The organism is Mesorhizobium sp. ORM8.1 (assembly GCF_053005525.2).
In genome coordinates this window covers 5416328-5639866 of sequence record NZ_CM132600.1, presented here as the reverse complement: position 1 = coordinate 5639866, position 223539 = coordinate 5416328, and the positions used below count along the sequence as shown (strand labels likewise).

Sequence of the window (223539 nt, the reverse complement as noted above, 5' to 3'; positions counted from 1 at the left end):
GGCGTTGGCCACCGCGCGCTCGCCCTGATGGTGGAACAGCCGCTGCAGGGCCGTCGGCGAGCAATAGACAGGCATTGCCAGCTTCTGGCCCATCACCGTCACCGACATGTCGATCTCGCTGACACCGCGCAGCACGTTGGGAACGAGGTCGCAGCTTTCGAAACTCTCGGTGTTGCGGCGATAGGTGACCTCATCGTCCGCCGCGCCGTCGATGTAGTTGAAGATCGGCCCGGGCAAATTTTGCTGCGCCATGCGCCGGAAATCGGAAAAGTTGTGACAGTCGCTGAGCCGCATGATCGAATTCCAGACGCTCTAACAGGCAGGCATTCTCGCCGCCCTTCATGCGTCGAATATCAATCCAATGCCCACCTGCCAACGGACTATTTACCAGGCTGCCTGGAAGGACGATCGCAGCCATGAAAAAGGGGCGCTCTGAGCGCCCCTTGGTCGGTAGTCGCCGAAGGAGGCTTACATGCCCAGATCGCCGCGCAACTCGGCCCTGGCCACGTCATACTCGGCCTTGAAGTCGTCGCGGTTGAGCAGCGCAGCGGCAATGACGCTGCCGGAAATCTTACCCATCTCGACGTCGGACGGATAGTGGATGCCGCCGACCACCCGGTTGTGGGCGTACTCGGCAGCGCGCGCCATGATCTCGGCACGCTTCTCCGGAACCATGTCGGCGAGGATAATGCCCATCATGGTGCCGACGGTGGCGTGTCCGGACGGCCAGGAACCGGAGCTCGACAGTTTGACCGCCGGCTTGACAAGGTCGCTGAGCTGGTGCGGACGAGGACGCTTCCAGACATCCTTGGCCGGGTCGACGACGGCGCCTTCCGTCTCGACCACGCGATCGAAGAAGGCGCTGAACTTCGGCAGCTTGTCCTTGGTGAAATTCGGCCCCATCACGTCTGCGAAGCGCCAGACATTCTCCTCGGCGTCGGCGACCGCGCGGGCTTCCATCTCGGGCGTGCGCGTCACTTGCAGCGTCAGCACTTCGCCGAGCTCGGCCTTGGTCTGAGCCGAATCGTTTGCCGGCGGCGGCGGCAGGATCATCGTCAGGTCGATGTCCTTGTTGGTGACGAAGGGCTTGGCGTCTTCGGCCTGGGCGGCGGAGCCGACGACCAGCAGCAGAAGACCAGCCGCCAGCGATGCATACTTCTTCATGGGCGCAATCCTTTGTTGGAATGCCGCAAGATCGCCAGATGTAGTGACGCCCATGTGACGGGTCAGCCGCTGAAATGCAAAAAGGGCGCCTCGGGGGCGCCCTTCGAAAGCTTTCGACCAATCGACGCTCAGTGAGCGACGTCGGCCCACACCCTGCGCTTGGTAAGGTAGACCAGAGCGCCGAACACCAGCAGGAAGAACAGCACACGGAAGCCGGTCTTCTTGCGCTCTTCCATATGCGGCTCGGCAGCCCACGCCAGGAAGGTAGCCACGTCGCGGGCATATTGGTCGACCGTCTGCGGCGAACCGTCGTCATAAGTCACCTGACCATCGGAGAGCGGCTTCGGCATCTTCAGCGACACGCCCGACATGAAGTACGGGTTGTAGTGTGTGCCCTCGGGGATGACCATGCCGGCAGGCGGGGTCTGGTCGTAGCCGGTCAGCAGCGAATGGATGTAGTCGGGGCCGCCCGCGTCATACTGGGTGAAGATGTCGAAGACGAACTGCGGAAAGCCGCGCTCGACGCCGCGCGCCTTGGCCAGCAGCGACATATCGGGCGGGGCGGCGCCGCCGTTGGAGGCAGCAGCGGCTTCCTCATTCGCGAACGGGGCCGGGAAATGATCGGACGGCTTGCCGGGACGATCGAACATGTCGCCGGCATCGTTGGGGCCGTCATGGATCGTGTAGCTGGCGGCTAGCGACTTGATCTGTGCTTCCGAATAGCCAAGGCCCGTTGGGCCTTCCAGCGTGCGGAACGCCACCAGGTTCATCGAATGGCAGGCCGAGCAGACTTCCTTGTAGACCTTCAGGCCGCGCTGCAGCTGACCCTTGTCATAGGTGCCGAACGGGCCGGTGAAGCTCCAGCTCATCTCCTTCGGCTCGTTGATCGGGAAATGCGTCGGCGCGGCCGCGTTGTGCCCCTCTTCGGCGGCCAGTGCCGCGGTGCCGGCAGCCACGAGGCCGACCAGCGCCAGCGAGGTGAGAATCTTCTTCATGCCAAATCCCCTCAGATTCTCTACCGCTCAGCCCTTGGCCTGTGGTGCGGCCGTGGCGCCCGCCGGATGCCCGCTGCCGCCCTTGTTCTTCTCCAGCACCGCCTCGGTGATCGAGTTCGGCAGCCTGCGCGGCGTTTCGATCAGGCCAAGCACCGGCATGATGATCAGGAAGAAGGCGAAGTAGAACAGCGTCGCCATCTGCGCCATGAACACATAGGTACCTTCCGCGGGCTGCGAGCCCAGCCATCCGAGCAGGATGGCGTCGGCGACGAACAGCCAGAAGAACAGTTTGTACCAAGGGCGGTAGACCGCCGAGCGTACCTTGGACGTGTCGAGCCACGGCACCAGGAACAGCATGACGATGGCGCCGAACATGCACAGCACGCCGCCGAGCTTGGAGTTGATCGGGCCGATATTGAAGGTGATGGCGCGCAGGATCGCGTAGAATGGCAGGAAGTACCATTCCGGCACGATATGGGCCGGCGTCTTCAGCGGGTTGGCGACGATATAATTGTCGGCATGACCGAGATAGTTCGGCAGGAAGAAGATGAAATAGGCGAAGATGAACAGGAACACGATCATGCCGAACGCGTCCTTGATGGTCGCATAGGGCGTGAAGGCGACGGTGTCGGTCTTCGACTTGACCTCGATGCCGGTCGGGTTCGACTGGCCGACGACATGCAGCGCCCAGATATGCAGCACGACGACGCCGGCGATCATGAACGGCAACAGGTAATGCAGCGCAAAGAAGCGGTTCAGCGTCGGATCGTCGACGGCGAAGCCGCCGAGCAGCAGTTGCTGGATCCAGTTGCCGACCAGCGGGATGGCGCTGAAGAAGCCGGTGATGACGGTGGCGCCCCAGAAGCTCATCTGGCCCCAGGGCAGCACGTAACCCATGAAGCCCGTCGCCATCATCAACAGGTAGATGATGCAGCCGAGGATCCACAGCAGCTCGCGCGGCGCCTTGTAGGAGCCGTAGAACAGGCCGCGGAAGATGTGGAGATAAACAGCGATGAAGAAGAACGAGGCGCCGTTGGCATGCATGTAGCGCAACAGCCAGCCAGAGTTGACGTCGCGCATGATCTTCTCGACCGAATCGAAGGCGAGATTGCTGTCTGACGTGTAGTGCATGGCCAGCACGATGCCGGTCAGGATCTGCGAGACCAGCATAATCGACAGGATGCCGCCGAACGTCCACATGTAGTTGAGGTTGCGCGGCACCGGGTAGGAGACGAAGCTGTCATAGATCAGCCGCGGCAGCGGCATGCGCGCGTCGAACCAGCGCTCGATACCGGTCTTGGGCGTATAGGTCGAGTGTCCCTCGCTCATCGAAATGTCCCCTGCCTCAACCGATAAGGATTTTGGTATCGGAAATGAATTTGAATACCGGGATCGCCATGTTCTCCGGCGCCGGGCCTCTGCGGATGCGGCCGGCAGTATCGTATTGCGAGCCATGGCACGGGCAGAACCAGCCGCCGAAATCGCCTTCCTGGCCGAGCGGGATGCAGCCCAGATGCGTGCAGACCTGAACCATCACCATCCAGGCTTCCTTGCCGGGCGTGGTGCGGTTGGCGTCGGTCGCCGGCGCATCGGATGGCAGATTGGCGTTGCGCGCGATCGGGTCCTTGAGATCGGCGAGATTGACGGCTTCGCCGTCCTTCATTTCCTTATCGGTGCGGTTGCGCACCACGACCGGCTTGCCGCGCCACTTGACGATCAGCGAGCTGCCGGGCTGCAGCGAGGCGACATCGACCTCGACCGAGGCCAGCGCCAGCGTCGAGGCGTCCGGGCGCATCTGGTCGATGAACGGCCAGGCGACTGCCCCAGCGCCGACAACGGCGGCCATGCCGGTGGCTACGTAAAGGAAATCGCGACGGTTGGGATCGTGGATGTCGGTTGCGCTCACGGGTGCCTGATCCTTTCGCCTCTTCCTTACCGGAGGCCGAGCCTTGTCCCCGCTCAATCGCACCTGCCCGACAGCGCATGGCGAACAGGCTAGCGAATTCCTCCGGCATTTGGAGTTTCGGTTTATGCGTGAAGCCCGTTTTTGTCCAGCGGGGTGAAGGCACAAGGGCAGATTGTCGCGGGGCTTTCGAGCTGTTGCAGCCGTCGCCTCCCCGGAGGGCCACTTGAGAACGCCAAACAGCGGAAAATCCGCAGGGGAATCGGGCCGGTGTTCGCCTCGACAGGCGCCGCTGGCCCGGTCTATTCTGCGGTCATGGCGCATGTCATCGATCGCGAGACCTGGACCAGGACGCCCGACCATTGGCAGGGCGAGCTGCAATGCGGCCAGTTCGGCGCCAATTCCTGCCTGATCTTCAATTATCAGCCGAAGATCGGCGCCGGCCCGCGCCTGCACAAGCATCCCTACGCGGAGATCTTCGTCATCCGCTCCGGCACCGGCCTGTTCACGGTCGGCGACCAGGAAATAACGGCAACCGCCGGCCAGATCCTCATCGTGCCGCCCGACACGCCGCACAAATTCGTCAATCTCGGCCCCGGTCCACTCGAAAGCACCGACATCCACGAGAACGGCCACTTCATCACCGAGTGGCTGGAATAGACCATGATCCCGAACCGAAGGTCAGCGTAGCAAAAAGTGGGAACCGGTTTTCGGGAAAGATCATGATCAGACAAAAGAGCGCTTAGCTGGCGCCAAGCCTGACCAGCACAGCCCTCGGGATATCGTATTCGCGGATCACCGCATCGTGCTTGCGCAATCCGCAGAGCTCGCGCTGGATGAAATAGGCGTGGACGGCCACGGCGGCCTCCTTGAGAAGCCTGGGACGCAGTTCCTCGTCGCCATTGTCGCGCAACCTGGTCAGCGTTTCCTCGGCCCGCTGGCCGGCGCGGCCGAGCGCGGCCGCCTTCTCAGCGAGGATTTCATGGCCAAGCGCGTCGAAGGCCGCTTCCGCGGCGGCGCCGGCAAGATGAGATGGCGGACGCAAGGACATTTCAGCTCCTCTTCCCGAACACCAGGCGATGAGTGACGAATTCTTCGCCTTCCACGCGCTGAAAGCCAAGCCGTTCATAGAACTCGAAGGCTTCAGGCGGCGCGCGGCTGTTCAACACGGTGAAATAGCGGCGTGCCCGATCGATGACGGTCCCGACAAGCATGCGGCCAACACCGGCGCGGCGATGAGGCGCGCTGACGAACAGGTGCCGAACCCGGCCCTGGTCCCGGGCCTCGACATACGGATCGATGTTCAGCCCGCACACGCCGGCGAGCTCCCGGCCATGCCATGCCCCGAACAGCGCCTCGCCCCGTTTCAGGAACTTGTTGCGGCCGCTTGCCCAGCCATCCGCCAGGCGCACCAGCATCCAGTAGCCTTCCAGCCGGCTCTCGTCCTTCAGCCTGTCGAAGGCCGGCGCGGTCGGCCGGAGCCGCTTGACCCCATAACCGACCTCAGGGTTGACCTGTGGCGTCCCACTCATGCGCCTACTCCGCCGGCCGCGTCTCTTCGAGCACGCTTTCCTCGTGATAGAGGAAGCCGCCCGACTGGCGTTTCCACAGCCGCGCATAGAGCCCATCGAGCGCCACCAGTTCGTCATGCGTGCCTTGTTCGACGATGCGGCCGCCATCGAGCACCACCAGCCGGTCGAGCGCGGCGATCGTCGACAGCCGGTGGGCGATGGCGATCACCGTCTTGTTTGCCATCAGCCGGGTCAGATTCTCCTGAATCGCCGCCTCGATGTCCAAATCAAGCGCCGAAGTCGCTTCGTCGAGGATCAGGATCGGCGCGTCCTTGAGGAAGACGCGGGCGATCGCCACACGCTGGCGCTGGCCGCCGGAAAGCTTGACGCCACGTTCGCCGACAAAAGCCTCGTAGCCGGCGCGTTCGCGATTGTCGCGCAGCCCCAGGATGAACTCATGCGCCTCGGCCTTCTTCGCCGCCGCGATCACTTGCGTCTCGGTCGCATCCGGCATGCCGAGCTTGATGTTGTCGCGCAGCGAGCGGTGGAAGAGAGCGGTGTCCTGGCTGACGACACCGATATTGCCGCGCAGCGAGTTCTGCGTCACATGCGCGATGTCCTGGCCATCGATCAGGATCCTGCCGCCTTCGAGATCGTAAAGGCGCAGGATCAGGTTGGCCAAGGTCGTCTTGCCGGCGCCTGATGGGCCGACCAACCCGACTTTCTCGCCCGGACGCACGACGAGGTCGATGCCGTCGAGCACGCCAAAGCCCTTGCCATAGTGGAAGGTGACATCCTTGACGTCGATGCGGCCGCCGGCAACCACCAGTTCCCTGGCGTCCGGCGCTTCGGTCAGGCCAAGCGGCTGCGAGATCAGCGCCTTGGAGTTTTCCAATACGCCGAGGTTTCTCAGGATGCCGTTGAGCTGCATCATCAGCCGCCCGAGCAGCATGTTGAGGCGAAGCACCAGCGATAGCGTGAAGGCGACGGCGCCGACCGTGATCGAGCCTTCGACCCACAGATAGATGGCGAAGGCTGCGATTGCCGTGATCATGATGCCGGATAGCGTCGTCAGCGCCATGCGCACGCCTGTCAGCCTGCGCGTGAACGGCCGCAGCGCGTCGAGATAGATGTCGAAGCCGCTCCTGATGTAGCGGTCGTCCCCATCGGCCGAAAACAGCTTCAGCGTCTGCACATTGGAATAGGAATCGACGATGCGGCCGGTGATCATCGAGCCGGCCTCGGCGGTCGCCTCGGCATGCTTGCGGATCGCCGGCAGATAGAGCTTGGCCAGCCAGCCGAAGGCGGCGATCCAGATCACCACCAGCACCGCCAGCCTGAGATCGAGGCCGGCGACCAGCGCCAGCGTCGTCACTGTATAGACGACCATGAACCAGACGACCTCGATGAAGCTTTCCATCAGGTCGCCCGTCGCCTGCCCCGCCTGCCAGACTTTTGTCGCGATGCGGCCGGCGAAATCGTTCTGGAAGAAGGCATAGGACTGGCGCGAGACATGCCGGTGCGCCTGCCAGCGCACCAGATTGTAGAAACCGGGCGTGATCGTCTGCTCGTCGACCAGCGCCGACATGCCGACGACCAGGGTGCGGATGATAAGCACCACCGCGCCCATGAACAGAAGTTCCGGTCCGGCCGCGGTCCACAGCGCCTGCCAGCTACGCTGCCCAGGCAACTGATCGAGGATATCGACCAGCCGCCCGACGAAATAGAACAGGCCGGCCTCGACCAGCGGCGCGATGCCGCCGATGATCAGCATGGCGAAGAAGGCAAGCTTCGCCTGCCCGACATAGTGCCAGAGGAAGCCGCCGACGCTTGACGGTGGCCGAAGATTCGCCGGCTCGCGGAACGGATAGACCCAGTGTTCGAACCAGCGGTAGACGGCCTGCATCATTCGGCGGCTTCACCCTTGGCACCAAAATCATTGCGTCGTTGGCGGCCTCCGCCGGCGCGTCGTCGAGCAGGAAACCGCCCGACTGGCGTTGCCAGAGCTGCGCATAGAGCCCGCCGCTGGCGACGAGTTCTTCGTGCGACCCTTCCTCGATGACGCGGCCCTTGTCCATGACGACCAGCCTGTCCATCGCCGCGATGGTCGACAGCCGGTGGGCGATGGCAATGACGGTCTTGCCCTGCATGAGCTTGTAGAGATTCTCCTGGATGGCCGCCTCGGCCTCGGAATCCAGCGCCGAGGTCGCCTCGTCAAGGATAAGGATCGGCGCGTCCTTCAACATAACGCGAGCAATGGCGATGCGTTGCCGCTGGCCGCCGGACAGTTTGACGCCGCGGTCGCCGACATGGGCATCGAACCCCTTGCGGCCCTTATGGTCGGAAAGCCCGCCTATGAAGTCCAGCGCCTCCGCCCGCCGCGCCGCCTCGACAAGCATCTCGTCCGAAGCGTCGGGCCGGCCATAGAGGATGTTGTCGCGCACCGAACGATGCAGCAGCGAGGTGTCCTGCGTCACCATGCCGATCTGCGCGCGCAGTGAATCCTGCTTCACACCGGCAATCTCCTGGCCGTCGATCAGGATCCGGCCGCTTTCCAAATCGTAGAAGCGCAGGAGCAGATTGACCAGCGTCGACTTGCCGGCGCCAGAGCGACCGACGATGCCGACCTTCTCGCCCGGCTTCACCACCAGCGACAGGTTTTCGATCACGCCTTTCTGCTTGCCGTAGTGGAAGCGGATATCCTCGAAGCGGATCTCGCCCTTGGGAACAGCGATTTCCTTCGCATCCGGCCTGTCCTCGACAAGGCGCGGCAGCGAGATCGAGGCAATGCCGTCCTGCACCGTGCCGATGTTCTCGAACAGACCCGACATTTCCCACATGATCCATTGCGACATGCCCCACATCCTGAGCACCAGGCTGATGACCACGGCGACGGCGCCGATCGTCACCACCTGGCCGAGCCACAGCCACAGCGACAGTGCGGTCACCGAGAACAGCAGCAGCGCATTGAGGATGTAAAGCAGGCCGTAGAGCACCGTCACCAGCCGCATCGACCGATAGACGGTGTCAAGGAAGCCGGCCATGCCTTCCCTTGCGAAAGTGGCTTCGCGGCGCGCATGGGAGAACAGCTTGACCGTCTGTATGTTGGTGTAGCTGTCGACGACACGACCGGTCATGGTCGAGCGCGCATTGGCCTGCTCCTCGCCGACCTTGCCGAGCCGGGGAATGAAGTAACGCAGCAGCGCGATATAGCCGACCAGCCAGACCACGAGCGGTGCCGCCAGCCGCAAGTCGGCCGAGCCGACAATCAAAAGCATGCCGAGGAAGTAGACAATGACGTAGTTGAGAACTTCGATCAGCTTGATGACGCAGTCGCGTACGGCGAGCGCTGTCTGCATCAGCTTGGTGGCGATGCGGCCGGCGAACTCGTCCTGATAGAAGGCCATCGACTGCTTCAAAAGATAGCGATGCACCTGCCAGCGGATGCGCATGGGATAATTGCCCATCAGCGTCTGCTGGTTGAGGAAAGAATGCAACCATACTGTGCTCGGCAGCGCGAAGAGTACGATGAAGGCCATACCGGCAAGCTTCCAGCTCTCCGTCTGCAGGAAGGTCTCGCGGTTCTGCCCCGACAGCCAGTCGACGATGCGGCCCATGAAGCCGAACATCCAAACTTCGGCAATGGCGATCGATGTCATCAGGACCGCGTCCGGAATGATGTAGGGCAAGGCGCCGCGTGTGTAGTGCAAGCAGAAGGCGACCAGCGTCTTCGGCGGCTCGACCGGCTCCTCGGCGGGAAACGGATCGAGCTTGTTTTCAAACCAGCGGAACATTCCGGCACTCGACTTGTCTATGCGCTCACGCGGCGCGGGATTGATGGGCAAGGCTTTTCGGCCGCGCGGCAGCGCGGGCCGACGATACGGAATCATCTGTATCGTCGGCCCTGCTTCGCCCAATATAGGGTGTCGCGGGCGTTTCGCCGACTGGCTTTGCCGGGGATGCTGACGGTCCAGTCCTTCCTGACGAAAAGCTGTCGTCAGCGCGGCCTTTGCGGCCCGGCCGCATCATTCTGACGATGCGGCGCACCAGCGAAGGCCGGCTGTGGTCGGGCACGGCGCGCGAGAAATCGACATCCGGCAGCATGCCGCGATGCGGCCTGCGCCGCGTCTCGGCATGCACCGCCGACGAGTAGGTCTCGCCGATCAGCAGCGCCCACGTCGCCATCTTGCGCTCGTGCAGGCTTCTCGAGCCGGGTATTTTATAGGGATCGAACATCGGTCCGTCCTCCGTGTGAAAATAGAGATAAAAAGGCGAAGCAACATCGTGCGCCGGCATGCGGCCGGAGGCGCGGATTGCATCGGTCAGGACGCGAGGGGACACCTCGGTCAGGACACGCTCAGTTGGGGCAGTCGGCCCCTTTAACGGTTTGAAAAACATCGCAGGATTCCTTCGAAAGCCGAAAACTTGGTTCGGCGGGAATCGGTGCGATCAAATCTAAGAAGTCAGGTAAATCGTCGTACCGATACCGCCGGCAGGCAGGTAAGCCCACGAGAGGGGCGCTGGATGTGCATGGTCATCATGAAATACCCCTCCATCGGTTCGGGTTGACAATGGTCGGCATATACCTGACTTCGCAGAAAATGGCCACCCGCAGGTCCAGGAATTTCCAAAACCACGACCCCGCTGTGGCCGATCTGCCACTTATTAGAAGGACGCGGAAATGAACGACCGTCTCCGCATCGCGCTCTACCAGCCGGATATCGCCGGCAACACCGGCACAATCCTGCGCTTCGCCGCCTGCCTCGACATCGCCGTCGACATCATCGAGCCGGCCGGCTTTCCGCTCTCCGACCGGGCGCTGAAGCGGGCCGGCATGGACTATCTCGAAATGGCGGCGCTGACCCGTCATGCCGACTGGCACGCCTTCGAGGACTGGCGCCGGACGAATACGCACCGCTTGGTGCTGCTCAGCACCAAGGCCGCGACCGCCTACACGGACTTTGCCTTCAGCGCCGGCGACATTCTTCTGTTCGGCCGCGAATCCGCCGGCGTGACCGAGGAAGTTCATCAGGCGGCGGATGCGCGGCTGACCATTCCGATGCGGCCGGGCGCCCGCAGCATCAATGTCGCGCTCTCCGTCGCCATGGTCGCGGGCGAAGCGTTCCGCCAGCTCGGATAGGACGTTCCGGGCCGCCTCGCTGTCCCGGATTGCCTCCGCTTCCGCCGTCATTTTCACCCAGGCGCACATCGCCTTCTCCTTCATTTGCCATATCGTCGTCCTTTCGCTACAAGCTCAACTTAACTTGAGGTCAAGCGAGAAATCTTCAAATGGCTCCGGTAAGGGAATTGACGGTCGGTCAGGTCGCGGTGCGCAGCGGCGTGGCAGTGTCGGCGCTGCATTTCTACGAGGCGCGCGGGCTGATCCGCAGCCACCGCACGTCAGGCAACCAGCGCCGCTACAGCCGCGACGTGCTGCGCCGCGTCGCCATCATCCGCGTCGCCCAGGAGGTCGGCATCTCGCTGGCCGAGATCGCCACCGCATTCCAGTCCCTGCCCGAAGAGCGGACGCCGACGCGCGACGACTGGAATATGCTGTCGACGGCCTGGCGCGACGACCTCGACCAGAAAATCGCCCAGATGAAGAAATTGCGCGATGGCCTGACCGACTGCATCGGCTGCGGCTGCATGTCGATCGACAAATGCCCGCTGAGGAACAAGGAAGACCGGCTGGCGCGGAGGGTACAGGCGCGAGGCGGCTGGTGGTAGGCTGACGGTCTCGCTCCAAGGTGCGTTGAGATTCAGGTCAGGCCGAGTCGAAAATGGTGGCTTCCGAGAACCGGGGCGGAGCGTACTTGAGTACGTGAGCACCGGAAGCGCAGGAAGCCGCCATTTGCAGGCCGGCCTCACCTGAATATCAACGCACCTTAATCCGCCGCCGGCAGCCGCCGCATGGTGAATTCGATCACGTCGCCCGGGCGCTCGAACCAGCTTTCTATCTCGGTCCAGTAGGCCTGCTTGGGAAAGCGCTCGAACCATTCCCTGGCTTTGAGGCGCGCATCCGGGCGCGGCAGCACGAAGGTCTCGCGCAAAAAACCGTCACGCGGCTGTTTCTCACGCTCGGCCCGCGAGCGTTCCAGCCTCTTCTTCAAGCCATCCAGCGGCGGTCTTGCCGGGGTGCCCACGAAGGAACTCCTTTGCACCTGGATCAGACAGGACTTGACCCTTGCCCCCAAGAGATTAGGGATCGCGCGCGGAAAAAACGAGTCATTTGTCGGGCAAGTGAGTCCGCCGTCTGGAGATAGCTTTTGGAACGACCTGACCTTCCCGTGGGGCTGCCGGCCGACATCGAACAGAAGAAGATGAAGGCGCGCCTCTGGTTCGAGGCGCTGCGCGAGCGCATCTGCGTCACCTTCGAGCAGATCGAACAGGATCTCACCGGACCGCAGGCCGAATGGTCGCCCGGCCGTTTCGAGAAGACGCCCTGGGAGCGTGACCAGGGCAAGGGCGGCGGCGGCATCATGTCGATGATGCGTGGCCGGGTCTTCGAGAAGGTCGGCGTGCACACCTCGACGGTCCATGGCGAGTTCTCGCCCGAATTCAGGAAGCAGATCCCCGGCGCCGAGGAAGACCCGCGCTTCTGGGCGAGCGGCATTTCGCTGATCGCGCATCCCTGGAACCCCAACGTTCCCGCCGTGCATATGAACACCCGCATGGTCGTCACCACGCGCCATTGGTTCGGCGGCGGCGCCGACCTGACACCGGTGCTCGACCGGCGCCGCACCCAGGACGACCCGGACACGCAGGCCTTCCACCGCGCCATGCAATTCGCCTGCGAGAAGAATGCCGCAGTCGCCGACTATCCGAAGTTCAAGGCCTGGTGCGACGAGTATTTCTTCTTGCCGCATCGCAATGAGGCGCGCGGCATCGGCGGCATCTTCTTCGACTGGCTGCATTCGGAGGAGGACAAGGGCGGCTGGAACGCCGATCTCAATTTCGTCCAGGACGTCGGGCGCTCATTCCTCGTCGTCTACTCCCACCTGGTACGGGGCAATTTCAACGAGAACTGGACAGGTAGCGACCGCGACGAACAGCTCATCCGCCGCGGCCGTTACGTCGAATTCAACTTGCTTCACGATCGCGGCACCATCTTCGGGCTAAAGACCGGGGGCAATGTCGCCTCGATCCTTTCCAGCCTGCCGCCAGAGGTAAAGTGGCCGTAACAATCCGGTGAGTTAGATCAGGGCCGCATTAAGGTCTCATTCGCCGAATCTTGACCGGCAATGTGGCAGGCAAAATTTCTTTTTCGTCTAATATCCTTTTGAAACAATTGGATTATTTAAGGTCGCCGGGGTCGGGAAGCGCCGGCGGCTCATCTCCCATGGACCGCGACCCGACGCGACTTGACGGCCCTGATCGAGAGGGGTGCCATTCAGGAGCGAGACTTCATCTCGCTCGCAAAGGGCGCCCGCAAATTCCAGGAGAGCATGTCATGCGCAAGCTTATTGTGACGGCAGCCGCCGCTGCCTTTCTCGCCTCCGGTGGCGCCGCCTTCGCCGCGGTCAAGCACACCACCGGTACGGTCAAGAGCTTTGACGGAACGGCCATGAGCCTTGTTCTGGACGACGGGTCGACCTTCACCCTGTCCAAGGCCTTCAAGGATCCCGGCATCCAGACCGGCGAGAAGGTTCGCGTGTCTTGGGACATGAGCGGCAAAAACAAGGTTGCCGAAGCGGTCAAGATCATGAAGTGACGACCTTGCTCTGAAGGGTCCGGTTTCTCAGGCGGCAGGAAAGGCGGGGCACGTTGCTCCGCCTTTCCTTCGAAATAAGACAGGCGACGTCGATGCAACCGAACCGTCTGACGCGTGTTATGGTAATTCGGCAGAGCGATTGCGAGAAAGCGCCCCCCGCTTTTCTTCCCACACTGCCAAGACAAAACATCATCAGGGGTGGCCGACCAAGAGCCGAACCGTCCTGCGCTAGGAAAGGAAAAAACATGAAGGAATTCCAATGCGGATCGCTGGTCCCGGGCTGCGACTGGCACACGCGCGCCGATGAGGAAGCCGAGGTCATGCGCCGCGCCGTCGAGCATCTGCGCGAGACGCATGGCGAGACCATCATCCGCGAAACGATGATCGAAGCGATCCGCTCGCGCATCCAGAAGGTCCGCGACGCGGCCTAAGCAGGCCAAAATCGCGGATTTCGAACGGACAGGCCAACGACGGGATAGCTGGCGATGCTTCGCCACATCCCGCCATTCTGCGTCGTCGGCAAGTTCTGCGCCGTCGGCAAGGCGATATATTTCAAGCAAATTCCTATATTCGTAATCGCTTAGATAACCTCTCGGTAACGGTGCGCGTGCGACTCTGCGGCGTATGATCCGGCCAGAGGCGGGCTGCCCGAGGAGCCCTTCGCCAGTAAGGCGCTGTCCGGAATGGTGGGGCGAGGTGCTTCGCGCATGCGCGAGCGAGTCGACATCCGAGGCGGTCTCTGCGCGGCGGCACTCCTGTTGTGCGCGCTCCTCTGCGCGTCCACGGCAACCGCCCAGGAATGGGCCACTTCCCTCGTTGACATCCATCAGGGCTCTCCGCTCAGCGACCGCGCAAGGAGCCTCGGCAACGGCGGTTATGAGTTGCAGAGCGGAAGCTGGGTATCTTTCAGTCAATGGTACCATGCGAGCTGGGTCGACATGCATGTCGATCTTCTCACCCAGATCACGCCCGATACCGGCATTCTCTGGGGATTTGGCACCGGGGAGCAAGCCGAGAAATACCGTATCGAGCCCAGCCTAAAGCTTGGTTTTCTCACTCAGATCCATCCGAATCCGAACAGCACCCTGTCTCTTTCGGTCACCTCCGTCATCGGCGGCAATCTCACGGAAAAACCCTGCGAGGCCGACTATGGCGATCTGGGTACCTACAGCGTCAACTGCCGGCTCGCGGCGGGCGAGACGGCGCCTGAGGAAACGTTGAAATATCTGGTTAGCGCCAAGCCGGAGACCATGCATCTCTGGCTGAATTACCGTCTCACTTTCTGATCGGAGGCCCACGAAATGAAAATCATCTCGTCCCGAAACTCACGATCGTCCGTCTTGGTTCCTGCTTGATTGGAGAATTAAAATGTCGGTCAATTCCTTGAAGTTCGGCCTTGCTGCTGCCTTGACCATCCTTTCGGCGCCGATTGCATCGGCGCAGGAGGCGCTGAGCCCGGACGAGACGGCCGCGCTCTGCCATGGCGGCGACGCATCCATCTGCGTGAGCGCAACGATGCCGACCGTCACGACGCAAGCGGTGCAGGGACTGCAAAGCTGGATGAGCCCCGATGTCGGCGCCGCATGGACGGCCGGATACAAGGGCAAGGGCGTCACCATCACCATGGTGGACGACTTCAGCAGTACGTCGCGTTTCTCCGGTAATTTCGGCATCGGCGTGCAGACGCAGCGACACGGCGAATGGACGCGCGAGGAGGCAAGCATGATCGCTCCCGCCGCGACCATCCGCTCCAAGGATTTCTCGACCGGTTCGGCTGTCCCGCTGGCCAGCGGCCGCAACGTGCTTAACCTTAGTTACGGCATGTACGCAAATGCGGGCTACAGCGTGAACCAGATCGGCTGGGCCCCAGAAGAGGCATCGATCATTTCCTATGCGACCAGAGGGTCGGCCGTGGTCTCGAAGGCCGCCGGCAACGATGCGATCGCCGTTGGCGGTGTCACAAGCGGCCAGCAGGACTATCTCGACCTAGCCCTGATCGGCAAGTCGACGGCGATCTTCGTCGGCGCGCTGTCGACGAACGGCACCACCACCAACAAGGCGCAGCTTGCCTGGTATTCCGACTACGCCGGTTCCAATACGCAGGTGCAGAGCCACTTCCTCGTGGTCGGCGTCGACGGTGACAAGACCGGTCTTTACGGGACCTCGTTCGCCGCGCCGATCATCTCGGGCTACGCCGCGATCATCGGCAGCAAGTTCACGTCGGCGACGCCGGTCCAGATCACCAACGATCTGCTCAACACCGCCCGCACCGACACGCTGGCCAACTACAACCCGTCCACCTACGGCAAGGGCGAAGCAAGTCTTTCGCGCGCCCTGGCTCCCGTGGCGATACATTGACAGGTGGCGATCTGACCCGACTAAACCTTCAGGGCTTGCGCGGCGCGTTCCATCAGCGCGCCGCGCTTCAGCGTGAAGCCTGACTCGACCCATTCCTTTTCAAGGTTCTTCAACGTGGCGCCAAGCTTCGGCCCCGGCGACGCGCCGAGTTCGGTCAAGTCGGCGCCCTTGATCGGAAAGGCGGGCTTTTCCCATTTTAGCGTAAAATTGAGCAGGCGTGAGAAGCCGCCGGCCTGGATCATCGCGTCATTGTCTTCAACCGCGCGCGCCCGCGCGGCAGCAAGAGCGAGCCGCAGCCGATCGAGGAACCCGTTCCGGTCGCCGAAGTAGAGTTTTTTCGCGAGCTCAGTCTCGGTTGACTTCGATTCCGGCTGAACGGTCAGCGCCCAGTTTCGCAGGCGATCCGCCTCTTCGTTGGAAGACCTCAACCGCTCGGCAAGCGCCTTCATGCGCACGGCATCCGGCGGCACGACCGCTTCCAGCCTGAGCATCGGATCGACGACCCAGCCAAGGTCCTTCTCCGTCCTGACCAGCCCGTGAATGGCGTCGATGCCCCATTTCTCGCTCTCCGGCAGGACGGCCGTCAGCACACCGGCCTGGCGCATCCACAGAAGGGCGCGCGAAGGATCCGACGCCGAGAGCAGCTTCTTCAGTTCGGACCAGACGCGTTCGGCCGAAAGCTGGGCAAGTCCATCCTTCAGCCTGGCGCAGGCCTTCAGGCCTTCAGCATCGGGCCGGCCCTCGCCATACCAGGCAAAGAAGCGGAAAAAGCGCAGGATGCGCAGATAATCCTCGCGGATACGCGCTTCGGCATCGCCGATGAAGCGCAGCCTGCGCGCTTCAATATCGGCGACGCCGCCGACGAGGTCGACAACCGTGCCATCCGCTTCCGCATAAAGCGCATTGATGGTGAAGTCGCGGCGCTCGGCATCGAGCTTCCAGTCGCGCCCGAAGATCACCTTGGCCCGTCGGCCGTCGGTCTCGATATCGGCCCGCAGTGTCGTGACTTCATAGGGTTTGCCGCCGGCGACAACGGTAATGGTGCCATGCTCGATACCGGTTGGCACCGTCTTGAAGCCGGCCGCCTCGGCACGGCGGACAGTTTCCTCCGGCACGGTCGTCGCGGCGATATCGATGTCCGCCACCGGCTGACCGAGCAGCGCGTTGCGGACCGCGCCGCCGGCCACACGAGCCTCTTCGCCGCCCTTCCTCAGCGCCGCCAGAAGCCGCTGCAGGTGCTTGTCGTCCAGCCAGTCGGCCTTCCCCGATAAAGTGATGTCGGCGCTCAAGCGTAGAGTCTCTCATAAAGGGTGCGCACAATGCCGGCGGTGACGCCCCAGATGCGTTGATCGCCATAGGGCATATCGTAGAAGACCCATTCGAGATCGTTCCACATGCGGCTATCACGCTTATGATTGGCCGGATCCATCAGGAAACCGAGCGGCGCCTCGAAGGCGGCGTCGACCTCATCGGCATTGAGCGTCAGCGAAAAACCCGGACGCACCACCGAAAGCACCGGCACGATGCGGTAGCCGCTGCCGGAGACATAATCCGGCATGCGGCCGATAATCTCGATGAAATCGCGCGTGAGCCCGATCTCCTCGAACGTCTCGCGCAAAGCCGTGGCTTCCGGGCCGGGATCGGTCGGGTCGATCGTTCCGCCCGGGAAAGCCACCTGCCCGGAATGGCTGCGCAGCTTCTCGGCGCGCTTGGTGAGCAGCACCGTCGCGCCTTCGGCACGGTCGACCACGGGGATCAGCACCGCGGCGTCGCGCAGCGGCTTGATGTGTTTGAGCCTCGGATGTCCAGGATTGAAACGATGGTCGCCGAAATCGTCGTCCGGGACGATTTCAGGTTGCGCCGCGACGCGGGCGCGAAATTCGGCAACAGAGAACGGCGCCGGCGTCACCTGGTCCATCACGCGCTCAGCCGCTTGAGCTTCTCGGCCGGCATGATCGGATAGACCTCGCCGCCGGAACGCACGGCAAACATCGCCTTGCCGTCGACGTCGATCTCTTCGCCATATTCGACGAGCTCATGCATCACCGGCCGCGCCACCAGCGCCTCCAGCCGTCCGCGCACCAGCACATAGGGCTTCAGCCCGCCGGTTTCCTCCTCATCGACGAAGCGCAACGGATGGCCGGGGCCGGCCGTGACCACGTCGCCGACATTGCTGCGGAAGGTGATGACCTGCTCGTCGCCAATTCCTGAAACATTCATCTCGACCGCGATGAACGGCGCGTCGGCAACACGGATGCCGACCCGCTCGACAGGCGTCACCAGATAAGTCTTACCGTCCGCATCCTTGCGCAGGACGCTCGAAAAAAGCTGCACCAGCGGCATGCGGCCGATCGGCGTTCCTAGATAGAACCAGGTGCCGTCGGCCTTGATCTCCATGTCGAGATCGCCGCAGAAGTCCGGATTCCAGCGCTCGACCGGAGCCGGCCCCTTGCCGGCGCGTGCGCCGCGCGAAATCAGCGCCTCCAGCCCCCGGGCTTCCGTGGCGCTGGTCAGGCTTTGTTCACGATGTTCGCTGCGTTCGGCCATGGTCACGAAATAGTCACTGTTGTCCCGATTGTCAGCCTTGTCCGCCTAAGTCTGTGATTTAAGTTCGATTAGAGGCGCCAGGTGAGGCCGAATCGCGGCATTCTGCGATAGTGAGAATGCAGGCCGATATTTCCAACCACAAGGATCGAGCGGCATGAGCGTGATGATCAAGGAGAGCCCGATCAGCGAAAAGGCGATGATCGACGAGGCCGAGAAGGCGCTGGCCGACATCTCCAGGATCCGCGACGCGGTCGGCCGGGTGATCTTCGGCCAGGAAGCCGTGGTCGAGCGCACGCTGGTCGCGCTGCTGGCTGGCGGCCACGCGCTGCTGGTCGGCGTGCCCGGCCTCGCCAAGACCAAGCTGGTCGAAACGCTTGGCATCGTGCTCGGCCTCGATTCGCGCCGTGTCCAGTTCACGCCCGATCTGATGCCGTCGGACATTCTGGGCTCCGAAGTAATGGAGCAGGACGAATTCGGCAAACGCTCCTTCCGTTTCATTTCCGGGCCGATCTTCACGCAATTGCTGATGGCCGACGAGATCAACCGCGCCTCGCCGCGCACGCAGTCGGCGCTGCTGCAGGCGATGCAGGAGTATCACGTCACCATCGCCGGGGTCCGCCACGACCTGCCCTCGCCCTTCCATGTGCTGGCGACGCAGAACCCGCTGGAACAGGAAGGCACCTATCCGCTGCCCGAAGCGCAGCTCGACCGCTTCCTGATGCAGGTCGACATCCTCTATCCCGAGATCGAGGCCGAGCGCCGCATCCTGCTCGAAACCACCGGTGTCGACGAGGCCAAGGCCGACAATGTGCTGCAGCCGGCAAGGCTGCGGGAGATCCAGACGCTGATCCGCCGCATGCCGGTGCCGGAAAGCGTCGTCGAGGCGATCCTCAAGCTGGTGCGCTCGGCGCGTCCCGGCCAGGGCAATGCCGAGACCGACAGGCATGTCGCCTGGGGCCCGGGCCCACGCGCCAGCCAGGCGCTGACCCTGTGCGCCCGCGCACGCGCCCTATATGATGGAAGGTTGGCGCCTTCGGTCGACGACATCCGTGCATTGGCCGAGCCGGTGCTGCAGCATCGCATGGCGCTGACGTTCGCCGCCCGCGCCGAGGGCACTTCGGTGCGCGACGTGGTGGCGAAACTGGCAAAAGGCATCTGATGGGTCGAATTGGCGAGGTCCAGGCACCGGTTGCGACGCGCGACGCGCTCGCCCGTGGCCGGTTGCGGGCCTCCTTGGTGCCGGACCTGCTGGTCGAGGCACGCCGCATCGTCAACACGGTGATCGCTGGCTGGCATGGCCGCCGCAAGCGCGGCATCGGCGAGAATTTCTGGCAGTTCCGGCCCTATGTCGAAGGCGATTCCTCGCGCATCGACTGGCGCCGTTCGGCCCGCGACGACCACACCTATGTGCGCGACCGCGAGTGGGAGGCAGCCCACACCGTCTGGCTCTGGGCCGATCCCTCGCCTTCCATGCTCTACAAATCCGCCGGCGCCGGCGTTTCCAAGGAATCGCGCGCGCTGGTCCTGACCCTTGCCATGGCCGAGCTTCTGTCGCGCAGCGGCGAGCGCATCGCCTGGCCCGGCCTGACCGACCCGTTCACTGCCCGCAATGGCGCCGAGCGCATAGCCGCGCAGCTCAGCCATGCAGCCGCCCTGCCGGCCAAGCCCGACCTGTCGGCCGTCCGCCGCTTCTGCGACATCGTGCTTGTCAGCGATTTCCTCGATCCGGTCGAGGAGACCATGGCCTGGCTCGACGTGCTGGCGCGCCATGGCGTGCGCGCGCATCTGATCGAGGTTGCCGACCCGGCTGAGGAGACGTTCCCTTACGCCGGCCGCACAGAGTTCACCGATCCGGAGACGGGCGAGAAACTGACAGCCGGCCGCGCCGAGATGCTGGCCGAGGACTACCGCCTGCTCTACCGGGCTCGCCGCGAGGAACTGGCTGCCTGGTGCAAGCGCCTCGGCTGGAGTTTCACCGTCAACCACACCGACCGCCTCGCTTCCGAAGCGCTGGTGCGCGTGCACCTGGCGATGACGGCTGATGGCGCCAATGCGGGGTTGACCACTAGTGGTTATACGGGGTTGACCACTAGTGGTCACACCGGGTTGACCAGTGGTCATACCGAGCTGACCGCCGGAAAGGCGGTCGCATGAGCTGGCTGCCGCTTTCCTTCGGCGCCCCCATGATCCTGTGGGGTCTCCTGGCCCTGCCGGTGATCTGGTGGCTGCTCAGGCTGACGCCGCCGAAGCCGCAGGCGGAAGTCTTTCCGCCGCTGAAAATCCTTGCCCGGGTGCTGCGGCGCGAGGAAACGCCGCAACAAAGCCCCTGGTGGCTGACGCTGCTTCGGCTGCTGATGGCGGCGCTCGTCATCATCGCGCTGGCCGAGCCGGTCTTCAATCCGCGCGAAAAACTGCCGGCGGAAGGCTCGGCTCTGGCGCTGGTCATCGACAACAGCTGGGCAAGTGCCGCCGACTGGGGCAAGCGTGTCGCCACCGCCGAGCGGCTGATCGCCGATGCCGGTTCGAACGGCGTGCCGGTCGTCATTGCCTTCACCGCCGAAAAATCCAATGCCGAGATCGGCCCGTTCGATGCGGCGGCGGCGCTCGACCGGCTGCGCGCCGCCAAGCCGCGCCCGATCCCGACCGACCGGCCTGCCGTCTATGCCCGCGTCGCGGCCACGTTGGAGCGCCTGTCCGGCGCCAGCGTTGCCGTGCTGGCCGATGGACTGGCAGCCAATGGCGATGACGCGGCTTTCAAGACGCTGCTGGAGAAGAACGCCTCGCGGCTGGTCTGGGTCGCTTCCGACCGGCTTGCGGTGACCGGCCTGACCGGCGCCGACAACCAGGTCGACGGCTTCGCGCTGACCGCCATCCGCGCGCCGGGTGATCCGGCACCGGCGCAGGTCACCGCGGGCGCCTTCGACGACAAGGGCCGGCGCATCGCCGACGCGACCTTGACCTTCGCGCCGGGCGAAGCCACCGCCACCGGAACGATGGCGGTGCCGTTCGAACTGCGCAACGACTTTGCCTCGATCGCGCTCGACGGCGAACACCAGGCCGGCGCCGTGCGCGTGCTGGACGAAAGCTCCAAGCGCCGCCGGGTCGGGTTGCTGTCGCAGGCCGAGGCCGACCAGGCGCAGCCGCTTCTGTCGCCGCTCTATTACATCCGCCGCGCCTTGCAGCCTTTTGCCGATCTCGTCGAACCGTCGAGCGCCGACCTGGCCGACGCCATTCCGCAGCTTCTCAACCAGAAGCCGGCCATGATCATCATGGCCGATGTCGGCACCATCCCGGAGCAGGTCCGGCCGCGGCTGGTCGACTGGGTCAACAATGGCGGCACCTTGGTGCGCTTTGCCGGGCCGCGCCTTGCCGCCGCTGGCAATGACGACGACCTCCTGCCCGTACGGCTGCGCAGCGGCGAGCGCGCGCTGGGCGGCGCGCTGTCCTGGACGACACCGCAGGCCGTCACCGAATTCCCGAAGAACGGCCCCTTTGCCGACCTCTCCCCACCTTCCGAGGTGACAGTGAGCCGGCAGGTGCTGGCCGAGCCGACGCCCGACATCGTCGAGCGCACCTGGGCCACGCTCGCCGACGGCACGCCATTGGTCACCGGCATGAAAAAGGACAAGGGCACCCTGGTGCTCTTCCATGTCACGCCCGAGGCGACCTGGTCGAGCCTGCCGATTTCCGGCAGCTTCGTCGAAATGCTGAGGCGCGTCGTGCAGCTGTCGCGCAACCAGGGCGCGGCTGTCGCCAACGCCGAAGCCAAGGCAGCGTCGCTGGCACCTTACCGCATGATCGACGCCGACGGCTTGCTGGCGCCGCCCTCGCCCGACGCGCGCCCACTGGTGCCAGGCGCCGGCCCGCTGCCGGTGACGCTGGAAAACCCGCCTGGCCTTTATGGCTCGGAGACCGGCGTTTTCGCGCACAACCTGCTCAATGCCGCAAGCACGTTCACGCCACTCACCCGTCCGCAGATCTCGCTGCCGGTGACAACCATTCCCTATGCCTTCGACGAATCGGAAAACCTCAAAGGTCCGCTGGTGGCCGTGGCGCTGCTCTTGATGGTGCTCGACACGCTGGCCGTCTTCTGGATGGGCGGGCTTTTGTCACGCCGGCCGCGCCGCGCCGCCGCGGCGACTGCCGCTGCCGCCGTCGTGATCGTGCTGGGCGGGCTGTTCGGCCACGCCGACCTTGCCCGCGCCGACGATTCCAAGCCCGGCGACGCGCAGGCGATCGAGGACATCTCGAAGACCCGCATGGCCTACGTGATCACCGGCGTGCCGGGCGATGATTCGATCAGCCGCGCCGGCCTCGAGGGCCTGACCCGTTTCCTGATCGAGAAGACGGCGCTGGAGCCGGGCCCGCCGGCCGGCGTCGACATCGCCAAGGACGAGCTGTCTTTCTTCCCGCTGATCTACTGGCCGATCGACGCAACTGCGCCGATGCCGAGCCAGGCCGCGATCGCCCGCATCGATGCCTACATGCAGCAGGGCGGCACGGTCCTGTTCGACACGCGTGACCAGTTCTCCAACGGCATCGGCGCCGATGCGGCCAGCCCCGCGACCGAACGGCTGCGCGACATCCTGGCCAACCTCAACGTGCCGCCGCTGGAGCCGGTGCCGTCGGATCACGTGCTGACGAAGTCCTTCTTCATCCTTCCGGAGTTCCCCGGACGCTTCAACGGCAGCCCGCTCTGGGTCGAGGCTTCGCTCGACGCCAGCAACACCGAGAACCGCCCGGTGCGCGTCGGCGACGGCGTGTCGCCGATCATGATCACCGCCAATGATTTCGCCGGCGCCTGGGCCGTCGACGAGAATGGCGACGCGCTTTTGCCGACGGTCCCGCCGGACCCGATGCAGCGCGTCTATGCGCTGCGCGCCGGCGTCAACATCATGATGTACATGCTGACCGGCAATTATAAATCCGACCAGGTGCATGTGCCGGTGCTGCTCGAACGGTTGGGGCAGTAGCGCATGAATTGGTCGATCTCCTTCGAGCCGCTCGTTTCCTGGCCCCTGTTCGGCCTGCTCTTCGTGCCGTTGCTGCTGCTTGCGCTTGCCGGCCTGTGGTTCCGCCAGCGTGGCTCGGCCTTGCGTTTGATCGCACTGCTGGCGCTTGCCGCGGCGTTGCTCAATCCTGTGTTCCTCGCCGAGGAGCGCGAGGCGCTGAAGAGTGTCGTTGCTCTTATCGTCGACCGCAGTCAGAGCCAGGATATCGGCGACCGCGCCAAGCAGACCGACGCGGCGCTGGCCGGGATGCAGCAGCGGCTTGCCCGCTTCAAGCAGTTCGACGTGCGCGTCGTCGAAGCCGGCAAATCGGAAGCCGCCGACGATCGCACGGAAACCAGGCTGTTCGGCGCCTTGGAAGGCGCCTTCCGCGACGTACCGCCCTCGCGCATCGGTGGCGCGATCATGATCACCGACGGCGAGGTGCACGACACGCCGTCCGGTCCGCCCGAGTTCAACGCGCCCTTGCATGCGCTGATCACTGGCAACGAGCATGAGAAGGACCGCCGCATCCGCTTCGAGAACGCGCCGCGCTTCGGTCTTGTCGGCAAGCCGCTTGACATGACCTACCGTGTCATCTCGACCGAAGGCGACGGCGCGCCTGTCGACGTTAGGGTGTCGGTCAACGGCGAACAGGTTTCGGTCGAGCATGCGACCGTCGGCCAGCCGATGAAGCTGCAGGTCACCATTCCCAATGCCGGCCGCAACATCGTCCAGCTCGGCATCGACCGCGAGCCGGGCGAGCTGACCGATGCCAACAATCGCGCCATCGCGCTGGTCGACGGCATCCGCGAGAACCTGCGCGTGCTGCTGGTTTCCGGTGAGCCGCATGCCGGCGAGCGTACCTGGCGCAATTTGTTGAAGTCGGATGCCTCGGTCGATCTCGTCCACTTCACCATCCTGCGCCCACCGGAAAAACAGGACGGCACGCCGATCAACGAATTGTCCTTGATCGCCTTTCCGACGCGCGAGCTGTTCGTCGAGAAGATCAAGGACTTCGATCTCATCATCTTCGACCGCTATCAGCACCGCGACGTGCTGCCGATCCTCTACTACGACTACATCTCCGAATATGTCGAAAAGGGCGGCGCGCTGCTGATTGCCGCCGGCCCCGAATATGCCGGCGAGAATTCGATCGCACGCACCCCGTTGAACGCGGCACTGCCAGCGATGCCGACGGGCGAAGTGGTCGACAAGGCCTACTACCCGCGCCTGACGGAGTTAGGCCAACGCCATCCGGTGACGCGCGGGCTCGACGGCTCGGCCAGCGAGCCGCCGCATTGGAGCCGGTGGTTCCGCACCATCGGCGTCAAAAATCCGGAAGGCGAAGTGGTGATGAAGGGCGCCGATGACCGGCCGCTGCTTTTGCTCGACCGCAAGGGCGAAGGCCGCGTCGGCATGCTCTTATCCGACCAGGGCTGGCTGTGGGCGCGCGGTTTCGAGGGCGGCGGCCCGCATGTCCAGCTCTACCGGCGCATTGCGCATTGGCTGATGAAGGAACCTGAGCTGGAAGAAGAGCGGCTGACCGCCGACGGCCGCGGCATGATGCTGGAGATCCGCCGCCAGACGATGCGCGACGATCCGGGCGTGGCCCAAGTGATCACGCCGTCCGGCAAGGCGGTGACCGTAAAGTTGCAAAAATCCGAGCCCGGCATTTTCACCGGCAGCGTTCAAGTCGGCGAGATCGGCCTCTACCAGGTCGGCAATGGCGACCTGACCGCTTTGGCCCATGTCGGCCCGATCAACGCGCCGGAATTCGCCGACGTCGTCTCCACCGAGAACAAGCTGAAAGCGCCGGCCGAGGCGACCGGCGGCAGCGTGCGCCGGCTGGCGCCATCATCCATGCTCGGCAGCCTCGCCGGTGGTGTGGCGCTGCCCTCGATCGTGCCGGTGCGCTCTTCAGCCGCTGCCTCGGGCGACGATTGGATCGGCCTGCGCACCACCGACGACAGCGCGTTGAAGGCCGTGTCGCGTGTGCCTTTGTTCGGTGGTTTCCTCGGCCTCGGCCTGCTGCTCTTGGCCATCGGTTCGATGTGGTACCGCGAGGGGCGGTGAGCCTTCTTACCTCTCCCCTTGTGGGAGAGGTCGGATTGCCCCGATTTGTCCTTCACAAATCGGTTGGCAATCCGGGTGAGGGGTAACTTGGCGCCAAGCTGGAACACCCCTCATCCGTCTCGGCGCTGCGCGCCGATCCACCTTCTCCCACAAGGGGAGAAGGAAAAACGCCCCTACTCTTCCGGCTCGGTCGTGAACAGCAGCGGATAGCCCTTGGCCTTGCCGGCGTCGGTCGCCCGCGTTGCCTTGGTCTCGGCAATATCCCTTGTGAAGACCGCGACCACGCAGACACCGCGGGTGTGCGCGGTGATCATGACGCGGTTCGCCTGGTCTTCGCTGAGCTTGAACTCGCCTTTGAGCACCGTCACCACGAATTCACGCGGCGTGAAATCGTCATTGACGAGGATGACTTTGTAGAGCTTCGGCCGTTCGGTCTTCGGCTGTATCTTGGTGCGAGGTTTGATAACTGTTTCGGGCATCGGAAATCCACGGATACGGCTTTCACGTCAAAATTGCGCTGACAACTCGGCTGACGCCCAGTTTGTCACGCAAGGGGACACGCGTCCAATGGCCTGCGGGCGGTTGCCTGGCTTGGGCGGTAAGCCTTATGTGGGGCGCGTCGTCCGCCGTTCAACGGCCCTGTCGGTCCGCGGTGCGGCGCATGCCGGAGCGTCCGGAGCCGGCGCCATCATCCATGTCGGAGCCGCGCTCGACAAAGGCGAAGAATATCCAGCCGACAAAACCGATCACGGTCGCGCCGGTCAGCACGATCAGGATCCAGGATTGCGCCGGCGTGATGTAGTCGAAGCTTGAGGTGATCAACGGCGCGAAGAGCTCAGGCTCGGTCCGGCCGCTGGCGGGATCCGGCACAGGGCTGGCCGTGAAGATGATCAACGCGCGTGCCGCCGCGGTGGCGATCAGGCCGCCGAGAGTCAGCAAACGCATCAGGGACGAAAACCGCTTCTTCATGCGGATTGTCCTACCGCACCGGCATTGCAATCGGGTTAAAGCGTCACGATTGGCGCGGGCTGAAGCTGCCGGGTCGGCTCCTGCCGCCAATAAGCCGCCCCAGCCGAAAAACGGCCGGAACGGCTTTGCAAGATCAACTTGCCGAAACCTGAGATCAGGTCTTCGGAGCGTCCTTCTTGACGACCTTCTTCGCGGTCTTCTTCGCGGCCTTCTTGTGCTTCTTGGCCTTCTTCACGACTTTCTTCATCGGCTTGGCGGTAGCGTCGGCAGCCGGAGCGGTCGTGGTGGTGGTCGAAGCAGCGGGAGCGGTGGTCGTGGCGGTGGCAGCGTTGCCGAGAGCCGGCATGGCGAAAGCGAGAGCAACGGCAAGACCGGTGGCGGAGAGGATGGACTTCTTCATGGCTTCATTTCCTTTTTTGTGCAGGTCTGTGAGAGCATCACTGAACGGGATCGATCGGTGTCACTCCAAGCAGCTTCAAAGCGTTTGCGAGCATCCGGATACCCTGCGCCTGTTTCTTGGCAGCACAGAACCGGTTGCCCTTTCTTTGCAGTGCTTTCGCCGCGGTGACCTGCGTTGCCGCGGCATGGGTTTCGAGGGCTTCGTCAACTTGACGGCTCAGATTGGTGCAGCGCTCGGTCCGGGTAAGTGGAGCGACCTTTGCGGCGACCGCGGCCTTGGCGGGGGTCGCGACCTTGGCGGGGGTCGAGGTGCCGGCTGCTGCTGTGATGAGCGACATGCTGAGCAAAGCACCCATCACGCTGATCCAGAACCTCTGCATTGGTCTTGTCCGTTACTCCGGAAACTTGCGTCGCAGCCATCGCCTGACCGCCACGACACCGGTTATGCCCTTGAAATTTTTCACCAGTTTTTCCCGACTGTAGAATTTTGTTTCTGGATTGTTTCTGGGGACTCCGGCGGGGCGGCAATCGTGGCCACTGGCCAAGATGTGGCCTGAATTCTATCGTGTGGGTGATCGGCCAGGGGGATGCCCGGCTAACAGAATGGTAGGTTTCTGAGTGAAATCCGATGCGCACATACTGATCGTCGACGACGACAAGGGCATACGCGACCTGCTGCAGGAGTTTTTCCAGAAGCGCGGGCTGCATACGACAGTGGCCGGCGACGGCACCGAGATGGAGACGATCCTGCGCCGCACGCCGGTCGACCTGATCATCCTCGACGTCATGCTGCCTGGCAAAAGCGGCCTGGAGCTCTGCCGCGAGATCCGCGCCAATTACACGACGCCGATCATCATGCTGACCGCGGTCACCGAGACGACGGACCGCGTCGTCGGCCTCGAAATGGGCGCCGACGACTATGTGCCAAAGCCCTTCGATCCGCGCGAATTGCTGGCCCGTATCCGCGCCGTGCTGCGGCGCAACGGCGCCGCCGAGCCGCGCCGGCCCATTGCCAAGCAGATTTATCGCTTCGCCGGCTGGACGATGGACTGCGCCCGCCGCCGCCTGACGGCGCCCGACGACGTGCGGGTGGAGCTGACGATGGCCGAGTTCAACCTGTTGCAGACTTTCGTCAAGAGCGCGCAGCGCGTGTTGACCCGCGAGCAGCTCATCGAGCTCTCCGGCGGCGACACCGGCTACAGCTTCGACCGCAGTATCGACATCCTGGTCAGCCGCCTGCGCCGCAAAATGGAGGACGACCCGAAGACACCGCAATTGATCCTCACCGTGCGCAGCGGCGGCTATCAGTTCCTGCCGGAAACGACGTCCGAATGAGACGTTTCCTGCCGCAGACCCTGCCCGTCTGGGTTCTGCTGATCGTCATTGCCGGTCTGATGATCAGCCAGGTCGCAACGCTCTATATCGTCGCGCGCGACCGTGCCGCCGCCAACGGTATTGTCGATCTCTACCGGCTGAACGACCGCGCTTTTTCGCTTGTACAGCTGATGCATGACGCCACGCCCGAGGAGCGCAAAGCGACCGCGTCGGGACTGTTCGATTCGACTTATGCGCTGACGGTTTCGGATACACCGGCCGTCACCTCTTCGATCGCCGGCGACGATCAGCTTGCCGAGCTCGAGGATATCCTGGTCGGTCGCCTGTCGAAATTCGGCATCACCGATGCACGCGTGCGCCGCGATCCCGCGACCCAGGAAGCGGACGTCCCCGAAGGCGAGACCGCGAACAAGGATGTCGGCCAGGTCGAGCGCGACCTGTTGGTGCTGGCCGCCGATTTCGCCCAGAGCGACAAGCTGACGGCATCTCTGCGCTTTGCCGACGGACAGTGGCTGAATTTCACCGAGCCGATCACGCCGCCGGGGCCGATCCTGAGCCTCGACAGCCTGCCGCTCTATTCGCTGATCGCCGGGCTGGTTGTGGTGATGTCGATCTGGTCGCTGCGCCGGCTGACGGCGCCTTACCGGATGATGGAAACCGCCGTCACGCGCATCGGCAATGACCTGAAAAGCCCACCGATCGCCGAGACCGGCAGCCGCGAGATCCGCGCCGCGGCAAAGGCGATCAATGCCATGCAGATGCGGCTGCGTGACTATGTCGAGGATCGCGAACATCTGGCGGCGGCGCTCGCGCATGATCTGCGCACGCCGCTCACCCGCATGCGGCTGCGCCTCGAATTGTTGCGCAAATCGCAGGCGCGCGCGGCGCTTGCCCACGACCTCGCCGACATCGAGAGCATCGCAAGCTCGGTCATCGACTTCGCCAAGTTCGAGGTCACCGAGGAAAAGGCCGAACGGATCGATTTCTGGTCGCTGGTGGAATCGGTTGCCGACATGTTCGAGGACGCATCTTTCGAAGACGATACGACCCCGTCGCGCGGCCTGATCTGCGTGGCGCGGCCGGTGGCGCTGCGCCGCTGCATCACCAACCTGATCCAGAATGCCGTCACCTACGGCAAGAAGGCGCATCTCGGCGTCAGGCGGTCCGGCGATACCATCACACTGTCGATCCGCGACGAAGGTCCTGGCATTCCGCAGCCAAAGCTGGATACGGTATTCGGCTCCTTCGTCCGCCTGGAGGAATCGCGCAACCGCGCCACGGGTGGCCTCGGCCTCGGCCTGACCATTGCCCGCAACATCGCGCGCGGCGCCGGCGGCGAGATCCGCCTCTCCAATTTTTCTGGCGGCGGCCTGCTGACCGAGCTGCGCCTGCCGGTGGCAGCTTGAGTCAGGAACCGCTGCGCGCGTCTGCGGTGCCACTGGATCGGCCGCGCCATCCTTGGGATAGTGCGGCCCCTCCCGCATGAGGAACCCGCATCCATGTTTTACGCCGTCCTTGCCTATCACGTCGAAGACACTGTCCAGTCCTGGTCGCCCGACGAGGACGCGGCGCTGATGAAAGACCTGCTCGATGTCAACGACAGGATGACCCGGGAGGGCAAGCTTGGGCCGGCGGCAAGGCTTGGCGCCACCGCCGATGCCGTGACATTGCGTGGTCCGGGCGATGGCATGGTGATCGACGGTCCGTTCGCGGAGACCAAGGAGCAACTGCTGGGACTTTACGTCCTCCATTGTGCCAGCCAGGCCGAGGCGATCGCCGCGGCGCGTGACCTCAAGCGCGTCAACCCCACCGCCGTCTACGAAATAAGGCCAATCACGTTCTACCTGCCTGGGCTGACCTTTCCCGGCACGCAAGCCGACGAACGATAGTGTGGCTCAGGCCGCTGTCTCTTGTCCCAGCCGAAGCATTTCGCGGATCAGGAGATCCAAATCTTCGCGGCGGGTGCGGTGATTGGCAATCGCCACCCGGAGACAGTGCCGGCCCTGGACAGTGGTATCGGACAGGGCCGCGATGCCTTCTTCCTGCAGCCTCAGCATGATTTCGGTGTTGAATGCCTTGAGCTGTTCCTCGGAAGCGCCTTTCAGCCGATGACGGAAGCTGATGATGTTGATCGTGGTCGGCGCCATCAGTTCGAGCGCCGGCTCCGCCTCGATCAGCCCGGTTAGATAGCGGGCCTGTGCGATGTTTTGGTCGATCAGCCGGCCGAATTTCTCGACGCCATGCTCCTTCAGCGCCATCCAGATTTTGAGCGCGCGGAAGCCGCGCGATGTCTGCAGGCCGTAGTCATGCAGCCATTCGCCGGAGGCAAGGCCGCGCGGCGCCGATTCCAGATATTCGGGCGTGACGGCAAACGTGTTGCGGTGGGCGACCGCATCCCGCACCAGCGCGCAGCCCGCTTCGAATGGCGCGTGCAGCCATTTGTGCGGATCGAGCGCGATCGAATCCGCCTGCTCGATGCCGGCGACGAGCCGCTTGTTCTCGGGTGCGATGGCGATCAGCGCGCCTATGCAGCCATCGGCATGGAACCACATGTCTTGTTCGGCCGCCAATGCCGCCAGCGCCGCAAGATCGTCGATCGCGCCGGTATTGACGGTGCCGGCGGTGCCGATGATGCAGGCCGGCTTGAAACCTGCTTCACGATCCTCGGCGATCGCTGCCTTGAGCGCGTCTATATCGATACGCAAGGCGGCATCGGTCGAAATGCGCCGCAGCGCACGGTTGCCGAGGCCGAGCGCCTCCATGGCCTTGCGGTGGCAGGAATGGATCTGGTCCGAGCCATAGTAACGCAGCGGCTTCGGCATGGCGCCGACGCCGCGCTCCCTGACATCGACGCCGGCCTTGACGTTGCGCGCCACGGTCAGCCCGATGATATTGGCCATCGAGCCGCCGCTGACCAGCGTGCCGCTGGCCGAGGCCGGGAAGCCCAGCATCTCCTTCATCCAGTTGACCACCTGGCTGTCCATCAGCCCGGCGGCATGGTTGCCGCCGCCGAGGTTCGAGCCCTGGATTGCCGCCAGGAAATCGCCGAGTGCGCCGGTGAAATTGCTCGACCCCATGTACCAGGACCAGAAGCGCGGATGGATGTTGCCCATTGGATAAGGCATGACGTTGCGGGCGACCTCGTCATAGACATCCGCAGCCGGCATTGATCCATGCGGCAGGGACGCCTTGAAAGACGCGCGCACATCGGCCGGCATGTCGCGCCAGACCGGGCGATCGCGAACGTCGCGCAGATAGCCGACCGCATCATCGACGATCCGGTGCGACAATGCCTGTATGTCGGCCCAGTCCCCAGGATCGAGCGTTTCATCCATCCTCGTCGTGTCCTGAAAGCTATCCATCGGTCTCTCCCGTCAGCCGGCGGCTGACACACAAAGCGACGCCGCCCTACCGGGGCGACGTCGCGGTCCTTTCTTCAAGCGTCGAACTGGCAGCCCGGCGTCGAGCGCGACAACGCCGTCTCCTCGGCATCCATGTCTGCCTCGATGCCGTCGAAGAGCGGCGTCGACATGTAGCGTTCGCCGGTGTCGGGCAGCATGCACAGGATCACCGATCCGGCCGGCGCGGTACCTGCGACCTGGCGGGCCACCGCGAAGCTGGCGCCACCGGATATGCCGGTGAAGATGCCTTCCTGCTGCGCCAGTGCCTTGGCCCATTTGATGCCTTCCGGACCGGCGATCGGCACCACTTCGTCATAGTAGTGCTTGTCGATCGCCTCCTGCAGCACGTTGGGGATGAAGTCCGGCGTCCAGCCCTGGATCGGATGCGGCTCGAAGGCCGGGTGGCTGGCGGCCGGCGCGCCGCCCACGCCGCGCTCCTGCGGTTTGCCGCTGCCGAGGAGCTGCGCGTTCGCCGGCTCGGCAAGCACGATCTTGACCTCAGGTCGTTCACGCCGCAGCACGCGCCCGACACCCGCAACGGTGCCGCCGGTGCCGTAGCCGGTAACGAGATAGTCGAGCCTGGAACCGGCGAAATCATTGATGATTTCGCGGCCAGTCGTCGCCTCGTGGATGGCGGCATTGGCTTCCGTCTCGAACTGACGCGCCAGGAACCAGCCATTCGCCTCGGCAAGCTCGACCGCCTTCTTGTACATCCCGAAACCCTTCTGGGCGCGCGGCGTCAGCACCACTTTGGCGCCCAGCATGCGCATCAGCTTGCGGCGCTCGATGGAGAAGCTGTCGGCCATCGTCACCACCAGCGGATAGCCCTTTTGCGCGCAGACCATGGCAAGCCCGATGCCGGTGTTGCCGCTGGTCGCCTCGACCACGGTCTGGCCCGGCTTCAGCCTGCCGCTGCGCTCGCCTTCCTCGATGATGTTGAGCGCCAGCCGGTCCTTGACCGAGGCCGCCGGATTGAAGAACTCGGCCTTCACATAGATCGTCGCATGCGCCGGGCCGAGGTTGTTGATGCGGATCACCGGCGTATCGCCGACTGTATCGAGAATGCTGTCGAAACGCTTGCCGCGCCCCGTCGTGGTTCTGATTTTCAACTGATGCAACATGATTTGCTCCTTAATGTGCTCACACGCCGGTTACAGGCCGGCGGCTTCGGCGGCGTGGTCTCGACACCTTGCCGCGCTAGTTGCGTGTGACTTGCCGGCAATTCGGCAACGGCCGCATCCGGCCCCTATCTTGGCTGCCGGATGCGCCTTGTCGTGTTTGGTGATAGAAGATGGAACGATCGGTCAGCGTGGGAATGAGCGTGGAAACGGGCGTGGAATCCGTTCGATCGACTTCGGAAGGCGAGGGCCTGTCGATCAGGCTGCTCGGCCCGCTTGCAATTTCGCGCGACGGTGTGCCTGTCGCGCTGCCGGCCTCGCGCAAGCTCCGCGCGCTGCTTGCCTATCTGGCGCTGGCGCCACACGCCGTCAGCCGCAGCCGGCTTTGCGAATTGTTCTGGGATGTGCCCAACGATCCGCGCGGCGAGCTGCGCTGGTGCCTGAGCAAACTGCGGTCGGCGCTCGACGAGCCGGGCTTGTGCCGTGTCGAGACCGAGGGCGACACGGTGTTGCTTTGCCTCGACCGTGTCCATGTCGACGCGCTGGATGCCGCCTCGGCGGTGGCAGAAGGCATAGAGACGTTGGATCTCGAGCGCCTGCGAAGGCTTGCCCAGCTCTTCGCCGGCGACTTTCTCGACGGCCTGGAGCTCGACCGCAGCCCGCATTTCACCAGTTGGATGACGGCGCGGCGTCGGCGGTTTCAGTCATGCCATATCACCGCTCTCGAACATATGGCCGGCCTTCTTGCGCCCGGTACCGGCGAGGCCGCGGCTGTCATCGAAACCTGGCTGGAACGCGCGCCCTTCGACGAACGCGCGCATTGCGCGCTGTTGGAAAACTTGGCTCGGCGTGGACAGATCGGCGCCGGCGAGGAGCATCTCGCCACTGCCGAGTTGTTCTTCCAGTCCGAAGAGCGGGATTTCGCGCCGGTCCGCGAAGCATGGCATCGGATCAGGTCACGTCAATCCGCCGCGCAGCCTTGCGCTCGCGCAATTCCGGACCTCTCGCCACAGGCGCCGATTGCTCTCGACGAACCCCGCTCTGAACCGACCGGCAGAGCCTCGCTCGCCGTCATGCCGTTCACCATGGATGCCGGAGCCATTCGCGGCGGGCTCGCCGACGGCCTGACCCATGACATCATCACGCGATTGGCCAAGCTGCGCGATTTCTTCGTCATCGCCCGCGGATCGGTCTTTGCCTTGGCGGAAAAACAGATCGCGCCGGAAGATGCCGGACGCATGCTGAATGTCGATTATGTCGCGACAGGTTCGGTCCGCATCCTGCCGGGCCGGGTGATTGTCTCTGTCGAACTCGTCGAGATCCGCACGGCCCGCATCGTCTGGACCGACACTTTCGAACGCAGGCCCGACGACATCTTTGCCGTGCTCGACGATATCGGCAACAGCATCGTCTCCTCGATCGCCGCCGAGATCGCGACGGTCGAGCGCAACCACGCGCTGCTCAAGGCGCCCAACTCGCTCAACGCCTGGGAAGCCTATCATCGCGGCCTCTGGCACATGTACCGCTTCACCCGTGAGGAAAACGAGCAGGCGCAGCATTTCTTCAGCGAGGCGCTGAAGCTCGATCCGACCTTCGCCCGCGCTTATTCCGGCCTCTCCTTCACGCATTGGCAGAGCGCCTTCCAGCGCTGGGGCGACCGCGATCGCGAAACCGCGCTTGCTTTCGAAAGCGCCGGCCACAGCCTGCTGGTCGACGACCGCAATCCCGCCGCCCACTGGGCGATGGGCCGTGCCTTGTGGCTGCGCGGCGAGCAGGACGGCTCATTGCTGGAACTGGCGAGCGCTGTCGACCTCAGCCCCAATTTCGCGCTCGGCCATTACGCGCTGTCTTTCGTCCATTCGCAGTCGGGCGATCCGCAATCGGCGATCGGCTCGTCCGACCACTCGCGTCATCTCAGCCCGTTCGATCCGCTGCTGTTCGGCATGATGGGCGCGCGCGCCATGGCACACGCACGATTGGGCGAATATGCCGAAGCAGCCGAATGGGCGCTGAAGGCAGCGGCCAGGCCCAACGCCCATGTCATCATCCTGGCGATTGCCGCGCATTGCCTCGCTCTGGCTGGACGGCAGAATGAAGCGCGCAACTTCGCCGCCGCGATCCGCAAGACGTTGCCCGACTATGGCGCCGACGATTTCATCGCCACCTTCCGCTTCGACCGGGATGCCGAAGCGCTGTTCCGCAACGGCGCGAAGCGGATTGGACTGCACTGAGCCCGCCAGAGCAATTCCAGGAAAAGTGTGACGCGGTTTTCCGTCCGGAATTGCTCTATGTATCAGTGCATCAGCGGGCCGCTGGCCTTGCGCCACGCGTCGATGCCGCCCTGGATGTGGCGGGCGCTCGCAATGCCGACGTCCTGTGCCGCCTGCACTGCCATCGCCGAGCGCTCGCCAAAAGCGCAGTAGAACAGGAGCTGCTTGCTGGTGGACTTCGCCAGCTCGTGCAGCATGCCGCCGGCGACGATGTTTTCCTGCAGTCGCCCATAGGGCAGATGGATCGCTCCGGGAATGACGCCGTGGCGCTCGCGTTCGGACTGCTCGCGCAGGTCGATCAGTGTGACATCCGGCCGCCCGACCAGCGCCAGCGCCTGCTCGGCGCTCACCGCCCAGCCGCGTGAAGCGACGTCGTCCTGGTGCAGCCCGACCTTCATGTTGGCCGGCACGGCGACATCCATCATCTTGGGGTTGGACAGCTTCAGATTGTTCATGATGTCGACATACTCTTCGACCGATCTCACCTGCAGGCGCGGATTGAAGGCCTTTTCCTCGCCGATCGTCGACACGGTCTCGCCCTTGTAATCATGTGCCGGGAAAATCAGCGTCTCGTCGGGCAGCCTGAGCAGACGGCCGAAGATCGATTGATATTGCTGGCGCGGATCGCCGTTCTGGAAGTCGGTGCGGCCGGTGCCGCGGATGAGCAGCGTATCGCCGGTAAAGACGCGGTCGGGCAGGATGAAGCTGTAGGAATCGTCGGTGTGGCCGGGCGTGTAGATGACGTCGAGCGCCAGCCCCTCGATGGCGAGCTTGTCACCGTCGGCAAGCCGCATCGACACTACGTCGGCCTTGGTCTGCTCGCCCATCACGGTCACGCAATGCGTCTTGTCGCGCAGCGCGCCAAGGCCGGTGATATGATCGGCGTGAAGATGCGTGTCGACCGCCTTGACCAGCCTGAGGTCGAGCTCGTTGACCAGTTGCAGGTAGCGCTCGACCTTCTCCAGCACCGGATCGATGATCAGTGCCTCGCCGCCTTTGCGGCTGGCCAGCAAATACGAATAGGTGCCGGAAACGGAATCGAAGAGCTGACGGAATATCATTCTGCCAATAGCCCCGCTACGCTCGCCGCCTTCGCGATCTACGCGGCTCTTCGTCAGTGTAGGATTCCGGCGCCTTTTGGCCAAGCAAATACTGTCGGAGCTCTAGCTGATGACAGCGACCTTCCACGCAAGCAGCGCTACGATCGCCGCCGCGCTGAACATCGTCGCCCAACCATGCCGCCCGACGGCATGCAGAACCAGAACCGCCAACCCTGCAACAAGTGCTGCGAGCGCCCCTTCGATATAGAAGATCTCATCGCTGGTAAGTTGCGCACCGGCGACCCCGCCGATCCTGAAAAACTCCAGGATCGACCGCATCGCGATCACCAGCAGCAGGCCGAGCGCACCCTGCGCGGCCCGCGGCTGAGACAACCAATTCCAGATCCGGTTCAATGCGCCCTGCCCGTTCTGCCTGGGCGGTTGTTATCTAGCGCCGCAGCACCGCGCTCAGCACGTCCCTGATCCCGATCGCGCCGACGAAGCGAGAGCCTTCGTCGAACAATGCCACCGGCGCCGTCTGCGAGCGGTGCATGGCCAGCATCACGGTTTTCAGCGAGGTGCCGGGATTGGCCCAGAACACTTGTGCTGCCTCCTCCGGTTGACTCTCGACATCGGCGCAGGACACCCACACCGCCGGTTTGCCGTCGCGCTCTGCCGCCGCCACCAGGCCATGCTCGTCGATCTTGAAGCGCGTCGTCTTGCGACGGTCGAGCCACACCCAGCCATTGTCGCCATGCTCCAGGTCGCGGCTGTCACGCATCACGTTCCAGGCCGTCAGCACCGAGAGCGGATTCACATTGGCGATGAAGTCGCGCACATAATCGTTGGCGGGCTTGAGCACGATGTCTTCCGGCGCCCCGGTCTGGACGATGCGCCCGCCTTCCATGATGGTGATGTGGGTGCCGATCTTCAGCGCTTCCTCAAGGTCGTGGCTGACGAAGATGATGGTCTTCTTCAGCTCCGCCTGCAGTTGCAGGAGTTCATCCTGGAGCTTGGTGCGGATCAGCGGATCGAGCGCCGAGAACGGCTCGTCCATCAACAGGATCGGCGCTTCGGTGGCAAAGGCCCGCGCCAGGCCGACACGCTGCTGCATGCCGCCGGACAATTCATGCGCATATTTCTTCGACCATTGGTCGAGATTGACCAGCTTGAGCTGGCGATGCACGCGCTCCTTGCGCTCGGCATCCGGCAAGCCGGCGAGTTCGAGACCCAGGCCGACATTCTCCTCCACCGTGCGCCACGGCAGCAGCCCGAACTGCTGGAACACCATCGCCACCTGCTTCTGCCTCAACCGCCGCAGCGTCGCCGCGTCGCAGGTGACGACATCGACTGTCCGGTCGCCATCCTTGACCAGCACCTGGCCGCGCGACACGACGTTGAGCCGATTGACGGCTCGCAACAGCGTCGACTTGCCGGAGCCGGACAGGCCCATCAGCACCGAGATCTCGCCTTCGTGCACGGTGAGACTTGCCCCGGCGCAGCCCAGCACATTGCCGGTCTTTTCGAGGATCTCGGCCCGGGTGGCGCCCTTGTCGATCATCGCAAGCGAGCCGGCCTGATCGGCGCCGAAGACGATGTCCACGTTCTTGAAGTCGACGGCGACGGTCATTTCTTGCCTCCAACCCCGATGCGCGTCATCCGGTCGAGCACGATGGCAAGCACGACGATTGCCAGGCCCGCCTCAAGTCCGAGATCGATGCGGCGCGAGCCGAGCGCGCGGTTGATTTCTGTGCCAAGTCCGCCGGCGCCGATCAGGGCCGCGAACACCACCATCGACAGCGACAACATGATCGATTGCGTCAGGCCCGCCATGATGGTCGGCAGTGCCGAAGGCAGCTCGACTTTCCACAGAAGCTGGCGCTTGGTGGCGCCGAAGGCTTCGCCGGCCTCGATGATCGATTTCGGCACCGAGACGACGCCGAGATGGGTGAGCCTGACCGCGGTCGGGATGACGAAGATGATGGTGACGATGAGGCCGGGCGCGTTGCCGAGACCGAACAGCGTCAGCACCGGGATCAGGTAGACGAAGGTCGGCAGCGTCTGCATCAGGTCGAGCACCGGCAGCATGACGCGGTAGACCTTCGGCTTGTGCGCCGCCCAGATGCCGAGCGGCACGCCGATGGCCATCGCCATGGCGGCGGCGGCAACCACCAGCACCAGCGTCTGCACAGTCTGCTTCCACAGGTTCTGGTTGATGATGAAGATCAGGCCGAGGAAGACGCCGATGGCAAGCGGCCGCGAGCGCTGCAGCAGCCAGGCAATGGCGGCGATGATCAGCGCCAACAGCACCGGCGGAACCATCAGCAACAGATTGACCAGACCATCGAGGATGAAATTGAGACCATTCGAAAAGGCCCGGAAGATGGTGTCGAAATTATCGGTCAGGAAGCCGAAGAACGCCTTTCCCCAGGCGCCTATCGGGATCTTGTGATCGACCATGAATTGCGAAATCGGATCCATCTTACCCCTCTTCGTCCATGAGCCGTCCCGCTCCCGGCTCGCGTAACGTCATCTTGTCACACGATATGAAAAAGGGCAGCCTTTTCTAAGTTGGCTGCCCTATCTTTCGGTCACGCCGAAATCACAGTCGGCTCAGCTTCCGAGTGCGGTCTTGATCGCCGCGGCGGCATCGCCACCGTCGAAGGTGGTCACGCCGGCGATCCATGGCTTGACCGCATCGGGGTTCTTCTTCAGCCAGTCTTTCGCAACCGTGTTGGCATCGCCGCCCTTCAGGATCGCGTCCATCATCTGGCCTTCCATGTCCAGATTGAACTTCAGATTGGCGATGAACTTGCCTGCATTCGGGCATTCGGTGGTGTAGCCCTTGCGCACGTTGGTGTAGACGGTGGCGGCGCCGAAGCCGCTGTCGCCCATGCCGTCGAGATAGGTGATCTTCATGGCGCCCATCACCGGATGCGGCGTCCAGCCGAGGAAGGCGATCCACTCATTGTTCTTCATCGACTGCTCGGCCTGCGTCAGCATGCCGGCCTCCGAGGATTCGACCAGCTCGAAGCCTTCGAGATTGTCCTTCGGGTTCTTGATCATGTCGAGGATGATGCGGTTGCCGTCATTGCCGGCTTCGATGCCGTAGATCTTGCCGCCGAACTTGTCCTTGAACTTACCGATATCGGTCAGCGACTTGACGCCGGCGTCCGCGACATAGGTCGGCACGACGATGCCATAGCCCGCGCCGGTCAGGTTGGTGCTGATCGTTTCGACCGAACCGTCGGCGGTGTAGTCCTTGATGTCGTTGGTCATCGACGGCATCCAGTTGCCGAGGAAGACATCGAGGTCCTTGTTCTTCAGCGACGCCATCGTCACCGGCACCGACAGCTGGATCGTCTGCGGCTCATAGCCGAGCGCGGTGAGCAGGACGGAAGCGACGCCGGTCGTCGCCTGGATGTCGGTCCAGCCGACATCCGACAGACGCACGGCCTTGCAGCTTGCCGGATCACCGGCATAAGCGGCGGTCGTGGACAGAAGCGCCGCCAGGCCGAGGCCGGCGACGAAAGATTTCATACGCGACATGAACTTTCTCCCATTGAACTATCACGGCAAAGCGAAGTCACGGTTCTTGCGCCCGCCTTGTTTCGTCAGCCAAACACCATTTTGATGTTGTTTCAAGCGGCGCAACATCACGATGAACGGCGCTCAGTGGCCATTACGCGACATGACGGGTTTTTGAACGACATGGAGTTTTTGGTGGACGGAGCCTGCGCCCCCTCCCCGCGCGGCGGCAAGTCGGCTTAAAAGAGCACCATGGCCAAGCTTTACTTCCACTATGCGACGATGAATGCCGGCAAGACGACCATGCTGCTGCAGGCATCCTACAATTATCGCGAACGCGGCATGTCGACGATGCTGTTCGTCGCCGGCCATTACCGTAAAGGCGACAACGGGCTGATCTCGTCGCGCATCGGCCTCGAAGCCGAGGCCGAGATGTTTCGCGACGGCGACGATCTCTTCGCCAGGGTTGCCGAGCATCACGAACATACCGCGGTGCATTGCATCTTCGTCGACGAGGCGCAGTTCCTCGAGGAAGAACAGGTCTGGCAGCTCGCCCGCATCGCCGACCGCCTAGGCATTCCGGTCATGTGTTACGGCCTGCGCACCGATTTCCAGGGCAACCTCTTTCCCGGCTCGCGCGCGCTGCTGGCGATCGCCGACGACCTGCGCGAGGTGCGTACCATCTGCCGCTGCGGCCGCAAGGCGACCATGGTCGTGCGCCTCGGCCCGGACGGCAAGGTGGCAAAACAAGGCGACCAGGTGGCCATCGGCAAGGACGTCTACGTCTCGCTCTGCCGCAGGCATTGGGAGGAAGAAATGGGCCGCGCCGCGCCCGACGACTTCATCGGCTTCATCAACGGCTGAGGCAGGTTCCGGTGGCCGGGCCACGCCGTATCGGAAACCGCCAGCCAAGCCGCACGCCAAGTGTCGCCAGCGCGATCAGCATCATGCCCGCAGCCTGCACCGGCCCGAGCGGATGCGCGTACAAAGCCCAGTCGATGATGATGGCGACAACCGGATAGATGAAGGTGATGACACCGATCACCGGCGTCGTCAGGCGCGGAAAGGCCGAATTCATCAGCACATAAGCGATGCCGGTATGCAGGACGCCGATCCCCGCCAGCCAGCCCCACGATGCCAGCGGGATAGGATGACCGATGTCGGCGAACGGAGCGAGCATCACGACGCCGACCAGCGTCTGGCAAAGCACCGTGATCTCCGCGCGCTGCTGCCCGAGGCCCTTGGCCAGGATCGTCGCCACAGCATAAAGCAGGGCGGCGCCGAGCGTCAGCGCGATGCCAAGCGCCCACTTGGCATCGGCATGGCCATGCGTGACGACGAGGCCACTGGCGAGCACAACGCCAAGGAACGCGCCGAGCATCCACAACATCTGGTCGAGCGAGATGCGCTCCTTGAGGAAGACAACGCCGATCAGCACCACGAAGAACGGCTGCACATGATAGACGATTGTCGTCGTCGCGATCGATGTCATGGCGAAGCCGGCGAAGAAGGCCGTCCAGCTCAGCACCATACAGGCGCCGCCAAGTGCCGCAAGCGCCAGCCGGGAAGGCGACAGCGTCCGATCCGGCAGATAGCCGCGCAGCAGGCACCATGCGGCCAGGAACAGCGAACCGAACACGCACCGCCAGAAGACGACGGTGATCGGATGCTGTCCGGATTCCGTCACGAAGGCGCCGACCGTGCCGGCGATCACCATCGCCAGCGCGAGGCTCGCGGCGGGGAAACGGGCGGTCGATAGGTCCCTCATTGCGGAGCGCTCCAACGGGTGAAATCCATCTGGTCACTTGAACTGATTTCAAGCAAGCGAATAGATTTGTGATGATCTATTCGATATGCTGATAGCATCATGGCCGCGCCACTCGACCTCAACCTGCTCAAAACCTTCGTCGCCGTCGTCGAAACCGGCAGCCTGTCCAATGCCGCGCCTCGCGTCGGCCGCAGCCAGTCGGCGGTCAGCATGCAGATACAAAGGCTCGAGGACATGGTCGGCACCCGGCTTCTGGTGCGCGGGCCGAGAACGGTTTCCCCCAATGCGGTCGGCGAGGACTTCCTCATCTACGCGCGCCGGCTGTTGAAATTGTCCGACGAAGCATGGGCGAGCGTCACCCGGCCGAAGGAAACAGGCAGCGTGCGTCTCGGCGTACCGGACGACTACGCCGCCTTTCTGCTGCCGCCTGTCCTGTCGCGCTTTGCCGAGGATCACCCGTTGGTGACGGTCGAACTGGTCTGCGAACAATCGACCGCGCTGGTAAAGAGCCTGGCCGACGGCAGGCTGGACCTGGCGATCGTCACGCGCCTGTCGGACCAGCCGCTCGACGTGATCCGGCTGGAACGTTTCGTCTGGGTCGCCTCGCCCAACCACGTCGCCTGGCAGGCCGATCCCTTGCCCGTCGCGCTGTTCGAGCCTGGCTGCGCGGCGCGGATGAACGTCCTGCGGGCGCTCGGCGACGCCGACCGGTCTTATCGGTGCACCTATTCCAGCGCCTCGCTGCTTGGCCTGGTCGCGGTGGTGCAGGCCGGGCTTGCAGTCGCCGGCCTGGCGCAGCGAAGCGTGCCGGCGTCGCTGCGCGTCATTGGGGCCAATGAGGGGCTTCCAGCCCTGCCAGATCTCGAAATCGGCATCTTGCGCAACACGCTGTCGACGACGCCGGCGGTCGATCGGCTCCATGATTTCCTGCGCCGCGATCTGGCACAGCAAGCCTGACTTGCATAGGTCCGATCTGCTGGGTCATTGTCGGCATGTAAGACAGGAGCAGCGTTTGTTAAGGCGTCCGTCCTAGTTTGCGTCATCTCGTTCCAGCCAGAACTCCCCGGGGTCAGCCATGCTTCGAGCTATTTCGTCCGCTGCCATCTTCCTCCTCGCCGGCGGCCTCGCCGCGCACGCCGATGGCGATGCGGCGCTCGGCAAGAAGGTCTTCAACCGCTGCATCGCCTGCCACGAGGCCGCGACCGATCGCGACAAGGTCGGCCCGCATCTGATGGGCGTCGTCGGACGCAAGGCCGGTTCGGCGGAAAGTTTCGCTAGCCATTATTCGCAAGCCATGAAGGATGCAGGCGCTGCCGGCCTCGTCTGGGACGAAGCGAACCTCGCCGAATATCTCAAGGCGCCCAGGCAGAAGGTTCCCGGCAACAAGATGGCCTTCGCCGGCCTGACCAACGACGACGACATCGCCAACGTCATCGCCTATCTCAAGGCCGATCCGAAGCCCTGACCGGCATCTGCAAGCCAGCCGCCGCCTGACATTTCGTCCAGCTGGCGATCGGCGGATTTTGCGAAGTGCGGCGAGAGGTTCTCTCAGGATACCTTGCCAAGCTTCATGCTTCGCAAAAACAACGGCTTAAGGCACATTTGCCGAAGCCGTTCAACGACAACACGCATTACTCGCGCTATGAGCATGCTTGCCTTGCCTTTCAAGAGTCCGGCCAATCCTTTTGTTTTGGCGCCGGCTCTTGTCTTCCTTCTTTCAATCCCTTGAAGCCCCACATATATTCGCCGCCACGACACGCAAATGCATGCCGAAGCGGGAGGCCCCAATGGCGACATTGCAGAATTTCGATGCCGAAATTGCCAAGACCAAGCAGGTCGTGCAGGACATGCGCACCAAGATCGAACAGTCCGGAACCGTGCTCGACACGCTCGCCACCGCAGACAAGAAGATCGGCGAAGCCAATTTCGACATCGAGAACGCCCGCATCGAGGACGTGCTCAGGCAGCAGAAGGTCATGGAAGGCAACATCGCCGACCTGATCATCGGGCTTGAGGACGCCACCAACGTCTTCGGCGCCGAGTTCGAGAGCATGAAGAACTATTCCGGTTGGGAGAATTTCGTCGGCATCTTTTCGGCGCAGCGCAAGCAGCGCATGCGTACGGACCGCGTGCGCAACATGTCGCTGGCCGGCAATCTGCAGGAGCTTTTGGCCAAATCCGACACCATCGTCGGCATCCTCAAGGCGCAGAAAGAGATCCTCGACCAGCGCTACAAGACCTCCGAGGCCAGCCTCGGGCAGGTAATCGAGCGCCGCAAGGTGACGATGGCCAATCTCGAGGCGGTGCAGAAGCGCATCGAGGAGCTCAACCCGATGCTGCTCGACATCGAGAACAAGATCGCCGCTTCGACGACCCAGAAGGAGCGCACCGAGCTCGAGGGCGAACGTTCCAAGATGGCGACCGAATACAATGAAAAGCAGGCCAAAGAGCAGGAGCTGCTTGCCGAAAGCCAGACGCTGGAGCGCTACACCTCGATGTTCCAGACCTTCGTCGATTCGCTCAACAACCAGATCGCCGCGCAGTCGACGCTGATCAACAAGCTGACCATCGACACCGAGCAGCGCATTGTGCTGTACAAGGCGCTCGAAGACTCGCTGAAGACCGCCGCCCAGCAGGACGTCGCCCACAAGATCAACACGCTGGGCAGCCAGGTCGACACCACCGCCGAGGAGACGATGGCCGGCATCGGCGCCGCCTCGCAGAAGCACATTGGCGACCTGCTCGAAATGCATGAGAAGAACATGGTGGCCAGCGCCGACATCCAGCGCCGCAAGAAGCTTGCCGACGACGCCTTCGCGCGGCGCTTCGACGAGGTTATGAAGAAGCACAATTCCGCCAATTACGTGCAATCGTAAGCGGCGCGGTGGCCTTCATCGCAACGGCAGCCTCATGACACCTGAGAACGACGCGGCGGCACGCTATTTCTCCGCCATCACGGCGGCGCTGAGCGGCCTGGAAGTGTTCATGCGCGACGACCGCTCGCCGCTCTACCGGCATGGCATCGTCGCCAAGATCGTCGCCGAATACATTGCCCGGCTGGACAAGTCCTTTGCCTGCTGGCGCAACCGGCTCGGCTTCATGGACACGTTCCGCATCTCGCGCGCCGACAGCGGCTATCCCGTCTTCCAGAACCTGCTCGAACTGGAAAACGACCGCCAGCAGGCCGACGCCCGGCTGGCCAACATCCCGCAGGCCGGCGAATTGCGCGAGGAGATGGCCGACTTCATCCTGCGCCACAAGGAATTCCCCGAGGCGCTGCAGAGGTCGATGGCCGAAAGGCTGTATCTGGAGGACGTCAAGAGCGAGACGACCTTCGGGCCCTTCACGCTGGCGCAGACGGCAAATGTCTCGGTCAATCCGAAGACCATGCGGCCCTATTATCTCGTCCATTGGGCATGTTTCGACGGCAGCGCCAACCTGCCGCTGGTCTACATGGTGACGCTCGAGGATTCGTCCGAAAGCATGGTGCGCCAGCTGGTCGACAGCAGCACCGGCAAGCTGAACGAGCGCGTCGATATTCCGTTGCCCGTGGACGGCTTGCTCAACCCCGAGCTTGCGCACCGCTTCGACGATTTCACCGAGAAGAATTCTGCCTATACGCTGTCGCCGGCGACCATTGCGGTCAATCTCGACAAGGATTTCGAGCCGTTGCACCCCAAGCAATTGCGCCGCGTCGTGCTCGGCCCCTTCTACTCGGCCGGCATCACCGACAACAATTCGACGGTGGCCGAGGTGCTGGCCAAGGTGCGCAAGCCGGAAAACGCCTGGCTGTTGACCTGGACCATCCAGGAGGTCTTTTCCAAGAGCGAGAAGCCCGGCCGCAAAGGCTTGTTCTCCAGCGAGAAGACGACGCAGGAATTCTTCATCAACACCGATGATCTCGAAGCCGCGCGCCAGGGCGTCTCGAGCTACGAGAACCATGCGCTGATCCCGCATGAGGCCTATCAGGCGCTCTATGCTGCCGGCGAAGCGCAGAAAATCTTTTCCGGCTACAAGGTCCACATCCTGTCCAACGGGCAGGTCATCAGCGACGTCTGATTTCAACCGCGGAGCATCCTTCATGGACACCGGGCTGACCACGATTTCGGAAGCGGCAATCGAAAAACACCGCACTATCGCGCAGAGCTTCATCACCCGTATCGTCGTGCTGGAAGACCCAGCGCGCGAGTCGGGCACCGCGCTCGCCGGCACCAACCGCCGCTTCGTCTCGACGGTTTCGGTCGGCTCAGTGCGCCGCACGCGCGAGGTCGAGTTGTCGAAGACGGTCGCCGCCATTCATCCCGACGACCAGTTGATGACCATCCCGCAGCACACGCTTTTGTTCCGTGCCCGCCGCGGCCTGGCGATAGCGCTTGCGATATCCGACGTTTTCGCCGAGGGCTCCGACCTTGAAAGCCTGCAGGCAAGGAATGCCCGCGCCCCGCTCGAAGGCGACGACGCGTCAACCTTCAAGAAGCTTCTGTCAGCATCGGCTTACGTTTCGGCCTTCAGCTTCGCATCCTACCTCTTCCAGCTGATCGACAGCGGTGGCGAGGCGCCGAACGACATCCCCGAACCGGATTTCCTGTTCGACACCCCGCAGGACGCGGTGAAGTCGATCGTCGCCGGCCTCGACAAGGCGATTGCTGGCGCCAAGGACGATACCGACCTGATGACCCGGGCGCGCGCCTTTGCACGCGTCGCCATCGATGGCCTGTTGGCCCGCAAGGGTCGCTTCGACGGCATCGGGCCGTTCGAGAACGCCCATATCCGCATCGATGTCGACGATTTCATCCTCGACGGCTTCGACGTCGCGCCGGGCAAGCGTTCCAAGCCACTGGTGATGACCTTCAAGACGCCGGAAGAGGTTGTCGGCAACCACATCGCCAAATACCAGTCGGTCAAATTGGCCAGGATGCTGATGGCCTATGATTTCGAGCGCGAGTTGAACCCGTTCGTCGAGCTCGGCGGCTTCCTGTTCACCTTCATCGGTGACGGCGCGCCGGGCACCGGCAAGACGACGCTGATCCAGATGATCGCCGGCCTGGTCAATGATTATTGCCAGGTCGCCGGCTATCCCTTTGCTTATGAGAATTTCGGCGTCGACCAGATCTCGTCCTATCAAGGCAAATCGGGCCAGAACTGCCGCCAGTTCATCAACAACGTGCTCAACCCGCGTGTCATCGGCTTCGGCACCATCGACGACATCGACCAGGTGGCGGCGCGCCGTTCCGACGACCGCGCCTCGGCCGGCCAGCAGGAAATCACCGGCGTCTTGATGGACGCCTTTGCCGGTGCCGCCACCGTGGTGCGCGGCAACTGCTCCTTCGGCATGTTTTCCAACTATCCTGAAAATGTCGACGATGCGCTGCGCCAGCGCGCCGGCGCGCGCTGGCTGGTCGACGGGCCGCAGACCCGCGACGACTATATCGACATTTTCGTTCTGCTCGCCGGCAAGAACCACAAGATCCCGCTTGGCGATCACAAGCTCTATGCCGCCCAGGAAATCCAGCGCGCCGTGACCGAGGCCTATGAGGAGCATGAAAAGCCGCAGGAGGACGGTCTGATGAAGGTCTACGAACGCTACATGAAGGAAAACGGCGCGCCTAAGAACATGGCGGACATCGGCACCTATCTGCACCTGATCAAGGACGCCGAGCCGCGCTTCACCGGCCGCGCCATCAAGAACGTCACCGACGCCATCAAGATGCGCGCCATGGACATCGAGTTGCCCGACGACTGGTTCGAGAAGCCGGAAGCCTTCATGCACAAGGGCTATGACGACAAGAAAGCGATGATCGAGGAACTGCGCGGCCCATTCTCGATGGACATGGTCATGCAGGAGATCAACCGCTACGCCGACAGCGAGTTCCGCTATTCCGACAAGTCCGATGACGCGGCCGTGGAGAAGCTGTTGCGCGATGCACGATTGCGCGAACGTGCGGCGCGCGAGATGGAGGAGATGAAGAAGAAGGGGCTTTGGTGATCTTTTCCTTCTCCCCGTTTACGGGGAGAAGGTGCCCGAAGGGCGGATGAGGGGTAACGCCATGCGTGGAAGAAATGAGCCAAAGGTTGTCAGAGCCCGTGAGCTGCGGAAGGTTGAAAACGATGCCGAGGAACGGCTTTGGCATGAGCTGCGTGGACGGCGATTGAATGGCTACAAGTTTGTTCGCCAACTACCGATCGGGCCCTATTTTGCAGACTTCGCCTGCCGTGAAGTCAATCTGGTTGTGGAGGTCGATGGCAGCCAGCATGCCAGTCGATCCCGCGATCGATACAGGGATGAAACTATGAACGCTAACGGCTGGTCGGTATTGAGGGTATGGCACGCAGACGTTTTGACCGTCCCAGCGAGTGTACTGGAGACGATTATTGCAGCCTTGGACGGTCGGCTGGATCGCAAGATGATTGGTGTCGATGCCAAATTTCTGCCAGTCGCAGGATCGGAGCAAGGATGATGAGCGTCGGCGCCGCCCCTCATCCGCCCTTCGGGCACCTTCTCCCCGTGAACGGGGAGAAGGATAAGTGAAGAAAAACCCGACCTCCTTCGCGACAACGACCTGATCTACGGCCGGCTGCTGACGGTCGACGAGCCGCATCTCATCCAGCGCTACAACAAGGCGCTTGCCGCGTTCGGCCTGCAGCCGACAAAGCTTGCGAGCTTCCAGATCGACCGTACCGGCTTCTCGCCCGAAGTAGCCGAGGAATGCGGCGACTACGACTATCTCGACCCCAACGAGGTCAACCGCCGTTTCATCATCCTGACGCCGTCTCAGATCGACCTGCCGGTGGTGCACACGGCCTTTTCCAACACCTCGCAACTGATGTTCGAGTTCATGTCCAAGAACCAGCGCGCCATCGATGCGCTGACCATCAAGGACGTCATCTACGGCGAGATCGAGGATTCCGTTCCCCTGGTCAACGACATCGAGGACCTTTTGTCGATCAGCCAGGTCGAGTTCAAGGTGCTGTCTGCCGAGGATGTGCTGGGCAAGGCCGCCGAACTCGGCAAGCTGGTCGACCGGCTGAAGCAGGAGCCCAACGCCTGGCGCGACAACGCCATGCTGCAGCGCATGGTTGACCTGGCGAAAGTCTGCGGCGACATCCGCGAGAACGCGCTGGTGCCCGACCAGGTGATCTTTCGCCACAACGCCTACTGGACCAGCCATTTCGGTGGCCTCTATGTCTTCGTCGACCCCGGCATGACGACGGTCATCAGCGACCCGACCGTACCCGGCTTCCGCCGCTCGCGGCCCTGGCAGGTGGGCTATCTGTCGATCAACGATGCCGACAAGGTTTTCAAGTTCCTGGCCAGCACCGGCCGCATCGAGCTGCCGCGCGCCTCCTGGATCGAATCCTCCGGCTACCTCGAGCATCGTGCCGAGATGGTGGTGCGCTGGCTTATCCGTGACGCCGAGCCCAACCGCAACCTGACCGATGTCGATAAGGTCTGGCTGCAGACCTGGATCCACGGCCACGCCGACCTGATCGCCAAGGACGGCAATTTTCCTTTCCTCAACGCTGCCAAGCGCGAGATCGCCCAGCTTGGCCATCTCAAGATCGAGGATGTGCCGCCAAGGCAGCGCTTTCTGGTCGTGCGCGCCAAGCCCGACCATCCCGATGCCTGGCTGACCAATCAGCTGATCTCGGACTTCGTGCCGCAGGATTTCGTTTCGCGCTACGTCTTCAACAAGCCCGGTTTCTACAAGGACTATGACGGCTTCAGCGACGCCTGGCGCTCACATGTTGTGGACGTTCTGAAAACCACATATTTGAAGGACAAGGCGGCGTTCCGCGCGCGCCTTTACGGCCTGACTGACTAGAACGAAGTGAACCATCATTTCGTCCTACCTATTGTTTCGGCGCATGATGTCATCCAAAAAGTCTGCAACTTTTTGGCATCATGCTGAGGGATGCCACAGCCATGCTCGACCCGATCGTGAACTTTTTCACCCAGATCTTCCAATGGATAGGCCGTGGTATCGGCTTCGTCATTGGTATCATCCTGTGGCCGTTCCTGTGGGTCGGCCGTTGGTACGGGCAGCGCGGCTGGATCCTCAAGGCCGTGGTCGGCCTGGCCATTGTCGTGCTGATCGGCCTCTATGCCAATTTCTTCTACGCCACGCAGTGGTGGAACAATTTCGACCCGAACTATCCCGACAAATACACCTTCGAAAAGCGCAACATCTCTGCCGGCGAGCAGGTCTCGGCCGGCGCCGGCACCGACACAGCCAAGACCTGCGGCAATTCCGGCATCGCCCAGGTGGCTGCCGACCTGACGGATTTCAACGTCAATCAGAACGCCTGGATCTCGTCGATGATCCTCTACAAGCTTGGCCTGTTCAGCATCGACTGGGACGACACGCCGTGGATGGACAACAAGGCCTCCTTCCAGCGCGGCATCAACCAGGCGGTGCGGCGCACCGCCACCGAGCTCGCCGACAATCTCGGACGCGTGCGCACCACCTCGCAGATCGATAGCGATCTGCAGGACGCGCGCGGCAATCTGCAGTTCGACGAATACACCTGGTATTTCGGCATCAACCCGTTCGGCCCGAAGACGCCGACACCGAGCTATTATCGTGACGCCGTGCGCAAGCTGCGCTCGTTCAACGCGCGCCTCGCCACCTGCCAGGCGACGTTCGACGCGCGCGCCGACAATCTGAAGCAATATATCGACCGCATCGCTTCGGACATCGGCTCGACCTCGGCGATCCTCAAGGAGCGTGCCGAAAACCACAACAATGGCTGGTTCGATTTCCGCGCCGACGACCGCTACTGGTTCGCCTATGGCCAGCTCTACGCCTATTACGGCCTGATGAAGGGCGCCCAGGCCGACTTCGAGGACGTCATCAAGGAAAAGCACCTGCAGAGCCTGTGGGATACGATGGACGCGCAGTTCGTCTCGGCCCTGAAGATCCAGCCCTTCATCATCGCCAATGGCCGCGAGGACGGCTGGCTGTTGCCGACACATCTGACAACCATGGGCTTCTACATCCTGCGCGTGCGCTCCAACATGGTCGAGATCAGCAATGTGCTGACCCAATAGGCCTGGCTTCCAGCCGCCAGCGCGATGGCGGATTTGCGCCCTCGCCCCTGTCGCTTTTCGCGCATTTGGCGGCTGTTTTGAGACGGCGGAGCGGCTTCCGCTCTGGCTTCTATACGCCGCGACAACCGGGCTCGAAACAGCCGACCGCAAGCAAGCTCGGTGGCAGGAACATTCTTTCTCCGCAGGAAACATAGTTGCATGAAAGTTGACGCCACGACAGCGACAAGGGTAGAACATGCCCTAGCGCCGGCACGGCGTCCCGAACATGCACAAGTGATCAAACCCTCCACCGTCCAATCCAGAGGAACGCCGTCATGGCCGAAGTAAAGTCCGACATCGAGATCGCGCGCGCCGCCAAGAAAAAACAGATCCAGGAGATCGGCCAGAAGATCGGCATCCCGACCGAACATCTGCTGCCCTATGGCCACGACAAGGCCAAGATTTCCGCCGAGTTCATCAAGTCGGTGAAGGGCAACAAGGACGGCAAGCTGATCCTGGTCACCGCCATCAACCCGACGCCGGCCGGCGAAGGCAAGACGACGACCACGGTCGGCCTGGGCGACGGCCTCAATCGCATCGGCAAGAAGGCGATCGTCTGCATCCGCGAAGCCTCGCTCGGCCCGAATTTCGGCGTCAAGGGCGGTGCCGCCGGCGGCGGCTACGCGCAGGTCGTGCCGATGGAGGACATGAACCTCCATTTCACCGGCGACTTCCACGCTATCACCACCGCGCACAATCTGCTTTCGGCGCTGATCGACAACCATATCTACTGGGGCAATGAGCTCGGCATCGACACCCGCCGCGTCGCCTGGCGCCGCGTCATGGACATGAACGACCGGGCGCTGCGCGAAATCATCTGCTCGCTCGGCGGCGTCGCTAACGGCTATCCGCGCGAGGCCGGCTTCGACATCACCGTCGCCTCGGAAGTGATGGCGATCCTGTGCCTGTCCACCGACCTCAAGGACCTGGAAAAGCGTCTCGGCGACATCATCGTCGCCTATCGCCGCGACAAGTCGCCGGTCTATGCCCGCGACCTCAAGGCCGATGGCGCCATGGCTGTGCTTTTGAAGGACGCCATGCAGCCGAACCTGGTGCAGACGCTGGAGAACAACCCGGCCTTCGTCCACGGCGGCCCGTTCGCCAACATCGCCCATGGCTGCAACTCGGTCGTCGCCACCACCACCGCGCTGAAGCTCGCCGACTATGTCGTCACCGAAGCCGGTTTCGGCGCCGACCTTGGCGCTGAAAAGTTCTTCGACATCAAGTGCCGCAAGGCGGGCCTGAAGCCGGCGGCAGCCGTCATCGTCGCCACCGTGCGCGCCATGAAGATGAATGGCGGCGTCAAGAAGGAAGACCTCGGCAAGGAAAACGTCGAGGCGGTCAAGAAGGGCTGCGCCAACCTCGGCCGCCACATCGAGAACATCCGCCAGTTCGGCGTGCCGGCGGTGGTTGCCATCAACCACTTCTATTCCGACACCGATGCCGAGATCCAGGCGATGAAGGACTATGTCGCCTCGATGGGCGAAGAGGCGATCCTGTGCAAGCACTGGGCCAAGGGCTCGGCCGGCATCGAGGATCTCGCCAACAAGGTGGTGGCGCTGGCCGAATCCGGCGCCTCGCAGTTCGCGCCGCTCTATCCCGATGACATGCCGCTGTTCGAGAAGATCAACACCATCGTCCAGCGCATCTATCGCGGTTCGGAGGCGATCGCCGACAAGTCGGTTCGCGACCAGCTCAAGGCCTGGGAAGAAGCGGGTTATGGCAAGTTGCCGGTCTGCATGGCCAAGACCCAGTATTCCTTCTCGACCGACCCGAACCTGCGCGGCGCGCCGACCGGCCACACCGTGCCGGTGCGCGAGGTCAGGCTGTCGGCCGGCGCCGGCTTCGTCGTCGTCATTTGCGGCGAGGTCATGACCATGCCCGGCCTGCCCAAGGCGCCGTCCTCGGAAAAGATCTTCCTGAACGAAGCCGGCCAGATCGAAGGGCTTTTCTAAGCCTCGTTCGCGCTGAAATGAAAAAGGGCGCCGCCTTGCTGCGGCGCCCTTTGTTTGCGCGAATTCCTCACGCCATCGTCGAGGTTCCGAACTTCTTGATGCCGGCGACCGACATCGAGACGAACTGGTCGAGGATGGTGAAGAAGATATCCAGGCTGAAACCGAACAGGAAGGCGAAGGTGAACAGGCTGAAGCCGATGCTGGTGACCTCGCCGCCGAGCTTGGTGCCGGGCGCCATGAACCAGGCGAGGATCATGCCGGCCAGCGCGCCGAGTGCGATGCGGTGGATGAGCCTGGCCAGCGGCGGATTGGGCAGCAACGGATTGAGGATCATGCGCATGTGGAACATGATGCCGCCGAGCGCGCCATAGAGTGCGGGCAATATCCACAGCGCATAGGGGCTGAGCACCTCGCCCAAATTCTTGGCTTGTAAGGTCAGCGTATAAATCGAGCTCGGCGTAATCGTGATGACGCCATCGCATTGCAGGCTCCGTGTTGCCTCGTCGAAATCTGCGTTCACATCATCCACCGGGACCTTCGTGCCAAGAGCGCTGATGGCCTGGGCACTGCCTTGGCTTTTATTGCTATCTTGACCTTGGCTGCAGTCGAAATCCGACTGCTTCAGCTGCGCGATGTTTTCGGCGCCGGCCTGGGGCTTCGCAAGCGCCGCCTGCTGGTCGCAGAACTGATCTATGGCCATCTGCCGAGGGCTGAGGGCAGCCGAAGCCGCATCGTCCGAAACCGGCGATTCGGAAAGCTTGCAATAACCCCATTGCATTCCCCAGATCGGGAACGGCGCCTCTTGTGTCATGAACCCTTGCGCGCGTCCCAACAGCGACGAGAAACGCTGGTCGAGCGAATGCAGGCTATCGACGGAGTTGTAATAGGCATCCTTCAGCAGCGTGAGGTCGGTCGTCGAAGCCTGCCGCGCCGAGGCGGAACTCAGTTGTTTCTTTGTCGCCCAGACCTGCCGGATCGATTGCCCGAACCGGGCGCTGAAATCATTGTTGTCGATCTCCTGCAACTCGGTGCTGATCGACACGCCTCTGTTGTAGACATAGGTGAGCTTGCCGATGATGATCATCATCGTCACCGACAGAGCGATGAGGAAATACGTCGCAAGCGCGGTCCGCCGTGACATGTCGCCCGGTGACCAGCCGGATCGCAGTGCAGCCAGGGTCGAGAACGGCACCGTGGCGGAACAGTCGTTCAGCACCGTCTGAAGCTTGACCACCTCGGGCTGGCTTGCCGTCACAGCGTTGAGCTTTTCCGCGTCGCCGATGGCCGCCAACAATGTGCTGTCCTTGAACACGCCGTAGCGGCCGTAACCGGCGACAAGCTTCGCATCAGAGAGCAGATCGGAAACAAGAGGATCGTTGGAAGCCGTCATCGCGCCCCTCCGACGGCTAACCCAGATAACCCGGCACGAAGCCGTACTGCGACGGACATCCGCAAGGGTAGCCGGGTGGCCCGGGCGGCTGCGCCCAGCACCAGAAGAATTGTGTGAAGCAGATCGTTCCGGGCGTATGCGGAGGAACCTGCGCGAAGGCGGGCCACGGCAACAGCGCGGCGCCGACGGCAACCACCGTAACAATCAAGGTTCGTGCAATGCGCGCTTTCAAATCAGCCCCCAGCCAATCGCGCTCAATCGTCAATCAAAGGCAGCATGACTCTTTAGAAGTGCCGGGTTCGCTTCTGTGAAATGGGTCACGCTCTTCTTGGATTATATTTCTGTATAAAAGCAATCGGCGCCGTATCGCTACGGCGCCTTGATTTATTCCGGTTCAGGCGGCGTCTCTGGTCAACGCCCGCTGGTTCGACGCATAAATCGTGTCGCGTTCCGGCAGGGCGCCGGTCTTCAGGCAGTCAATCCATTCAGCCGTCTTCAAGACCGCGGCAAAGCGCGACTGCAGCACGATGCTCACCACGCGATGGATGTCCTCGGCCGACGCGTAGCCGGCGCTGTTGGCATAGGGCACCGCGCCGGAGGCGTCGGAAAGGAACTCCACCGCAAATCCCATATGCACGGCGTGGATGATGGTCGACAGGTCGCAATTATGCGTCATGTAGCCGACGACCGCGAGCGTATCGATGCCGTTGGCACGCAGCCACTGTTCCAGGTCGGTGCCGGTGAAGGCCGAAGGCAGCTTCTTTTCGACATAGTGGTCGCGGGCGCGCCTGGCGATCTCGGGATGCAGTTCGCCGCCATGGCTGCCCTTGGCGAAGATCGGCGAGGTCTCGGGCGCCATCTGCTTCACGACGACGATCTTGATGCCGGCAGCCGCCGCCGCGTCCATGGCACGCGCCACGTTGACGACGCTCTCGTTGAACGGCGGATGCTGAATGGCGAGATTGCCGCCGTCATAGTCGTTCTGGACGTCGACGACGATAAGCGCGCGGCGTGGCTGATTGGCGGGTTCTGACATGGTTGGCTCCTCGGCTGTGTTGATGGGCACAGGTTAGGCTACCCGTCGGTTGCCAGAAAGTGGCCCGATTGACATCATTCGAAAGAATTGGGACAATCCGCGTTTCGATTGAAAGATGTCCGCCATGAAGACCCCGATCATCGCCACCGTCGCCTTCGACGGCATCAGCCCGTTCCACCTTTCCGTGCCTTGCCTGGTGTTCGGCGCCGACCGCACGAAGCTCGGCCTGCCCCGTTTCGACTTCCGGGTCTGCGCCATGGAAGAAGGCACGATCCACACGGATGCCGGATTGAGCGTCGTCGTGCCTTACGGGCTCTCGGCGCTCGATGACGCCGACATCGTCATCATCCCAAGCTGGAAAGATCTCGACGCGCCCCTGGCCACGCCGCTCAAACAGGCGCTCGTTCGGGCCAACCGGCGTGGCGCCCTGATCGTCGGCCTGTGCCTCGGCACCTTCGCTATCGCCGCCGCCGGGCTGCTTGCCGGGCGCAAGGCCACGACACATTGGGCCTATACGGACCAGTTGCAGGCGCTTCACCCTGATGTCGAGATCGATGCCGACGTCCTCTACATCGATGACGGCGATATCATCACCTCCGCCGGCGTTGCCGCGGGGCTGGACTGCTGCCTGCACATCGTGCGCGCCCGCTACGGCGCCGAGGCGGCACTGCGGCTTGCGCGCCACGTGGTCCTGTCACCACACCGCCAGGGCGGGCAGGCGCAGTTCATCGAGCGACCGCTTGCGCCGACGCCGAACGCCGACCGGTTCACGCATGCGCTCGACCAGGTGCGGGCGACACCAGGCGAAGCGCACAGCCTCGACAGCGTTGCCGACGCGGCCGGGCTGACCCGCCGCACCTTCACCCGCCGCTTCCAGAAAACCACCGGCACCAGTTTCGGCGATTGGCTGGCCGACCAGCGCATCGCGCTGGCGCAAAGGCTGCTGGAGCAGACGGACAAGTCGATGGATATGGTTGCCTTCGAAGCCGGCTTCGGCAGCGCCACCTCGCTGCGCCAGCATTTTGCGGCAAGGCTCCGGACCTCGCCCATGCGCTACCGGCGCGAATTCTCAAGAGCAATTCCGGGAAAGGTGCAAAGCGGTTCTGCGTCCGCGATTGCATAGCGAAGGCCGCGCTCAGGGGCGCGTGACCACCCGCGCCGGATTGCCGACCACGGTCGTGTTGGCCGGCACGTCGCGCGTCACCACGCTGCCTGCGCCGACGATGGCGCCATCGCCGATGCTGATGCCGGCGAGGATAACCGCGCTGCCGCCGATCCAGGCATCGTCGCCGATCGTCACCGGCCTGGCGATCTCTAGCCCGGCCAGGCGCCCGGCGGCTTCGCGATGATGCTCGGCGCAATAGATCTGCACATTGGGACCGAGCAGCGTTGCCTTGCCGATGCGCACCGGCGCTGTGTCGAGGATGGTGCATCCGGCATTGAGAAACGCGCGCGCGCCGAGAAACAGGTTGAAGCCATAGGCGCAGTGGAACGGCGCCTCGATGCGCGCGCCCTCGCCCGCGCCGCCAAGCAGCGCCTGCAGGGCCGGGGCGATGTTGCCGCGTTGCCGGGGCGGCAGGCCGTTGTGCTCGAACACCGCATCGCGCGCGGTGACGCGCAGCGCCTCCAGCTCGTCGTCGATGCAGGTGTACCACTCACCGGCCGCCATCTTCATGCGCTCGCTTCCGGTCATGAAAGGGGACCTCCATTTGGCGTCATTGCAAGCACAATTGCAGTGAGCGGAAAAGTGCCAGCGTGCCGGCAACACCGGGCGCAAAATCGGTTCCGATTTTCCGATGTCATGTGCTAGCCAAAGGCCGCGCCTATGCTAGCCTGCTCTTTCCGGACTGTGCTGTCCCGGCGATCGAGGGGGATCAACCATGCTCTATCTTCTCGCACTTCTGATCGGCGTCATTGCCGGCTTGCGCGCCATGACGGCGCCCGCTGCGGTCGCCTGGGGCTCGTATCTCGGCTGGCTCCCGGTCGCCGGCACCTGGGCAAGCTTCATGGGCTACTGGATTGCGGTGGGCATCTTCACCATCCTGGCAATCGTCGAGTTGATCACCGACCAGTTGCCGTCGACGCCGAGCCGGAAAGTGCCGCAGCAGTTCGGCGCGCGCATCGTCGCCGGCGCTTTTGCAGGCGCGGTGATCGGCGCCACGACCGGGGCCACGATCGGCGGCCTTGTCGCCGGCGCCATCGGCGCGGTGATCGGCACGCTCAGTGGCGCCGAAGTCCGTGCCAGACTGGCCGCGGCCTTCGGCAAGGATCCGCCTGCCGCCTTCATCGAGGACGCGGTTGCGATCATCGGCGGCCTGCTGATCGTGGCGGCGGTGGCATGACGGCAAAAACCTTCGACGCCATCGTCATCGGCGCCGGCCAGGCCGGCCCGCCGCTCGTCGGCCGGCTTGAGGCCGCCGGCATGAAGGTCGCGCTGATCGAACGCAAATTCATCGGTGGCACCTGCGTCAACACCGGCTGCATGCCGACCAAGACGATGGTGGCCAGCGCCTATGCCGCGCATCTCGCCCGCCGCGCCGCCGATTACGGCGTGACATTCTCCGGTCCGGTGGGCGTCGACTATACGCGCATCAAGGCGCGCAAGGACAAGGTGACGAACGACGCCCGCGGCAATCTCGAAAAATGGATCGCCGGCATGAAGGGCTGCACGCTCTATCGCGGCCATGCCCGCTTCGAATCCGCCGACACCGTGCGCATTGGCGACGAGCTTTTGACCGCGCCGAAAATCTTCCTCAACACCGGCGGCCGCGCCTCGGTGCCCAACCTGCCCGGCGTCAACGACATTTCCTATCTCACCAATTCCTCGATGATGGACCTCGATGTATTGCCCGACCATCTCATCGTCGTCGGCGGCAGTTACATCTCACTTGAATTCGCGCAGATGTTCCGCCGCTTCGGCTCGCAGGTGACGGTCATCGAGAAGGCGGCGCGGCTGACCGGCCGCGAGGACGAGGACACATCGGCCGCCATCCTGTCGATCCTCGAGAACGAAGGCATCGCTGTCCATCTCGGCGCCGACGACATCGGCTTTGCCAAGCAGGGCAACGACATCGCCGTCACCTTCTCCGACGGCAAACCGCCGGCGGTCGGCTCGCATGTGCTGCTGGCGCTCGGTCGCGTCCCCAACACCGACGATCTCGGCCTCGACAAGGCCGGCGTCGCGGTCGACCAGCGCGGCTTCGTCGCCGTCGATGACCAGTTGCGCACCAGTGTGCCCGGCATCTGGGCGCTGGGCGACTGCAACGGCAAGGGCGCTTTCACCCACACCTCCTACAACGATTACGAGATCGTCGCCGCCAATCTGCTCGACAACGATCAGCGCAAGGTCAGCGATCGTATCGAGACCTATGGCCTCTTCATCGATCCACCGCTCGGCCGCTGCGGCATGACCGAGGCCGCGGTGAAGAAATCCGGCCGTCGCGGGCTGGTCGGCCAGCGGCCGATGACCCGCGTCGGCCGCGCCGTCGAGAAGGGCGAGACGCAAGGCTTCATGAAGATCCTGGTCGATGCCGACACCAGGGAAATCCTCGGTTGCGCGGTGCTCGGCCCAGGCGGCGATGAGGCCGTGCACTGCGTGCTCGACCTGATGTATGCCAAGGCGCCCGTCGACACGCTCGCGCGGGCAGTCCACATCCATCCGACCGTTTCGGAATTGCTGGTGACAATCGCCCAGGAGCTCAAGCCGCTGGACTGAATCAGCCCCAGAGTGCCGCCGCCCTCGTCTTTCTGCATTGCTGCGTTGCAACAATGGCGCTTGCGCACCGGACACATCCAAAGTCAGTCTCGAATTTGAACCGATTCAGTCCGGACATCCGATGCCGTTGCCGATCCTAGCGCTTGCCATTGCATCCTTCTGCATCGGCACCACCGAATTCGTCATCATGGGCCTGCTGCCGGAAGTGGCGGCGGACCTTCGCGTTTCGATCCCGTCGGCCGGCCTGCTGGTGACGGGTTATGCGCTGGGCGTCGTCTTCGGCGCGCCGATCGTCGCCATGGCCACGGCCCGCCTGCCACGCAAGCCGGTGCTGGTTGGCCTCGCCACGCTGTTCGCCATCGGCAATCTCTTCTGCGCCATTGCGCCCAACTACTGGCTTTTGATGGCCGCGCGCGTCTTCACCGCTTTCGGTCATGGCGCCTTCTTCGGCATCGGCTCGGTGGTTGCCGCCAGCCTGGTGCCGCGCAACAAGCGCGCCAGCGCCATCGCGCTGATGTTCGCCGGCCTGACGCTCTCCAACATCCTCGGCGTTCCCGCCGGCACCGCGCTCGGCGAGGCGTTCGGCTGGCGCGCGACTTTCCTCGCCGTCGTCGGCATCGGCCTGATCTCGGTCGCGGCGATCGCCTGGCTGGTGCCGTCCGACGTCGCTGAGCCCAGTGGCGGCGGCCTGGTCAGCGAATTGCGCGTGCTCGGCAAGCTGCAGGTCTGGCTGGCGATGCTGATCGCCTCGCTCGCCTCCGCCAGCCTGTTTGCGGTCTTCACCTACATCAAGCCATATCTCACCGATGTTTCCGGTCTGGCGACCTCGACCGTCACCTGGGTGCTGCTCCTGTTCGGCGCCGGCATGACCATCGGCAACATCATCGGCGGCAAGCTCGCCGACTGGAAGCTGATGCCGACCGTGATCGGCACGCTGCTGGCCATGGCTCTTTTGTTCGTCGTCTTCACCAAATTCGGCGCTATGCCGGCGGTTGCCGTCGCCATCGTCTTCCTGTGGGGCCTGTTGATCTTCATCGTCGTGCCGCCGCTGCAGATCCGCGTCGTCGAGGCGGCTGCCGAAGGGCCGAACCTGGCCGCGACGCTGAACCAGGGCGCCTTCAATGTCGGCAATGCCAGCGGCGCCTGGATCGGCGGCCTCGCCATCGCCTGGGGTGTCTCCTACGCCAATTTACCGCTGGTCGGCGCGGTGCTCGCTCTTATGGCCGTCGCGGTCGCGGTGCTGTCGCAGGCGCTCGACCGCCGCGCTGTCCTGCAGACTCAGCCGGCCGAATAAAGCAATTTCCAGGAAAAGTGTGACACGGTTTTCCGTCCGGAAATTGCGTCAAACAAAAATAGCTGCCCCACGGCGTGGTCCGGCTGGACCACTCGACAGCCTGATCGCAACGATGCATGTGTGAAGCCTCTTCACGCGGAGGTATCCCATGCAGAAGACGATCGAACGCATCGCCGGCGACAGCGAAGGCGTCACTTACGAATTCCCCGTCTTCCGCGTCGACGGCACGGACAAGGCCGCACCCTCGGCCTATCTCCAGGCAGCGCTACATGCCGGCGAATTACCGGGCGTCGTCGCCATCGATGCGCTGATGCCGATGCTGGCCAGGGCGGAGGCCGAAGGCCGCATCAAGGGGCCGATCACAATCGTGCCCTGGGCCAATCCGATCGGCCGCGCCCAGTATCATTTCGGCGAACATCAGGGCCGCTTCAACCTTGGCACCCGCACCAATTTCAACCGTTCCTTTCCGCTGCTTGCAGCGCCCGACGCCAGGCTCTTGCCGGACGCGACTTTCGGCGGCGCCGATCGCCGGCTGAAGAACCGGCTTGTGCAGCTTTCGCTTGGGCAGGACATCGTTCTCGACCTGCATTGCGACGACGAGGGCTTGGCCTATCTCTACATCCATACCAGCCTGTGGCCGTATATGGCCGACTGCGCGGCCGCCATGGGCGCCGACGCCGTGGTGCTGTGGAGCGAGGACACCAGCGGCACCTTCGAGGGCGCCTCGATCATGCCCTATCAGAACGTGCCCGCAAGCGTCGCGCGCTTCGACCGGCGCGCTGTCACCACCGTCGAATATCGCGGCATACTCGATGTCGACGGCGCTTTTGCGGCGTCCGATGGGGCAGGTCTCTATCGCCTGCTGGTGACGCGCGGCGTCGTTCAGGATCCATCTGTCCCGAAATTCGAAAAATTTTCCGGCCCTGTCGTGCCGCTGGAAAACATCGAGATGATGCCCTCGCCCCGGGCCGGCGCGGTCCTCTACGACGTCAAGCCCGGTGATCGTGTCGCCAAGGGCGACAGGTTGGCGACCATCGTGCATGCGCCGGGTGAGGTTGGCGGCCGCACGGAAGTCTTCACGCCGCAATCGGGCTTCATCCTCACCCGCCGTTCGCGCCGCATCATCCGCACCGGCGAGGATCTGTTGAAGCTCGCCGGTGATAAGAGAAGCGACGACGCCAGGTCGGGCACGCTGGAGGACTGAGCTGCCCTAACCCGATATAGCCTGCCGCGCCTTTCCTTCCAGCCATTCGGCCATCTGCCGGTAAGGCACCGGACCATGGCTGATGCGGGCAACGCCGAGTTCCGCCAGTCGCCGGCGCGGCGGAACATGCGCCAGCGCGATGATGTTGACCGGCAGCGCCGTCGCCTTGCACAGCGCCTCGATCAGCCCCTGATCGCCGAGGCCGGCCGCGAAGAAGCCGCTCGCGCCAGCCTTCTCGTAGGCCTGCGCCCGTTCGATCGCCTGGTCGAGCAACGCCTTGTCATGCGTATCGGGTTTCGCCTTGAGGAAGATGTCGGTGCGAGCGTTGAGGAAGGCTGGGATGCCGGAAGCCTTGACCGCTGCCGCCGCAGCCTCGATCCTCTTCACCTGGACGGCGATGTCGTGCAGGCCGGCGCCGCCGACGATCTGGTCCTCGAAATTGAAGCCGATGGCGCCGGCCTGCAAGGCGCGCGCTACGGTTTGCGCCACAACCTCCGGCTCGACGCCATAGCCGCCTTCGAGGTCCATGGTCACCGGCAGGTCGACCACCGCCACGATGCGCCTGATGTTGTCCAGCGCCAGTTCCAGTGGAATCTTCTCGCCATCGGCGTAGCCGAAGGCCGCCGCGACCGGCCAGCTTCCGGTGGCGATGGCCTTGGCGCCCGCTTTCTCGATGATCTTGGCCGAGCCCGGATCCCAGGCATTGTAGAGGACGACCGGGTTTCCCTTGACGTGAAGGGCATGGAAGGTCCGCGCGCGCTCGATCTGCTCGGTCATTAGGTGTTTTCCCATCGTCCTGCTATTGAACAGCCACAGTAGGCGCGACCGCCGGCCCTGGCGATGTGCCATGGGATATGGAAGCGGCGGCCACCGAATGTGCCGTTCAAAGCTGTTGCGCGTCCGGCTTTTCGCCGCTATGGATTTTCGCCATGAACATGCATTCGAACAAGACCATTTGGTGGTGGGCTCGCTGATAGCGGCCTGTTCGAACGCGCGTGCGTGAAAAAGAGGGTGGCCGCAACGGAATGTCCGGGCGGCCATTTGTTTTTTCAAGCCATTCCCGGGTCCGTTGCCCAAAATGGAGACGGCAATGACGACAACAGTTCTGGACAACGGGGCCGAGCGCTTCGTCACCGCGGGCGGCGTGACGATCACGCGCGAGCGCCATGATCGCCCCTATGAAGGCGCGATCGACGCTTACATCGATGGGCTGAATTCGCGCCGCGGCGCGGTGTTTTCCTCGAATTATGAATATCCGGGCCGCTACACACGCTGGGACACGGCCATCATCGATCCGCCGCTGGTGATTTCGGCGCGCGGCCGCGCTATGCGCATCGAGGCGCTGAACAAGCGCGGCGAGGCACTGCTGCCGGCGATCGGCAAGACGCTCGCCGGCTTGAGTGACGTGACGATCGCCGAGACCTCCAAGACGCTCATCCGTCTCGATGTCGCCAAGCCCGGCCGAGTCTTCACCGAGGAGGAGCGCAGCCGCGTTCCCTCGGTTTTCACGGTCCTGCGCGCCATCACCGCTTTGTTCAAGACGGCGGAAGACGCCAATCTCGGCCTCTACGGCGCTTTCGGCTACGACCTCGCCTTCCAGTTCGACCCGGTCGATCACAGGCTGGAGCGCAAAGCGAGCCAGCGCGACCTCGTGCTGTTCCTGCCCGACGAGATCCTCGTCGTCGACCATTATTCGACCAAGGCCTGGACCGACCGCTATGATTATTCGGGCGAAGGTTTTTCGACCGAAGGCCTGCCGCGCGATGCCCATGTCGAGCCGTTCAAGACCGCCGACCGCATCCCGCCGCGCGGCGACCACGAGCCGGGCGAATATGCCAATCTGGTGCGCCGGGCGATGGAGAGCTTCAAGCGCGGCGACCTGTTCGAGGTCGTGCCTGGACAGATGTTCTACGAGCGCTGCGAGACCCAGCCTTCCGACATTTCCCGCAAGCTGAAATCGATCAACCCTTCGCCCTATTCCTTCTTCATCAATCTCGGCGACAATGAATACCTGATCGGCGCCTCGCCGGAGATGTTCGTGCGCGTCAATGGCCGCCGCGTCGAGACCTGCCCGATCTCGGGCACCATCAAGCGCGGCGACGACGCCATTTCCGATAGCGAGCAGATCCTGAAGCTGCTCAACTCGAAGAAGGACGAGTCCGAACTCACCATGTGCTCGGACGTCGACCGCAACGACAAGTCGCGCGTTTGCGAACCGGGCTCGGTACGCGTCATCGGTCGCCGCCAGATCGAGATGTATTCGCGTCTCATCCATACCGTCGATCACATCGAGGGCCGCTTGCGCGAAGGCATGGACGCTTTCGACGCCTTTCTGTCGCACGCCTGGGCGGTCACCGTCACCGGCGCGCCGAAACTATGGGCCATGCGGTTCATCGAGCAGAACGAGAAGAGCCCGCGCGCCTGGTATGGCGGCGCGATCGGCATGGTCAATTTCAACGGCGACATGAACACCGGCCTCACCCTTCGCACCATCCGCATCAAGGACGGCATCGCCGAGGTGCGCGCCGGCGCGACGCTGCTTTTCGATAGTATTCCCGAAGAAGAAGAAGCCGAAACCGAACTGAAGGCATCCGCCATGCTCTCCGCCATCCGCGACGCCAAGACCGGCAACGCCACCGGAACCGAGCGCACCACCGCGCGCGTCGGCGATGGCGTCAACATTCTCCTGGTCGACCACGAGGACTCCTTCGTCCACACGCTGGCCAATTACTTCCGCCAGACCGGCGCCAACGTCTCGACCGTACGTTCGCCGGTGCCGGAAGAGGTCTTCGAGCGATTGAAGCCGGATCTCGTCGTGCTGTCGCCTGGCCCCGGCACGCCAAAGGATTTCGACTGCGCCGCCACGATCAAGAAGGCGCGTGCCCGCGATCTGCCGATCTTCGGCGTCTGCCTTGGTCTGCAGGCGCTGGCCGAAGCCTATGGCGGCGAGCTCAGGCAGTTGCATGTGCCGATGCACGGCAAGCCGTCGCGCATCCGCGTCTCCAAGCCCGGCATCATCTTCTCGGGCCTGCCGAAGGAAGTGACCGTCGGCCGCTACCACTCGATCTTCGCCGATCCGGTGCGCCTGCCCGATGGCTTCATTGTCACGGCCGAGACAGAGGACGGTGTCATCATGGCCTTCGAGCACCGCAAGGAGCCGATCGCCGCCGTGCAGTTCCATCCCGAATCGATCATGACGCTCGGCCACAATGCCGGCATGCGCATCATTGAGAACATCGTGGCGCACCTGCCGCGCAAGGCCAAGGAAAAAGCAGCCTGACCTCGATGGCCGAAGCCGACAACAGGGTGACGACCGCAGCCAAGGCTGCCGCGAAGCGTAAGGTCGCCAACCTTGCGTTCTGGTCGATCGTGGTTGCGTTTGTCGTGCTCGCGCTGAAGGCCGCGGCCTGGTACGTCACCGGCTCCGTCGCGCTCTATTCCGACGCGCTGGAATCGACCGTCAACGTCATTGCCTCTGTCGCCGCCTTCTGGGCGATCCAGGTCAGCTACAAGCCGGCCGATCAGGATCATCCGTTCGGCCACCACAAGGCCGAGTATTTTTCCGCGGTGCTGGAGGGCGTGCTGATCGTTCTCGCCGCGCTTCTGATCCTCAACGAGGTCTGGCGTTCCTGGCAGACGCCGGCGCCGCTCGAACAGCCCTGGGAAGGTCTTGCCGTCAACGGCGTCGCCACCGTCATCAATGCCTTCTGGGCCTGGACGCTGATCCGCGCCGGCAGGGCCGAGAAGTCGCCGGCGCTGGTCGCCGACGGCAACCACATCATGACCGATGTGGTGACTTCCATCGGCGTCTTCGGCGGCCTGGTCGGGGCAATCCTGACCGGCTGGCAGATCCTGGACCCCGCACTCGCGGTGATCGTCGCGCTCAACATCCTGTGGCAGGGCTGGCACGTCATCGGTTCGTCGATGGACGGCTTGATGGACCGCGCCGTCGATCAGCAGGAGCACATGCACATCCGCGATGTCATCTCGGCCAACTGCAAGGGCGCGCTGGAAGTGCATGATTTGAAGACCCGCATCGCCGGACGCGCCACCTTCATCGAGTTCCACCTGGTCGTCGACGCCGACATGACCGTCGGCGCCAGCCATGTCATCTGCGACCGCATCGAGGATGCGCTCAAGGCCGAAATCCCCTCGGTGCGCGTCACCATCCACGTCGAACCCGACGACGAGGCGAAGCTGCCCAAGGGCACGACGGCGGTGCCTTTCGCATAAAGCGACTTACCATGCCTCGATGGCGAGATCTTTGATCCGCTCGAATTCTCGCATATTACGGGTTATCAACGTAAGGTTCCGAGCACGCGCCTGCCCGCCAATCAGCGCGTCGTAGGGGCCAATCGGGGTTCCCAGCGCCGCAAGCGTGGCGCGAATCTCTCCGGCATGTCTCGCGTCTTCCCGGTCGAATTCCAGCACCGGAAACTGCAGAGCTTCAATACGCGCCAGGTTTTGGGATCTTCGCAGGCTCTTTTCAGCACCATAGTACAGTTCGTGCACTACGATCGCCGAGAGAGCAAAGTCCTGCGGTTCATGCTTTTTTAGCAGCACCAACAGACCTTCATCGCCCGCGATGACTGCGATGACGGCATTGGTGTCGAGCAGGTAGATCACTTGAAGAGGTCATCCAAGTCAGGTCGATCCTGCCCGTCCTGACGTTTCAGCGCCCCTTCGACGAAATCGTCATCAACAGGTCCGATCACTTGGTCGAGCCACGCCCAATCTTGCGCGAGCGGCTCCAAAATTACGGTCTGGCCATGACGACGAATTGAAACCTCGTTTGTTTCGAAACGAAATTCCTTAGGAAGCCGCACAGCTTGGGACCGACCCGACCAGAACACCTTTGCTTTGTCCATATGCTATCCTCAAGCGAGATATAGCAAAGATATATCCCTCCGCGATGACATAGACAAGACCGACCTCACGGCGCGCAAGCCGACTGCGGCATCGGGGTCAACCGATAGACCTTGTCGTCGGACCTTGTCTTGCCATTCGCCGCTTTCGAGCAGAGATCGACAACCGCTACCGCATTGTTGGGATTGGCCAGCATCATCGTGCCGTTGACGCCGCGCTTCAGGTAAATCTCCTTCTGCGAGATGTCGCAGGAAAAATCGCTCATCTTCGCGCTTGCCGAGCAGCGCCACTGATCGGCCTCGCCTTGGCACGAATAGGTCTGCGTGACCTTGGCGCCCTTCTGCCTTGTCGTGACCGAGACGGCGATGTCGGCGCCGTCGGGCCAATTCGCCTTATCGCCGTCAGCGGCGAAGGAGGCGAGTTCGACTGGTCCACGGAAGACGCGGATCGATTGCGTCATCTGGTTTGGATGCGACTTCAGATGCGCGTCATCGTAATCGCGGCCATAGCAGAAAGGCTGGTCGGCCTTGAGCCGCACGCGCAGCGGGTCGCCAAGTGCGGGATCGATCGGATCGATGCGGGCAAATTCTGCCTGGCAGGTCTCGACCGGCATAGGATCGAGCTTGAAATTGTCGTCCTCGCTGCCCAGCTGCTGTTTGTTATACTCCGCCGTGCTCATCGACTCCGACGCGTCGGGATCGAGATAGACATCCGGCGACAGGCCGGACAGCAGCAGCTTGCCCTTGTCGTCGACCTTCAGCGAAGCCAGCGTGCGATCGCAATCCATGCCGCAACGGATGCCGCTCGCCTTGTCGCTGGGATCTTCCTTGTTGCACCAGCTGCTCGCCCATTCCGGCGTCTTGGCGCCGCGCACCGTGGTGGTGAGGAAGCCGTTATAGGAGGTATCCTGGTTGGCGGTGGGCTCTTCATTCGGCCGGCTGACCGGGTCATGGCCGTAGAAGAAGAAAATGCGCGCCGCCTTCTGGTGCGGATGCGCCTTGAGATGGGCGGCGTCGTAGATGCGGCCGAAGCAGGCGTCGGCGCCGGTTGGGCTCAGTTCAGGAAGTTTGGGCGGCTGTTCAGCGCGTGCCGCACCAGCCAAGGCAATGAGGGCGCCAAGCGCGGCGCCCGCAACTGTCCTCGATGCCATGTGATCCTCCTCCCACCGACAGGACTACGATATGCTAGTCTAGGAGCACGCCCTGGGCCATGCAAAATCGCGCGAGCGCGCGAGCGAGGGAGGATGCGAATGCTGCGCCGTGACATTTTCCGTGCCGGACTTGCCGGAGCAGCCGGCCTTTTCGGCCTGAGCCGTGCCAATGCGGCCACAAGCGAGGAGAAGCTCAAAGTCGCTTATCACCTCAGCGATGCCGACAAGGTCAATTTCGTCCTCGGCAACATCAAGAACCACTATGAGGGCACCGGCGGCAATGTCGATATCGTGCTTGTCGTGCATGGCCCCGCTCTTGCAGCCTTCAAGGCCAAAGGCGCGTCCGGCGCGACGTCGAGCCGGTTCGCCGGCCTCGTCCAACAAGGGCTCGCACCGCAAGCCTGCAGCAACACCATGCACAGCATGGAGATCGCATTGACCGACCTTTTGTCCGGCTTTGCGGTTGCCGAGAAAGGCGGCGTCGTGAAACTCGCCGAGCTGCAGCACCAGGGCTATGTCTATCTTAGGCCCTAAGCCACGGCGGGCTTGAACGCCGGGCCTGCAATGGCCTACGAAAGACGACAGTGCGGAGGCCAGCTCATATGACGACACTTGTCATTCCAGACCTTGCCGGCAAGGCGGTGCTGGTCACCGGCGCCTCGACCGGCATCGGCGCGGCTCTGGCACTGGCCTACGCGAAGCAGAAATGCCGTGTCGCGCTGCATTACAATTCGAGTCGCGACGCCGCTGAAAACCTCGCCAAAGGCATCCGCGACGATGGCGGCGACGTGTTCCTGATCCAGGGCGACTTTTCAATCGCTGCCGACGTCGAGCGCGTCGTCGAGGAAAGTGCTGAGCATTTCGGCCAGCTCGATGGCCTGGTCAACAATGCCGGCGGCATGCTCGGCCGCGTCGCCTATGCCGACCAGACCGAGGCGCATTACGACGCCGTGATGGACCTCAACGCCCGCTCGGTGCTGACCGCCTCGCGCAAGGCGATCCCGTGGCTGAAGCGCCAGGGCGGCTTCATCATCAACACCTCTTCGATCGCCGCCCGCAACGGCGCCGGCGGCGGCGCCGGCCTCTACGGCTCGTCCAAGGCCTTTGTCTCCAACGTGACGCGCGGCATGGCCAAGGAACTGATCGGCTTCGGCATCCGCGTCAACGCGGTCGCGCCAGGCACTATCCTGACACCGTTCCATGAGCGCTATTCGTCCGCCGAGCAGGTCAAAGCGATGGTCGCGACCATTCCGCAAGGTCGTGCCGGAACGCCGCAAGATTGTGTCGGCGCCTATCTATTTCTGTCATCCGACGTGTTGAGCGGCTACATCATCGGTCAGGTGATCGAGGTCAATGGCGGCCAGTTGATGCAATGAGCCGCCGACTGCATACTTGGTGACGCGTGCAACGAGGAGGGAGTGCAAGGGAATGTACGGACTGATCGGCAAGATGCGGGCGGCGCGCGGCCAGCGCGATGCGGTCATGGACGTATTGCGCGAAAGCACCGGCGCGCTCCCCGGTTGCCTGAGCTACATCATCGCTACCGACCCGGTCGATGCCGACGCGATCTGGGTGACCGAGGTGTGGACCGACCAGGTCAGCCACAAGGCTTCGTTGCAATTGCCGGAAGTCCAGGCGGCGATCGCCAAGGCGCGACCCTTCATCGCCGGTTTCGAATTCCAGGTCGAAACCCATCCGGTCAGTGGTTTCGGCCTTCCCACCTCCGAGAAGGCCGGGTGAATAGATGCGGACCTCGCACGGTCGGTGAGGAGTAACTTTGATCCGGGTTGTGGACATTCACGAGGCGAAAATCCATCTATCGCGCCTGGTCGACCGAGCAGCCAAAGGTGAGCCTTTCATTATCGCAGAGGCCGGCAAGCGGCTGGTCAAGGTCATACCGATCGAGCAACTTGCTTCGGCGCAAGTGCGGCGGATCGGCTTTATGGCCGGCCAATTCTCTGTGCCCGACGATTTCGATCACATGAGCAGCGATGCGATAGGGCGATTGTTCGATGCCAAGGTATGAGGTGTCGCTCTATACTGACGCGTGCAAGCATCCTTTTCCGGCCAACCGAGGTTCGCATTTTTAGGCTTCGGGTCTAAGACCAAAAGATGAATTCCTCGCCGGAGCAACCATCCCAGGACCAGGCGCCGGCCGAGCGGATGACCCGCCTGCGCCAGCCGCGGCAATAGTTTGCTGCTGGTGTTCTCGCTGCTCTTCGCGCAGCGTCGCGAGCTGAAGTCTACACCGGCCCTGCTTCGTCACCGCCGACATGGAAGCGTAGGCGTGCCGCTCCGATATCCATGCGCGGCTGGCGATACCTGATGAGATAGCTGGCTCCGACGGCCACCGCCGCTAACCCGGCAACGGCACCCACGCAAAGCGCCCAGCGGGGCCGACGTCGTCCGCCACCCAGCCGACCATCGGCGCGCCGACGGCGGTGCCGCCCAGCGTTATGGCCAGCAGGATCGCCATCACCCGCCCGCGCATGGCGGGTTCGGTGGACAACTGCACGAGGCTGATCGTCGAGGTGGTCATCGTCTGCGCCGAGACACCGATGACGACAAGCGCGAGGCCGAACAGCCAGTAGTTTGGCATGATCGCCGCCAGCCCGAAACCGAGCCCGAAGATCGCCGCACCGGCAAGAAGAAACGCCAGGCGAGGCCGTTCGCGCCGAGCGGCCAGCAGCGCGCCGATGACCGATCCGATCGCCATGATCGACGTCAACAGACCGTATTGGCTGGCTCCGGCATGAAAGACGGAGACGGACATGGTCGATATGAAAATCGGAAAGTTGAGCCCAAACGTGCCGATCAGGAAAAGCATGAGAAGAATGGTTTTCAAGTCAGGGCGCTTCCAGACATAGGCAAAGCCGTCGACAAGACTGCCGCGGCTCCGCTGTTCCTTGTCTTTCAGGTGAAGCTCGCCAACGCGCAGCAGGCCGAGCGAGGCGAGCACGGCGGCAAATGACGCCGCATTGATCAGGAACACCCAACCCGAGCCGACCGAAGCAATCAGACTTCCGGCGACTGCCGGGCCGATCATGCGCGCCGCGTTGAATGAAGTGGAATTCAGCGCCACCGCATTCGACAGATCAGTCTCGCCGACCAGATCCGAGACGAACGTCTGGCGCGCCGGCGGATCGAACGCGGTCGTGCAGCCGAGCAGGAATGCGAACACATAGACATGCCACAATTGCACGAGCCCAGTGATGGCAAGCAGGCCGAGGCCGAGCGCAAGCAGGCCCATGGCGCCCTGCGTGGCCAAGAGCAGCTTGCGCCGGTCGAGATGATCGGCGGCAAAGCCGGTCCATGGCAACAGGAGTATCTGCGGCGCGAATTGCAGCGCCATCACCACGCCCATGGCCGTTGCATTGTTGTGGGTCAGTTGCGTCAGCACCAGCCAGTCCTGCGCGGTGCGCTGCATCCATGTCCCGATATTGGAGACGATCGCGCCGCCCGCCCAGATCCGGTAGTTGAAATTGGCCAGTGAGCGGAACGTGCCTTTTGCCGGAGCGCTCATCCGTCGACCGGGAAATTGCCGCCATTGAAGCGGCCGAACATGCGTGCGGTCATCAGTCCCATAAGCAAGGTGCCGAGCCCCAGCGCCACGACATCAGCCGTGGATCGCAGGTCGAAATCCCCGACCCGGACCACAAGGAGATAGCCGATCGCGACGTTGAGAAATCCCCACAGCACGTTCACCGTCGAGGAGGAGTGACCCTGCCCGCGCGGTGTGGCGAACGGGCTTTGAAAGGGCCGCCCCATCACGCCGCTGACGACATGCGGCACGGCATTCGTCAGGAAAGCGCCACCGAACAGGTAGGATACACAGTCGATCCACTGCATGTCAGGCATTCCTCTTCGCGATTAGATCGATGATGTCCTGTGTCGTGCCGGTTTCGCCCAGCCTGGGGAAGACATGCGCGATGCTGTTGGTGTGGGCATCGAGACCCATGTCGGTCATGGCGTCGACGGCGAGCGTGACGTTGAAGCCGAGATCGCGGGCATGGCGCGCCGTCGCCTCGACGCCCATGCTGGTGGCGACGCCGACGATCACCACCTGGGTGACGCCCTCGCCCTTCAGCCAGGCTTCGAGATCAGTGTTGACGAAGGCGTCCACCGTGCGCTTGGTCACGACGTGGTCGCTCGGCCGCTGCTTCAACTCGGGGACAAGATCGGCCCAACCGGCGGCAAATTCCCGGACGCGAGGCGCCTGCTCGGTTCGGCCCGGAGGCGCGCCGGCGACGTTGACGAGCACGACCGGCAAGCCGCGGCGGCGGAACGCGTCGGCGAGTGTGCAGGCCTGCTTCAACACCTCGGCCATCGGATGGACGGCTGGCAAGGAGACGATGCCCTTCTGCAAATCGATGACGATGAGTGCTGTCTTCGGGTCGAGCGTAGTGACTGCCATCGTGTTTTTCCTTCCGATGATTGGGACAGCGGCGCCCGACGCCGAATGATGGGTCAGGAGTCGGCGAGCCGTTTCAACAATCCGATGGCGCCTGCGAGTTGCTCCTGCTCGCCGCGGTCAAGGTTCGCCTGGATGGCGCTGAACAGCCAATCCTGCCTTGCCGCCCGACCGGCGGCGATCATCTCGCGGCAAGCAGCGGTGAGCGACAATATGGTCTGCCGGCCATCGGCCGGGTCCGGCGCACCTTCCACCAGACCGGCCACTTCGAGCGCTGACACGATCGCTCCCATGGACTGCGGACGCATGTCTTGCGCGCGTGCCAACGCAGTGACCGTCGCCGCCCCCTCCCGCTCAAGATGCAGCAGCACCGATTTTTGCGACGAGGTCAGGTCGCCGGAATCCGCCTGTTCGCGCAGACGACGGATCAACCTGCCGGCCACAACCCGAAGCTCAGCCGCCAAAGCCAGCGCGCGCTCGGCTTCAGCGTCGTTTTGCGGAGACAATCGATCCTTCATCGCTCTCATATGGCAGATATGAAGCTAAACTTCAAAGTCTAGCTTCATATCTGGACATCACAAGATTGCGAGCCTGCCCTGCAGCCCCGGCCATAGGCAGCACAAGGCAGGCAACCGCTGCGCCGTAAGGAAGCGCTATTTAGTCGCTCCCGACCGCAAGTCGCTCAGGAAGGAAATCGACAAAGGCGCGAACCTTCGGCGAGAGGTGGCGATTGGATGGCCACAGCATCCGGAACTGGCCGCGGCCATCGACATGGTCATCGAGCACGGTGCGCAGCTTTCCGTCGCGCAGTGCGTCGCGCACCAGAAAATCGGGCATGCAGCCAATGCCAAGGCCGGCAATCGTGGCGCCCTTGAGGGCCTCCATATTGTTGCAGGTCAGCTTCGAGAGTATCTGCGGTTCAGCGCTCCCAGTAACGAACGGCCAGTTAAGCAGCCTGCCGCTGTTGAGAAAGCGGAAGTGCACACCGAAATGCCGCGCGAGATCAGCCGGCACGCTCGGCGTGCCGTGACGATCGAGGTAGGAAGGAGCCGCGCACAGCAGCATCCGAAAGGGTGCAACGGGCCTCGACACCAATCGCGAATCGGGCAGCTCACCGCTTCGGATCGCCACATCAATGCCCTCGTCGATGACGTCGACGATGCGATCGTTGAAATCTATGTCGAGTTCTATCTCTGGATAGCGGGCCATGAATTCCGACAGCACCGGCAAAAGCAGATGGTAGGTGACGATCGGCGCCGTGACGCGAAGCCGCCCGCGCGGCGTCTCACGGGTGCGCGACAGCATTGCCTCGGCATCATCGATGTCGTCGAGGATGCGCCTTACACGCTCGTTGAAGAGCCGCCCCTCCTCGGTGAGGCTGACGCGCCGCGTGCTGCGCTGCAGGAGCCGCACGCCCAGTTCCTGCTCCAGCCGGGCCACGCTCTTGCCGACCGCGGAAGCGGAGATGCCGAGTGCCTGGCCAGCGGTGACAAAACTGCCGAGCTCGGCAGTGCGGGCGAACGCTAGAAGGCCGTTGAGACGATCCATGGCGCGAACCTATTCAAGCGTTTTTGTCCGGTATGAACGGAGATCTAATACTATTTTGCCGGAAGTATCGCCAACCTATCTTGCCGTTGCAACCACCACCGCGACCACCAAGCGCGCTGCCGCAGACAGGTAAAGATCATGATTTCGAATGTTGAAAACGGCCCGGCCGGCAGATGGCTCGTGCTGCTCTCTGTATGCCTCGCCGCCATGACGATGCCTTTGACCTTCACCGGTCCGACTGTCGCGCTGTCGAGGATCGCGGCCGATCTCGGCGGCAGTCCCATCGCGCTCAACTGGGTGACGAATGCCTTCATGCTGACCTTCGGCGCCAGCCTGATGGCCGCAGGTGCGCTTGCCGACAGCCAGGGACGCAAGCGGATCTTCCTGATCGGTCTGTCCATCTATGTCCTTGCCTCGTTGGGTTCGATGCTGGCGCCCGATATCGTCTGGTTCGATATGCTGAGAGCCGCGCAAGGCGTCGGCGGCGCGGCCGCCTTTGCCGGCGGCGCATCGGCGATGGCCCAGGAGTTCGACGGGCCGTTGCGGTTGCGAGCCTTCAGCTTCCTCGGCACCAGTTTCGGCATCGGCCTCGCCTTCGGTCCGATCGCCTCCGGTCTTCTCATCGACGCCTATGGCTGGCGGGCGATCTTTGTCGTGGTCGCCATCCTCGCTATCGCTTCTGCCCTGTTCGGCTTGCGCTGCATGCGCGAGACGCGCGATCCGGAAGCGACAGGCGTCGACTGGGCCGGCGCCATCACCTTCACCGCCGCGCTGGCGCTACTGACCTGCGGCGTGCTGCAGGCCCCGCAAAGCGGGTGGAGCGATCCTTTGATCATCGCGCTGCTTGCCGCTGCCGTCATCAGCTTTGCCGCCTTCGTCCTCGTCGAACGCAATGTCGCCCGGCCGATGCTGGACCTGACCCTGTTCCGTTACCTCCGCTTCGTCGGCGTGCAGTTTCTGGCGGCGGCACCCGCCTATGCTTTCGTCGTCCTGCTCGTGCTCTTGCCGATCCGGTTCATCGGCATCGAAGGCATGAGCGAGGTCAAGGCCGGGCAGTTGATGATTTGTCTTTCCGGACCGCTGCTGGTCCTGCCCTTGCTGGCCGGGCAGATGGCGCGCTGGATCGCTCCGGCCGCGATCTGCGGCATCGGCCTTTTGATCGCCGCCGCCGGTCTTGTTTGGCTGAGCCGGGTTCCGCCGGCAGACGCCGCCCTGGTGGCGCCACTGATCTTGATCGGCGTCGGTATCGCCCTGCCTTGGGGCCTGATGGACGGGCTCGCCGTCAGCGTCGTGCCGAAGGAACGCGCCGGCATGGCGGTCGGCATCTTCAACACCACCCGCGTCGCTTGCGAAGGCGTTGCGGTGGCGGTCGTCACGGCAACACTGTCAGGCATGACCGCGGCCCGGCTCGCCGCCGAAGGAGCGGCTTCCACCGCGAACGTGGCGGTCGCGCAATTGTTGGTGACCGGCAATCTCGGCAAAGCGGCGCAATCACTGCCGGCGGCCGGCACGGCCGATCTCGTCCATGCCTACGAAACCGCCTTCGACGGATTGCTGATCATCCTGGCGGCGATCACGCTCGTCTCCGCAACGGTCGTCTTTCTCAGCCTGCGCGACGGATCGACTGCGCCGCAGGAAATAGCTTCCCTGCCGGTCTGCCAGGAAGGATAACCCCCATCATCAGCTGACGTGGAAAGACGTCAGCTGATGACCAGGCTCGCGATCCGATCGCAATCGAGCGTGAAGGCCATGTCGCCTTCACCGTTGAAGCCGTTTCCCGTCACCGCGACACGGGCATGGTAGACGCCGTCGCGTTCCGCGACGTGTACGATGCGCAGATTGGATTGCACGCCGATATTGTCCGACTGGTTCCAGCGGGGGATTTCATCACGGCCGCGGAAATCGCGGCCCCAGTCGCTCAGGAACGCATCGTCGGTGAACGTGTCGAGAAAGGCTTGCTCGTCGCCGGCGTTGGTGGCCTCGACAAAGCGGCGGATCGGATCGGGCGCGGTCATCAATCGAGCCTGTGCATCAGATCATCATCCAGCCATCGGCCGAAGAAATAGACAAGCTGCTTGTGCCACCACGGCCAGTCGTGGCTGACGTCGCCGCCCCAATAGTCGACCCAGGCCGGGATCGACTTGTCGCGCAGGATCTGTTCCAGCTCGCGGGTCTCGACCAGCATGCGCTCTTCCCAGGCGCCTTGCCCGCAACAGAAGATCAGCCGAAGCGTTCGAAGTCGTGCCAGCAATTTCTGGTCGACGATGCCCGGCAGATAGTCGAGTGGCGAATTGTAGAAAATGCTGCCGTCCAGCGTCCGGCCGAAGAAGTCGCGGGTCGCGTAGACACCGGACAGCGAAATCACGCCGGATGCCAACTCCGGGAAGCGGAAGACGAAGTTCGACGAATGATAGCCGCCCATCGAGCAGCCGCTGAACAATGGCTTGAGGTTGCGGCCGCCATTGGACTTGACGGCGATCGTCTGCAGCTCCGACAGCGCTTCTTCGCGCACATAGCGGAAATAGGCCTCGTGCCGGGCGATGCGATGCGTGGCGTCGGCATGCTTGTTGAAGAAGGATTCCAGATCGATGCCGTCGAGCGTGAACAGCTGGATGCGGCCGGTGTCGATGAATTCGGCGAGTGCTGCGACCCCGCCGGAATCCTCGAACTGGTAGAAGCGCCCCTGCGAGGTCGGGAACACGACAACGGGCCGCCCGGCATGGCCATAGCGCTTGTATTCCATGTCGCGGCCGAGATTGCGGGCATGAGCCTTGTGATAGGAGACGTCCATCGCTCAGGCCTTTTCCGCGTGGATGTAATCGACCGCCTGGCGCAGCGCCTTCGGATCCTTCGAACGCATCTGGTAGGCGTAGTTGCCCATGGCGCGGCTGAAAACCTCTTCGATGGCCTGATGATGGACGATCTTGTCGCCGTGCGCGGCTAGCACGTCCGCATGGCTGTGCAAATAGTCGATGTGGCGCTTGCGGCTGGCATAGGCGGTGAAATACTTGCCCTTGTAAGGGCCGCCGGCTGTATCCTTGACCACCATGTCGGCCCAGGCTGCGTAGACATCGATGTCGAACGTGTAGTTGATCGCATCGGTCATCCAGGCGCCGGGCGGGCGCATGTTGACCTCGAGCGCGATAACGCGATCGTCCTTGGTTTCGAATAGCTCGATGTGGAAGAAGCGCTCGCGCACGTCGAACGCTTTCAGGATTTTCCGCCCCGCTTCCTCAACCGCCGGGCTGATTTCGGGAAAGCAGGTGTAGCTCATGTGGCGGTCGTTGTTGACCGCATCCATGATGCTTTGATCGTAGCGATGGCTGGCCGCCAGCACCACCTCCCCATCGCGATTGACCAGTCCGTCGAAGGTCACCACCAGCCCTTCGATGAACTGCTCCATGACGAAGGTCACGCCCTCGGGCTTGTCCTTGAAGAACTGGTCGAGCTCCCTGCTGTTGGAGATTTTGAAGGTGTTGGAGGCGCCGGAGCCGGTATCCGGCTTCACCACCACCGGATAGCCGACGCGGCGGATGAAGGTCATGGCCCCAGTGCGATCGGAGCATTTGCGCTGCGGAATGGTCTCGACGCCGCTCTTGCGAAAGAAGGCGCGCATGCGGCTCTTGCGCTTCAAATTCTTCACGAAATCGAGCTTGGTGCCATAGATATTGAAGTCGGTGCGGATATTGGCTTCGAGTTCCAGCCAGTGCTCATTGAGCGACTCGAAGCGGTCGATACGTCCCCACTTGTGGATGAAATGCCCCATCGCTCGGAACACGGCGTCGTAATCTTCCATGTCGGCGATGCGGTAATATTCGGACAGCGCCACCTTCAGCCTGGCATTCAGGCTCTCATAAGGGGCGTCGCCGATACCGAGCACGGTGGCGCCGGCCTTCTTTAGCCGGTCGCAAAAATCGGTGCCGTTGGCTGGAAAATGCGGCGAGAAGAACACGAAATTCATGAATGACCCCCTCTCCGGCTTCTGCCGTCGACGGCCAAGTCTGGCGCATTTGCCGCGCGTGGGGAAGGGCTTCCGCGCTAGGGATAATATGCGCCCGACCGCGCTCCGTAATGCGCCGCGCTTGCCTCCGCCGGGCCGCTCCTGTAAGAGAACCGCCATGACAACGCGTGTCCGCTCCATCGCTTCCGCTCGCGCCGGCTTTGCCGGCGAGACCGCGCGCGCGCTCGCTTCGACCCTGCTTCTTCTCGGCCTTATCGGCGATCGCCGGGTTCGCTGAAGGAGCGCCCGGCGGTCGAACCGCCGCGCAAGCGCATGCTCCTTGGCAGTCACATCAAGCGAACGAAAATCTGGTAAAGGCGCCACTCGCCACCAATCCGTCTGAAGGCGGATCCGAGGGCCGCCGGGAGAAACGACGATGAACGCACGAGAAGAAATCCGCGCAAGCGATGCCGAAACCGGCAAGCACGCGGCCGGCCACATGCCGGATGCAGCCCGTAAGTACCAGCCCTACCCGACCGTCGGTCTGGCCGACCGCACCTGGCCGTCGAAAGTCATCGACAAGGCGCCGATCTGGTGCTCCGTCGATCTGCGCGACGGCAACCAGGCGCTGATCGACCCGATGGGTCACGAGCGCAAGGCGCGCATGTTCGGCCTGCTGCTCGACATGGGCTTCAAGGAGATCGAGATCGGTTTCCCCTCTGCTTCGCAGACCGACTTCGACTTCGCCCGCTGGTGTATAGAGCAAGGCGGCGTGCCTCGGGATGTGTCGCTGCAGGTGCTGGTGCAATGCCGGCCGGAGTTGATCACGCGCACCTTCGAAGCGCTCAAGGGCGCGTATCGCCCGATCGTGCATTTCTACAACTCGACCAGCGAATTGCAGCGCCGCGTCGTCTTCGAAAAGGATGTCGCCGGCATCAAACGCATCGCCACCGACGCCGCCAAGATGATCACCGACATGGCGGCCAAGGCAGGCGGTGGCTTCCGTTTCGAATACTCGCCTGAGAGTTTCACTGGTACCGAACTCGAAGTCGCGCTGGAGATCTGCAACGCCGTCACCGAGATCGTGAAGCCGACGGCTGACAACAAGCTGATCCTCAACCTGCCGTCGACGGTCGAGATGTCGACGCCCAACGTCTATGCCGACCGCATCGAGTGGATGTGCCGCAACCTCGATCACCGCGAGAACGTCATCGTTTCGCTGCATCCGCACAATGACCGCGGCACCGGCATCGCCACCACCGAGCTCGGCCTGATGGCCGGCGCCGATCGTGTCGAAGGCACGCTGTTCGGCAATGGCGAGCGCACCGGCAATGTCGACATCGTCACGCTGGCGCTGAACATGTACACGCAAGGCGTCGATCCGGAACTGGATTGCTCCGACATCACCCGGATGAAGGACGTCTACGAATACTCCAACCAGCTGAAGATACCGGAGCGCCATCCTTACGTCGGCGAACTGGTCTACACGGCTTTTTCCGGCTCGCATCAGGATGCCATCAACAAGGGCATGAAGGCGCTGAAGAAGGCCAACACGCCGCTGTGGGAAGTGCCCTATCTGCCGATCGATCCCGCCGATGTCGGCCGCAGCTACGAAGCGATCATCCGCATCAATTCGCAGTCCGGCAAGGGCGGCATCGCCTATGTGCTGCAGGCCGATTACGGCCTCAACCTGCCGCGCAATCTGCAGATCGAGTTCAGCCAGGACATCCAGGCCATCACCGACGCCGAAGGCAAGGAAGTGCCGGTCAGGCGCATCCATGAGCGCTTCCTCGAAACCTATGTCGACCAGCCGGGCGCGCGGCTGAAGTTCCTCGACCACCACACCTATCCCGACACCGAGGTGAAGGGCCGGCGCGTGGTGGAGGCGGTCATCCTCGACAACGGCAAGGAAGTGACCATCACCGGTTCCGGCACCGGCCCCATCGACGGCTTCGTCGATGCGCTTTCGCGCCATGTCGGCGTCGAGATGTCGGTGCTCGATTATTCGAGCACTCCTTGCAGCGCGGCTCCAATGCCTCGGCCATATCCTATGTTGAGATGGAGTATCCGGGCGGCAAGCTGTTCGGCGCCGGCATCAACACCAACATCGTCGCCGCTTCGCTGGAAGCGGTGACTTCGGCGGCCAACCGAGATCGTCGGCCGCTAGAGCAATTCCAGGAAAAGTGTGAAACGGTCAGGCTCGGCGACTTCGCCGTAGCCTTCCGTCCGGAATTGCGTCAAGACAAAGACAGAGCAGTTCAGCGTTTCCGTGAAACGGCGAACGGCTCCGGGCCGGCTGATCCGATAAAACCATTTGCAGCATGGCGCACTCCCGTGCGCCACGCTGCAAATTTCAAATTGAAGACGCGCAAGCCTGCCATTCGTTAACCGGCGGGGAAATTTCCGGTGGCTTACGCGATCACATAACACAAGCATCCTTGTGCGCTGGCGCGGGCGTTATATGATCGCGTCCTAACCTGTGCCGAGTTCGAAAAGGATCGACACTTGAGCCTGCCCCGCCTGCCGCCCCCGCAGTGCGCGAGACATTGGAGCGACTGCTTGCCAGCGAAACGTTCGGACGCTCCGAACGTGCCCGTAGGCTTTTACGCTATCTCGTCGAACGCGAGCAGGCTGGCGAAGCCGATAGGCTGAAAGGCGTGTCCATCGCTATGGACGTCTTCGGCAAGGACGGCGACTTCGACGCCTCGACCGATGCCGTGGTCCGGGTCCAGGCCGGCCGCCTGCGCGAGCTTCTGGAGCAGTACTTCGCCCATGAGGGCATCGCCGAACCGGTGCGCATCGCCATCCCGCGCGGCGGCTATGTCCCTTCCTATGAGCCGAACGCCATCCGGCTGAGCAACGACGCTAGGTCCGCCTCCGGCAAGATCGCGCAGCGTGCGGATGCAACTGCGACCGAATATCTCGGCACGCCGGCCGAACCCGCGCCGCTGATGGCGCCGGCGACGCCCGCACCGTCGCTGACGCGGCAGCTGCGATTCTTCTGGGCAGCCATGGCTCTGGTGATCGTGATGCTCGGTGTGCTCATCATGCGCCAGGGCAGTGCCTTTCTCGGCGGCAATGACGCAGCCACGCCGTTCGAAACGGCGGGCGTTGGCAGCACTGCCGTCCAGCCGGTGTTCGATTCCCTGCCGTTGATCTACATCGCGGTGAAAGCCGATGGAGCGGAGGCGGGGCGCGTCGCCACGTCACTGCGCGCCGGCCTCGCTGGTTTCGACACCATCGATTTCATCGGGCGCGACGCGGACGCAACGCGCGACCGGTCCGAAGATCCGATCAGCTTCGTTTTCGATGTCGTTCCTGGACCCGCAGCCGGCGACATCACGGTCGAACTGCAGAGCGTTGCTACGGGTCGGGTCCTGCTGTCGCGCAATCTTGCTGCCGCCGAAACCACGCCTTCGACGATCGAAAGCAGCATAGCGAGCCTGCTGACCTCGACCGTTCCTGCTTCCGGCGCGATCTACAGCTATATCGACCAGAGCGGAGTGCAAGCGAGCCAGATCGGGTGCCTGGTGCTCGACGACCGCTACTATCTCGACATGGGCGCCAAGACGCATGAGGCTGCGTATCGCTGCCTGGAGAAGCTGGTCAGCGAAGGCACCAAATCATCGCTTGTCTATGCCGAACTGGCCTCGCTTCATCTGGAAGCCGTCACCGCCCACTACGCCTATCCACCCGATGCGACGCTCGAAAACGCCATGTCGCTTGCGCACCGCGCCATTCAGATGGGCCCGATGAGCCCGCACGCGCACCGCGTCTATGGCTATCTGAACAGCCGCCTGGGCAACACGGACGAGGCGATCCGCTGGATGCGCAAGGCCTACGAGCTCAACCCTTACGATCTCAGCATGGCCGCCGCCTATGGCTACGGGCTGATCTTCGCCGGCAAATACGATGAGGGGACACCGATCCTGGGCCACGCCGTGGAGTCTTTCAGCGGCCACCCGACCTGGTGGGACTATGGCATGTTCGTCGGCGCCTTCATGCAAGGCGATTTGAAGAAGGCAGCGATTGCCAGCGAGTCGCTGCGCACAACGGCGTCCAAGTCGCACTATCTGGCCGCGCGCCTGATCGGAGCCAGGATTTCGGGCCGCGACAAGCTGGCGAACGAACTTGCCAACGAGCTGACCGCCGAATTTCCGAAATTCGCCGCCGATCCACGCGCGACATTCGTCGACCGGAAATACCCCGCCGATCTCACTGATCGGCTGGTGCAAGCCCTGCGCGCCGCTGGCATAGGCAATCCAAGCTAGAGCAAATCGGCATCCCGACGGTGACGGCCATTTTCCGCCTATTGCCGACGCAGATGGCTGGTCCGGCAAGTACTGCAGCACTCTTTGTACGGAAACGTCCACAAGCCGCAAGTCGCGAAAATTTTACTGGCTATGGATCTGGTTCAGGAGCAATTCAGCCACAATTAGCAATAGTTCACTTGCTTCCGTCTTGCTCACCGCCCCTTTTTTCATGCCTCCATCCCCTCATGCCGCCGAGCGCGGCGCTGGCTCAAGGACGATCGTCTTTCTGCACGGTTTCGGCGGCTGCCGCGAGATGTGGCGCGATGTGATGGCGCCGCTGGCACTCGAGGCGCGCCTCTTGGCCTACGATCTGCCAGGACATGGACAGTCCCTGGAATGCGATGGCATGGGCGGCGCCAAACCGGCGGCCCGGGCCATCCTCGCGGACCTCGCCGCCCGTGGGTTGGACAGGGTTCACCTTGTCGGCCACTCCATGGGCGGCGCTATCGCGACCCTGATGGCGCTTGCCGAACCAGGCAGGATTGCCACCCTCACCCTGCTTGCGCCCGGCGGCTTCGGTCCGGAAATCAACGCGCCCCTGCTGCGCCGCTATGCTGCCGCGACCGGCAAGCAAGAGGTACGCGCCTGCCTTGTCGCCATGTCGGGCCAGCAAAGCGTGCCACCTGACCATGTGGTGGACGCGCTCTGCCAGATGCGCAACCGGCCGGGTCAACAGCAAATCCTTGTCGATATGGCGGCGGCGATGACCAAGGATGATCGGCAAGGAGCCATCCCCGTGGATCGGCTGGAGACCCTGGAAATGCCTGTGATGGTGGTCTGGGGAGCGGAGGATCCCCTCCTGCCGGTCAGCCAGGCCGAAAGCCTGCCGGCGCATTTCCATCTGCATCATGTGCTGGACGCCGGCCATATGCTGGTCGAGGAAGCGCCCGACCTGATCGCCGAGATCGTACGTCGCAACGCGCGGCGCCGTGGCAGGCGGCAACGTCCTGTGCTCGGCGCGGCGGCAAGCTGACAAGCCGTATCTGAGTGCATTTTGCCGGCGACTGTGTTAACTCGCTGTTAACCAACAGCGAGGCAGCCGCCATGAAAGACGCAGGCGACAAAATCAGCCAGATCGAGCCGTCGCGGAGGCTTGCCGACGCCGTCCGCGACGTCAAGAACGCCTTCGCAGACCGCGACGACGTGATCGTGGAGATGCGCGACGCACACCGCATGCGCCTCGATCTACTGGCCACGGAACTCGCGCCGGTCTTCGCCGACGTGCCCGCGGATATGGACAGTTTCGACTTCGCCGTTTCGTCAGGGTTGCAGCCGCGGCTGTGGATCGACGCCGTCAGCCATGTCGCCATGGGGCGCGACCGACGTACCTACCGGTTCCTCAAGGACACGCGCATCGGTCGCGTTGTGCTCGCCGAATCCAGCGAGATGAAGCCTGTCGCCGACGCGGTGACGCGCTACGTCGCCGAGCGCGTCGTCGAGCGGCAGCGGATGATGGAGGGCGGCATAGAAAGCGCCGTGCCAGGTGTGCACCGCCTCGCGGTCAAGGAAGCCGAGCCGCCTATCCGGGCGGAACCCCGGCGCAACGGCTGGACCACTTTCTTTGCGGGCCTCGGCCTGATCGCCGCCGGCGCCCTTGTGGGCTTGGTGGTGTCGCTGGCGCTGTTCTGGGATCGCATCGCGCATATGAAGATCAGCTTCTGACAAGCTCGCGGGGCGCCGCTGTATCGGCGCCAAGTTCGACCACTTGCAGATCCGACGGCGGCAGTGCCGGTCCGGTCAGGCCACGCCGCGTCAGGCGGATCCGCCAGCTGCCTTTCTCGCCATCGATCTCGAACAGATTGTACTGCGCCGCAGGATGCCTGCCGCCGGGCGCCTGGCCGGCGGCGGCAACGCCGACCACCGGCACCTTGGCGCCGCGCGGGCCGATGCTGAACAGCGACGGCAGATGCGAGTGACCATGCAGCACAAGTTCGGCGCCATGCCGGCGAATGATCTTATTGAAACGAGCAATGCCGAACAGTCTTTTGTGCTGCGGGACCGCGCCACGCACCGGCGGATGGTGGATCATGATGGTGCGGAACAGCCCCTGCTTCGCCGTGGCGTCAAGCGTTCTGGCCAGCCGCTCAGCCTGTCCCTCCATGAAGAAGCCGTTGGCCATGAAGGGCGCCGTGGCGCGCGCCGTGGTGACGCCGATCAGCGCGACGTTGCCGCGCACGCGCAGATAGGGAAAGGAATTGCGGTCGACCGGGCCGTTGGCGCCGTCACCGCTCATCCAAGGCGCCCATGCACGGCAGACCTTGTCGAAGGCGCCCGGCACATAAGCGTCGTGATTGCCTGGCACCACCGAGACGTCATGGGGCGATCCGAGTGTCTCCAGCCAGTGCTTGGCCATCTCGATCTCGCCGTCGAGCGCTAGGTTGACGAGGTCGCCGGTGACGGCGAGATGGTCCGGCGCGCTCGCCTTGATGTCGGCGACGATCGCGTCGATGACTGCGTCATGCATGTGGCGGCGACGGTTACGCTGCCAATTGACGTAGCCTAGCACGCGCTTGGACGCGAGATCGCGATAGGTTACATCGGGCAATGGTCCCAGATGAGCGTCGGAAATATGCGCAAGCCTGAACATGATCCCTTTTTAAGCGACGCGGGCGGGGCTTTCCACTCACCGTTTGCTGTTCGCCTGGGGATCGTTGCATGAACCGCCGAGCCGATCCGGAGGAAGAGGCATTCCGCCAGACCGGTTGGCCGGGACTGCGGGCGAGACTGTTCCATTTTTATTTCCTGCTGCGCAGGCCGATGACGCTCGGCGTGCGCGGGCTGGTCTACGACCGTGCCAGCAATTGCGTCTTCCTCATCCGCCACACCTATGTGCCGGGCTGGCAACTGCCAGGCGGCGGTGTCGAGGCCGGCGAGACGCTCGAGGAAGCGCTGGCGCGCGAACTCGCCGAGGAAGGCAACATCGTGCTCACCGCGCCGCCGCTGCTGAAGTCGATGCACTTCAACCGCCGCTCGAGCAACCGTGATCATGTCGGTCTCTACCTGATCGAAGGCTTCAGTCAGAGTGCGCCGAAACTGCCAGACCATGAGATAGCCGAAGCAGGATTCTTTGCGCTCGACCGTTTACCCTCGGATACGACGCCGGCGACACGGCGACGGCTAGCCGAAATTTTTGAGAGTCGGCCTGCTTCGGCATATTGGTAGGCTTGCTTTCTCCTTTGTATAAACCCTATGCTCTACTTCGGGGATTGGAGCCTGGGGACATGAGCAACAGCGATGAGACTTGCGCAAACGTCTGGCCTTATGTTGGATACTATGCTCTAACGATGGTGGCGTTGACGATTGCGCTTGGCGTACTGCTGGTCCTCATCCCAACGTTTTCACAGGCACTCGGCAAAGCCGCGGGATTCGCTATAAGTTTCGGATCGGCCAACGTTGCACTCTATAAGTTCATAAGAAGAAACGGCCGGTTGTTCAATCGCAGGGAATATTGGACGACAGTTCTGCTCTCGACCCTGGCAGCCTTTTTGATTTCGGCGCCGCTGGGTTGGTTGGCCTTCTCAGGGGAAGCGAAACAGCACGACCTGAGCAACGTTCCCCTGGCCGTGTGGGCTGGAAGCGTTCTGTTCGCCTTCCTGCTGACGTTTGGCTTGAATGCCGCTTGGTATTCGGGCCGATTTGGCAAGACTCTGCTGAAAGCGGAACTTGCCAGACGAACCCGGACCGACACCGAGGCCTTCCGTTAGAGCAATTCCAGGAAAAGTGTGATCGGTTTTCCGTCCGGAATTGCGTAGAGACAAATAGAGCAATTCCAGGAAAAGTGTGATCGGTTAAGTTCGGCGACTTCGCCGTAACCCTCCGTCCGGAATTGCGTAGAAACAAAGAGTTAGAGTGTTTCGCCGTTTCCGTGAACGGTGAAACGATCTAGATCAGGTCACGCCGCCTTCCTGAACCTGTTTCGATTGTGCGGCGCTTCGTAGTCCAACTCCGGTCCCACCGGCACGATTCCCGTCGGATTGATCGACCTGTGGCTGCCGTAATAATGCGCCTTGATGTGATGCAGGTTGACGGTGCCCGACACGCCAGGCACCTGGTAGAGGTCGCGCAGATAGTTCGACAGGTTCGGATAGTCGGCGATGCGGCGCAGATTGCATTTGAAGTGCCCGACATAGACCGGATCGAAACGCACCAGCGTTGTGAACAGCCGCCAGTCCGCCTCCGTGATGCGATCGCCAACCAGATAGCGTTGTTGCGACAGCCGTTCTTCCACCGTATCCAGCGCCGAAAACAAGTCGCCGAACGCCTCCTCGTAAGCTTGCTGCGTGGTGGCGAAACCAGTGCGATAGACGCCGTTGTTGATCATCGGAAAGACCAGCGCGTTGATCTTGTCGATTTCGGTGCGCAGCCCCGCCGGATAGAAATCGAGGCCGGCATCGCCCCATTCGTCGAAGGCGGAATTGAACATCCGGATGATCTCGGAGGACTCGTTGTTGACGATCGTCTTTTGCCGCTTGTCCCACAGCACCGGCACCGTCACCCGGCCTGAATAGGAAGGGTCGGCCTTGGTATAGATCTGGTGCAGGAAATCGAGACCGTAGAGCGTATCGCCGGTGGCGCCGTCTTCGACTTTGAAAGTCCAGCCGTTCTCGCCCAGGAAATGATGGACCACGGAGACCGAAATGACGGTCTCCAGCCTCTTCAAGGCGCGAAAGATGAGTGTCCGATGCGCCCACGGGCAAGCCAGCGAGACATAGAGATGATAGCGACCTGGCTCGGCCATGAAGCCGCGCTCGCGACCTTCGGCCGGCGCTCCGTCGCGCGTGATCCAGTCCCGCCACTGTGACTCCGTTCGTACAAACCGGCCGGCGCTGTCGGTATTGGACGCGCGATCCTGCCATTTGCCTTCGACGAGCAGTCCCATGCGAAATCTCCTGTGTCCTGGCAATATCTAGGCGCAAGACCGATTGGCGAAGCCCTCAGGCGTTGAACAGTTCGTTAACAACGAACCAGTTCGTTAAACGACGAACCGTTCGTCATTCGACGAAAAGAAACGCGAACGCAGCCGATTGCAGCGGCACAAAATTGATGCTAGCGGAGGCGCCCATGTTCGATTTTGCCTCGATCCGGTTCGACCGACGACGAAAGGGCGCCCGCGCTTAAAGCGCTGATTGGCGAACGCTGCCGCTTTGCAGCAAACCTTCCTCGCATACCGGAACGCAAAGACCATGAGCCTTGCCGACGTGAAATACCTGCCGGAAACCCCGGCGCATGATGCCGAAATCGAAGCCATCAACGACGAGGCCTTCGGTCCCGGACGTTTCGTGCTCGCCGCCTACAAGATCCGCGAGTCGGGAGGACACGATCGCTCGATGTCCTTTGTCGCCGTCAAAGACGAGGCGGTGATCGCTTCGGTGCGCATGACGCGCGTGGCGGCCGGGCCCGGGCGCGCCATGATGCTCGGCCCGCTGGCGGTGCGCCCCGATTTCAAGAATCTCGGCATTGGCAGAAAACTGGTCGCGATTGCGCTGGATGCAGCGAAAAAGGCCGGCGCGCCGGCCGTGGTCCTGGTCGGCGACGAGCCTTATTACGGGCCGCTCGGTTTCAAGCGCTTCCCGCGTGGACAGATCGCCATGCCCCGCCCCGTCGATCTCGACAGGCTGCTGCATCATGAAATCAAGCCCGGCGCCGTCGCCCGTTTCGTCGGCGAAGTCTGTCACGCCAACGCCGCGAAAGTCGCGGAACTGGCTCCGGCCCTGGCGCGTCCGGCCGCCAGCGCGCAACCGTCGATCGATCCGGGCATTGTGGTTGCGCCTCCCTTGCAGGCTTCGTAGCATAATCCGAAATTCTGGGAGGCTTGCATGAACCCGAACGGCCAGATCGCGATCGTCACCGGCGGCGGTTCGGGTCTCGGCGAGGCGACGGCGCGCGCGCTCGCCGCCAAGGGCGCCCGCGTCGCGATCCTCGACGTCGGCATCGAGCGCGCCTCGAAAGTCGCGGCCGACATCGGCGGCATTGCCGTCCAATGCGATGTCAGCAGCGGCGACAACGGCGCGGCTGCGATCGCGCAAATGGCTGAAAAGCTCGGCGAACCGCGCATCCTGGTCAATTGCGCCGGCATCGCCATCGGCGTGAAGACGATCGGCAAGGATGGGCCGCATCCACTCGACCAGTACCGCAAAGTGATCGAGATCAACCTGATCGGCACCTTCAACATGATCCGTCTCGTCGCCGATCGCACGGCGAAGCTCGATCCGTTGGCCGGCGGCGAACGCGGCGTCATCGTCAACACCGCCTCGGTCGCGGCCTATGACGGCCAGATCGGCCAGGCCGCCTACTCGGCCTCCAAGGGCGGCGTCGTCGGCATGACGCTGCCGGTGGCGCGCGACCTCGCCCGCTCCGGCATTCGCGTCTGCACCATCGCGCCCGGCATCTTCAAGACGCCGATGATGGCCGGCATGCCGCAGGAAGTGCAGGATTCGCTCGGCGCCGCCGTGCCCTTCCCGTCGCGCCTCGGCGAGCCTTCCGAATATGCGGCACTTGCCCTCCACATCGTCGAGAACCAGATGCTGAACGGCGAAACCATCCGCCTCGATGGCGCCATTCGCATGGCGCCGAAATAGAAGCATGGTCGAGACGCCGACTGGCGCTTCCACTGAAAAGACCGGCCCGTTGGCTGGCCTGAAAATGATCGAGATGGCCGGGCTCGGCCCGGTGCCGCTGGCGGCGCTGATGCTGTCGGAGATGGGCGCCGACGGGCTGCGCATCGAACGGGCCGATGCCGGCCAGCCACTGCTTGCCCTGCCTGAGGAATACGACCTCGACCGCCACGGCCGCTCGATCCTCAAGCTCGACCTGAAGCATCCGGCAGGCACCGACCTGTTGCTGCGGCTTGCCGAAAAGGCGGACCTGCTTGTCGAAGGCTTCCGCCCCGGCGTCATGGAGCGGCTTGGCCTCGGACCCGATGTCGTGCTTCAGCGCAACCCGGCACTGATCTATGGCCGCTTGACCGGCTTCGGCCAGGATGGCCCGCTCTCGGGATGGGCAGGCCACGACATCACTTATCTTGCTTATGCCGGCCTGCTGTATGCCATCGGCAGAGAAGGTTCGTCGCCTGTGCCGCCGCTCAACCTGGTCGCAGATCAAGGCGGCGGCGCCATGATGCTGATCGCCGGTGTGCTCGCCGCCCTGTTCCAACGCTCGCGCACCGGCAAGGGCCAGGTGGTCGATGCTTCCATGATCGAAGGCGCCTCGATGCTCGCGGCGCCGATCCACGCCTACATGGCGGCGGGGCTGTGGAGCGACAGGCGCGGCGACAACCTGCTCGATACCGGCGCCCCTTTCTACGACACCTACGAAACGGCGGACGGCAAGTACATTGCTGTCGGCTGCCTCGAACCGCGCTTCTTCGCCGAGTTCGCCAGGCTGCTGCCGCTCGACCAGAGCTTCATCGGCGCGCAGTATGACAGGACATCCTGGCTCGGGATGCGCAAGGCGATTGCCGAAAGGGTCGGCGAGAAAACGCGCGACGAATGGGCAGACCTCTTCGCTTCGACCGACGCCTGCGTCGCGCCCGTGCTTTCGCTGACCGAAGCCAGGGACCATCCGCACAACCGCGCCAGGCAAAGCTTTGTGACATCCGGCCGGCTCGAGCGTCCGGCGCCCGCGCCACGCTTCTCGCAAAGCCCTCAAACGCTTGCCTCGGCGCCAACCGCCGCCGATCGCCAGCCCGCAAGCATTCTGGCACGCTTCGGCATAAGCGGTGAGGAAATCGAGGCCCTTGCCATGTCGGGCATCCTCCGCCAATAACCGGAGCATCAAGATCAACTTATCTCGGGTGAACCTGTGAGCGAGACGAAGAAGGACGTCATCCGCGAGACCGACGCCGAGGCGATCAGGCTGGCGAAGACCCTGATCCGTTCAGCGCGCTTCGGGGCGCTCGCAGTGGTCGAGCCGGGAACGGGCGCACCGCTGGCGAGCAGGGTTGGCGTTGCCACCGACATCGATGGCACGCCGCTGATCCTGATCTCGATGCTGTCGGCGCATACCGGCGCGCTGCTCGCCGACCAGCGCTGCTCGCTGTTGGTGGGTGAGCCCGGCAAAGGCGACGCGCTCGCCCATCCACGCATCAGCCTGGCATGTCGGGCCAAGCGGTTGGCGCGAGGATCGCCCGAACATGCCCAGGCCGAACGGCGCTACCTCAACCGCAACCCGAAGGCGAAGCTCTATGCAGGCCTCGGCGACTTTTCGTTCTTCCGGCTCGAGCCCGAACGCGCCAGCCTGAATGGCGGCTTCGGCAAGGCCTATCTTCTCGAGCGCGATGATTTCATCACCAGCGGTCCGGTTGTCGAGGAACTGGCCGCCAGCGAACAACCCTCGCTCGACCACATGAATGCCGACCATCGCGATGCGATTGCCATTTACGCCCACCATTTCGGCCATGCCGAAGGCGACGGCTGGATCGCCACCGGTTTTGACACGGACGGCATGGATCTCGCGGCTTCGGACGCCGTCTGCCGGGTCTTCTTCCCGCAGCCTCTCGCCGCCGGGCGCGAGTTGCGCGCCACGCTGGTCGAGATGGCCAAGACAGGGCGCGCAGCGGAGCAATCCTGATAGTTGATCGCGCTGCGACGAAAGCAACGCTTGAGATTTAGGCGAAATGATCTACCTTTACCGGAGCGCTGATTCAGCAGCGCAAATCGATATCTGAATATTGTGGAACTCAGCCGCCATTGCCCCCATGGCAGCTGGATGAGCCAGGACCCATGGGGGATCTATGATCTCGAACAAACTAATCGCCAATGCCGAATCGGCAGCCGCGTTTCTGACCCTCATGGGCAATGAGAAGCGTCTGCTGATCGTGGCGCATCTGATGGATGGCGAAATGTCGGTTGGCGCCATCGCCGAGAAAGTGCAGCTCAGCCAGTCCGCTTTGTCGCAGCATCTTGCCAAGCTAAGGGCGCTCGATCTCGTCGACACAAGGCGCGACCGCCAGATGATCTACTACTCCTGCAAATCCGAGGCGGTGCGTGAACTGCTGCGCATGCTCGAAGGCATTTTCGGCGACGGCGACCTTTCGCAGATGGCCTATCGGTTGCGCCGCGCCGGGGCTTGACCCGCGAGCCTTGTCGCTCATTACCTCGCTGACGATTTCTTCGGCGAGGAACGCATGAACCTCATCTCCATAGACGATCCGCAAGACCCGCGTGTCGCCGCCTATCTCGACATCCGCGAGCGCGATCTGGTCGGTCGGCACGGCCGCTTCGTCGCCGAAGGCAAGGTGGTGCTTGATCTGCTGCTTTCCAGTGGGCGCTTCACTGCGGAATCGGCCCTCATTCTAGAAAACCGGCTGGCAGGGCTGGACGCTGTCCTGCGCAAGGCGCCGCACGATTTTCCGGTCTATGTCGCCAGCGCTGAAGTGATCGACCGCATCGCCGGTTTCCATATGCATCGCGGCATACTGGCGATCGGCGTGCGTGGCGACCCGGCGTCCGCCGAAGCTCTGGCGGAGAGCTTGCCCGAGCGCGCGTTGACGGTCGTGCTGGTCGGCATATCCAATCACGACAATATGGGAGCGATCTTCCGCAATGCCGCGGCCTTCGGCGCCGACGCCGTGCTGCTCGACAGCACCTGCTGCGATCCGCTCTACCGCAAAGCGATCCGTGTTTCGGTGGGAGCGGCGCTGAAAATTCCCTTCGCCTCCTTCGACGACACCAGCCCCTTCACTGCGACGCTTGATCGGCTTGGCTTCGACCAATTCGCCCTTTCGCCGGGCGGAACAGTCGACATCCGCGACGCGCAACGTTCAGCACGGCTGGCGCTCTATCTCGGCACTGAAGGCGAAGGCCTGCCCGAAGACCTGCTTGCCCGGCTGAACACGGTGCGGATCGGCATGGCGCAAGGTTTTGACAGTTTGAACGTGGCCGCGGCTTCGGCCATAGCGCTGCATCATTTTTCAGATCGATAGAGCGATTTGACGCAAATCCGGACTGAAAACCCGTTTCACACTTTTCCCGGAATTGCTCCAGCGGCCGGCAAAGCGACCTGAAGCCGCGCGGATCTTGTTTTGCTTCAATTGGCTTGCTCGGCCTTCTGCAGCGCCCTCACCCTGTCGGCAAGGCTGACGCCGCGCCCACCGGAGCCTTGCTGCCCGTCAGCCGCCAAGGCCTTGGCGATCGGTGAATCCGGCCCGTCGAGCTTCATCGTCAGGTTGACGACCTCGGCCGCCAGTTCATTCATTTGCTCACGCAGTCCCGCGCCGGCAGGGCGAGCATCGACCGCCTGGTCGGGCTTTGCCGTCTCGGAGGCGGCAAGGTCGGTCTTGAGGCGCTTGTTCTCGCGCGCCAGCACCGTCAGTCTGGCTTCCAGTCGCTCCCGGTCGCCTTCGAGCTTGGCGATCGCCTTGTCGAGTTCCTCGCCCTTGGCATCGGCGCCGCCAACCAGCCGCGCGACGCCATTTGCCGTCGCAGCCTCCTTCGAACGCTCCCGCGCCCGGGCAAGTTCCTTCTCGCGCCGGTCGAGCTTTTCCTCGCGATCGGCAAGCGTGGCAAGCAGCCGCTCGACCTTCTTGTCGAGATCGGCGGACTTCTTCCTTTCAACTTCAAGGCCTCGTTCGCGGCCTTGCTTTCCGACACGATGTCCTGGTTGCGCCTGTCAGCTTCCTTGCGCTGGCTGCGCAGCACCGCGATATCGTTGGCAAGCTTTTCCAGTTCCGATTCACGCGCCACCAGCTCGATCTGGCGGTTCGAGGACGAGAAGCTGGCGTCGTCATACATCTGCTCGAGTTTCTGCAACTCCAGCGCGCGCTTCTCCAGAGCGCGTTCCGTCTGCGCCAGCCGGTCGGAGAGGCGTTGCTGCTCCTCCTCGCGCTGCCTGAGCTCGGCGGTCTTGGCCTGCAAGTCGGAAAGCGCCTGGTTCTTGTCCTTCTTTTCGACCGCCAGTCCCTTCAGGGCTTCACGCCCTCGGCCGATCTCGACAAGCTGCTCGGCCGTTTTTTCCTGCAGGCTCTTGATCGTCATCTCGAGCTTGCGCGTCATCATCGCATATTCAGCCCGGACCCGGTCCTTGTCCGCCTGGATTTCGGCCGGCGTCAGCGGCAGCGAGGCCTCGAGGCGCCGGCGTGTGAGAACGACGGCCCGCCGCCAGACCGCCGGCGCGACCAGTGACACCAGGAAGACGGCGCAGAGGAAGCCGAGTGCGAAGAACAGGACCGACTGAACCAAGGCGTGCTATCCACTATACGGAGCGGCAATCGCTGCATTGTGCCAGCTTGGCATGGCGGAAATTCAACGCCGCGGCAAGAGCATGCCGCGGCGCGATCAGGATTATCCGAGCGATTGTGCGGACCGGAAATCCGGTCAGAACGGATTCCAGGTCGGCCGCTCGGTAAGTTTCAGATAGCCCAGATTGACGCCGAGCCGGGCGCCGACGCCGGTGCGGATCGGAACGAGGAGCACCCTGTTGGCCTGCAGCACGTTGAAGCCGACCCCGGCTATGACATAGGCCGAACCGGCGACGCCGCCAAAGCGGTTGTAGAGGCTGCTGATATCGTCGAGGTTATAGACCAGCATCATCACGCGCGACCCCTCGCCGCCGAAATCCCAGCCGAGCGAAGGCCCTTGCCAGAACACCTTATGGTCGCCGGCGTTCTTGGTGTAGAGTGTGCCCTCGCCATAGGTCAGGCCGCCGATCAGCGCGCCGGAACCTTCCTCGCCAAGCAGATAGCCATTCGGCAGGCCATAGGAGGCAAAGATCTTCTCGACGACCGTGGCCAGTCCGCCCGACGTCTCGCCGAAGAATTTATGACCGGAATCAACGATTTCCTGAGCAGTGTACTGCTGGGCCCGCGACGCCGAGGTCGAAAGGACGACAGCTCCCAGAAGTGCGATGGTCACGGTGAGGACACGGACGAACGTCCGGTCGTAGTATCGGGAAAACATGCTTCCAATCTCCGTCAGGGAGCACTTTCGCCGACGCCTCCGCACCTCTACAGCTCTTGGCGGCCGGTCAAGGTGGCTATCACGGGCAAACTATGCCGCAATCCTTTTTCAACCATTAAGGTCTCACAGGAAGATGGCGGTTCGAAGGCTGTCCTTGCCAGGGGAATGCCGCTTTCCTCTGTAAATACACCATTTTCGCCGCCGGCAATTTTGGATTTGTTGATGCGCGCACGGCCGCTGTGTATTCAGAAAGCCTTGGAAAAGAGCGTGATTCGTCGGGGCAGGCGCGAATCGGTCGCTCGGCCATGAAACATGTGACCTGAGCAGGGATTTTGCCGATGGCCGAACTATTCACCATTTCCGCCCCCGATCTCGCAGCGTTGCTGTGCAGCCGCGTCTGCCACGACATCATTTCGCCGGTCGGCGCGATCAACAATGGCCTTGAGCTGCTCGATGAAGGCGGCGCCGACGAAGACGCCATGAAGCTCATCCGCCAGAGCGCCCGGAATGCCTCGGCGCGGCTGCAATTTGCCCGCATAGCCTTCGGCGCAGCGGGTTCGGCCGGCATGATGATCGACACTGGTGACGCCGAGGCCGTGGCCATTGCCTTCCTGAAGAACGAGAAGCCGGAACTTGTATGGAACGGTCCACGCGCGCTGCTACCCAAGAACAAGGTCAAGCTGCTTCTCAACCTGATCCTCGTCGCCAACGCGGCCATCCCGCGCGGCGGCAAGCTGGTGGTTACGGTGGAAAATCCCGAAACCGAGCCGCGTTTCGTGCTGTCGGCCGCCGGCCCGATGCTGCGCGTGCCGCCGAAATTCCTCGAACTGCATTCCGGCCACAAGCCGGAGGAGCCGATCGACGCCCATTCGGTGCAGCCCTATTACACGCTGCTTCTGGCGCGCGAAGCCAATATGACGATCTCGATCCACGCCACCGCCGAAGAGATTGTTCTGTCCGCCGCCTGATAGCGGCCAAAAGGCAAAGTATCTTTTTGCTTGATATTGATGGCTGCCACATCGGCGCAGTTATAGCGACGGTTGTCGTCATGTTGACGGTGCGGCCGTAAAGGTGCGCGTCGCGGTTCTTTGGAAAAATTTTACCTAACCGCTTTTCGGCTTCTTTACCAGATTGGCCTAGGGTGTTGTCCGGTTGCCAAAGGTTGCCGGTTCGGCAGATGGCAAAGAGGGCCCGGATATGAAGCGTTGCTTGTTCGTCGATGATTCGAGCGTCATCAGGAAGGTCGCAAAACGCATTCTCGGCGGCTCGGAGATGATGGTCGCCGAGGCGACCAGCGGAGCTGAGGCTGCCGATATCTGCGCCACCGACATGCCGGACGTCATTGTTATCGATGGCGGTCTGGCGGATATCCAGGCGGTCGACCTCATTCGCCGCATCCGCGCCATCGAAGCCCCGGTCAAGCCGCAGATCCTGGTCTCGCTGATCGAGGTCGATGTCGCCGCGATCATGCGCGCCAAGCGCGCCGGCGCCCAAGGCTACCTGCTCAAGCCCTTCAACCGCGCGCAACTGCTCGAAAGCTTCCGCTTCCTGAAGCTCGCCGCCTGATTCGCGGCACCGATTCGGTTAAGGCGATTCGCTGAACCGCTCCAACCATCTGATTTTACGGCGTTTTCGACGGGCTCCCGCTGTAATTTGCCGTTGCACGATACAAGAAACCCGGCCTGAGCCGGGTTTTTCACAACGGACTTTGATCAGAGTTGCGTGATACGAAAAAACCCGGCCTGGGCCGGGTTTTTTCATTGGAAGATGGTTTGGATCGCTCAGGCGCTGACGCGGATGTCTTCCGGCTCGCGCAGCACGTAGCCGCGGCCCCATACGGTTTCGATGTAGTTCTGCCCGCCCGACGCCGCGTCGAGCTTCTTGCGCAGCTTGCAGATGAAGACGTCGATGATCTTCAGTTCCGGCTCGTCCATGCCGCCGTAGAGGTGGTTGAGGAACATTTCCTTGGTGAGTGTCGTGCCCTTGCGCAGCGAGAGCAGCTCCAGCATCTGGTATTCCTTGCCGGTCAGATGCACGCGCTGGCCACCGACCTCGACCGTCTTGGCGTCGAGATTGACCACCAGGTCGCCAGTGGTGATGACCGACTGGGCATGGCCCTTGGAACGGCGCACGATGGCGTGGATGCGCGCCACCAGCTCATCCTTGTGGAATGGCTTGGTCATATAGTCGTCGGCGCCAAAGCCGAGACCGCGCACCTTGTCCTCGATGCCGGCCATGCCGGAGAGGATCAGGATCGGCGTCTTGACTTTGAAGAGCCGCAGCGTGCGCAGCACTTCGTAGCCCGACATGTCGGGAAGATTGAGATCCAGAAGGATGATGTCGTAATCGTACAGCTTGCCGAGATCGACACCCTCTTCGCCGAGATCGGTCGTATAGACGTTGAAGCTTTCCGATTTCAGCATCAATTCGATGCTTTGTGCGGTTGCACTGTCGTCTTCAATCAGCAGAACACGCATTTTATTCCCCTTTTCTGCTGCCGGACCATGTCACGACCCGTCCGGGACCGGAGCAGTGATTGCCTGAACAGAAGGTGCCACCGAGTGGTTAACAAATCCTAATTTCGTGCCGTACACGGTATCAGATTTTTTAACCGCTTTCTACACCCACTTGAATCTAATAATGAATCACAGACCCAAACCGCTAATGCACCACATTAATAAGTCAGCCTAAGTGACTCCAGGGACTCGCAGGCCGCGCTTTCCGCACCAGCCGGAATTTTTACCCGGCCTTAAGTCCTCGCCCGTATGATTAACAATGCCCGTAAACGAATGGTTACCGTCGGCAAAAATCTTTAGGGTTTTGTTTCCCATAGCCCTGGGAATGCCGGTGGAAACGGGTGGCGCTTGGGTCGTGCCGGGCGGATTGGACGATATGCAGGTGTGCGTTTGCGGAGTACCGAGTCATGAAGTCACGTGAAAACCTCGTTCGACTGAAGCAGTTTCAGGTGAATGAGAAGCGGCGCCAGCTGCTGCAGCTCGACATGATGATCGCCGAGTTCGACCGCATGGCCGTCGAACTGGAGGCACAAATCGTCGCCGAAGAGAAAAAAGCCGGCATCACCGACATCAACCATTTCGCCTATCCGACCTTCGCCAAGGCGGCTCGCCTGCGCCGCGACAACCTCAGGAATTCACAAAGCGACCTCGCCCAGCAGCGAAGCACCGCCGAATCATTACTCGGCGAAGCTGAAGCGGAGCTGTCCAAGGCGGAATTGCTGGAATCGCGTGACACCAAGATCCGCGAACCGGACCTCGGCAGCCGCAGTGTCATGATCGGCTGAGCGCCCAGCCAGCGACGCCTTCAGGCGAATCGGCATAGCCGATCCACCCACTCAGGCCGGCATAGCCATCTCGTCCCGCCCGCTTGCCGTTGCGCGTGCGCGGGCATCCTTGATGTCTGGCGCATGCTCTTCCGCCCAGGACCTGATCTGACTGAGCAGCCCCGCTAGGTTCTGCCCGAGTTCCGTCAACTCATATTCCACCCTCGGCGGTATGACCGGATACACCTCGCGCCGGACAAGGCCGTCGCGTTCCAGCACACGCAACGTCTGCGTCAGCATTTTTGGCGTGATGCCTTCCAGCTTGCGGGCGAGCTCGCCATTGCGCTGCCGGCCTTTTCGCAAAGCGCAAACCAGAAGATACACCCACTTGCTGGCCAGCATCTCCAGAACGGTGTGCGAAGGGCATGTCCGTCGGTAGGCGTCGTAGCCGAAAGGCGATTTAAAATCACTATCCATGAGGTACCTATATATCGGAAAGGTACATACTGGACAAGAGATAATTACTATCCAAATGATAGCGGTACTGAACAAGCAGGAGATACGTAATGCGTGCCGTTACCCAGAATTCCGTCGGCGAACCCGACGTCCTGTTCGTAGCCGAACAGCCTGCCCCCTCACCCAAGGCAGGCGAGGTGCTTGTCCGCGTCAAGGCCGCGGGCATCAACCCGGTCGATGGCGCGGTCCGGGCCGGCTATTTTTCTTTGCTCGGCGAGCCGCCTTTCATCCTCGGCTGGGATATTTCCGGGACCGTCGAGGCGCTTGGCGCCGGCGTGACCACATTCAAGGTCGGTGACGCGGTGTTCGGCATGCCGCGTTTCCCCAAGCAGGCGGCCGCCTATGCCGAGCTCGTCACCGCGCCGGCCAATGAGATTGCCGCAAAACCCGCCGCCATCGATCACGCCCATGCCGCGGCCCTGCCACTGGCTGGACTGACCGCGTGGCAAGGTCTCGTTCGTCATGCCGGCCTGCAATCGGGGCAGCGCGTGCTGATCCATGCCGGCGCCGGCGGCGTCGGCCATCTGGCGGTGCAGATCGCCAAGGCGCGCGGCGCCTGGGTGGCCTCGACCGCCAGCTCGGACAAGTTGGAATACGTTCGTTCCCTCGGCGCCGATGAGGTCATCGACTACACGAAGAGCGGTTTCACCGACAAACTTGCCGATCTCGACCTGGTGCTGGAAACAGTCGGCGGCGACCACGCCGAGGAATCGCTGAAAGTGCTGCGCGACGGCGGCGTGCTGGTGTCGCTGCTCAACGTCAATGACTCCACAAAAGCCAGGGCCAAGCAGCGCAACATCCGCATCGAGCGCATGTCGGTGGTGCCGGACCGCGAGGGCCTTGTCGGACTGGCAAGCCTGGTCGATGCAAAAAAGCTTCTCGTCCATGTGGCGAAGACCTTTCCGCTCGAGCAGGCGGGGGCCGCGCATGCCTTTCTCGCCACCCGGCCGATCGGCAAGGTGGTGTTGACGGTCTGATCGATTAAGCTCTTTTCAACAGCGAAAGGGCGCGGATTCCGCGCCCTTCTCGTTTTGCAACCGGTTGAAACTAGCGCAATTCCAGGAAAAGTGTGAGCGGTTAAGTTCGGCGACTTCGCCGTAACCCTCCGTCCGGAATTGCGTTAAAACAAAGAGCTAGAGCGGTTCGCCGTTTCCGTGAAACGGTGAAACACTCTAGTGCCGGTATTGCTGGATCCGCGTCGTTCGCAGCCCAGCCAGGCCATATTCGTCGATCGATGCTTGCCAGGAAAGGAATTCCTCGGTGGTAAGCTTATAACGCTGGCAGGCTTCTTCCAGGCTGAGCAGGCCGCCGCGCACAGCAGCAACCACCTCCGCCTTGCGCCGGATAACCCAACGCCGCGTGTTCGTCGGCGGCAGATCGGCGATCGTAAGGGGGCTGCCGTCGGGCCCGATAACATACTTAACTCTAGGTCTAACCAGATCGGTCATCGTACTCTCTACAAAAAACTCAAAGACCCAATCCCCGCCACAGTACCGCCACAGCTTTAAAAATTGCCTAAGCGAACCCTAATCACTAGGTAAGGATCGTGAACGCCCGGTTAGGCTTTCGTTTAGAATTTGAAACAACCGCATCCCGGCCCTTATTTTGCCGGTAAAATCGCTAGTGGACGCAAGCTGGCGCATGCGTGGCCCTTGACCTATATTCCGGCCATTGGCATTGAGCGCCGCACAGTGAAAGCACCATGAACAGCCTCGATCTTCCCGGACGTCCCGAAAACACCCGCGTCGTCGTCGCCATGTCGGGCGGCGTCGATTCGTCGGTCGTTGCCGGCATCCTGAAGCGCGAAGGCTATGATGTCGTCGGTGTCACGCTGCAGCTCTACGACCATGGTGCTGCCACCCACCGCGCCGGCTCCTGCTGCGCCGGCCAGGACATCGACGATGCCCGCCGTGTCTCCGAAACGCTCGGCATCCCGCATTACGTGCTCGATTATGAGGAGCGCTTCCGCAAGGCGGTGATCGATCCCTTTGCCGAAAGCTATGTCGCCGGCGAAACGCCTATCCCATGCGTATCCTGCAACCAGACGGTGAAGTTCGCCGACCTGCTTGCCACCGCCAAGGATCTCGGCGCCGACGCCTTGGCCACCGGCCATTATATCCGCTCTGGCGCCAGCGGCGCGCATCGCGCGCTCTACCGGCCGGTCGATGCCGACCGCGACCAGAGCTATTTCCTGTTCGCCACCACGCAGGCGCAGATCGACTATCTGCGCTTCCCGCTCGGCGGCCTGTCGAAGCCGCAGGTGCGCGCTATTGCCGAGGAAATGGGCCTGACGGTCGCCGCCAAGCAGGACAGCCAGGACATCTGTTTCGTGCCGCAGGGCAAATATTCCGACATCATCGCCAAGCTGAAGCCGGCCGCCGCCAATCCGGGCGACATCGTCCATATCGACGGCCGCGTGCTCGGCCGCCATGAAGGCATCCTGCGCTACACGATCGGCCAGCGCCGCGGCATCGGCATCGCGTCGGGCGAGCCGCTCTATGTCGTCCATCTCGATGCCGACCGCGCGCGCGTCATCGTCGGCCCGCGCGAGGCGCTGGAGACGCACAAGATCTACCTGCGCAACATGAACTGGCTGGGCGATGCGCCGTTGTCGGACATCCCCACTGGTGGGATTGAGCTTTTCGCCAAGGTCCGCTCGACCCGGCCGCCGCGTCCGGCGGTGCTCAATCACCGCAACGGCGTGACGTCGGTTGAGCTGGCGGACGGCGAGTCTGGCATCGCGCCGGGACAGGCCTGCGTGCTCTATTCGGATGACGGCAACGAAGCGCGCGTCTTCGGCGGCGGCTTCATCGAACGCTCCGAGCGCGGCGCCGAGGCCGAGGCCATGCTTTCCAGGCTTGCCGCGCGGCCAGCGCAAATCCCGGCCGAGTAAGCTCGCGATTTTTCAGCAGCCTCGATTTTTCAGCCGGCCTGATTTTCGGCCGAGATGAACCGCCTTCAGGCGGGCGAACCGCTATGCGCGACCGTGCCGGCGGTCAGGATGCGCAGCACCCGGATCGCCTCTTCGCCGTCGGTGCGCGGCTCGGTGCGGGTTTCGATGCATTGCATGAAATGAGCAAGCTCGCGCGTCAGCGGCATGCCTTCGCCGACAGCCACATAGGAAGGCTCGTTGGCGGTGAAGGCCCACTGGCCGCTGTCCTGCCAGACCGCGTGGCGATAGACGGCAAGCTTGCGCTCCCAGGGCTCGACATCGTCGAACACGGCCATCGCCTTGGTGCCGACGACCGTCAGCCGCCGCTCGCGATAGGGGTTCAGCCGCGAGGCGAAGAGATGGCTGCGCAAGCCGTTGGGGAAGCGCATATGCAGATGCGCGAAGTCGCTGAGATTGTCGAGAAGCGCCGCGCCCTCGCCCCTCACCTCGATCGGCTCGGTGCCGGTGATGGCGAGGATCATCGACAGATCGTGCGGCGCCAGATCCCACAGCGCGTCGTTCTCGGTATGGAACTTGCCCAGGCCGAGGCGATGCGAGTGGATATAGCGCACCTCGCCGAGCTCGCCATTATCGATCAGCGCCTTCAGCATCTCGAACGCCGGATGGAAGCGCAGCACATGGCCGACCATGAAGACGCGGCCATTGTCCTTTGCCGCCTTCACGGCGCGTTCGGCATCAGCGACCGTCAGCGCGATCGGCTTTTCCACCAGCACGTCCTTGCCGCTTTCGACGGCGCGCACCGCCGTGTCGGCGTGGAATTGCGGCGGCAGCGCCATGACGATGGCATCGATATCGGCGCGATCGAACAGCTTGTCCGGTTCGATCGCCACGCAATCCTGCTCGCTGGCGAAACCTTCAGCGCGCGCCCGATTGACGTCGGAAACGGCAGCGAGCGCGCCAAGCGCCTTGAGGGTGCGGATATGGTTGCTGCCCCAGTATCCGCAACCGAGGACGGCGATGCGCGGCTTCATTCGCTCAAAACTCTAGAAATTCATGGGCGAGACATAGCGACGTGCTCGACCGAACTCAACCCCGCCCGCGTCCTCTCGATCATCTGGCCGGCAAAGCTTTTCTGGGATGAGATTATGCTGCATGCCGGCCGCATCCAAGCTTGACAGCTTTGCCCCGCCACCCTTATATCCGCGCGACCTCGGCGAACGCCTTGAAATGCCACCCAATCCGGACGGTTTTTCAAGCCATTTGCCACCCTGGCGGGGTAGCTCAGTTGGTTAGAGCACGGGAATCATAATCCTGGGGTCGGGGGTTCAAGTCCCTCTCCCGCTACCAAAATTGCGCTAAGCTATTGAAATATCAGAAAAATTTATGCATAGTGGTAGCGCTTCCTGTGGAAATTAGTCAATAATTTCAATGCGGCGTCCTCGAGACGGCAACGTCGCACGACAGTAAAATTCACTTTGCCAGTTTCGGCCGGGTGTGGCGCAATACGTGGCACCCGAAGACGGCGCGCAGCCATGCTTGCATCATTGGTGGCGCACCGAGCCCTGCCTTGTTTTCGAGGGGGCCACGGAGGAGGCCGTATCGATCTGCAAGAATGAGCGATGGATGGATCGCAACACAGCTGCCAGTAGGCACTCGCGCTGCACGAGCAGCAGCGTGTTCCGCGATTTCCAGAGCAGGAGCTAAAGGCGCCCGCTGTCTGGCTGCGCTGCCGGCTGTCGGTCGGTGGCGCGCTCGGCCTGCTGTCGATCACCGGCAAGGCGCTTGGCCTGACGCCGCTGATCGGCCTTTATGTTGCTGGAGCCGATCTCGACATTCGAGAACAGCGCGGTGGCTCCGCCATACAAATGTCATAGCCGCGAGGTAGCTTTCTGTTCTTCCGTGACAACCTTCGTCGATTCGGCTCAACCTTGGGGATGGTTCTGCAAGCCACGCCATTCATGCAGATCAAGCTTTTCATATTGAGCGATGTGCGGCTGCATCGCGAGGGACTGGCCCTTCAGCTTGCGGGCTGCCCGAATTTGAAAGTCGTCGGCGCGGGCCTGTTGGATGAAGCGGTGCAGTCGCTTCGATCGACTCCCGCTGATGTTGCATTGCTCGATTCGGTCCAGCTTGAAATCTCCGCGGTGGTTGACGCCTTGCGGCAATCGCTCCGGCCGCTGCGGATTGTCGCGATGGGCGTACGCGAGGTCGAAAGCGAGGTGTTGGCGTGCGCGGCCGCCGGCATTGACGGCTATGTGCGGATGGACGCCGCGGTCGACGATGTGGTCGCCGTCGTTGAAAGTGTCATGCGCAACGAACTCGTGTGCTCGCCCAAGGTCGCCGCGTCGCTGTTTCATCATTCGACTGCTTCGCAGGGCACCGACGGCGGCGCTTCGCTGACAGGCCGCGAGCTTCAGGTCGTCGAGCTGATAAGTCGCGGCCTTTCCAACAAAGAAATCTCACGTAGCTTAAGTATCGAGACCTGCACCGCCAAGAATCATGTTCAGAATATACTGCAGAAACTTGGTGTCCACCGTCGCGGCCAAGCGGTGGCCAAGGTTAGAAGCTCGCTTATGGGCCAGCGTTTCGGCTGACCTCCCGCCTCTTATTCCTCAATCGACCCGTTTCGCCGCGTTAGTGGGCGCCGATTGGGCCGTGCGTTTGCTTGGCTCAGATCAGTCCAGCGGCGTGTAGCTGCATCAGCGCCATCGCGCCCGGCGGAGCGCCGACGTATGATGGGAATCGTTCGCCGAGGCCTTCCTTGGCGCCGCCAAAGACGCCGAGATTCTGCATAGACTTGTTCCATACATCGGCGTTGGACGCGCCCATTCCCGCCACCTCCCGAAAATCCGGTAGTCCGGCGCCGACGCGGGTCGGGTCGAAGACAGGGCGCGTGGCTGAGGCGAGCACGAGTTCGAACAGCGCATTGACCCTCTGTTCGCTTCGACTTGCATAAACGCCCCGGAACAGCGGATGATGAGCTAGGACCAAGGCGGCGAAGCCGACAACATGGGCAGCCGCGATCGCGCCGCCGTCGCGAGCCGCGAGACCGCCGCCCGGGACGCTCGAAATGACCGCAACGCCCGGCGCGCAAACCCCGACTTGGGGACCCGCGCCGCTGAAGTTCGTCGCGAATATGCCGACGGACCCGATAAATTCGGGGATCGCCGTCAATGCGTGATGCGTGTCGGTTGGAAATTCGCCAAGTCTGCCAACCGCCGAAACGCACAACACCCCTGGAACCATGCCGGGAAATCGTACCGGCCCGCCTTCATCGCCCGAAGTCGCAACGCAGGCGACGCCCCGGAGCCGGGCTTCGATAATTTTCCGTGCGACGAGTTCCGAAACCTGATTGGCGCTAACTCCGAGATGGACGATATCGATCTGACGCTCGATGCATTGATCCAAAGCCTCGATCAGATCGCTGAAACGGCCGCCCGGAGATAGTTTGAAGACATGAATCTCGGCACCTGGCGCAATGCCCGACACACCCAGCGCTGAATCGCCGGTGCCAGCGATGATCCCCGCGCAATGCGTACCTTGGCCGATCTCGTCGCGAGTCCAGCCCTCGGCACCGTTGCGGCGGGTCAGGTCCACCCCCTTCGCCACATGGCGAAGCAAAGGATGACTGTTGTCGCAACCCGAATCGATCAGCCCTATCTTCACCCCGGCGCCCGTCAGCCCGGCGGCGAGCCGGCCGAGGCCCATCAGTTCCTGTGTCCAGGCGGCGGGCGGCTTTTCGCCCGCCGGTTTGTTGGCGGCGTCCGGGAACCGCTGCGAGGACAGCGGACGCAGCCTGACGACGTTCGTTTCGGCCGGATTTAGCATCGGGCGCTGGATAAAGCATTCCCAATGATCGGCTGCGGGCTGCACATAGATGGCGCCGACATCCTCAAGGTCGGCCTCCGCGTCAAGGATCGCGACGCTGGCTGTTCCCGCCTGATCGGTAATGGCGAGGGCGCCGAAGCTGCGGCCAAGAACAGTTACGCCCGCGCTGGCGAGCGGCTGGTCGCCTTCGCCGAGAACCTGGAACTGGACCTCGCGGCGCCTGCGCGGCGCGGCGGCCGTCCGGCTCGACCGCGGCGCGGCAAGAGACGCTGGGAACATCGACATCCCGGTTTCAATCCGCGCATCCTCTTCGATCACGACATGCGGCGGAGCGCTCTGCCGCAAGGTTTCGGCGCGCTGGTCGTCCATGCGCACGACGATGATTTCCTGAGCGCCGGGCTGCGCGCCAGCGCCCAGTCCCTTGAACCCCTTTGGATGCAGGCGGCGAAGGATTTCAACGTCCTCCATCTGTTTCAAGGTTTCATGGACCGAATTGGCGGGCGAAGCCGCAAAGCCTGGGAGCGTTCGGATGGCGATCAGATATTGCCGCTTGCGCCGCGTGAGGATGCCCGATGCGCCGCTCCATGTCTCACCGCTCCATGTCTCACCGCTCGATGTCTCGTTGAGGCCCGCCGGCGTCTCGCCCGCAGCTTGCGTCGTTCGTTTCGCCGGGCCCGAACCTGCCGGTCGGCCCGCGTGGTTGCCGTTCTTCTGCTGTTGCTCGGCCATGACACGTCTCTCCTTGGACCTTAAAAGGGGCGGCCTTCGGGCCGCCAGGGAAGGCGACCCCAAGGCCCTTCGATCTCAGCATGGACTAGTGTACCCATCCGTGGCGGAACTGCCCCGGCTGCTGGCTCGCCAGATATTGGGCGAGCTGCTGCATTACCTGTTGCTGCAGCGCCTGGTTGATCGGGTTCGGCGTGTCCCATCCATAGGATTGCAGGAATGGCTGGCCGATCTGACCGGCGTTGAAGGCGCCGCCCATGCCTTGGCCGAACTGCGGCTGCCCTTGGCCAAACTGGCCGAACTGCGGCTGCCCGCCAATCGACTGTTGAGCATATTGTTGCGCCGCCAGGTGCTGGACGATTTGCTGCAGCGCCTGAGCGCACTGGATCGCGTGCACGGCTTGTCTTGCGGCAATGTGCTGGGCAGCCTGGACGACCGACTGAACCGGATTGGATGCCTGCTGTTGCGGCCAGAGCGCGTTCGGTTGAGAGAGGTTCTGCGCCCACGGGTTGTGCGGCGCGAGGGCTGCATTGGGAACGCCGCCTGCGCCAAAGCCGCCATATCCTGTACCGATCCCCGCGCTGCCGACAGGGCCAAAGACGCCGGGATTGAATTGGCCGCCAACGGCCGCCGGATTGAACATCTGGGCGAGGTAGCCCTCGTAATTTCCATAATTTCCGTTGGTGTGCAGTTCTGTCATGTCAACTCTCCGTGTCTGCTGCGCCAGGGATGATGCCGAACAGCGACGGATCGCGATGCGGGGCCGCGTCGCCTCGACTGGAGCGAGGCTAGGCTAGGCGCCGGTTGAAAGTAAATGAGCCGAAAATGGCCCCGAATCGACCCTCGCGCGCAGGCTCAATGGCCTGATCCGAATGGCTTAGATCGTGCAGGCCGGCGCGAAAAAGCGCCGAAAGTGACCGTTGCTACAAAAGGCGAAGCCGAAATCATGATCTCTCATGCTTCCGTGGTGTTTCCGCGCGAAAAAGTGCTCGGCCCTGTCCAAATTATGAGCAGTTAAGATCATGATATTTATAACGAATTTGGAACACCAGAAGAGCCCGTGCGGTCGGCGATGGTACGCAGGGCGATCTCGAATGGCAGATCGAACACACGTTGCGCCGTGCGAAGCCGTACACGTGGGTCTTGCCCATGAAGGCCGATCAGGCAATCCGCAGTTTGGGTCTGTCTGCTCTCATGCTTCCCGGTTTCACAATGTATGGGTTTGGAACGGGTCGCTCGCCGGCACGGCCGCCCATGGAACGGGAGGGCGGGATTTCTCCCGCCCCCTATTTTGGTTACTTCGCGATGCAGGTGTCGGCCGTTTCCGGCGTGCAGACGTCGAGGCCCGTGTAGGTCGGATCGGTCGGAGCCGGCTTGCCATCCTTCATGTCCTTGAGCGCGAACATGGTCTTGTAACCCATTTCGAATGGACGCTGACCGACCTGGCCAAGGGAGTAGCCTTGCTTCATCTGTTCGATCTGCGTGGGCAAGGTATCGGCCACGACCAGCGCCAGTTCCTTCTTGGCGATCTTGTCCTTGTACGGCTCGACCGCGGCGCGGTTGGCGTCCGGCACAAATTGCGGGAAACCGCCGGTCGGCACGAATGCGTCAAGATTCGGCATCTTCGCCATGTAGTCCTGGAACTGCTGCACCGACAACGGGAAGTCGTCGTTGGTGTAGAGCGGGCAGCCGGGCGCTTCGGTCCAGCCGTTCTGGCCGGTCAGGGGGTCGCCCGGCGAGGCGGCCGACTTGGTCCCGGAGAGCGTGTCGCGGATGCCCTGCATGCGCTCGTTGTGGTTTGCCGCCGCAGCGCCACCGGACTGGATGCAGATGGTGCCGCCCTTCGGCTTGATCGTCTGCACGATCTTGGCGAGGTTCACGCCGATCGCATAGTTGTGCGTTCCGACATAGGCGGCGCGCAGATCCTTGTTCTCGGGCAGCACGTCCGCGTCCCAGGTCAGCACAGGAATACCAGCTTCCTTTGCGGCCTGCAGCGCCACGGCCATCGCGGCAGCGTTCGCCGGTGCGACGGCGATACCATCGACCTTCTTGGCCACCAGATCCTGCACGATCTGAACCTGCTCCTCACCGCCACCGTGCTCGCCGGGTCCGATGTACATGCACTCGAATGCGCCTTTCGACTCGGCCTCTGCCTTCTTGCAGCCATCACGCGCCTGGTCGAAATACGGGTTGTTCATGTTCTTCGGCACCAGCGCGAACACGTATTTCTGCTGGGCGTAGGCCTGTCCGACCGTCAGGGCGGACGCGGCGACCGCGGCCGCCAAAAGATATTTCTTCATCGATGTTCCTCCGTTTGTTGTGTTCACCTCAGGATTTTCCACCGGCCCAGGCCGGCAGAACTCTAGCCGCGCTTGATGATGAAGAAGGACTTCAGCGATCTGCCTGATGTCCCCATGCCAAGCAGCACGGCGAGAATGATGAAGATGCCGACGAAGGCACCCTGCCAGTTGGAATCGATGCCTGCCATCAGCAGCGCGTTGCGGACGACTTCTAGGAAAGCCGATCCGATGACGGCGCCAAACGCGGTGCCATAGCCGCCCATCAGGCTTGCGCCGCCGATGACAGTACCGGCGATGACGCGCAACTCGTAACCTGTGCCCACCGCGTTGATCGCTGAGCCGCTGTAACCGAGCAGGAGCAGAGATGCGATCGAGGCACAGAAGGACGAAAACACGTAGGCCTGGAATTTGATCTTATCGACCGGCACGCCCGTCATGCGCGCCGCGGTCTCGTTGCCGCCAATTGCGAACAGATGGCGGGCCCATGCGGTGAAGATGAACACCCAGCCAAGGGCCAGCGCCATGACCACCATCACCCAGAAGTGGGATGAGAACTGCGGTATCCAGTTGGGAACCCAGCCGTCCGGCGAGTGTATCGGCCACTTTGCCTGGCCGATGGCTTTCACGATCGGAGCGTCAGGCCCAAACTGATAGAGCATCTGGTTGCCTGACAGCACGACAGCCAGCGAACGGGCCACTGACAACATGCCGAGCGTGACCACGAAGGACGGCATGCCGATATAGGCGACGAAAAAGCCGTTGAACGACCCGCAGGCGATGCCGGCGAGAAGGCCAGCACTAAAGGCTACGTACCATGAATAATGCGCGGTCAGGAGCACGCCGGCGACGATGGCGACGAGGCCCATGACGGACCCGACCGATAGGTCGATCCCGCCCGTTATCAGGACCACGGTCATGCCGAGCCCCATGATGGCAATGGGCGCAAAATTACGGGTGATGTTGGTTGCGTTCTCGGCAGTGCCGAAACTCGGTTCCAGCATGCTCATGAACGCGACAAGGACGAAGAGTGCGACCGATACCCAGAAGGCCTGGCTGGTCTTCAGCTTTTGAAAAGCGGACTGCTCCACGATGCCGACGACGTCGGCAATCGAGGCGTGGCCTTCCTGCGCGGCTTGGACTCGATTAGGCTGCACGGATCGCTCCCGTGATTAGTCCGGTGATTTCTTCCGGAGATGTCTGATCGGTGGGTTTGTCGGCAACCTTCGTGCCGCGCCGCAGAACGACGATGCGGTCGCACACGGCAAAAACATCCGGCATGCGGTGGCTGATCAGGATGACCGCCACGCCGCGCGCTTTCATGCGCCGGATCAAATCCAGCACCTCCGCGACCTGGCGGACGGAAATCGCAGCGGTCGGTTCGTCCATAAGGACGAGCTTGGCGTTGGACAAACGGGTTCGTGCAATCGCGACAGCCTGGCGCTGACCTCCCGACATTTTTTTGACGAGATCGCGCGGCCGCGTTTCCGACTTCAGTTCACCGAACAACTCCGCGGAGCGATCGATCATCGCCTGCTTGTCGAGGATCCGGAAAGGCCAGATGCCCTTCTTGAGCTCTCGACCCAGGAACACGTTCTGGGCGGCGGTCAGATTGTCCGCCAAAGCGAGATCCTGATAAACGACCTCAATCCCCTCATCGCGGGCATCAAGAGGCTTGTGGAAGTGGCAGGCCTTGCCGCCGACCCTGATGTCGCCTTCGCTCGGGGGAAAATTTCCCGAAATCAGTTTGACCATCGTGGATTTGCCGGCGCCGTTGTCGCCCATTAGGCCGGCCACTTCACCTGGCTGGATCGAAAAGCTGACGTCCGACAGCGCCCGGATTGCCCCGAAGCTTTTGCCGACGCCCTGCACTTCAAGCAAAGACACGTGCTTCATCCTCCCTGGATCGGCGGCTCTTGGAGTCCCGCCTCGCCTCACTTGCAATGAATATTGCGTATGAAGTTCTTATGCAACAATGTTTATTGCAGAGTTTTACAATTTGCAACAATTATTTTTGAATCGGATTAAGCGCCTGTTTTCAATGTGATATTTTCATACAAATTGCTGCAGACGTGGAAACAACAGCGTTCGGCGATGTCGCAGCGACCTTGTTGCAACGTTGCTTATTATGCCGGGCTGACAGGCCCCTCTCATCACCGCTTTGAACGGTTGCTTGCCGGCTAAGATGCTCTCAATGACCCGTTCACCGAGGCGGGTTGCCCCTTAAGATTTTTGCCGTTGACCACAAGCGTGGGGTCGATCCTGCTTTCGAAGAAATCGAGCACGTTCTGCACCGCCGAGACCGCCATCCGCTCGCCGCATTCGACAGTGAGGCCGGCAATATGCGGCGACAGGATCACCTGGTCGCAAGACAGGAGCGGATTGTTGGCAGCGGGTGGTTCCTCGTCGAACACATCCAGGCCAGCGGCCGCGACCTTGCCGCACTCAAGGGCTACCAGAAGTGCCTTTTCATCGATGACACCGCCGCGCGCGGTGTTCACCAGCCAAGCTCCCGGCTTCAGGAGAGCGAACTCGCGCTCGCCGATCACAGGAGCATCACCCTTGGGAGCATGCACCGAGATCGCATCCGCCCATTGAAGGGCCAACACCAGATCGGAAACGGCTTTGGCAGGCCCCTCCGGCCATCCGATTTTTTCGAGATACGGATCGTAGGCGGCGATTTCCATGGAAAACGCAGCCGCCATCTTAGCGAGATGTCGGCCGATGCGGCCATATCCAAGAATCAGCAGACGCTTGCCGGCCAGTTCGGATGCTTCCAGCCGGTTTCGCCAATTCCAGCCGCCCTCGCGGACTGACCGGTCACCGCGCACAGAATGCTTGGCGCAGGCAAGGAGCATCATCATGGCGTGCTCGGCGACAGATATGGAATTGACGTCTCCGACGACAGCGAGCGTGATGCCGCGCTTGTTGAGGGACGGCAAATCGACAGAGTCGTAGCCGACACCGTGACGGGACACGATCCGGAGCCTGCGCGCCAGCTCAACGGTCGAGGCCGAGAGAGGCTGTGTGCGGATCACCAACCCGTCCGCCTTGTCGATCAGCGGCGCATAACTTGGCTCGGAGACTTCCTCCACGTAGTCGTAGGTGATGCCAGCGGCCTGCTCGAGCAACGAGATTCCAGCCGGATGGAGCTTCCCGGCAACCAGAACATGCGGCATCAATACCCTCCCTTGTGACCAACGCTGACGCTTGATCCACCCGTGAGTTCCCTGAACTTCTTGACGTTCGCTTCCGCCGCACCGGCCAGCATGCGTACGTCGTTGGACACGGTGGTCATGTTGTAGCCCCACCCGATCGCACGCGCCGCGTAGGCCGGAGTTCCACAGTGCAATGCCGCGGCTATGCCGGCTCTTTTGCAGGCCCCCACGATGCGCTGGATGGCTTCGATCATCTCCGGTTCCTCGCGGTCGAAGGCGGGCGGCAGGCGGCCTTGGGTCATGCCGAGGGTCAGGTCTGCCGGGCCCACATAAATCCCGTCCAGTCCAGGGGTCGAAGCGATCGCGTCGAGGTTGTCCATCGCCTCGGCGGTCTCGACCATGGCAAAGGCAAGTATTTCGCCGTTGGATTCCGAAGCATAGTTGGCACCGGCCGCGAAATTCACGCGTGTCGGGCCAAAGCTTCGGCTGCCCAGCGGGGGATAGCGCAGGTAGCTTACAAACTCGGCCGCCTGCTCGGCGGTATTCACCATCGGACAGATGACGCCATAAGCCCCCGCGTCGAGGACTTTCATGATGATGCCCGGCTCCAGCCAGGGCACCCTGACGAGCGGCACCGTGGCGGAGGCCCGCATCGCCTGCAGCATTGGGAGAAGGCCGTTGTAATCGAGCGCTCCGTGTTGGAGGTCAACGCCGATGCTGTCGTACCCTTGCGCCGCCATGATCTCGGCGGTGAAGCTGTTGCCGATTGAAAGCCAGCCGTTGATGGTCGGCTTCCCTTCAGCCCAGAGCTGCTTGAGCCTGTTCTTGATCATGAAACGCCTCTTAGAATACGATTTGAGCCAGCTTGGTATCGAGATAGTCCCGGATACCTTCGGCGCCGCCTTCCCGGCCCATGCCGGAATGGTTGGTCCCGCCGAACGGCGCTTCGGAAGCCGCGAGCGCAAAGCTGTTGATCCCGACCATGCCGGCCTTGAGTGTCGCAACAACTCTACGAGCCCGCCCCGCATCCCGGGTAAAGGCGTAGGCTGAAAGTCCCATCGTCGAGGCATTTGCGCGGGCGAGAACTTCCTCATCGGACGAGAAACGGGTGATGGCTGCCACCGGACCAAAATTCTCCTCGGCAAACACAGTCATATCGTCTGCGACATCGGTAAGAACCGTCGGCTCAAAGAAATGACCGGAGTTGAAGGCTGGCGAGCGGCGACCGCCGACGGCAATCCTGGCCCCGGCCTTTTCCGCGTCGACGACGATCTTTTCGATTTCGTCGAGCCTCCTGGAATTGATCAGCGGACCCATCTGCACCGTCGGGTCGAGACCATCTCCCAGCTTCAGGGCCTTGGCCCGCGCGACGAAACCGTCGACGAAAGCATCATGGACCCTTTCGTGGATGAAGAAGCGGTCTGGCGTTACGCAGACCTGCCCAGCGTTAGCGAATTTCGTGGGCACGGATACGTTGAGCGCGCTTTCGATGTCCGCGTCGTCGAAGACGATGAGAGGTGCGTTGCCGCCAAGCTCCATCGACACCTTCTTCACCGTATCGGCTGCGTCGCGCAGCATTTGTTGTCCGACCCGTGTAGACCCGGTCAGCGACACCTTGCGCACAAGCGCCGATGCCATCAGCGGCACGTAGGTCGTGGCCGTCGACCCGACGAGAAGGCCGACCGTGCCGAGGGGCAGTCTGCCCGCGCGCAGGCAGTCGATCATCACCATGGCGACGCCTGGCGTCTGGCTCGACGGCCGCACGATGACCGAACACCCGGCGGCAAGCGCCGGAGCGACCTTGCGGGCGACGAGAGCCGCCGGAAAGTTCCATGCCGTGAATGCCGCCACGACGCCAATCGGCTCATGCAGCACTTCGAGGCGGCCTCCCGGGACACGGCTCTCGATGATGCGGCCGTAAATGCGTCGAGCCTCTTCGGCGTACCAGCGGAACTGATCCGTCGCCAGCACCCACTCGCGTCCGGATTGCGCGATGGGCTTGCCAGTCTCCAACGTAATCATTCGGGCGGCTTCGTCCTGCCGCCTAGTCATTTCGTCGGCGATAGCGTGAAGCGCGTCGGCGCGTTCGAACGCGCTCTTTGCCCGCCACACGGCAAGGCCGCGTTCAGCCGCCGCCAACGCTGCTTGCGCATCTTCCAGCGTTGCCGCCGGCGCTTCGCCAAGCGGACGTTCGGTGACGGGACTGGCTACCGTCGCCGTGCTGCCGTCGGAGGCGGTGCACCACTCCCCATCGATGAAAAGTCCGAATTTGTCATACATTGCCGCCACCAATCTCGCTGGTGCGGACCACGCGACGTTCGCCAACCGATTTCATCGCGGCTTCCGCGAGAACCAGCGCAAGGCGTCCGTCCTCGAAAACGACTGACGGCTGGCGTCCACTTTCGATGGCGTCGACGAAGTCGTCGATTTCAGCGTTGAAGGCTTCCCTGTATCGCTCGATGAAGAAATGAAGGTAGGGCTGCGCGCGATCGGTCAGCCCATCAGCATAGAGACGGGCCTCATGCGCGCGGCGGTTCTCGGAAATCGCCATGCCGGCGGATCCGAAAGCCTCGACGCGTTGGTCGTATCCATAGACCGCCCGTCGCGAGTTGTTGATGATGCACTGCTTGCCGCTGGCGGTGCTCAAAACCACGGTCACCGTATCCCAGTCATTCGTCTCGGCCATCAGGTCGGGGTCGACCAGCCGGCTGCCGGTCGCAAAGACCTCAACAGGCTCTTCACCGAGCATGAAGCGGGCCATATCGAAATCGTGGATTGTCATGTCGCGAAATATGCCGCCGGAGACGCGTATGTAGGCAGCTGGCGCCATGCCAGGATCCCGCGACGTGATGATCACCTGGTGAAGCTCGCCGATCTCACCACCTTCGATTGCTGCTCTCACGGCAGCATGCCCAGGGTCGAAGCGGCGGACGAAGCCAATCATGATAGGCAGTTTGCTTTCACGGATATTGGCCGCGCAGCGATCGACACGCTTCAGGTCGAGGTCGATGGGCTTCTCGCACAACACCGGCTTTCCGGCCGCGACCGCCCGCTCGATGTAGTCGACATGGGTATCGGTCGCCGTTGCGATCAACACGGCGTCCACATCGTTCGTATCGAACATAGCGGCGGCCGCGTCCAACGCGGGAACACCAAGCATGCTGGCCACTTCGTCGGCCGCGGCGCGATTGACATCGTAGACCGCCGCTAGTTTCGTTCGTGGGTGCGCAGCGATGTTAACCGCATGCATGCGCCCGATGCGCCCGCAACCGAGCACGCCAATTCTGAGCATCGAATTCCTCCGCAACAATATTTTTGCAATGATCGTTGCAAAGAGGTTGATTTGTCAATGGCTATTTCGTAATAGTCTGCACAAGAGAAATTCGCCAGGGAGGAAGCGATGACGAAGACCATTCGTCTGACCATGACGCAGGCGCTTGTGCGCTATCTGAGCAATCAATTCACCGTCGTCGACGGCAGCAAGGTTCCGCTGTTTGCGGGTGTGTTCGCCATTTTCGGTCACGGCAATGTCACCTGCCTGTCCGAGGCCCTTGAGGCGGCGCAGGACGTTCTTCCCACGTGGCGCGGCCAGAATGAGCAGTCCATGGCGCTGGCTGCCATAGGCTTCGCGAAGGCGAAGCGCCGGCGCCAGATCATGATCGCCGCCACCTCTATCGGTCCTGGCGCCCTGAACATGGTGACCGCCGCGGGCGTTGCCCATTCAAATCGGCTTCCGATACTGATGCTTGCCGGCGACACCTTCGTCAGCCGCCGGCCTGATCCCGTCATGCAGCAGGTCGAGCATTTCAGCGATCCCACGATCAACGTCAATGATGCATTCAAGGCGGTAACCCGCTACTGGGACCGCATCGTCCATCCCGAACAGATCATCTCCTCGCTGCCCCAAGCGGTTGCGGTTCTGCTCGACCCGGCCGACTGCGGGCCGGCTTTCATCGCCCTTCCGCAAGACGTGCAGGAAATCGCCTGGGATTATCCCGAGTCCTTCTTTGAACCGACGGTGCGCGCGATTCCGCGGCCCCGGCCGGATCGCGCGCGCCTCGAAGAGGCGGTGCGTCTTCTCAAGACCGCCAAGCGTCCGCTGATCATTTCGGGCGGCGGCGTGCGTTACTCCGGTGCGGAGGCCACTCTCGCAAAATTCGCCGAAGCGCGCGGTATTCCGCTCGCTGAAACCATCGCCGGCAAGGGCACCGTGACGCATGACCACCCCGCCCATATCGGGCCGATCGGCATCGTCGGCTCGACATCGGCGAACGCTCTCGCGGGTGAAGCCGATGTGATCCTGGCCGTCGGCACGCGGCTGATGGATTTCACGACGGGATCGTGGAGCGCATTTAGCCCCGACGCCAAATTCGTCTCGATCAACGCCGCACGGTGGGACGCCACGAAGCACCGGGCTCTCGCCGTAGTCGGCGATGCGCTGGAAACCATCAACGAGGTCGAGGCCGCGCTTGGTGACTGGAAGGCCGACAGCCGTTGGACCGAAAAGGGCAAGGTCGAGTTTGCCAAATGGAACACCGCGCTCGACGGATTCCAGAAGCCTACGAATGACCCGGTTCCGACCTACGCGCAGGTCGTTGGCGTGGTCAACGCGAAGGCCGGCGAGCGCGATCTGCTGATCACCGCGGCGGGCGGACTTCCGGGGGAAGTCATGAAGAACTGGCGTGTGAAGGAGCCGAACACGTTCGACTGCGAGTTCGGATTTTCCTGCATGGGCTATGAGATCTCAGCCGGATGGGGTGCGGCGATGGCGGATCCGACCCGCACGCCGATCGTGATGATCGGCGACGGCACCTACATGATGATGAATTCCGACGTCTACTCGTCGGTTCTCGCCGGCCACAAGATGATCCTGATCGTCTGCGACAATGGCGGCTACGCGGTAATCAACCGGCTCCAGAACGCCAAGGGCGGCGCGTCCTTCAACAACATGATCAAGGATTGCCGGGTCAAGGAACCGTTCTCGGTCGACTTCGCCAAGCACGCCGAGGCCATGGGCGCCCTTACGCGCCGCGTCGAAAGCCTTGCGGATCTCGGCCAGGCCTTGGAGTGGGCCAAAGGGACGGATCGCACCACGGTCATCACCATCGTCTCCGATGGCTACACCTGGACACCCGGCGACGCGTGGTGGGACGTCGGCGTACCGCAGGTCAGCGAGCGCGCCGAGGTGCGCACCGCGCACAAAGCCCAGGAAGATGGCCGCAGGAAACAGCGCGTCGGCGTTTAACGCTGCTGCCCCGCACGGGGCATTGCAGCCGGCGGCGCTGGGTGGCCTCCCTGCTCGGCGTCGCCGCAGCCAATCCAATTCGGAGCAAGAAATGAAAGCGAAACTCGGCATCGCGCCCATCGCGTGGTGGAACGACGACCTTCCTGAACTTAGTGACGACGTGTCCCTGGAGGAGTGTCTGCGGCAGGCCCGCGAGGCCGGCTTCACCGGCATGGAGACCGGCCGCCGTTTCCCGATGGATGCGGCCGTGCTCGAACCCATTCTGAGGCAGCACGGCATGAGCGTCTGCGGCGGCTGGTTCTCCGGCCTGCTACTCGACGGCGATATCGAAGCGGAGAAAGACCGCATCGCCCAGCAGATGCAGCTCTTCAAGGCCGTCGACGCCCCCTGCATCGTCTACGGCGAGACCGCGGGCACCATACAGGGCGACCGTTCCGCGCCGCTTTCCACCAAGCGGCGGCTCTCGGAAGACGAGATCAGAATCTATGGTCGCAAGATGACTGCCCTCGCCGAATGGTGTTCGGACGAGGGCATGCCGATTTCCTACCACCACCACATGGCCGCGCCGATCGAGACCGAGGAAGAGCTCGACTTGCTGATGAAGCATTCCGGCGAGGGTCTGGCCCTGCTCTACGATGCCGGCCACATGGCCTTTGCCGGCGGCGACGTGCTGCGGGTGGTCGACAAGCACCACGCCCGCATTTCGCATGTCCACACCAAGGACATCCGCCAGGCAGTCGTGGACGGGCTCGACCGCACCCGGGAAAGCTTTCTCGACGCGGTGGTCAAAGGCGCCTTCACCGTACCCGGTGACGGCTCGCTCGACTTCGAGGCGATCGTCAAGCGTTTGGCGAGCCACGGCTACCAAGGCTGGTTCGTCGTTGAAGCCGAGCAGGATCCCGTCAAAAGCCCGCCGCTCGAAATGGCGAAGATCGGTCACAAGGAATTGCTGCGCGTCATGGCTGCGGCTGGCTACACAGTGGAGGACAAGGCATGAACCGGATGGATGGTAAGATCTGCGTCGTCACCGGATCGACGCAAGGGTTGGGCGCTGCTATCGCGCGCCAGCTGGCACAAGCCGGAGCCGCTGGCCTCGTCACACTTGGTCGTAACGAAACCAAGGGCCGTGCGGTGGCCGCCGACATTTCGCACGCCACGGGTGTACCCGTGCACTATGTCAACGCCGATCTTGGAAGTGTCGAGGATTGCCGCCACGTGATCGCGGAAGCGGAGCGCGTTTTCGGAAGGATCGACGTGCTGGTCAATGCCGGTGCCCGGACCGACCGGGGCACGATCCTCGACACATCTCCGGAGTTGTTCGACGCCCTGTTCGCGGTGAATGTGCGCGGACCCTATTTTCTCATGCAGGAGGCAATCCGGCACATGATCCGCAATGGCATCGAGGGTGCGATCTGCAACATCGGCTCGATCTCGCAACAGGCCGGCCAGCCCTTCATAAACGTCTACTGCGCCACCAAGGCGGCACTGGCAACGCTGACCCGCAACACGGCGTTCTCCGTCATGAAGAACCGCATCCGCGTCAACCAGCTGGATATCGGCTGGATGGCGTCTGATCATGAGCGGGAATTGCAGGCAAGCGAGAAGGGCGATCCGGACTGGGAAGCGAAAGCCGCTGCAAACCTGCCCTTCGGCCGCCTGATCGACCCCCGCGAAGCCGCACGGGCGGTAAACTTCCTCGTTTCGGACGATGCCGGGCTGATGACGGGTGCGGTGGTGGATTACGACCAGACCGTGCTTGGCGCCGCGCCTGGCCCCATGGCAGTGCCTGAGAAGGCGATGACGCTCTGAAGCCATCGGAACCGCCCAGCGGAGACAGAAAAGACAAGCGGCTGCCTTGAGGAACCGCGTCACTCTTCGAGGCGGCTACTGTTTCGATAACGGATGAACCGGCGGCCCTTGCCGCCAGAAGGAGAGCAAGATGCGGACCATAAAGGGGCCAGCTGTGTTTCTGGCTCAGTTCGCTGGCGACGAAGCGCCGTTCAACAGCATCGACGGATTGGCCGGCTGGGCGTCGGCCAAGGGCTTCAAGGGCGTGCAGATTCCGACCTGGGACAAGCGCGTCATCGATTTGAAGCAAGCGGCTGAAAGCCAGACCTATTGCGACGACTATGCCGGCAAGCTCGCCGAACACGGCTTGGTCGTCACGGAACTCGCATCCCATCTGCAAGGCCAGCTTGTGGCCCTGCATCCCGCCTACGATCATCCGGCGGATTCCTTCGCCGCACCCGAGGTGCGGGGCAATCCGACTGCACGGCAGGCGTGGGCAGTCGAGCAGCTTCATCTCGCCGCCAAGGCGTCGAGGCGTTTCGGCATCGACCGCCACGTGACCTTCTCAGGCTCGCTGCTGTGGCCGTTCCTCTATCCCTATCCGCAATGGACGGATGGGCTTATCGAGGACGGTTTCGATGAGCAGGCGCGGCGCTGGCGGCCGATCCTTGATGCCTTCGACGAGAGTGGCGTGAACCTATGCTACGAAATCCATCCTGCCGAGGACCTGCATGACGGGCTGACCTTCGAGATGTTCCTTGAGCGCGTCGGCAACCATCCGCGCTGCAACATCATGTACGACCCCAGCCATCTCGTGCTGCAGGCGATCGACTATCTCGCCTACATCGACCACTATCACGAGCGCATCAAAATGTTCCACGTCAAGGATGCCGAGTTCCGGCCGGACGGCAAGACCGGCGCCTATGGCGGATTCCAGCCCTGGATCCGTCGCGCCGGCCGCTTCCGCTCCCCGGGCGACGGACAGATCGACTTCAAGGCGATCTTCTCGAAACTCTCCGGCTACGACTTCGACGGCTGGGCGGTGCTCGAGTGGGAATGCTGCCTCAAGAATTCAGAGGACGGCGCGGCTGAGGGAGCCCGCTTCATCGCGGACCACATCATTCGCGTTTCCGAACGCGCCTTCGACGACTTCGTCAAGGCCAGTGCGGATCGCACGATCAACGACACCATCCTGGGTATCGACCGGAGGGCACGCTCGTGACTGCGGATTTTCAGCGGCCGCTTCGGCTCGGCATGGTCGGCGGCGGCGAAGGCGCCTATATCGGCAACATCCACCGCATCTCGGCCCGGTTCGATGGCGCCTTCCAGCTTGTCGCCGGCGCCTTCGACGCGGATGCTGCGCGCGGCCATCGCTTCGCCGCAACGCAAGGCATCGATCCTGCCCGGTCCTATGACGACTTCAAGGCCATGATCGCCGCGGAGAACGGCCGCGACGACCGTATCGACGTGGTGGCGATCTGCACGCCAAACCACACCCATTTTCCGATCGCCAAGGCTTTTCTCGAGGCCGGCTATGAGGTGATCTGCGAAAAGCCGCTGACCAACACACTCGAAGACGCGATCGCGCTCGAGCAGCTGGTGCGCGAGACCGGACGCTTCATGGGCGTGACCTACACTTATTCGGGCTATCCGATGGTGCATGAAGCGCGCGAGATGGTAGCGGCCGGCAAGCTCGGCGCGATCCGCGTCGTGCAGGTGGAATATCCTCTCGAATGGATGGCGACGGCCATCGAGACCTCAGGCAATGTCCAGGCCGCCTGGCGCACCGACCCGAAGCGATCGGGGCGTGGCGGCTCGATCGGCGACATCGGCACGCACGCCTATCATCTGGCTGGCTTCGTGACCGGGCTGAAGCTGGAGACGCTGACCGCCGACCTCGCTTCCTTCGTGGAGGGACGCGTGCTTGACGACAACGCCCATGTCCTCCTGCGCTACGAGGGCGGCGCGCGAGGGCTGCTTTGGTCCTCCCAGGTGGCTCTCGGTTGCTCGAACGGAATCCGGCTGCGCGTCTTCGGCGAGAAGGGTGGCCTCACCTGGTTCCAGGAGCAGCCGAACGAGCTGACGTTCTCGCCGCTGTTCGGACGTACCGAGACCATCAAGCGGGGCGCAGACGATTTGAGCGAGGCAGCGAAGGTACGAACCCGCACACCGCCCGGCCATCCGGAAGGCTATCTGGAAGCCTTCGCCAATCTCTATCGCGGTTTTGCCGAAGCCATCCACGCCCGTCGCGAGGGGCGCAAGGCAATGGCAATAGGGTTGAACGTGCCGACCGCCTATGACGGGCTGAAGGGCGTGGCATTCGTCGATGCAGTGGTCGATAGCGCTGAAGCAGAAGGGCAGCCCTGGCTGAAACCCTACGCCGTCTGACCAATGCATGTCGCCTAGACATACATCAAAACAAGACTCCAAGCGCGTCGACTGACCCATTTCAGCGCGACGGGCATGGATCGGGCCGATAGCGAACGTTCCGTCGGCTATTCGCCGGAGCAGACAAAGGCCGCCGCGTCATTGATGTCCCCGGCGCCCTTGTAACGGGCGACCTGAGGATAGGCGCACAGCGGACGGGTACGCACGACGCTGCTGTCGCTGACCCTGGATGCAAGAATGCGCTCCGGCGCCTCGCCATGCTCGACCCATCGATCGATCGTGCCGAGCTTGTCGAAAGTGTCGCATCCCGCGCCGCCTAGGCAGTGCCCCATTCCGGGGATGGTGAACAAGCGAACGGAAGCGCCAACCTTAGGACCCGCATTGCGCAGAACCGCCCGGTAATAGCCGATCAGTTCCTCCGGGTTGTGTCCGTCGTTCCAGCCGATGTAGAAGATCAGCTTGCCGCCGCGAGCCAGGAAGGGCGTCAGGTCGGCATCGACATGCATCAGCGGGCCGACCTTGGCGGTGGCGGTCGCTATGTCCTTGTCCCAATCCAGCGTCGTCCAGTCCCAGTCCGGATTCTCGAAGGCCGCATATTTGAACAGGTCCAACGCGACTGGAAACGGCTCGCCGTCCGCGGAGAAGCCGGCCTCGCTGCCTTTCGCCGGCCCGGGAAAGATGAGCTCGCCAGTGCGTGGATTGACCGGGCCGGTGTAAATCCGTTCCAGCATGCGGACTTGCGATGCGGTCAGGCAGTCCGGGCCGTCGGCGCCCTTGCACAACAGTTGCCCTGGCTTGAATGCACATTTGTCGGGCTCGTCGACAAAGCCCTGCCTGAGGCCAACTGACGAAGCGCACTGCTTCATCACAGCATCGTTCACCATGGCGAATTTGGGCTTGGGGATCTGCATGTCGGGCTCGCGGTTGCTGAGCCAGCCAGCCCAGAGCTGCTCGGCATTGAAGTTGACGATCGGATTGGGCGGCGCACCGACAACGATGCCGTCATAGTCGTCTGGATATCGCTTGGCTTCGATCAGCCCTTCGAGTCCGCCGAGCGAGCAGCCGATCCAATAGGATCGAGCGACGCTCTTGCCGTAGAAGGATTTTATGATCGCCTTGGCCGCGACCGTCATCAGGTGATCGGCGCGGTACGCGTAGTCGATCAGCTTCTCGGGATGGCCGAGCGCGAAGCGTCCACCCTGGCCTTCCGGGGTGGCGCTGTCATGCCCCGTGTCGGTGCTTGCGGTGGCGTAGCCCTCCACAAGCCCGCTCAGCGTGCCCGACACCATGAGTGACCCGGCCCAGCCGAAATTGCCGACGCCAAGGAACTTGCCGTTCCAGCCAGCCACCGGCAACCAGACCTCGACCCTTATGGCTGAATCGCTGCTGGGTTTGAGCGTGGCCGCCACGCGGCAGAACGCGGGATTGGGCGCTTCCTTGGCGTGGCCGGCCACGTTCATCCCTGGCTGGCTCATGATCTGCGAAAGCGGATCGTCGGGCATCTGGTATCGTCCCGCAGCCACCAGCTCCGCGACCGTGACCGTCGCGTCTGGCAGCGCCAGCTTGGCCAATTCGTCGCAGGACACGACGGGTGAGGCTGCCTGCGCGACAAACGGAGATACCACAACCAGCAGGCCGACACCGACGACTTGCCACATCCTTGACCATCGCATGACGGACCGAACACCCCGCTGAAGCAATACCGGATTTTCATAGCGGCCCAGGTTTGCAGGCGACTACGCCCTTCCAATTTCCACCGATCGTTTCAGCGTAATTGGGGTTGAACCCAACGCAAATCAGAAGTTCTGCTGACCCATGGCCTTTTCGATCAGTTTGTCGATCGACACAGCCAGCACGAGAAGCAGACCCGTCACGATGAGGCGAACGTAATTCTCGACGCCCATCAGGTTGAGCCCGTTCTGGACTGTTCCGATGACCAGCGCGCCCAACAGGGCCGCGTGAATGGAGCCGCGGCCACCGAACAGGCTGACGCCGCCGATGACGGTGGCGGCAATTGACTCCAGGAGCAGCGTGCCGCCCCCTACCCCACCACCGGAGAAGACGCCAACGCCTAATGCCCGCGAAGCCGCAAGCACACCGGCCAGCGCAGCAATGCCGCCGGCAATGGCGAAGGCCGCCATCTTGATGCGCGCCACCTTGACGCCGGCCCGTCGCGCGGCCTCGTCATTGTTGCCGATAGCATAAAGGTAGAGGCCAAACCGGGTTTCCTTAAGGATATACCCGCCTATCCCGAGCAGGATCGCAAAGATCAGAACCACGACCGGTATGCCCTGATGTGCGTTGAGGATCGTCACGACGATGGCGCCAAAAATCGCGGCCGCGCCGAGCGGCAGCACAAATCGGCTGAACAGGGAGGCTTCCAGACCGGCGCGCTTTCTGCGGGCAATGCCCGACAGGACCAGAGCGGCAAACGCGACGAGCCCAATCACCAGCGCGGCCCATGACGTGATCCCTGAAATCTTGGTCTCGGCGATCTTGTCGATACCGGTTCCCATCAACCCATAGCGGGCGGTCGGCGGCAAAAGGACGAGTTGCAAGCCATTGAGGGCCAGTCCGAGCCCCAGCGTGACCACGAAGGACGGTACGCCGACAAACGTGACCCAGCGCGCCGAAAAGCTGCCGATAGAAGCACCCATTGCGATTGCGACCGTCACCGCCAGCCATGGCGAAACGCCGTAGTCGACGACAAGCTTGGCCATCAGGACCGATGTCACGCCGTTGATCGCCGCGACCGACAAGTCGATTTCCTTGACCAGCAGCACGAACATCAGACCAATCGCCATGATGCCCACGACCGTGCTCTGGACGAGCAGGTTCGACAGGTTCTGCGGTGTCAGGAAGACATTGCTCTGGAGCGCGAAGAACACCCACAATGCCACGAGCCCGATTATGACGGGCAGTGCACGCATGTCGCTGTTGAGCACTTCGCCGAAGGTGCGGCGTTTGACGTCACCGGAAGCGGCGGCCGAGTTTGCCATTTTTGACGTATCCTTCTGATACTTTTCGCCCCAAGGGGCTCAGCCAGCGAGGTTGACTGCCTCGTTGCCACCGACCATCGCGTTGACCACTTGCTCGCCTGTCACCTCGCTCGATTTGAAACTCGCGACGTTCGCGCCCAGGCGCATGACCTCGATGCGGTCCGTGGCATTGACAACGAAATTGTGGATGTCGTGGCTGACCACGACGATGCCGAGCCCATCGTTGGCCAAGGTGCGGACCAGCGCCGATACCTGTTCGGCGGCGGAGTGGCTGAGCGCGGCTGTCGGCTCGTCGAATATGACGACCTTCGGCGTCCACAGGATGGAACGTGCGATGGCTATGTTCTGGCGTTGGCCGCCGGACATTGCCCCGACAGGACGCGTCAATGACAGCTGGCCAAGTCGCATGCGCGTCAGCACCTCGCGGGCACGAACTTCGCATTCGGCGCGACGGATCCGTCGGCCGAACCAAGCCGGACCTGTCAGCTCACGCCCGAGAAACAGGTTCTGCACGGCGTCCAGATTGTTGCAGAGCGCGAGATCCTGATAGACGGTCTGGATCCCAAGGGCGGTGGCGTCGGCTGGGCTGGCGATCTTCGCCGGTTGGCCTTCGATGCTGTACTCCCCTGAGTCAAAGCCGAACACACCGGCCATGATCTTGACGAGCGTGGACTTGCCGGCGCCGTTGTCGCCGACCAGCGCGACCACCTCGCCGGCGTGGACGTCCACCGAAGCCCCCTGAAGGGCATGGACCGACCCAAACGATTTACGGATGTTGCGCATCGATATAAGCGGCGTGGATTGGTTTGCCGCATGAACATCGCCGCCACCGCGGTTTGCTTCCGCTTTGACCATCAGGCTCCTCCCATCAGGTGACCGAAGGACAGCGAGCGCCGCTATCCTCCGGTCGATCTCGCTATTTGTTATTTTTCTTGCAGACTTCGGTGTCTTCGATGCCCTTGCAGATTTCTGGCCAGGTCCAGACGCCGGCGGTGACGACGTCCGAGAGATTGTCCAGGGTGATGTTCTTCACAGGCAGGAAGACAGCCGGCACATCCATGAACTTGTTGTTCACCTTGCCGTTGATCAGATCCTTTGGCACGCCCTTGCCATCCAGGATCGAAGCCACGACGTCCGCCGCATAGGTCGCTTCAACCTTGAGATCCTTGAGCACGGAGTTGTCCTGCCATCCCTGCGCGACATACCGCAACGCCTCGACGGTCGCGTCCTGGCCGCCGGTCACCAGCTTGTCGCCAGGCTTGGCGCCCTGGCTGATCAGCGCGGCAACCGAGCCGCCGGTGGTGCCATCGTTCATGCCGAGGAAGACATCGACATCGCCGCCATTGCGGGTCAGGCAGTCTTCGGCGAAGGATTGCGCCAGCGCCGGATCCCAGTTCTGCGTGTACTGCTCGCAGACGACCTTCACCTTGCCGGAATCGATCAACGGCTGAAGGAATTCGTTCTGGCCCTTTTCATATTGGCCAGTACCGTATTCGCCCTCATTGCCCTTCACGCGCGCAACCTTGACCGGTGACTTCTTCATAGCGCTGATCAGCTCGGCGGCGCGCTTGCCTTGTGCCTCGCCAACTGACAGCGAGTCGAAGACGATATGCGCTTCGGCCTTGCCGCCGACCGCGTCATGATCATAAAGGACCACCGGCACCTTCGCATCGGCTGCCGCCTTGAGACTACCAGCGGCGAGATTTGCATCCGTCGCGGCAAGCACGATCACGCTGGCGCCCTGCGTGATAGCATCTTCGACCAGCCGCTGCTGGCGGGCCGGATCCCCTTCGCCATTCTGCACGATCACCTGGGCGTTCGGCGCCTTCTCCTTCATCGCCGCGACAAAGAACGGCGCGTCCCGGCTGGTGAAGCGGATTGTCGTGGTATTCGGCAGCAGAAAGAACACTTTCTTGGCATCTTGGGCATGTGCCGTCGCCAAAGCGCCGGCCATCGCGGTCGCCGCCAGAAATGCGGTCAGAAGTCGCTTCATAGTTTCCTCCCATGGAACACTCGGTTCGCCCCTCCTTCACAACGGCACGGGACATCTCCCGGGCCGGGTTATGGATTGGCTGCAACGAAAATTGCAAGATATAAATATTCCGCAATGATCGATGTGTCAACGATGCGACAATGAAATTGTTGCGTCCTGCAGAACGCGCAATTTCTATTGCGACCTGCAGACTCGAGTGCACATGTCGTGCGCCATGGTCGCAATCGGAATGTCCAACAACGTCGGAGGTCCGGGTTGCTGTCTGGGACCGTTACTGCCCGGTGACCGTCGGTATGCGCGGACTGACAGCGTTGTTCTGCAGTCGCGCCGCGAGTGCAACCGTCAGCGCCTGGGCGAGGCACATCGGGGCAGCCAGTGAACGGGAAAACGTATATTCATGCTCCGGTACCGCAAAGAGAACATTGGCGCTCTTGGCCAGCGGAGACAGCGTGCTGTCGGAAATGGCAATGATCGGAACTTCGCTGCGCGCGGCCTCTTCCACGACATTGACGACTTCATTGGCGTAGAAGCGAAAGGACACGGCAAACAAGACATCGGTCTTGCGGATCATACGGGCCATATGCGTGGCCAGTCCGCCGCCGGGGTCAAGCAGCACGCAACGTTTGCCCAACATGGTCAGGATATAGCGGAGAAGTTCGACCACAGGCGTCGACCGCAACTGCCCGATAAGATAGATCGCGTCGGCTTTTTCGAGCAGGGTCACGGCCTTGGCCAGGTCCTCGGGCGGTATCTGCGTCAGCATGTCCTGCAGTGAAGCGATGTCGCGGACCACGAGGTCGCGCATGAACCCGACTTCACTGCGATCTGTCCGAGCTCCCAATTCGCCTTCCAGCGCCTTGATCCGGGCCTCGAAGCCGGGTGCGGCGGTCGACAGACGCTTCTGAAAAAGCGACTGGAGCTCCTTGAAGCCTTCATAACCGAGTGCCTGCGCAAAGCGCACGAAGCTCGAGGCATGCACTCCGCTGCTATCCCCGATCGCATTCACTGACCTGACAGCGACGTCGTTGGGGTTCTGCGTGAGATAGAGTGCGATCTTCTGGTAGGATTTGCTCATCTCATCGTAGCGATCGTGGATAAGCCGGATCAGCTCTTCATAGTCACGCGGCGCCTTTGCAGTCGGTTTCATGTCTCAATCTTTCGCAATATTCATTGCACAATGACGCGTCTGCGTCGATTCCGCTAGTGAAATCAGTTGCAACATTGTCTAGGCAAAATGCGACTCAGGCCGAAGAAGCACACTGCCGCCCCTGGTCGAAGGCTCCTCCGGGAGCGAGCCGACAAGTCACAGCTATACGACGCGGCGAACGCGGCCCGCCAATCCCGTGCGCGACGCTTGGCAGGCCGATTCAGCGAAGGCGGCCGTGCCGGTCGAGCATCTGCCGTCGCGCCACCGATCTCGGGATATATCACTCGGCGGGAGGCGCTTGGACCCAAGTCACCATCTCCGCCAAATCACTGCCCAAAAAGGTCAGGCCGCGCCGAGTTGAGCCGCTGCACGGTGCGCAGCACTTCGCGCAGATGCGCCGCCATGCGCGCGCCAGCCTGTTTTGCCTCGCCGGTTTCCACGGCCTCGAAGATCGCCACATGCTGGCCGAGCAGCGTTTCGAGGTGGCCGGGCTCGGGCAGGCTCAGATAGCGCACGCGGTCCATCTGCAGCTTGACCACCTGGATCACCCGCCAGCTCCTGGGCAGGCCCACTTCTTCGCACAGGCTGCGGTGAAACGCCTCGTCGAGTTCGAGGAACAGCTCACGGTCGCCCTCGGCCACCGCCTTTGCCTGCTGGGCGAGGTTCGCCTTGGCTGCGGCAATGAAATCGCTCGAGCCGTGGCCGGCCAGCTTCTGCACGACGGAGACTTCTAGCGCCTCGCGAATGAACTGCGCTTCCTCGACATCGCTCAGCCGGATCGGCGCGACGAAGCTGCCGCGTTGCGGCAGGATGTCGATCAGGCCTTCGTCGGCAAGCCGGATCAGCGCTTCGCGCACCGGCGTGCGGCTGACACCGAGCTGCTGGGCCAGATCCTGTTCGCTGAGGGCTTCCGATGGCAACATCGCCAGCGTCGTGATGGCGCGGCGCAGCCGCTCGTAAATCTGCGGGGAGATCGGCATGCGGTTGTTGACCGGCTCCAGCACCCGCGATGCTTCGCGCTGACCGGCGCTCCTCGCCTTGCCAGCATTGCCTGGAAACCTGGTCGCCCCTGAAAGCTTAATCCCCATGACGAAATCCGTTGCTGCGATGTCACTGCACGGCTCCGGTCATGACACTGCGCAGGCCGCAACTCAAGCGCCAAGCGACAATCGAGTCGCAATTGACATACTACCATGGTAGTGTGTAGAACGCCACTCGGCTAGGGAGAGGAGCCGGCATGAAGATCACGGACATCAAGGCCACCACTGTCACCGTTCCGCTGGAAGCAGCATTGCGGCACAGCAACGGCACGCATTGGGGGCGCTTCGTCCGCACCGTGGTCGAGGTCGAGACCGACGAAGGCACTGTCGGGCTCGGCGAAATGGGTGGCGGCGGCGCGGGCGCCGAACTCGCCTTCGCCGGGCTGAAGCCCTACCTCGTCGGCCACGACCCGTTCGATCTCAACCGCATGCGCTACGCCATCTGCAATCCGACGGCGTCGCTCTACAACAACCGCACGCAGCTGCACGCAGCACTCGAATTCGCCTGCCTCGACATCATCGGGAAGAAGCTCGGCGTGCCGGTCTACCAGTTGCTCGGCGGGCGCGTGCGCGACAGGGTCGGCTTCGCCTCCTATCTGTTCTTCCGCTATGCAGACCGGCGCAGCGGCAAGGGCGAGGTGCGCACCATCGAGCAATTGCTCGATCATGCCCGCGCGCTCAAGGCCGAACACGGCTTTTCCGCCCACAAGCTCAAGGCCGGCGTGTTTCATCCCGACTATGAGCTGGAGTGCTTTAGGGCGCTCGCCGCGGAATTCCCTGGCGACACGCTGCGTTACGACCCGAACGCGGCACTCTCGGTGGAAGAGGCGCTGCGTTTCGGCCGGGCCATCTCGGACCTCAGGAACGACTATTTCGAGGATCCGACCTGGGGCCTGGCCGGCATGCGCCGCCTCCGCGAGAAGTTGTCCATCCCGCTGGCCACCAACACCATCGTCATCGACTTCGAACAGCTCGCCACCAATGTGCGCGATCCGGCCGTCGACGTGATCCTGCTCGACACCACCTTCTGGGGCGGCATCCGCGCCTGCGTGCGTGCCGCGCAGATCTGCGACACGTTCGGCCTCGGCATTGCCGTGCATTCCTCGGGCGAACTCGGCATTCAGCTCGCCACCATGCTGCATCTCGGTGCTGTCCTGCCCAATCTCGTCTTCACCGCCGATGCGCACTACCATCATCTGGCCGACGACATCATCGTCGGCGGCAAGATGCGCTACGAGAACGGCGCGATCGCCGTGCCGGAGGCACCCGGCCTCGGCGTCACGCTCGATCGCGACAAGCTTGAAACATATGCCGAGCTTTACCGCTCGCTGGGCGGCTATGCCTACGACCGGGACGCGGGTCGTCCGGGCTGGTATCCACTGCTGCCCAACACCGATTTCGCCGACCATCTGAACGATGCCGTCCCCGATCTCGGGCTCGGCTGAAGTTTTCGTTCGAAATGGTCAGCGGGAGGACGCTATGACTTTCAACAGGAGGAGAATGAAATGAGCAGAACCAGAACAACTGGCAGAGCCTTCCTTACCGCGGCGCTGCTTTCGTGCACGACCCTTGCCACGACAGGCGCGCGCGCCGAGGACGGCGTCGCCAAGGGCGATACTTCGGCCAAGAAGATCGCCTTCAGCAATTCCTATGCGGGCAATTCCTTTCGCCAAGTGATGATCAAGAGTTTTGAGGAGATGGGCGCCAAGGCCGTCGCCGACAAACAGATCGCGGGCACCGCCGTCGTCAGCTCGAACAATTCGGTGACGGAGCAGGCGACGCAGATCGAGAACCTGATCCTGCAGGGCTATGACGCCATCATCGTGCTTGCCGGCTCCGACACCGCGCTCAACGGCGCCATCAAGGATGCCTGCAATGCGGGCATCACCGTCGTCGCCTTCGCCAGCGGCGTCACCGAACCTTGCGCCTATGTCGTCGACTACAATCTCGATTCCTACGCCAAGGCCGAGCTGGACTTCATCTCCAGCAAGCTCGGCGACAAGCCGGCCAACATTCTCGAAATCCGCGGCATGGCCGGCGACGGCTTCGACAAGCGCCTGCATGAGGGCGTCGAGAAGGCGATGAAGGATCATCCCAGCTACAAGGCTGTCGGCGAGGTCTATGGCCAGTGGACGGCAACGGTGGCGCAAAAGGAAGTTTCGGGGATCCTGCCGTCGCTGCCGCAGGTCGATGCGGTGCTGACCCAGGGCGGCGACGGCTATGGAGCGGCGCAGGCATTCAAGGCCGCCAACCGGGCACTGCCGATCATCATCATGGGCAACCGCCAGGACGAGCTGGCGCTGTGGAAGCAGGAGCATGACGCCAGCGGCTACCAGACCTTCTCGCTGGGTGCTACGCCCAGCGTCTCGCAGGTAGCGTTCTGGGTGGCGCAGCAGATCCTGGCCGGCAAGCAGGTGCCGAAATTCGTCGAGGTGCCGCTCTTGCAGATCAATCAACCTGACCTCGAAGCCTGGCTGAAGACGGTTCCCGAGGGTGGCGTCGTTAATGCCGAATATCCGCAGGAACTGGTGGCCAAGATCATCGACGCCAACGTAAAAAAGGAGCATCTGCCGGGCGTTCCCGCGCCGAAATGAGCAGCATGGTTGAATGATGAACGATGCCACGCCGCCCAAAGGACATGCACGAAGCGATGCCGACAGCCCCTTCATCGAGGTGCGCGATGTCCGCAAGAGCTATGATGCCGTGCATGCCCTGGGCGGCGTGGATTTTCATCTGAGACCCGGCGAGGTCGTCGGCCTGGTCGGCCACAACGGCGCTGGCAAGTCGACGCTGATGAATGTGCTTGCCGGCACGGTCGAGCGCAGCAGTGGCGACTTCCGCCTCGGCGGGCGCGAGATCGGCGCCTGGAGTGCGGCTGGCGCCCAGCAGGCCGGACTGCGCTGCATCTTTCAGGAACTGTCGCTGTGCGCCAACCTGACCTCGGCGGAAAACACCCGCATCGTGCATAAGCCTTTGCGCGGCTTGGGTTGGCGGCGTCGTGCGCGGCAAGTGATCGGCCCGGTGCTGGATGAGATTTTCCCCGGCCACGACATCGATCTGGACAGGAAGGTCGCCGACCTGCCGATCGGCGAGCGACAGATGGTCGAGATCGCGCGGGCCTTCACGCAAACCGACATCGGGCTGCGCGCCGTCATTCTCGACGAGCCGACCTCGGCGCTCGGCCATGAGGCGACCGAGCAGCTGCTCGCCCATATCCGCCGGGCGGCATCGCGCGGCATCGCCTGCATCCTCATCACCCACCGCCTGAACGAGATCCTTGCCGTCTGCGACCGCACCGTCGTCATGGTCGACGGCAAGGTCGTCGCTGACCGGCCGACCGCCGGCCTGTCGCGCACCGCGCTGGTCGAGCTGATGGGCAGCATCGAACGGCCACGCGAGCACACCGCCGGCAAGACGGCGCGGGCAGGGGCTACCGTGATCCGGCATGCCGGCCGCGATGCCGGCGACCTCGTCATCGAGGTGGGGAAGGGCGAGATCATCGGCTTCGCCGGGCTCGACGGCCATGGCCAGCGCGAGCGGCTGAGAGCCATGTTCTTTGCCGCGCGACGCCAGCGCGCGGCCCTGCCGGGCGCCTATGTCGCCGGCGACCGCGGCTCGGAGGGTGTGTTCTCGCTGTGGTCGATCGCCGACAATCTGACCATTCGCAGCCTGAATGCGCTGACGCGCGGCGGCATGATCTCCAGCGATGCCGCCCGCAAGCTCGCCGAGACCTGGTCGAGCCGGCTCAAGGTCAAGGCGCCGTCGATCGACACGCCGATCCTGGCGCTCTCCGGCGGCAACCAGCAGAAGGTGCTGTTTGCCCGCGCGCTGGCCTCCAATGCGCAGGTGATCTTTCTCGACGATCCGATGCGCGGCGTCGATGTCGGCACCAAGCAGGAGGTCTACCGGCTGATCCGAAGCGAGGCGGAGAACGGACGTTCGTTCGTCTGGTACACGACCGAGCTCGAAGAGCTGACCAATTGCGAGCGCATCTATGTCTTCCGCGAGGGCGTGCGGCCACCAGGCTGGAAGGCGACGCCATCGAGACCGGGCGGATCCTGCAAGCCTCTTTCGGAGGCGAGCATGTCTGACACCGCTGTTCGTGCTCCCATCCGCTCCTCTTCGCGCACGCGTTCGGCCTTTTTCAATGCCATGCAGGTTGGCCTGCCGGCGGTGGCGCTGCTGGTGATGCTGGCCATCATCTTCAGCATCCGACCGGCGGCGATGAGCTATTTCGGCTTCCATCTTCTGTTCAAGCTCTCGGTGCCGCTGGTCTTCGCGGCGCTGGCGCAGATGATGGTGATCATGCTGGGCGACATCGATCTGTCCAACGGCGCCTTTGTCGGGCTCGTCACATGCATCACCGCGCTCTACCTGCAGGATGTGCCGGCAGTCGCGGTGCTCTGCTACCTGGCCGCCATATCGGCCTATGCCGGCTTTGGCCTGCTCATCCATCTCAGGCAGCTGCCGTCGATCATCGTCACGCTCGGCATGTCCTTCATCTGGCTCGGCATCGCCGTGATCCTGCTGCCGGCGCCGGGCGGAACCGCGCCCGCCTGGCTCGCCACCTTCATGAGCTGGCAGCCGCCACTGATGCCGCTGTCGATCTGGCTGGCGCTGCTGGCGGCCCTGGGCGGGCATCTCGTCATCTCGCGTTCCTCCTATGGCGCGGTGCTGCGCGGCGCCGGCGGCAATCCGCGCGCCATCGAGCGCGCCGGATGGTCTGTCATCGGCATTCGCGTCGCGGTCTACGCCGCCGCAGGCCTGCTCGCCTGTCTGGCCGGGCTGACGCTGACCGGCCTCACCACCTCGGGCGACGCCAATGTCGCGCCGGCCTATACGCTGCTCGGCGTCGGCGCGGTGATCCTCGGCGGTGGCGCCTTCACCGGCGGCGTCGTGTCGCCGGTCGGCACGGTGATCGGCGCGCTGACGCTGTCGCTGGCCGGATCGCTCCTGTCCTTCCTGCAGGTGCCGCCGACCTGGCAGATCGGCGCCCAGGGCGTCATCCTGTTTCTCGTGCTGGCCGGGCGCGTGCTGCTTTCGAGCGCGCCCGATGACCCGCCGCCTGAGCTTGGCCCCGTGGACGTACGGCTTCGTGGTTGCGCTCGCCATGTGGGTGGCGACGACAGCCTATTCGGGGTTCGGAAGCGCTGGCGCCACACTGTCGGGGGCGCTCGCCTTCGGCGCCTTCAGCGTCGTCGTCGGCACCGGGCAGATGTTCGTCGTCGCCTCGGGGCCGGGCAATATCGACCTGTCGGTCCCATCCGTGCTGACGCTGGCGGCCTATGTGTCGATGACCGTCATGCAAGGGTCCGACGGCATGCTGCTTCCCGGCCTGCTTGCCGCTCTCGCGGTCGGCGCTGTCGCGGGTGCGGCAAACTTTGCGGCAATCGTCGCGCTGCGGCTGCCGCCGATCATCGCGACGCTTGCCTGGAGCTTCGTCTTCCAGTCGTTTGCCTTCAATCTCGGTGGCCAGGCGACCTTGAAGCCGCCGGCGGGCCTTTCCCGTTTCACCGCGCTGAGCGTTGGCGGGGTGCAGGTCATGCCTGTCGCGGTGATGGTGCTGACGCTTGTCGCCATGGTCGTTCTCAGGCGCACGGTCTGGGGCCGACAATTGCTGGCCACCGGTCAGAGCGAACCGGCGGCGCGGCTTGCCGGTATCGACGTCGCCCGCGTGCGGCTCCTGGCCTATGTGTTGTGTGGCACGACGGCCGCCCTGGCCGGCTTCCTGCTGGCCGGTTTCAGCGGCGGCGCCGCGCTCAACATGGGCGACGCGTATCTGATGGAATCGATCGCCGTCGTGGTGCTTGGCGGCACCAGCGTCGCCGGTGGACAGGCCAATGCAATCGGCATATGGGGGCTGCTCTGTTCTTCAACCTGATGTCGACCATGCTGAACACTTTTGGCATCCAGGCAGGCGTACGCTTCCTTCTGACCGGGACGCTGATCATCCTGATCGTCGCCCTTGTGCCGAGGCCGCGCGCCAGATGACATCAGTCGCCGACAAGCTTGCCGGACTGTTCGAGACAAAGGCCGTGTCCTTTGTCGATCTGACGCATCCGATGAAGCAAGGCATGCCGGTGTGGCCGACGCATCCGCGCTATTGTCAGGAACTCGTCGAATCCTACGACCGCGGCGATGCCGCCTGCAATCACGCGCTCGGCATGAGCGAGCACACCGGCACGCATTTCGATGCGCCCGTGCATTTCATCCGCGGCGGCGCCGCCATCTCCGACATTCCGGTCGAGCGCTTCTTTGGCCGCATGGTGACGATCGACGCGCGCAGCTGTCGGCCACGGCAGGCGGTCGAGCCGGAGCTTGTGTTCGCTTTCGAGGCCGAGCATGGCCGCATACGGCAGGGCGATGCGGTGTTCTTCCATTTCGGCTGGGACCGGTTCTGGGACGATCCTGCACAGCACGCCTCGTTTCTCGCCGACTGGCCCGGCCTGTCGCGGTCAACCTCCGAATTGCTGGTCGAGCGCGGCGTGCGCATCGTCGGTTCGGATTGCCTGTCGGTCGATTGTTTCGGCAGCGAGGATTTCCCGGCGCACAATACGCTGCTTTCAGCCGGCATCATGATCGGCGAGAACTTCGCCCGGCTCGGCGACTTGCCGCCGCTGTGCTTCCTGATCAGCTTGCCGCTGGCGATCGTCGGCGGCACCGGATCGCCGCTGCGCGCCATTGCGCTGGTCGAACCCGGATCTTAAGAGAAATCCAGCTGAACCTTGAGCGTGCGCTGCGGTTCCTGCTCGATCAGGTCGAAGGCGGCGCGCGCATCAGTCGCCGCGAAGACCTGCGTGATCATGCCTTGCGGGTCGAGCCGCTTGTCGGCCAGCCATTCGACGACGCGCGGCAGCAGCCGCCGGTTCAGGCGCGAGCCGACGATGGTCAGTTCCTTGCGCACCACTTCCTGCTGGCTGAGGTTGGACGGGGCATCTGCAAAACCGAGCAGGCCGATGCGGCCCGCCGGGCTGGCCAGGCGGCAAGCCTCATCCAGAAGTGCGGGGATGCCGGCGCCGTCGATGATCAGCGTCGGGCCCAGGCCGTCATTCTCGGTGCGCACCGCGGCCGCTACGGGCTCGCGCGCGGAGTGGATCACCCTGTCGGCGCCGAAGCGAAGCGCTCGCTGGAGGCGGGCTTCATCGATATCGGCCACGATGCAGCGGGCACCCTTGAGCTTGGCGACCTGCAGCACGGTGACGCCGACCGTGCCGGCGCCATAGATCAGCACCGTGTCCTGCGGCCCGCAGCCGGTACGATCAAGCACATTGGCGGCGATGGAAAACGGCTCGGCCAGTGCCGCAAGTCCAAACGGCATGTTGGCCGGCACCGGTATGGCATTTGCCGCCGGCACCGCCACGAAGGCGCGAAAACCGCCGTCGCGGTGAACGCCCATCACTTCGAGATTGGCGCAGACATTGGAGCGGCCGACCCGGCAGGGATAGCAGTGGCCGCACGATACCACGGGATCGACCACAACACGGTCGCCGACGGCAAGGTGGCTCACGCCCTCGCCCAGCGCCGTCACCGTGCCGGCGAACTCGTGCCCGATGATGCGCGGATAGACAGCGAACGGATTGGAGCCATGCAGGATATGAATGTCGGAGCCACAGATGCCGGCCCGGCTAACCTGGATGACGACTTCACCGACGTCGGGTTCTGGCATGGCGCCTTGCTGGATTTCGAGCGACTGTGGCGCGCGGACAAGAACTTCAAGCATGGACACTCCAACTTGTATACTAGTCGACAAGTGACTCACGTCGACCGTGCCGTCAAGAGAGCGCATGCAGTTGAGATGGAGATTGGCAGGTCTGTCTGGGTCGACGCCCCCATGGCCGCGATGGAGCCCGCGCTGCATCATCACCGAACTGCCGAAGTCCGGAGGACGATCAACGCGCGAAGATGCTTCGTGCGAGGCCGTGCCTTGCTACCGACGTGAGGGGCGACTGGTCTTCACGCTGTTGCGGCTCGCCCCATCTGATTCACTGTCGGCAATCAGCGAAAGGTAGCGCTCGAGAGCCTTCGAGAACTTGGCTTGCCAGATCTCATGCGCAGTGCGGAGATCTCCGTCCCGCAAGCTTTCGAATAGCCTGACGACATACTTCTCGGCATCGCCCTTTCGGTCAGTATAAACGACCCCCAGTTGATGGTTGAAGCGCCTGACGTCCGCGGTCAGCTCGGAAAAGTAGCGTATGGTCCGCTGCAGTCCCGTTGCATCGATTATCGCCTGCTGGAACTCCAGGTCGTTGCGAACGGTCTCGACCTGGCTATCGAGGCTAGCGAACTTGACGGCATTCTCAGCTAATTTTTCGAGACGCTTGACGTCAGCCGAGGCCAAGCGACCTGGTTCCGCGAGCAGATGATCCAGGGCAATTTTTCCCAGTGCCATCCGTATATTGTAGACTTCGATGACGCTGTCTGCGTCCACCGCGCTGACGGATGCTCCCTTGTTCCGCTTGAGCTCGACGAACCCCTCGCGAGCAAGCAGGCGCAACGCTTCCCGGACTGGATGTCGGGAGACGTTCAACATGTCGGTAAGCTGTTGCTCGACAAGCCGGTCACCGGGCTTGAAGTGCCCGGCAATGATCGCTTTCCGAATCTGCTCCGCAGCGAACTGCGTGCTTTCCATCTGCGTCATGGGCGCCAGAATGGCGCCTGTTTCATTGGCGTGTCGCATCGAGATCCTCGTAAGGCGACCGCAGGAGATCGGCTGCCCAGGCATTCGGAATGTAGACTATATACGAATGCGATCACCTATTGAGAAGCCTGCCACTAAGCTATCCGTACGGAACAAGTGGAAAACGTTCTGTGCCGCCTGACTTGCCGTTAGAGCGAGACCGCCAGGTTCTTCACGGCAAGGTCGCCGGCACCACGATACGCAGTGATCTCGATTTCGAAGAGATACTCGGGTCCGCCCAGCGGGCCGCAGCTGACGCAGCTTGCCGGATAGATGCCCCGGAATTTCTCACCCATATAGGCTATGACTTCCGGGACGTCTCCCTGGCGCGGAATGAAGATGCGTCGCCGCACCACATCTGCAACGCTGCTGCCGACCGCCTCGAGCGCGCCTCGACATTCTTCATCGCCTGCCTTGCCTGCTCGATAGCCGTCTCGGGCATCGCACGGGTCTTATAGTCGCGTCCTGCCGTCAGGGACATGAAGATCCAATTGTCGAGGGCGACGATCCGCGAATAGCCTTCCTTCTCTTCCAGGATGCTGCCGGACTTGAGCTTCACGAGTTCCATGCAGTTCTCCATGTTGTGGATCAGATCGAGATGCCGCCGTCGATCGCCACCGTCTGACCGGTGATCAGCGCGCCGGCGAAACCGAGGAAGACGATAAGCTCCGCGACGTCCGCCGTGGTGCAGACTTTTTGAGAGGTGTGCTGGCGAGGGTGCTCTGACGACGCTCCTCCGACCATTCGATCGCCCACGAGCTCTCGACGACGCCGGGCGCCACCGCGTTGACGCGCACATCGGGGGCGAGCGCGCGCGCCAGGTTCTTCGTCAGATTGATGACCGCGGCCTTGGAGCCGCTATAGGCGATGGTGCTGGCCACGGCGCCGAAGCCGGCGATGGAAGCGGTGTTCACGATCGAGCCTTTGGCCAGCTTGAGAGCAGGCGCCGCGGCCTTCGAGCATCTGAAAACGCTCATCAGGTTGACGTTCAGCAGATTTGCCCAAAGCTCCTCCGTGATGCTGTCAAGGTCGTTGATCGGCACCGGGATCTTCACGCCCGGTATTCCCGCGTTGTTGACGAGCAGGTCGAGACGGCCGAGCTTCGCCACCGCCTCGAGCACCATTGCCTTGGCCTGCCCGGCATCGCCGACGTCGCCTGGAGCACCGATGATGTCGAGTCCTTCCTTCCGGAACTCAGCGAGAGCCGCCTCGCCCCGCTGGTCCCCCGGTAGATAGTTGATTGCGACCTTGGCGCCGGCCTTGGCCATCATGCGCGCGGCCTCGAGACCGATGCCCGACGCGCCGCCGGTGACGAGCGCTGTCTTTCCCGTGAGATTGAACGAGATCATGAGTTAACCTTCGATGGTGCGTTGGATCGCTAAGCGACCGAGCTTCTGACGATTTCAAGCGGCTTGCGCTTCTCGCGCCGCAGGAACTTCTGCGTCTGTTCTTTCTGAGGATTGTCGATCACCTCTTCCGCCGTGCCGATTTCGCAGACTTCGCCCTGGCAGAGAAAGGCCACGCGGTCCGCCGATTCCCGGGCGAAATTGATATCGTGTGTCACAACCACCATCGTCATGCCTTCGCTCTTCAGCAGGCGCATGGTCTCAAGCACTTCACCGACTAGCTCGGGATCGAGCGCGGAGGTGACCTCGTCAAAGAGCATATAGCTCGGCTCCATCGCAAGCGCCCGGGCGATGGCGAGACGCTGCTGCTGGCCGCCTGAGAGCTGGGATGGCAGGCTGTCGCCCTTGTCGCCGAGCCCCACATGCTCAAGGTGCTTCTGCGCGAGCGCGCGCGCCTCCGCGCGGCTGCGCTTTGCTACCACCCGGGGTGCCAGCGCGACATTTTCCAGCGCCGTGAGGTGCGGGAAGGCGTTGTATTGCTGGAACACGATGCCCAGCTTGCAGCGCAGCTTGTTGATATCCGTCTTCGGATCGTGGACGCTGATGCCGTCTACCAGGATCTCGCCGCCTTGGATCGGTTCGAGCCCGTTGATGCATTGCAGGAGCGTTGATTTTCCCGACCCGCTCGCACCTATGAGGCAGACGAGTTCGCCCTTGTCGATCGTGAGGTCGATGCCCTTGAGCACGGTCACCGATCCAAAGGCCTTCTGGACTTTGCTGATGCGGATCATACGCGGACCTTTCTTTCGAGGTGCCGGCTGTAGCGGGAAACCGGATAGCAGATTAGGAAATAGAAAAGTCCCGCACCCATCAGCAGCAGCCAGGCCTCATGTGTCCTGGTGATGAGTATCTGGGTGGAACGCATATATTCGACATAGCCGACGACGCCCGCGAGAGCGCTGTCCTTGATCAGGCTGAGCACGAGCCCGATCCATGGAGCCAGCCCCGTCCTGAATGCCAGCGGCATGGATATGTACAAAAGCTCCTGGTAGCCGTTCATGCCAAGCGAGCGAGCGCTCTTGCGGTATTGAGCCGGGACCGAAAGAAGGCCCGCCCGGACCACCTCGGCAGTCACCGCCGACATCCAGGCGCCAAGCGCGACGGTGCCGAACCAGAAGGCCGAAGCACCAAAGCCCAGGATCGACAGAAAGCTGTTGGCCAGTATCAGCTGGATGAGCATCGGCACGCTGCGCAGGATGTCGATGAAGGGGGCGGTGGCGATCCTCACGGTCATTGACACGGTGCGCAACCAGCCAAGGACGATCCCGGCAAGGGTGCCGACAAGGGTTGCTGCAGCGGCCAGCCTGACGGTGTTAAGCAGCCCCTGAGCCAGGAAATAAGCATCCGACCAGGCGAGACCTTGGTTTGCGAACTGAAACTGCACGCCTAGCTCCTATAGATGAGCCGAAAGGCTAGTTGGGACGAGAACTGCAGCCCTTTGGCGATCAGGTAATAGATCAGCGCCGTGACCAGAAAGAACTCGAACGTCCGGAAGGACGCCGACTGCGCGTACTGTGTGGCGCCCGAGAGCTCCTGCAGTCCAACCAGCATGCCAAGCGAGGTGTTCAGCATGCCCCATATGCCCTGTGTGACATAGGCAAGGAAGATCACCTTAAACATCTGCGGAAAGATCACATGGATGAAGCTCTGCGGGCTGGTCATGCCGAGCGAGCGCGAAGCCGACAGCTGCTGTCGCGGGATGGCCGCCAGGCCGCCCCTGAAAATTTCCGTCATATACCCGGCGTTGTTGAAGGAAACGGACATGAGGACGGCGACGTAACTCGGTATGTTGATGTGGAAGGCACCCAGCCCGAAATAAAAAAGATAGAGCTGGAAGACGGCAGGCGTGTTGCGCGCCAGTTCCACCCACCAGGTCGAAACGCGGTAGGCCCATCCCTCGCCGTTCTGGCGCGCGACGGCCATGGGCATCGCAATCAGCGTGCCCACGATGAAAGCGAGAATGGTGATCTGGATCGTCACCCAGGCGCCAGACAGCAGCAGGGGCAGTGAATCCCAGACGATGGACCAGTAGAAGTGATAGCCATTCATGCCAATCATCCCGGGCTCATGCCGGCAGGTTTTCCCGCCGGCATGAGCCTTGTGGCTAGAAGCTGATGCCGCTGGCTGTCAGCGGCGGCAACGGACCATCGCCGTAATATTTCTTGAAGACTTCGGCCCGGCGCCCGCTTACCTCCTGCTGGAAGACGAACAGCCGCGCCCAGTTCAGGAATTGCTGGTCGTCGCGGTGAACCGCGATCGAACCGAAATCGGGGAGAGGTGCCAGCCCCGCCATCACAAATTCTGGAAACTGACCGCTTTTTGAAAGCGCCTGAAAGACGCCCACATTGATCACGAGAGCGTCTATCTTGCCCTGCTGCAGAGCAAGGAAGGTTTCCGAATCGCTGCCATAGCCGGTGTAGGTCGCGCCGGAACCCTGCCAGCCCTTGGCGAGCTCTTGCTTGAAGAGCTGCTCCGGTGTCGTGCCTACGACACCGCCGAGTTTTTGGACGCCAGGTCGGAATATTGGGTAATTCCAGTGTCTTTGCGCGTCACCACGGTCATGACGTTATTGGTATAAGGCTGGGTGAAGGCCACCGTCAACGCCCGCGCTGGGGTCGGCGTGGTGGATGCGATCAGCACGTCGATGCGGTTCGAGACCAGGGCCGGGATACGATCCGGCGATAGAACCTCGACGACCACCGGCTCCGCGCCAAGCGCCTTCGCCATATCCTTGCAGTAGGTGACGTCATAGCCGTCGGGCTCATTGTTCTGGTCGCGAAATCCGGCGGGCGGGCTGTCCAGCATGATGCCGCAGCGCAGCTTCTTGCTCTGGACGATCGTGTCGAGCGCCGAGTCGGCATGTGCCTGCGCGGCGAGCATCAAGGTGGTGACCGCTGTCGCCACCAGAGCCTTCAAAATTGTTTTCATTTCATTCCCCTTTTCTGTGTTGTGGACCTGGTTACTGGCTGAGCATTTGGAAGCCGCTTTGCTTGCCTTTCTCGCCAGCCCAGGTTTTGTGTTTAGAAGTTAATCCCGTTGGCGGTCAGCGGCGGCAACGGACCATCGCCGTAGTATTTCTTGTAGACTTCTGCCCGGCGCCCGCTGACCTCCTGCTGGAAGACGAACAGCCGCGCCCAATTCAGGAATTGCTCGTCCTCACGGTGAACCGCGATCGAACCAAAGTCGGCCAGAGGCGCCACTCCCTCCGCTACGAATTCGGGGAACTGACCGCTTTGCTGCAGCGCGTGGAAGACACCCGCCGCAATCAGGATGGCATCTATCTTACCCTGCTGTAGAGCCAGATAGGATTCCGAATCGCTGGCATAGCCGGTGTAAGTCGCGCCGGAACCTTGCCAGCCCTTGGCGAGCTCCTCCTTGAATAGCTGCTCGGGCGTGGCGCCCACGACGCCGCCGAGCTTCTTGGACTTCAGATCGGAATACTGGCTGATCCCGGTGTCCTTGCGCGTCACGACCATCATAATGTTGTTGGTGTAGGGCTGGGTGAAAGCCACCGTCAACGCCCGCGCCGGGGTCGGCGTAGTGGATGAGATCAGCACGTCAATGCGGTTCGAAACCAGGGCCGGAATACGGTCCGGCGATGGCGTCTCGATGATCACCGGCTCCGCGCCGAGCGCCTTTGCCATGTCCTTGCAGTAGGTGACGTCATAGCCGTCGGGCTCGTTGCTCTGGTCGCGAAAGCCGGCGGGAGGAGCGTCCAGCATGATCCCGCAGCGCAGCTTCTTGCTCTGGATGATCGTGTCGAGAGCCGAGTCGGCATGCGCTTGCGCGACCAGCGTCAAGGAGGCGACCGCTGTTGCCAGCAGAGCCTTTACAATCGTTTTCATTTCATTCCCCTTTCTTGTGTTGCACACCAATCTTTTTTGTTGGCTGAGCATTTGTGAGGCCGCTCAACTCGCCTTTCTCGCCAGTTCGGGTGTCACGCCGAGGGCTTCGATAGGTCCCAATTCCTTCTCGATCAGCGGCACGACTTCGTTCTTGAATCGAACGATCGAGCGATGCGCCAACTCGATTGGCATGCACCCGAAGGAGAAGTTGCAGGTGTAATTGCTTGGATTGAGACGCTTGATGTCCGCGACCACCTTCTCGGCAACGGTGTGCGGATCGCCGACCACCATGTTGTCCGCATATTGGTCGAGCGTGTACTCGCCCTCGACCGCCTGGTTGCTGATGAAGCTGTTGTCGTCCAGCGGCGGTGATGCCTGGCGCAGATAATGCGCCATCCGCCCCACATATCGCGCACGCTCCGCCACTTCCAAGGCCTCGCTGCGGCTGTCGGTTACGGCCACGTACTGCATGATCGCCAAGGGTTTCGTCGAAGGCCGCTCGCCGATGGACGTCCAGGCCTCGTTGAGCCCGTCGACCATCTTGTAGAGCACAGGCGATCCGAGCGTGCTGGCTGCGAGGAACGGGACCGCCTTCCACTTCTTGAAGCGCTCAAGCAGCTTGGGGTGGGAGGAGGTCACAAAGATCGGCGGCAGCGGCTTCTGCTGGGTGGTGATTGCGAAGTGGGTCTTGGGGAGCGAGATGTGCTTTCCCTTGTACTCGACCTCACCATCGACCAGGGCCTTTTCGATGACGTCCCAGTATTCAAGAAACACCTCGACCCGATCGTCTAACACGACGTTGTAGCGGTCGAACTCATAGCGCTGATAGCCGGTGCCCATGCCGATGACGAGGCGGCCTTCAGTCTGCGTGTCGGCGACCGCAATCTCCTGGGCGACACGAAGCGGGTTGTATAGCGGCAGCACGATAACACCTGGGCCAAGCTTGATATTCTTGGTCCAGCCAGCCGCATAAGAGCACATCATCAGTGGCGAGGGAGAGCTCGAATAGTTGGCGAAGTGATGTTCGGCGAACCAAGCAACGTCGAAGCCGAACTCATCGGCGGTCTCCACCATCTTGCGCGTGTCGCGCATCACGCCCCGTGCGCCGTCGGGATGATCGCGAAGTGTCATCAGGTTAAAAAGACCAAGCTGCATTCATTTGCTCCTAAGTTCCTTCGGCGACCACTGTCGACGTTGGCAAACAGTCCTATCCAGCCTTCTGCAGGACCATCGGTGAAGTCAGCGCATAGGCGCCGTTCTGGTAGATCAGGGGGTCGACATCGGAGGCGAATGCCACCCCGGCGACCCGTCCGATGATGATATCGTGCGTGGCATAGGAGATCGCCTGATCCATTTCGCAGAACAGGTTCGCCTGCGCGCTTGCCAGATACGGTATGCCGTCCCTTTCCGTCCACTCGCCAGTATCGAAACGCTTCTCGGCTGGCCGTCCGCCGCTGAAGGAGTTGGATATGTCGGCCTGCGAGGCGCGAAGCACATTGATGCAGTACTGCCCCTCTTCCTTGAGCGGCACGCTGATCGAGGAATTGCGGTTGACGCAGGCGAGGATCGACATCGGAGAGAAGCTGAGCGGCGTGACGGATGTGACGGTGATGCCATATCGGCAGCCTTCATGCCTGCATGTGATCACGCTGACCGTGGATGCCACGCGCCGCATCGACTGACGGAAATGCTCGGTTCTCAAATCCTGCGAGAGCATTTGTGCTTCCTTGTTCCCATCGCTAATATTGCAGATTATCTACAATCCGTCAATGTGCTTTTGGGCGATTTGATCCATACGGAATTGCCTTGCTCAATGGCGGTGGTTCGTCGTCGTGCGCGCCGTCCGGCCCCGGAAGCGGAAATTGCCTGGCCAGATCCGCGACTTGCTCCGCGGATAGATATCGCGGGTTGAGATCGCGCAGCAGAAGGTATAGCTTTGCTGTTTCCTCGGGTTCCTCGATCGCAAAGACGGCGCCCTCAAGGTCCTTGCCAGCCACGACTGGCCCATGGTTGGCCAGCAGGACCGAGGTATATATTTGCCGGCCAATCCCTTGATGGCCTCGGCGACCGCCGGATCGCCCGGTCTGAAATACGGCACCAGCGCCGTTCGGCCAGCGCGCATGAGATAGTACGGCGTCATCGGCGGCAGCACCGACTTCGGATCGATCTCGGGAAGCATCGTGACTGCGACCGAATGCGTTGAATGCAGATGCACCACGGCCCGAGATCCTTTGACTGTGCCGTAGAGCGCGGAATGCAGTGGAATCTCCTTCGTCGGCTTATCGCCCGAGATGAGATTGCCCTTCGCATCGAGGCGAGAGATGGACGCCGGGTCCAGAAATCCAAGCGAGGCGTTCGTCGGGGGTAACGAGCCAGCCGCCTTCGTCGAGTTGAACTGAGATGTTTCCCGAGGAACCGGGGGTGAGCCCGCGATCGAACAGCGACCTGCCGAAACGGACAATCTGTTCACGAAGCTTCGTCTCACGCATCCCTGTCACCCGAGATTTTAGAAACTTGGCAACGGCCAACGCAATTTTCTACCCTTTTACGATGCTGCTTGGGACCTCTGCAGAATTGGGATTCTTCGTCCCGGAGCACGCTACGCAAGAGGCGGTGAATCGGGGATAGGCACCGGAAGCTTCTCGGGCGACGGCTACTCTATAACATCGCATGGCCACCTGTGGCTTAAGAACCCTGATCGCAGGATTGCCGGCGATCCAAGCCGAATGCATGAGGTCTTCGCAAGACTTCTTCCGCGTTATGGGTCTGGCTTTCTTCAGCGGGCCGACGAAGCAATCGCTTCGCACCGGAATCTAAACTTCTTGGCCTCCTGCGTCATGTCGGTGCAGCGGCTGAGTCAATCCTGCTTGCCATTGCAATCGCAAAGACTGGCGATGAGGAAGAAGTTCTTAAGGCCTATGGCGCCACAAATGGCAGGGAGAAGACGTTCAAATTGATTCTTGACGGATTATCAGCCGGCCTCTCGGACCAATTCAGAATACCTTTTCGGAACCTGCTGAAGTGGAGAGACATTGCCGCTCACGGCACGGCAACAACCATCTCTGAGGTCGAAGCCTATACCAGCCTGGCGACGCTTTTTACGTGTCGCCCAGTTCTGTTCGGATCAGTGGGGTGCGCTAACTTCTCCGTGAAGAACCGCCCTGCGATCGGCTTCGCTCAGCCTCGTGCTTAGGCTAGACCTGCTTCGACAACCGGCCAAAAACCCGTTCGAAAGCATGGGCCACTTACCGCAAATTTCACGGTATCGAGAGATGTAAATAATTGATTTGATTAAACTTAAATATCCCTCTCCCGCTACCAAAATCTGTTTAACCAACTGGAAAGTACAAGAAATATTCCCTCGCTTATGGCAACGCCTCCGGGCGGAATTTCCCAATGAATCAACGGAGCACACACTCAGAAGTAGCCTTGAGTTCGCCAGTTGTGTCTCGATGATGTGAAGGGGCAGCCGTCGCGGTGCGCTTTGGCGAACTGAGCCGTGCCCGTAGGATGTGCCTATTGATTTCATTGCCTTTTTCGTTGGCCTAAATCAAGAGAGCTTCCCGTATTGTCTCGTACGGTCCCCGCCACCGCGGCGCACGAGAATCTCGCCACCACATCCTGTTCCGCCTTGGTCCAGTTCAAGATTTCACCGGCGATTGCATGGGTTGGCCAGCTGCGAACCAGTCCTGAGCCGGTGTGTCGTTGAAAATCACCATCACATCCTTGGGGTCGGATCCCAGCTTTTCCATGAAGACCCGCGTTATCGCGTCCGCCACCTCGAGTTTCTGTCTTGGTGAGCGGCCCGGATGGAGATCTATCTTCACAATGGGCACTGGCATTCTCCCTTCGATTTCCTTGGCGTTCGGTTGGGTGCTGCGTTGGATTTGAAAGGCGGCCTAGCCCCGACCTACTGCTTCACCGAGGTGGAGGTGCCCCAGGTGTCCGACAGCACGTAACCCTGCGGGTACGGATCCGTCGGATCGAGATAGTAGTTGTGCTCGCCGGTGATCCAGGCCCGCCCGGTGATCTCGGGCACGATCGCCTTGCGCCCGGCGATCTCGGTCAGCTCCACGATCCTGCCGGTGAAGCGCGAGCCGATGATCGATTCATGGATCAGCACGTCGCCGGCCTTCATCATGCCCCTCGCCTGCAGCACCGCCATGCGGGCCGAGGTGCCGGTTCCGGTCGGGCTGCGGTCGGAACGCCCCGGCGCGACGATGCAGGTGTTGCGCGTGACGTTGCCGGGACCCTGGAACGGCATGGCGAACTGGACGATCGATACGCCGCGCACGTTATCAAACTGCGGATGCACGACATCGAGCTGCTCGCGCGCCGCGCGCCGAACCTTCTCGCCGGCCACCGCCAACTCGCGAGCCTCGTCGGGAACGACCGAGAAGCCGAGCGCCGGAGCGTCGACGATGGCGTAGAACATGCCGCCATAGGCGACGTCGATCTTGAGGGCGCCTAGACCTTCGACCTCGATGACGGCGTCGAGACGTTCGGCAAAGGCCGGCGCGTTGCGGAAGGTGATCGATTGGCATTTGCCGTCGCGGCATTCGGCGCGCACCTCGATGACCCCGCCCGGCATGTCGAGCATGAAGCGCGTCTCAGGCTCCTGCATCGGCACCATGCCGGTCTCGAGCAGCACCGTGGCGACGCAGATCGTGTTGGAGCCGGACATCGGCGGATACTCCGTCGGCTCCATGATGATGGCGCCGGCGACGCAGTCCTCGCGCGTCGACGGAACCAGGAGATTGACATGGCGCGCGACGCTGCCGCGCGGCTCGCAGATCAGCATGCGCCTGATGTGGTCGTGGTCACGCTCCATCGTGATCATCTTTTCCATCATCGTACGGCCGGCGGGCGGCAGCACGCCGCCGACGATGACGTCGCCGATCTCGCCTTCGGCATGGCAGCCGACGACATGAATGCTGGTTTTGGTGCGCATTGGTGCTGCCTTGCTCTTTGTTCAGCCTTCGGGATCGGCGCCGATAGATCACCTACGGCAACCTGGTCAGCATTCCACGGTGACCCTGCCGCACCCGCCTCGACGCCGATATCTCGCCCGCCCCCTCCGACATCAAAGTAGACCATCCCGCAAGACGACACAGAAACGGGCGTATGGTCGTTGGAAAAGTCTTCCATGCAACTCAGGATCAAGTCGCGCAGACGCTGCAGAAATGCACGCATGATGCCGTCATCCCTTATGCAGGTCGCTCTCGCTCGCGAACATTCTCTAGCTTGCCCAGCGTTTTCATCAGCGCGATCAGTTCATCGTAAAGAGGCCGCGGAATAGTCACGCCGATGCGAAGACTTCTGAGACGCGCTTCGTATCTGCGTTGCGACGGCAATCTCGCATCCTGGCCCACAATTGCATCAAAAAGCATTTCGGCACGGGCGAGATTTTTTCCAAGCGCCTCGCCCAGGAACACGCTTGGATCGAATATGAGGATCAGTTCTCCATGACATGGCGTGGCGCCGAGCCCGCCGTCGAAAGCCTTCGATTCCATGCTGATCATGTCGTCGATCAAGGGGCCGGCCAGCAGTTCCACCATGGCCGACAGCGCCGAGCCCTTGTGGCCGCCGAAGGTCAGCATGGCGCCACGCAGCGCCTCGGCCGGATCCACGGTTGGCCGACCATCGGCATCTAGGGCAAGCCCCAGCGCGATGGTCTTGCCGGCCCGCCGATGGAGTTCGATCTCGCCGCGCGCCGTGGCGCTGGTCGCGAAGTCGAAGACAAACGGATGATTGTCCGCTCTCGGCCATGCAAAGGCGATGGGGTTGGTTCCAAACAGCGGCTTGATGCCGCCCGCCGGCGCCACCCAGCTGTGGCTCGGCGTCAACGCCAGCGCCGCGAAGCCCTGTTCGGCCAAGGGCTCGATTTCCGGCCACAGAGCGGAAAAATGGTGGCATCTGTTGATCACAAGGGCAGCGAGGCCCTGAGATCGCGCCTTGTCCAGCGCAAGGCCTATGCCTTCGTTGAAGGCGAAGGGTGAAAAGCCGAAATCGGCATCGACCTTGACGATCGACGACGCCCAGTCGATCACCCTCGGCTTTGCGGCCTTGTTCACGCGGCCAGTCGCCAGCGCATGCGCGCAGCCGATCAACCGATAGAGACCATGCGAGTGGCATTCGTCCCGCTGCCCGGCGACGATGACCGCCGCCACCGCCTCGGCCTGCTTCCCGCCCAGGCCATTGTCCAGAAGGACACGCAGGCAGAGATCGTTGGCCTCGGCGAGTGTCAGTGTAACGGTTTCAGCCATGATGTCCGTTCCCAAGATGATGTTTGAGAGCGACCGTTGCGCGGGTTTTCACTGTTGCCATCACGAGCACCAAACTAGCTGAGGGTGATCCAGATGGTCTTCAGCTGCGTATATTGATCGAAGGCTTCGAGACCCTTGTCGTAGCCGCCGAAACCGGAGGTCTTGTAGCCGCCGAAGGGCGTGGTGATATCGCCCTCTCCATACCCGTTGACCGCCACTGTTCCGGCTTGCACCCAACGCGCGACGCGGATGGCGATGTTGATGTCGGTCGAGAACACGGTAGCGGCAAGGCCGTAGGCGGATGCGTTGGCGATACGGATGGCCTCGTCCTCGGTCTCGAATGGCAGGACGGCGACCACCGGTCCGAAAATCTCGTCCCTGGCCAGGGCGGTGTCCGGACGGACGTCGTCGATGACGGTCGCCTCGACGAACCAGCCGCCGGTTTCCTGGAACAGCTGATTGCCGCCTGAAACGACCTTTGCGCCATCCTTTCTCGCCTGGTCGATGGCGCCAAGCACGCGCGTCAAAGCGGAGGCTTCGATCAGCGGTCCAAGCTTCGTCGCCTGATCCGTGGGTTCGCCAACCACCCAATTTTTCGAAGCCTTGACCAATCTGTCGACCAAAGCCTGCTTGATGCCGGACTGGACGAGAATGCGCGAGCCGCATGTGCAGTTCTGGCCCATGTTCCAGAACGCGGCGGCCGCCAGGTTCTCCGCGATCTGATCGAGATTTGCCGCGGCATCCGCCATGACGATCTGCGGGCTTTTTCCGCCGCACTCCAGCACCACCTTCTTCAAATTACTGTCGGCCGAATAGCGCAAAAACTGCCGGCCGATTTCCGTCGAGCCTGTGAACGAGATGACGTCGACGTCGGGATGCAGGCCCAGCGCCTTGCCGGCGACATGTCCGAGCCCCGGCACGACATTGAAGACGCCCGCGGGAATGCCCGCATCGAGGGCCAGTTCGGCAATGCGCAAGGTCGACAGCGGAGCAAGTTCGGCCGGCTTGACGACGATCGAATTGCCCGCCGCGAGCGCCGGCGCGATCTTCCAGGAGAGCGTGCCTGCCGGGAAATTCCAGGGCAGCACCAGGCCGACCACGCCGACCGGTTCGCGAACGATCAGGCCGAGATTGCCCTCACCCGTGGGCGAGATCTTGCCGAAGACCTTGTCGATGGCTTCGGCATACCAGCGGATATTGTTGACAACGTCGGGAACGTCGAGGTTTTCGCAGTCGGCGATGGGTTTTCCAGCATCGATGGAATCGAGAAGCGCGATCTCCTTTCCGTTGGCTTCGACGAGGTCCGCGAACTTGCGCAGTATCCTCTTGCGTTCGCGCGGTTCGATTCGGCTCCATGTGCCGGCTTCGAAGGTGCCCCGCGCGGCGCTCACTGCAGCATCGACGTCGCGCGCCGAGCACGCGGCCACCTTGATCAGAACCTTGCCGGTCGCAGGGTTGAGATCTTCGAACATCGACCCACCTTCGGCATCCACGAACTTGCCGTTGATGAAGGCCTGGTTTCGGACTTTGTCTGGGAGGCTTGTCATTTTGTGTTCCATTGGCAATTTCGGATTCGAAGGTCACAGGACCTTGCTGAGGAAAGCCTTGGCGCGGCTGCTCTTGGTGTTGGTGAAGAGTTCGGCGGGGCTGCCCTGCTCGACAACCACGCCGCCATCCATGAAGACCACCATGTCGCCGACTTCGCGTGCGAAGCCAATCTCGTGGGTGACCACGATCATGGTCATTCCCTCGACGGCGAGTTCACGCATGACGTTGAGCACCTCGCCGACAAGTTCCGGGTCGAGAGCGCTCGTCGGCTCATCAAAGAGCATCAGCTTCGGCTTCATCGCCAGCGCCCGCGCGATGGCGACACGCTGCTGCTGGCCGCCGGACAGCGTCCTCGGATAAGAGGCCGCCTTGGCGGTGAGGCCTACCTTCGCAAGCAGTTGCATGGCTTCGTCGGTCGCCTGCTTCCTGTCGATATTCTTCACGCCGACAGGCGCCTCGATGATGTTCTGCAACACCGTCATATGCGGGAAGAGGTTGAAGCTCTGGAACACCATGCCGATGTCGGCGCGCTGGCGCGCCACTTCGCTTCGGTTCATCTCGTAGAGCTTGCCGGCATGCTGACGATAGCCGACCATCCGCCCCCCAACCTGCAGCAGACCTTTATCGATGCGCTCGAGATGGTTCATGCATCGCAGGAATGTGCTCTTGCCCGATCCCGAAGGTCCGAGGATGCAGGCGACTTTTCCGTACTCCACGGTGAGATCGACACCCTTGAGCACGTGCAGATGTCCAAAGGACTTCTCGACGCCACGAGCGACGACCGCGAAATCCGGCGCTAGGCCGGAATGGGCATTGACCGACGGCATCTCAGACACTCCTCGCGATTTCGGCCGAACTGTCGATGACGTCTTCGGAAGGCGCCATCGCGGTCCTGCGGTCGCTCTTGCCGAAATGCCGCTCCAGGAAATATTGACCGATCGACAGAACCGTCGTCAGAACGAGATACCAGATGGAGGCCACGATCAGCAGCGGAATGGTCTGGAAGTTCGCCGAGTAGATAAGCTGCGCCGAATACAGTAGCTCCTGAAGCGCAATGACGCTGACCAGCGAGGTGGTTTTCAGCATGCCGATCAGCTGGTTGCCGGTCGGCGGAATGATCACGCGCATCGCCTGCGGCAGGATGATGCGCCACATCACACGGAAGCTCGACATGCCGAGGGCCTCGGCCGCTTCCCTTGCCCGACGGGAACCGAGTTCAGCCCGGATCGCACGATTTCGGACATATAGGCGCCCTCGTTCAATCCCAGTCCGAGGAGTGCCGCGACGTAGACCGTTATGTATTGGTTGGCGTCGAGACTGCCGAAGCTCGGACCGAACGGGAACCCGATGGTGATCTGCGGGTAGAGCGCGGAAAGGTTGAACCAGAAGATAAGCTGGACCAAGAGCGGCGTGCCGCGAAATATCCAAAGATAACCGGAAGCCACGCTGGCCAGCACGCGGTTCTCCGATATCCGCATGAGGGCGATTGCCGTGCCCAGCACGATGCCGATCGCCATGGCGGCAATGGTCAGCCAGATCGTCATCAGCAGCCCGGAGATGATGGCGTCGTCGACCAGATACTGGAAAACGATATCCCATTTGAAACGCGGATTGGTGACCATCGAGACGACCAGCCCCGCTAGAACCACCAGCAACACCGCGGCGGCCAGCCACCGCCCATGGTGCCTGAGCGGGACAACAGGCATTTTTTCGATGTCGTGGCCGGCGGACCAGCTTTGTGCGTCTGTCACGCGCATTCCCTTGAGGGTCGTTGCTGCATTTTACTCTGGCATTTTACGGTGCGAAAGAGTAGTCGATAACCGGTAGCCGCTTACATAGTGAGCCCCGCGGCCGGTGTCGTCAAGGCCCGCGCGCTCGAAAATGACAGGAGAAGCAGTTTGCCAGCAATGAACCAATGGTCCAACTGGGGCGGCAACCAGACCTTTCAGCCAGCACGGATCGTCACGCCGGCGGATGAGGCGGATGCCATCGCCGCGATGCGAGCCGCCATCGCGCAGAAACGCTCGGTCCGGGTGGCCGGGGCTGGACACTCCTTCACGCCGATTGTCCGCACGGACGGCGTCCTCTTCGACCTTTCGAAACTCAGCGGCATGATATCGGTGGACCAGCAGAACAAGCGGGCCGAGGTCTGGGCGGGATCGAAGCTGGCCGCGCTCGGGGCTCCGCTATGGGAACAGGGACTGTCGATCGCCAACCAGGGCGACATCGACGTCCAGTCGGTCGCGGGCGCGGTCGCCACGGGAACCAAGGGATCGGGCACGGCCTTCGGCTCGATGTCTTCAATGGTTACCAGCATGCGGATCGTCGACGGTCAGGGCGACGTCGTGGACATTGATCAGTCCGATCCCGAGCGGCTTGGCGCGGCGCAGGTATCGCTTGGATTGCTGGGGCCGGTGCTGCGGGTGGGCCTGCAACTCGTTCCGGCCTACCGGCTTCGCGAAGAGAACGTCATCCTGCCGATGACGGAGGTGTTGCGGCAGTGGGACTTCCTGCTTTCCGAGTACCGGCATTTCTCGTTCTGGTGGATGCCGACCGACCGCTCGTCGCATATGTACAAGCTCGGCGATGTTCCGGCCGATCATTGCTTCGTCAAATTGTTAAGGGAAGTTCCCGCCGATCATCCTGAAGTGCCGGTTGGCGACATGAACCGGCGCACGGATCGCGCGTACCGCATCTATCCCGACGGCACGACCGTCGCCGAATTCCACGAGCTCGAATACATGGTCAGTGCGGCGGACGCGCGCGCCGCGGTGGAGCTGATGCGTGACCTGATGTGGAAGCGGTTCCCGGACGAAATATCACCGCTGCAGGTCCGCTGGCAGAAGGCGGATCAGGCGTATCTGTCTGCCCAGAGCGGCAGGGACAGCACGTCGATCTCCGTCTCGGGCGAAATCGGTCGAGACTATCTTCCGTTCCTGCGCGCCGTCGACGAGGCGCTACAGCCATTCTCGGCGCGCCCACACTGGGGCAAGCTCCATTTTCTCGACCGGAACCGCGTGGAAAGGCTGTATCCGGATTTTGCGCGATTCCGGAAGGTCAGACAGGAAATGGATCCAGACGACTTGTTCTTGAATCCCCACCTTGCCGATCTCTTCGGCTGGGCATCGATGGAATTATGAGCAGCGAGTTTCCATACCCCGGAAAATCACTGTTCGACGTCCTGATCGTCGGTGCCGGCATAAATGGCTGCGCGGCGGCACGGGAGCTTTCCAGGCTTCGGTATAGTGTTCTCCTGGTAGATCGCGGTGACCTTGGCGGAGCGACGACCGCCCGTTCGGGGCGGGTGCTGCATTGCGGCCTGCAACTCCTCGCGCCCAGGCAATCCGTCGTCGACTATCTAAAAAATCCCTTGGAATTGGCGATGCGTCTTCGGTCGGCCAGGCGAGCCGCGCAGGATTTCGAGGAATTCTGCCTCGACCCGCCAGGTCCGATCGAGCCGATGACGACCTTCGTGCCGATTTTCCGCGACAGTCTCTATACGGGATGGCAAGTGGACCTCGGCGCTAGGATTATCAAGGCATTCGCCTGCAATGGTGCGAACGTCCGGTATCATCGCCTGAGCAAAGCGGAGAGCCGCTCCAATCCGTTCGTCGCGGACCTTGGCAGGCGTGAAGCGCTCCAGTCTTTGATTTCCTTTCAGGATTTCCGCTTCTGCTGGCCGGAGAGGATCGCGATCGACGCCGCCCTTGCCGCCGAGCGAAATGGTGCAACGCTTCTCAACTTCACCGAGGTCAGTGATCTCTCGCCCACACCGGACGGCAGCTGGCGCGCGAGGCTGATGCAGGTCCGTGACGGCGACCGGCAGGTGGACGTGTCGGCCCGCATCGTCCTCAATCTGGCTGGTGTCTGGGTCGACGAAGTCATTGTCCGCGCGACGCCCACGGCGTCCGTTTCGCGGAAGGTCGTCGCGGTCAAGGGCGTCTATCTGCTGGTGAAATTGCCCGAGCGATATCGCGGTCTGGGCCTGGCCGGAACGAACAGCATCGGCGAGCCGATCTGTTGCCTGCCCTGGAACGATCTCCACTATGTCGGTCCGACGGAGACGCCATTCACAGGTGCACTGGAGGATGTCAGGCCGGAAGAGGAAGACATTGCTTTCCTGCTGGCCGAGTTGGGGAAATTTGCGCCAGGTCTTGCAATCGCGCGAAACAACATCGTGATGGCCTGGGCCGGGCTGCGCCCGATCACCGCCGAAAATGGATATCCCAAAGGCAAGCGATTGCCGTTCAACGTGATCCATGACCTTGCCTCGGAAGGAGTGCCGAACATGCTGGCGCTCAGTTGGGGGATCGTCGCCAACCATCGCTCGACGGCTCGCGCCTTGGCTAAGGCGGTCTCTGCAAAAATTCGCCCGTCAGGGCCAGTGCGAGTGCAGCCGAGCGGACGCGTTGCCCTTCCCGGAGCGGGGCGTCGGCTGCAGGACGATTATCCGGCAACTGAGGATGATGTCAGGTTCTGCGTTGAACATGAGCACGCGACAGACCTGAATGGCGTGCTGTTCAGCCGAACTGGCCTCGGCTGGACTGGACGCATGACGGCCGAAGCCGTGCAGGCTGCCGCGGCCAGGATGGCACCGCTTCTCTCATGGAGCCGGAGCAGAACGCGGGACGAATGCGACGCGTTCAGAGCAAGGCTCAAGGCCGACCACTGTTACGAACTCATGTGAAGGCAGCCGATCGACTGAGGTCGGGAGGCCGACGGCAGGCGTTCAGCCAGGCCCTCAAAAAAAATCCCGCCTCGAACGAGGCGGGATCGCAGTTCGAAGCTGGGATCAGAACCCGTACTTGGGAGGCGTCGAGCCCTCCTTATAGATGACGGCTTCCTTTGCCGCCCCATAGGAGGTGTCGTTCTTCTCGAGAATTTTCGCGTATTCGCCGCTTGCGATCAGGTGGTCATAGGCGGCCTTGATGGCGGGCAGCAGCTTTTCCGAGTTCTCGTTGCGGGCGACGGCGGTGGCGGTCGGCCCTCCCCGATCTCGCCGGTGGCATCGAGACCGGCGTCGACGTGGATCGATTCCTGAGCACCGCCGCGGTTGATCAGGACGCCGTCGACGCGGCCGCTGTTGAGCGCCAGCACGGCGTTGCTGATCGAAGGAAAAGCACTCACCGTCGCCGCCTTGGAGCATTTCTTCGACGCCGTGTTGAGCGTCTCCAGTTCAGCCGAGCCAGCCATCGCGCCGACGGTATGGCCGCAAATGTCTGTCAGGGCCGTCGGCTTGTAGTCCTTGGCCTTGGTGACCAGGAACGAGCTGTAATCTTGCCAGTCGGTGACGAAGTCCGCAACCTTGAGCCGCTCGGCCGTCACATAGAATTGTCCATAGGAGATATCGTATTTGTTTGCCTGCAACCCGGTTAGCGCGGCGGCGAAAGGAATGAGGCTGACTTCAGCCTTCAGGCCGAGCACGTCGGCGACAGCATGTGCAAGGTCGGGGTCCAGCCCCTTGAGGTCGGCGCCCTCCTTGTAAGCGAGAGGCTTTCCGGTGTCCGGCACGGCAATCCTGAGCACGCCGGCATCTTGGATGGATTTTGGAAGGAGAGCGGCGACCGCGTCAACCTTCCCTCCCTCGGCGTGAGCCACGGCAACCAGCGACGTGCTGGCCAGCGCGGCGATCACACACAGGGCATTGCGTCTGTTGAAGATCATTTCCGTTTCCCTCCGGATTTTTGTTTCGGTTAGAGTGCGTCACGGTCACGCCGCGCGTTGACAATGATGGCTTACGTGTGATATATTACCGCTTACCGATTGCTTTGACAAGCGCGTTCTTTGGAAGGCCGGAATACAGTCCCGCAACCAGACGCTGTCACGGCCGTCCACCAAACGAACCATAGGGTTGGAACGAGAGCCAAATGACGAACACGACCTACGACGCGATTGTGATCGGAGGCGGCCCGGCGGGGATAGCCGCGGCCTGGGAATTGCGGGATCGACGCATCCTGGTTCTCGAGAGAACGAACCGCCTCGGCGGCCGGCTCTATTCACTGGGCCGAGGCGACTACTGGCTCAATCTCGGCGGGCATTTGTTCCCGGCGGCCGGCTCGCATATGCGCAACATCCTGCATTCGATCGGCCTCGACGTCATCAGGATCCCGGGCAACAAGTTCGCCATCTATTGGGGCGGCAAGGTCTACAAGCCGAAGGCCGTGGCAGCACTTCCGCTGACCCTCAAGATGAGCATCCGCGAGCGCATTTCGCTTGCCGCCATCGGGCTTCGCATGCTGAAGGCCGTCAAGGGCTGGCAGCAGGCTATGCAAACTGTCTACGGCGAGAACAATCAAAGTCGCCGTGCGAGGGTCGCCCGCTACATGTCGGACATCTCGTTCCGCGACTTCGTTGGCCGGCCGCCAAAGCGCGTCGAACAGCTGTTCCAGTCGGCGGCTCGCCGCGCCGCCGCCGAGATGGAGGACCAGCACGCCGGCGTCGGCGTCTCGCTCTTTGGCGCGGTGTGGGCCGGCAAGGGCGATTCGATGGCGCTGAACCTCAATGGCGGCTCCGGCCGCCTGGGCGAGGTGATGATGGAACTGCTCGGCGACAGAGTGCAATACAACGCCACGGTCAAGTCGGTCGAGAAGGTCGGCGACAAGGTCACGGTGACCTACGAGATGAATGGCGGCACACACAGGTTTCGGCTTCGCAAGTGATCGTGGCCGTTCCCGCCTATCAGGCGGCCGAGATCGTCCGCGACATTCCGGAGGATGTGCGGGCGACGCTGAAGAAAGTGCAGTACGGCCCGTTCCCGACGATGGGCATCATCACCGACGAACCCGGACCCATGCCCTACGACGACGTCTATGCCATCACGACGCCGGATGCCTCGTTCGACATGTTCTTCAACCACGCAAATCCACTGCGCATAGGTCCGAGAAAGCCGGGCGGCAGCTTGATGGTCTATTCCGGCGGCGCCCCGGCACGGGAGATGCTGAAGCTCACGGACGATGGAATCCGCGACACCTACCTGGCCGACGTCTACAGGATGTTTCCAGAGCTGAAAGGCCACATCAAGGAGACGATCGTGCAGCGCTGGGTTCCGGGCAACACCTATCGCCCAGCCGGCTTCAATTTCGACGCCATGCTGACCTACTGCGAGAGGAACGATGTCGACATCCATTTCGCCGGCGACTACTTCGCCGAGATCGGCAACATGGAGATCGCGACTGGCTCGGCGCACGAAGCCGCCCGGCGCGCCAGGGTCAGGTTGGCGGACAAGGAACAGAGCCTCACAAAACTGAAGGTTGTCGGCAAATCCAGATGAACGGTCAGACAGTTCGATTTGGCCTGATCGGCGCAGGCGTTGCCTCGGAAACCCACGCACGTGAGTTGAGGCGCATCTCCGGCGCCTCACTAGAGGCGGTTTTCGCGAGGGATAGAGAAAAGGCAGCGGCGTTCGGCGCCACCTTTTCGATTCCGCGCTTCTATTGCGACATCTCGGAGTTCCTGGCGGATTCGGACATCGATGCCGTGATCATCACCACCCCGAACGGCCGACATCTCGACTATGCCGTTGCAGCGGCCAAGGCCGGCAAGCATCTCATCGTCGAAAAGCCGCTGGAGATAAACGAGGACCGGGCGTCGAGGATCATCGCGGCATGCCGCGATGCCGGCAAGCGGCTGTTCGTGATCTACCAGCGGCGATATTCGGCAGCCGCCCGGCAGGCGCTATCGGACATCAGGAGCGGCGCGCTCGGACGGATCCTTCTGATCAACATCGTCGACAATCAATACCGCTCTCCAGCCTACTATCGGAAGGATGCATGGCGCGGCACCAAGTCTGTCGAGGGCGGCGGTTGCCTGATGACCCAGTCGACCCATCTCGTCGATCTCGCACAATATCTTGTCGGGCCGATACGGTCGGTCTTCGCTCTGACCGAAACGGCCTACCATGCGATCGAAACGGAAGATGTCGCGGTGGCGGCCTTCCAATTCACCAACGGCACCCTTGGCACCCTGTCCTCGTCGACGGCGGCGTTTCCGGGACAGCGCCACCTTCTGACCATTTCCGGCACCGAAGGCTCCATCATCATCAATGGCGAGCACGATGAAATCGTCTTCCGGCAGACGAAGAGCGATCGAGCCGCCTCAAACATTCCGCAAAGCTTCAGTTTCGCGGATCCGATCGAGCCGCGCGACTATCCAACCGACGGCCAGCGCGCGCAGTTGCAGGCGATCGTAAGGACATTGCTCGACCCACATGCACCAGACATCGACGATATCGAGGCTTTGATGGCTGTGCGCGTGATCGACGCCATCTATCGCTCATCGGCCGAAGGCAGGCCTGTGGAGGTCCGCCACGCGCGAGGCGGGAGCCAACTGCCGAGATAATACCTTTCGGCTGCAATGGCATCAGATTTGGCGCATATTGAATTTTTTCATCGCCAATGCGAGAGTCACTGATAGATCGCATGTTATCGGTGATCACTTGCCAATCGAGGCGTAAATGGAAAACCGCTTGCAACAAACCAACTTGAGGGATCAGGCTCTCGAGGTCTTGAAGCTGCGGCTGGTTTCAGGCGATCTGGCTCCCGGACAGATCTATTCGGCAGCATCGTTGGCGACGGAACTGGGCGTGTCCAACAGTCCGGTCCGGGAGGCGATGCTAACGCTTGTCAACCAGGGCTTGATGGAAGCCGTGAGGAATCGGGGCTTCCGCGTCGTTCCGTTGAGTGAGAAAGAGCGGCGCAACATTTACGATCTGCGCCTTCTCGTCGAAATACCTTCCATGGCACGCTTGGCCTCCTTGAAGACAAAGGTCGCGGCCCGCAAGGACGAGTTCTCCAAGGTCGCGTCCGATATGGTCCGTTGCGCCAAAAAGGGAGATATCGTTGGATATCTCGATGCCGACCGGCGCTTCCATCTTGGCCTGCTCGAAATCCTCGAAAACGACCAACTGACGGCCATTGTGGAGAACCTGCGCGACCAGTCACGTCAGTATGGGCTCAAGGCGCTGTCGGAAAGTGGCGCGCTGGTCAAATCTGCCGAGGAGCACCAGCCGATCCTTGACGCACTGGTGGCCGGCGACCAGAAGCTTACCGTCAAACTGATGACCGAGCATCTCAGTCACCTGGTGACCGACTGGGCCTGAGTGCGGCGTCGAGAAAAAGGAAAGGCGCAAAGCGCGCCCTCGCCTCGGTTCAGTGCCTGGCTCCCGTGAGCAAGGCCGGGTCAATCTTCGACAGCGCCGCTTTCAACTGGCCCACCTGGGCGGTCGAGTACGGCCGGATCGGCGCGCGCACCTGACCAACTGACAGCCCAAGGATATCGCAGGCCGCCTTGACGCCGCTGTTGTAGGCGCCGTTTCCCAGCACGCGAATGACTGGGTTTATCTGCCGCCAGATCGACACCGCGGTCGCGGCATCCTCCTCCTGGCCAGCCTTGTGCAATTTGGCCAGCGCGCGCGCCATGAAGTTTGCGATGCCCATGACCATTCCCGGCGCCTTCAGCATCAAGGCAGGCAGCATCAGGATGTCCTCGCCGTTCAGGAATGTGATCTTGTCCGCATGGTCGTACAGCAGCGTGTTCATCTGCACGATGTTGGCGGACGAATCCTTCACGTATTTCACCTGGGGAATTTCGGTCGCCAGCCGGACAAGAAAGTCCACATCGAGGTGCAGCCCGGTGGCCGGCGGAAAATTGTAGGCGCAAATGGGCAGACTGGTCGCCTCCGCGACGGCAGCGTAGTAGGCAAAGGCCTCCTCGAATCCGATCGGCTCATAGTACGGCGTCGCCAGCATGATCGCGGTCGCCCCGGCCCGCTCGGCGTGCTTCGACAATGCGACTGCTTCCCTTGAAGACGTGGCGCCGGTATGGGCGAGCACGGCAACGCGTCCTGCCACCTGCTCGACGACTATCTCGACCAGCTTGCGCCTTTCCTGGTGAGAAAGCACCGAAAACTCGCCCGTGCCGCCTGCGGGGACGAATCCGTCGACGCCGTCGGCGATGTTCTGGTCGACAAGTCTTCTAAGCGCAGCCTCGTCGATCTGCTCGCCGTCAGGGGTGAACGGAGTGACGATTGCGGAAAGTACACCCTTCAGGGCCATCATGTTCTCCTGTCTCGAACTATTAAAGCAGCGGCAAAGCCGTCTGCGCGTCAACGATCGCTACGTGGCAGCTACCTGATCTCAAAAAGTGCGGGTCCGAGCGCTTTGGCATCGACCGAGATGCCGAGACCCGGCCCGTCCGGCGCCTTGCCACGGCCACGGCTGGAGTGCGGCGCGTATCCCGCCACGTGCTCCTTTGTCCAATCGTTGAAAAAGGAGGCGTGAAGCAGGGCTTCCGGAAGGGTGCTTGCAGCCACATGGGCCACGGCGGCGGTCGTGACGTCGCCGCCCCACACGTCCTCGATGCACATTGTCATGCCCAAATCCTGTGCCTGACCACGCATCCGTACCGCGCCGGTGATGCCGCCGACACGGCCGAGCTTGATGTTCACCGAGCCCGCCCCTGCCTCATATTTGGCGCGATAGAGTTCCGCCGAATTGACGACGGACTCATCCATTATCAGCGGCAGCGAGCTCATCTTCTGGACGATCGCGCAGTCCGCTGTATCCCGGCAGGGCTGCTCGACGTAGATGTTGAGACCCGCCAGCTCGCGCACCGCGATGATGGCGGACTGCACGTTCCAGCCTCCGTTGGAATCGGCGATGATCACGGCATCGTCCAGGCAGGCATCGACGACGCTGCGTGTGCGCCTTGCATCGTCAAAGGGGTTGTTCCCGACCTTGACCTGAAACCGGCTGATCCCGGCCTTGCCGCGCATCCTGACGAAATCGGCCATCTGCTCCGGCGAAGCAAGAGGAACGGCTTCATAGAGCGGAAAGTCGTCCTGTGCCGTCCCGCCGATCAGCGTGGAAATCGGAAGATTGGCGGCCTTTCCCAGGATGTCCCAACAGGCGACATCGATGGCGCTCTTGGCGTTGTTCTGCCCCAGAAGAATGGCGTCCATCGCCTGATGCACTTTCGACAGATTGGTCGGATCGAGGCCGATGAGGGCAGCGGCAAGAACCCTGATGGCTTCCCGTGTGCCCTCTGCAAATGCCGGCAAGTATGTCCCGCCGAGCGTGCTGCTTTCGCCCCATCCTTCGAGTCCCGTTTCGGTACGGATCCGCACAAGCGTCGATGCCTGGGTTTGCGCGGCGCGCCCCTTCGACATCACATACTCGCCATGCGCGTAGGTGAGTTCGTATCCGAAAGCGTCGATCGAGGCGATTTTCATGGTCGGTCCTAGCGGCGGCCGCAGCGTTAGTTAGTGGTAACCGGTAATATGTCACCTTCTACCATGTTGTCAATTATTCGATAAGAAGATAAGAAGCCGCGACAGTCGACCGGCGCCGCAACAGAGTGAGCAGCCGGCATGCCGACAGGCCTGAAGGGAGAAACCGAATGACCGCCAATATCTTTTCCGGCTGCATGCCGGCGTTGATGACCCCATGCACGCCCGACCGCCAGCCTGACTTCGAGGCGCTGGCGCGCAAGGGACGCGAGCTTATCGCGGCCGGCATGTCGGCCGTCGTCTATTGCGGCTCGATGGGCGACTGGCCGCTGCTGACCGACGCGCAGCGCATGGAAGGCGTCGAGCGCCTGGTGAAGGCCGCCGTGCCAGTGATCGTCGGCACCGGCGCGGTCAACACGGCCAGCGCCGTGGCCCACGCCGCCCATGCGCAGAACGTCGGCGCGCGCGGGTTGATGGTGATACCGCGCGTGCTGTCGCGAGGGCCCTCGGTCACCGCGCAGCGCCACCACTTCAAGGCAATCCTTGCCGCCGCCCCCGATCTGCCGGCCGTCATCTACAACAGCCCTTACTACGGCTTTACCACACGCGCCGACCTCTTCTTCGCGCTGCGGGCCGAACATCCCAACCTGGTCGGCTTCAAGGAGTTCGGCGGCCCGTCGGATTTGCGCTACGCGGCGGAAAACATCACCAGCCGCGACGACGAGGTCGCGCTGATGACCGGCGTCGACACCGCCGTCTTCCATGGTTTCGTCAATTGCGGAGCGTCCGGCGCGATCACCGGCATCGGCAACGTGCTACCGAAGGAAGTGCTGCATCTGGTGGGTCTCAGCCAGGCGGCGGCGAAGGGCGATGCCGAAGCGCGCCGGCTGGCGCAGGAGCTGGACGCCGCGCTCGCCGTGCTGTCCTCTTTCGACGAGGGTCCGGACCTAGTGCTTTATTTCAAGCACATGATGGTGCTGAAGGGTAATCCCGAATACCGGCTGCACTTCAACGCGACGGATGCGCTGAGCGACAGCCAGCGCGGCTATGCCAAGCAGCAGCTCAAACTGTTCGATGCCTGGTATGCCCAGTGGTCGAGGCAACCCGGCGTGATTGCGCGGTATGCGGCCTGAACCCTCCATCAGATGGCGGACTGGCCAGCTATGGTATTCTATTCACCTTGACGGTATCTGGTTCCGACAGACGCCTTTCCGCAGACCAGCCGTGACACTCGAACTTCAAAGGACTGTGCCAGCCCGATGAGTGTGGACAAAGGCCGTAGCAGGTTGCCGCACGCGCGTAATAGGCCGTTTCAAGGCGTCGCGTGGTCGCGTCCCGGGACGTGGTGTAGCTCGGCGGTAGTGAAGCCGTTCGCGAGCGCGCCCTCGATAGCGCTGTAGCGAGCGAGCGGCTTTGCGGTGGTCATCGGCGCTTTCCGGTAGGGTTTGGTTGTTGACGCCAACCCAATTCGGAAGGACCACCGATGACCGACGACATGATGAACCTGCGCACGCTCGTGGAGAAGACCCCGGATGCCGATCTCTTGCGCGAGATGATCGGCTTTGCCGCCGAGCGGCTGATGGAAATGGAGGTGGGCGCGGTCACCGGCGCCGCCTATGGCGAGAAGAACCCGTTGCGCATAGCCCAGCGCAACGGCTATCGCGAGCGCGACTGGGAGACGCGCGCCGGCACCGTCGAGCTGCGCATCCCCAAGCGCAGGAAGGGCTCCTACTTCCCCGGTTTCCTCGAGCCGCGCCGCATGGCCGAGAAGGCGCTGACCGCCGTCATCCAGGAAGCTTATGTACAAGGCATCTCGACCCGGTCGGTCGACGATCTGGTCAAGGCCATGGGCATGAGCGGCATCTCCAAGAGCTAGGTCAGCCGGCTGTGCGAAGAGATCGACGGCAAGGTCAAGGCGTTCCTTGAAAGACCCATCGAGGGCGATTGGCCCTATCTGTGGATCGACGCCACCTACCTGAAGGTGCGCCGCGGCGGCCGCATCGTCTCGGTCGCCGTCATCATCGCCGTCGGCGTCAATGCGGACGGCCGGCGCGAGGTGCTGGGCATGGAGATCGGCACCTCGGAGGCCGAGCCGATCTGGACCGAGTTCCTGCGCAAGCTGACCCGTCGCGGCCTGCGCGGCGTCAAGCTCGTCGTCTCCGATGCCCATGAAGGCATCAAGGCGGCCGTCACCAAGGTGCTGTCGGCGACATGGCAGAGGTGCCGCGTCCACTTCATGAGGAACGTGCTGGCGCATGCCGGCAAGAGCGGCCGCAGGGTCGTCTCGGCCTTCATCGCCACCGCCTTCGCCCAGGAGACGCCCGGGGCCGCGTCCGTGCAATGGCGCGCCGTCGCCGACCAGATCCGGCCCAAGGTGCCGAAGCTGGCGACAATCATGGATGATGCCGAGCCCGACGTGCTGGCCTACATGACTTTCCCCAAGGAGCACCGCGCCAAGCTGCACTCGACCAATCCGATCGAGCGCCTCAACGGCGAGATCAAGCGGCGCACCGAGGTCGTCGGCATCTTCCCAAACGACGACGCGATCGTGCGCCTCGTCGGCGCGATCCTGCTCGAACAGAACGATGAATGGGCCGTGCAGCGCGCCAGATACATGACGCTGGAAACCATCAGCCAAATGAGCGATGATCCGCTCATCAGCCTGCCAGCCGTGGCACGTTGATCAGCCCGGCCCATGCCGGACAGCGCGGCGACCAAGCCGTCAGCTACACCACGCCCCGGGACACGATCCAGACGGGGCACAACCAGCAGCAAGACAGCAAGCCCGACTGCAAAATGAAGGTAGGACGGGTCGGTCCGCGCATGACGACCGCCCACAGCTGTGAACCACGCGATGACTACAAGCACCGCGGTAAGCCAATGAATTGCGATAGTGATCTGCGAATAGCGATGCATTCAGAGTCGCCTTCAAGGTCGTTCGGCCTGTCACAATCACGCAAGCGCCGATATGTTCCAAATATCGCCGCTGTCGCGGCGCAGAGACAATATGGAAGCGGCATTGGCAGGCGAAGCATTCGCGTTCGATTTCGCCCCTCGTGGGATGCAGCTTTTAACGAGCCATGATGATCGGCAATCTCGGGTCCTCGATCATGGACCTTGTCACGCCGCCGAAAATCCGCTCGCGCACGCGTGAGTGTCCGTAAGCGCCCATAACCACGAGTTCGGCGCCGGTATCGAGCGCATGCTGGCGGAGAACGTCGGCGATCGAGTGGCTTGAACGCGGCAAGCGGTCTACCGTTACCTTTACACCATGACGGGAGAGATAGGTCGCCACGTCTGCCCCGGGTTCCGCGCCGTGATGCCGTTCGTCCTCGATCGGGTCGACCATGACGACCCGCACTTCATCGGCACCTGAAAGGATGTCGAGCGACTCTCGCACAGCGCGCGACGCTTCCAGGCTGGCGTCCCATGCGACGAGGACGCGTTTCGGTTTCAACGTCGCGGACGCCTCTTTGGGGACAAACAAGATCGGCTTTCCAGATGAAAACAGCGCGCCTTCAATGACTTTCTCCTTGAGATCTTGGCTCGCTAGCAAGTCCGGCCCAAGGACGGTTATATCGGCGTAACGCGCACGCCGGCCGATGACCTCATCTGCCCAGGCATGGTCCGGGTAGTCATCACTTAGGTCCGTCGATACAGGGCTCGCCGACAGCATTTTGGAAACGGCCGAATTCCGCTTCTGCAGCATTTCCATTTCGGCTTCTCGCTCCGCGAGCCAAGCCGGCGAAACCACCTCGGCATATGCTCCGCCAGAGGGAGGCGCCGCGATGACCAGGACAAGCACCGAGAGATGGGCATCGATTTCTTCGCACAGGCCGGCAGCAAGATTCAGATCATCGTCTCCCTGATCGGCCCCTGTAACCGTGAGCAATGTCTTGAATGGCATGGCGGCGACTCCTTGTCCGAGAGAAAGGTTCACAGAGGACGCAGCCGTAGCCATCTGGTCGGAATCCTTCCTTGCGCTGAATCAAATCGATCCCTTCGCAGGATTGATCCCGGTCAACGCAAGCGCGCCTCGCGGGCCTTAGCCTGACATTGATGGCTGGAGGCAGATCGGTGAGATTCTGGACGATGATGAGCCTTTTCGCGCTGACGCTGAGCACCGCGGCTGCGCAGGAGATGAGCAATGGACAGCAGGAATATCTGAATTCCTGCGCCGTCTGCCACGGCGTGGAAGGCAGGGGCGATGGACCAATGGCCGACGTATTGCGGAAGCGCCCCGCGAACTTGACCACGCTGACAAGGCGCAATGGCGGGGAGTTTCCCTACTGGCGGGTGTACGCGACGATCGATGGCCGCGGCCTCGTGCCGGAGCATGGCGAGCGCGACATGCCGGTCTGGGGCAACCAGTTCCTGCCTGACGACGTGAAGAAGTACGGTCCCTACGGCGGGGAAGCCGTAACCACGGAACGCATTCAAAACCTCGCCGGTTACGTCCAGACGCTTCAGCACTAGCAGTCTCGCGAGACTTCAGTCGGCGAGGCCGAACGATGATGCAACCAAGGCCAAGGGCACACGCAATGATCACTGAGAACCAGGATGCCGTGGTCGAGATGTTGAAGGATCCTGCCAGCTATGGCGAGGCTGGTCCCGTCGAGACGATCGAGACCCACATTTCTCGAATCTTCCTTGTCGGGCGGCGCGCATTCAAAATGAAGCGGGCCGTAAAGCTGCCCTATGTCGATTTTTCGACGCCGGAGTTGCGGCTCGCTGCATGCGAAAGGGAGATGGAGTTGAACTCCAGGACAGCGCCCGGCCTTTATCTCGATGTCCACCGCATCACGCGCGCAGGGGATCGGCTCGCGCTGGGAGGGTCAGGCGAGCTGGTCGACGCCGTTATCGAGATGGTTCGCTTCGATCAATCGAGGCTTCTCGAGCGCATGGCTGCCGCGGGGACGTTGACACCCTCGCTGATGACAGGCGTGGCGCGCATGATTGCGCAATATCACCGCAGCGCTGACGTAATCCATGCCGGCGGAGGGTCGGCGAACATCGGTGGCGTGCTTGAAATCAATTCGGCCGGATTTGCGACAAGCCACGTCTTCGATGGAAAGGAAATCGAAGAGCTCAACGCGGCGTTTCGCGACGCCCTCGCTCGCCATGCCGGCCTGCTTGACCGGCGCGAGGCGACAGGTCGTGTCCGCCGCTGCCATGGCGACCTGCATCTGCGCAACGTCTGCGTCTTCGACGGCGAGCCTCGCCTGTTCGATTGCATCGAGTTCAACGATCAGATCGCCACCGTCGATGTCCTTTACGATCTCGCATTCCTGCTGATGGATCTGTGGCATCGCGGTTTTCCGGAGTTCGCCAATCTGGTGATGAATCGCTATCTCGACGACGCCGATGACGAGGACGGCTTCATCCTGCTGCCCTTCTTCATGGCGGTGCGGGCGGCAGTGCGTGCTCACGTGACCGCGACACAGGTCGAGGAGGGCAGCCAGGACCTCGAAAAGTTGATTGCCGAAGCGCGATCCTATTTCCAACTCGCGCAAGTCCTGCTTGCCGAAACGCCGCCTCGGCTCGTGGCAATCGGCGGATTGAGCGGCTCGGGCAAGACGACGGTCGCCGAAGCGCTCGCTGCTCAGATCGGCGCACCACCTGGGGCCAGGATCGTCGAGAGCGACCGCATCCGCAAGGCCATGCATGGCGTGCCTGCCGAAACGAGACTGCCGGACAAGGCCTACCGGGCCGGCGTGTCGGAACGCGTCTATCGCCAGATCGCCTGGCGTTCGGAGCTGATCCTCGCCGAAGGCGGCTCTGTTGTAGCCGACGCCGTATTCGACAGGGCGGAGGATCGCGACAGGATCGAGCGCGCCGCGATCGACACAAATGTCTCGTTTGCGGGGTTTTGGCTGGTGGCCGATCCGTTGGTGCTCTGGCACCGGGTCAGCGAACGCAAGGGCGGCCCGTCGGATGCCACGGTCGACATCCTGTCGCGGCAATTGCAGCGAGATGCTGGTGCGTTGACCTGGCGCAAAATCGAGGCGGATCGCAAGGTAGCCGAAATCACAACCGAGATGGTGGCCTTGGTTGAGGGCACCGCTTCAGCTGAAGTCAGCTTCAGGAGGACCGGATCATAGAGCTGACCGCAGCCTAGCGGACCTCCAAAGTCGCAACAGACAGGCCCGGCTCGCAGGGGTGGTGCGCAACCGAGAACCCAAACTCGCGGCACATTGCAAGCATCTTGCTGTTTTCGTTGAGGATTATGCCCTCGACGCGGCCGACGCGTTCAGCCCTCGCATAGTCGATGATCTGGTTCAGCAGATCCCATCCCAGGCCATGGCCCTGCAGGTCCGACCGCACGAGCAGCGCATATTCGCCGATCCTGTGATCGGGGTCGCAGGAAAGCCGGCCGATTCCCGCCAGCGCCCCTGTGTCCTTTTCAAGCGCGACGAAGGCGATGTCGCGATCGTAGTCGAGCTGCGTGAGCCGCTTCAGCATCTGGTCCGGGAAGTTCTTGCGCAGTGATAGGAACCGCAGCCTCAAGTCGTCGGGGAGATCCTTGCCAGGAATGCGGGATAGAGCACTACGTCCGCCGGCATGATAGGCCGGATGTGAAAGGTCATACCGTCCGACAGAAGATCGCGGCTCCATCCTGACGGATAGGGCCTTATGACGAGGGCCGGGTTCGGCGCCGGCTCATTCACCCGTCGCGGGTCAATTTCGATGCGGGCATCGAGAGCAATCACGCCTTCGACGTCGGCCAGCAGCGGGTTGATGTCGAGGGAGACCAGGCACGGGAAGTCGATGATCATTTGCGACAAGCCGTTCAGCGCGGCGATTATCGCCCCTCGGTTTGCCGGCTTGCGGTCGCGATAACCGGCAAGCAGGCGGCCTATTCTGGTCGCGTCGATCGCGTCTGCGGCCAGCACGTCGTCGAGTGGCGGAAGGGCGATCGCCGTATCGTTCACAACCTCGACCGCTGTGCCGCCGGCGCCAAACAGAATGACCGGGCCGAACATTGGGTCCAGGCTCATACCCAAAATGAGCTCCTGCGCATGCTTGCGCACGACCATGGCTTGCACGGTGTAGCCGTCCACCTTCGTTTCCGGCGACTGCGCGCGCAAGCGTGCCTCGATCGACTGGGCGGCCTCCGCAGCCTTCTCGGCAGTCGCAATGTCGAGTACCACGCCGCCGACATCCGACTTGTGTGAAACCACCTTCGACAGCAATTTGACGACCAGCCTTTCGGAGCCTTCGAGAAGCTCGCCGGCGGCCTGCGCCACTTCCGGGACGGATCTGGCGATAATGGCTCTCGGCACGTGGATGCCATAGGCGGCTATCGCCGCTTTAGCTTCCGGCTCCGTCAGCATGCGCCGCCCTTCTCTGGCCACCTGCCGGAAGATGGCATGCACCGATGCCTTGCCGTCGACCTGGTCTTCGCCCTGGCTCGCGGGCGTACGCAGGAGTGCCCGCTGGGCCCGCGACCATTCGCTGAGATAGGACGCCGCTATCGCCGCGTCCTCCGGCGTTTCGAAGCTGGCGATGCCGGCTTCCGTCAGGACACGTCGGCCTTCGCGCGCGGTATGCTCGCCGAGCCAGCACGCGAGGAGCGGTTTTCCTCCGATCTCGCCCCCCTCGCCAAGCTCGGCCACCTTCCTGGCCGCGTTTGGCGAGGAACCAAGCCCGGTGGGGCAGTTCATCACCAAGATGACGTCCGTTTCCGGATCCGCCGCCAAGGCTTCCAGCGCCGCCCCGTAGCGCTCCGGCGCGGCGTCACCGACGATGTCGATCGGGTTTGCATGCGACCAGGTCGGCGGCAGCACATGATCGAGCTGCCCGATCGTCGACGGCGCAAGTTCAGCCAACTCGCCTCCACGGTCGACGAGCTTGTCGACGGCAAGAACGCCGGCCCCGCCGCCATTGGTGACGATGCCAACCCGTGCCCGCTCGAGCGGAGCGTGGCGCGCGACCGTCTCGGCGGCATCAAGCAACTCGGCGAGATCATCCACACGCAGCACCCCTGCCCGTCGTAGCGCAGCTTCCACGACCCGGTCGGAACCAGAAAGTGCCCCAGTGTGGGTCGCCGCCGCCCTGGCCGCCTGTTCGTGCCGGCCAGGCTTGATTGCGATAACCGGTTTGAGACGCGCAGCCGCCCGTGCGGCCGACATGAACTTGCGCGGATTGGGTATGGTTTCGAGATACATCACGATGGCTCGCGTGTGAAAATCGCCGGCCAGCATGTCGAGGCAGTCGCCGACATCGACGTCCGCCATGTCGCCGAGCGAGATGATCCGGGAAAAGCCGACATTGTTCTCGGCCGCCCAGTCGATCAACGACGTGGCGATCGCGCCGGACTGCGAGATCAGAGCGATATTCCCAGGCCTCGCCGCCATATGGGCGAAACTGGCGTTGAGCTTCGCTGGAGGGGCCATCAACCCGACCGTGTTCGGCCCGATGATGCGCATAAGCGAGGGCTTGGCGGCATCGAGCATCGCCTGGCGCAAGCCGTTCGCCTGGTTGAGTCCCGCCGTGATGACGACGGCCGCTCGTGTTCCCTTCCCGGCCAGTTCCCGCACGATATCGGGAACAGTGTCGGGAGGGGTTACGATCACGGCCAGATCGGGAACGCCCGGCAGATCGGCGACCGTGCTGTAGCAGCGGTGCCCGATCACGTGCGAATGTTTGGGATTGACCGGCCAAATCTCTCCCTCGAAGCCACCGCCGACGACATTGTGGAAGACAACGCGACCGACTGAGCCAACGCGCTCAGTCGCGCCGACGACGACGACGGATTTCGGCGAGATCGCGTACTCAAGATTTCGGATTGTCATCCCGGAAAACTCCTTGCCGCCACATTCACCGACCGCGCCGGGCGTTCATTGCGCTGGATCAAAGCGTCATCCGATCCCTTGCGGCTAGCTACGGCGACACTGTCACCAACCTGTCTCGGCTGGCGAGGATCGCCGTCGAAGGAGGACCCGATGAGTTATTATTTCAGCAAAAGCCTCGACATGCCGTTCGCCGCAGCGATCAAGCATGTCACCAAAAAGCTTGCCGGCAAGGGCTTCGGCATCCTGACCAGGATCGATGTCCAGCACACGATGAAGGTCAAGCTGGGCGTCGACTTCAAGCCATACATGATCCTCGGCGCCTGCAATCCGCATTTCGCATGGCGCGCGCTGCAGGCCGAGGACAAGATCGGCGCCATGCTGCCTTGCAATGTGATCGTGACCGAGATCGCCTCCGGACAGGTCGAAGTAGCGGCTGTCGATCCGATGGTGGCGATGGGAGCCATCGACAACCCGCAACTTGCCGCAACGGCAAAGGATGTCGGGCTGCTGCTGCGCGAAATGATCGACGAACTTTGACGGCTGCCATGAACGAGTCCGTGCTGCGGCGTGCGCTGCTGATCATCGCCATTCTCGGTCTGGCGCTTGGGTTGGGCGTGTGGCGAAGCGGTATCGACTACGTCTCACCCGATGCAGCCTGGATGGCGGCAACGCTGCCCGTTGTTGCGACACTTGCCATTTCTATCCTGCGGGATTTCTGGATCGGCAGGATCGGCGTCGATGCGATCGCGCTGGTTTCAATGTCGGCGGCGCTGTTGCTGGGACAGGCTCTGGCTGCGGTGGTTGTCGCCATCATGTATGCTGGCGGCACTGTGCTTGAAGATCTGGCACGCGGTCGAGCGGAGCGGAATCTGAGGGCTCTGACCGACAGGGCGCCCCGCGTGGCGCATCGGAAGTCCGCACATGGCGTGGTGACCATTCCGATCGATCAGGTGGCGGTCGGCGACGAGCTTTGGTGCGCGCCGGTGAATTGCTGCCCGTGGACGGCATCCTGATCGACGCTTCGGCCCTGCTCGACGAGTCGACCGTCACCGGAGAGCCCCTGCCCGAGCGGCGCGGCGCCGGCGACGCATTGCGCAGTGGGACCGTCAACGCTGGCGAGGCCTTCGTCATGCGGGCTTCGGCTGTCGCCGACAAGAGCACTTATGCCGCGATCGTGCGGATGGTCACCGCCGCGCAGACAGCCAAGGCGCCGTTCATACGCATCGCCGATCGTTTTGCCCTGCTGCTGCTTCCGGCCACGCTGCTGGTGTCTGGCCTCGCCTGGTATCTTTCCGATGATCCGATCCGCGCGCTCGCCGTTCTGGTGGTCGCGACGCCCTGCCCGCTGATCCTGGCGGCGCCTGTTGCCTTCATCGGCGGCGTGTCACGCGCTGCCCGCGCCGGCATCCTCATGAAGGGTAGTGCGGCGCTGGAGGCGCTCGCCCAGATACGCACCGCAATCTTCGACAAGACCGGAACCTTGACGCTCGGCGGCGCGGAACTGATCGAGACCGACGTCGCTCCAGGTCAGGAAGCCGACGAATCGCTGCGGCTGATGGCCTCGCTTGAACAGGCTTCGCATCATGTCCTCGCGGATTCGATTGTCCGCGTCGCTCGCCATAGAAACCTGGTGCTTTCCCAACCTCGTGATGTTCGCGAACATCGCGGGGAAGGCCTTGAGGGGCTGGTAGACGGAATGTCGGTCGCGGCCGGGTCGAGGTCGCTTGTTCTTGGGAAAGGGCCCCTGCCCAAGTGGGCGGAAAGTGGAGAGGGCCGGTACCGCGACGCGCAAGTGCTAAGGGTGTTTCTGGCTATCGATGGCGGCCTTGCCGCCATCTTCACATTCGGAGACGCCATACGCCAGGATGCTGCCGACACTGTCGGGGCTTTGCGTTCGGCAGGCGTCACCCGGATAGTCATGCTGACCGGCGACGACGCCGCGGCGGCCGAAAAGGTTTCCGCTTCGCTCAATCTCGATGCCGTCTTTGCCGATGCCACGCCGGCCGACAAGGTTGCAACGGTCGAGGTCGAGAAGGCGACGGCGCCGACGATGATGGTCGGCGACGGCATCAACGATGCCCCCGCCCTTGCCGCAGCGACCGTAGGCGTTGCCATGGGGGCCCGCGGCGGGACAGCTTCGTCGGAGGCGGCGGACGTGGTCGTGCTGACCGACAGGCTGCAGCCTGTCGCGGAAGCATTGCGGATCGCCAGGCGCACGCGCGGGATCGCCCTGCAGAGCATCATCGTCGGGTTGGCGCTCTCGGGCGCGGCGATGATCGCGGCCGCCATGGGGCATATAGCGCCGGTGGCGGGAGCATTGCTTCAAGAGGGCATAGATGTCGCCGTCATCCTCAATGCGCTGCGTGCGCTTGGCGACGGGCGTTTGAAACACAATCGCAACTAGGAGAACTGAAAGGTCATGGCGCAGGAGAATCTGGTGGTTTGCACCAAATGCGGCGTGGTCAATCGCCTGCCAGTCGTCCGCAACAGCGCCGACGCCAAATGCGGAAAGTGCGGCGCCCTGCTGTTTTCAGGGCTCCCGCAGGACATCAACGCGGCAAATTTCGATCGTCAGATTGGACGCGGCAGCCTGCCCGTCCTCGTCGACGTCTGGGCCCCATGGTGCGGTCCCTGCAAGATGATGGCGCCGGCCTATGAAACCGCCGCCAAGGCGCTCGAGCCTCACATTCGGCTGGTCAAGCTGAATTCCGACAAGGAGCAGGCCACCGCGGCGAGGCTGGGCATTCGCGGCATCCCCACCATGATCCTGTTTCATCGCCAGCGGGAAATCGCGCGCATGTCGGGGGCGATGAGCACCGGCCAGATCGTCAGTTGGGTTCGCGGCCACCTGCCGACAGGCACCGGCTGAGCCTGTGAGCGAGCCGAAGCTCGTTTGACTCCGATCAAGGTCGCATCCGGCCGCCGCGGTAGGAATGGCCTCGAAGGAGTTTGCCATGACCACTTTGCACGACCTCACCCCGAAATTCAGGAACATCCGCCTGCTTCTGGCCCGCGAGAAGGATCATCCGCAAGGGGACCGCGAAGAAGGTTACGATGTGCTGGTTCCGCTCACTGGCGAGGGACGGCTTGATGCCGAGGAATGGAAATCGCACAAGGCCTTCTGTCGTGTCCGCCGCTTCCGTACCGGCGAAGACGATCTTGTCGGTCGCTTGCGCCGCAAGCCGGGCGGCCAATGGTACTTCGACTACGCCGAGGGCGACCGTGACGACGAGATCGGCTTTCATCTCGGCGAGGAGCGCTTCGTCACCGGCGAGTATGTCTCCATAAGGCGCAACGGGGCCATGCACACTTATCAGGTGGCTCGGGTCGAGCAGCCGTAGCAATTCTCTCGAAAGCCGATCGGAGCAGGCCCGTGTCACGTCGCATACTCATTGTCGTGGGCCATCCCGACCCGTCTCCTGACCGGCTGTGCCGCGCCTTGGCTTCGGCATACGCAGACGCCGCGGAAAGCGTCGGCCACGTCGTGCGCAAGATCGATCTGGCATCGCTAAATTTTCCGATACTTCGGACAACGCAGGAGTTCGAACACGGAACCATTCCGGCAAGTTTGAAGGAAGCGACCGAGGCCGTCCTCTGGGCAGAGCACCTCGTCTTTGTCTTCCCGCTTTGGCTGGGCACCATGCCGGCCTTGCTCAAGGCATTCCTCGAGCAAGTGATGCGGCCGGGCACGGCATTTGCCTATCCAGATAAGGGCAAAGGTTTCGCAAAGTCTCTATTGCAGGGACGCTCGGCGCGGCTCGTGGTGACGATGGGAATGCCTGCACCCGTCTACCGGATATGGTTTCTGAGCCACGGCATAGCCGGCATGCGGCGCGGCATCCTCAACTTCGTCGGCATCAAGCCAGTGCGCGAGACCTTGTTCGGCATGGTCGCGAACGCCAGCGGTGAGAAGCGGGCGGGTTGGGTGAAGCAAATGCAAAGCCTGGGCGAACGCGCCGCGTAGTTGCTGAGGGGATCACGGTTGCAGGACCGCGGCACCGCTCAGCCTGCCCATGCGTAAATCATCCAGCGCCTGGTTTGCCTGTTCCAGCGGATAGACCTTTGTGTGCGTGCGCACCTGAGCGCGCTGCGCTATCGGGAGGAATTCCTCCGCGTCACGGCGGGTCAGGTTAGCGACCGAGACCAATTCTCTTTCTTCCCAGAGAAGCTTGTAGGGCATCGATGGAATGTCGCTCATGTGGATGCCGCCGCAGACCACGCGGCCGCCTTTGCGAACGGCCCGCAACGCCGCCAGCACCAATTCGCCGACCGGTGCGAAAATGATCGCGGCATCGAGCTTGATGGCGGGCAATTCGTCGGACGCCCCGGTCCAGACAACGCCCAATGAGCGCGCGAATTCCTGTGCCTGAATGTCGCCTGGCCGCGTGAAGGCAAAGATGTCACGCCTCTGCCAGATCGCAACCTGCGTGATGATATGCGCGGCGGCGCCGAAGCCATAGATGCCCAGGCGCCGGCCGTCGCCTGCCTTCTTGAGGCATCGCCAACCGATCAGCCCCGCGCACAGGAGCGGCGCCAGCGACACCGGATCCGCGGCAGCATCGAGCTCGAAAGCGTAATGTTCATCGGCAACGACATAGCTGGCGAAGCCGCCATCGCGCGTGTAGCCGGTGAAGAGCGGCTGGTCGCAGAGGTTTTCGGCGCCGGCATTGCAATAGGGACAATGTCCGCAAGTGCGCCCCAGCCAAGGAACGCCCGCTCTCTGCCCGAGCCGGGACCGCGACACGCCTTCACCGACGAGATCGACGATGCCGACGATTTCGTGACCCGGCACGAGCGGCAGCTTTGGCCATGGCAAGTCGCCGTCCACGACATGCAGATCGGTGCGGCAGACCGCGCATGCCTCCACCTTGAGCCTGATCTCGCCCGCTCCGGGCAAGGGATCTGGACGGTCGACGAGGCTCAAAAGCGCACCGGGCTTTTCCAGCACCATTGCCTTCATCACGCTTCCCCGGTCTCTCAGAAGACGAGAGCAGAACGCTTCCACTCGACGACGAGAATCGAAACGCGCCTGTTTGGCACTCGTTCCTATCGCGGGTGCCTGATCTTGACCGGGTACGGCCGGGTGTGACGACCGAAGCCATGACGCACTCGAACATATCCGTGCTTCCCAACAGAGAAATAAAGGCCGGCGGCGGCAAGATAGGCAAGGCCGAGCATCCCAGCCCAGATTTCAATCATATCTGATGTCATGGACAGATTCCCTTGGTTGGTTTCTGACCAGATAATTGCCGAGCAAGGTCATGCCGGCCTTGATCGCGGTCAATCGCATCGACCAAGTGGCTTGCTCGCCATATCCGGCTCGATCATCCGATTTCGGGCTCGCTCTAAGTAGTTTCCCTTAGGGACATAACCGAATTTCGGCATCGCCGGATTTGCGCGATTGCTGTTGTCGCAAATTCACTGGGACCACAGCCATGTATGCTCAAGCCTCCGCCAAGATCGAACTGCCGTCCTATTCCCCCAGCAGAGACCTGCACCCGTCTTCGAAGGGCCGACAACGCCGGTCAGCTTCTTCTCGGCAGGCACCGAAATCTATGCTCAGGGCGAAAAGGCGGGGGCCCTCTACCAGGTCGAGTTCGGCGCGGTCCGCATCTACCGCCTGCTCGCCGACGGCCGCAGGCAGATCAGCGCGTTCCATCTGGCGGGAGAAACCTTCGGTTTCGCTGCCGACGCCACCCACCACTTCTTCGCCGAAGCGATCAATGCAACCGGTGTCCGGGTCTTTCGCACTCCATCAGGCACGGACATGTCGCGCCAGCTCCTGCCCCTCGCGCTCAAAGGCCTGACCCGGGCGCAGGAACATCTGCTGGTGCTTGGCCGCCAGAACGCCATTGAGCGCGTCGCGGCATTCCTCGTGGAAATGTCGGAGCGCCAGGGAGGGTTGCGGCAGGTGGAATTGCCAATGTCGCGCAACGATATCGGCGACTATCTCGGCCTCACGATCGAAACCGTGTCGCGGGTCCTCACCCGCCTGAAAGAGAAAGGCGTGATCCGCCTGTTCAGCCTGCGCAGCATCGAAATTCTCAAGCGCGATACGTTGCTGGCAATGGGGGAATGAGACATCTGAGCCAATCGCGCATCGATCCTGAAAGGGGCGCAGATGAAAACCATGCTTACAACTCACACCGGATTTCGCTTCGAGGTGCGTCGTGCACGCCCTGATGATGAGCCGATCGTCGCCGAGTTCTTCACCTACGTGACGCCGGAGGATCTACGCTTCCGCTTTCTCGGGGCGTTGAAGGAAGTTTCGCATGAGCGGCTGGTGGCGATGACCCGCTCCGACGATCCGCACGTCTATAATTTTCTCGCCTTCTCGACCGACGGAATGTTGATCGCGGTGGCGACGCTTGCAGCCGATCCGGTCGACCGTCGCGGCGAGGTCGCCATCTGCATCCGCGAGGATCGCAAGCATCGCGGCGTCGGCTGGGAGTTTCTCGACTACATAGCGCGTTACGCCGACGACCACGGCATCGAGACGATCGAGTCGATCGAGAGCCGCGAAAACCGCGCGGCGATCGAACTCGAGCGTGAGATGGGCTTCACCATCACAACGGACTCCGACGACCCGACGCTCGTCCTTGTTCAGCGGAAGCTCGGCGTCAAGTTGGCGGGCTGAAGCTGCTTTGTCAGCTTTGAGTATCTCGGTAACCAATCTCGCCCAGGCGATACCAGCTCAGCCGGCGCTGGATACGACTCACCTCGCCTGGATATGATGACCCTTCGGCAAAGCCTGTCCTAGCCTGCGGTGCCGAACATCGCACCAATGCCCGCGGTCAGAGCCATCGCCAGCGCTCCCCAAAAGGTGACCCGAGCAGTGGCCTCAATACGTTGGCGCCGCCGGCCCGCGCGCCAATTGCGCCCAGTAACGCCAGGAACAGCAACGATGCGACCGAAACGACGGCAACAAGTCGGGAGGGCGGCGAAAGCAGTAGCACCATGGCCAGCGGCATGATCGCGCCGACCGAAAACGCCGCTGCCGACGCCAGCGCGGCCAGGATCGGTCGCGCCGCGGTCACCTCGGAAATACCAAGCTCGTCACGGGCGTGGGCGCCAAGCGCCTGCGCAACCCGACGCGATCGGGCGCCTGTCGCTTGCGGCAATTGCGGGTCCTGTCAGGTTCTGGTTGCCTCTGGCCGGCATGACTTCGATCGCGGCGGCTGCGGGCTACTGCGCCATGCAACTGCCTAGGACCGTAGCGGCATCGTCTGGGCTTTCGCCACGAAAGGCAAAATTGACCAGCGTCAAGGCCGCCAGCTTTGTTTCCTGTTGAATCCTCCCACCGTTCGCAAATCGGGAGGCATCATGTCTACGACAGAAATCGATATCTCAATCCGGGAAGCCAGGAATGCCGCATCGACAAAACTCCGGTTAGGTTCCCTGGCGGCGCTCGTCATCGGCTCGATGGTGGGCTCGGGCGTTTTCAGCCTGCCCCAGAACATCGCGGCCGGCGCCGGCCCGCTCGCAATCCTGATCGGTTGGGCAATCACGGCCGTCGGGATGCTTGCGCTGGTCTTCGTCTACCAGTCGCTGGCGGTGCGCCGGCCCGAGCTCGACGCGGGACCATATGCCTACGCCAAGGCAGGGTTTGGACCCTTTATCGGGTTCAACAGTGCCTGGGGCTATTGGATCAGCGCATGGGTCGGCAACGTCTCCTACGCCGTGATCGTTTTCAGCGCTCTGTCCTATTTCTTCCCAGCCTTCGGGGACGGGAACACCTGGCAGGCAGTGCTTGGCGCGTCGGTCTTGTTGTGGCTCATTCACTTCCTCATTCTTGCGGGCATCCGGCAAGCAGCGGTCGTAAATACGATCGTGACCGTCGCAAAGATCGCTCCGGTTGTTCTCTTCGTCGGCGTCGTCGCCGTCGCCTTCAAGCTCAACGTCTGGTCGCTCGATTTTACGGGGCTCGGCAACGGCTCGCTCGGCTCCATTGCCGCCCAGGTGAAAAGCACGATGCTGGTGACGCTGTGGGTGTTCATCGGCATCGAAGGAGCCAGTGTGTTCTCAGCCCGGGCGGAGCGCCGCAAGGACATCGCTACCGCGACGGTACTGGGATTCTTCACATGCCTCGCGCTCTATGCCCTGGTCTCGCTGCTTTCGCTCGGCATTCTTAGCCAACCCGAGCTTGCCGCCCTGAAGAACCCATCGATGGCGGGAGTGCTGGAGGCAGTTGTTGGCCCTTGGGGCGCCGTGCTCATCAATCTTGCGCTCGTCGTTTCCGTCATTGGAGCCTTCCTGAGTTGGACGCTGCTCGCCGCCGAAATCCCGCACGTCGCCGGAAAAGACGGGACAATGCCGAAATTCTTCGGCCGGGAGAGCGATCGCGGCGTTCCCTCGACCTCACTGCTGCTCACCAACCTGCTCGTCCAAGCCTTCCTGGTGATCACACTCTTCGCGCAGAGCACCTACCAGGCGCTCTTTACATCGCCTCGGCCGCCATCCTCGTGCCCTATATTTTCTCCGGAGCCTTCGCCGCCAAACTGGCGTGGACCGGAGAAAGCTATAGGGGCGGTGAGCGACGCACAGGACCTCTGGTTGCCGGGGTAGTGGCAACTATCTACGGACTGTGGCTCGTCTACGCCGCCGGACCCGCGTATCTGTTCATGTGCGCGATCCTCTATGCCCCGGGCATCATCTTCTACATCTGGGCCCGTCGCGAAGGTAGTCAGCGCGTCTTCCACCCGGTGGAAGCCGTCATCGCAGTCGCGCTCGTCGCAGTCGCAATCCTTGCCGTCTACGAGATGTGGACCGGCGCCATCAGTGCGCTTTGAGGGCGCCATCCGGTGACAAATCTTGGTGTCCATTCGGAAGTCGGTCGCCTGCGCGAGGTGATGGTCCACAGGCCGGATCTCAGCCTGCGCAGGCTGACACCGGACAACTGCAGGTCGCTGCTGTTCGACGACGTGCTGTGGGTAAAACGGGCGCGCCAGGAACACGACATATTCGTCGACGCGTTGCGCGAGCGCGGCGTGGTGGCGCATTCGTTCGGCGAACTCCTCGCGGAGACCATGGGCCTCGGCAAGGCCCGCGACTGGCTTCTGGATCGCCGGGTACACGCCGGCGTGGTCGGCCTCGACATGGTCGACGAGATGCGAGGCTGGCTGAACGAAATGTCGGCTGGCCTGCTGGCAACCTGTCTGGTCGGCGGCATCGCTCGCGCCGAGCTGCCGTTCGAACCGAAGGGATTGACCGGAAGGACATTCGCGCCGCAGGACTTCGTGCTGCCGCCGCTGCCGAACCAGCTATTCACCCGCGACAGCTCCTGCTGGATCTACCGCTCTGTGTCGGTCAACCCAATGTATTGGCCCGCCAGGCGGCCTGAAGCGGCCAATGTCGAGGCTGTCTACCGCTTCCATCCGAGGTTTCGCGACGGCGGCATTCCATTCGTATCGCCCGAAGCCGGAACGGGTATCAGCCTGGAAGGCGGCGACGTCATGCCCGTCGGAGGAGGTGTGGTTCTCGTCGGCATGGGCGAGCGTACCACGCCGCAAGCGGTCGGCGATCTTGCCCGAAACCTGTTCGCCACAGGCGAAGCCACGCGCGTGATCGCGGCGCTGATGCCACGTGACCGCTCCTTCATGCATCTCGATACCGTGTTCACCTTCTGCGACCGCGACCTTGCCACCATGTATCCACCCGTGGTCGAGCGGCTGCGCACCTTCTCGATCCGGCCCGGAGACGGCGATGCGGCGGTCGAGGTCAGGAAGAAAAAGCGTCCTTCACGACAGTCGTGGCGGAGGCTCTCGGGCTGAAGTCGCTGCGGATCATCGCCACTGGCGGCGACCGCTACGAGGCCGAGCGCGAACAGTGGGACGACGGTAATAACGTCGTCGCCGTCGAGCCGGGCGTCGTCATCGGCTACGACCGCAATGTGTATACCAACACACTTCTGCGCCGCGCGGGTATCGAGGTGATCACGGTCGAGGGCGCCGAGCTCAGCCGCGGCCGCGGCGGCGGGCATTGCATGACCTGCCCCGTCGCTCGCGACCCGATCTGAAAGGACATCCAATGTCGATCAACCTGCACGGACGTTCGGTGCTTTCACTGGATGACCTTTCGGCCGAAGAGATCCGCTTTGTCCTGAAGCTGGCGGCTGACCTCAAGGTAGCCAAGCAAGCCGGGCACGAGATACCGCGCCTCGTTCGCAAGAACATCGCCCTCATCTTCGAAAAGGACTCGACGCGCACGCGGACGGGATTCGAAGTGGCCGCCTACGACCAGGGCGCCCACGTCACCTATTTCGGCCCCTCCGGCAGCCACATCGGGCACAAGGAGTCCATGAAGGACACGGCGCGCGTGCTGGGCCGCATGTATGACGCGATCGAATATCGCGGCTTTGCGCAACACCAGGCCGAGCTGCTTGCCGCGCATGCTGGCGTGCCGGTCTACAACGGCCTGACCGACGAGGCGCATCCTACGCAGATCCTCGCCGACTTCATGACCATGCGGGAATTCACGCACAAGCATTTGTCCGACATGACCGTCGCCTTCGTCGGCGAGGGTCGGGACAATGTCGCGCAGTCACTGGCATTGGGCGCCGCCAAAGTCGGCATCGATATGCGCATTGCCTCGCCGAGGGATCTCTGGCCGGACGAAGCATTTTGCACTCATGTCAAGGAGTTGACGGAGCGTGGCGGCGGTCGTTTCCGGCTGGACGAAGACGTTGCCGGTTGCGTCCGAGATGCCGACTTCATCTACACCGACGTCTGGATGTCGATGGGCGAGGACAAGTCCGGCTGGGCGGAGCGCATTCGCCTGTTGACGCCCTATCGGGTAACAAGTGACGTGATGGCGGCCAGCGGTAATCCGCACGCGAAATTCATGCACTGCCTGCCGGCATTCCACGACGCCGATACCGAAGTCGGAGCCTATATCTCGCGCGAGTTTGGCATCGACTGCATGGAGGTTACAGATCAGGTGTTCGAGTCGAGCGCCTCGATCGTTTTCGACCAAGCGGAGAACCGCATGCATACGATCAAGGCGCTGCTCGTCGCCACGATCGGCAACTGAGATGCTGATCGTTGCAGCCCTCGGCGGCAACGCGCTGTTGCGGCGCGGCGAACCGATGACCGCCGAAAATCAGCGCAAGAATGTGAAGCGCGCCGCCTCCGCCCTGGCGGCCTTGATGGAGGAAGGCCATTCGCTCGTCATCACACATGGCAACGGCCCGCAAGTCGGGCTGCTCGCGCTCCAATCGGCCGCCTCGCCGGAGGGCGCCTTCCCGCTCGACGTTCTCGGCGCCGAGAGCGCCGGTATGGTCGGCTACATGATCGAGCAGGAGCTTGCCAACCTCACCGGTCAAGGGTTGTTCGCAACCTTGCTGACCCAGGTAAAGGTCGACCCTCGCGATCCGGCCTTTGCGCATCCGACAAAACCGATAGGCCCCGTCTATGACGAAGCGACGGCGCGACGACTTGCGGGCGAACGTGGGTGGACGGTTGCACCTGACGGCGATAAATGGCGTCGCGTCGTGTCCTCGCCGCGGCCTCTCGATATCCTGGAGGTATCCGTGATCTCCTATCTGGTCGAGCACGGCGTCGTCGTGATCTGCACAGGTGGCGGCGGCGTCCCCGTGATGGCCCTCGATGACGGCAGCATGATCGGCGTCGAGGCTGTCATCGACAAAGATCTGGCAAGCTCGCTTCTAGCGCGCCAATTGAAGGCCGACATGCTGCTCATGCTGACGGATGTCGATGCGGTTTATGTCGGCTATGGCACACCGGAGGCTCGCGCGCTGCGAAATGTCGGAGCGACGGAACTTTCGGGGAAGGATTTTCCCGCCGGCTCGATGGGACCCAAGATCAGCGCCGCGATCGAGTTCATCCAGGCGACGGGCAATCCCTCGGCAATCGGCCGGCTCGAGGACGCGAAGGAGATCGTCAAGCGGCGTCGGGGCACCTGGTTCGAGCCCTAAGCCTCGATCGACTTCAGGAGATTTTCGCCACGCCGACAACGTAGTTCTTGCCATATGCCGCGGCGCATTTTGGGCAGGTCGTATAGAAGAAATATACGTCGCTGGCCTTGGGGTTGCGCTGGCGCGCGAGTTCAAGCATCTCCTCGTGCCAGCCCCTTACCTGCTTGAACGCCCCCTCGAACACCTTGGTAACGAAGTCGCCTGTCAGCGGGGTCATTTCCTCCTCGGGCACGGCTTTCGAAACCGAGAAAAGATGTTCGCTTGTCCATGCTGACAGATCTCGGCTGAGAACGATGTATTGGTCCTCGGCCGAAGCGCCGGCATCGTCGATGTGCTCGCTAACGCGGGCAAAAAACGTTGCCCATGTTCACCGGAACATGAATGACGCTGCGCGTTGTCGTTCTCACGAATGACTTGTCGGTGAAGTGCAAGTCCTGGTCGTCCCAGCCGTCCGGGTTGAACTTGGGGCAGCAGCCCGTCGTGTTCACGCTGGCATCGTAGTGCGGTGTCTCGTTCGTCTGCATGGCCGCCTCCTGAATTGAGAGCACATCAGACATCAGACCAGCTGACGAACCAGCCGTCATTGATTCCGGTCAACGCCGCCAAGAACCACGATTGATGCACATCGAAGCCGGTCCGCGGCTAGGCAGATCGGTCTGATAGCCTCGGAGACCAAGATGGCTCGCAATGGGCGGCCGCGCATTGATGAGGATCGAGGGCGGCGAGGTGAGCTATCGACCCCTGATCATCGGCCCAGGCTTTGGATATAGCCGATAATCGCCACGATCTGATCGGGAGAAGCCACGAGCTCGGGCATGTCCGGATGTCCGGTGGATATTCCCTCGGCCAGAGCTTCCTGAAGATCTTCGATTGGATACCGCAGGTGCAACAACCGGAAAGGCGGCGCGTCGGGATGGGTGCTCTCGCCGCCCGGACCGACCGAGTGACAGCGAGCGCAGTTTTTCTCGACCAGTTTTTTTCCATAAGCGATCTGCAAGTCTTCCCCGGCATAGGCTGCCTATGCAAGGCCGAGTGCGAGCACAAGCAATGGAATCGAGAGCGTTGGGCGGGATCGCATGGTCGACAGGCCTCGCTTGATCGCGTCAGTTCAAGGAGCGAGGGTGGCTGCGCGCATGTCGTCGATCGTGGCTTCGGCCTCTTCTCGAACCCGTCCCGCCGTTTCCGAAGCGAATTCGGCGCCCAAGGACGCAAACCTGGCGACTTCGCTGGTATAGTCGGACGTGGCGTTCTGGAAAAAGTTGACGAACACATCGTAGGTATCAACGAGCTCGTCCCGCCTCATCAGCATTTCGATTAGCCTCAGATCATCCCAAAAACGCCGACTGAGAAAGGACGCTCCTTCCATCTGCAAGCTGAACAGCGCACAGGTAGAATCCATCTGCAATGCCGCGGCGGCATGCAATAATTTCTGCCCTGTCTTGGCGAGCGGGGGCAGGTTTGGCGCGCTGAATTCTTCTGCCTTCCAGGTCATGACGAAGTTCCTTGATCTCTGCCTCCCACGTCAGCGCCTCATCTTCGGATTGTGCGGCCTTGAGCGGCGGCCGAAGACATAGTTCGCCGAAGGGGGCTTACGTCTTTTGGAGGACGCCCTTTCGAAGTAGATGCCGACCCCGGCGATCCAAGCGAGGCAAAGTAGGACGCCCCAAAAGAGAATGCCTCCGGCGGACATGAACTGATCCTTCTGTGGCTCTGATCGAACATGGCAAGGCCAATTCCGGCATGCATTGATCAAGATCAATCGGCCCCAGCGGCACAGACTGTGCCGACCTCTTCACCACGCCCTCCTTAGCGGTCGCTTTCCGACTTTGACGTCGATCAAGGCAGCGAAGGGCATTGCCGGGCACAACGTCGCCGGAGCTGTTGTCTTGCAAAAAGCGGAAATGAGGACGCGATGAAGGAACTGCCGCTTGCCGAAGTCTATCGGCTAATCGAGCCTGGTCCCGTTGTCCTATTGACCACCAGGTCAAAGCAAGGCCGCGCGAATGTCATGACCATGTCCTGGCACCTGATGATGGGAATAGCACCACCGACAATGGCCTGCGTCGTGTCGAGCGACGACTTCTCCTTCTTCGCCTTGCGTCAAACGAAGGAATGCGTGGTCGCGATTCCTGCCGTCGGTCTCGCGGAAAAAGTCGTCAAGGTTGGAAACTGCTCCGGACGCGACACTGACAAGTTCGCGACAGCCTGGCTGACGCCCCTTCCCGCCGAGCGCGTTTCGGCTCCCCTGATCGCCGAATGCTTCGCCAATCTCGAATGCCGCGTCATCGATACACGCCTGGTGAACAAATATAACCTGTTCGTCCTGGAGGTTCTGAAAGCCTGGATCGACCCGGTTCAGCCGAAACCGAAGACAATCCATCACGTCGGAAATGGCGCCTTCGTTGTGGACGGCGAAGTGGTCCATTTCGAATCCCGTATCCCCTGAGCCGCTGCAGCTATTTTGATCGACATCAAGGTGAGAACGTTCCTGCAATATTAGCTTCGGTGCACCGAACCTCTCAAACGGAAGCGCCGCCGATGAGCTACAGATCCATTCTCTTGAACCTCGGCATCGACGGTCCGATCGAACCGCTGACGCGTGTCGCTATCGGCCTGGCCAAACGTTTTGACGCGCGTCTGATCGGCATCTGCGCCGCCGATGCCCCGCTGCCGGCGACGATGGCGCCCGAGGGCGCTGCCATCGCGGCCGAACTCTGGGAGCAGTCGAGAGATGAAATCCGGCAAAGGCTTGGAAGCGTCCGGGGCGAATTCGAGAGTCTCGTCGCCGGAGCGGTCAAGACGGATTGGCACGGCGCAATCGAGAACCCGGATCATGCCGTGGTCAGGACTTCTCGTCTCGCCGACCTCGTCGTCACCGGCGCCCCGCATGGCGCATCCACCGGTGACTCCTACCGTACGGCCGATCCGGGCAGCCTGGTTTTGCGTGCCGGCAGACCGGTGCTGGTTGCTGCCCATGGCGCCGCGGACTTGCCGATGGGCAAGGTCGTGATCGCTTGGAAGGACACACGCGAAGCACGGCGTGCGGTGGCGGACGCTTTGCCGCTGTTGGCCATGGCTGGGGAGATCACCATCGTGGCGATCGATCGCAATCCGGATGATTGGATCAGGGATGGAGTCAAGGACGCTGCAAGCTTCCTGGCGGGCCACGGCATCAAAGCGCGGACCGAAGTCATCAAGACCGACGACGATGACGGCAACCGCCTCGTTGATTTCCTCGCCTCGGTCAGTGCGGAGCTGATCGTGTCGGGCGCGTACGGACACAGTCGGTTGCGGGAATGGGTGTTCGGCGGCGTTACGCGTTCTCTGCTCGACGAGGTCTGGCTCAATCGGCTCATGTCGAGCTGATGACGGACTCCTTAGTACATGTCGCCCAGAAGCGTGCTGCGGTTCTGGGACAACGACATGCATCAAAACAAAGACTTAAAGCGCGTCGCCTGACTTCGTTTCAGCGCGGCGCGCTTTAAGCGATCGAGATGGCTAACTTGATCGCCTCCACCGAATGCTTGACGAAGTCCTTGCCGATTTCGCCGATCAGTTTCGCGCTCAATGAAGGCTGGTAGTGCTTGCGCATTTCACCAAGTGTGCGGGGATCGGCGATCACCAGTATATGCTTGCAGGCTTGATCGAGGGCCTGATGGTTGAGATAGCCTGCGACCGATCCTGCAAAATCATCTTCACGCAGCCGGGACTCGTCCGGATTGGCGGTTGAACTGCGATGCCTGCCGCCGGAGCCGGCGTGAGCCGTTTCAAGGACGGAATCCTCGACTTCGATCAGATCGACACCAGGCTCGTGTCCTTTGTTGTGAAACAGCCGGAAACTCTCGCCATCCGTAACCGCGACAAGAGTGCCATTAGTCAGGATCATGTGTTTCTCCTAACTCGGATCAGCCGAGCGCTGCAGTGCCGTCCGATCATTTCATTGCTATTGCCGGGCAGGTAACTCCGGGCCGAGTTGCGTCGCTTTGACCTTGATCAAAGCCGGGCAAGGCCATGACCAGTCCCGTGATGGCGAAAGCTGCCGTGCGATGTGCGGGCTAGAGCAATTCCAGGAAAAGTGTGTAACGGTTTTCCGTCCGGAATTGCGTAAAAACAAAACCTAGAGCGGTTCTACGATTCCGTGAAACGCTGAACCGCTCTAAGTCGGGCAGAAGGCGGAATGCAGCGCCTCGATGACGGTAAGCACCTCCGGACGGGTTATCCGGTAGTGAACCGTCGTCCCTTCGCGGCGGGCCTCGACGAGCCCGTCGGCCCTCAGCCGCATAAGCTGTTGAGACATCGGCACCTGATCGATGTCCAGAAGCTCTCGCAGCTCAGCCACGGAGCGCTCTTCGTTGCCGAGCGCGCATAGCACGAGCAATCGCTGCGGATGCGACAGGCTCCGAAGCAGTTCCGCCGCCTTGTCCGAGGCCGGGATCATATCTCTTACATTCATACTATTGAATTTATAATCTTTGAATGTTAGATGCAAGCTCGCCATGCGGGCTCCGTCGAAGTCAGTACCTTACAATCGTGCCTGCCCGTTTGGAAATTGAGCCTGATCAACGCAGAACGCGACTTTCCCGCGCAGGATGCTGCGAAGATCGAACCAACGGGAGGATCATCATGTCCCACATCGTCGTCCTCGGAGCAGGTCTCGGCGGCACGATCATGGCATACGAAATGCGCGACAAGCTACGCAACGATGACCGGCTGACCGTCGTCACGCTCGGCACATCCTATTCCTTTGTGCCTTCCAATCCCTGGGTGGCAGTCGGGTGGCGGGAGCGTGATGACGTCACCGTCGATCTGGCGGATATCTTCAAGCGGCGCGGCATCGTTCTGCGTCCCGAGGGCGCGAAAAAGGTGCATCCGAAGGAAAACCGGATCGAGCTCAACGACGGCTCCTTCGTCGATTACGACTATCTGATCATCGCGACCGGCCCCGACCTTGCCTTCGATGAGGTGCCGGGTCTCGGACCTGCGGGCCATACACAGTCCATCTGTCATATCGACCACGCCGTCGCCACGCGGGCGCGGTTTGACGAGTTGGTCCGAAAGCCTGGGCCGGTCATCGTGGGCGCGGTACAAGGCGCGTCTTGCTACGGCCCGGCCTATGAATTCGCCTTCATCCTGGACACCGCCTTGCGCAGGGCCAAGGTGCGCGACCGTGTGCCGATGACCTTCGTGACGCCGGAGCCCTATATCGGCCATCTCGGGCTCGACGGGGTCGGCGACACCAAGGGCCTGCTCGAGAGCGCCATGCGCGACCGGCACATCAAGTGGATCACCAATGCCAAGGTGACTTCGGTCGATGCCGATATGATGCATGTCGAGGAAGTCAACGAGGATGGGACGACCAAGGCCAGGCACGACCTTCCCTTCGCCGTCTCGATGATGCTGCCTGCCTTCCGCGGTGTGGCGGCAGTCACCGGCGTTGAAGGCTTGGTCAACCCGCGCGGCTTTGTCACAATCGACAAATATCAGCGCAACCAGGCCCATCCCAACGTCTTCGCTATCGGCGTCTGCGTCGCAATCCCGCCGGTCGGCAAGACGCCGCTGCCCGTAGGCGTGCCGAAGACAGGCTTCATGATCGAATCCATGGTCACAGCCACCGCCGAGAACATCGGCGCGCTTCGCGCGGCGAGGAGCCGAGGGCGGTCGCTACATGGAATGCGGTCTGCCTCGCCGATTTCGGCGATGAAGGCATAGCCTTCATCGCGCAGCCGCAGATCCCTCCCCGCAACGTCAACTGGTCCTCGCAGGGCAAATGGGTCCACGCGGCGAAGGTCGGGTTCGAGAAATACTTCCTCCACAAGGTGCGGCAGGGAAAGAGCGAGACCTTCTATGAAGGGCTGGCGCTCGACGTTCTCGGCATCAAGAAGCTCAAGGCTGTCCACATCGAGCCGGCCGAATAGGCGCGGCGGTTTTCAGGAGAAAAGAATGATGACGATAGACAGGGCAGTTCTCATGTTCGCGGGCTTCATGGTGCTGATATCGCTCGCGCTCGGCATCTACTATTCGCCCTACTGGTTCCTGCTGACCGCTTTTGCCGGGCTCAACATGGTGCAGGCCTCGGTCACGGGCTTCTGCCCGGCGGCAATGGTCTTCAAGAAGCTCGGCTGCAAGACGGGCGTGGCGTTCAAATAACGGCACGTCATCGAGCAATTGGCTGCTGGCTGGGAGGCGCCTCAGTTGCCTCCCGGCCCATTTCAATCGACGAGACAGGCGCAATGAGAACCATACGATCGGCCTTCGCGAACATTCTTCTGATCGGCGCCGCCGGCTTTGTCGCTGTCGATGCACGCGCCGCCGAATTCATGGTCAAGGCCTCCACCGTCACCGAGATGAAGGCGGTCTATGGACAGGTCGAGAGCCGCACCATCCTTCCGGCCAGGGCGAGGATTTCGGGAACTGTCTCGTCCGTCCACGTCTCCGAAGGCGTCCACGTAAGCAAGGGCGACCTGATTGCCACGGTCGTCGACGACAAGCTCGCGCTGCAGCTCAGAGCCGCCGACGCCAAGATCGCGGCGCTGAATTCGCAACTCGATAGCGCCCGTACCGATCTGCAGCGCGCGCAAGACCTGCTCGCAAAGGGCGCCGCCGCTCAAAGCCGGGTCGACACCGCAAAGACCCAGTTCGATGTCGTCACGAACCAGCTGGCGGCTGCGATTGCCGAGAAGGCGGTCATCGAGCAGAGCACCAGAGAAGGCGATATCCTGGCTCCGGCCGACGGCCGGGTGCTGACCGTACCTGTGGCCGCAGGCTCGGTGATCATGGCGGGCGAGCCTGTCGCGCGGGTGGCGTCGGGTCAGTACTATCTGCGACTTTCCTTGCCGGAAAGGCACGCCGTCGAGATAACGGAAGGCGCTCGCGTCGACATCGGCGAACGCGGCACCGGCACCAATGCCGGCTTCGTCAAGGCCAGCGAGGGACGGATCGCCAAGGTCTATCCCGAGATCGAGAATGGTCGTGTGATTGCCGACGTCGAAGTCTCCGATATCGGGACCTATTTCGTCAATGAGCGCACGCTTGTGTCCATACCGGTTGCCAAGCGGACCATGCTGGGCGTTCCGTCCCAGGCGCTCAGGATCGTCCACGGCATAGACTACGTCACGGTCGAGACGGCCGACGGCCCGCTTGACGTCGCGGTCGTGCTGGGTGCGACATTCCAGGACGCCGGCCAGACGCGCATCGAGATCCTGAGCGGTCTTGCCGATGGCGACAAGGTCGTCCTGCCATGAAACTCGGCATCGCCGGCTGGCTTACCCGTTCCTTCATCGCATCGCCGCTGACGCCCCTGTTCCTGCTGGCTGCGCTGGCGCTTGGGCTTGTGGCCTTGGTCACGCTGCCGCGCGAGGAGGAGCCACAGATCTCCGTACCCATGGTCGACATCCACGTATCCGCGAATGGCCTGAAGGCCGAGGATGCCGTCAAGCTCGTTACCGAGCCGCTGGAGACGATCATCAAGGGCATAGACGGCGTGGAGCACGTCTACTCGCAGACGATGGATGACGGCGCGCTGGTGACCGCGCGCTTCAACGTCGGCACCAGCTCGGACGCCGCGATCCTGCGCGTGAACGACAAGGTCCGCGCCAACATGGATCGCATCCCTGTCGGGATTCCGGAGCCGCTGATCGTCGGGCGCGGCATCGATGACGTGGCCATAGTGGTGGTGACGCTGGCGCCGGCGCCGCAAGCGGCGGCGCGCTACTCCTCGGCGGACCTGACGCGTCTTGCGCATGAACTGCAGGTCGAGGTCGCAAAGCTTCCCGATATCGGCCTCACCTACATCGTCGGTGAGCAGCCGGAAGAGATCCAGGTGGAGCCGGATCCGGAAAAGCTCTCGCTCTACGGCATCACGCTGCAGCAGCTGACGGGCAAGATCGCGGGCGCCAACCGCTCCTTCCAGATCGGCACGGTTCGCGACGATGGCAATCAACGTGTGCTGGTAGCCGGCCAGACGCTGCAGACTTTGTCCGACATCGGCAACCTGCTGGTGACGGCTCGCGACGGCCGCCCGCTCTATGTGCGCGACGTCGCCAGCGTCGTGCTCTCGACGTCGCCGGCGGAGAACCGCGTCACCAACATCGTCAAGTCCGGCACGGGTCTCGATCGCACGCCGGCTGTGTCGGTTGCGATCGCCAAGCGACCAGGCACCAATGCGGTCGTCATCGCCGACACGATCGTCAAGCGCCTCGATCAGGTGCGCGGCCAGATCTTCCCGAAGGACGTCGAGATGCGCGTGACGCGCAACTACGGCGAGACGGCCAATGAGAAGGCCAACGAGTTGCTCTTCCATCTAGGCCTGGCGACCGTCTCCATCGTTCTCTTGGTCGCCGTCGCCATCGGCTGGCGGGAAGCCTTGGTGGTGGCCGTCGTGATACCTACGACGATCCTGCTGACCATGTTTGCATCGCGCATCATGGGCTACACGCTGAACCGGGTCAGCCTGTTCGCGCTGATCTTCTCCATCGGCATTCTCGTCGACGACGCAATCGTGATCATCGAAAACATCGCGCGCCACTGGGCGATGGACGATGGACGTTCGCGCAGCCAGGCAGCGACCGATGCAGTCGCCGAGGTCGGCAATCCCACCATCGTGGCGACGCTGACCGTGGTGGCTGCGCTGCTGCCCATGCTCTTCGTTTCCGGCCTCATGGGCCCCTATATGAGCCCGATCCCGGCCAACGCGTCGGCGGCGATGCTCTTCTCCTTCTTCGTCGCGGTGATGCTGACGCCGTGGCTGATGATGAAACTTGGCGGAAAGACCGGCACGCATGGCCATGCCGGCAGCGCGCATGGCGGCATGCTGGGACGGGTCTATGTCGCGGTGGCGCGGCCTATCTTGAAATCGCGGTTTCGGGCGTGGGCCTTCCTTCTGATCGTGGGCATCGCCACGATTGGATCCATGGCGCTGATCTACACCAAGCACGTGACGGTCAAGCTTCTGCCCTTCGACAACAAGACCGAGCTCCAGATTGTGGCGGACCTGCCCAGGGGCTCGTCGGTCGAGGACACCGACCGGCTGCTGCAGGCCGCTGTGAACCGGCTGGCCGCCGTGCCGGAAGTGGTTTCGTTCCAGACCTACGCAGGCGCTTCCGCGCCTTTCAACTTCAACGGCCTGGTGCGCCACTACTACCTGCGATCAAGCCCCGAACAGGGCGACATCACCGTCAATCTGCTTCCCAAGGGCGACCGCAGCCGCGCCAGCCATGCCATTGCGCTCGAGTTGCGCGATCGCTTGAGGGGAATGGCGATGCCGACCGGCACGGTGCTGAAGGTGGTCGAGCCGCCGCCCGGGCCGCCGGTGCTCGGCACGCTGCTGGCCGAAATCTACGGTCCGGATGCCGAGACCCGTCGCGCGGTCGCGGCCAAGGTACGCGAGACCTTCGCCAGCATTCCGTTCATCGTCGACGTCGACGACAGCTTCCACAACCAGCCGGAGCGGCTCCGGCTTTCGATCGACCAAGACAATCTGGAATATTACAAGGTCGAGCAGACGGATGTGTACGACACCCTGGGCTATCTCTTCGGCGGCACCACGGTCGGCTATTCGCATCGTGGCGGCGGACGCCTGCCGATCCCGATCCGCATCGCCTTGTCCAAGGCAAACGGCGTGGTCGATCAGCGCGCCCTGGCGACCCCTGTGGCCGCCAACGTTCTGCCCGGCGCGCGCGACGTTGTCGAGCTTGGCGACGTCGTGCGGATGAGCCGCGAACCGGCCTCCTACCCGATCTTCCGCCACAACGGGCGCCCGGCCGAGATGGTGATGGGCGAACTGGCGGGCGCGTTCGAGGCGCCGGTCTATGGCATGCTCGCCGTTGACGACGCGATTGCCAAGGCGGACTGGGGCAGCGTCCCCAAGCCGGCAATCGCGCTGCACGGCCAGCCGGACGACGAATCGAAGCCCACCCTATTGTGGGACGGCGAGTGGGAGGTGACCTGGGTGACGTTCCGCGACATGGGCGCCGCCTTCATGGTGGCCATCCTCGGCATCTACATCCTCGTTGTCGCGCAGTTCGGCTCCTTCAAGCTGCCGCTGGTGATCCTGACCCCCATCCCGCTCACGCTGATCGGCATCATGCTTGGCCACTGGGCCTTCGCCGCACCCTTCACGGCCACCTCGATGATCGGCTTCATCGCGCTCGCCGGCATCATAGTGCGCAACTCGATCCTGCTGGTGGATTTCATCCGGCACGCCAGGGGCATCGACGGACCGCTCGTTCACGTGCTGCTCAAGGCCGGCGCGATCCGCTTCAAGCCGATCCTGCTCACCGCGCTCGCAGCGATGATCGGCGCCGCGGTGATCCTGACCGATCCGATCTTCCAGGGCCTCGCCATATCCCTGCTGTTCGGCCTCGCCTCCTCGACGCTGCTGACCGTGCTTGTCATTCCGGCGATCTACGTGGCATTGCGCGGTGGGCCGCCCGCCGATGTCGGGCACAGCGAAGCAGCACCGCTGACTAAGTGAGCCCGAGCCGGCAAATCGTTAATTGGCGAATGTGCCATCCGCGGCGCGTGCCAAGGCCGCGAGAGGAAATCGCGCCGGTTTTCAGGCAAGGCGAAAGCCTGAGGCGCCGAAGGCGAGGTAGCGGCCGTTTATCAAGGGGATCTTGAGGAGAGGGCCGGCGATGTCCCGATCCTGTATCGGTGGGCCTGCGACATATGAATGCCCCTTCAATATGGTCTGCCAGATTGTTGGAAAGTCCGCGCCTCTGTTTCGGCTCAGATTGCACTCCCTGACGAGCTTTGACACGATGTCGGCCATCGGTGACCACTTCGATAAACTGCTGGTTTAGCAGTAGAAAATCCCATGTTCTCAGCCGCCTGCATTTGACCAAGATCAATTAACCGGAACTTTTCTTCGGTCATTGGTCAGAACAGCGCGACGTCGGAAAACGTCTCGCCGGGATCAAACCCGGAACCGTCAACTGCGCCCCGCTGGTGCCGTTCAGGACAATGCGCGGCGCCAGCGAATGCCATATGTGCGGGCGCTGCAGCGGTTTTCGCGGGGCGATCCGCCTGGCGCGCCGTTCGCCGAACCACGAGATCGTTCACGTCGCCGGGAATCTTGCAAAGCCCTGGGAGACCATCCTCATCGTTTTCGGACTCATGGGTCTCGCCGTCGGCGCATTTTCAATGGTCGTCCAGTCCCTGGTTCGTCTCCGCGAAACAATGGATGGCGGAACGGCTGATTGAAAACGGAGTGACCTGGCCGCTCGAAGCCACCGCGCCCTGGTGGATACTTACGAACTACGCTCAGAGGAGCGATGTGATGACGCTCCTCGACGGGGCGCTGCTCGTTGCCTACGTGCTTGCGGCGGCCCTCGCCTGCGGCACGCTGACGGTATCGATGCTGACCCTTGCCACACGCAGCCTCGGTTCCTGGCAGGCAGCGAGATTCCATCATCTCGCCCAGTCGTTGATACCCCTGGCCGGCGCCAGCGTCTCTCTGCTTGTCCGCACTCACGGTTAGCCAACTCCGCCGCTCGGACGGGATCGACCTGCCCTGTGTCGGCCAACTACGCGTCACGATGCTCTCGCTGGCGGTGGTCTGGTCTGGCGCGCTGTGCTGGCAAGTGCCGGAACTCTACAGCCAAAGCCTTGCCCGTCGGGTGCTCGCCCTGTTCTTCATTGGGCTGGCAATGATGGTCACCGTGGCCAGCTGGCTTCTGCTTTTCTGGATCTGGTGAATCGCAGTTGTGTCATCCACGATGTATGAGCATTCCGCGGAACGCCATCAGAAACAGGCCGAAGGCGACAACCCACAACGCGCCTGCAAGGCTCGTCAAAGCCGCGCCGTAGCCCGGCAGCACCTCGACCAGGAGGCGGGATAGACAGCAGACTGTCATCGCCAGGAAGGCCAAGGTTGCCGCGCCGGAAGGCGCAAAGGCGCGGCGGCTGTGCTTGCGGATCATGCTCGCCATGATGGCGAGGGCCATGGTTCCGATGCCGCCGATCGTCCAGGCATGAACGGCGGCCGGCCGCCCCAGGCTCGCCGGCGCGAAAATGTGGATAGCCAGGAGCCCGAAACCCACGATGATCCAGCCATACCCGATATGAAGGGCGAGAACCGTCGACGACGCCGCGCTTCGCCAACCATTCCACTGCGCCACTCGCATCGCCTGGCTGCAGGCGGCAAGAACGCAGGCAAGCCCGGTGAGTTGCGCCTGCGGCGCTGCAACCCACATCCCCAAGCCGCATGCCGCCACGATCGCGGCCGCATGCTCCAAAGCGGCGGTTCGACCGACGACGATCCGACCGCCGGCGCTCTCGACATAGGCCACGGTCAACGCCGGCACGACCCGCCCTCCGATGATCATGACCAGGCCGATGATCGAAGCCAAGGCCAGCCTCAGTGCGAATTCCACCTGGCAGGATGCCGCGGTGAGCACGTTGCCTACACAAAAGACGAGCAGCAGGAACAATATCTTCAGATTGCGGCGGTCGTGCGCGGCGATCACGTGTCTCGCCGCGATCAGCAACAGTATCATGACCAGAAGCGCCGAGAGGCCGAGCCCTGCCGAGGGCGATAGGAACAGGAAGGTCAATCGGCTGCACAGCCAAACAGCGACCAACAAGCGGGTAGTGAGCGGCGACACTGCACGGCGCCCTGTCCAGCGGGGCAGCGCGGTCAGCAGGAAGCCGGTCAGGATGGCCGGAACCATCCCGAACAGAAGCACGTCGCGATGCCAGTCACCGAGAGAAATCTTCCCCGGGCCGATGGCCTGCACACCGAAGGCCGATGGCAGCCAGACTGCCGCGCCCACGATCGCGTCCAATACGGCGATGAGAAAAAACGGCCGGAACGGCGACGGCATTCGCTTCGCATCGACCGCGAGCGTGCTCCCAACAGTACCCATGCACCGTTTCTCCCGAGATGACTGACGCAACATCCCCGTTCGCGAGTTCGCAGCACGACAACGATCAAATGAAAGGCAATACCGTCGACGATCGATCTCGGTATTTGCTCCAGCGCAAACAGCGTTCAGAAATGGTCGACTATGTTCGAAGGGCCTTTTCAGGACTGTCGTCGCCAACCAGAAGCAGGCCCAACGGCCTGAATTGCAACAGATGAACCACAACGTTCCACCCGACAGCATTGAAGAGGCGCGCTTTGTCGACACGGCCATAGTCGGCCGCCTGGCAACCGTAATCAAAGGCGCCCAGCTCGAATGCGAGTGCAAATCCAGGCTCGACGAGATGCTGGCGCGTTTTGCGGCTTTGGAGACCCGGCGCGCGGCGCGCGAACATCTTGCCAATGCCCGCAGTCAGCGCGAGCGTATCGAAGCCATTCTCTTCTTTCTGCAAGATCTCGATGAATTGGACACGGCCGAACGGGACCGCAGCGTCTACGTGGATGTCGCGCTTCTGTTCGACGACATCGCGAACACCGCCAAGGAGGGCGCATCCTCGATGCGGCTACTCAGCCAATCCACGCCGGCCGGACTTTAGGTGGTCGATAGCAAGATTTGGCGACCGATCCCGCGAACAACTGCTCTTCCTAGAATTCGACGTCACCCCGCAGGTTCGGGCCTTCCTATTTCGACCCGCCATTCCGGCGGTCCCGCTTCCAGGCAGATCCACACGCAATCGTCGGCAAAGAACGCCTCGAACCGGCGCTTGAGCCCTTCGGGGTCGAAATCAAGAATGACAACGAATGTCTGACCGGGCTTCAGCCCGTCGAACATCGAAAGCACCGCGGACTGTTTCCTTTCGGCGGGAAGCCTGCGCACATCGTATGTCGTGGGCTTCGGCATCTGGAAATTCATGGCAACCTCGCGCGTTTGAGCAGCACCTCAGAACGATCGACGGCGGCGCCTTTCTTTTCACCCCACCGCGTCAGCTTGTCGCCCGGGTCGACCCCGCCCAACTGACCAGGCGGGCGGCCATCTCGACGATCATCTCCTCGATCGAGGCCGGCTTGACGTAGAAAGGCGGCACCGGCGGCGCGACGATCGCCCCCATCCGCGCCAGCCTCAGCATCGCTTCGAGGTGCCCCTCATGCAGAGGCGCCTCGCGCGGCACGATGATCAGCCGGCGCTTTTCCTTCAGCACGACATCGGCGGCTCTGGTGACAAGGTTGTCGCCCAAACCGTGCGCTATCGCCGCAAGGGTTCGCATCGAGCACGGAACGACAATCATGCCATCCGTTCTGAAAGATCCGCTGGCGATGGGCGCGGCCAGATCCTGGTAGGAATGCGCATAGTTGGCGACGGAGGTCAGCTGGGCAAGACCGTCGGCGCCGAGCTCGTGAGCGATGGTCATGCGCGCGCCCTTCGAGGCGACGAGATGCGTCTCCACGCCGGCCCTGACCAGCTGGCGCAAGGTTTCGAGCGCGAGCACGGAGCCGGATGCACCGGTGACGCCCACTATCAGTCGTTTGGCCATTTTTTCCCCGAACGGTCGTTTGCGAGAAGATCTCGTTCCATCGCTGCGACACCTGCTCCTCGATACCGGATGACATCTTCAGCTCCTTCCCCCATTCACGGGAGGTCTCGGATCCGATCTTGCGCGTCGCGTCGAACCCGACCTTTCCGCCAAGCCCTTCGAGCGGCGATGCAAAATCGAGGTGGTCGATCGGGGTCCGGTCCACCTGCATCAGATCGCGCGAGGGATCCATGCGAGTGGCGAGAGCCCACATCACGTCCGGCCACGATCGAATGTCGATGTCGTCGTCCACCACGATGACGATCTTCGTCATCGAAAACTGCGGCAGCAGGGACCAGAACCCCATCATCACCCGCCTCGCCTGGCCGGGATATTTCTTGGCGATCGAGATGACCGCAATCCTGTAGGAGCAGGCTTCGGGCGGAAGCCACAAATCGAGGACTTCCGGTATCTGCTGGCGCACGAGCGGCTTGTATACGTCGAGCAGCGCATCCCCGAGCACGGAGGGCTCGTCGGGCGCCCGCCCGGTGAACGTCGTCAGGTAATGCGCCCCTTCGCGGACGCGGACGCGCTCTAGCTTGAATACCGGGTACCGCTCCGGCGCGTTGTAGTATCCAGTGTGATCGCCGAAGGGACCCTCCAGCGCCGTTTCCGTGGGAGAGACGACACCTTCGAGAACAATTTCCGCGCTGGCGGGTACGTGCAGCACGATGCTCTTGCACGGCGCCAAGCCGACGCGGCGGTTGTTGATCATCCCGGACAGCGCCAGTTCCGAAACGCCTTCGGGAGCCGGCATCACCGACGCGATCAAGGTGGCGGGGTCTGCACCGATGACGACCGCCACCGGCATCTCCAGGTTCCTCGCCTGCCACAAGCGATGATGCGTGGCGCCGCCTCGCACGGGCAGCCACCTTATGATCGCACGGTCCCGGGCGAGCACCTGCATTCTGTATATGCCCAGATTGTATGTGCTCGGGTCATCCTCTCCAGGCGGGCGGGTGACGACAACCGGCCAAGTGATGAGCGGACCGGCATCCCCCGGCCAACAAGTCTGGACGGGAAGGACCGAGAAATCCGGATCGGCGTCCCTCCACTCTCTGGGCGCGGAGACGATCTTCGGCCGCGCGACGAGCACCCCGCGCGCCGCGGGCAGCATGAGTCGGGCTTGACGAAGGTTCTGCGGAGCCTGGGGTGATCTCATCCACGCCAGCAAGGCGCCAAGGGTTCCAAGCCCGTCGAGGTCGGTGCCCAGACCCCAGGCGACTCGCTCCCGGGTGCCGAAAAGATTTGTAACGACCGGAAAGGCCGACTTCACGCCACAGTCGTCGATCGGCGCGGTCAGGCGCAGCGCCGGCCCTTGCGCGAAGATAACGCGCTTGTGGATCTCCGTCAGTTCGAGCCGAGTCGAAACAGGAACGCCGACCTCCCGAAGTTGCCCGCTTCGATCCAGGTGGGAAAGAAACGAGCTGAGATCTGAAAACGGGGGAGGCAGCGGTGATGCATGGCGAAATCCGGCACGACCGGTTCGTCGGCCGAACAATCCTGCCACGAGCGCCACCGAAGAACTTTGAGCTAGCGCAAAGAGGGACCGAACCGTCCGCGCTATTTTTCGAGCTTGGCAGCGGAAAGCGATTCGGCTGGCCGTCATTGGCGGCGAAAGGGGTTCACATGACTGGCGGTCGGCTCAGTGAGACGCTCGAGGCTTGGCGGTTCGCGATCGCAGTTCTCAAGGACCATAAACGGAGCAAGGCGGCGCGAAGGGAATTCTGGGCGCTCGGACCGGCTGAATGCACAGGCATCCTGGAGGACATCGGCCTGTCGCGAAGTGAATTCGACGATGCCATGCGTCTGCCTTACGCGTCGGAAGACCTACTTTCCTCGGCAATGCGATCGGTCGGCGTCGATCCAGACGAATTTCGATCGCTGGTGGCCGTGCGGGACCGTTTCATGGCACGCATCTGCATTACCTGCCCGCATCGCCGCCGGTGTCATGGTCATCTGGAAACATTCGACTTCGAAAGCCGCTATCAGGATTTTTGTCCCAACAGCTCGAATTTTGCGGACTTGCTCGACGGAGGGCGCGGCGCATCGTCCGCTGCAAGATCCTCTTGAGCCAACTTCACACGACGGGACGCACGCAATGGTGACGGGAAACATGCAACTGAGATTGCCGGCGCTGGTTCGCCATCTTTTCCCTAGCTTTGCCGGACTGCCGCTTGGGCCGTTGCTGACGCTGTCCTTGCGCTCTTTGGCCAGGCGGCAGCCGCGATTGTTCGAGCGCCTCGGCGAACACCGCTCCACTTGCTATTTCATCGACCCGATCGACCTTGCCTTCGCGTTCATCGTGGTGCCGGACGGCGAGCGGGCCATTGTCCGTGTGGTAAGGAAAAGCGAGATCGCGACATCGAGCGTCCTGATCAAGGGGCCTCTTCTGACGCTGTTGAGCCTTCTCGACGGCACGCTTGATGGCGACGCGCTTTTCTTCAGCCGGGCCATTTCGATCAGCGGCCGCACGGAAGCAGTGCTGGCGCTGAGGAACACGATCGAGGATGCCGAGCTTAGCCCGGCGGATTTGCTCGGCCTGCGCGGTCACCTGGCTCGCCTTGTCGACACGGGAATTCTCGGGGCGTTGAACGTCGCGCGGCAGATCACCGATCGAAACCCCGGACGCGAGGCACCTGAGGCATGACAAGCACACGCATGGAACTCGTTTGCCCGGCCGGAACTCCGGCAACGTTGAGGGCCGCCGTCCAGGCCGGCGCGGATTCGGTCTACTGCGGATTTCGCGACGAAACGAATGCCCGGAATTTTCCGGGCCTCAACTTCTCCGGGGAAGAACTGGCCGAAGGGGTACGCTTCGCGCATGACCACGGCAGCAAGGTTCTGGTCGCCATCAACACCTTCGCCCGGGTCAATGATCTCGACCTGTGGAAGAAGGCAGCCGACTTGGCGGCCGAATGCGGCGCAAATGCCATCATCGCTGCCGACATCGCCGTCCTCGATCACGTCGCGAAGAACCATAAGCAGGTTCGTCTTCACCTGTCCGTGCAGGCCGCGGCCGCAACGCCGGAAGCGATCAGATTCTATGCGACGAGTTTCGGCGTCCGCCGGGTCGTGCTGCCAAGAGTGCTTTCGCTTCAGGAGATCGCGGCGCTCAACCGTAAGGTCGACGTGGAGACCGAGGCATTTGTGTTCGGCGGCCTTTGCGTGATGATCGAGGGCCGCTGCTACCTTTCTTCATACGCGACGGGCAAATCGCCAAACCTGAACGGCGTCTGCTCGCCGCCCGAAATGGTGAGTTACGACGAGGAGGGGCACAGCACGGCGGCACGGCTTTCCGGGTTCACGATCGACCGCTATGCGCCAGGTGACCCGGTGGGTTACCCCACCCTGTGCAAGGGCAAATTCAAGGCCGGCGGCAAGACCTCCTATCTGTTCGAAGATCCCGTCAGCCTGAATGCCGGCGGAATGATCGCCGGGTTGAAAGCTGCCGGCGTAACCGCCTTGAAGATCGAAGGACGCCAGCGCGGCAAAGGTTACGTGACGGAAGTGGTCCGTGCGTTCCGGAAGACCGTTGACGCCGTCGAGCAAGGTGGCGACGCGATCGAGATCGACCGGATTCTTGCTGGCCAGTCGGAAGGTTCCCGGCAGACGGCAGGGGCGTACAGCAAGAAGTGGAGATAGCACCTTGTCCGCAATCGCGTTGACGCTTGGGCCGGTGTTCTTCCACTGGTCGCCCGACCGCCTCTTGGACTTCTACCGCAGGATAGCAGACGAGGCTCCGATCGACCGCGTCCATGTCGGCGAAGTCGTATGCGGCAAGCGGATGCCGTTTTCGGACCCGGCATGGCCCGAGATCATCGAACGCCTCGAGCGCGCCGGAAAGGAAGTGGTGCTGTCTACACTGGCAGCACCGGCGACCGTTCGGGAACGCAGAAGCATCGAAGACCTCTGCGGCGACGAACGGCTGGTGGAGATCAACGATGTCACCGCCCTGCCGTCACGCTCCGGCAAGCCCTTCGTGACCGGTCCGTTCCTGAACGTCTATAACGAGGCTTCCGCGCGGTTCCTGATCCAGCGCGGTGCCAGAACGATTTGCCCGCCCGTGGAATTGTCGCTCGCCGCCGTCGGCGCCATGGCCGGCGCATGTCCCGAGGCGGAATTCGAGATTTTCGTCTTTGGTCGGCTTCCGCTTGCACTCTCGGGACGATGCTACCACGCACGAATTCACCGCCTTCACAAGGATTCCTGCCAGTTTACCTGCGAACGGGATCCGGACGGTTTGGCGGTCGATACGCTCGACGACCAGGAGTTCCTTGCGATCAACGGCGTGCAGACGCTGTCCAACCAGGTGCAAGCCTTCTGTCCTGCACCTGCAGAGCTCACCTCCAGAGGTGTCCAGCGTGTTCGCCTGTCTCCGCACACGTGCGACATGATCGAGGTGGCGAAGACCTACAGAGCGCTTCTCGATGGCAGGGAGGATCCCAAGGCTGCCCGCTTTGTCCTTTCGTGCCTCGATCTGCCCGGCACGCTCGTCGATGGATACGCCCATGCCAAGCCCGGATGGCAAATGACCGCTTCGAACTGAAGAAGACGGATTCGAGCGGAAAAGATGACCCAGATTGCAATCGTCACGGTATCGGACCGTGCAAGCCGAGGCGAGTATGAAGACCTTGGCGGACCTGCCATCGAGCGCTGGCTTCGACGTGTCGTAGTATCGCCGTGCGTCTTCATCCGTCGCATAGTCCCTGACGGCGTGGAAAGTGTCCGGAATGTGCTGATCGAGCTTTGCGACCAATGCGGCGTCGATCTAGTCCTGACGACTGGAGGGACCGGTCCATCTCCGAGGGATCTCACCCCAGAGGCCATGCAGCAGGTCATCGGCAAGGAACTTCCCGGTTTTGGCGAACTCATGCGGCAGGCCAGCTTGCAGCAAGTCCGCACAGCCATTCTTTCACGTCAGACTGCAGGAGTGCGCGGCCGTTCGCTGATCATAAACCTGCCAGGCAAGCCGGCTTCGATCGGCGTGTGTCTGAATGCAGTCTTTCCCGCCGTGCCTTACTGCCTCGAACTCATCGGCGCGGGCTCGATCCTGCTGGATCCTTCCGTTTTTCAGCAGCATGACTGACAAAGTAGTCGCGAACGTGTGAAAGCACGCCCATGTTTTCATGCACCTCAATCACCTTGGTGCCGACGACGCGACTTTCGAGCCTATGTCGGCAAATATATCCGAGAAGGCCAAAACAGCCCGACCTGCTGCCCAGAATGAACCATTTTCCTGCGACCTGCATGGACCGAACGACCTCGCCGAAGAAATCGTTCGCTCCTAAGGATCGCGCCTTCTCGTCGCCGCAGACATGCGTCTGGAGTCGATCCCGAACGACCTCGACATAACTGTCCTCAATCGTAGGCCCGTCGAACAAGAAAATCTTAGCTGTCCGAAATTCCATCCAAACAATCGCATATTTGACTTGCATGGATCGGATCCGCCTAGCGCTGCTCCGCCAGCCATGAACCTAGCATCGCCGATGCAGTCCACCGCTGGCTGGCCGAAGTTGCACCATTGGCAGCCGCTTGACTGTCTCGAGCGCGGGCATCCTGGAATCCGAGCAATCCGGCGAAGTCGGCCCACATTGCGGTGCCTCCTTCAGCCTATGACCTCGAGGATGCGTTCCGGCGAAAGCGGCAGTTCCGTGAGTTCTGTACTCAAAGCGTCGTTGACTGCATTGACCACCGCCGCCGCCACCGGGATCGTCGCAATCTCTCCGACGGCCTTGGCGCCGAACGGGCCGGTTGGCTCGCCCTCTTCGACGAGCAAAACGCGCATCGGCGGCATCTCGGGCGCATTGGCCAGCGTATAGCGGCTGAAGCTGTCGCCGCGCATCCGGCCCGTGGCGCGATCAATTGCGACATCCTCATAGAGCGCATAGCCTATGCCGATCTGGATTCCGCCGTGGATTTGACCTTCCACCAGCATTGGATTGATCGCCCGGCCGACATCATGGACGGCGAGATAGTCGGTCACCCGTACACGGCCAGTGAGTCTGTCGACCTCGACCTCCGCGAAATGCGCCGCATATGAGCCTGGATTGGCCTGGGAGCGATAGGTTTCGGTTGCCGCCGGTAGCTCGATCCCGCGGTTCGCCAAACGGGCAGCGAGGTCCGGGAGCGTCATTCCAGGGCCATTCCCGCGACGCACAGTGCCAGCTTCCAGACATAATTCTTCGGCGGACATATTCAGCTCCAGACCCGCAGCTGCACGGATCGACTTTGCAAGGGCTTCTCCAGCGCGACGGATGGCTTCCCCGCAGATATAGGTCATGCGGCTGGCTCGCGTGCCGAGGTCGTAAGGGCAGGTGTCGGTATCGGCGGGAATGATGACGATGTCGCATGCCCTCAGCCCCAGCGTCTCGGCTGCGATCTGCGCCAGCGTGGTATCAGCCCCGCAACCGAGATCATGGAGTGCGCAGACGAGTTCGGCCCGCCCGTCCGGCAACAGCCTCAACGAGGCCGTGGTTTCTTCATGGAAGCCCGGATAACAACCATTGATATGGGTGGCCGAGGCAACCCCGACCCCTCGGCGCCATCGCCCTCGCCCGATGCCTTTCTGGCGGCGTCCGGCCCATCCGAAAGCTTCAGCGCCGCGCGCCAGGCAATCTCGGCCCCGGCCGTTGCCAAGGTCGAGCCCCTGCCAAGGTTCGATCGCGCCCGGACCGACAAGATTTCTCTGGCGCAGGACCACCGGATCCATTCCCATCCGACGGGCGGCTATATCCAGCGAAATTTCCGCAATCGTGTGAATTTGGGGCGAGCCATAGCCGCGGAAAGCGCCTGCGGGAACGGTGTTCGTGTAGACGGCGCGGCCGCTATAGCGCTCCGCCGGAACGTCATAGAGCCGCACCAGCCGCTGAAGCATCGAACTGGGCAGATAGTTGCCGCCGGTGCAGTAGGCGCCGATGTCGATGAGCGTCTCGGTCTCGCGCGCGAGGATGCGGCCGTCGGACCTGAATGCGATCCGCATCCGCCCCGTGACGCCGGAGCGCGTTCGGGTAGCGGTGAATGTCTCATGCCGATCGTAGCGAATGATTACCGGCCGACCGAGCTTCAGGGCGAAGAAAGCGCACAATGGGTCGAGGATCGGCTCCGCCTTTCCTCCAAACGAGCCACCTATCGGGGTTTTTTGGACTCTTATCTTCTCAGGCGGCAAGGCTAGCGCCTGGCCGACGACCGCCTGAACGGCAAAGACGCTCTGGCACGGCGACAGTATCAGGATGCGGCCGCCGGGTTCGGGCTTGGCGATACAGGCATGGGTCTCGACCGCGCAATGATGGCTCCGCGGGGTCGTGACGCGGGTTTCGACGATCAGATCGGCGGCGGCGAAGCCAGCCTCCGGGTCCCCGTATACGAAAGTCTCGCCGGCTACGGGGTTCAAGAACGTTGGGGTATCGTCCTCCCGTGACGGCAGCCCCGCATGACCCAGCGCGACTTCGGGGTCAATGATGGCAGGAAGGTCCACATAGTCGACCTCGATCAGCAGCGCAGCATGACGAGCAATTTCTTCCGTATCCGCAACGACCGCTGCCACTCGATCGCCAATGTGGCGCACGATTTGCGGAAACATCTGTTCGTCCGCCAGCGCCTTCTGCCCGGAAAACCATATCGAGCTGTTATAGAAATGAGCCGGCGTATTGCCGTGCCAAAACACTTCATGCACCCCCTCGACCGCCAATGCGGCCGTGGCATCGACACGAGCGACTCGAGCATGGGGACGGGTGCTCAGAACGAGCGCGCCGTGCAGCAGGTTTTCGATATCCAGGTCGGCGGTGAAGCGCAAAGCACCCGTGACTTTCGCTACGCCGTCAATCAGCGGCACGCGGCGGGACAACTGGTTCATTCGGCTGCGTCCTCGAAAAGCTGCTCCCGCGGACTTAGCCCCAGCGCTTGCGCGACCAGGTCGAGCCCCAGCCCCGCGATCGCGTGACGCTTGTAAGCTTGCGAATTGCGGCCCGGGATCGCCGCATCGACCTCGGTTGTCAGGGCCGAAAGAAAATCGCGCAATGTGGCGGAGCACAGTTCCTTGCCCGCAAGCGCAACCTCTGCAAGGGGCAGGCGCAGCGGACGCGGCCCCAGCGCTCCGGCGGCGATTCGCACAGTGCCGAAATGACCATCCTGAAACTCGGCCAACAGCGCGATATTGAGACGCGAGATGCTCAGGTCTTGTCGGGGTCCGAGTTTGACAAAGGCGCTGTATGGAAGAAGGCCGTCGCCCGGCAGTATCACTTCTGCGATCAGGTATCCGCGGTCAGGGACATAGTCGCAAATTGCGAGCTCGCACGACGCGCCATCACGTCCGATGCATGCCAGGCGTGCCTTCGCTGCGACCAGCGTGGGCACAAGATCCGCGGCCGGGGCGGCATTTGCGATGTTGCCGCCGATGGTGGCCCGGTTGCGGATCTGGACAGACCCGCATTGCGCGGCAGCCTCGGCAAGGGCAGGCAGCCGCACTGCGATTCCGCGATGCGCGGCAATCGCAGCGACAGTCGTGGCGCCTCCGATGCGGATGCCGCCGCCATCGGCGGAGATGAAGCCCATGCCCGCTATGCGAGAGATCAATCAGCAGGCCGCCTGCGGGCAGCGGGCGACCTGCGATCAGCAAGTCGGTTCCTCCTCCGATGAAATTTATCGGTCCCGCCACTGCGGACAACAACGCCCGCAACTCCTCCGTATCGACCGGTGCGGTCACTGACAGCCCGCTCATCAACGAGCCGCCTCGCGAGCGGCAGCGTGGGCGGCAACAGCTTGAACGATGGTCTCGAAACCCGTGCAGCGGCAGATATTGCCCGCCAGCGCGTGGCGGATTTCGACTTCGAGCGGATTGGGATTGGCACGCAAGAGCCCTTCGGCCGCCATCAAGATTCCCGGCGTGCAATAGCCGCATTGCACCGCGCCCATTTGCAGGAATGCTTTTTGCAGATCACCGTTTCCGCCAAGTCCCTCAACGGTGGTGACTTCGCGCCCCGCGGCCTGGAACGCCAGCACCAGGCAAGAGTTGACGGGCTGGCCATCCAGCAGCACGGTGCAGGCTCCGCACTCGCCTTCGCAACAGCCTTCCTTGACGCCTGTCAGGCCAAGGACATCGCGCAGGAAGCCGCTTAACCGCGAGACGGTCGAAACTTCCGTCTCGACCGCCTGACCGTTAACGTTGAAGAATATTCGCATAACGAGGAATGGTTCTGTCTGAAACGTTTGCTCTGCGGCGCTTCGCCAATACTCTAAGTATTGTTTCCGCAATTCCGGACGGAAAACCGCTGCACACCGGAATTGCTCTGGACAGCGGCGTGATCATCAGCCGCCGCAGCAACAGTCGCACCCGGATGAATGCAATCTCTTGATCTCAACGCGCCAAATGTCCGGCCCTTGCTGCAGATATTCCCAACCGAACAGGCCAGGATATCTGGCTTCCATCTGGTAGCGCAAAGGCCGCGGATCGTGATCGTTCACGATTATGAACGACTGTCCCTCGGCTAACGCATGGACCATTCCGAAAATTCGAGGATGGCGCTCCATAGGCAAGATGGCCCGTACGTCTAGCTGAAGCGGAGATGCGACTTCTGATTCAGACATTTCATGATTCCCGACTGCTGTGGAAACGGCCGGGCAAGCGACACTCCGACCGGCGCAAAAAATCTAGCCGAATCGAACCCCGCCTATTTGTCGAAGCGCAAACAATTCGCAGAAAGTGCCGCAATGGGTGAGACGTGCCACCCCAGGCGGCTCCTTCTAGACAAAGATCATCACGGCCAAGCCACCGAGCACGACCAGGGAGAGCCCCGCGATAAGCATAGGCAGCAACGTGTGGCCTGCCCTGGCCCCGCTTGCTGCTTCAGTGCTGAATACGAGAGCCGGCCACTCTTCAATCACTTCTTGCTCCTCGGCGACTAACTTCATTTGCTTTCACCTTGCTTGATCACGGCCATAACGGCCTCCGACCCGCGGGAGCGCCGAGCGTCACCCGGTGTAACGTCAATACTGTCTGGCGCTTCCGAAGCCTGAATGTATCAGGTCGACAATGTCGCTTCTTTGCGTTCGCGCAAATCTGCGCTTGAGAAAGCAGGTGTCGAACAGCTTCGAGCGAGTCCGATGTTTGCCAGCAAACGCGGCCAAATAAATGTGAAGCGATTGAACCAACATCCGCATTCAGCGGCGTTATTGTCCGGCGCTGCGGCGCATCCAATCAACGCCTAACTGGCCAGGTCCCAGCCGTTGTGGAGAGCGGGAGAACTGGCACGCGGTACCAGCCCCGGCATTCGGCGATCCGTCAGACCATCCGGTCGATGACGCGCCCGTCAGGAAGCACGAAATAAGCCTGCGTCGCTCCGGCCTCGGCGAGGGCCGCCGAGGCGCGATCTATGGGCATAACGGAAAAGGCGGTCGAAAGCGCGTCGGCGCAGGTCGCGGTGGGCGCAACAACCGAGACGCTGAGATAGCGATTTGCGCACATGCCCGTCGCTGGATCGAAGATGTGGTTGAACCTCCCCGACGCGTCGAATTCGGTGCCGTAACCGCCTGATGTGGAGACTGCCTGGTTGTCAAGACCGAGCGTCGCTATGAAGCGATCCTCGGCACGCGGGTCTTTGATCCCGACCGACCAGGGACGGCCCGCCGGATGAGCGTCGAGCGCACGCGTCTCTCCCATATCGACCAAAGTGTGCGTGACACCACGGGCGCGCAGAAGCTCGGCGACGCGATCGGTAATGTAGCCTTGCGCAATGCCGTTGAGGGTGAGCGCCATGCCCGACTGCTCGAACGCCACTTTTCCGGGGTCGACGGACATGCGCTGGTAGCCGCATTTGGCCGCGGCGCCTCCGATGTCGGCCGGTGACGGACCATTGGGATCGGCGTCAGCCGTGCCGAAGTGCTTCGCGTAGAGCGCCCAGAGCGGCTGCACCGTCGGGTCGAAGGCGCCGCCAGTCGCACGAGCATAGTGCTCACTCGCCGCCAAAAGCTCGACGAGTTCCTGTGGCGGATCGGTCAGCTCGCCGTCGCGGTTCAACCGGGAAAGCGCGGAGCTGTTGTCGTAGAGGCTGAACACGCGCTCCAGTCGATGCACCTCGGCGAGCGCATCCGCGATCATGCGCTCGGCCTCGGCGGCATCGGGATGGAATATCCGCAGCGAGGCATCGGCGCCAAGCGCGACACCGCGCCATTCGTGGAACAGCGGTGATGCCCGGCCTGGCTTCGCGAGACCCGATCCAAGCGCTGCAAGGCCGAGACCCGCCACCGCACCGCTGATACGGATGAAGCGGCGTCGGCTCATCGGGCCAGCCAGTTCGCCGCCTGGCTTCATTCCGTTGCGCGGGATTGTCGAAGGCTCTGTCATGGCTTCACCACGGTCTTGGGCTCCAACGTTTCGCCGGCCGAAACATCGGCGACGTCATCGTCACTTTCCAGGATGTATTTCTCCGGAATCTCGCCGAAACGGACGACCATTCCGCCATGCGACGCCATGAATGACCGGGCGGCCTTCTCATCGGAAAAGGGCACCGCTTCCTTGCCGCCCATACCGGCGTTGTAATCGCTGCCGATAGTATACCAGGCATCATGCGCCTCGACCCAGGCCCCTGCCTCCGGACGATCCCAATTCCTGGCCAGCGCCATGTCATTGACGTAGATGGCGACGACGTCCTTCGACTCCCCGGGAAGCATCGAGAAGGCGACGGCATCGCGAACGGAGGAAAACCAAACCGGCTCGGATCTGCCGGCAAGGAAGGCCTGCCCCTTCGGCCCGCCATGTTCGAGCAGGCCCATCGAACAGAAATAGGCGACCGAATTGGCCGTCGGCTCCTGCGGCGGCGGTTTGCGCAGGCCGGCGATGTCCTGATTGCAGCCCGCGAGCAGCATGGAGAGGGCAACGGCGACAAGCACGCCGACAATCTTTACGCGCATCATGGCTCTTTCCTTGAAAAGACGAAAGCGGCGAGGGCGAGAGGAACCGCCACCCAGGCCGCCAGCGCTGCCAGCAGCACGGCGCGACCGAACTGCATCTGCCCGGCAAGGCCGGCCATCCCGGCGAACAAGCTGGTCTTCGACAGCCCGGCAAGATTGAGGAGCCGGAAGATGTCGGCCGGATCGAGGAGGAGCAGCCAGTTGAAGGCAGCGGCGCTGATCGTCCTGCCCTGATCCGCAACCAGCAGGCCGAGCAGCGCCATGTCGTAGAGAAGGACGAGAACCAGCCAGATGCCGATGGCGAGGCCTGCCGCGGTCGCACGCTCGCGCACGGTTGCGCTGATGAGGTATCCGAGCGCGACGAAGACTGCGCCGAGCAGAACAGATGAGCCGACCATCCGCGCGAAGCTGCCGAGGCTTTCGGCATCGAGCTCGCCGGCCGTAAGCGCGAGAGCCGCTCCGGCGGCGCCGTAGCCGAGCACGGTCGCTACCGTCAGGATCGAGAGGTGCCCAAGGAACTTGCCGAAGAGGATCTGCCAGCGCGAAAGCGGATAGGAAAGGAGAAGAAGCAGCGTGCCTCGATCCCGCTCGCCCACGATTGCGTCGTGGGAAAGGAGGAGCGCGATCAGCGGAACCAGGAAGATCGTCAGGCTCGACAGGCTGACGACCGTGACTTCGAGCGGGCTTGCGCCGACCACACCCGTGGGAGCGCTGCCGAGAAACGCAAGCGTCAGCGCCAGGCCAGCCATCAGCAGGACGGCGCCAAGGGCCCAGCGGTTGCGCAGGCCGTCGCGTATCTCGCGACCGGCAATTGTTGCTATGGCGTTCATTCCGCGGCCTCCCGTGTGAGTTCGTCGCAAAGATCGACCAATGTCGGCGGCATCACTTGGATGTCGGAGACGCCTTCGAGCAGCGAGACGCTGCGGATCGCCTCGATCTTACCGTCGTCGGCGCAGGTGAGCTCGAAGCGCAGATCGTCGAGCCACTGCACGCTGCGCTGGGCGGTGAATTCCCGTGCCGCATTCCCGTCGGCGACCTGCACCCGTATCCGAAGCGGCAGGTCCGCCAGGCGACGGAGTTCGGGAAGCGCACCGCATGCGACCATGCGGCCGGCCTTCATGATGGCGATGCGATCGGCTTGCTCGATGTCGCTGAGCGCATGCGAGGAGAGCAGCAGCGTCGCCCCGGTGTCGCGCAACTGCGCCATGACGTCGTAGAACATCTGCCGCGACTCGATGTCGAGGCCGGTTGTCGGCTCGTCGAGGAAGAGGACCCGCGGCTCGCCGAGAAGCGCCTGCGCCAATCCGAGGCGCTGGCGCATGCCCTTCGAATAGGTGCCGACGCGACGACGCGCCGCAGCAGCAAGCCCGACGCGTTCCAGGAGCTGGTCGGTGATGCCGAGCGGCACTTGCTTGAGACGCGCGTAGAAACGCAGCACTTCGCGGCCGGTCATGGCCGGGGAGAAGGCGACGTTCTCGGGCAGGAAGCCGATCCTGCGCCGGAATGCCATTGCCTGGCGCCCTGCCGGGTTCTCGCCGAGCAGCGTGACGCGCCCGGCGGTCGGCGTGAGCAGGCCGAGGGCCATCTTGACCAGCGTGCTCTTGCCGGCCCCGTTGTGCCCCACTATGGCAACGCACTCGCCGGGCGCAACCGAGAGGTCCACGTCGCGCACGACGTAGCTATCCCCGTATCGCTTCGATACGCCTTCCATGAAGATCGTCGGCGACATGGTCATGGCTTCACCTCCAGCGCAGGCGGGACGGGGGCCATCAGCGGCGCGCTGTCGATGACGCCGCCCGGATGGAGCGCGGGGAATTCCGCTTGAGCCCAGCGTATGACTTGCACGGCCGGGCTGTTGATGAGGAGCTTGGCCGTCGGATAAGTCCACACGACCTTGTCGAAGATGTCGTTCGGACGGTAGGCGGTATCGGCGATGCCATCGCCATTGAGGTCGAACGCCGGATTGTCGCTCCAGTAATTGCCGCGCCCGTCCGCCGACCAGTCGAGCGACCGTGTGCCCACGTAAACGACCTGGGAGCGGTTATGGACGAAGGCATTGCCGGTCATCCGGTTGCGCTCCGAACCCGCGGTGAAATGGATGCCGACAGCGCAATCCTCGAACCAGTTGCCGGCGAACTGGTTCTTGTTGGCGTTGTAGATGAAGACGCACTGGTCGCTTCGCCGCACGACGTTGCTCTCGATCTGCGCATCGTTGGCGTAGTTGAGCAGAAGGCCGTGATCGCCATCGTCCTCCGACAGGTTGCGGCGGATCACCAGGCGGCTCGAATACATGATGACGTAGCCGTCATGGTTGCCGCGCGAGACGTTGTCGCTGACCTCGCTGTCGTTCGTGTACATGTAGTGGACGGCGAAGCGGACGTTCTCGATACGGTTGCCGCGGAAGATGTTGTTGCGGCTGGCATTGGTAAAGATGCCGTCGCGTCCGCCCGTGATGTAGTTGCCGATCACCTGCGCCCCTGGCGCGTTCCAAACGTAGATACCGTTGCCGCGTTCGTTGGTCCTGAGGTCGGTCCGTCCGACGATGCGGTTGTTCCGCACGATTGCGTTGGCGGCACCGTGAACATAGATGCCGACGAGGCTGTTCTCGATCCGGCTGTCCTCGACAATTGCGCCCGCTGCGCTGTCTTCGAGAAAGACCGCTGCGTCCATGGGATCGTCGATGCCTGAATTGCGTATCGTAAGGCCGCGCACGACGACGTTCGGAGCAACGATCTCGATGGTGCGGCCTTGGCCCAATCCATCGAGCACGGCACCCGGCTCGCCCTCGATCGTCAGAGCGTGGTCGACCCGAATCGGGCCCTGGTACTCGCCGGCGGCGAGCCTCAGTGTATCGCCGGGATGCGACACGACGATCGCCTGCCGAAGACCGTCACGCGCCGCAGGGACGGCGAGGGTTTCTGCCCGCCCCGCCCCTGGGAGGAGGAAGGCGCAGGCGACGACGAGGGCCGCCGCAACTGCGCTCCTGCTATGCCGCTTCCGGATCATGCCGGTTGCGGCTCCACGATCATGCGCCCGGCCATTTCCATGTGCAGGGCGTGGCAGAACCACTGGCAATAGTACCAGTGGACGCCGGGGCGGTCCGCGACGAAGGTCACGGACGCGGTCTGCTGTGGGCCGATCTCCATCGCAACCCCGTGGCGCACCATGGTGAAGCCATGGGTCAAGTCCTCGACGTCATCCATGTTGGTCACGATGACGGTGACCTCGTCACCCTGTTTCACCGTGAACTTGTCGAGGCTGTAGGCCGGCGCGACCGAGTGCATGTAAACACGCACCTTGTTGCCGTCGCGGATGACGTTGGCGGCCTCCTCGAGCTTGACGCCGTCCTTTGCCGCCTGCTGGCGCGCCTCCTCCCACATCGGGTCGCCGCGCTTCCACACGATCTCCGGCCTGACCTTCGAGCGATGGACCAGGCAGATGTCATGCGGCTCCGCGAAGCTCGGCCCGTCATGGACCAGACGCATCTCGTCACCCGCGATATCGATCAGCTGGTCGTTCTCCGGATGCAGTGGCCCTACCGGCAGGAAGCGATCCTTGGAGAACTTGTTGAGCGACATCAGCCATTTGCCGTCCGCCTCCTTGGTCTCGCCCATGGAGGTGTGGTTATGGCCCGGCTGATAGTGGACGTCGATCTTCTGGATGATAGGGTCGACCTTGGCGCCGCCATAAGCCTGGATCGCCTTGTCGAGATTCCATTTGACGACCTGGCTGTCCAGGAACAGCGTGGTGTACGCGTTGCCCTTGCCGTCGAATGCCGTGTGGAGCGGTCCGAGTCCCAACTCCGGCTCGGCGACGACGACGTCACGCGGCTTGATCTTGTCGTCGAACAGGTCGTCGAAGCGGCGCACATCGAGAAGCGTGACGGTCGGCGAGAGCTTGCCTGCAATCGCGACATGGATGCCGTCGGGCGCCGTGTTGCAGCCGTGCGGATTGTTGCCGGCCGGAACGTAACGCGTGTAGCGCGAGCCGTGCCGCCCGTCGACCACCCGCACGCCATTGATCTCCTTATAGTCGCCTTTCTTGACGGCGTCCTCGATGCGCTTGATGTTGAAGATCACAACCCAGTCGCGGTCCGCGGACGTCATGTCGGCGAGCGTCACGCCCCGCTCCGAGTTATAGCAGGTCGAAAACGCATACTTGCCCTGGTAGTCGGCATCCGTGTTGTCGAGATTGCCGTCGACCAGCACCTGCCAGGCGATCTTCATGGTATCGCCGTCAATGGCCGTGAAGACCGACCAGTATTGCTTCGGATCGTCGAGGATCTTGCCGTCGTTCGGGATCGGGATGATGTGCTCGCTGTTGGCGAACACGTAGCCGGTCCGCGGATATTTCTGCGGGCGCAGTCCGTGGATGTCCGATGCGTTCGGAATCTCGATGATCTTGTCGCACTTCATCACATCGCAACGGATGCGCGCGACACGGCAATTGGCCTTGTCGTTGACGAATAGGTAGCGCCCGTCATAGGTGCCATCCGTGAAGGACATATGCGGGTGATGCAGGTCGCCATTGAGGTACACGCCACCACGCTTGGCGAGGAACGCTTGCGTGGTCGGCATCAGGCCTTCCGTCATGATCTTGCGGCTCTCGTTGGTGAGCCCCCAGCCCGTGGCGCTGCAGCGGTTGAACACCGGAATGCGCATGAGCTCACGCATCGAAGGCAGGCCGACGACGCGCACCTCGCCGCACTGGCCACTCGAGCTGAAGCCGTAATATTCGTCGAGGTCGCCGGGGCGGATCTCGCTGGTTGCCTCCTTGGCGTGGGCTGGCCCGGTAAACCCGGCGACGCCGACGGCTCCGCCGCCGGCCGCGCTGGCGAGGCCTGCCAGTATGGCGGCCTTGCCGCTTCCGGTCAGGAGCTTGCGGCGGCTTACTCCAGTCTCAATTTCCGCCGGCCTATCATCATCTTTCATTGGTTCTCTCCTTCTGTTGACGCGGCCTGGCTGGCCGCAGGCTTCCGTTCCACGGATGGCTCGCGACCGTTGACGGTCACCAGGACCCTCGGCTTGCGCTTGGGCTCCTGCACCATCGACGGCGACTGGAGGGCCAGGAACTTCTCACGCTTGATGCGCTTCTGGATCACCACCGGACAGCGCTGGTCGTCGTGGTAGAGCACCTGGCAGTTGAGGCACTGGATGCATTCGTTGGGATTGATCGTCCCTTCCGGATGGATCGCCTGGACGGGACAATCATTGGCGCAGCGCTGGCAAGGCGAACCGCATTCCTTATAGCGTTTGAGCCAGTCGAACATGCGCACACGGGCCGGGATGGCCAGCGCGCCGCCGAGCGGGCATAGGTAGCGGCAGTAGAACCGTTCGATGAAAAGGCTTGGTGCAAGGCAGCCAACAGCGAACAGGACGAACCACCACTCGCGGGCGAAATGCAGGATGATCGCGGTTTTGAACGGCTCCACCTCGGCCGCTTCCTCGGCGAGGCCGAGCGAGCCGAAGGACAGGCCGAAAAGCGCGAGGAAGATCACGTATTTGAACGGCCACAGGCGCTGGTTGAGCCAGAACGGCACGCGGACCTGCGGGATGTGCGCCCAGCGCGCCAGCCGATTCGTCCATTCCTGCAGCGCTCCGAACGGGCAGAGCCAGCCGCAATAGGCGCCGCGCCCCCAGAACAGCAGGGCAGCGGCGACCGCCGACCACAGGATGAAGATCAACGGGTCGCGCAGGAAATAGTCCCAGCGAAAATCGCCGCGCAGGGAGTTGAAGAATGTGAGGACGTTCACGACCGACAACTGCGCGTGCTCGTACCAGCCGAGCCATAGAAGCGTGAAGGCCAGGTACCCTAGCCGGATGCGCTCATAGGCGCGTGGCCATTTGACGAGGAAATCCTGGAAGAAGAAGATGCCAGTGAGCACGCCGATCGCGACGAGCATCACGGCGATGTCAAACATTCGCGCATGCCACATCCGCTGCCACAGCGGCGGCCCGTCATCCATGGCGGCCGGTTGCGCGGCGGCGGACGCCGGCGCGACCGCCGCTGGCGAGATAGGCGCGGTCAGGAACCTGTCAGGGGTCGAGTAGTCGAGCCCCGTCGTGACGAATGCCTTGTCGAGCGCTCCGGTCGCCCGCTGCACCAGAAGTTGGAGCCGCCACGGCGCGCCGGGATCGAGGTTCGAGCCGTCGGGCGTGACGAAGACGCCGATCTCGGGGAAGTCCGGCGCGCCCTCGGCGGCCACCGCGCCGATCCGCCGATAGTTGCGATCGCGGAACCGTATGCTGCTCTCGCTCTGGATCAACTCGACGCGATCGAAGATGCCGCCGCGTACATAGCCGGAGCCGCGAAAGGAATACGGTCCGTTGCCGGCGATGAGGACCGCCTGCTGGCCGGGTTTCAGATCCTGACGCAGGCGATCATATTCGGCATCGCCGAGCAGCGATCGGCCGACCGTCGGCACGCTCGCCAGCGCAACGTAGACGTCGACGAAGGCGGCGTTGGGATCCCCTTGCTGCGGGCGAGCGATCGCGGCGGCATTGCCCGTCCGCTGGAACAGGTCGTCGAGCTCCTTGTTCGTGATTTCAAGCCTGCGCACCGATCCATCGCCAAGCAAGGCCTGCCAGGTTTCGACGGCGCTGCCGGTCTGATCGATCGTAGGGTGGGCCGGCTGGGAAGCGATATTCACAGCGCCTCCGCCCAGGCCGCGCGACCGCGCGATCCTGACAGCCGACTGCATCATGCTGTCGGCGATGACCATCATCGTGACCGTCGCGCCGCTGACGATGTCGACCGGCATGCGGCTCGCCTCGCTCGGATCGAGGACGCGGCGACCGGCGAAACCGTTGATATAATGCTCGATCTTGGCTTGAGGGATGCCGACCAGAACGATCGGCTCGTGATGCTCGACGAGCTTTGCGCCGGTGATTCTGCCGTCGAGGTCGATGCCGACGACGATGTTGATCGGCTTGCCGGAGTAGCCGGTCGAGTCGACCACGTCGCCCGTAAGGAAGGCGTAGCCAACCAGCTGATCGCCCTTGAGCAGCTTCGCCGCAGGCGGGTTGCCCTCGACCTTCCCGAAGCTATCGGCGACGGAATCTATGTCGGCCGCCTGCAATCCGCCCAGGAACTCGCCGAGGCGGCCGGCGGCATTTGCTTCGTAGGGCAACCACAGAACGGCGAGAAGAAGGGCAAGGACAGCCATCAGGCGGCTCGCCATCGCTCTCCGTCCAAATTCGATGCGTGATTTCATTTGCCGTCATCTGCCCAGTGCCGGTCGACTGCTGACCAAGCGAGCGTTCACCCTTAGACCGGCGGCAAGCATCACTCTTTGCTCCAGCGCAATAAGACAGGATTCGTATCGGAGGCGTGTTCCACCTGCGGCCGCCACCCATCCTCGGATTGCAGAAGGGTGCCGCCTTGGCTGAGAAAAGCGGCCTCGGCAGCAGTCGCGGCGAAGGAAAGCGACCTCTGCGACCGCGTACGTGACGGCAGGCGTAGGCCGCCGCGCAACGGTTGCACTCGGTTATCCTATTGTTGGCCGACCTGTTTGAAGAGTTCGTCGAAGGCCTTCTTGGCCTTGCCAGGCTGGTTGACCGACTCTGCGGCCTTCAGGTTGCTGCTTGGGTCGCCGACCACGACAAGGGCCACCATGCCCATGCCATAGTGGGGATTGCACTTGATACCGTAAACGCCAGGCCTCGTGAACGTGACGGAGACATCCTTGTTCATCTCGCCTTTGAACGGCTGGGCACCGTCCGGCAGCATGCCTGGAATGGATTCGACATCGTGGCCCTTGTCCTTGGCCACGAAATGAACGGTGTCGCCGGGCGCTAGCTTGAGAAAGGACGGCTCGAGCTGAAACATCCCGTGCTTACCCATGTTCATCATGTTGACTTCAACCTCGGCGGCATGGGTGGCGCCAGCGGTTATCAGAGTGGCTGCCGCAATCGACAGCGCCAGTTTCATCGAACGCATTTTCTTCCGTGTCCTGTTTGTCTGGGATGAGATCGGTGATGATCGATCCCCGTCGTCTATTAGACGAGGCTGGCTGGCGTACTTTGCGCTAGCTCAAATTCGCAGCCGGTTGCCGGCCGAAAATACGCGGGCTTGTCCGGCGGTTTGGATTTTGTTGCTCCAGCGCAAAGACCCGGATCGGAGTATCGGCGATCCGTGAACAGCCACCGACAAGGTTGCCCCCGCGCGGCGGCTTTGACGCCGCACGAATCGCTCTGAGTTTCAGGGCGTCACGTCGACTATGAAGGAGCTTCGTAATGAACACCCAAATTCCTGGTCCAGAACTTTGGGAGCGCACAGTCGGCGATATAGCTGCCAAGCTGCCCGGCGCCACTGCGGTTTTCAGAATGTTCAAGATCGATTTCTGTTGCAACGGCGATCTCACCCTCGACAGCGCCGCTCACCGCCAGGGAGTCGATCCCAAGGAACTTGAGCAGGAGCTGGCGGCGCTGGGCGTTCCCAATGCCGCTGCCACCGCCCCTGCCGAAATGAGCAATGAGGTTCTGATCGACCATATTCAGGCCTGCTATCATGAAGCTCACCGGCGTGCCTTGCCGGAGCTTATAGTGCTGTCGCGAAAGGTTGAGGCAGTGCATCGCGAACATCCGAAGGTGCCCGCCGGACTCTCGGAGGCGTTGCGACAAATACAATGCGAGCTGGAGCCGCATATGGCCAAGGAAGAGGCCATCCTGTTTCCGGCGATGCTGCAATGGACTGAGGGCAAGTATGATATTCCTATTTCGGAGCTGCGGCACGAGCACGACCAACAGGGCATTTCGCTTCGATTGCTTGAAAGCCTGACCGACAACTTCACCACGCCCGAGGGGGCTTGCCGCTCGTGGCAAGCGCTTTACGCGGGTGTCGCCCAACTCGCCGAGGACCTGATCGACCACATCCATTTGGAGAACAACGTCCTTTTCCCCCGCTTTGCTGCGGCGGAACGCCGAGCCTGACGCCGGCGGCGACGGCGAACGCCGCGCGCAATTGGATCGCCCGGCAGGATCTCGTCTTGAACCTGTCGCCGGCGGCCGTCGGAACGACGCGGCATGGACAGAGGCTCCAGGCAAGCCCAGCGTGATAGCGGAATTGCCGCTCGCAATGCTGCCGATCGATTCCGTAACCACGCTCGCGTTGAGAGCTATTTGCCGGCGCGGTGCAGTTGGCGCGGCAAGGCCATTTCCCCGAAGTCGATAGTCGAGCGCCGCAGGATGCGCCCCGTCGAGTCGACATGGAGGCGGGCACGGCGATTGGCGTGGAAAAAGGTCAATCGGTATCGACCCTCGTCGGTGCCGACCCCTCGTTCGCACAACGAGGTAATCTTCCCGTTTCTCAACAGCGAAGGAACTTCCGTAGGCTCAAGGCACAGCAGTGCTCCAAGCAGCGCGGCATCGACAACTATGTCGCCTGCGCTAATCTCGATTTGCCTGCGGCGGTCCGGCAATTCATGGCTCTCCAAGTTAAATGCCTCGACCCGCTCTCAGGTCACCAGTCATCGCTAGCTGCAATGCCGAGGTGCTCCTTCGCTGCCGCGGTCATATTCTGTGGCGACCAGGGCGGTTCATAGGCCACTGTGACGTCGACGAACTCGACGCCCGGAACACTCCACGCCGCGTCGCGGGCGCCCTCTTTCAGGTAATCGGTGGCTGGGCAGCCGCGCGTCGTCGTGGTCATCACGATGTTGACGACACCGCCGTCATTGACCAGGACGGCGTAGACGAGCCCTAGATCGACGATGTTGTAGCCGAGCTCCGGATCGATCACGAGGCGAAGCGCCTTAGTGACCTTCTCGTCGTTCAGCTGCGATTCCATTTCGACCTCCATGTCCTGTCCTCTGTCGCGTCGCCGCCTGCGTAAGCTCTTCGCTCGCGACACTCGATTCACGCCGCCTTCTAGGCGCACGTCTGCGCGACGGCCGGGGACGGACATGTCGGCGGTTTTGCGAGATGCTTCTTTGATGAAACGCAAACAAATGCGTTGAGAGAGCCAGTATGGTGGCAACCAAACCGAGGCAAGATCGTCCCCATGTCCCGCCTGACATCCGAACCAACGACGTCTATCCGGTCGATGGACGAGCTTCTCTCCGTCGCGCTGGCGATGGAGAAGGAGTCCGCCGACAGATATGCGGATTTGGCCCAGCGTATGCGCGTTGCCGGACGGCAGGAGTTGGCCGAAGTATTCGATCGTCTCGTACGTGAGGAGACCGGGCATATCGACATGGTCGTGGGCTGGTCACGGCAGGTCACCGGTAAACTGCCCGAAGTTCCGCCGGCCGAGGCCGTGCCGCAGGACATTTTCGATGAGGAAGGCATCCGGCTAGCCTCGCCCGAATTGGTGGACGCCTATCGCTCCCTGGCCATCGCCGTTCGCAACGAGGAGCGCGCGTTCGCCTTGTGGACCTATGTCGCCGCCCATGGGGTTTCTCCACAAATCCGGGCAGCAGCGGAACGGATGGCAGGTGAAGAACTAGAGCACGCGAAGACGCTGCGGCGCGAGCGCCGGAAAGCCTTTTTCAAGGAGCGGCGCCTGGAGCCGACAGTCCGGGAGCCCTATGATCTGTCCAGCCTGGAATTGGAGGTCTGCGCGCGCCTTGAGGAACATGCCAACTTTAAGGGCAACAGGAACGAATACCGGGATCTCGCTCTCGAGGCCCGTAAGCTTTCGCTCGATCTCGCATCCGATCCCCTTCAGGCTCGAGCGCTTATCGGACCGCCGTCGCCGCGATCCTTGGACGCGCTTTGCGAGTGGCTAGCCGACTACTACATCGACGCGGGCGAACACCTGCCTTTGCAGGCCGCTCGCGACAGGGCCCAGGCGCTCGCCACCATCGCTGTCAAGCGCCTTGCCATGGTCCGCCATCTCGTGCCGAGCTAGGCGGGCATCCAACCGGGCATGAAACAGTGCCGTTCTAAGAGCGATCGACAACCAAGGTAAAGGAAAGGCACCTCGCTACGGCGCAGCTCGCCCTCTTAACTGATCGAAAGCGAAACTGGATTTCGGAGGACGCTGCGCGGAAAACGTCGCGAAATGAAGCGCTGCGGCAAAAGGCGCACAACGTGAAATAGTGCATCGGGAGAGAATGCTCATATAAGTGAGATACCGCACAGCGGGGAAATGACATGAGTCGTCTCGACCGCTCACTGATCGCCGATTTGCCGTCATTCCAGGGGCTGAACCCTGCGGAACTCGACCGCATGATCGGTCAAGCGCGGGCGATGCGCATTCCAAAGGAACAGCCGGTCTTTTAACAGGAGCTGGAGGCGCTGGCCTTTTTCCTGTTGCTGGATGGCCGTGTGCGTGTGGTCAAGGCTACGCCGGACGGCGAGGAAGTCATCGTACGGTATATCAGTCCTGGAGAATTGATGGGCATCGCCAGCGCGCTTGGGCTCACCGCCTATCCGGCCAGCGCCGTCGCGGTCACCGACTGCGTGGTGCTGGCCTGGCCAAGCAGCCTCTGGTCGGAATTCGCCTCCTCCTATCCGAGCTTCGGCGCCAACGCGTATAAGACCATCGGCGGCCGCCTGCAGGATGCCCATGCGCGCGTGATCCAGATGTCGACTGAGCAGGTCGACCGGCGAGTGGTTCATGCCCTGCTCAAGCTGGTGAAACAGACGGGCAGGAAAACGGAGGAGGGGTTTCTGATAGACTTTCCGCTCTCCCGTCAGGACATCGCCGAGATGACGGGAACTAGGTTGCACACGGTCAGCCGCCTTCTGTCTGCCTGGGAAGAAAAGGGGCTGGTCATAAGCGGCCGCCAAAAGGTGACCGTCGTAGAACCCCACCGCCTGCTCATGCTTGCCGAAGGCCGGGCGCAGAAGACAGGAGGCTGAACATGCTGGACAGAGCGCAGCTCTTAAGTCGCCGCGCAATCCACGCGGCGTGCCCCCTGCTTTGGAACTATTAAAGTTGCTAAAGACGACAGCTTGGCTATGTCGACCAAGCATTCACCGGCCTCTGGCGCCGTTGCGAACGTTGGTCTTTTGAACAGGCTCGGAACTGCCGGTCGATCTGCAATAGGCTCAACCCCGTCGGATCACGACCCGGTAGTGCCCTTCTGGCGCGAATGCTCCGCGCCAGAGATGGCCACGCGCCTGAAGCTCTTCGAAGAGGAAGACCGGCTCGCGCGGCAACAGTGCCGCCAGTGTCTGGCCAGGCGACAGCGCCTCCACGCCTTCGAGCGTCCGCACCATCGGCTCAGGTGGTTCGAGTTCGCGATTATCCAGCTCCACGACCGGTTCAGGCCAGGTCTCGGCGTCAGCTTTCTGGCCGGGCGCGGAGTCCGCTTCCGCAGCCGCAGAATCCTGCCGTCCGACAATCGGCCTGAAGATCACTTCCCAATCACCATTGCCGATCTCGCGCGCCAAGGGCTCGAACCCTCGCTGGGTCAGAACATGAAACAGCGGAACCGGCTTGAAGGGCGCAAGCAGGCGCAGGCCTTGCCCCGGAGCGAGCGCAGCCACCGCCTCCATGATGGCGCCGAAGGGTTCGCCGCCTTGCGCCAGGATCGGACGGACGTCGAGTTCGTAGTCGGATTGGGTCATTGCAGCCTCCGTCTGTTGATTTAATGCGGCTTGGGCAGGAAAAGGCGCGGCAGCATGGCGCCTTCGGACGAACGCTGGGCGTAGGGCACATTCTTGAGGCGACGGGCCAGAACGAGTTCAGTCACGATGGCCAGCGTGGCGAGCAGCGTCCCGCCGGCGGCGATACGAAACAGTTCGGGCTTCTCGGCAAGCAGTGCGGCCGTGCCAGCCGTCACGCCAAGAAAGTAGAGTACAAACCAGACCCGGTCACGCGGCTCTGCGACGAGGTCCTGTACGCGCGGGGTTGGTTTCTTGCCCATCACGGGGCCGTAGCATTCCAACCAGGTCAGGAACGGCACGATCTTGTAGAGTTGCGAGAGGCCAAGACCGCTAAGCCAGCCGAATGCGACGAGATAGAGCAGCGCGCCAGCATGCTGCTCCAGCGTCCCGCTGGCCAGCAAGGCAAGCAGCAGGGCAGCCGACAAGGCGAGCGCCAGAAAGGCTCCTTTCGCCGCGCTGCTGTTCAGTTCGACCGTGCGCCGCTTGCGGTGGCGGTAGAAGAAGACCAGATCGACGCCGTAGAAGACGAGCGATGCGCCGCCGAGCAGAACGGCCAGCATCCGGGCCGATAGCGCCACGCCAGGAACTCCTAGCAGGCCTGCAAAAGGCATAGCGAAGGCGATGAGCAGCAAACCGACCGCGCCAGTCCACCACACCGCGAAACTGCTCCGACGCTCCTTGTCCGGCGACAGCATGAACATGGGCAGGAGCCGGTAAGAGACGCCGATCGCAGTAAAGCTCAGCCACCCGCCAAGCCCGACCGCGATGTGAATGGGAAGTGCATGCGTTCGAAAGTCGACCTCGGCCAGTGCTGGAAGGTAGCCGGAGAGCAGCAGCGCGAACAGCGCGCCGAGGATGGCGGTAGCGAGCACGCTCGGCAGGGCCACCGCGACGAAACGCGCGGGTAGTGGAAGACGAGCGCCCCAGAGCGTGCGGCCGAGCACGCCTGCCACCAATGCAAAGCCGGCTGGCAGCAGCGCGCCAGCGATCGCAAGCAACGGGACTCGCGTCTCGAACACGCCCGAAAGCTCCAGGAAGCCGCCAAGAAGACATCCAAGGCCGGTCAAAAGGCAGAACAGCGCAGGCAGCACCAGCCGCTCGCCGCACAGCGGCCTGGCGATCAGCACCGGCACGAACTGGAACAGGGCACCGCACATCAGCAAACTGAGCCAACCGATCGTCACCATATGCACGACGACCAGCGTTTCGGGCGCCTCCGCCACCACCGAAGGGAAACCGTAGCCGGCGACCATTAGCGTCTGAGCCCCGACAAAAAAAGAGCAGCGCTGCTGTGAAATAGGACATCGTCCAGCGCGACAGCGCCGAGTGCATCATGATTTCCTCCATGAAGCGTCGCCGACGTTCGAGATCGGCACTAAAAAACATCCGAGTGTCATGGTTGTCGGCGCTCCAGCGAAAGGTAGCCAAGCGTTGAGGATCAGGCGCATCGGTCTGCCAGTTCAGCACAATGCCGTAACATTCTGACCAGCCGTGATTTCAGTTCTTTGTCCAAACGCAAGCTGTTTGGCGAAGACGAGACGTCTCGAGTTCAAGAGAATGTCACCATCCACTGAGAAGATCCGCGTCTGTTCGCTACCCACCCAGCCCGGACGCCACGCAATATCGGCATGAACGACAAACTTGTTGTCGCCCTCCAGCCTGGAGGTGCCCGAATATCCCATCATGCTGCCGAACAGTTCAGCCTCATCAGACTTGGTCTGAGGCATTTCTCGGTCGGCTGACGTGATGATCGTCATCATGCGGCGATCGGGATTGGAACGCGCGTCTTCGTGGCCAGCGCCTCGCCGCCATCGGCCACGTAAGGGTCGGTGAGCCAGATGCGAATGCCGGCCTCATCCGCGACGGCCGCGACCGCATCCGGCGCAAGGACCGTGCCCGGATCGACAAAACCCGTATACCCACATTTCAGGTAGTCGAGAGCCGCCAAAAGAGCGCTTGCGTGCTCATCCTCAGGCGTCAGCTCGCCCTTCCAGTGCCCTGTTTGGTTTTGGAGCGCTGCCGGCGACGCAAGTGCGCCAGATGGGTGACGCCGTCACGCTTGTAGACGTAAGGGAGGACGGCGAGTGGACGTCTGGGCATAAAGGCGGCGCCATCCATATTCCTTAGGCAGGCTTCGTGACGAGATAGACCGCATTCTATCCGGCAACCCCTCGTGTTTTATTGCCACGCCGGCGACCGGTTATCACAAGCGATTGCCATAGCCATGGCTGCAGGACCGGCGCGCGACACCCATTTGGGCGGCGGCATCGGCGCCTGGCGTGCGCATGGCTTTCCTCTGGCAAGCTGATACCTGACACCGTTTTCACAACGGAGGTTTAGCTGCGGCGTCTCACGGCGCTTCCAAGTGCTCAATTCCTTCGGAGACCTGCTCGCGAACCGCGCGCAGTTCGTACCAGAGGGCATTCAGGATGCCGACCGTAGCGGCCAGTCCGAGGCCGAGAATCCAGGCGAAGTACCACATCGTTACAATCTCCAGTCTCTGTTTCAATAAGCCGATGAACCGGCGCCGCGCACGGAAGCTTCGCTGACTTTGCCCCAAAGCACACTGTAGACCCACGCCGTATAGACAAGGATGAGCGGCAGGAAGATGACGGCCGCAATCAGCATGTTGCGCAACGTTTCGCGGCTTGAGGATGCGTCGAACACCGCAAGCGAATGGCCCGGATTGGTGCTCGACGGCAGGATGATCGGGAACATAGCCAGACCCACAGTCGCGATGATGCAGAAAATGCCGATCTTCGACGCAATGAAGGTCAGGCCTTCGCGATGCGCGCGGAAGCCAACGGCGGCGATCAGCGGTGCTGCGATGCCCAGCACGGGCACCAGGCACAGTGCCGGCGTGGCGTAGAAGTTGCGAAGCCACCCGCTCGCATTTGCGATCACGGTCTTGCCCAGCGGGTTGGACGGGCCATCCCAGATGATAGCGCTCGTGACCTCATAGCCGCCGAGCAACCCGAGCCAGACAAGCACGCCACCGCCGGCAAACAAGATGGGAGTGGCCAGCGCAGCCCTGCCCCCGATGATGCGGGCGCGGTCGGCCACCGGGCCTTCCGCCTTAAAGGCTAGCCATGCAGCGCCGTGCGTCACCAGCATGGACAGTGAAACCAGGCCGCAATAGAGCGCCATCGGGTTGAGAAGGCCGAACAGGGTGCCCTCGTAGATCGGTCGAAGGTCAGTGTTGAAGTGGAACGGCACGCCTCGTAGCGCATTGCCCACCGCCACACCGAAGATGAGCGCCGGTACGGCGCCGCCAATGAACAGCGCCCAGTCCCAGTTCGAACGCCAGCGCGGGTCTTCCCGCTTGGAGCGATACTTGAAGGCGACCGGCCGCAAAATCATCGCGAACAGCACCACGAACATGGCGAGGTAGAAGCCGGAGAAGCTCAACGCGTAGAGCGCCGGCCACGCAGCGAAGATGGCACCGCCGCCAAGCACGAACCAGACCTGATTGCCTTCCCAGACCGGTCCGATAGTGTTGATGGCAACCCGCCGCTCGATGTCCGTCTTTGCGACGAAGGGCAGAAGCGCCCCGACGCCCATGTCGAACCCGTCCGTCACCGCGAAGCCGATCAAAAGGACGCCGAGCAGCACCCACCACACAATCCGCAGTGTTTCGTAGTTGAAGAGAAAATCGATCATCGTCATTGTTCCTTGCAGATCCCGGGTTTACTGGGCGGCCGCCAGATGGACACGTTTGCTTTCGCCGACAGGTGGCGCGGCATTGGCGCTGACGGCCGGACCCTTCGCTATTGCCTGCAACATCAGTCTCACCTCGATCACTGCCAGGACGCCATAGACGACAGTGAACCCAAGGATGGTGATCAGAAGGTCAGGGATGCCAAGATCGGAGGTCGCCAGGAAGGTCGGCAGCGTACCCTCGATGATCCATGGCTGCCGGCCGAATTCGGCGACGAACCAACCTACTTCAGCGGCAATCCATGGCAGCGGCATCGCGATCAGCGCCATGCGGAACAGCCAGCGCGGTGCGGGCGTCTCGCGCATTGTGTGCCACAGCGAAATCGCGAACACCGCGAGCAGCACGAAAGCGCACAGCACCATCAGCCGGAAGGTGAAAAAGATCGCCGGCACTTCGGGAACGGTCGACCACGCCGCCTGCTTGATCTGATCGTCGTTTGCCAGGCGCGGATCCTCGATGGTCCGCTTCAGCAGCAGGGCGTAGCCAAGATCCTTGCTTGTCGCATCGAAGCTTGCGCGTGCCGCAACGTCGCCATGGTTGATCTTGAGCTTTTCGAGCGCATCGTATGCGGTCAGCCCGTTGCGAATGCGTCCCTCGGCCTTCTGGACGAGTTCGAAGATGCCGGGGATTTGCTTGTCGATGGAGCGCGTGCCGATAAGGCCCATGACCCAGGGGATATGCACGGCGAAATGGGTCGTGCGATCGCTCATGCTGGGGATCCCGAACGCGGTGAAGGAAGCGGGTGCCGGTTCGGTCTCCCACATCGCCTCCATTGCCGCGAGCTTCATCTTCTGATTGTCGGTGATGGCGTAGCCGCTCTCATCACCGAGTACGATAACCGACAGCGAGGAAGCCATGCCGAACGCCGCAGCGATGACGAAGGAGCGCTTGGCAAGATCGATGTGCCGCCCGCGCAGCATATAAAACGCCGAGACGCCGAGCACGAAGATGGCGCCGCAGACATAGCCCGCCGAAACAGTGTGGACGAACTTCGCCTGTGCGACGGGGTTGAAGAGGACAGACGTGAAGTCCGTCACTTCCATGCGCATTGTAT

218 protein-coding genes, 1 tRNA gene and 17 pseudogenes (2 of these 236 only partly in view) are annotated in these 223539 nt (G+C 62.5%); 110 read left to right on the top strand and 126 right to left on the bottom strand.

Going from position 1 to position 223539, the window contains the following annotated elements; all coding sequences use genetic code 11:
• The 5 genes from ACVDG8_RS28225 to petA form a co-directional block, all read right to left on the bottom strand.
• A protein-coding gene (locus tag ACVDG8_RS28225; protein WP_447251374.1) for an alpha-hydroxy acid oxidase crosses the window boundary here: on the bottom strand, positions 1-294 show its 5' portion. It extends 852 nt beyond the left edge of the window; 294 of the gene's 1146 nt are visible here — the first part of the coding sequence; the start codon lies at positions 292-294; the stop codon falls past the left edge of the window.
• A gap of 174 nt (positions 295-468) precedes the next feature.
• Positions 469-1164: an acid phosphatase gene (locus tag ACVDG8_RS28220; RefSeq protein WP_447251373.1), complete on the bottom strand. Its 696-nt coding sequence runs from the start codon at positions 1162-1164 to the stop codon at positions 469-471.
• A 128-nt stretch (positions 1165-1292) separates the two neighbouring features.
• On the bottom strand, positions 1293-2159 hold the full coding sequence (locus tag ACVDG8_RS28215; RefSeq protein WP_447251372.1) for a cytochrome c1: 867 nt from the start codon (positions 2157-2159) through the stop codon (positions 1293-1295).
• Positions 2160-2186: 27 nt separating this feature from the next.
• Positions 2187-3488: a cytochrome b gene (locus ACVDG8_RS28210; RefSeq protein WP_447251371.1), complete on the bottom strand. Its 1302-nt coding sequence runs from the start codon at positions 3486-3488 to the stop codon at positions 2187-2189.
• A 16-nt stretch (positions 3489-3504) separates the two neighbouring features.
• Positions 3505-4005 carry a ubiquinol-cytochrome c reductase iron-sulfur subunit gene (gene petA / locus ACVDG8_RS28205; protein WP_455707865.1) on the bottom strand — a complete coding sequence of 167 codons (501 nt, stop codon included), beginning with the start codon at positions 4003-4005 and terminating at the stop codon, positions 3505-3507.
• Between the two features lie 372 nt (positions 4006-4377).
• Here petA and ACVDG8_RS28200 point away from each other — a divergent pair, with 372 nt between their 5' ends.
• Entirely contained in the window at positions 4378-4722 is a 345-nt protein-coding gene (locus tag ACVDG8_RS28200; RefSeq protein WP_447257118.1) for a cupin domain-containing protein, read from the top strand.
• An 82-nt stretch (positions 4723-4804) separates the two neighbouring features.
• Here the strand turns inward: ACVDG8_RS28200 and ACVDG8_RS28195 are convergent, their stop codons facing one another.
• The 5 genes and pseudogenes from ACVDG8_RS28195 to ACVDG8_RS28175 form a co-directional block, all read right to left on the bottom strand.
• A complete protein-coding gene (locus ACVDG8_RS28195) occupies positions 4805-5113 on the bottom strand; it encodes a DUF6665 family protein (RefSeq protein WP_447251369.1) in 309 nt (102 codons plus the stop codon).
• A 1-nt stretch (position 5114) separates the two neighbouring features.
• Positions 5115-5594 (bottom strand): GNAT family N-acetyltransferase, encoded by a 480-nt coding sequence (locus ACVDG8_RS28190; RefSeq protein WP_447251368.1) that lies wholly within the window; start codon positions 5592-5594, stop codon positions 5115-5117.
• A 4-nt stretch (positions 5595-5598) separates the two neighbouring features.
• The gene (locus ACVDG8_RS28185) at positions 5599-7482 is read right to left on the bottom strand and encodes an ABC transporter ATP-binding protein (RefSeq protein WP_455707318.1); all 1884 of its coding nucleotides are present in this window, start codon (positions 7480-7482) and stop codon (positions 5599-5601) included.
• Positions 7479-9367, bottom strand: a pseudogene (locus ACVDG8_RS28180) (ABC transporter ATP-binding protein). The gene ACVDG8_RS28185 and the pseudogene ACVDG8_RS28180 overlap by 4 nt, the downstream one beginning before the upstream one ends.
• A gap of 25 nt (positions 9368-9392) precedes the next feature.
• Entirely contained in the window at positions 9393-9971 is a 579-nt protein-coding gene (locus tag ACVDG8_RS28175) for a hypothetical protein (RefSeq protein ID WP_447251365.1), read from the bottom strand.
• Between the two features lie 283 nt (positions 9972-10254).
• Here ACVDG8_RS28175 and ACVDG8_RS28170 point away from each other — a divergent pair, with 283 nt between their 5' ends.
• Together ACVDG8_RS28170 and soxR are read left to right on the top strand one after the other, a co-directional pair.
• Complete coding sequence (locus tag ACVDG8_RS28170) at positions 10255-10713, top strand: tRNA (cytidine(34)-2'-O)-methyltransferase (RefSeq protein WP_447251364.1); 459 nt, start codon at positions 10255-10257, stop codon at positions 10711-10713.
• Between the two features lie 149 nt (positions 10714-10862).
• Positions 10863-11305 (top strand): annotated as a pseudogene (soxR, locus tag ACVDG8_RS28165) (redox-sensitive transcriptional activator SoxR).
• A 153-nt stretch (positions 11306-11458) separates the two neighbouring features.
• Here the strand turns inward: soxR and ACVDG8_RS28160 are convergent.
• Positions 11459-11716 (bottom strand): hypothetical protein, encoded by a 258-nt coding sequence (locus tag ACVDG8_RS28160; RefSeq protein ID WP_447251362.1) that lies wholly within the window; start codon positions 11714-11716, stop codon positions 11459-11461.
• Positions 11717-11839: 123 nt separating this feature from the next.
• On the opposite strand from ACVDG8_RS28160, the gene hemF reads away from it, so the two are divergent.
• The 5 genes from hemF (at position 11840) to ACVDG8_RS28135 (ending at position 15642) form a co-directional block, all read left to right on the top strand.
• Positions 11840-12754, top strand: coding sequence for an oxygen-dependent coproporphyrinogen oxidase (gene hemF, locus ACVDG8_RS28155; protein ID WP_447251361.1), 915 nt, complete (start codon positions 11840-11842; stop codon positions 12752-12754).
• Positions 12755-13023: 269 nt separating this feature from the next.
• Positions 13024-13284 carry a DUF1344 domain-containing protein gene (locus ACVDG8_RS28150; protein WP_447251360.1) on the top strand — a complete coding sequence of 87 codons (261 nt, stop codon included), beginning with the start codon at positions 13024-13026 and terminating at the stop codon, positions 13282-13284.
• Positions 13285-13529: 245 nt separating this feature from the next.
• Positions 13530-13715, top strand: coding sequence for a DUF1059 domain-containing protein (locus ACVDG8_RS28145; RefSeq protein WP_447251359.1), 186 nt, complete (start codon positions 13530-13532; stop codon positions 13713-13715).
• A gap of 276 nt (positions 13716-13991) precedes the next feature.
• The gene (locus ACVDG8_RS28140; protein ID WP_447251358.1) at positions 13992-14570 is read left to right on the top strand and encodes a hypothetical protein; all 579 of its coding nucleotides are present in this window, start codon (positions 13992-13994) and stop codon (positions 14568-14570) included.
• 82 nt (positions 14571-14652) lie between these two features.
• Positions 14653-15642: a S8 family serine peptidase gene (locus ACVDG8_RS28135; protein WP_447251357.1), complete on the top strand. Its 990-nt coding sequence runs from the start codon at positions 14653-14655 to the stop codon at positions 15640-15642.
• 20 nt (positions 15643-15662) lie between these two features.
• Here the strand turns inward: ACVDG8_RS28135 and ACVDG8_RS28130 are convergent, their stop codons facing one another.
• The 3 genes from ACVDG8_RS28130 to ACVDG8_RS28120 are packed head-to-tail and all read right to left on the bottom strand — an operon-like array spanning position 15663 to position 18189.
• Entirely contained in the window at positions 15663-16931 is a 1269-nt protein-coding gene (locus tag ACVDG8_RS28130; RefSeq protein ID WP_447251356.1) for a CCA tRNA nucleotidyltransferase, read from the bottom strand.
• Positions 16928-17560: a CoA pyrophosphatase gene (locus tag ACVDG8_RS28125; protein ID WP_447251355.1), complete on the bottom strand. Its 633-nt coding sequence runs from the start codon at positions 17558-17560 to the stop codon at positions 16928-16930. Before ACVDG8_RS28125 ends, ACVDG8_RS28130 begins: the two co-directional genes overlap by 4 nt.
• On the bottom strand, positions 17560-18189 hold the full coding sequence (locus ACVDG8_RS28120) for a DUF1285 domain-containing protein (protein WP_447257117.1): 630 nt from the start codon (positions 18187-18189) through the stop codon (positions 17560-17562). The genes ACVDG8_RS28125 and ACVDG8_RS28120 overlap by 1 nt, the downstream gene beginning before the upstream one ends.
• A 154-nt stretch (positions 18190-18343) precedes the next feature.
• Between ACVDG8_RS28120 and ACVDG8_RS28115 the strand changes: the two genes are divergently transcribed.
• Genes ACVDG8_RS28115 through ACVDG8_RS28100 form a run of 4 tightly spaced genes read left to right on the top strand, consistent with a single transcriptional unit; the run spans position 18344 to position 25253 of the window.
• Positions 18344-19348 carry an AAA family ATPase gene (locus tag ACVDG8_RS28115; RefSeq protein WP_447251354.1) on the top strand — a complete coding sequence of 335 codons (1005 nt, stop codon included), beginning with the start codon at positions 18344-18346 and terminating at the stop codon, positions 19346-19348.
• Positions 19348-20343, top strand: coding sequence for a DUF58 domain-containing protein (locus tag ACVDG8_RS28110; protein ID WP_447251353.1), 996 nt, complete (start codon positions 19348-19350; stop codon positions 20341-20343). The genes ACVDG8_RS28115 and ACVDG8_RS28110 overlap by 1 nt, the downstream gene beginning before the upstream one ends.
• On the top strand, positions 20340-23162 hold the full coding sequence (locus ACVDG8_RS28105) for a DUF4159 domain-containing protein (RefSeq protein ID WP_447251352.1): 2823 nt from the start codon (positions 20340-20342) through the stop codon (positions 23160-23162). Before ACVDG8_RS28110 ends, ACVDG8_RS28105 begins: the two co-directional genes overlap by 4 nt.
• A gap of 3 nt (positions 23163-23165) precedes the next feature.
• A complete protein-coding gene (locus ACVDG8_RS28100) occupies positions 23166-25253 on the top strand; it encodes a hypothetical protein (RefSeq protein WP_447251351.1) in 2088 nt (695 codons plus the stop codon).
• Positions 25254-25426: 173 nt separating this feature from the next.
• On the opposite strand, the gene clpS is transcribed toward ACVDG8_RS28100, so the two are convergent.
• From clpS to ACVDG8_RS28080, 4 genes are all read right to left on the bottom strand, one after another.
• Positions 25427-25732: an ATP-dependent Clp protease adapter ClpS gene (gene clpS / locus ACVDG8_RS28095; RefSeq protein WP_447251350.1), complete on the bottom strand. Its 306-nt coding sequence runs from the start codon at positions 25730-25732 to the stop codon at positions 25427-25429.
• A gap of 151 nt (positions 25733-25883) precedes the next feature.
• Entirely contained in the window at positions 25884-26222 is a 339-nt protein-coding gene (locus ACVDG8_RS28090) for a hypothetical protein (RefSeq protein WP_447251349.1), read from the bottom strand.
• A gap of 154 nt (positions 26223-26376) precedes the next feature.
• Complete coding sequence (locus ACVDG8_RS28085) at positions 26377-26622, bottom strand: hypothetical protein (RefSeq protein WP_447251348.1); 246 nt, start codon at positions 26620-26622, stop codon at positions 26377-26379.
• A 37-nt stretch (positions 26623-26659) separates the two neighbouring features.
• Entirely contained in the window at positions 26660-27001 is a 342-nt protein-coding gene (locus tag ACVDG8_RS28080) for a hypothetical protein (protein ID WP_447251347.1), read from the bottom strand.
• Between the two features lie 238 nt (positions 27002-27239).
• Between ACVDG8_RS28080 and ACVDG8_RS28075 the strand changes: the two genes are divergently transcribed.
• From ACVDG8_RS28075 to ACVDG8_RS28065, 3 genes are all read left to right on the top strand, one after another.
• Positions 27240-27956: a response regulator gene (locus tag ACVDG8_RS28075; protein WP_447251346.1), complete on the top strand. Its 717-nt coding sequence runs from the start codon at positions 27240-27242 to the stop codon at positions 27954-27956.
• A complete protein-coding gene (locus tag ACVDG8_RS28070) occupies positions 27953-29362 on the top strand; it encodes an ATP-binding protein (RefSeq protein ID WP_447251345.1) in 1410 nt (469 codons plus the stop codon). The genes ACVDG8_RS28075 and ACVDG8_RS28070 overlap by 4 nt, the downstream gene beginning before the upstream one ends.
• 93 nt (positions 29363-29455) lie before the next feature.
• On the top strand, positions 29456-29845 hold the full coding sequence (locus tag ACVDG8_RS28065) for a YciI family protein (RefSeq protein ID WP_447251344.1): 390 nt from the start codon (positions 29456-29458) through the stop codon (positions 29843-29845).
• 6 nt (positions 29846-29851) lie between these two features.
• Here ACVDG8_RS28065 and ACVDG8_RS28060 read toward each other — a convergent pair whose 3' ends face one another.
• The gene (locus ACVDG8_RS28060; RefSeq protein WP_447251343.1) at positions 29852-31318 is read right to left on the bottom strand and encodes a pyridoxal phosphate-dependent decarboxylase family protein; all 1467 of its coding nucleotides are present in this window, start codon (positions 31316-31318) and stop codon (positions 29852-29854) included.
• Positions 31319-31392: 74 nt separating this feature from the next.
• On the bottom strand, positions 31393-32478 hold the full coding sequence (locus ACVDG8_RS28055) for a PLP-dependent cysteine synthase family protein (protein WP_447251342.1): 1086 nt from the start codon (positions 32476-32478) through the stop codon (positions 31393-31395).
• Between the two features lie 194 nt (positions 32479-32672).
• Here ACVDG8_RS28055 and ACVDG8_RS28050 point away from each other — a divergent pair, with 194 nt between their 5' ends.
• The gene (locus ACVDG8_RS28050; protein WP_447257116.1) at positions 32673-34706 is read left to right on the top strand and encodes a BTAD domain-containing putative transcriptional regulator; all 2034 of its coding nucleotides are present in this window, start codon (positions 32673-32675) and stop codon (positions 34704-34706) included.
• A gap of 62 nt (positions 34707-34768) precedes the next feature.
• On the opposite strand, the gene ACVDG8_RS28045 is transcribed toward ACVDG8_RS28050, so the two are convergent.
• The 5 genes from ACVDG8_RS28045 to ACVDG8_RS28025 form a co-directional block, all read right to left on the bottom strand.
• Positions 34769-35806, bottom strand: a complete 1038-nt coding sequence (locus tag ACVDG8_RS28045; RefSeq protein WP_447251341.1) for an MBL fold metallo-hydrolase — start codon at positions 35804-35806, stop codon at positions 34769-34771.
• A 102-nt stretch (positions 35807-35908) separates the two neighbouring features.
• The gene (locus ACVDG8_RS28040; RefSeq protein WP_447251340.1) at positions 35909-36199 is read right to left on the bottom strand and encodes a hypothetical protein; all 291 of its coding nucleotides are present in this window, start codon (positions 36197-36199) and stop codon (positions 35909-35911) included.
• A gap of 34 nt (positions 36200-36233) precedes the next feature.
• Positions 36234-37415: a choline ABC transporter ATP-binding protein gene (choV, locus tag ACVDG8_RS28035; protein ID WP_447251339.1), complete on the bottom strand. Its 1182-nt coding sequence runs from the start codon at positions 37413-37415 to the stop codon at positions 36234-36236.
• Positions 37412-38266 (bottom strand): choline ABC transporter permease subunit, encoded by an 855-nt coding sequence (choW, locus tag ACVDG8_RS28030; protein WP_455707317.1) that lies wholly within the window; start codon positions 38264-38266, stop codon positions 37412-37414. The genes choV and choW overlap by 4 nt, the downstream gene beginning before the upstream one ends.
• 132 nt (positions 38267-38398) lie before the next feature.
• Positions 38399-39334, bottom strand: coding sequence for a choline ABC transporter substrate-binding protein (locus tag ACVDG8_RS28025; RefSeq protein WP_447251337.1), 936 nt, complete (start codon positions 39332-39334; stop codon positions 38399-38401).
• Between the two features lie 231 nt (positions 39335-39565).
• Here ACVDG8_RS28025 and ACVDG8_RS28020 point away from each other — a divergent pair, with 231 nt between their 5' ends.
• Positions 39566-40177 carry a thymidine kinase gene (locus ACVDG8_RS28020; RefSeq protein WP_447251336.1) on the top strand — a complete coding sequence of 204 codons (612 nt, stop codon included), beginning with the start codon at positions 39566-39568 and terminating at the stop codon, positions 40175-40177.
• Here the strand turns inward: ACVDG8_RS28020 and ACVDG8_RS28015 are convergent.
• Entirely contained in the window at positions 40167-41081 is a 915-nt protein-coding gene (locus tag ACVDG8_RS28015) for a DMT family transporter (protein ID WP_447251335.1), read from the bottom strand. The two genes, ACVDG8_RS28020 and ACVDG8_RS28015, sit on opposite strands and share 11 nt — an antisense overlap.
• Positions 41082-41180: 99 nt before the next feature.
• On the opposite strand from ACVDG8_RS28015, the gene ACVDG8_RS28010 reads away from it, so the two are divergent.
• The 9 genes from ACVDG8_RS28010 (at position 41181) to ACVDG8_RS27970 (ending at position 52124) form a co-directional block, all read left to right on the top strand.
• On the top strand, positions 41181-42038 hold the full coding sequence (locus ACVDG8_RS28010; protein WP_447251334.1) for a LysR substrate-binding domain-containing protein: 858 nt from the start codon (positions 41181-41183) through the stop codon (positions 42036-42038).
• Positions 42039-42156: 118 nt separating this feature from the next.
• Positions 42157-42546, top strand: a complete 390-nt coding sequence (locus tag ACVDG8_RS28005) for a c-type cytochrome (protein ID WP_447251333.1) — start codon at positions 42157-42159, stop codon at positions 42544-42546.
• Between the two features lie 322 nt (positions 42547-42868).
• The gene (locus ACVDG8_RS28000) at positions 42869-43957 is read left to right on the top strand and encodes a hypothetical protein (protein WP_447251332.1); all 1089 of its coding nucleotides are present in this window, start codon (positions 42869-42871) and stop codon (positions 43955-43957) included.
• Positions 43958-43991: 34 nt separating this feature from the next.
• Positions 43992-45140: a hypothetical protein gene (locus ACVDG8_RS27995; protein ID WP_447251331.1), complete on the top strand. Its 1149-nt coding sequence runs from the start codon at positions 43992-43994 to the stop codon at positions 45138-45140.
• 22 nt (positions 45141-45162) lie between these two features.
• Positions 45163-47067: an ATP-binding protein gene (locus ACVDG8_RS27990; protein WP_447251330.1), complete on the top strand. Its 1905-nt coding sequence runs from the start codon at positions 45163-45165 to the stop codon at positions 47065-47067.
• A 61-nt stretch (positions 47068-47128) separates the two neighbouring features.
• Positions 47129-47539, top strand: a complete 411-nt coding sequence (locus ACVDG8_RS27985; RefSeq protein ID WP_447251329.1) for an endonuclease domain-containing protein — start codon at positions 47129-47131, stop codon at positions 47537-47539.
• Positions 47540-47602: 63 nt separating this feature from the next.
• Positions 47603-48904: a DUF6638 family protein gene (locus ACVDG8_RS27980; RefSeq protein WP_455707864.1), complete on the top strand. Its 1302-nt coding sequence runs from the start codon at positions 47603-47605 to the stop codon at positions 48902-48904.
• Positions 48905-49005: 101 nt separating this feature from the next.
• A complete protein-coding gene (locus ACVDG8_RS27975; protein WP_447251327.1) occupies positions 49006-50130 on the top strand; it encodes a DUF2333 family protein in 1125 nt (374 codons plus the stop codon).
• A 314-nt stretch (positions 50131-50444) separates the two neighbouring features.
• The gene (locus ACVDG8_RS27970; RefSeq protein ID WP_447251326.1) at positions 50445-52124 is read left to right on the top strand and encodes a formate--tetrahydrofolate ligase; all 1680 of its coding nucleotides are present in this window, start codon (positions 50445-50447) and stop codon (positions 52122-52124) included.
• 67 nt (positions 52125-52191) lie between these two features.
• On the opposite strand, the gene ACVDG8_RS27965 is transcribed toward ACVDG8_RS27970, so the two are convergent.
• Positions 52192-53514 (bottom strand): hypothetical protein, encoded by a 1323-nt coding sequence (locus ACVDG8_RS27965; protein WP_447251325.1) that lies wholly within the window; start codon positions 53512-53514, stop codon positions 52192-52194.
• 113 nt (positions 53515-53627) lie between these two features.
• Between ACVDG8_RS27965 and ACVDG8_RS27960 the strand changes: the two genes are divergently transcribed.
• Positions 53628-53825, top strand: a complete 198-nt coding sequence (locus ACVDG8_RS27960; RefSeq protein WP_447251324.1) for a hypothetical protein — start codon at positions 53628-53630, stop codon at positions 53823-53825.
• Between the two features lie 83 nt (positions 53826-53908).
• Here the strand turns inward: ACVDG8_RS27960 and ACVDG8_RS27955 are convergent, their stop codons facing one another.
• Positions 53909-54550 carry a cysteine hydrolase family protein gene (locus ACVDG8_RS27955; RefSeq protein WP_447251323.1) on the bottom strand — a complete coding sequence of 214 codons (642 nt, stop codon included), beginning with the start codon at positions 54548-54550 and terminating at the stop codon, positions 53909-53911.
• A 124-nt stretch (positions 54551-54674) separates the two neighbouring features.
• Here ACVDG8_RS27955 and ACVDG8_RS27950 point away from each other — a divergent pair, with 124 nt between their 5' ends.
• Complete coding sequence (locus tag ACVDG8_RS27950) at positions 54675-55673, top strand: helix-turn-helix domain-containing protein (RefSeq protein WP_447251322.1); 999 nt, start codon at positions 54675-54677, stop codon at positions 55671-55673.
• Between the two features lie 12 nt (positions 55674-55685).
• Here ACVDG8_RS27950 and ACVDG8_RS27945 read toward each other — a convergent pair whose 3' ends face one another.
• Positions 55686-56243: a sugar O-acetyltransferase gene (locus tag ACVDG8_RS27945; protein WP_447251321.1), complete on the bottom strand. Its 558-nt coding sequence runs from the start codon at positions 56241-56243 to the stop codon at positions 55686-55688.
• Positions 56244-56430: 187 nt separating this feature from the next.
• On the opposite strand from ACVDG8_RS27945, the gene ACVDG8_RS27940 reads away from it, so the two are divergent.
• The 4 genes from ACVDG8_RS27940 to ACVDG8_RS27925 all read left to right on the top strand — a co-directional run bounded on the left by ACVDG8_RS27940 (position 56431) and on the right by ACVDG8_RS27925 (position 60763).
• Complete coding sequence (locus tag ACVDG8_RS27940; RefSeq protein ID WP_447251320.1) at positions 56431-56892, top strand: DUF4126 domain-containing protein; 462 nt, start codon at positions 56431-56433, stop codon at positions 56890-56892.
• Positions 56889-58265, top strand: coding sequence for an FAD-containing oxidoreductase (locus ACVDG8_RS27935; protein ID WP_447251319.1), 1377 nt, complete (start codon positions 56889-56891; stop codon positions 58263-58265). Before ACVDG8_RS27940 ends, ACVDG8_RS27935 begins: the two co-directional genes overlap by 4 nt.
• Before the next feature lie 121 nt (positions 58266-58386).
• Positions 58387-59559, top strand: a complete 1173-nt coding sequence (locus ACVDG8_RS27930) for an MFS transporter (protein ID WP_447251318.1) — start codon at positions 58387-58389, stop codon at positions 59557-59559.
• A gap of 148 nt (positions 59560-59707) precedes the next feature.
• Positions 59708-60763: a peptidase M14 gene (locus tag ACVDG8_RS27925; RefSeq protein WP_447251317.1), complete on the top strand. Its 1056-nt coding sequence runs from the start codon at positions 59708-59710 to the stop codon at positions 60761-60763.
• A 6-nt stretch (positions 60764-60769) separates the two neighbouring features.
• Here the strand turns inward: ACVDG8_RS27925 and ACVDG8_RS27920 are convergent, their stop codons facing one another.
• Positions 60770-61540: an isocitrate lyase/PEP mutase family protein gene (locus ACVDG8_RS27920; RefSeq protein WP_447251316.1), complete on the bottom strand. Its 771-nt coding sequence runs from the start codon at positions 61538-61540 to the stop codon at positions 60770-60772.
• A gap of 313 nt (positions 61541-61853) precedes the next feature.
• Here ACVDG8_RS27920 and ACVDG8_RS27915 point away from each other — a divergent pair, with 313 nt between their 5' ends.
• Entirely contained in the window at positions 61854-64043 is a 2190-nt protein-coding gene (locus ACVDG8_RS27915) for an anthranilate synthase (protein WP_447251315.1), read from the top strand.
• 5 nt (positions 64044-64048) lie between these two features.
• Complete coding sequence (locus ACVDG8_RS27910) at positions 64049-64996, top strand: cation diffusion facilitator family transporter (protein WP_447251314.1); 948 nt, start codon at positions 64049-64051, stop codon at positions 64994-64996.
• A 6-nt stretch (positions 64997-65002) separates the two neighbouring features.
• Here the strand turns inward: ACVDG8_RS27910 and ACVDG8_RS27905 are convergent, their stop codons facing one another.
• The 3 genes from ACVDG8_RS27905 to ACVDG8_RS27895 form a co-directional block, all read right to left on the bottom strand.
• Entirely contained in the window at positions 65003-65389 is a 387-nt protein-coding gene (locus tag ACVDG8_RS27905) for a PIN domain-containing protein (protein WP_447251313.1), read from the bottom strand.
• Complete coding sequence (locus ACVDG8_RS27900; protein WP_447251312.1) at positions 65386-65631, bottom strand: antitoxin; 246 nt, start codon at positions 65629-65631, stop codon at positions 65386-65388. Before ACVDG8_RS27900 ends, ACVDG8_RS27905 begins: the two co-directional genes overlap by 4 nt.
• A 65-nt stretch (positions 65632-65696) precedes the next feature.
• Complete coding sequence (locus tag ACVDG8_RS27895) at positions 65697-66779, bottom strand: hypothetical protein (RefSeq protein WP_447251311.1); 1083 nt, start codon at positions 66777-66779, stop codon at positions 65697-65699.
• Between the two features lie 99 nt (positions 66780-66878).
• On the opposite strand from ACVDG8_RS27895, the gene ACVDG8_RS27890 reads away from it, so the two are divergent.
• The 4 genes from ACVDG8_RS27890 to ACVDG8_RS27875 all read left to right on the top strand — a co-directional run bounded on the left by ACVDG8_RS27890 (position 66879) and on the right by ACVDG8_RS27875 (position 68805).
• Positions 66879-67313, top strand: coding sequence for a DsrE family protein (locus tag ACVDG8_RS27890; protein ID WP_447251310.1), 435 nt, complete (start codon positions 66879-66881; stop codon positions 67311-67313).
• A gap of 68 nt (positions 67314-67381) precedes the next feature.
• The gene (locus ACVDG8_RS27885; RefSeq protein WP_447251309.1) at positions 67382-68155 is read left to right on the top strand and encodes an SDR family NAD(P)-dependent oxidoreductase; all 774 of its coding nucleotides are present in this window, start codon (positions 67382-67384) and stop codon (positions 68153-68155) included.
• A gap of 52 nt (positions 68156-68207) precedes the next feature.
• A complete protein-coding gene (locus ACVDG8_RS27880; protein ID WP_447251308.1) occupies positions 68208-68519 on the top strand; it encodes a putative quinol monooxygenase in 312 nt (103 codons plus the stop codon).
• 40 nt (positions 68520-68559) lie between these two features.
• Positions 68560-68805, top strand: coding sequence for a type II toxin-antitoxin system Phd/YefM family antitoxin (locus tag ACVDG8_RS27875; protein WP_447257115.1), 246 nt, complete (start codon positions 68560-68562; stop codon positions 68803-68805).
• Positions 68806-69135: 330 nt separating this feature from the next.
• Here ACVDG8_RS27875 and ACVDG8_RS27870 read toward each other — a convergent pair whose 3' ends face one another.
• From ACVDG8_RS27870 to ACVDG8_RS27850, 5 genes are all read right to left on the bottom strand, one after another.
• Complete coding sequence (locus tag ACVDG8_RS27870; protein WP_455707316.1) at positions 69136-70302, bottom strand: MFS transporter; 1167 nt, start codon at positions 70300-70302, stop codon at positions 69136-69138.
• Complete coding sequence (locus tag ACVDG8_RS27865; protein WP_447251306.1) at positions 70299-70628, bottom strand: hypothetical protein; 330 nt, start codon at positions 70626-70628, stop codon at positions 70299-70301. The genes ACVDG8_RS27870 and ACVDG8_RS27865 overlap by 4 nt, the downstream gene beginning before the upstream one ends.
• Position 70629: 1 nt before the next feature.
• Entirely contained in the window at positions 70630-71193 is a 564-nt protein-coding gene (locus tag ACVDG8_RS27860) for a cysteine hydrolase family protein (RefSeq protein ID WP_447251305.1), read from the bottom strand.
• Between the two features lie 53 nt (positions 71194-71246).
• Positions 71247-71696: a MarR family winged helix-turn-helix transcriptional regulator gene (locus tag ACVDG8_RS27855; protein WP_455707315.1), complete on the bottom strand. Its 450-nt coding sequence runs from the start codon at positions 71694-71696 to the stop codon at positions 71247-71249.
• A gap of 151 nt (positions 71697-71847) precedes the next feature.
• On the bottom strand, positions 71848-72738 hold the full coding sequence (locus tag ACVDG8_RS27850) for a LysR family transcriptional regulator (RefSeq protein WP_447251303.1): 891 nt from the start codon (positions 72736-72738) through the stop codon (positions 71848-71850).
• Positions 72739-72876: 138 nt separating this feature from the next.
• Between ACVDG8_RS27850 and ACVDG8_RS27845 the strand changes: the two genes are divergently transcribed.
• Entirely contained in the window at positions 72877-74409 is a 1533-nt protein-coding gene (locus ACVDG8_RS27845) for an MFS transporter (protein ID WP_447251302.1), read from the top strand.
• Positions 74410-74438: 29 nt separating this feature from the next.
• Here ACVDG8_RS27845 and ACVDG8_RS27840 read toward each other — a convergent pair whose 3' ends face one another.
• From ACVDG8_RS27840 to ACVDG8_RS27830, 3 genes are read right to left on the bottom strand one after another with little or no spacing between them, the layout of a single operon-like run.
• Positions 74439-74753 (bottom strand): nuclear transport factor 2 family protein, encoded by a 315-nt coding sequence (locus ACVDG8_RS27840; RefSeq protein ID WP_447251301.1) that lies wholly within the window; start codon positions 74751-74753, stop codon positions 74439-74441.
• The gene (locus ACVDG8_RS27835; protein ID WP_455707314.1) at positions 74753-75529 is read right to left on the bottom strand and encodes an esterase family protein; all 777 of its coding nucleotides are present in this window, start codon (positions 75527-75529) and stop codon (positions 74753-74755) included. Before ACVDG8_RS27835 ends, ACVDG8_RS27840 begins: the two co-directional genes overlap by 1 nt.
• Before the next feature lie 3 nt (positions 75530-75532).
• A complete protein-coding gene (locus ACVDG8_RS27830) occupies positions 75533-76699 on the bottom strand; it encodes an ATP-grasp domain-containing protein (RefSeq protein ID WP_447251299.1) in 1167 nt (388 codons plus the stop codon).
• 478 nt (positions 76700-77177) lie between these two features.
• Between ACVDG8_RS27830 and leuA the strand changes: the two are divergent.
• The 4 genes and pseudogenes from leuA to ACVDG8_RS27810 form a co-directional block, all read left to right on the top strand.
• Positions 77178-78829: pseudogene (leuA, locus tag ACVDG8_RS27825) on the top strand (2-isopropylmalate synthase); the annotation flags it as partial.
• 383 nt (positions 78830-79212) lie between these two features.
• On the top strand, positions 79213-80949 hold the full coding sequence (locus tag ACVDG8_RS27820; protein ID WP_455707313.1) for a tetratricopeptide repeat protein: 1737 nt from the start codon (positions 79213-79215) through the stop codon (positions 80947-80949).
• Positions 80950-81160: 211 nt separating this feature from the next.
• On the top strand, positions 81161-81964 hold the full coding sequence (locus ACVDG8_RS27815) for an alpha/beta fold hydrolase (protein WP_447251296.1): 804 nt from the start codon (positions 81161-81163) through the stop codon (positions 81962-81964).
• Between the two features lie 71 nt (positions 81965-82035).
• Positions 82036-82653 (top strand): hypothetical protein, encoded by a 618-nt coding sequence (locus tag ACVDG8_RS27810; RefSeq protein ID WP_447251295.1) that lies wholly within the window; start codon positions 82036-82038, stop codon positions 82651-82653.
• On the opposite strand, the gene ACVDG8_RS27805 is transcribed toward ACVDG8_RS27810, so the two are convergent.
• Positions 82643-83578 carry a metallophosphoesterase family protein gene (locus tag ACVDG8_RS27805; protein WP_447251294.1) on the bottom strand — a complete coding sequence of 312 codons (936 nt, stop codon included), beginning with the start codon at positions 83576-83578 and terminating at the stop codon, positions 82643-82645. The two genes, ACVDG8_RS27810 and ACVDG8_RS27805, sit on opposite strands and share 11 nt — an antisense overlap.
• A 68-nt stretch (positions 83579-83646) precedes the next feature.
• On the opposite strand from ACVDG8_RS27805, the gene ACVDG8_RS27800 reads away from it, so the two are divergent.
• Positions 83647-84153: an NUDIX domain-containing protein gene (locus ACVDG8_RS27800; RefSeq protein WP_447251293.1), complete on the top strand. Its 507-nt coding sequence runs from the start codon at positions 83647-83649 to the stop codon at positions 84151-84153.
• Between the two features lie 59 nt (positions 84154-84212).
• Entirely contained in the window at positions 84213-84695 is a 483-nt protein-coding gene (locus ACVDG8_RS27795; RefSeq protein WP_447251292.1) for an ABZJ_00895 family protein, read from the top strand.
• A 188-nt stretch (positions 84696-84883) separates the two neighbouring features.
• Here ACVDG8_RS27795 and ACVDG8_RS27790 read toward each other — a convergent pair whose 3' ends face one another.
• Positions 84884-85870 (bottom strand): glutathione S-transferase family protein, encoded by a 987-nt coding sequence (locus ACVDG8_RS27790; protein WP_447251291.1) that lies wholly within the window; start codon positions 85868-85870, stop codon positions 84884-84886.
• Positions 85871-86174: 304 nt separating this feature from the next.
• On the opposite strand from ACVDG8_RS27790, the gene ACVDG8_RS27785 reads away from it, so the two are divergent.
• From ACVDG8_RS27785 to ACVDG8_RS27760, 6 genes are all read left to right on the top strand, one after another.
• Positions 86175-86780, top strand: coding sequence for a GNAT family N-acetyltransferase (locus ACVDG8_RS27785; protein WP_447251290.1), 606 nt, complete (start codon positions 86175-86177; stop codon positions 86778-86780).
• Between the two features lie 27 nt (positions 86781-86807).
• A complete protein-coding gene (locus ACVDG8_RS27780) occupies positions 86808-87569 on the top strand; it encodes a 3-hydroxyacyl-CoA dehydrogenase (RefSeq protein ID WP_447251289.1) in 762 nt (253 codons plus the stop codon).
• Positions 87570-87573: 4 nt separating this feature from the next.
• Complete coding sequence (locus ACVDG8_RS27775) at positions 87574-88755, top strand: CaiB/BaiF CoA transferase family protein (protein ID WP_447251288.1); 1182 nt, start codon at positions 87574-87576, stop codon at positions 88753-88755.
• A 36-nt stretch (positions 88756-88791) separates the two neighbouring features.
• Positions 88792-89559 (top strand): HugZ family pyridoxamine 5'-phosphate oxidase, encoded by a 768-nt coding sequence (locus ACVDG8_RS27770; protein ID WP_447251287.1) that lies wholly within the window; start codon positions 88792-88794, stop codon positions 89557-89559.
• Between the two features lie 163 nt (positions 89560-89722).
• Entirely contained in the window at positions 89723-90061 is a 339-nt protein-coding gene (locus tag ACVDG8_RS27765) for an ArsR/SmtB family transcription factor (protein WP_447251286.1), read from the top strand.
• A gap of 54 nt (positions 90062-90115) precedes the next feature.
• Positions 90116-90913: a TrmH family RNA methyltransferase gene (locus ACVDG8_RS27760; protein WP_455707312.1), complete on the top strand. Its 798-nt coding sequence runs from the start codon at positions 90116-90118 to the stop codon at positions 90911-90913.
• Between the two features lie 104 nt (positions 90914-91017).
• Here the strand turns inward: ACVDG8_RS27760 and ACVDG8_RS27755 are convergent.
• Positions 91018-92168, bottom strand: a pseudogene (locus ACVDG8_RS27755) (hypothetical protein).
• Between the two features lie 135 nt (positions 92169-92303).
• A complete protein-coding gene (locus ACVDG8_RS27750) occupies positions 92304-92885 on the bottom strand; it encodes a DUF1134 domain-containing protein (protein ID WP_447251283.1) in 582 nt (193 codons plus the stop codon).
• A 338-nt stretch (positions 92886-93223) separates the two neighbouring features.
• Between ACVDG8_RS27750 and chpT the strand changes: the two genes are divergently transcribed.
• Together chpT and ACVDG8_RS27740 are read left to right on the top strand one after the other, a co-directional pair.
• Entirely contained in the window at positions 93224-93853 is a 630-nt protein-coding gene (gene chpT, locus ACVDG8_RS27745) for a histidine phosphotransferase ChpT (protein WP_447251282.1), read from the top strand.
• Between the two features lie 229 nt (positions 93854-94082).
• Positions 94083-94451, top strand: coding sequence for a response regulator (locus ACVDG8_RS27740; protein ID WP_447251281.1), 369 nt, complete (start codon positions 94083-94085; stop codon positions 94449-94451).
• Positions 94452-94666: 215 nt separating this feature from the next.
• Here the strand turns inward: ACVDG8_RS27740 and ctrA are convergent, their stop codons facing one another.
• Positions 94667-95362, bottom strand: a complete 696-nt coding sequence (gene ctrA / locus ACVDG8_RS27735; protein ID WP_455707311.1) for a response regulator transcription factor CtrA — start codon at positions 95360-95362, stop codon at positions 94667-94669.
• A gap of 446 nt (positions 95363-95808) precedes the next feature.
• Between ctrA and ACVDG8_RS27730 the strand changes: the two genes are divergently transcribed.
• Positions 95809-96186 (top strand): flagellar export protein FliJ, encoded by a 378-nt coding sequence (locus tag ACVDG8_RS27730; protein WP_371009166.1) that lies wholly within the window; start codon positions 95809-95811, stop codon positions 96184-96186.
• Between the two features lie 51 nt (positions 96187-96237).
• Here ACVDG8_RS27730 and ACVDG8_RS27725 read toward each other — a convergent pair whose 3' ends face one another.
• Positions 96238-96642 (bottom strand): winged helix-turn-helix transcriptional regulator, encoded by a 405-nt coding sequence (locus tag ACVDG8_RS27725; RefSeq protein WP_447251280.1) that lies wholly within the window; start codon positions 96640-96642, stop codon positions 96238-96240.
• A gap of 89 nt (positions 96643-96731) precedes the next feature.
• Between ACVDG8_RS27725 and ACVDG8_RS27720 the strand changes: the two genes are divergently transcribed.
• The gene (locus ACVDG8_RS27720) at positions 96732-97658 is read left to right on the top strand and encodes an NADP-dependent oxidoreductase (RefSeq protein ID WP_447251279.1); all 927 of its coding nucleotides are present in this window, start codon (positions 96732-96734) and stop codon (positions 97656-97658) included.
• A gap of 195 nt (positions 97659-97853) precedes the next feature.
• On the opposite strand, the gene sciP is transcribed toward ACVDG8_RS27720, so the two are convergent.
• Positions 97854-98129 (bottom strand): CtrA inhibitor SciP, encoded by a 276-nt coding sequence (gene sciP / locus ACVDG8_RS27715; RefSeq protein WP_006203587.1) that lies wholly within the window; start codon positions 98127-98129, stop codon positions 97854-97856.
• A 254-nt stretch (positions 98130-98383) separates the two neighbouring features.
• Between sciP and mnmA the strand changes: the two genes are divergently transcribed.
• Positions 98384-99574 carry a tRNA 2-thiouridine(34) synthase MnmA gene (gene mnmA / locus ACVDG8_RS27710; protein ID WP_447251278.1) on the top strand — a complete coding sequence of 397 codons (1191 nt, stop codon included), beginning with the start codon at positions 98384-98386 and terminating at the stop codon, positions 99572-99574.
• 65 nt (positions 99575-99639) lie between these two features.
• On the opposite strand, the gene ACVDG8_RS27705 is transcribed toward mnmA, so the two are convergent.
• Positions 99640-100605 (bottom strand): Gfo/Idh/MocA family protein, encoded by a 966-nt coding sequence (locus ACVDG8_RS27705; protein ID WP_447251277.1) that lies wholly within the window; start codon positions 100603-100605, stop codon positions 99640-99642.
• Positions 100606-100844: 239 nt separating this feature from the next.
• Between ACVDG8_RS27705 and ACVDG8_RS27700 the strand changes: the two genes are divergently transcribed.
• A tRNA-Met gene (locus tag ACVDG8_RS27700) sits at positions 100845-100921 on the top strand.
• Positions 100922-101274: 353 nt separating this feature from the next.
• Here the strand turns inward: ACVDG8_RS27700 and ACVDG8_RS27695 are convergent.
• Positions 101275-101439 (bottom strand): hypothetical protein, encoded by a 165-nt coding sequence (locus ACVDG8_RS27695; protein ID WP_447251276.1) that lies wholly within the window; start codon positions 101437-101439, stop codon positions 101275-101277.
• 93 nt (positions 101440-101532) lie between these two features.
• Here ACVDG8_RS27695 and ACVDG8_RS27690 point away from each other — a divergent pair, with 93 nt between their 5' ends.
• The gene (locus ACVDG8_RS27690; RefSeq protein WP_447251275.1) at positions 101533-102168 is read left to right on the top strand and encodes a response regulator transcription factor; all 636 of its coding nucleotides are present in this window, start codon (positions 101533-101535) and stop codon (positions 102166-102168) included.
• Between the two features lie 76 nt (positions 102169-102244).
• Here ACVDG8_RS27690 and ACVDG8_RS27685 read toward each other — a convergent pair whose 3' ends face one another.
• From ACVDG8_RS27685 to iolG, 9 genes are all read right to left on the bottom strand, one after another.
• Entirely contained in the window at positions 102245-104131 is a 1887-nt protein-coding gene (locus ACVDG8_RS27685; RefSeq protein ID WP_447251274.1) for a S8 family peptidase, read from the bottom strand.
• An 85-nt stretch (positions 104132-104216) separates the two neighbouring features.
• Entirely contained in the window at positions 104217-104828 is a 612-nt protein-coding gene (locus ACVDG8_RS27680) for a hypothetical protein (RefSeq protein WP_447251273.1), read from the bottom strand.
• 595 nt (positions 104829-105423) lie between these two features.
• A complete protein-coding gene (locus ACVDG8_RS27675; protein WP_455707310.1) occupies positions 105424-106428 on the bottom strand; it encodes a substrate-binding domain-containing protein in 1005 nt (334 codons plus the stop codon).
• Between the two features lie 62 nt (positions 106429-106490).
• Positions 106491-107582 (bottom strand): ABC transporter permease, encoded by a 1092-nt coding sequence (locus ACVDG8_RS27670; RefSeq protein ID WP_447251271.1) that lies wholly within the window; start codon positions 107580-107582, stop codon positions 106491-106493.
• Positions 107572-108321, bottom strand: a complete 750-nt coding sequence (locus ACVDG8_RS27665; protein ID WP_447257113.1) for an ATP-binding cassette domain-containing protein — start codon at positions 108319-108321, stop codon at positions 107572-107574. Before ACVDG8_RS27665 ends, ACVDG8_RS27670 begins: the two co-directional genes overlap by 11 nt.
• A 284-nt stretch (positions 108322-108605) precedes the next feature.
• Positions 108606-109604, bottom strand: coding sequence for a hydroxyacid dehydrogenase (locus ACVDG8_RS27660; RefSeq protein WP_447251270.1), 999 nt, complete (start codon positions 109602-109604; stop codon positions 108606-108608).
• A complete protein-coding gene (locus ACVDG8_RS27655; protein ID WP_447251269.1) occupies positions 109604-110416 on the bottom strand; it encodes an HpcH/HpaI aldolase family protein in 813 nt (270 codons plus the stop codon). Before ACVDG8_RS27655 ends, ACVDG8_RS27660 begins: the two co-directional genes overlap by 1 nt.
• A 10-nt stretch (positions 110417-110426) precedes the next feature.
• Complete coding sequence (locus tag ACVDG8_RS27650) at positions 110427-111863, bottom strand: NAD-dependent succinate-semialdehyde dehydrogenase (protein WP_447251268.1); 1437 nt, start codon at positions 111861-111863, stop codon at positions 110427-110429.
• Entirely contained in the window at positions 111856-112875 is a 1020-nt protein-coding gene (gene iolG / locus ACVDG8_RS27645) for an inositol 2-dehydrogenase (protein WP_447251267.1), read from the bottom strand. The genes ACVDG8_RS27650 and iolG overlap by 8 nt, the downstream gene beginning before the upstream one ends.
• Before the next feature lie 108 nt (positions 112876-112983).
• On the opposite strand from iolG, the gene iolD reads away from it, so the two are divergent.
• From iolD to ACVDG8_RS27620, 5 genes are all read left to right on the top strand, one after another.
• Positions 112984-114828 (top strand): 3D-(3,5/4)-trihydroxycyclohexane-1,2-dione acylhydrolase (decyclizing), encoded by a 1845-nt coding sequence (gene iolD, locus ACVDG8_RS27640; RefSeq protein ID WP_447251266.1) that lies wholly within the window; start codon positions 112984-112986, stop codon positions 114826-114828.
• A gap of 91 nt (positions 114829-114919) precedes the next feature.
• Positions 114920-115825: a myo-inosose-2 dehydratase gene (iolE, locus tag ACVDG8_RS27635; RefSeq protein ID WP_447257112.1), complete on the top strand. Its 906-nt coding sequence runs from the start codon at positions 114920-114922 to the stop codon at positions 115823-115825.
• Positions 115822-116637: an SDR family oxidoreductase gene (locus ACVDG8_RS27630; RefSeq protein WP_447251265.1), complete on the top strand. Its 816-nt coding sequence runs from the start codon at positions 115822-115824 to the stop codon at positions 116635-116637. Before iolE ends, ACVDG8_RS27630 begins: the two co-directional genes overlap by 4 nt.
• Before the next feature lie 130 nt (positions 116638-116767).
• Positions 116768-117838, top strand: a complete 1071-nt coding sequence (locus ACVDG8_RS27625; protein WP_447251264.1) for a sugar phosphate isomerase/epimerase family protein — start codon at positions 116768-116770, stop codon at positions 117836-117838.
• Positions 117839-117870: 32 nt separating this feature from the next.
• The gene (locus ACVDG8_RS27620) at positions 117871-119004 is read left to right on the top strand and encodes a Gfo/Idh/MocA family protein (RefSeq protein WP_447257111.1); all 1134 of its coding nucleotides are present in this window, start codon (positions 117871-117873) and stop codon (positions 119002-119004) included.
• Positions 119005-119111: 107 nt separating this feature from the next.
• Here ACVDG8_RS27620 and ACVDG8_RS27615 read toward each other — a convergent pair whose 3' ends face one another.
• The 6 genes from ACVDG8_RS27615 to ACVDG8_RS27590 all read right to left on the bottom strand — a co-directional run bounded on the left by ACVDG8_RS27615 (position 119112) and on the right by ACVDG8_RS27590 (position 126231).
• The gene (locus tag ACVDG8_RS27615) at positions 119112-120662 is read right to left on the bottom strand and encodes a tannase/feruloyl esterase family alpha/beta hydrolase (RefSeq protein ID WP_447251263.1); all 1551 of its coding nucleotides are present in this window, start codon (positions 120660-120662) and stop codon (positions 119112-119114) included.
• A 138-nt stretch (positions 120663-120800) separates the two neighbouring features.
• The gene (locus ACVDG8_RS27610; RefSeq protein WP_447251262.1) at positions 120801-122003 is read right to left on the bottom strand and encodes a sugar ABC transporter permease; all 1203 of its coding nucleotides are present in this window, start codon (positions 122001-122003) and stop codon (positions 120801-120803) included.
• A gap of 39 nt (positions 122004-122042) precedes the next feature.
• Entirely contained in the window at positions 122043-122858 is an 816-nt protein-coding gene (locus tag ACVDG8_RS27605; RefSeq protein WP_447251261.1) for an ATP-binding cassette domain-containing protein, read from the bottom strand.
• A gap of 61 nt (positions 122859-122919) precedes the next feature.
• Positions 122920-123996 (bottom strand): ABC transporter substrate-binding protein, encoded by a 1077-nt coding sequence (locus ACVDG8_RS27600; protein ID WP_447251260.1) that lies wholly within the window; start codon positions 123994-123996, stop codon positions 122920-122922.
• 271 nt (positions 123997-124267) lie between these two features.
• Positions 124268-125143, bottom strand: coding sequence for a MurR/RpiR family transcriptional regulator (locus ACVDG8_RS27595; RefSeq protein WP_447251259.1), 876 nt, complete (start codon positions 125141-125143; stop codon positions 124268-124270).
• A gap of 326 nt (positions 125144-125469) precedes the next feature.
• A complete protein-coding gene (locus ACVDG8_RS27590; RefSeq protein WP_447251258.1) occupies positions 125470-126231 on the bottom strand; it encodes a GntR family transcriptional regulator in 762 nt (253 codons plus the stop codon).
• A gap of 149 nt (positions 126232-126380) precedes the next feature.
• Here ACVDG8_RS27590 and ACVDG8_RS27585 point away from each other — a divergent pair, with 149 nt between their 5' ends.
• The 5 genes and pseudogenes from ACVDG8_RS27585 (at position 126381) to ACVDG8_RS27565 (ending at position 132890) form a co-directional block, all read left to right on the top strand.
• Entirely contained in the window at positions 126381-127628 is a 1248-nt protein-coding gene (locus ACVDG8_RS27585; protein WP_447251257.1) for an enolase C-terminal domain-like protein, read from the top strand.
• 60 nt (positions 127629-127688) lie between these two features.
• A complete protein-coding gene (locus tag ACVDG8_RS27580; RefSeq protein WP_447251256.1) occupies positions 127689-128777 on the top strand; it encodes a substrate-binding domain-containing protein in 1089 nt (362 codons plus the stop codon).
• 13 nt (positions 128778-128790) lie between these two features.
• A pseudogene (locus tag ACVDG8_RS27575) lies at positions 128791-131145 on the top strand (ATP-binding cassette domain-containing protein); the annotation flags it as partial.
• A gap of 91 nt (positions 131146-131236) precedes the next feature.
• Entirely contained in the window at positions 131237-132064 is an 828-nt protein-coding gene (locus ACVDG8_RS27570; protein ID WP_455707863.1) for an ABC transporter permease, read from the top strand.
• 106 nt (positions 132065-132170) lie between these two features.
• Complete coding sequence (locus ACVDG8_RS27565; RefSeq protein ID WP_447251253.1) at positions 132171-132890, top strand: cyclase family protein; 720 nt, start codon at positions 132171-132173, stop codon at positions 132888-132890.
• Here the strand turns inward: ACVDG8_RS27565 and ACVDG8_RS27560 are convergent.
• The 21 genes and pseudogenes from ACVDG8_RS27560 to ACVDG8_RS27460 all read right to left on the bottom strand — a co-directional run bounded on the left by ACVDG8_RS27560 (position 132887) and on the right by ACVDG8_RS27460 (position 149676).
• Entirely contained in the window at positions 132887-133903 is a 1017-nt protein-coding gene (locus ACVDG8_RS27560; RefSeq protein WP_447251252.1) for a Zn-dependent oxidoreductase, read from the bottom strand. The two genes, ACVDG8_RS27565 and ACVDG8_RS27560, sit on opposite strands and share 4 nt — an antisense overlap.
• Positions 133904-134110: 207 nt before the next feature.
• Positions 134111-134860, bottom strand: coding sequence for a GntR family transcriptional regulator (locus ACVDG8_RS27555; protein WP_447251251.1), 750 nt, complete (start codon positions 134858-134860; stop codon positions 134111-134113).
• Positions 134861-135009: 149 nt separating this feature from the next.
• A complete protein-coding gene (locus ACVDG8_RS27550) occupies positions 135010-135213 on the bottom strand; it encodes a hypothetical protein (protein ID WP_447251250.1) in 204 nt (67 codons plus the stop codon).
• Positions 135162-135428, bottom strand: coding sequence for a hypothetical protein (locus ACVDG8_RS27545; RefSeq protein ID WP_447251249.1), 267 nt, complete (start codon positions 135426-135428; stop codon positions 135162-135164). Before ACVDG8_RS27545 ends, ACVDG8_RS27550 begins: the two co-directional genes overlap by 52 nt.
• A 64-nt stretch (positions 135429-135492) precedes the next feature.
• A complete protein-coding gene (locus ACVDG8_RS27540; RefSeq protein ID WP_455707309.1) occupies positions 135493-136131 on the bottom strand; it encodes an SDR family NAD(P)-dependent oxidoreductase in 639 nt (212 codons plus the stop codon).
• Positions 136132-136238: 107 nt separating this feature from the next.
• On the bottom strand, positions 136239-136997 hold the full coding sequence (locus tag ACVDG8_RS27535) for an amino acid ABC transporter ATP-binding protein (protein WP_447251247.1): 759 nt from the start codon (positions 136995-136997) through the stop codon (positions 136239-136241).
• The gene (locus ACVDG8_RS27530; protein ID WP_447251246.1) at positions 136994-137650 is read right to left on the bottom strand and encodes an amino acid ABC transporter permease; all 657 of its coding nucleotides are present in this window, start codon (positions 137648-137650) and stop codon (positions 136994-136996) included. Before ACVDG8_RS27530 ends, ACVDG8_RS27535 begins: the two co-directional genes overlap by 4 nt.
• A 2-nt stretch (positions 137651-137652) precedes the next feature.
• Positions 137653-138315, bottom strand: a complete 663-nt coding sequence (locus ACVDG8_RS27525; RefSeq protein ID WP_447251245.1) for an amino acid ABC transporter permease — start codon at positions 138313-138315, stop codon at positions 137653-137655.
• Between the two features lie 55 nt (positions 138316-138370).
• Positions 138371-138619, bottom strand: a complete 249-nt coding sequence (locus ACVDG8_RS27520) for a hypothetical protein (RefSeq protein WP_455707308.1) — start codon at positions 138617-138619, stop codon at positions 138371-138373.
• 131 nt (positions 138620-138750) lie between these two features.
• Positions 138751-139194: a transporter substrate-binding domain-containing protein gene (locus ACVDG8_RS27515; protein WP_455707307.1), complete on the bottom strand. Its 444-nt coding sequence runs from the start codon at positions 139192-139194 to the stop codon at positions 138751-138753.
• 92 nt (positions 139195-139286) lie between these two features.
• Positions 139287-140162, bottom strand: a complete 876-nt coding sequence (locus ACVDG8_RS27510) for an ABC transporter substrate-binding protein (RefSeq protein ID WP_447251243.1) — start codon at positions 140160-140162, stop codon at positions 139287-139289.
• A 12-nt stretch (positions 140163-140174) separates the two neighbouring features.
• The gene (locus ACVDG8_RS27505; protein WP_447251242.1) at positions 140175-141266 is read right to left on the bottom strand and encodes an LLM class flavin-dependent oxidoreductase; all 1092 of its coding nucleotides are present in this window, start codon (positions 141264-141266) and stop codon (positions 140175-140177) included.
• 52 nt (positions 141267-141318) lie between these two features.
• On the bottom strand, positions 141319-141828 hold the full coding sequence (locus tag ACVDG8_RS27500) for a flavin reductase family protein (RefSeq protein WP_447251241.1): 510 nt from the start codon (positions 141826-141828) through the stop codon (positions 141319-141321).
• A 49-nt stretch (positions 141829-141877) separates the two neighbouring features.
• Positions 141878-142600 (bottom strand): annotated as a pseudogene (otnC, locus tag ACVDG8_RS27495) (3-oxo-tetronate 4-phosphate decarboxylase).
• A gap of 1152 nt (positions 142601-143752) precedes the next feature.
• On the bottom strand, positions 143753-143953 hold the full coding sequence (locus ACVDG8_RS27490) for a tautomerase family protein (protein ID WP_447251240.1): 201 nt from the start codon (positions 143951-143953) through the stop codon (positions 143753-143755).
• Positions 143954-144021: 68 nt separating this feature from the next.
• A complete protein-coding gene (locus tag ACVDG8_RS27485; RefSeq protein ID WP_447251239.1) occupies positions 144022-145062 on the bottom strand; it encodes a proline racemase family protein in 1041 nt (346 codons plus the stop codon).
• Positions 145063-145318: 256 nt separating this feature from the next.
• Entirely contained in the window at positions 145319-146377 is a 1059-nt protein-coding gene (locus tag ACVDG8_RS27480) for an Ldh family oxidoreductase (RefSeq protein ID WP_447251237.1), read from the bottom strand.
• Positions 146378-146451: 74 nt separating this feature from the next.
• Complete coding sequence (locus ACVDG8_RS27475; RefSeq protein ID WP_447251236.1) at positions 146452-147924, bottom strand: aldehyde dehydrogenase; 1473 nt, start codon at positions 147922-147924, stop codon at positions 146452-146454.
• A 33-nt stretch (positions 147925-147957) separates the two neighbouring features.
• The gene (locus ACVDG8_RS27470) at positions 147958-148752 is read right to left on the bottom strand and encodes an amino acid ABC transporter ATP-binding protein (protein WP_447251235.1); all 795 of its coding nucleotides are present in this window, start codon (positions 148750-148752) and stop codon (positions 147958-147960) included.
• 1 nt (position 148753) lies between these two features.
• Positions 148754-149098 (bottom strand): ABC transporter permease subunit, encoded by a 345-nt coding sequence (locus tag ACVDG8_RS27465; protein ID WP_447251234.1) that lies wholly within the window; start codon positions 149096-149098, stop codon positions 148754-148756.
• The gene (locus ACVDG8_RS27460) at positions 149080-149676 is read right to left on the bottom strand and encodes an ABC transporter permease subunit (protein WP_447251233.1); all 597 of its coding nucleotides are present in this window, start codon (positions 149674-149676) and stop codon (positions 149080-149082) included. The genes ACVDG8_RS27465 and ACVDG8_RS27460 overlap by 19 nt, the downstream gene beginning before the upstream one ends.
• Before the next feature lie 87 nt (positions 149677-149763).
• On the opposite strand from ACVDG8_RS27460, the gene ACVDG8_RS27455 reads away from it, so the two are divergent.
• Complete coding sequence (locus ACVDG8_RS27455; RefSeq protein WP_447251232.1) at positions 149764-151065, top strand: D-arabinono-1,4-lactone oxidase; 1302 nt, start codon at positions 149764-149766, stop codon at positions 151063-151065.
• Entirely contained in the window at positions 151062-152612 is a 1551-nt protein-coding gene (locus tag ACVDG8_RS27450) for an FAD-dependent oxidoreductase (protein ID WP_447251231.1), read from the top strand. The genes ACVDG8_RS27455 and ACVDG8_RS27450 overlap by 4 nt, the downstream gene beginning before the upstream one ends.
• A 218-nt stretch (positions 152613-152830) precedes the next feature.
• On the opposite strand, the gene ACVDG8_RS27445 is transcribed toward ACVDG8_RS27450, so the two are convergent.
• Entirely contained in the window at positions 152831-153589 is a 759-nt protein-coding gene (locus ACVDG8_RS27445) for a transporter substrate-binding domain-containing protein (RefSeq protein ID WP_455707306.1), read from the bottom strand.
• A gap of 203 nt (positions 153590-153792) precedes the next feature.
• On the opposite strand from ACVDG8_RS27445, the gene ACVDG8_RS27440 reads away from it, so the two are divergent.
• The 4 genes from ACVDG8_RS27440 (at position 153793) to ACVDG8_RS27425 (ending at position 157022) form a co-directional block, all read left to right on the top strand.
• On the top strand, positions 153793-154584 hold the full coding sequence (locus ACVDG8_RS27440) for an FAD-dependent oxidoreductase (RefSeq protein WP_455707305.1): 792 nt from the start codon (positions 153793-153795) through the stop codon (positions 154582-154584).
• Complete coding sequence (locus ACVDG8_RS27435) at positions 154581-155195, top strand: FAD-dependent oxidoreductase (RefSeq protein WP_455707304.1); 615 nt, start codon at positions 154581-154583, stop codon at positions 155193-155195. Before ACVDG8_RS27440 ends, ACVDG8_RS27435 begins: the two co-directional genes overlap by 4 nt.
• Positions 155192-156262, top strand: a complete 1071-nt coding sequence (locus ACVDG8_RS27430; RefSeq protein ID WP_447251228.1) for a Gfo/Idh/MocA family protein — start codon at positions 155192-155194, stop codon at positions 156260-156262. Before ACVDG8_RS27435 ends, ACVDG8_RS27430 begins: the two co-directional genes overlap by 4 nt.
• 115 nt (positions 156263-156377) lie before the next feature.
• Complete coding sequence (locus ACVDG8_RS27425; RefSeq protein ID WP_447251227.1) at positions 156378-157022, top strand: GntR family transcriptional regulator; 645 nt, start codon at positions 156378-156380, stop codon at positions 157020-157022.
• Between the two features lie 49 nt (positions 157023-157071).
• On the opposite strand, the gene ACVDG8_RS27420 is transcribed toward ACVDG8_RS27425, so the two are convergent.
• Positions 157072-157980, bottom strand: a complete 909-nt coding sequence (locus ACVDG8_RS27420) for a dihydrodipicolinate synthase family protein (protein ID WP_447251226.1) — start codon at positions 157978-157980, stop codon at positions 157072-157074.
• Positions 157981-158048: 68 nt separating this feature from the next.
• Positions 158049-159152 (bottom strand): mandelate racemase/muconate lactonizing enzyme family protein, encoded by a 1104-nt coding sequence (locus tag ACVDG8_RS27415; RefSeq protein ID WP_447251225.1) that lies wholly within the window; start codon positions 159150-159152, stop codon positions 158049-158051.
• A gap of 167 nt (positions 159153-159319) precedes the next feature.
• Here ACVDG8_RS27415 and ACVDG8_RS27410 point away from each other — a divergent pair, with 167 nt between their 5' ends.
• Both ACVDG8_RS27410 and ACVDG8_RS27405 read left to right on the top strand, forming a co-directional pair.
• Positions 159320-160282 (top strand): dihydrodipicolinate synthase family protein, encoded by a 963-nt coding sequence (locus ACVDG8_RS27410; protein ID WP_447251224.1) that lies wholly within the window; start codon positions 159320-159322, stop codon positions 160280-160282.
• Between the two features lie 350 nt (positions 160283-160632).
• Positions 160633-161832 (top strand): annotated as a pseudogene (locus ACVDG8_RS27405) (IS256 family transposase).
• Positions 161833-162219: 387 nt separating this feature from the next.
• Here ACVDG8_RS27405 and ACVDG8_RS27400 read toward each other — a convergent pair.
• Positions 162220-163056, bottom strand: a complete 837-nt coding sequence (locus ACVDG8_RS27400) for a universal stress protein (RefSeq protein ID WP_447251222.1) — start codon at positions 163054-163056, stop codon at positions 162220-162222.
• A 170-nt stretch (positions 163057-163226) separates the two neighbouring features.
• Between ACVDG8_RS27400 and ACVDG8_RS27395 the strand changes: the two genes are divergently transcribed.
• Both ACVDG8_RS27395 and ACVDG8_RS27390 read left to right on the top strand, forming a co-directional pair.
• A complete protein-coding gene (locus ACVDG8_RS27395) occupies positions 163227-163625 on the top strand; it encodes a c-type cytochrome (protein WP_455707303.1) in 399 nt (132 codons plus the stop codon).
• Positions 163626-163690: 65 nt separating this feature from the next.
• Positions 163691-165250 (top strand): bifunctional aminoglycoside phosphotransferase/ATP-binding protein, encoded by a 1560-nt coding sequence (locus tag ACVDG8_RS27390; protein WP_455707302.1) that lies wholly within the window; start codon positions 163691-163693, stop codon positions 165248-165250.
• Between the two features lie 13 nt (positions 165251-165263).
• Here the strand turns inward: ACVDG8_RS27390 and ACVDG8_RS27385 are convergent.
• Positions 165264-167944 (bottom strand): annotated as a pseudogene (locus tag ACVDG8_RS27385) (bifunctional acetate--CoA ligase family protein/GNAT family N-acetyltransferase).
• 150 nt (positions 167945-168094) lie between these two features.
• Between ACVDG8_RS27385 and ACVDG8_RS27380 the strand changes: the two are divergent.
• The 5 genes and pseudogenes from ACVDG8_RS27380 (at position 168095) to ACVDG8_RS27360 (ending at position 171908) form a co-directional block, all read left to right on the top strand.
• Positions 168095-168481, top strand: a complete 387-nt coding sequence (locus tag ACVDG8_RS27380; RefSeq protein ID WP_447251218.1) for a DUF302 domain-containing protein — start codon at positions 168095-168097, stop codon at positions 168479-168481.
• An 8-nt stretch (positions 168482-168489) separates the two neighbouring features.
• Positions 168490-170348 (top strand): annotated as a pseudogene (locus tag ACVDG8_RS27375) (heavy metal translocating P-type ATPase).
• A 15-nt stretch (positions 170349-170363) separates the two neighbouring features.
• A complete protein-coding gene (gene trxC, locus ACVDG8_RS27370; RefSeq protein ID WP_447251216.1) occupies positions 170364-170813 on the top strand; it encodes a thioredoxin TrxC in 450 nt (149 codons plus the stop codon).
• An 85-nt stretch (positions 170814-170898) separates the two neighbouring features.
• Positions 170899-171285, top strand: coding sequence for a hypothetical protein (locus ACVDG8_RS27365; RefSeq protein WP_447251215.1), 387 nt, complete (start codon positions 170899-170901; stop codon positions 171283-171285).
• A 32-nt stretch (positions 171286-171317) separates the two neighbouring features.
• Positions 171318-171908 carry an NAD(P)H-dependent oxidoreductase gene (locus ACVDG8_RS27360; RefSeq protein WP_447251214.1) on the top strand — a complete coding sequence of 197 codons (591 nt, stop codon included), beginning with the start codon at positions 171318-171320 and terminating at the stop codon, positions 171906-171908.
• A 12-nt stretch (positions 171909-171920) separates the two neighbouring features.
• Here ACVDG8_RS27360 and ACVDG8_RS27355 read toward each other — a convergent pair whose 3' ends face one another.
• The gene (locus ACVDG8_RS27355; RefSeq protein ID WP_447251213.1) at positions 171921-172904 is read right to left on the bottom strand and encodes a zinc-dependent alcohol dehydrogenase family protein; all 984 of its coding nucleotides are present in this window, start codon (positions 172902-172904) and stop codon (positions 171921-171923) included.
• Between the two features lie 475 nt (positions 172905-173379).
• Here ACVDG8_RS27355 and ACVDG8_RS27350 point away from each other — a divergent pair.
• Positions 173380-174023 (top strand): annotated as a pseudogene (locus tag ACVDG8_RS27350) (helix-turn-helix domain-containing protein).
• A gap of 42 nt (positions 174024-174065) precedes the next feature.
• Complete coding sequence (locus ACVDG8_RS27345; RefSeq protein ID WP_447251211.1) at positions 174066-174581, top strand: N-acetyltransferase family protein; 516 nt, start codon at positions 174066-174068, stop codon at positions 174579-174581.
• Between the two features lie 119 nt (positions 174582-174700).
• On the opposite strand, the pseudogene ACVDG8_RS27340 reads toward ACVDG8_RS27345, so the two are convergent.
• Positions 174701-175023: pseudogene (locus ACVDG8_RS27340) on the bottom strand (VIT1/CCC1 transporter family protein); the annotation flags it as partial.
• Between the two features lie 11 nt (positions 175024-175034).
• Here ACVDG8_RS27340 and ACVDG8_RS27335 point away from each other — a divergent pair.
• The 6 genes and pseudogenes from ACVDG8_RS27335 to arcC form a co-directional block, all read left to right on the top strand.
• Positions 175035-175235 (top strand): annotated as a pseudogene (locus tag ACVDG8_RS27335) (hypothetical protein); the annotation flags it as partial.
• Positions 175232-176509 (top strand): basic amino acid/polyamine antiporter, encoded by a 1278-nt coding sequence (locus ACVDG8_RS27330; protein ID WP_455707301.1) that lies wholly within the window; start codon positions 175232-175234, stop codon positions 176507-176509. The pseudogene ACVDG8_RS27335 and the gene ACVDG8_RS27330, both read left to right, overlap by 4 nt.
• The gene (locus ACVDG8_RS27325) at positions 176509-176733 is read left to right on the top strand and encodes a hypothetical protein (protein WP_455707300.1); all 225 of its coding nucleotides are present in this window, start codon (positions 176509-176511) and stop codon (positions 176731-176733) included. The genes ACVDG8_RS27330 and ACVDG8_RS27325 overlap by 1 nt, the downstream gene beginning before the upstream one ends.
• Positions 176734-176745: 12 nt before the next feature.
• A pseudogene (locus tag ACVDG8_RS27320) lies at positions 176746-177959 on the top strand (arginine deiminase).
• 11 nt (positions 177960-177970) lie between these two features.
• On the top strand, positions 177971-178972 hold the full coding sequence (argF, locus tag ACVDG8_RS27315; RefSeq protein WP_447251208.1) for an ornithine carbamoyltransferase: 1002 nt from the start codon (positions 177971-177973) through the stop codon (positions 178970-178972).
• 1 nt (position 178973) lies between these two features.
• Positions 178974-179876, top strand: coding sequence for a carbamate kinase (gene arcC / locus ACVDG8_RS27310; protein WP_447251207.1), 903 nt, complete (start codon positions 178974-178976; stop codon positions 179874-179876).
• A gap of 13 nt (positions 179877-179889) precedes the next feature.
• On the opposite strand, the gene ACVDG8_RS27305 is transcribed toward arcC, so the two are convergent.
• The 4 genes from ACVDG8_RS27305 to ACVDG8_RS27290 form a co-directional block, all read right to left on the bottom strand.
• Entirely contained in the window at positions 179890-180207 is a 318-nt protein-coding gene (locus ACVDG8_RS27305) for a hydrolase (protein WP_447257109.1), read from the bottom strand.
• Between the two features lie 7 nt (positions 180208-180214).
• On the bottom strand, positions 180215-180400 hold the full coding sequence (locus tag ACVDG8_RS27300) for a hydrolase (protein WP_447251206.1): 186 nt from the start codon (positions 180398-180400) through the stop codon (positions 180215-180217).
• Between the two features lie 221 nt (positions 180401-180621).
• A complete protein-coding gene (locus tag ACVDG8_RS27295) occupies positions 180622-180873 on the bottom strand; it encodes a c-type cytochrome (protein ID WP_447251205.1) in 252 nt (83 codons plus the stop codon).
• 111 nt (positions 180874-180984) lie between these two features.
• On the bottom strand, positions 180985-181368 hold the full coding sequence (locus ACVDG8_RS27290; RefSeq protein ID WP_447251204.1) for a phasin family protein: 384 nt from the start codon (positions 181366-181368) through the stop codon (positions 180985-180987).
• Between the two features lie 420 nt (positions 181369-181788).
• Here ACVDG8_RS27290 and ACVDG8_RS27285 point away from each other — a divergent pair, with 420 nt between their 5' ends.
• Together ACVDG8_RS27285 and ACVDG8_RS27280 are read left to right on the top strand one after the other, a co-directional pair.
• Positions 181789-182322, top strand: coding sequence for a flavin reductase family protein (locus ACVDG8_RS27285; protein WP_447251203.1), 534 nt, complete (start codon positions 181789-181791; stop codon positions 182320-182322).
• Positions 182323-182435: 113 nt separating this feature from the next.
• Positions 182436-183242 carry a universal stress protein gene (locus ACVDG8_RS27280; protein WP_447251202.1) on the top strand — a complete coding sequence of 269 codons (807 nt, stop codon included), beginning with the start codon at positions 182436-182438 and terminating at the stop codon, positions 183240-183242.
• 115 nt (positions 183243-183357) lie between these two features.
• Here the strand turns inward: ACVDG8_RS27280 and ACVDG8_RS27275 are convergent, their stop codons facing one another.
• Both ACVDG8_RS27275 and ACVDG8_RS27270 read right to left on the bottom strand, forming a co-directional pair.
• Positions 183358-183762, bottom strand: a complete 405-nt coding sequence (locus tag ACVDG8_RS27275) for a host attachment family protein (protein ID WP_447251201.1) — start codon at positions 183760-183762, stop codon at positions 183358-183360.
• 270 nt (positions 183763-184032) lie between these two features.
• Positions 184033-184314 carry an ArsR/SmtB family transcription factor gene (locus ACVDG8_RS27270; RefSeq protein ID WP_455707299.1) on the bottom strand — a complete coding sequence of 94 codons (282 nt, stop codon included), beginning with the start codon at positions 184312-184314 and terminating at the stop codon, positions 184033-184035.
• A 185-nt stretch (positions 184315-184499) separates the two neighbouring features.
• Between ACVDG8_RS27270 and ACVDG8_RS27265 the strand changes: the two are divergent.
• The 7 genes and pseudogenes from ACVDG8_RS27265 (at position 184500) to ACVDG8_RS27235 (ending at position 191569) form a co-directional block, all read left to right on the top strand.
• A pseudogene (locus ACVDG8_RS27265) lies at positions 184500-185791 on the top strand (NAD(P)/FAD-dependent oxidoreductase).
• A 28-nt stretch (positions 185792-185819) separates the two neighbouring features.
• The gene (locus ACVDG8_RS27260) at positions 185820-186023 is read left to right on the top strand and encodes a YgaP family membrane protein (RefSeq protein WP_447257108.1); all 204 of its coding nucleotides are present in this window, start codon (positions 185820-185822) and stop codon (positions 186021-186023) included.
• A gap of 83 nt (positions 186024-186106) precedes the next feature.
• Entirely contained in the window at positions 186107-187117 is a 1011-nt protein-coding gene (locus ACVDG8_RS27255; RefSeq protein ID WP_447251198.1) for an efflux RND transporter periplasmic adaptor subunit, read from the top strand.
• A complete protein-coding gene (locus ACVDG8_RS27250) occupies positions 187114-190347 on the top strand; it encodes an efflux RND transporter permease subunit (RefSeq protein WP_447251197.1) in 3234 nt (1077 codons plus the stop codon). Before ACVDG8_RS27255 ends, ACVDG8_RS27250 begins: the two co-directional genes overlap by 4 nt.
• 488 nt (positions 190348-190835) lie before the next feature.
• The gene (locus ACVDG8_RS27245) at positions 190836-191075 is read left to right on the top strand and encodes a hypothetical protein (RefSeq protein WP_447251196.1); all 240 of its coding nucleotides are present in this window, start codon (positions 190836-190838) and stop codon (positions 191073-191075) included.
• Between the two features lie 76 nt (positions 191076-191151).
• Complete coding sequence (locus ACVDG8_RS27240; protein ID WP_455707298.1) at positions 191152-191352, top strand: hypothetical protein; 201 nt, start codon at positions 191152-191154, stop codon at positions 191350-191352.
• Complete coding sequence (locus tag ACVDG8_RS27235) at positions 191333-191569, top strand: hypothetical protein (RefSeq protein ID WP_455707297.1); 237 nt, start codon at positions 191333-191335, stop codon at positions 191567-191569. Before ACVDG8_RS27240 ends, ACVDG8_RS27235 begins: the two co-directional genes overlap by 20 nt.
• 12 nt (positions 191570-191581) lie before the next feature.
• Here the strand turns inward: ACVDG8_RS27235 and ACVDG8_RS27230 are convergent, their stop codons facing one another.
• Complete coding sequence (locus ACVDG8_RS27230; protein WP_455707296.1) at positions 191582-192772, bottom strand: NnrS family protein; 1191 nt, start codon at positions 192770-192772, stop codon at positions 191582-191584.
• 178 nt (positions 192773-192950) lie between these two features.
• Here ACVDG8_RS27230 and ACVDG8_RS27225 point away from each other — a divergent pair, with 178 nt between their 5' ends.
• Positions 192951-193331: a hypothetical protein gene (locus ACVDG8_RS27225; RefSeq protein WP_447257107.1), complete on the top strand. Its 381-nt coding sequence runs from the start codon at positions 192951-192953 to the stop codon at positions 193329-193331.
• 62 nt (positions 193332-193393) lie between these two features.
• Here the strand turns inward: ACVDG8_RS27225 and ACVDG8_RS27220 are convergent, their stop codons facing one another.
• The 3 genes and pseudogenes from ACVDG8_RS27220 to ACVDG8_RS27210 form a co-directional block, all read right to left on the bottom strand.
• On the bottom strand, positions 193394-193567 hold the full coding sequence (locus ACVDG8_RS27220; RefSeq protein WP_455707295.1) for a DUF2249 domain-containing protein: 174 nt from the start codon (positions 193565-193567) through the stop codon (positions 193394-193396).
• A gap of 151 nt (positions 193568-193718) precedes the next feature.
• The gene (locus ACVDG8_RS27215; RefSeq protein ID WP_455707294.1) at positions 193719-194267 is read right to left on the bottom strand and encodes a UbiX family flavin prenyltransferase; all 549 of its coding nucleotides are present in this window, start codon (positions 194265-194267) and stop codon (positions 193719-193721) included.
• Between the two features lie 178 nt (positions 194268-194445).
• Positions 194446-195816: pseudogene (locus ACVDG8_RS27210) on the bottom strand (UbiD family decarboxylase); the annotation flags it as partial.
• Here ACVDG8_RS27210 and ACVDG8_RS27205 point away from each other — a divergent pair.
• The 5 genes from ACVDG8_RS27205 to mog are packed head-to-tail and all read left to right on the top strand — an operon-like array spanning position 195765 to position 199395.
• Positions 195765-196379 carry a hypothetical protein gene (locus ACVDG8_RS27205; RefSeq protein ID WP_447251192.1) on the top strand — a complete coding sequence of 205 codons (615 nt, stop codon included), beginning with the start codon at positions 195765-195767 and terminating at the stop codon, positions 196377-196379. The pseudogene ACVDG8_RS27210 and the gene ACVDG8_RS27205 sit on opposite strands and share 52 nt — an antisense overlap.
• 43 nt (positions 196380-196422) lie before the next feature.
• Complete coding sequence (gene ubiT / locus ACVDG8_RS27200) at positions 196423-196956, top strand: ubiquinone anaerobic biosynthesis accessory factor UbiT (RefSeq protein ID WP_447251191.1); 534 nt, start codon at positions 196423-196425, stop codon at positions 196954-196956.
• Positions 196953-197951: a ubiquinone anaerobic biosynthesis protein UbiU gene (ubiU, locus tag ACVDG8_RS27195; RefSeq protein ID WP_455707293.1), complete on the top strand. Its 999-nt coding sequence runs from the start codon at positions 196953-196955 to the stop codon at positions 197949-197951. The genes ubiT and ubiU overlap by 4 nt, the downstream gene beginning before the upstream one ends.
• Before the next feature lie 4 nt (positions 197952-197955).
• The gene (ubiV, locus tag ACVDG8_RS27190; RefSeq protein ID WP_447257104.1) at positions 197956-198855 is read left to right on the top strand and encodes a ubiquinone anaerobic biosynthesis protein UbiV; all 900 of its coding nucleotides are present in this window, start codon (positions 197956-197958) and stop codon (positions 198853-198855) included.
• A 24-nt stretch (positions 198856-198879) separates the two neighbouring features.
• Entirely contained in the window at positions 198880-199395 is a 516-nt protein-coding gene (mog, locus tag ACVDG8_RS27185; protein ID WP_447251189.1) for a molybdopterin adenylyltransferase, read from the top strand.
• Here the strand turns inward: mog and ACVDG8_RS27180 are convergent.
• The 6 genes from ACVDG8_RS27180 to ACVDG8_RS27155 form a co-directional block, all read right to left on the bottom strand.
• On the bottom strand, positions 199340-199744 hold the full coding sequence (locus ACVDG8_RS27180) for a hypothetical protein (RefSeq protein WP_447251188.1): 405 nt from the start codon (positions 199742-199744) through the stop codon (positions 199340-199342). The two genes, mog and ACVDG8_RS27180, sit on opposite strands and share 56 nt — an antisense overlap.
• Positions 199745-199914: 170 nt before the next feature.
• Positions 199915-202161 (bottom strand): xanthine dehydrogenase family protein molybdopterin-binding subunit, encoded by a 2247-nt coding sequence (locus ACVDG8_RS27175; RefSeq protein ID WP_447251187.1) that lies wholly within the window; start codon positions 202159-202161, stop codon positions 199915-199917.
• Positions 202158-202859: an FAD binding domain-containing protein gene (locus ACVDG8_RS27170; protein WP_455707292.1), complete on the bottom strand. Its 702-nt coding sequence runs from the start codon at positions 202857-202859 to the stop codon at positions 202158-202160. Before ACVDG8_RS27170 ends, ACVDG8_RS27175 begins: the two co-directional genes overlap by 4 nt.
• A 165-nt stretch (positions 202860-203024) precedes the next feature.
• On the bottom strand, positions 203025-203558 hold the full coding sequence (locus tag ACVDG8_RS27165; protein ID WP_447251185.1) for a (2Fe-2S)-binding protein: 534 nt from the start codon (positions 203556-203558) through the stop codon (positions 203025-203027).
• Positions 203559-203612: 54 nt separating this feature from the next.
• Positions 203613-203891 carry a DUF2249 domain-containing protein gene (locus ACVDG8_RS27160; protein WP_447251184.1) on the bottom strand — a complete coding sequence of 93 codons (279 nt, stop codon included), beginning with the start codon at positions 203889-203891 and terminating at the stop codon, positions 203613-203615.
• A 156-nt stretch (positions 203892-204047) separates the two neighbouring features.
• The gene (locus ACVDG8_RS27155) at positions 204048-204215 is read right to left on the bottom strand and encodes a hypothetical protein (RefSeq protein WP_447251183.1); all 168 of its coding nucleotides are present in this window, start codon (positions 204213-204215) and stop codon (positions 204048-204050) included.
• Positions 204216-204320: 105 nt separating this feature from the next.
• Between ACVDG8_RS27155 and ACVDG8_RS27150 the strand changes: the two genes are divergently transcribed.
• On the top strand, positions 204321-204512 hold the full coding sequence (locus ACVDG8_RS27150; RefSeq protein ID WP_447251182.1) for a hypothetical protein: 192 nt from the start codon (positions 204321-204323) through the stop codon (positions 204510-204512).
• A 73-nt stretch (positions 204513-204585) separates the two neighbouring features.
• Here the strand turns inward: ACVDG8_RS27150 and ACVDG8_RS27145 are convergent, their stop codons facing one another.
• From ACVDG8_RS27145 to ACVDG8_RS27110, 8 genes are all read right to left on the bottom strand, one after another.
• Entirely contained in the window at positions 204586-205647 is a 1062-nt protein-coding gene (locus ACVDG8_RS27145; protein WP_447251181.1) for an FAD:protein FMN transferase, read from the bottom strand.
• Positions 205644-206216: a nitrous oxide reductase accessory protein NosL gene (locus ACVDG8_RS27140; RefSeq protein WP_455707291.1), complete on the bottom strand. Its 573-nt coding sequence runs from the start codon at positions 206214-206216 to the stop codon at positions 205644-205646. The genes ACVDG8_RS27145 and ACVDG8_RS27140 overlap by 4 nt, the downstream gene beginning before the upstream one ends.
• The gene (locus tag ACVDG8_RS27135) at positions 206213-207043 is read right to left on the bottom strand and encodes an ABC transporter permease (RefSeq protein ID WP_447251178.1); all 831 of its coding nucleotides are present in this window, start codon (positions 207041-207043) and stop codon (positions 206213-206215) included. The genes ACVDG8_RS27140 and ACVDG8_RS27135 overlap by 4 nt, the downstream gene beginning before the upstream one ends.
• Positions 207040-207942 (bottom strand): ABC transporter ATP-binding protein, encoded by a 903-nt coding sequence (locus tag ACVDG8_RS27130; protein WP_447257103.1) that lies wholly within the window; start codon positions 207940-207942, stop codon positions 207040-207042. The genes ACVDG8_RS27135 and ACVDG8_RS27130 overlap by 4 nt, the downstream gene beginning before the upstream one ends.
• Before the next feature lie 2 nt (positions 207943-207944).
• Positions 207945-209219, bottom strand: coding sequence for a nitrous oxide reductase family maturation protein NosD (locus tag ACVDG8_RS27125; protein ID WP_447251177.1), 1275 nt, complete (start codon positions 209217-209219; stop codon positions 207945-207947).
• A complete protein-coding gene (gene nosZ, locus ACVDG8_RS27120) occupies positions 209216-211144 on the bottom strand; it encodes a TAT-dependent nitrous-oxide reductase (RefSeq protein WP_447251176.1) in 1929 nt (642 codons plus the stop codon). Before nosZ ends, ACVDG8_RS27125 begins: the two co-directional genes overlap by 4 nt.
• On the bottom strand, positions 211141-213378 hold the full coding sequence (locus ACVDG8_RS27115; protein ID WP_447251175.1) for a 4Fe-4S binding protein: 2238 nt from the start codon (positions 213376-213378) through the stop codon (positions 211141-211143). Before ACVDG8_RS27115 ends, nosZ begins: the two co-directional genes overlap by 4 nt.
• Before the next feature lie 326 nt (positions 213379-213704).
• Positions 213705-214142 (bottom strand): pseudoazurin, encoded by a 438-nt coding sequence (locus tag ACVDG8_RS27110; RefSeq protein WP_447251174.1) that lies wholly within the window; start codon positions 214140-214142, stop codon positions 213705-213707.
• Between the two features lie 305 nt (positions 214143-214447).
• On the opposite strand from ACVDG8_RS27110, the gene ric reads away from it, so the two are divergent.
• The gene (gene ric / locus ACVDG8_RS27105; RefSeq protein ID WP_447251173.1) at positions 214448-215143 is read left to right on the top strand and encodes an iron-sulfur cluster repair di-iron protein; all 696 of its coding nucleotides are present in this window, start codon (positions 214448-214450) and stop codon (positions 215141-215143) included.
• A 185-nt stretch (positions 215144-215328) separates the two neighbouring features.
• Here ric and ACVDG8_RS27100 read toward each other — a convergent pair whose 3' ends face one another.
• Both ACVDG8_RS27100 and ACVDG8_RS27095 read right to left on the bottom strand, forming a co-directional pair.
• The gene (locus ACVDG8_RS27100) at positions 215329-215631 is read right to left on the bottom strand and encodes a DUF6522 family protein (RefSeq protein ID WP_447251172.1); all 303 of its coding nucleotides are present in this window, start codon (positions 215629-215631) and stop codon (positions 215329-215331) included.
• A 41-nt stretch (positions 215632-215672) separates the two neighbouring features.
• Complete coding sequence (locus ACVDG8_RS27095; protein ID WP_455707290.1) at positions 215673-215999, bottom strand: metal-sulfur cluster assembly factor; 327 nt, start codon at positions 215997-215999, stop codon at positions 215673-215675.
• Positions 216000-216254: 255 nt separating this feature from the next.
• Here ACVDG8_RS27095 and ACVDG8_RS27090 point away from each other — a divergent pair, with 255 nt between their 5' ends.
• Complete coding sequence (locus ACVDG8_RS27090) at positions 216255-217061, top strand: ferritin family protein (protein WP_455707289.1); 807 nt, start codon at positions 216255-216257, stop codon at positions 217059-217061.
• 245 nt (positions 217062-217306) lie between these two features.
• Positions 217307-218017: pseudogene (locus tag ACVDG8_RS27085) on the top strand (Crp/Fnr family transcriptional regulator).
• Between the two features lie 189 nt (positions 218018-218206).
• Here the strand turns inward: ACVDG8_RS27085 and ACVDG8_RS27080 are convergent.
• From ACVDG8_RS27080 to ACVDG8_RS27050, 7 genes and pseudogenes are all read right to left on the bottom strand, one after another.
• Entirely contained in the window at positions 218207-218728 is a 522-nt protein-coding gene (locus ACVDG8_RS27080; protein ID WP_447251170.1) for a DUF2249 domain-containing protein, read from the bottom strand.
• A 20-nt stretch (positions 218729-218748) separates the two neighbouring features.
• Positions 218749-220102: pseudogene (locus tag ACVDG8_RS27075) on the bottom strand (hypothetical protein).
• A gap of 125 nt (positions 220103-220227) precedes the next feature.
• Positions 220228-220527 carry a lipocalin-like domain-containing protein gene (locus ACVDG8_RS27070; protein WP_447251168.1) on the bottom strand — a complete coding sequence of 100 codons (300 nt, stop codon included), beginning with the start codon at positions 220525-220527 and terminating at the stop codon, positions 220228-220230.
• Positions 220524-220715 (bottom strand): hypothetical protein, encoded by a 192-nt coding sequence (locus ACVDG8_RS27065; RefSeq protein ID WP_447251167.1) that lies wholly within the window; start codon positions 220713-220715, stop codon positions 220524-220526. Before ACVDG8_RS27065 ends, ACVDG8_RS27070 begins: the two co-directional genes overlap by 4 nt.
• 402 nt (positions 220716-221117) lie before the next feature.
• Positions 221118-221249 carry a cytochrome bd-I oxidase subunit CydX gene (cydX, locus tag ACVDG8_RS27060; protein ID WP_447251166.1) on the bottom strand — a complete coding sequence of 44 codons (132 nt, stop codon included), beginning with the start codon at positions 221247-221249 and terminating at the stop codon, positions 221118-221120.
• Positions 221250-221272: 23 nt separating this feature from the next.
• Positions 221273-222427 (bottom strand): cytochrome d ubiquinol oxidase subunit II, encoded by a 1155-nt coding sequence (cydB, locus tag ACVDG8_RS27055; protein WP_447251165.1) that lies wholly within the window; start codon positions 222425-222427, stop codon positions 221273-221275.
• 27 nt (positions 222428-222454) lie between these two features.
• Positions 222455-223539, bottom strand: the 3' portion of a protein-coding gene (locus tag ACVDG8_RS27050; protein WP_447251164.1) for a cytochrome ubiquinol oxidase subunit I. 490 nt of this gene lie beyond the right edge of the window; the window shows 1085 of its 1575 coding nt (coding positions 491-1575); its start codon lies beyond the right edge, outside the window; its stop codon occupies positions 222455-222457.

Excerpts from the sequence above, each read along its gene's own strand:
- ACVDG8_RS27995 (WP_447251331.1), top strand. The coding sequence starts at position 43,992 with ATGACACCTGAGAACGACGCGGCGGCACGCTATTTCTCCGCCATCACG.
- ACVDG8_RS27180 (WP_447251188.1), bottom strand. The coding sequence starts at position 199,744 with ATGCAAGTCAAATATGCGATTGTTTGGATGGAATTTCGGACAGCTAAG.
- ACVDG8_RS27750 (WP_447251283.1), bottom strand. The coding sequence starts at position 92,885 with ATGTTTTCCCGATACTACGACCGGACGTTCGTCCGTGTCCTCACCGTG.
- ACVDG8_RS27420 (WP_447251226.1), bottom strand. The coding sequence starts at position 157,980 with ATGATGGCCCTGAAGGGTGTACTTTCCGCAATCGTCACTCCGTTCACC.
- ACVDG8_RS27885 (WP_447251309.1), top strand. The coding sequence starts at position 67,382 with ATGACGACACTTGTCATTCCAGACCTTGCCGGCAAGGCGGTGCTGGTC.
- ACVDG8_RS27440 (WP_455707305.1), top strand. The coding sequence starts at position 153,793 with ATGACGAACACGACCTACGACGCGATTGTGATCGGAGGCGGCCCGGCG.
- ACVDG8_RS27615 (WP_447251263.1), bottom strand. The coding sequence starts at position 120,662 with ATGTGGCAAGTCGTCGGTGTCGGCCTGCTGGTTGTGGTATCTCCGTTT.
- ACVDG8_RS27205 (WP_447251192.1), top strand. The coding sequence starts at position 195,765 with ATGCATGGCGAAATCCGGCACGACCGGTTCGTCGGCCGAACAATCCTG.
- ACVDG8_RS27920 (WP_447251316.1), bottom strand. The coding sequence starts at position 61,540 with ATGACCGAGCAGATCGAGCGCGCGCGGACCTTCCATGCCCTTCACGTC.
- ACVDG8_RS27535 (WP_447251247.1), bottom strand. The coding sequence starts at position 136,997 with ATGATCCGCATCAGCAAAGTCCAGAAGGCCTTTGGATCGGTGACCGTG.
- ACVDG8_RS28070 (WP_447251345.1), top strand. The coding sequence starts at position 27,953 with ATGAGACGTTTCCTGCCGCAGACCCTGCCCGTCTGGGTTCTGCTGATC.
- ubiT (WP_447251191.1), top strand. The coding sequence starts at position 196,423 with ATGCAACTGAGATTGCCGGCGCTGGTTCGCCATCTTTTCCCTAGCTTT.
- ACVDG8_RS28135 (WP_447251357.1), top strand. The coding sequence starts at position 14,653 with ATGTCGGTCAATTCCTTGAAGTTCGGCCTTGCTGCTGCCTTGACCATC.
- ACVDG8_RS27780 (WP_447251289.1), top strand. The coding sequence starts at position 86,808 with ATGAACCCGAACGGCCAGATCGCGATCGTCACCGGCGGCGGTTCGGGT.
- ACVDG8_RS27840 (WP_447251301.1), bottom strand. The coding sequence starts at position 74,753 with ATGACCGCGCCCGATCCGATCCGCCGCTTTGTCGAGGCCACCAACGCC.
- ACVDG8_RS27225 (WP_447257107.1), top strand. The coding sequence starts at position 192,951 with ATGAACCACAACGTTCCACCCGACAGCATTGAAGAGGCGCGCTTTGTC.
- ctrA (WP_455707311.1), bottom strand. The coding sequence starts at position 95,362 with ATGCGTGTTCTGCTGATTGAAGACGACAGTGCAACCGCACAAAGCATC.
- ACVDG8_RS27070 (WP_447251168.1), bottom strand. The coding sequence starts at position 220,527 with ATGATGACGATCATCACGTCAGCCGACCGAGAAATGCCTCAGACCAAG.
- ACVDG8_RS27775 (WP_447251288.1), top strand. The coding sequence starts at position 87,574 with ATGGTCGAGACGCCGACTGGCGCTTCCACTGAAAAGACCGGCCCGTTG.
- ACVDG8_RS28110 (WP_447251353.1), top strand. The coding sequence starts at position 19,348 with ATGGGTCGAATTGGCGAGGTCCAGGCACCGGTTGCGACGCGCGACGCG.
- ACVDG8_RS27610 (WP_447251262.1), bottom strand. The coding sequence starts at position 122,003 with ATGGCAAACTCGGCCGCCGCTTCCGGTGACGTCAAACGCCGCACCTTC.
- ACVDG8_RS27220 (WP_455707295.1), bottom strand. The coding sequence starts at position 193,567 with ATGTTCGACGGGCTGAAGCCCGGTCAGACATTCGTTGTCATTCTTGAT.
- choV (WP_447251339.1), bottom strand. The coding sequence starts at position 37,415 with ATGACCGTCGCCGTCGACTTCAAGAACGTGGACATCGTCTTCGGCGCC.
- ACVDG8_RS27595 (WP_447251259.1), bottom strand. The coding sequence starts at position 125,143 with ATGAAACCGACTGCAAAGGCGCCGCGTGACTATGAAGAGCTGATCCGG.
- ACVDG8_RS27935 (WP_447251319.1), top strand. The coding sequence starts at position 56,889 with ATGACGGCAAAAACCTTCGACGCCATCGTCATCGGCGCCGGCCAGGCC.
- ACVDG8_RS28055 (WP_447251342.1), bottom strand. The coding sequence starts at position 32,478 with ATGTTGCATCAGTTGAAAATCAGAACCACGACGGGGCGCGGCAAGCGT.
- ACVDG8_RS27090 (WP_455707289.1), top strand. The coding sequence starts at position 216,255 with ATGGACGAGCTTCTCTCCGTCGCGCTGGCGATGGAGAAGGAGTCCGCC.
- ACVDG8_RS27970 (WP_447251326.1), top strand. The coding sequence starts at position 50,445 with ATGGCCGAAGTAAAGTCCGACATCGAGATCGCGCGCGCCGCCAAGAAA.
- ACVDG8_RS27730 (WP_371009166.1), top strand. The coding sequence starts at position 95,809 with ATGAAGTCACGTGAAAACCTCGTTCGACTGAAGCAGTTTCAGGTGAAT.
- ACVDG8_RS27250 (WP_447251197.1), top strand. The coding sequence starts at position 187,114 with ATGAAACTCGGCATCGCCGGCTGGCTTACCCGTTCCTTCATCGCATCG.
- ACVDG8_RS27155 (WP_447251183.1), bottom strand. The coding sequence starts at position 204,215 with ATGAAGTTAGTCGCCGAGGAGCAAGAAGTGATTGAAGAGTGGCCGGCT.
- ACVDG8_RS27785 (WP_447251290.1), top strand. The coding sequence starts at position 86,175 with ATGAGCCTTGCCGACGTGAAATACCTGCCGGAAACCCCGGCGCATGAT.
- ACVDG8_RS27790 (WP_447251291.1), bottom strand. The coding sequence starts at position 85,870 with ATGGGACTGCTCGTCGAAGGCAAATGGCAGGATCGCGCGTCCAATACC.
- ACVDG8_RS27130 (WP_447257103.1), bottom strand. The coding sequence starts at position 207,942 with ATGTCGCCGACGATCTTCATGGAAGGCGTATCGAAGCGATACGGGGAT.
- ACVDG8_RS27810 (WP_447251295.1), top strand. The coding sequence starts at position 82,036 with ATGAAAGACGCAGGCGACAAAATCAGCCAGATCGAGCCGTCGCGGAGG.
- ACVDG8_RS27150 (WP_447251182.1), top strand. The coding sequence starts at position 204,321 with ATGTATCAGGTCGACAATGTCGCTTCTTTGCGTTCGCGCAAATCTGCG.
- ACVDG8_RS27230 (WP_455707296.1), bottom strand. The coding sequence starts at position 192,772 with ATGTTGCGTCAGTCATCTCGGGAGAAACGGTGCATGGGTACTGTTGGG.
- ACVDG8_RS27270 (WP_455707299.1), bottom strand. The coding sequence starts at position 184,314 with ATGATCCCGGCCTCGGACAAGGCGGCGGAACTGCTTCGGAGCCTGTCG.
- ACVDG8_RS27605 (WP_447251261.1), bottom strand. The coding sequence starts at position 122,858 with ATGGTCAAAGCGGAAGCAAACCGCGGTGGCGGCGATGTTCATGCGGCA.
- ACVDG8_RS27765 (WP_447251286.1), top strand. The coding sequence starts at position 89,723 with ATGATCTCGAACAAACTAATCGCCAATGCCGAATCGGCAGCCGCGTTT.
- ACVDG8_RS27950 (WP_447251322.1), top strand. The coding sequence starts at position 54,675 with ATGAAGACCCCGATCATCGCCACCGTCGCCTTCGACGGCATCAGCCCG.
- ACVDG8_RS28005 (WP_447251333.1), top strand. The coding sequence starts at position 42,157 with ATGCTTCGAGCTATTTCGTCCGCTGCCATCTTCCTCCTCGCCGGCGGC.
- ACVDG8_RS27490 (WP_447251240.1), bottom strand. The coding sequence starts at position 143,953 with ATGCCAGTGCCCATTGTGAAGATAGATCTCCATCCGGGCCGCTCACCA.
- ACVDG8_RS27450 (WP_447251231.1), top strand. The coding sequence starts at position 151,062 with ATGAGCAGCGAGTTTCCATACCCCGGAAAATCACTGTTCGACGTCCTG.
- ACVDG8_RS27555 (WP_447251251.1), bottom strand. The coding sequence starts at position 134,860 with ATGCGACACGCCAATGAAACAGGCGCCATTCTGGCGCCCATGACGCAG.
- ACVDG8_RS27115 (WP_447251175.1), bottom strand. The coding sequence starts at position 213,378 with ATGGCTGTCCTTGCCCTTCTTCTCGCCGTTCTGTGGTTGCCCTACGAA.
- ACVDG8_RS27525 (WP_447251245.1), bottom strand. The coding sequence starts at position 138,315 with ATGAATGGCTATCACTTCTACTGGTCCATCGTCTGGGATTCACTGCCC.
- ACVDG8_RS27545 (WP_447251249.1), bottom strand. The coding sequence starts at position 135,428 with ATGGAACTCGTGAAGCTCAAGTCCGGCAGCATCCTGGAAGAGAAGGAA.
- ACVDG8_RS28045 (WP_447251341.1), bottom strand. The coding sequence starts at position 35,806 with ATGATATTCCGTCAGCTCTTCGATTCCGTTTCCGGCACCTATTCGTAT.
- ACVDG8_RS27240 (WP_455707298.1), top strand. The coding sequence starts at position 191,152 with ATGACGCTCCTCGACGGGGCGCTGCTCGTTGCCTACGTGCTTGCGGCG.
- ACVDG8_RS27930 (WP_447251318.1), top strand. The coding sequence starts at position 58,387 with ATGCCGTTGCCGATCCTAGCGCTTGCCATTGCATCCTTCTGCATCGGC.
- ACVDG8_RS28210 (WP_447251371.1), bottom strand. The coding sequence starts at position 3,488 with ATGAGCGAGGGACACTCGACCTATACGCCCAAGACCGGTATCGAGCGC.
- trxC (WP_447251216.1), top strand. The coding sequence starts at position 170,364 with ATGGCGCAGGAGAATCTGGTGGTTTGCACCAAATGCGGCGTGGTCAAT.
- petA (WP_455707865.1), bottom strand. The coding sequence starts at position 4,005 with ATGGCCGCCGTTGTCGGCGCTGGGGCAGTCGCCTGGCCGTTCATCGAC.
- cydB (WP_447251165.1), bottom strand. The coding sequence starts at position 222,427 with ATGATCGATTTTCTCTTCAACTACGAAACACTGCGGATTGTGTGGTGG.
- iolD (WP_447251266.1), top strand. The coding sequence starts at position 112,984 with ATGACGAAGACCATTCGTCTGACCATGACGCAGGCGCTTGTGCGCTAT.
- ACVDG8_RS27565 (WP_447251253.1), top strand. The coding sequence starts at position 132,171 with ATGACATCAGTCGCCGACAAGCTTGCCGGACTGTTCGAGACAAAGGCC.
- ACVDG8_RS27815 (WP_447251296.1), top strand. The coding sequence starts at position 81,161 with ATGCCTCCATCCCCTCATGCCGCCGAGCGCGGCGCTGGCTCAAGGACG.
- ACVDG8_RS27690 (WP_447251275.1), top strand. The coding sequence starts at position 101,533 with ATGCAGATCAAGCTTTTCATATTGAGCGATGTGCGGCTGCATCGCGAG.
- ACVDG8_RS28125 (WP_447251355.1), bottom strand. The coding sequence starts at position 17,560 with ATGGACCAGGTGACGCCGGCGCCGTTCTCTGTTGCCGAATTTCGCGCC.
- ACVDG8_RS27590 (WP_447251258.1), bottom strand. The coding sequence starts at position 126,231 with ATGGGGATTAAGCTTTCAGGGGCGACCAGGTTTCCAGGCAATGCTGGC.
- ACVDG8_RS28215 (WP_447251372.1), bottom strand. The coding sequence starts at position 2,159 with ATGAAGAAGATTCTCACCTCGCTGGCGCTGGTCGGCCTCGTGGCTGCC.
- iolE (WP_447257112.1), top strand. The coding sequence starts at position 114,920 with ATGAAAGCGAAACTCGGCATCGCGCCCATCGCGTGGTGGAACGACGAC.
- ACVDG8_RS27600 (WP_447251260.1), bottom strand. The coding sequence starts at position 123,996 with ATGAAGCGACTTCTGACCGCATTTCTGGCGGCGACCGCGATGGCCGGC.
- ACVDG8_RS27990 (WP_447251330.1), top strand. The coding sequence starts at position 45,163 with ATGGACACCGGGCTGACCACGATTTCGGAAGCGGCAATCGAAAAACAC.
- ACVDG8_RS27925 (WP_447251317.1), top strand. The coding sequence starts at position 59,708 with ATGCAGAAGACGATCGAACGCATCGCCGGCGACAGCGAAGGCGTCACT.
- ubiU (WP_455707293.1), top strand. The coding sequence starts at position 196,953 with ATGACAAGCACACGCATGGAACTCGTTTGCCCGGCCGGAACTCCGGCA.
- ACVDG8_RS27410 (WP_447251224.1), top strand. The coding sequence starts at position 159,320 with ATGACCGCCAATATCTTTTCCGGCTGCATGCCGGCGTTGATGACCCCA.
- ACVDG8_RS28080 (WP_447251347.1), bottom strand. The coding sequence starts at position 27,001 with ATGCAGAGGTTCTGGATCAGCGTGATGGGTGCTTTGCTCAGCATGTCG.
- ACVDG8_RS27705 (WP_447251277.1), bottom strand. The coding sequence starts at position 100,605 with ATGAAGCCGCGCATCGCCGTCCTCGGTTGCGGATACTGGGGCAGCAAC.
- chpT (WP_447251282.1), top strand. The coding sequence starts at position 93,224 with ATGGCCGAACTATTCACCATTTCCGCCCCCGATCTCGCAGCGTTGCTG.
- ACVDG8_RS27880 (WP_447251308.1), top strand. The coding sequence starts at position 68,208 with ATGTACGGACTGATCGGCAAGATGCGGGCGGCGCGCGGCCAGCGCGAT.
- ACVDG8_RS27470 (WP_447251235.1), bottom strand. The coding sequence starts at position 148,752 with ATGCCGTCGGTCAATGCCCATTCCGGCCTAGCGCCGGATTTCGCGGTC.
- ACVDG8_RS27500 (WP_447251241.1), bottom strand. The coding sequence starts at position 141,828 with ATGCTCTCGCAGGATTTGAGAACCGAGCATTTCCGTCAGTCGATGCGG.
- ACVDG8_RS28100 (WP_447251351.1), top strand. The coding sequence starts at position 23,166 with ATGAATTGGTCGATCTCCTTCGAGCCGCTCGTTTCCTGGCCCCTGTTC.
- ACVDG8_RS27465 (WP_447251234.1), bottom strand. The coding sequence starts at position 149,098 with ATGTCGAGCTTCCGTGTGATGTGGCGCATCATCCTGCCGCAGGCGATG.
- ACVDG8_RS27290 (WP_447251204.1), bottom strand. The coding sequence starts at position 181,368 with ATGACCTGGAAGGCAGAAGAATTCAGCGCGCCAAACCTGCCCCCGCTC.
- ACVDG8_RS27570 (WP_455707863.1), top strand. The coding sequence starts at position 131,237 with ATGACCCGCCGCCTGAGCTTGGCCCCGTGGACGTACGGCTTCGTGGTT.
- ACVDG8_RS27965 (WP_447251325.1), bottom strand. The coding sequence starts at position 53,514 with ATGACGGCTTCCAACGATCCTCTTGTTTCCGATCTGCTCTCTGATGCG.
- ACVDG8_RS27915 (WP_447251315.1), top strand. The coding sequence starts at position 61,854 with ATGACGACAACAGTTCTGGACAACGGGGCCGAGCGCTTCGTCACCGCG.
- ACVDG8_RS27425 (WP_447251227.1), top strand. The coding sequence starts at position 156,378 with ATGGAAAACCGCTTGCAACAAACCAACTTGAGGGATCAGGCTCTCGAG.
- ACVDG8_RS27260 (WP_447257108.1), top strand. The coding sequence starts at position 185,820 with ATGACGATAGACAGGGCAGTTCTCATGTTCGCGGGCTTCATGGTGCTG.
- ACVDG8_RS27975 (WP_447251327.1), top strand. The coding sequence starts at position 49,006 with ATGCTCGACCCGATCGTGAACTTTTTCACCCAGATCTTCCAATGGATA.
- ACVDG8_RS27215 (WP_455707294.1), bottom strand. The coding sequence starts at position 194,267 with ATGGCCAAACGACTGATAGTGGGCGTCACCGGTGCATCCGGCTCCGTG.
- ACVDG8_RS27255 (WP_447251198.1), top strand. The coding sequence starts at position 186,107 with ATGAGAACCATACGATCGGCCTTCGCGAACATTCTTCTGATCGGCGCC.
- ACVDG8_RS27585 (WP_447251257.1), top strand. The coding sequence starts at position 126,381 with ATGAAGATCACGGACATCAAGGCCACCACTGTCACCGTTCCGCTGGAA.
- ACVDG8_RS27275 (WP_447251201.1), bottom strand. The coding sequence starts at position 183,762 with ATGATCCTGACTAATGGCACTCTTGTCGCGGTTACGGATGGCGAGAGT.
- ACVDG8_RS27955 (WP_447251323.1), bottom strand. The coding sequence starts at position 54,550 with ATGTCAGAACCCGCCAATCAGCCACGCCGCGCGCTTATCGTCGTCGAC.
- ACVDG8_RS28020 (WP_447251336.1), top strand. The coding sequence starts at position 39,566 with ATGGCCAAGCTTTACTTCCACTATGCGACGATGAATGCCGGCAAGACG.
- ACVDG8_RS28060 (WP_447251343.1), bottom strand. The coding sequence starts at position 31,318 with ATGGATAGCTTTCAGGACACGACGAGGATGGATGAAACGCTCGATCCT.
- ACVDG8_RS27515 (WP_455707307.1), bottom strand. The coding sequence starts at position 139,194 with ATGAAAACAATTTTGAAGGCTCTGGTGGCGACAGCGGTCACCACCTTG.
- ACVDG8_RS27860 (WP_447251305.1), bottom strand. The coding sequence starts at position 71,193 with ATGGCAGTCACTACGCTCGACCCGAAGACAGCACTCATCGTCATCGAT.
- arcC (WP_447251207.1), top strand. The coding sequence starts at position 178,974 with ATGCTGATCGTTGCAGCCCTCGGCGGCAACGCGCTGTTGCGGCGCGGC.
- ACVDG8_RS27835 (WP_455707314.1), bottom strand. The coding sequence starts at position 75,529 with ATGGACGTCTCCTATCACAAGGCTCATGCCCGCAATCTCGGCCGCGAC.
- ACVDG8_RS27125 (WP_447251177.1), bottom strand. The coding sequence starts at position 209,219 with ATGATCCGGAAGCGGCATAGCAGGAGCGCAGTTGCGGCGGCCCTCGTC.
- argF (WP_447251208.1), top strand. The coding sequence starts at position 177,971 with ATGTCGATCAACCTGCACGGACGTTCGGTGCTTTCACTGGATGACCTT.
- ACVDG8_RS27540 (WP_455707309.1), bottom strand. The coding sequence starts at position 136,131 with ATGATGGCCAAGGCCGGCGCCAAGGTCGCAATCAACTATCTACCGGGG.
- nosZ (WP_447251176.1), bottom strand. The coding sequence starts at position 211,144 with ATGAAAGATGATGATAGGCCGGCGGAAATTGAGACTGGAGTAAGCCGC.
- ACVDG8_RS28085 (WP_447251348.1), bottom strand. The coding sequence starts at position 26,622 with ATGAAGAAGTCCATCCTCTCCGCCACCGGTCTTGCCGTTGCTCTCGCT.
- ACVDG8_RS27910 (WP_447251314.1), top strand. The coding sequence starts at position 64,049 with ATGGCCGAAGCCGACAACAGGGTGACGACCGCAGCCAAGGCTGCCGCG.
- ACVDG8_RS27680 (WP_447251273.1), bottom strand. The coding sequence starts at position 104,828 with ATGACAGAACTGCACACCAACGGAAATTATGGAAATTACGAGGGCTAC.
- ACVDG8_RS27685 (WP_447251274.1), bottom strand. The coding sequence starts at position 104,131 with ATGGCCGAGCAACAGCAGAAGAACGGCAACCACGCGGGCCGACCGGCA.
- ACVDG8_RS27830 (WP_447251299.1), bottom strand. The coding sequence starts at position 76,699 with ATGAATTTCGTGTTCTTCTCGCCGCATTTTCCAGCCAACGGCACCGAT.
- ACVDG8_RS27870 (WP_455707316.1), bottom strand. The coding sequence starts at position 70,302 with ATGAGCGCTCCGGCAAAAGGCACGTTCCGCTCACTGGCCAATTTCAAC.
- clpS (WP_447251350.1), bottom strand. The coding sequence starts at position 25,732 with ATGCCCGAAACAGTTATCAAACCTCGCACCAAGATACAGCCGAAGACC.
- ACVDG8_RS27895 (WP_447251311.1), bottom strand. The coding sequence starts at position 66,779 with ATGGCATCGAGGACAGTTGCGGGCGCCGCGCTTGGCGCCCTCATTGCC.
- ACVDG8_RS27665 (WP_447257113.1), bottom strand. The coding sequence starts at position 108,321 with ATGAAGCACGTGTCTTTGCTTGAAGTGCAGGGCGTCGGCAAAAGCTTC.
- ACVDG8_RS27170 (WP_455707292.1), bottom strand. The coding sequence starts at position 202,859 with ATGGGCTTCATCTCCGCCGATGGCGGCGGCATCCGCATCGGAGGCGCC.
- ACVDG8_RS27675 (WP_455707310.1), bottom strand. The coding sequence starts at position 106,428 with ATGAAGAAATATCTTTTGGCGGCCGCGGTCGCCGCGTCCGCCCTGACG.
- ACVDG8_RS27845 (WP_447251302.1), top strand. The coding sequence starts at position 72,877 with ATGATTTCGAATGTTGAAAACGGCCCGGCCGGCAGATGGCTCGTGCTG.
- ACVDG8_RS27135 (WP_447251178.1), bottom strand. The coding sequence starts at position 207,043 with ATGAACGCCATAGCAACAATTGCCGGTCGCGAGATACGCGACGGCCTG.
- ACVDG8_RS28200 (WP_447257118.1), top strand. The coding sequence starts at position 4,378 with ATGGCGCATGTCATCGATCGCGAGACCTGGACCAGGACGCCCGACCAT.
- ACVDG8_RS27900 (WP_447251312.1), bottom strand. The coding sequence starts at position 65,631 with ATGGACAAAGCAAAGGTGTTCTGGTCGGGTCGGTCCCAAGCTGTGCGG.
- ACVDG8_RS27865 (WP_447251306.1), bottom strand. The coding sequence starts at position 70,628 with ATGCAGTGGATCGACTGTGTATCCTACCTGTTCGGTGGCGCTTTCCTG.
- ACVDG8_RS28010 (WP_447251334.1), top strand. The coding sequence starts at position 41,181 with ATGGCCGCGCCACTCGACCTCAACCTGCTCAAAACCTTCGTCGCCGTC.
- ACVDG8_RS27505 (WP_447251242.1), bottom strand. The coding sequence starts at position 141,266 with ATGCAGCTTGGTCTTTTTAACCTGATGACACTTCGCGATCATCCCGAC.
- ACVDG8_RS28145 (WP_447251359.1), top strand. The coding sequence starts at position 13,530 with ATGAAGGAATTCCAATGCGGATCGCTGGTCCCGGGCTGCGACTGGCAC.
- ACVDG8_RS27480 (WP_447251237.1), bottom strand. The coding sequence starts at position 146,377 with ATGGCTGAAACCGTTACACTGACACTCGCCGAGGCCAACGATCTCTGC.
- ACVDG8_RS28015 (WP_447251335.1), bottom strand. The coding sequence starts at position 41,081 with ATGAGGGACCTATCGACCGCCCGTTTCCCCGCCGCGAGCCTCGCGCTG.
- ACVDG8_RS28175 (WP_447251365.1), bottom strand. The coding sequence starts at position 9,971 with ATGTTTTTCAAACCGTTAAAGGGGCCGACTGCCCCAACTGAGCGTGTC.
- iolG (WP_447251267.1), bottom strand. The coding sequence starts at position 112,875 with ATGCTCAGAATTGGCGTGCTCGGTTGCGGGCGCATCGGGCGCATGCAT.
- ACVDG8_RS27485 (WP_447251239.1), bottom strand. The coding sequence starts at position 145,062 with ATGCGCACCAAAACCAGCATTCATGTCGTCGGCTGCCATGCCGAAGGC.
- ACVDG8_RS27365 (WP_447251215.1), top strand. The coding sequence starts at position 170,899 with ATGACCACTTTGCACGACCTCACCCCGAAATTCAGGAACATCCGCCTG.
- ACVDG8_RS27510 (WP_447251243.1), bottom strand. The coding sequence starts at position 140,162 with ATGCTCAGCCAACAAAAAAGATTGGTGTGCAACACAAGAAAGGGGAAT.
- ACVDG8_RS27160 (WP_447251184.1), bottom strand. The coding sequence starts at position 203,891 with ATGTCTGAATCAGAAGTCGCATCTCCGCTTCAGCTAGACGTACGGGCC.
- ACVDG8_RS27345 (WP_447251211.1), top strand. The coding sequence starts at position 174,066 with ATGAAAACCATGCTTACAACTCACACCGGATTTCGCTTCGAGGTGCGT.
- mog (WP_447251189.1), top strand. The coding sequence starts at position 198,880 with ATGACCCAGATTGCAATCGTCACGGTATCGGACCGTGCAAGCCGAGGC.
- ACVDG8_RS27630 (WP_447251265.1), top strand. The coding sequence starts at position 115,822 with ATGAACCGGATGGATGGTAAGATCTGCGTCGTCACCGGATCGACGCAA.
- ACVDG8_RS27660 (WP_447251270.1), bottom strand. The coding sequence starts at position 109,604 with ATGCCGCATGTTCTGGTTGCCGGGAAGCTCCATCCGGCTGGAATCTCG.
- ACVDG8_RS27245 (WP_447251196.1), top strand. The coding sequence starts at position 190,836 with ATGCGCGGCGCCAGCGAATGCCATATGTGCGGGCGCTGCAGCGGTTTT.
- ACVDG8_RS28025 (WP_447251337.1), bottom strand. The coding sequence starts at position 39,334 with ATGTCGCGTATGAAATCTTTCGTCGCCGGCCTCGGCCTGGCGGCGCTT.
- ACVDG8_RS27850 (WP_447251303.1), bottom strand. The coding sequence starts at position 72,738 with ATGGATCGTCTCAACGGCCTTCTAGCGTTCGCCCGCACTGCCGAGCTC.
- ACVDG8_RS28120 (WP_447257117.1), bottom strand. The coding sequence starts at position 18,189 with ATGGCCGAACGCAGCGAACATCGTGAACAAAGCCTGACCAGCGCCACG.
- ACVDG8_RS27445 (WP_455707306.1), bottom strand. The coding sequence starts at position 153,589 with ATGATCTTCAACAGACGCAATGCCCTGTGTGTGATCGCCGCGCTGGCC.
- ACVDG8_RS27400 (WP_447251222.1), bottom strand. The coding sequence starts at position 163,056 with ATGCCATTCAAGACATTGCTCACGGTTACAGGGGCCGATCAGGGAGAC.
- ACVDG8_RS28065 (WP_447251344.1), top strand. The coding sequence starts at position 29,456 with ATGTTTTACGCCGTCCTTGCCTATCACGTCGAAGACACTGTCCAGTCC.
- ACVDG8_RS27650 (WP_447251268.1), bottom strand. The coding sequence starts at position 111,863 with ATGTATGACAAATTCGGACTTTTCATCGATGGGGAGTGGTGCACCGCC.
- ACVDG8_RS27740 (WP_447251281.1), top strand. The coding sequence starts at position 94,083 with ATGAAGCGTTGCTTGTTCGTCGATGATTCGAGCGTCATCAGGAAGGTC.
- ACVDG8_RS27095 (WP_455707290.1), bottom strand. The coding sequence starts at position 215,999 with ATGGAATCGCAGCTGAACGACGAGAAGGTCACTAAGGCGCTTCGCCTC.
- ACVDG8_RS28195 (WP_447251369.1), bottom strand. The coding sequence starts at position 5,113 with ATGTCCTTGCGTCCGCCATCTCATCTTGCCGGCGCCGCCGCGGAAGCG.
- ACVDG8_RS28170 (WP_447251364.1), top strand. The coding sequence starts at position 10,255 with ATGAACGACCGTCTCCGCATCGCGCTCTACCAGCCGGATATCGCCGGC.
- ACVDG8_RS28220 (WP_447251373.1), bottom strand. The coding sequence starts at position 1,164 with ATGAAGAAGTATGCATCGCTGGCGGCTGGTCTTCTGCTGCTGGTCGTC.
- ACVDG8_RS27380 (WP_447251218.1), top strand. The coding sequence starts at position 168,095 with ATGAGTTATTATTTCAGCAAAAGCCTCGACATGCCGTTCGCCGCAGCG.
- ACVDG8_RS27795 (WP_447251292.1), top strand. The coding sequence starts at position 84,213 with ATGAGCAACAGCGATGAGACTTGCGCAAACGTCTGGCCTTATGTTGGA.
- ACVDG8_RS27890 (WP_447251310.1), top strand. The coding sequence starts at position 66,879 with ATGCTGCGCCGTGACATTTTCCGTGCCGGACTTGCCGGAGCAGCCGGC.
- ACVDG8_RS27580 (WP_447251256.1), top strand. The coding sequence starts at position 127,689 with ATGAGCAGAACCAGAACAACTGGCAGAGCCTTCCTTACCGCGGCGCTG.
- ACVDG8_RS27945 (WP_447251321.1), bottom strand. The coding sequence starts at position 56,243 with ATGACCGGAAGCGAGCGCATGAAGATGGCGGCCGGTGAGTGGTACACC.
- ACVDG8_RS27300 (WP_447251206.1), bottom strand. The coding sequence starts at position 180,400 with ATGCAGACGAACGAGACACCGCACTACGATGCCAGCGTGAACACGACG.
- ACVDG8_RS27940 (WP_447251320.1), top strand. The coding sequence starts at position 56,431 with ATGCTCTATCTTCTCGCACTTCTGATCGGCGTCATTGCCGGCTTGCGC.
- ACVDG8_RS27475 (WP_447251236.1), bottom strand. The coding sequence starts at position 147,924 with ATGACAAGCCTCCCAGACAAAGTCCGAAACCAGGCCTTCATCAACGGC.
- ACVDG8_RS27655 (WP_447251269.1), bottom strand. The coding sequence starts at position 110,416 with ATGATCAAGAACAGGCTCAAGCAGCTCTGGGCTGAAGGGAAGCCGACC.
- ACVDG8_RS27145 (WP_447251181.1), bottom strand. The coding sequence starts at position 205,647 with ATGACAGAGCCTTCGACAATCCCGCGCAACGGAATGAAGCCAGGCGGC.
- ACVDG8_RS27985 (WP_447251329.1), top strand. The coding sequence starts at position 47,129 with ATGCGTGGAAGAAATGAGCCAAAGGTTGTCAGAGCCCGTGAGCTGCGG.
- ACVDG8_RS28190 (WP_447251368.1), bottom strand. The coding sequence starts at position 5,594 with ATGAGTGGGACGCCACAGGTCAACCCTGAGGTCGGTTATGGGGTCAAG.
- ACVDG8_RS27080 (WP_447251170.1), bottom strand. The coding sequence starts at position 218,728 with ATGACCCAATCCGACTACGAACTCGACGTCCGTCCGATCCTGGCGCAA.
- ACVDG8_RS27110 (WP_447251174.1), bottom strand. The coding sequence starts at position 214,142 with ATGAAACTGGCGCTGTCGATTGCGGCAGCCACTCTGATAACCGCTGGC.
- ACVDG8_RS27415 (WP_447251225.1), bottom strand. The coding sequence starts at position 159,152 with ATGAAAATCGCCTCGATCGACGCTTTCGGATACGAACTCACCTACGCG.
- ACVDG8_RS28000 (WP_447251332.1), top strand. The coding sequence starts at position 42,869 with ATGGCGACATTGCAGAATTTCGATGCCGAAATTGCCAAGACCAAGCAG.
- choW (WP_455707317.1), bottom strand. The coding sequence starts at position 38,266 with ATGGATCCGATTTCGCAATTCATGGTCGATCACAAGATCCCGATAGGC.
- ACVDG8_RS27140 (WP_455707291.1), bottom strand. The coding sequence starts at position 206,216 with ATGATGCGCGTAAAGATTGTCGGCGTGCTTGTCGCCGTTGCCCTCTCC.
- ACVDG8_RS28140 (WP_447251358.1), top strand. The coding sequence starts at position 13,992 with ATGCGCGAGCGAGTCGACATCCGAGGCGGTCTCTGCGCGGCGGCACTC.
- ACVDG8_RS27430 (WP_447251228.1), top strand. The coding sequence starts at position 155,192 with ATGAACGGTCAGACAGTTCGATTTGGCCTGATCGGCGCAGGCGTTGCC.
- ACVDG8_RS28050 (WP_447257116.1), top strand. The coding sequence starts at position 32,673 with ATGAGCGTGGAAACGGGCGTGGAATCCGTTCGATCGACTTCGGAAGGC.
- ACVDG8_RS27355 (WP_447251213.1), bottom strand. The coding sequence starts at position 172,904 with ATGAAGGCAATGGTGCTGGAAAAGCCCGGTGCGCTTTTGAGCCTCGTC.
- ACVDG8_RS27800 (WP_447251293.1), top strand. The coding sequence starts at position 83,647 with ATGAACCGCCGAGCCGATCCGGAGGAAGAGGCATTCCGCCAGACCGGT.
- sciP (WP_006203587.1), bottom strand. The coding sequence starts at position 98,129 with ATGACCGATCTGGTTAGACCTAGAGTTAAGTATGTTATCGGGCCCGAC.
- mnmA (WP_447251278.1), top strand. The coding sequence starts at position 98,384 with ATGAACAGCCTCGATCTTCCCGGACGTCCCGAAAACACCCGCGTCGTC.
- ACVDG8_RS27720 (WP_447251279.1), top strand. The coding sequence starts at position 96,732 with ATGCGTGCCGTTACCCAGAATTCCGTCGGCGAACCCGACGTCCTGTTC.
- ACVDG8_RS28185 (WP_455707318.1), bottom strand. The coding sequence starts at position 7,482 with ATGATGCAGGCCGTCTACCGCTGGTTCGAACACTGGGTCTATCCGTTC.
- ACVDG8_RS27285 (WP_447251203.1), top strand. The coding sequence starts at position 181,789 with ATGAAGGAACTGCCGCTTGCCGAAGTCTATCGGCTAATCGAGCCTGGT.
- cydX (WP_447251166.1), bottom strand. The coding sequence starts at position 221,249 with ATGTGGTACTTCGCCTGGATTCTCGGCCTCGGACTGGCCGCTACGGTC.
- ACVDG8_RS27620 (WP_447257111.1), top strand. The coding sequence starts at position 117,871 with ATGGTCGGCGGCGGCGAAGGCGCCTATATCGGCAACATCCACCGCATC.
- ACVDG8_RS27625 (WP_447251264.1), top strand. The coding sequence starts at position 116,768 with ATGCGGACCATAAAGGGGCCAGCTGTGTTTCTGGCTCAGTTCGCTGGC.
- ACVDG8_RS27725 (WP_447251280.1), bottom strand. The coding sequence starts at position 96,642 with ATGGATAGTGATTTTAAATCGCCTTTCGGCTACGACGCCTACCGACGG.
- ACVDG8_RS27805 (WP_447251294.1), bottom strand. The coding sequence starts at position 83,578 with ATGTTCAGGCTTGCGCATATTTCCGACGCTCATCTGGGACCATTGCCC.
- ACVDG8_RS27560 (WP_447251252.1), bottom strand. The coding sequence starts at position 133,903 with ATGCTTGAAGTTCTTGTCCGCGCGCCACAGTCGCTCGAAATCCAGCAA.
- ACVDG8_RS28105 (WP_447251352.1), top strand. The coding sequence starts at position 20,340 with ATGAGCTGGCTGCCGCTTTCCTTCGGCGCCCCCATGATCCTGTGGGGT.
- ACVDG8_RS27390 (WP_455707302.1), top strand. The coding sequence starts at position 163,691 with ATGATCACTGAGAACCAGGATGCCGTGGTCGAGATGTTGAAGGATCCT.
- ACVDG8_RS28115 (WP_447251354.1), top strand. The coding sequence starts at position 18,344 with ATGAGCGTGATGATCAAGGAGAGCCCGATCAGCGAAAAGGCGATGATC.
- ACVDG8_RS28090 (WP_447251349.1), bottom strand. The coding sequence starts at position 26,222 with ATGAAGAAGCGGTTTTCGTCCCTGATGCGTTTGCTGACTCTCGGCGGC.
- ACVDG8_RS27760 (WP_455707312.1), top strand. The coding sequence starts at position 90,116 with ATGAACCTCATCTCCATAGACGATCCGCAAGACCCGCGTGTCGCCGCC.
- ACVDG8_RS27175 (WP_447251187.1), bottom strand. The coding sequence starts at position 202,161 with ATGAACCAGTTGTCCCGCCGCGTGCCGCTGATTGACGGCGTAGCGAAA.
- ACVDG8_RS28150 (WP_447251360.1), top strand. The coding sequence starts at position 13,024 with ATGCGCAAGCTTATTGTGACGGCAGCCGCCGCTGCCTTTCTCGCCTCC.
- ric (WP_447251173.1), top strand. The coding sequence starts at position 214,448 with ATGAACACCCAAATTCCTGGTCCAGAACTTTGGGAGCGCACAGTCGGC.